Below are 230,686 nucleotides of genomic sequence, written 5' to 3' on the forward strand. Positions count from 1 at the left end.
CTCCATAGGATTGACTTTTCTCCGAGCTTCCCATTCCCTGTTCTCTTGGGCAGGTTAAGGGTCGGATGGACTTTGTTGGATAAGCCGCCAACATCAGCATTTCACTGAATTAATTAAAAGTTAAGCCCACCTATAGAGGTGAAGCCCGTACAGCTTGTTAGGCAGCACAACGAGTCGCACTATTGTTGCATACAATGCGTATGGGTGTGAATGCTGCGGTAATGCTTCCGCTTCCATCATGTGAAGTTGTCAGGAACAAGTATTTTTCGATTAAATCCTCTTTACCAACCCTGATATAATCAGGCAGTTTAGCGGTTATAAAAATTCGCTCTCCTTTTCCAAGTGCGCCTGCGGTTTCGTATAAAATACCGTCACCACCTACGATGCTGTCAAAAAAAGAAAAGGCATCCCTGTTTTGTACAATTTGGTAATCTTTTCCGACCACGCCAAGTATTGCATCGTTATCGGTGCGAACCGTACTGAAATAATTCGGAACTTCTATTTTATTGTGGATTGTTTCATTATCCAAAATAATATCTCCTGAGGATGTAAATAGCTTGCGTTTTTCTATTTCATAATCCAATCCTGCGTGCTTAATTGCTTCGGCGCTTGTTGGGTAATCATCAATGATTTGCCCCAAACTATGCCATGCTTTTTCTTTGGTACTGAAAAAACTGTGTTTTCCTGACTGCTTGTTGTAATTTATATTATGTGCCATGATGTTAAATTTTAAGTGATTATGATATTATTAAAAAGGTAGGTCTTGCGCTTTTTTGGATTTCTTTTCCGTTACTGCTGAACTCTTTGTAACCGTTTCTGTCTTTTTTGCAAAAGCCAAAATTTTAATATTGTTGGTGTGAAAGGTCAGAGTACCTACTGCTACGCCTTCGCTGTTATTATATACATTGATACCAATGCGTCCAAAAAGCTGTACAAGTGTTCCTTTTTTTAGCCACTGTGCTGTTTTAGCATTTAGCCAATAGGAACAATTGATATAGGTTGTTACTTCCTTTACCTCGAGACTTCCTTTGGGCTTATAATTGTCATTGATGGCAATACTAAAATTGACCACTTGTTTGTTGCTGTTCACTTGCTGAACTACTGCATCCCCTGTTACTCTACCTGTGATTTCCATAATTTTAATTTTTAAAGATTATTACTATTTACTTTCTCTCTAATCCTGCTCAACAAAAATTGTTTTCAAAAGAAAAAACGGAAAAAAAGAAAGCAAGATGCCAGTGGATTAAGGATGCGCAAGTGCTATAAGTCCCGAAGGGTGGCAAGGGAAGCGCCGCCATTATGCGCACGCAGCATGCTTGAGCCACTATCTTAGCTGCCCTTTTAGCCCGTTTCGAGTGAAAGCTTTAAGTGAAATTCTTAATGGACTTTGATTGAAATACCAGCTATTATGTGATTAAATGACTTTAGAAGGAACAACTTCTATTATTTTATTAAAATATGGATAGATCTGTCCTTATAATTAATTTGCTAAAAAAATCAGTAAATTATTTTCTAATTGCATACCTGTCTTGTATATTTTTCGCCTTTACGGTTTTCCATATTTTCTTTCCGTTGCTTTTTCGTATTATTGTATATAAAATGCTATTAATGTTAATTAACTATTTTGATAACGCCAGTACAACCAAAATTGATTCAAGAGTTCTTGAAGCAATGTCCCCATATTTAAATGATTTTTTCGGCAATGCATCTAGCAATCATGAATTTGGAAAAAAAACTAAAAATTCTATAGAAAAAGCAAGAACCCAAGTTGCAGAATTAATAAACTCACATGATGATGAAATAATATTTACATCTGGGTCTACAGAATCTATAAATTTAGCTTTGAAAGGTTATGTGGAATCTAATTTTGATAAAGGAAATCATATCATTACTGTGAAAACAGAACATAAAGCTGTTCTTGCAACCTGTGAATATTTAGAAACAAAAGGATTTGAAGTTACATATTTGAATGTAGATCAGCGAGGAGTAATTTCTATTGATGATTTAAATAAGGCTATTAGAACGGGTACATTTTTAGTTTGCATAATGTATGTTAATAATGAAACGGGAGTTATTCAGCCCATTAGTGAAATAGGTTCAATCGCTAAAGAAAATAATATTAGATTTTTCTGTGATGGTACACAAGCCATAGGTAAAATAGTAGTTGATGTTGAAAAAGATAATATTGATATGTTATGTCTTAGTGGGCATAAATTAAATGGACCTAAGGGAGTTGGAGTTTTATATAAAAGAAGAGGAATAGAATTAACCCCTTTATTACATGGAGGAGGACAAGAGAACGGATTAAGAAGCGGAACATATAACACTCCTTTTATCGTTGGCTTAGGAAAAGCATGTGAGATAGCCCATAACGAATTAAAAGCAAATGCTTTAATTCTTGAACTTATTTCTAAGTATTTAATTCAAGAGTTAGAAAAAATAACTGGATCTATTATTATTGGAGAAACAAAATCAAGAGTTCCTAACATTATTGATGTTTTAATCCCTGGTTTAAATTCTGAAATATTTATTTCAAAATCGCACGATATAGCTATAAGTAATGGTTCTGCGTGTACTTCTCAAATTATTGAAAGCTCACATGTATTGAAAGCAATGGGATTTAGTGATCAAGAATGTAATCAAAGTATCAGAATATCAATAGACAAATCAACAACAGAAAATCAAATAAATGAATTAGTTAAAATCATAAAAGCCGAAATAATTTAGTAGTTATAAAAATAAAATTTTACTATAAAAATATTAAATTAATTGAACCGATAAAAGAACTAATTTACTTATATTACGTAATCATATAAACAATAAAAATGCAAACTATAAACCCTTATGGTGGATTTAAAATAGACAAAAACGAATTGTATAAACTTTTTTTTTTAATTTATAACAACCCTACTTTTAAGAAAAAAGATCTTCTCTTGGAATCTGGTTTTGGCGACAATAAAATTGAAAATTTAAAATATTATTTAAAACATTTTAATTTACTTGACAAAAACTATTTACCAACAGAACTTGCTAAAGTGGTTTACAAGTACGATAAATATTTTGAAGATGAGTTTACTTTATGGTTACTAGCTTATCATTGGTCTAATAAAATATCTAATCCTTTTTTATATTATCAACTTTACGAATCATCCGACTCAAAAACAAAAGATGAACTAAGAAAAGATTTTAGTTCATGGGCAATTATGAACGATATTAAAATTGATTATAAAAAGGATTTCTTAGGTGGTCTAGTTTCTATAACATTGAATTCATTTTCCGAATCAGATGCTTTTAAAATTCTAAATATTTTCAAGTTGCAAAATGAAAAATATTCAAGGGATATTGCTTATAAAATGAATTCTCATCTCTTAGCTTACGTGTTATATGATAATCGACAAGGTAGAACAACCATATCATTTGAAGAATTACTAAAGGAACCAAATAATATTGGAAAATTTTTTAATTTAGATAAGGACATGCTACTACAACAAATATATGCACTTAGAGACATTGGGCTTGTTGAGTATGTACAAACAGCTAATCTTCAGCATATTGTTTACATATATCAAGATTCAAATTTAAAATTAATAGAGAGATATTATGACCAATATTAATGAGTTTATTACCAATGTTAATACCTCAAGGAAAAGAACCGGTGTTGTTTATTGTTCAGGTTTATTTAATCCAGTTATTACACAGTTTGAATTAGAGATTCCGAATTTATTTTTTTTAGATTCTACTAAGCTCTATATTGATACCCTTACATTTTCACCAAAAGAGTTATTAGATAAAATTGAACATGAATCTAAACATAAAACCACGATAGTTTTTAATATTGAAACTTTTATTGTTTCTAATTCAGATGGTTTTATTAATCAGATTGCAAAACTATTAACTTCTAGAGAACCATCGAAGCCAATATTCTATTTTTTTTACTCAAAAAAAATATTTCGAAATTTCAAAGATGAGTTTGAAGCAAAAGAGCTCAATCATAAAAACATTATAGAATTATAATATTAAGAAAGAAACATATGAAACTAAACAAAATAATTAAGTTATCTGATGCATTTGCTACTGAAGTAAATGTATTACGTGACTATTCTTATAGAAGCCCAGAAGGGAATGAGGAGAAAGTTAAAGGATATCTCCCAAATAAAAGTTCTCGCGACATTCTAAAGAGTATATTATTGAGTTGTTCGGAAAGTACAGATAAGAAACTACATCTTATCATATCTTCATATGGAACAGGTAAATCATATTTGTTGTTGATTTTAGCTAATCTTTTAGCAAACAAAAAAATTGAAAATAGTTTTATTGATAAAATTAAAGACAAGGAAAACTATTACAACGATGGACTTTCTAAAAACTTAGAAAATCATCTTAATAATTCAGCACCTTTATTAATAGTTATTCCAGAATATGGTGACAATGATTTTGATCATGCATTACTAGAGGGCTTGAAATTTGCATTGAAAAACAATGAGATTGATTATGTTCCAAAAACTAATTTTGAAGAAGCCATAAAAACAATCAATCATTGGAATGAAAAAAGCCCTCAGAATTATCAACAGTTAAATGAATATATTAAAGAAAGCACTATAGAAAAATTCATAGAGCAGCTAAGTTCTTATGATCAAAGCACATATGTCGAATTTAAAAAAAATTATAAAGATATAATTGGGAATGCTTTTTCTGAAAGCCACACGTCAGCATATCCGATATTTTCAGATACTGCTAAAGCAATAAGAAAATTTGGATTTAGAGGTATTGCCATTATATACGATGAATTTGGAGAAATGCTTGGAAAACTTATCAATAGTTCTTCTTCTGCTACAGGATTGTCAGTTCAACAGTTTATTGAAGATGTAAAAGCAAAAAAAGACAATTGTAATATTCTTTTTATATCTGCAAGTCATCAAGACCCTCAGAGCTTGAGAACTAACAAAGAGAAAGATTTAAATAAGATTATTGGGCGTTTCGAAAGACATCAACTTATAGTTTCCGAAGCAGAAGGAGAAGAAATTATTGGAACTATTTTTATCAAAGAAGATCCTAAAGAATTCGAAACTATTTATAAAAATCCTTTGTTTAAAGAACATCTCCAAACTATTCAAGATTTTAATCTTTATCCTAATAAAGATACTTCTTGGATAGAAACTAAGGTGCTTGAAAATTTATATCCATTACATCCGCTTACCTCATATATTCTACCTAGATTATCAGCAGAATTTGCTCAAAACACAAGGTCTATGTTTAATTTTCTAAGCCCTATAGAAACAAAAGATGGTGCTTTAAGAAATTATTTGGATTCAAGAAATGTTTTAGATGATAATAAATTAAATCTTTTCACGCCTGATCTATTACTTGAATTTTTTCTAAAAAACATAAGAGAAGATAAGGGCGGTATGATACAAGCTTATTATGAAGCCTATAGAGAAGGCCTTGGGAAAATAAATGATGAAAACCAACAAAGTGTAATAAAGAACCTTTTTATGCTATATGTTGTCAAAAATGCACTTATTCAACCAAATAAGGAAACTTTATTTTGGGCTATGAATTGGCAAAGTTCCCGAAGAAATGAATTCTATAATCTTTTAGATGATATGGTTCTCTCTCGGGAACTTTTAGAGTTAAATCCAACAAATAACAATTATCAATTTCCAGACTTTGGGGCTGCTCCATTATCAAAAGTGATAGATGAGGAAGAGAAAAAATTGGATGAACTCTCATTATCTCAATGTATGACTATATGGGATGAGATTTTCAAACTAGAAAATTTTCAAACTAGGGATCATAACAATAATTTCGGTTGCAATAGAAAATTACATACTCAATCTATTAATGATATTGGGAATTTATTACATGCGATAAAAGAGTTAGAAGACTATTATCAAAGTAAATTTACTTATTTTGGTAATGGTTTCTTATTTTACTTACTCGGTACATCAGACGATGAACTTGAAGAACTCAAAAACGTTTTTAGTAAAAAAGCAGAGTTACTGCCATATATCGTATTTGCGACACCTATCAATCTTCCTCAATTTGACAATTTAATAAAAGAAACTCTCTTCTTCAAAGCTATTAAGAATACTGCCGAAAGACCAGATGTTTTACAAAATCCGGCCAGATTAAAAAACATCGAAGATCAAAAGAATGTAGCCTTTGGTAAGTTAGAGGAGAAGATTAAAATATTGTATGAACCTTCTAATTGGAAATGGAATTACCTCAATGAAAATGACATTGAGTTAAGTTCGAAGCCTAAATTTAGTACTTGGATCAATCAAAAAATAGACCACCTTTTTCATGAAACACCAACAATTAAAGATGATGCTCTTTGGTTTTTAGATGGAAATAAAGGAGCTAAAGATCGTAAACAGGCACTTTCTATATTACTCAATGATGGTAAAGATAGAATACCTTTACGAGATGACAACAACAGTGCTGCTGATAGAAGAATTATTCGAAATTTCTTTGCAAATACAGGAATTACAACGGATAAAAAAAGAGAAAAAAATGTTCAGTATGGTGAAATTAAAGTACCTGATCCAGATAGTCAGTTTTTTAAAGCATGGAAACTTATTGATAGCAAACTTAAATCAGGTTCACATGTAAATCCTATTGATATTATAAATCCCTTATTGCAAGCACCATTTGGATTGTCTGAAAACATTATAAAGTTTCTATTAACCGCTTATATTAGATATGATATTGAGAGAATTACTATTTCAGACAGTAAAAGGAAATCTGTATTAGCGATATCGACAGATCATATAGATTTATTAATAAACAAGCCTTCAGAATATTTGATTAGAAAAATTGAAATTTCTGGACCTGAACTACGATATTTAAACCTGTTAAAAAAATTATTCGATAAACAAGATATTAATACTTGGGCGGATTTAACTCAGAAATTTATTGGAGTTGGTCAATTCCTGACATCTCTTCAAAAAAGTATAATAAAAGATTCAGGAAATACTAATTTGATAAACTTTTATAAATCACTCGAAGATTTAAAAACTGAATTTCAAATAAATGGATCTGATAAAGAAAGAATAAGCAAAGAATATTTTCAAGAAAACTTGCCAAGTATACTCTTTAATGAAGGACGGACATTTATAGAAGATGATTCTAAAGTTAATAATTTGCTCAAAGATCTAGATTCTTTTAAAAAATATCCGGGTGAAAAAGAAACAGAGATAAAAAATGAGGTTATCAGAGAATTGTCTAAAGAAGTCTTTGGTGTAAACATTGTCACAAAATCTGAAATAACAGAGGTGGTTGCAAATTGGTTTAAAAAATTACCGGCACCAAATCAAAGTGGAAAATTTGGCAATGCCATTGTTACAAAATGGTTGTCAGAAATTAAAAATAAATTTATCAGTGATCCATTTGATTTGTATTTAATTGAATTAAATGAAAAACCAATCAAAGATTGGAGTGATATTTCATATGAGAAACGTGGGTTTATAAATAGATTTATAGATTATAAAAAATCCGTAGAAGAATATACCAAAAGTCCAATAGAGGTACTTCAAATTATTGCTCGCAGTATGTTTCAAAAACCAGCATCTGAATGTAATTCTGAACAAGTTTTTGAGAACTATATTATGGATTGGTGGAATACATTGCCAAATATTAATAAATCTGAACAATACAGTGACCAAACAAATGTATTCATTAGTCAAATCTCATTTCCTTCCACAATTAAAACTCGTTACCTTGAAATAATTCCTCAAGCATGGGAAAGGTTTGAATTCCTGCCATCACATATTCCAACTAATTGGGAATCATGGAGTAATTCTGATGCCGCGTTTGTTGGAGATAAGTATCTTGAATGTATCAAAGAAGTGATTAATTGGAAACCACCCGTTGAAGTAAAGGAACTCTTAATTTCTATAGGAAATATTTTTAATGGAGAGAAAATAGAATCCTTTGATCAGTTATATATTGTTATTAAAGAATGGCATGATCATTTGTCAAATAGAACAAAAAATGCTAATTGGGATCTTATCAATGTAGATGTTTCAACTTTAATGATTGCATTAAATGACAAAAATAATTTTGAAAAATTTATTACTCTTGATTTACCTTCTTTATTTAAGCTTGTAGAATTTAAGCAATGGAATGAAACAGTTTTGGATAGCTATATTAAAAAAATTGAACTTCTAAAAAGGAGCATCGAAGATTATAAGAGACCTCTTTTGGAGATAATAGAAATCATTGAAGAAAAAGATCATGACAAGTCTTCAAGTGAAGATGCTTATAAATTTAAACTTCAAACAATGATAAAAGAATCAGATGCTTATAAAAATAAAATAGATGTAGAAAATCTTAAAGACCCTGTTTCTAAAATATTGTTTACAATAAATGATAAGAACGAAGGTACTTCCTTTCTTGAACATATTATAAATTCAATTTCATTAAAATTAGAAATTGATAGCAATTGGAATTTGTGGACTGATAAAGAAGAAAAATCTTTTATCATAGCATTTAAAAAAGGTATTGATAATTTAATTAAATGGAAATTCCCTGAAGCAGAAAAAATAAAAAAGGCCAAAGTAAAAGTTAAGCAACAGATTTTGTTATTGCAAACAGAACTTGACTTAGATGAATCTCAAATGAGAAAAGTGCTAAATGATATAATAGAAGATAAATAAACTTAGATCATAATGAGAATAATTATAGATGTATATAATTTAGATTCCTATTCAGATGCTTTTTTTGTGACTGATGATGAAACTTTTATTGAAGCCAGAGAGTTAATTTTAAAATTTAAAAGAGAAGAAAAAGCAATTAAAACAATAGTTGTTACCTCTCATCCATATTCTAATTGGTTTTACGATTTAGAAAATGAAAGTCAAATATCTGTTGAACATGTTTTACCTTCAAAAATTCTTAAGCAAAAATTCGTAAATGTAGATTTAGATAAAGACCTTAAAGAAAATGATATTATATTTTTAAATCTTATTAATGATACTATTGAACCAACTGAAATATCAATAATAAATAAATTCATTGGTCCTTTTCTACTTAATAGCAAAAAAATAATTGAAGAACTATATGAAATTACTAATTACGTATCTAATGCTCCCAAACAATTCTTAGATTCTAAATATCTAACTAAAAAGTGGTCAAAGTATTTACAAACTAATGAGGTTAATTCCCCATTAGTTAATTCCTTACTTAACAACATAAGAGATTTGGATAAAGATTTCTGCAAGGTAATCAATAAATTGGTCTATATGTCTAATTCTAAAATTTTACTAAGAGATTTCTTGCACGATGAGATGGCGTATTTAGTGTCAAAATTAAGTTGTTCTGCAAGTGATATAGCAATCTTTTTTACAGATACGAGATTTAATATTTCTTTTAATGAGCAATATGAAGTTAAAATAGAAAGTTTTTTTAAAAATTTATTTCAAGAAGAAATTAATGAATTTTTTAATGAAAAAAATGGATATAAAGCAACAATAAAAGCATTTCTAAGACAAGCAAAGTCAATATCAACAGAAGAAAAAGAATTTATATATTCTAATTATGCCAACAAAATTGATTATGAAGTAGAAGAAAAAATAAGATCACTGATAAAACCGGAGCTTCTTTCTCCTCCAGAGATTGAAAATCTACCATTACACTCTCAAATAGATATTTGGCAAAAATGGGCCGTAGATTCATTTATTCCTTTTAAATTTTATCTTGATGAATTCCCTAATAATGAAGATATAAGTTTAGTTGAAAAATATGCTAATGTTTATTCTGACTGGCTTTTTAAATCTTATAATGATATAATTCAAACAGGTTTAAAAACTAATTATAATATTACCAATATAATTCATGATGAACTTTCTAGCTCAAGTATTATATGGCTTATTATTGATGGTTTACCAGCAGCTTATACTGAAACTTTAAATTCGATATTAAAATCACATGGTATTAATAAGGTTCAGCAAGATTATAATTTTGCAGCGGTTCCAACTATAACCGAAATAGGAATTCCAACTCAGTTAAGCGGTAAATTCCCGGAATCGGAAGACTATACAACGAACATGGCAGAGGCTTTAAAATTAGCGTTTAACTCAAAGAAAGTGGTCTTTAAAAATAGTATCAAACATTTCGGAGAAGCTTTAGAATCTGATTTTGATCTTTGTTGCTTGCATTGGCATGAAATTGATGAATTTATGCACAAGGAGGATAATAATATTGAAACAAGAAGGATAGAGGAAATAAAACGATTATTAAACTCCCGAATTAAGCAGATTGCAAATATTATTAAGTCAAGTACAGACAAAAGAATAAAACTAATCGTTTCTACCGATCATGGCAGTACTAAATGTCTGACCCAAGGGCTTAATATTAAAAATTCCTCTTTGTTAGAAGCTTGTAGAAACAACCCTAAAGAAAGATGTGTTGAAATTACTGGTAATCTATCTAAAGTAAATCTTGATGAAAATGAGATTTATTATTTAAAGAAAGAAGATACACTTAATACTAAAGATTGGGTAATTGCAAAAGGTTACAGGTACTTTGGAAGATTTGATTACGGATACCGTCATGGAGGATTAACACCGGAAGAGACAATTGTTCCTTTCTTAATTTGTGAAGTGTCTAAAAATGAAATAATGCCTATAAAAATAATATTTGGTGGGCTTGTTGATTTACAGCTTGGTTATACAGAAACCATTAAAATGCTTATTAGAAATGATAATGATGCTGTTGTTGTGATTGAGGAAATAAAGATACATGAAGACCAGAACTTCAATATTAATATAACTCAAAAGCTTCAACCGATGTCTTCCAAAACATTTGAAGGAAATATTAAAATACCAAAAAATATAATAATAGATAATCGTAAAGCAAAATTAAAAGTATTGGTTAATTATTTTGTATTTGGGGAAAAACAGCAAGTTACTTCGATAATTGAAGTGCCTATTAAAAAATCAGTGAATGAAAATTTAGATAATTTATTCAATTAGTAAAATGGAAAATAATTTAAAAGAAAAAATACTATCAGTTTTCGAAGATGCAAGTATAGATAAAAACCTATATAGCAGTTCTGGATTAAATGAGCAAAGTATTCCAGTTTTTGTCGGCGAATGGTTAATAGATAGAGAACTTAAAGGTGGAGATTGGGATGATGACGTTAAAGAAAAAGTTTTAGGTTTTGTTTCAAAATATATACCAAAAAAGAGTGACATAGAGCTTTTAAAGAGTAAACTTAAGAATGGTGAAAATGTTACAATACTTGAGTTCATAAGCCCTAAAGTTGATTTAAAAAAAAATGAAACATATGTTGAGTCCTCAAGTTTAGGAAATCAGAAAGTTTTTATAGAAGAACAATTGCTTGATCAATTTCCTAGATTATTACAAGGTGGTCTATGGGGCGCTGCTGTATATAATTATCAAGTAGCAGATAAAGGAGGGGAAGTTTGGCTTCAAAACTTTGTACCGCTACAGGCATCTCAAATTGATTTTGATAAATATGCGAAGCAAAGACTTGAATTTTCATTAGAGGAATGGATTGCAATTTTAATTAATTCTATTGGGTTAAATCCTGATGGTTATTCTACAGATAAAATTAAACAAGTCTTATTAACTCGTTTATTGCCTTTTGTTCAAAAGAGAATAAATCTCTTTGAACTTGCTCCAAAAGGAACTGGAAAATCATTTGTTTTTGGAAATTTTTCACGTTACAGCAGACTTGTTACGGGATCAATATCGCCAGCAGTTTTATTTTACAATGAAAACTCAAAATCACCTGGTTTGTTAACACAATTTGATGCTGTTGTTTTTGATGAAGCACAAAGTCTATCTTTTTCAAATCCTGCAGTCACAGTTTCTAATTTAAAAACCTACCTTGAATCTGGAAAATATGCTAAAGGGAAATTTGAGTCTACTGCAGATTCCGGAGCCGTTTTTATAGCAAATGTTCAAATGGATTCTAGTGGTTTACCTGTGAATTCAAAAAATCTTTTTAGAGAACTTCCACAAATACTTCAAGAAACGGCATTTATTGACAGAATACATGGCATTATACAAGGATGGGAATTGCCAAGAATTGAAACATCTACGTTATCTAATGGAATGGGATTTAAAGCAGATTTTATTGGTGAAATTTTCCACGCTTTAAGAAGCAGAGTAGAGTTTGACAAATTTGTAGAAGAAAGAAGTAATTTAATTGGTACTAAAGATTTAAGAGATAAAAAAGCAATTATGAAAATGGCTTCTGGTTTTCTTAAGTTATTATTTCCAAACTTAACTACAGTTACTGAATCAGATTTTATTAAACACTGTTTAGAACCTGCAATAGCACTTCGTCAAAGAGTAAGAGACCAGCTGCATTATTTAGATCCCGAATTTAAAAATTATATCATTAATGTAGTTGATCAAAACAGCCCGAGTCAAAATCTTGAAAAAATATTAATCGAAGAATCCGAAGAGATAGTGACATCACCAAAAATGGAAGTTTCAACATCTACTCGAGTGCTTGAGATAAAGGAAGGCGATTTAGGGTATTCGTATGAAATATTATTTTCACCTTTTTTTGAGTCGTCAAAAGAAATTAAATTAGTTGATCCTTTCATTCGACTTTCATATCAGATAGACAATTTTCTGGCTTTTTGTAAATTATTACCATCATTCAAGATTAGAAAAATAAATTTAATAACAAGTAATGGATATGAGGACGATGATGATCAGTTAAGGAAAAATAAAATTAAATTTGAAGAAATAAAAATGGTTTTATTAAAAAAAGGTATTGAATTTGAGTATGAGTTTTCTGAAACAATTCATGATAGATACATTGAAACTGATAATGGTTGGAAAATAACTTTGGGTAGAGGAATTGATATATTCCAAAGGCCAGAATCTTGGTATGATCTTGATAGGGATGATTTTACTAAGAGAAAATGTAGAGCAACAATTATTAGCTATAATAAAATATAATCGATAAACTTATTTTTCGTTTTCTGATGTCAAACAAAAAAGGGTTAACCTCTAAAGAAACAAAATCTCTTCTAAAAATAAGTGATTGTAAACTCATGCATTTACGTTTAGAAGAGAAAATTGAATATAAAAAAGAGGGTAGAGCTTTTTTGTATAAATTTAAATAAAAGAAAACTATCTTATATTTAATAATAAGGAACTTTTTTTTGGTAGTAAAATCTCCTTAGTATGTATAATTTTTTTTAAGAATATTTCCATTTATTAGTAATAGAAGTAAAATACTGCCTCAAGAAACGATATTACCCTCTTGTTGTGAATCCTTGATAAATATAACTATATAAAAATTATTAGTAAGTAAACAATATAAATATTAATTAAAAATACATTCTTGATTTATTTTTTGAAATAGAGGAATTATTGTTGAAACATTATTGAATCTCCTAAGTTTACTATGATGCAGCATTTTCCTTACAATCCAAAAAACTCTTTCATTTTCTCTATTAAAATCATGGAAATTAATATTTCCAATAGGAGCATTATATTGGAAAATATACCAAAAAACTTTACCTAATTGAAAAATATCAGATTGATGATCAATTTTACAATCATAATTATATTTAAATCCTTTTTTTTCATTTAAATACTTATTCATAACTTCAGGGGAAGCCCATCCACGAGGACCTATAAACTTCCCTTCTTCATAAAATTTATAATGAAGTTCTTTTCCATCAACTAAACCTAAATCACCTAGCTTCCATTTACCATTCGCGAAGAAAATATTGTCAGGTTTAATGTCTCGATGATAAAAGATTGCATTGTCTAGTTGATTTATTCCATCGAGTAATTCTAAACAGAATAAAACTTTATTTTCAAATTGAAGCCCATCATGTTTTTCTTCTATAAATGATTTTAAATCATAATCAGCAACTTCCATTGAATAAAACAAATAATGACTATTATTTATTACACATTCACCGGAATCATAAATCTCAATAACATTTTCATTTTCTAATTTCTTACATATATTTAAAGCATCTATCTCATTCAAAAAGCGTTTATGGGTATTGGTATAATCATTTGTTGTTTTCCCTTTGAATTTCTTTTTCCAAAATGAAAACTTCAATATTTTTAAAATTGCTATTGGCGCAATATCATCAAAAGTTTCTGCATCGGAAGCTTCGTCAACAGAATACAGTTTTAAAATAATTGAGTTCCCACCTTTGTTTCCATCATTAGATAAGTTATTAAAAAAATATTCTTTATCATTAATATTAATTATGTTATTTTTAATGTTTTCGAAATCAATATTTAAAATATCCGCATTGAATCTACTTTTCTCTATTTTTATATAATCTGGAAATTTTACTACAGTCATAAAGTTTAATTATTTAACAGCTCTACATCTATTAGAAGATATTCATATATTGATTTCAATTCTATTTTGTCTTCTGTAAAGAGATTACTTAAATATGTTAACACACTGAATAAGTTGGGATTCTTTTCTATATTTTCAAAATCCACTTTGTTTAGAAGTATTGATTCCCAAAATAATAATCTTTCTTCTCTTGCCTTCTTCGAATTACTTTGTGAGACGCAATTAATGGCATAACTTTTCAATGCTTCACTTTCCTCATTCGTAGGTCTAATATACTGATTGCCATCTTGGTCTTTCTGACTTAAAAAAAGTAAAATTCTATATTGATAATTTAAAAGATCGATAGGAAGTTGATTATATTTATTTAAATAGCAAAAGATTGTATAGAAGTCATTTTTTTTGCTTATATCTAGTTTTGTTAATTGGATATATATCATTCCATCCTGACAATATATTTATAATCCTTTCAAATGAATTAAATAGAGAAGTGAATTCATCTTCACTAATATCATTCGAAAAGAGCTCTTTTTCGATATATATTTTTTTATCTCTTATTCCTTCAAGACCAATATTTATTTTGTTCTTTTTATCTTCATCATATTTGAACAGGTAGCCAAGAAGTTCTTGTATAAAATCTCTATCATTAAATCTACTCACTGTCTTATCACTAAATAAATCAAGATTAATAAGAGACTGGTTATTTGATAATTCTTCTGCTAACTTTAAGAATAATGTATCACTATAATACGCTTTTTGTCTTTCAGGATCATTAAGATTGATACCTTTTTTATTAATAAAATAATAGACTTCTCTTATTTGTTCGTCACTTATTTCATATATGTAAGCTACTTGTATAATATAATCTAGAAAAGTTTCTTCATCACTTAACTCAATATTGTCCTTAGAGGTTATTTTTACCTCACCTTTGTTGTGCTTTATTATAGTTCTTGATCTTTGTTGCCCATCTACCATTTCCATTTGTCCATTCCCAAGTACCCTTATGAATATATTAGGCAATGGATATCCTTTTGAAATAGTATTTATCAAAGCTTTTTGGTCAGGTAGAGACCATATAAATCCTCTTTGATACGATGGTGAAAGATTTATTTTTTCAGTTTTGGTCAATTCTAATAATTCACGTATTGTGATTGTATTGTATTTGTAATACATATTTTATTCTTTTAAATAAAACAACTGGCACAACCTTCTCCTTCAGCAGCTAAGATTTCATCTTGCCAACTTGTCGTAGTTTTTGTGTTAGTTTTGTTTTTATGCATTCGTAAATAGTGTTCTTTTTTTATTGCGTTAACACGTTCAGGCTTCTTTAATTCTTGTAATGGCTCAATTGTCCATGTATAACCTTCTTTTTCATATTCAATAGCTTTATCATATAAAGTTGGATGTTGTTCCAACAACCAAACCCATTCAATTTTTTGTTGAAAAAAACAAAAGAAACAGCCAGAACGACTTCTAGAGTAAGTTCCTTTTTTCAACTCTCCATTTATTTCTACTTCATATTCAAGCGGTAAATAATAAGCTGGTATTCCTACTCCCGAATCATCTAAAATTTTAAAAATATCATCTATGCCTAAAACTTCTTCATTCTCAATCAAGGAGAAACTTTCCAGTTTACCAACAGGATAATCTGTGGTTTTTAAAAATTCAAAAACTACTTTATTAAATAGTTTTACATCAGTATCAAGTAGCGCATTTACTTTTTGTTTTTGTGTAAAACGCAAAGAAATAGGTTGCTCTACATATTGTAAAATCATTTCTAACTTTCCTTTGGGTGCTAATAATTCATAATTACTTTTTACAAAATCAATATTTGAATTTGTCAGGAACTTTTTAATCACATCTTCACTCCAAATATTTTTTCTGAAAGGAAAAATAGATTGAATGTTTTCTTTTTTAGAGATGTAGCCTTCTCTGTTTTCGTCACCGCGAATGCCAACATAAGAAATAGTTGGTGTTGTGCCAATCTCATTTTCAAATGGTTCTAGCTTCATTTTTCCTGTACACCACCGAGCAGTCGCAGAAGGTAAATAACCTCCATACATAGCCAAAAAGTGGTCAAAAGGATTTTTCTCAGGAGAATTTAATTCATCAATTGATTTATAAAGACGAATGTTTTTACCTAAAACCGAATTTAATTTATTTATTAAATCATAAGTCTCAGTCAATTCTTTTCCAGTATCGCAAGTGTAATATTCAACATTTACATCAGGGTGTTTTCGGCTCATGTAAATGGCTAACGCGGCACTGTCTTTTCCTCCTGAAATTCCTAATACATGTTTTATCTCACTCATAATACTAAATCTTGATTAAGTTCAGTAGATAAAAGTTCCATAAGTAATTGTTTGCGCTTATGAATATCTAATGTAATTAATTTTTCTTTTAATTGAACCCTTACCGCTTCAAATTCTTTGTTATATTCATTAGAAAGTATGATTTTATCATCAAGTATTCTACCTGATGATCCAATCATTTGTATGGATATCATTTTTTTGTTTTCACTAGATTTAAACTCATGAAGTTCAGAAGCCTTTATTAGACCTAGTAAAAAGTTTTCTAAATTTGTAATTAATAATACATCCTCCTCATCGATCATTCTGTCAATTGATTTTCCTAATGCAGCATCTGCTACTGATTTAAGCCAAGAAGCTCTGTCATCTAGTGGCGAAATTAATCGTTTGTAAAAAATAGATTGTTCAGTACCCAGTAAACTCAAATTGATATTATTTAATCTATCTTTAATTTCAATTTTATACTTTTCGAAATCCAGATTTTCGCAGTAAAAAGAGTGAATAATTTTTTCTTCAATTCTATCTAATAAAGAATTATATGCCGAACGTATTTCTCTAATTGCATCTTGAATATGGTAAGTAAATGATTTTAAAACCTCTTCATCATCACTTAGGGAAATGGAATGAAAGCCTAAGGCATTTGGGAAATGATTAAATAAAGCATCCTCAGGATCTTTTGCATTTTTAATAGCCTCTCTTAAGCTTATGGCTTTAGGAGAAAGTCTTTTAGTATTTATTGTGTATTCATTTAGACCTCTGTAAAAACGCAAGAAATTTCCAAAAATAGATAAAAATGTACTTTTTGTACCTAATTCAATATCTCCAACTTGCACCAATTCCTTATAACTTTCTAAAAGATTAACTTTCAGTCCAGATACATCATAACTTTTGATAGAATAATTCGCGGGTGATTTATGAACTAAATCTAATACATCTTCTGTTAGATATGGTATGAAACCATTAATTTCATGGAATAAAGCAAAATCTTCTTTGTTAATAATAAGAAATAGAGGAACCCAGAATTCGGTAAATCCTTTTTTTAATTTAAAAGGTGCTTTGCTTAAAATATCGTATAGTTCAGATAAATTTCTTCTAGAGGAATTAGCTGATTTTACGAATCTATTACATTCTTCCCATAATGGCAAAAAAGTAATATCTTTTGGAGTAGAAAAAGTATAGTATCTTAGTTCATCACTAAACGCATGCATTCCAGTATCTCTCAATAAAGTAATGTAAATTGATTTTTCGGGAGGAAATTTATCAATTGGAAAACCAAGATTCTCTTCACTTTCATTATTCAATAGGTTACGAATAAAAGATTTTCTTGCTGTGCTTATCTGAGAGCTCAAGAATTCCTTATTAACTAGTTCATTTTTGTAGTAAGGGGCTTTATTAAATTCTATATCACATATGGTAGATAGTGTTTCATTTAGAGCTTTTTTTGATCTAATATCTTCAACTCTCCCATTATAAAACCATACATTCTGATCATTAGAAATGAATAAATTATCTAAAACTAGTTTTTCTAATTGTTGTTTATGAAATTCTAGTTCTTTTGCTAATAATTTTCCTGCATTGATATCTTCCTTGTGTTTTGAAATTAAAAAATACAATTTGTTTATTGTGAAAATCTCATTGTGGATTTGTTTAGAATTTTTATATATAACAAAAAGATTACTCCCAGAATTTATTGATAATGCTCTTATTTCTTTTTCTTTAATATTTATATCAAAGATCAAATTAATATAGCCATCAAGAGCTCCTTCAGCTTTGGTAACAGAATTTATATTTTGTAAGATCCGATACTCGAAAAAACGTGGTGTACCTTTTTCGTAAGAATTCTTTTTGACCAGGATAACCGGGAAATTAACCAAGTCGGTTATAGCGTCATTTATCGAAAAGTCATTGTTTATTTCCTTTGAAGCATCAGCTAATTCTTGCTCGATGTCTAAATCTGTTCCTTCTAAAAAATTTATTTTGTTACTATGATTGTAGAACCTAATAATTCCCGATTTATCCAGTTTTTCTATAGTATTCTCGATATCAATTAAATCAAATTCACTTGTGTAGTAGATATAATTGGATATGAATTTTTTATCTAATAAGCTTCCTGCCTTAGTGAAAATATTAGCTAAACAAATAGTTTTTATTATATTAGTTATTAAATCATAATTTGTATTTTGAATCAATTCAGCACGCTCAAGTGCTCTAAAACAAGTTTGCCATTGCAAGCGATGTGGATTATTCGAACTGTAAATTTCACCGCCTAAAGTATTGACTAGATAGTCAAAAACATTGGAGATGGAATAAAATTTTCCTTTAAATGAAATAATGGAATATTTGGTTGTGTCGTTTAAAAATGTAAATAACGATCTTTCATTTTGTCCATATCTCTGCAAGGAATTGACCAAAATATTTGCAGATAACCAATCAAGAGGATATAATGACTTGGCTAGTTCACCAGAACTTATTTCGTTAAAACTAACAAGGTTACTTTTTTTAATTGCTTTATTTAGAAGGTTAAAGCTATCCTCATTTTTTTTGGGCAATTCAAAACTTTGAAGAGTATTTGATGCAAAAAACAAAAGTTGCTCAACAGGTTCATTAAAAAGTAATTCTACAAAACGGCCTTTAATTTTTTCCCATTCTTGTTTTTCGGACAAGGCAAGTGATGCAGAATACGAAATAAAACTTTGATGTAGGGAGATGATGAAGAATACATTTTTAGCATCATCATTAACCCATTCTGAGATTTGTTGCAATAAATAAAGATCATTTACATCATTGTTTTTACCAATAAATTCAAGAAATTTACCAAACTCATCGATAATTAAAACTAAGCCCCTATTTTTTTTGGCAGAATTAATTCTTCTGTTTTCCAGTTCTTCAATTATTTCATCTGAGGATGCATCTTTTAACTTTAAGGTTTTTAGTAAAGAAGCGCTTAAAGAAACATTATCTCCAACTAATTTTATAAAATCATATGAGCTTACCTTTGAGTCTACATTATTTCTAAAATAGATTTTTTCGTGTAGTAAGTTTTTTTGTAATGCCCAAAGAAATGTTGATTTACCGGTACCATAATTCCCGATTAAGGTAAATGATTTATTGCTTTTTCCTTCACTAGTAAGAATACGATCATAGATTTGAATCGCATTCGGGGTAACAATATAATTTAAGTCTTTTGACTCGTCTCTTAATATGTTAGTAGATATATTATTATACTTCATAATATGACTCTAATAAGTTTGTCTTATAATCTTTTGGTATGCCTTTTATCTGAATTTGCCTTATTCCCGCATCATTTTTATATATGAATTCTGGATATACCGAACATAACTGTTCTATTAAATTGTCTAATCCATCATTTGAAAGGCAGAAATAAGAACCGATTGTATTTCTTAACTCTTCATAACTAATATCTTTTCGATCATCAAGATAATCTAAAAGGCAATATGCGAAAATGTTAATTGGTAAATTGTTTCGGACTTCTTTGTTTATCTTATACACCGTTTCACCATTAGCGTTTTTAGAATTTAGTTGCGAAATCAAGTTTAACTCTAGTAAAGGCGAATTAAAATCATCTTCAATGGTCTTCAATGATTTTGTTGGTGTTGCATAGGATTTTACAAAAACTTTAAAATCAGACGTTAATGTATTTGGACTAACTTCTCTTTCATTATTATCTCTAATTTTTTTTTCGATGAATTGAATAATTTGCCTTTCAGAAAAATCTAAAGTAACTTTGTCGTTGAAATATTCGGAGAAAATCATGTTAAAAATACTCGCATAATTGCATTTACAAATTTTATATTGCAAAAGCCATAATGTACCCTCATCTTCTAAATAAGGATCGTATGCATTATCATTATTTAAAAATAGCTTGTTTGATATTTCTGAAATTTCATGCCTGTCATTTATCAATCCAAATGCCTTAAGCCAATGTTGAATTGATTGAACCATATTTTTACCAACACCTAATCTTGATATTGCAATTTCAGGCCTGTTTAAAACCGTATATCCTTCATTGTCAATTAGTTTTGTGCCTTTTGACAACCACTGTTGTCTACAATGAAAGGTGTCATGACCTGAAAATTTTAAAGTATTCATATGAAAAAATTAGTACTGCAAGTTACTAAATTTACTATGGATGAATTCATCCATAGCGTAAAACTTATGAAAATAACACTTTTTACTGTTTAAATATTTGAAAATCAATGATTTATGTGTTTTTGTATTGTTTTGTTCAATTTGTTTGTTAAGGTTATTTTGGTTTAATTGGTTTTATAATGATATAATTTTGCATGTGTATAGAAACTACGGTTAATTGTAAAAAACAGATAGTAGATTATCTAAAAAATGGAGCTTTGACTTAAATAAGAGTCAATAGAAAGAAAGCTATTAATATTAAAAAACAACCAAAAACTTTGGAACAACCGAAAACATTTGGAGAGATTATCAAACCTTTTTCCTTTACAATTCCTGATTATCAAAGAGCTTATTCCTGGGGTGAAAAACAGTTAATAGCTTTTGTTAATGACATTTTGGAATATTATGCTAAAACTGATGATGAGCAATCTGACAATAAAAACTATTATCTTGGCCATTATATTTTAGAAGGAAAATACGGGACAGCTGAATATGAGATAATTGACGGGCAGCAGCGTATCAGTACTGTTTATTTATTTTTACTAGTCTGCAAGCATCTGAAAAAAGATTGTGACTATTATAAGCAGATTAATCTAACACCTGTTTCTTATGACAAGGACGGGTTGAATGTTCTTGTAAATGCTTTAGAAACAAACGGAGGTAATATAAATGTAAGACTAACGGAATTGTTAAACGATACGGGAAATAAGACCATGTCTTTCGTAAGAATGTTAGATGCGGTCAGATTATTTTTTGATTGTTTTTCAGAAGGGAAAAAGTTACCAAAATTAGACGTTAATAAAATTGACAAATATGTAGATGTAATAGATAAAGCACATTGCTCTGTTGCCTGCTATACTGATAAAGCGGTTGCTTCTCAGATTTTTGAATTACACAATACGCGCGGGATAGCACTCTCTGAGACAGAAAAAGTCAAAGCGCTGTTGATGAAGAATGTCTACATCAATTCACAAAATTCCAATGCAGAAATTGAAAAGATTCAAAATGCTTTTGCACGCATTTTTGAAATGGAGGAAAAAGCAAGCGATGTCTGGCTGCGTGGTGATTTATCATTAGACACTATATTGATGCATCATCTGCAAGCTGTGGAAAACGGTCATAAAAAAGAGAATTTCGGCTTACCTCAAGGAATCTCAGGAGATAATGGCTCTTTTGAATACGTTAAAAAAGCATTATTAAAAAAAAACGATAAAAATAAAATTGTTGAATATGCGATAAATGTAGCTGAACAATTTGAAAAATCAATGAATATCCTTGTCAATAAAATTCCAAAAGCTGATCAAGAAAACCCTCTAATTGGTGATGTTCTACTTTTAGATAAAAACCGAAGCATTATATTTTTACTTCGAGCTTTCAGATCGGGAAACCCAATTGAAAATAAACTAATCGAGCGTTGGGAGAACTTTCTGATCTGTTATGAAATCATATACTGGAATGGTTATTATTATAATGCGAAAGCATCCCGAAATGAGTTCCAAATTATTTACAAATCAATTGAAAATGGTTCGAATTTAGATAAATGCAATAGTTTACTATCTCAGTTTTATAAAGGAGAAAGAAAATTTTCATACCGCTGGGAACATTTAGGCAATAATGCAGGCAGGTTATTTAATACAGAAAAAAAGAAATGGATCAAGGATGCGTACGGGTGGAATAAAACGGCTTATTTTTTATATAAATTTGAAATAGGTCATGATGCTGATTACAGAATGATCAGAGAAAGCATTTATAAAAAAGATTCCATTGCAATAGATCATATTGTTGCCAGAAGTCTGGAATGGAAAGATTTAGGAATTGAAAATTATTCTCAACAAAAGATTCAAGCGGATTTACTCTGGAAAGAAATCTCGAGTGTTATCAATGGTATTGGAAATCTCTCCCTAACTACATCAAGTGCTAATTCTTCCGATTCAAACGGATTACCAAGTAAACATTTAAATTCTTTCAAAAGATTTGGGCTGGTCAAAACTGTAGAGCAAGTAGGATTCTGGAATAATCCCGAAGAATTTGCTTCTAAAATTTCTGAAAGAAGCGAAGCAATTCTAGCTTTTATTAGCGATAAAATCATAAATAAGAAAGACATTTGGAGTTAGTCTTTCCTACCCATTTTAAATGGATTATCTTTTCCGAGTTGTTTAAATTAATCGAAGTAAAGATAGAATCTTATCAGAAGCCAGAAAAATCAGTATACCTCCGAATGTTTAAATTTGGAGGATCTTTTTTTGATTTGAGTAAATTGTATAATAACGAGATTATTTTTATTTTAACAATTCCTGCATTTTCTGCTGAAGTAATTGTTTGTCTGGAAGCTGGATTTTATATTCAGCCACCATAGTAGAAGAAAGGCTTCTGTTGAGAGCATACTCTACTACCTTACTGTCTTTGTCGGTACATAACAATATCCCAATACTTGGATTTTCATTGGATTTCTTTACATCACGATCCAATGCTTCCAAATAAAAATTTAGCTGTCCTAAATGTTCCGGTTTAAATTTATCCGCTTTTAATTCAAAAGCAACCAGACACTGTAATCCTCTATGGTAAAATAAAAGGTCAATATAAAAATCGCTATTGCCAACCTGCAGTTTGTATTCCTGATCAATGAAGATAAAATCTTTGCCTAATTCCAAAATAAAATTCTTCATCTGTTTAATTAATGCCTGCTGTAATTCGTTTTCACTATAAGATTCAGAGAGATTCAAAAAATCAAAAATATAACTGTCCTTAAAAGTATTATTGACATCCGTATGTATTTCTCGCACCAGTGGTGCGAGTTTTGAATTACCAATCATAGTTCTTTCAAAAAGGCTTGATGAAATCTGGCGTTCGAGTTCTCGTTTGCTATAGTTTTCCCTTTTAGAAAAGCTAAGATAAAACTCGCGTTCTTCTACTGTTTTGCATCTTGAAAAAATAATCAGATTATTGGACCAGTTAATTTCCCGCACCAGTGGTGCGAGTTTTGGTGTATCTCTATAAATCTCATAAAACTGTCGCATACGCCAAAGATTCGCATCTGAAAACCCTTTTAAATCCGGTTCACTTTTCTGCAGAAAATCGGCCAGTTCTTTCACAACTGATTTCCCCCATTCTTCGGTTTCAATACGATTGTGGATATACTGTCCAATATTCCAGTACAGATTGATCATTTCAGTGTTAACTGCTGTAATAGCATTTGATCTGGATTGTTTTATTAATTGGATTATATCGGTAAATTGTTCCTGTATCATTATTTCTAAGTTTAAGTTTTTATTTATTATCATTTCTTAATTACCAGATGGCTCAATTCAATATCATTTAATAATCTTTCCTTTTCAGTATAAATGATATCCTTGATGTCTTTTTTTATCTGCAAATAATTCCGCTGGACCATAGAGTTATCAACTTTTCTAATAACAGGAATATCTATATATTGATCCTGTTCCTCTTTCAATGCTTTATGGTCATTGATGATTTCAGAATGAAATGTTTTAAGTTCTATTTTACAATCAGGGTCATCTGCTACCATACCCACAAACTCACCGGAACTAAGTCCCGAAATTTTGGATGGAGGTACTGCAGATTCTAATTGTTTGGATCGGCTAATTGAAGTATCTCCTCCTGAATAATGTTGGTAAAATTGACGCTGAAGCAGAAAATATTTTTGTATTTGCTATTCCAAAATTTACTATTCCGGAAAAAAAATATTTAGCCATACAGCTAATGGAAAAAAATGGAGGCAGACATTTAGAAGAACATGTCAAGAATACAAAACTGGTACAGGTAACTGTACTTCCCAAACTATAACCTAATATAATAATTTAAAAAATTGAAATCATGAACGAGAAAAATTTTGAATACTTAAAAGAGCAGGTTAAGTATACCGGTTTTGGCGAAGCACTGGAATCTCAATTAAAGGAAAAAATGCAGAAGGAAGAGCCTAATTTTACTTTGACGCATAATACACAATATGGTAATGATACGGCTACAGCGACATTGAATTTCAATAAGTCGAAAGAAAGTGATCTGTATTTCTTTAATTCTTATAAAGTGGAATTGCAAAAAGAAAATTCTAAAGAAGCCTTGGAACAAACCTTTTACATAAATAAAGGCAGCAACATAACAATGAAGGAAGCTTACAATCTTATGGAAGGCAGATCGGTAAATAAAGATCTCACCAGTAAAGAGGGGGAAGTTTATAATTCTTGGGTTCAAATAGACTTCAAACAATCCGAATCTAATGGAAACTTTAAACTAAACCATTACCATCAAAATTACGGTTATGATTTAGAAGCAGCACTGTCCAAACATCCAATTAAAGAACTGGAAACCCCAAAATATAAAGAAGACTTGATAAATTCTTTAAAAAAGGGAAACTTGCAATCTGCTACTTTCCAAAAAGAAGGAAATGAGATTAAGCAGTATATTGAAGCCAGTCCACAATTCAAGACAATCAATGTATATGACAGCAATTTACAGCGCATTGATAACCGTCAGTCTAAAAAAGAACAGCAATCCGAAGTCCAGCAGGCTTCTGAAAAGCAAGGCAGCAAAAAACAAAATCAAACTTCCGATGACGATGGCCCAGAAGTACCAAAGGAGGCTAAGAAAAAAAGGAAGAGCCAATCGAGTTCTATATAGTGAAAAATATAGTAAATAAATTATGAATTATGAACGAACAACTTCCCGTTAACCGAGTAGAAATGGAATTAAACCAGTGGCGCTCCAGGGAAGAGCGTTTTAGTAAGCTGTTTAATTTCAGTCTTTCCAATAATAGATCACTACTTAAGGAAAAGCTGCATCATTACGAGCGTATTGGAACAAAGTATAAGGGTACTAAAAATATTGAGGAACGTTTTGCTTTACAGCTGCTCAAGCAGGAAAAGAGCAAGATTCTAAAACAGCTTTACCCTAATTTATTAGTTCGTCTTGTTCGTAAACTTCTCGTTGCGCCACTCATAGACCAAATTGCGGTACGCAAGGATGCAAAAGAAGAAGAAAAGAACAATCAATCGCTGCATGAACAGGTGCAGCGTATTGGTTTTAGAGATTTGTCAGCCCAGATTGATCAACAAATCAAACAAGGTCACGAGCAATTTACTATTCCGGTTTCCTATTACGTCAACGAAAAGGAGAGACTCGATCATGAGTTATCCTTTTCTAAAGACCAAAGCGGACAGTATCAATTTCAAGGTTATAAAGCTAGTCTGTATAATGAGTTAAAACCTGAAGAAAACAGGAATCAGTACTTCAAAGTTGAGCAAGAAAATTCTGTGGACACAACCAAGGCTTATAATTTGTTGGCAGGAAGAGCGGTTCAAAAGGAAAAAACTTGGATACAACTGAATCTTAACGACAAAGATGCCAGTGGCAATCACCGTATCAAAGAATTTCATTCCGGATATGGTTATGATCTTGAGAAAGCTGTACAGCAACTTCCTTTGAAGGAATTATCAAATAAAAGGGAAGCCGATAAATTAAAGGATGCTTTAAAACAAGGAAATCGATATCCTATAACTTTAATTAAAAATGGAAATGAACATCGATTTTATATTGAAGCCAACCCTCAATTTAAATCGGTAAACATTTATGATGAGCACTCAAGAAAAATTACGCTCTCAACGGCATTGGGCAATAAAACAATCGAAACCGTAAAACAAATACAAAAAAACAATGAGAGTCAGCAGGAGAGCCATTCTAAACGGAATGGTATGCGTATAGTTAACAAATGAAAAATAATGAAAACATTACAGCCACTATCTGATTTCTTTGAGGCGATTGAAAAAGATTACCGTATTAGTATCACGCATATAGGTATATATGCTGCATTGCTTCAATTTAGGACGGAAAAGGGTTTTGTTAATCCCATTGAGGTCTATAGACATGAAATCATGAAAATAGCGAAAATAACTGGACCTGTAACCTATCATAAATGCATGCGTGAACTAAACGAGTACGGCTACATTAGTTATCTGCCGAAAAAAAATAGAAACCAGAGAAGTACGATTTATTTCAATTCTTAAATAGAAAATTATACTATGAAAAAGTTCACTTTTGAAGAACTTCCCGATGCAGTTGTAAAATTGTATGAGAAGATTGAAGCAATAGAAAGTTTTTTAGAAGATAATAAATCTAATCTGAAAAGAAGAGGTATACCTCTGTATCATTTATCCAAAGAGAAATGCAGTACTTATTTCAACAAGAGTGATCTGGCACAACTTTTTTATGTTCTTATGGATGAGAAAATTTTCTTCTTTGATGACCACGATCAAAAGTGCAATAGAAGTAAAATTCAGCTTTTTGTAGAAGAAAATTTCACTTATAAAGGAGATTCCGGGCTTCAAACGACCATAGACACAATAAGCAAGCAGTTTTCTGAGTCAAAAGGATTTACCTATAAAGACAAGCAGATAAAATTTCTGGAGCGTATTATTGACATCCTTAAAAAACGTAGAGATAAAATAATTGGCTGGTAAACTATATCATTTAAAAAGGCAATACTAAAAATTAACGATTATGTCTAAAGAAGGTAATAAAACAAAAATTTCCTATATAGCAGCAATCAAACAATTGCTGGATCCTCTATATGTAAGACTAGAAAAAATAGACTCTAAGATAAAAGGGAATAATACAAAAGACAGCTTAAGATATTACAGAAATGAAGATCTAAAGAAAATATTTGGACTGTCAAATAATACAATCGTAAAATACCGTCAAACAGGTATACTACCTTACACTAAATTAGGAGATATTTACTTGTATGAATCAAACAAAATAGAAAAAATACTTAGTGAAAACGAGCCGTAAGTATTATTGGTTTTTACAGTTACAAACGAAACAAAATACTAATTCAGTAAAAAGCAAAAGGATTCAATTATGAATCCTTTTGCTTTTTTTGATTAAAAAAATCAGCAAGTATTTACGTTCGCTAATTGTTCAAGTATACTTCTGTTTTAATTTTGACATATCCTCCATGATATTTATATCCAATACTTTAGCATAATGCTGTGTCTGTTTAATGTTAGTATGCCCCATCATAGCAGATACATTCTCTATGCGAACCCCGTTTCCTAAAGTTACCGTTGTTGCAAATGTGTGCCTTGCTACATACCATGTAAGATGTTTATCAATACCACATAAGTCTGCAATTTCTTTAAGATAAGCATTCATTTTTTGATTAGAGATCTGTGGGATCAATCCAATTTGCATGTTCTTGTATTTGTTAATTATAGCCTGGGTAGGAGGAAGGATAGGAACGTTTGCTCGAATTGTTGTTTTAGCTCGATTGGTTATAATCCAAAGATTGCCTTTACCATCCGTTGATATGTTATTTGAGGTAATATTAGCCGCATCTACAGGCGCATAACCAGTGTAACAGCTAAAGAGGAAAACATCTTTTACCCGTTCCAAACGTTTCATTGAAAATTTCTTACTTTCAATTCGGTCTAATTCTCCCTGCGTAAGAAATATAGCATCGGTTATATGTAGTTTCCCATCATAAACACTAAATGGATCTTTATCTATTACACCCATTCTGACACTGTATTTACAAGCTGTCTTATACATCCGCATATATTTGACTACAGAATTGTTTTGAATGCCTGTTTTGCCTTTAAAACGACTATCGTATTTAAGAAATAATTCAAGATTGTAAACGTAGGCACTGGTCACTTCAAGCAAAGAAATATCTTGTATTCCGTACTGCTTTGTCATAAATGTGATAAGTAAATCTTTTGCACGTTCATATTTTTGGAACGAAGCTTTAGATCGTTCTCCGGCATCGACCTTTCTTTTAAAGAACTCATTATGCCTATTCATAATTTCGATTATGCTTACATAATCTTCTTTTACGACTGTTTCGCCTTTAAATTCATCTTTGAGTAATTGCAAAGAAAAATCCTGATCAATTTTAAAAAGTTCATTGAACTTCTTTTCCATGCCTAGAAGAAAAAGATCCAAGGTATTTTTAATTACCTTTTCTTTTTCAAGTTTAAGAACACTCCTTAAGTTGTCGGTAAACTGCCATCTTTCTTTTAAGATCGATTTGCCCACCGCCATAGTTATGGATTGTTTCTTGTATGAAATGCGGGCGTAAATTGGAGATTCTCCACTTTTGTTGAATTTACCTGCTTTGAGATAAAAAATTACTTTTAACATAACTCACAATTTTAAATTAATAATCAAATTGATTTAAAATCGCCGAAAGTTTGTAGTGTTTTTAGGGAACTCCCGGGGAATTCACTTTTTTTAGTGACCCTTTTTTCGCTTTTTTTCCGAAAAAAAATAGGGGTCACTCATAGGGTCACCGTGCTTTGATAATATATGTGTTTTTTGACAAGTGACAAAAAACAAAAAAGCCTTTAAATACTAGTATTTAAAGGCTTTTGACTTTTAAAGTTTCTTTTGAAACTTCATCTGGCGGAGAAAGAGGGATTCGAACCCCCGGACCTGTTACAGTCAACAGTTTTCAAGACTGCCGCATTCGACCGCTCTGCCATTTCTCCAGTATGTCGCTCTCGTTATCTGATTGCGAGTGCAAATATAGTACGCTTTTCCGATTATAAAAACTTTTTTTGGACTTTTTTTTAAAGTTTTTCGAGTTAATTTTCAAGTATCTAATTATCAGTATTTCCTGGAAATAGATTTTTTGAGAATTTATTCTAAATCGTCTAAAATTGGCACCGGTTTTTTGTTCTCATCAACAGCAACAAACGAAAAAGTTCCTGAAACTACCGTTTCGCGAAGCTCTGAATACATTTGTTCCATGAAAATATCAACATGAATTTTACAACTTGTCCTTCCAACGCTAATTACTTTTGCAACTAATTCGATTAAAGTTCCAGCCGGAATTGCTTTTTTAAAGTCAATTTGCCCCGTTGATATCGTTACCACTTTCTTTCGGCTGAATCTTGTTGCGCAAATAAAAGCTACTTCATCCATCAAATGAAGTGCAGTTCCTCCAAATAAAGTGTCATAATGATTCGTTGTACTCGGGAAAACAGCTTTGAAAATATGCGTTTCTGATTTTATAATTTTTTCTTCTACTGTTCCCATATTAGTAACTTACGTATTCAGTAATTTCAAGTCCGTAGCCAATCATACCGACACGTTTTGTTTGCTGTGTATTCGAAACCAATCTAATTTTAGAAATATCAATGTCGTGGAGAATTTGAGCTCCAATTCCGTAGTCTTTGCTGTCGATAATTACTTTCGGAGCTTTTAATGTTCCTTGCGATTGCAACGATTTAAGCTCAGAAATTCTATTTAAAAGATTAACGGCAGTCATATCTTGATTAATGAAAATAATAGCGCCTTTGCCATTTTCATTAATCACTTTAAACATATCATCCAGCTGTTGCTCGGCATTATTGGTTAAGGTGCCTAATAAATCATTGTTTACTTGTGAAGAATGGATTCGGGTCAAAATAGGTTCGCCTAAATTCCAAGTTCCTTTAGTTAAAGCAATATGAATTTGTTTGTTTGTAGTCTGTTCGTAAGCTCTTAATCTAAAAGTTCCAAAACGAGTTTCAATATCAAAATCCTCTTTTTTCACAATTAAACTGTCGTGTTGCATTCTGTAGGCAACCAAATCTTCAATTGAAACTAATTTCAAATCGAATTTTTTTGCTACTTCAATAAGCTGAGGCAAGCGAGACATTGTTCCGTCTTCATTTAAAATTTCGCAGATAACACCTGCCGGTTTGAATCCAGCCAGTCTTGCAAAATCAATTGCAGCTTCAGTATGTCCTGTTCTTCTTAAAACGCCTCCTTGTTTTGCAATCAAAGGGAAAATATGTCCAGGACGAGCTAAATCGTGTGGTTTTGTATTTGGATCAACTAAAGATTGGACTGTTTTTGATCTGTCTGCGGCAGAAATACCGGTTGTTACTCCTTGACCTTTTAAATCCACAGAAACTGTAAAAGCAGTTTCCATATGATCTGTATTATTCGTAACCATTGCACGTAAATCAAGTTCCTTGCATCGGCTTTCTGTAAGTGGTGTACAGATTAATCCGCGTCCGTGTGTCGCCATAAAGTTGATCATTTCCGGAGTTACTTTTTCGGCTGCTGCTAAAAAATCACCTTCATTTTCACGATCTTCATCATCGACTACAATGATTACTTTACCTTGACGAATATCTTCTATAGCTTCTTCAATGGTATTTAGTTGTATTTTTGCTGACATAATATTATTTGTTTTGAGCGGGGAAAAATCGCTCGGAAATTTTCTGAAATAATTGTGATATTGGCGTCATAATGGCATCAAAGTTTATTAATCCGTTGTCATTTGTTGCACGGTAGGTTAATAAAATGGCCAATGGCGATAATATGAAAGAAGACATCCATGATCCCATAAATGGAGTCATGCCACCTTCCTGTGAAAGTCTTTTTCCAAAAGTATTGATGAAATGAAAAGTAATGAAAATCAATACAGCAAAAACAATTGGCAATCCTAGTCCGCCTTTGCGAATGATTGCGCCCAATGGAGCTCCAATAAAAAACATTAAAAAGCAGGCAAAAGCAATCACAAACTTCTCATATAATGCTGTGAGGTGTTTGTTGATTTCACGTTGTTTGTCTTTTAAATCTTTTTGGGTAGCTTCAACAGAATAGATATTGCTGCTGACATTGCTGCTCGCCATTTTTAGAATATCTTGTTTTTGCTTGTTTGTGTATAATGATAAAAGATCATTAGGCATTGGTTTTTTCTTAATATCAGTTTTAATTGGCATGGGGATTTTTTTAATTCCCACACGTTGATTGATATTTTCGGAAAAAGAAATTATTTCATTATCTAAATTTTTGTTTAACGAATCAAGCGTGTAACGTAGTTCATTAACATTCAGCATTCCGTTTGTACTGCTTACGTTTTCTTTGTCTTCATCAACTTTATTCAGTTCAGATAAGTCAATATTGATAATTTGCTTTTTAAAGGCCGCTTTTACAAAAGGTAGTTTAGCACGGTCTTCGTATTTTTTTGGCGTAACATCTTGATAGTAATAACCGTCATTTAAAACCAGTTTCAAAATACTGGATTTTTCGTTACTAATTAACTTGCCATTTTTTGCTTTAATAACAGTTTTGTTTTCCCCAATGTTGCTGTTTTTTTCATGAATAGTAACGCCGGTTAAGATATTCCCATTTTCGCCTGATTTTTTATTTACTTTAATATTATAAAATCCAACATCGTTAAACTGACCTTCGGCAATTGCCATTGCAGGTTTAGCTTGAGCGATATTTTTTCTAAAGTTAACGAATTTGTATTCCGCATACGGAATGACATTATTGGCAAACCAAAAAGCAACAATACTTAAAACAAAGATAAATACAATCAAAATGCGCATTGCTCTCTGAAGCGAAATTCCTGAAGATTTCATCGCTGCAAATTCATAATTCTCAGCCAAATTTCCGAAAGTCATAATCGATGCCAATAAAACAGACAGCGGTAAAACTAACGGAATAATTCTCGGCATTGAGAATAACAAGAATTTTACAATCAAAATCAAGTCTAAGTCTTTACCAGCAAGTTCTGAGATAAAAAGCCAGACAGTTTGAAGTATGAATATAAAAAAAAGGATTACGAATACCGTAGTAAACGTAATCAGAAATGTTTTTAATAAGTATTTGTCTAAAATTTTCAACCCGTAATTAATCTAATTTGTTGATGTAGTATTTTGGATATTTGCTCGCTACAAAGGTAAATTGATTTTTTGATAAAGGCTGATTGGTTTTAAAAGAATTAACGGTTAAAGTTGTTTTTGTTCCGTTTTTTCCAGTTTCGATCAAATTGTAAATGTGTTTTGTCTGAACGTCAATACCTAAAAGAATTTCTTTTCTTTGGTCTTTTCCACTTGTTGGAACTAATTTTATGTACTGAATTTTTCTTCCTTTAACATTCTGTACAATATCCATGTTGTATTTGTATCCAGAATTAAAGAAAGTAAGCATTTTTGAAGGCGTAATAGCATTGTCGTCTTTCTCATTTACTTTAGAAATAGTAACTTCTTCGTCTTCCGGGTTTATAGTATAGGTTTTTTGCCCGTCGAATATTTTAGTAACGCCCATGAAATTCAAAACATATTGATTTCCTTTCATCGTTACATTTCCTTTACTGTCTTGATTAATGTTTTCTTTGGCATTATTCAAAGAGTACTTAAAATCGATAACAATATTGTCGTAACTTTTTATTTTAGTTGTTACTTCGTTCAATAAATCTTTGGCTTTTTTATCCTGAGCCTGAATAGAAGTGAAGCTCAAAAGCAATATTGCAGCAATTTGAAAACACTTTTTAGTCATGTTAGTGATAGAATTGTTTCTGATTTCCTGAATTTTCGTTTTCATGATGGGGTTAATTTTGTTCATTATTAAAAAATTGATCAAGAGCACTTAAGTCTAAAATGTTCACGCTTCTAGCTTTACTACCTTCAAAAGGACCAACAATTCCGGCTGCTTCCAATTGATCAATCAATCGTCCGGCTCTGTTGTAGCCTAATTTTAATTTTCTTTGCAGTAATGAAGCAGAACCTTGCTGTGCATTGACAATAATCTCTGCAGCCTCTCTAAATAAGGTGTCTCTTTCGGAAATATCTATATCAAGATTGATGCCACTTTCTTCTCCAATGAACTCCGGAAGCAAATATGCCGTGGCATACGCTTTTTGTCCGCCAATAAAATCTGTAATTTTTTCAACTTCAGGAGTGTCAATAAATGCGCACTGTACACGCACAACATCGTTTCCGTTTGTGTATAATAAATCTCCTCGTCCAATCAATTGATCAGCACCTTGAGTGTCCAAAATTGTTCTAGAGTCAATTTTTGAAGTTACTCTAAAGGCAATTCTGGCAGGGAAATTTGCTTTAATTAAACCTGTAATTACGTTTACAGAAGGTCTTTGTGTGGCAATAATTAAGTGAATACCAATAGCACGAGCAAGCTGAGCCAAACGAGCAATCGGAATTTCAACTTCTTTTCCGGCGGTCATAATCAAATCGGCGAACTCATCGACAACCAACACGATGTAAGGTAAAAATCGATGACCGGCTTCTGGATTTAATTTTCTTGCTTTGAATTTATCATTGTATTCTTTAATGTTACGAACCATCGCATCTTTTAATAAAGAATAACGATTGTCCATTTCAGTACAAAGTGAATTTAAAGTATTGACAACTTTTGCATTATCTGTAATAATAGCGTCTTCCGTATCAGGAAGTTTGGCTAAATAATGTCTTTCAATTTTGTTAAAAAGCGTAAGTTCTACTTTTTTCGGGTCAACCAAAACAAATTTTACTTCTGCTGGATGTTTTTTGTATAAAAGAGAAGTCAAAACTGCATTCAATCCAACCGATTTTCCTTGTCCAGTGGCACCTGCCATCAATAAGTGAGGCATTTTGGCTAAATCGACAACAAAAGTTTCGTTTGAAATTGTTTTTCCCAATGCAATTGGTAATTCCATTTCAGCTTCTTGGAACTTTGCAGCTCCAATAACACTTTTCATAGAAACCATCGTTGGGTTTTTGTTCGGAACCTCAATACCAATTGTTCCTTTTCCTGGAATTGGCGCAATAATACGAATTCCTAAAGCGGATAACGAAAGCGCAATATCATCTTCTAAACTTTTAATTTTAGAAATTCTGATTCCGGCTTCTGGTACAATTTCATATAAAGTTACCGATGGTCCAACGGTTGCTTTAATTTGCGCAATTTCAATTTTGTAGTTACGCAATGTATCTACAATCTTGTTTTTATTTTCTTCTAATTCTTCTTGATTAATCGTGATTCCACCAGTCGAATATTCTTTTAATAAATCGATGGTTGGGAATTTATAGTTTGAAAGATCTAAAGTTGGGTCAAATAAACCAAAATCGGCAACTAGGCGAGAAGCCAGATTTTCTTCAATAATATCTTCTTCTTCTGCTTTTTCAATCACAAATTCTTCAGTATGAACTGGAGTTGCAACAGTGGCAGGGTTGATGTTCATTTGGACTGGTTTTAAAACCGGATTTAAATCAATTTCTGATGAATTTGAAATAGTTGGTTTTAAAGCTTCTTTGTTAATTTCGAATTGAGAATCAACTGTTTTTAAGTGGATATTATCCAATTCAGGATCTTCTTCTTCCTCAATTGCAAATTCTTCTAAATTATAAGCACTTTCTGGCTGTTGTGGTTGTTGAACAGGTTTAATTGATTCTAATTCTGAGTTGAATTCTTTTTTAGTTGAATCAAAATAAGACTGAATTTTTTCAGGCGATACTTTTATTTTGAAAATCAAATAAACAATTAATCCGAAAAGCAAGGTCAATAAAGTTCCTGTTTTTCCGATGTAATCCTGAAGAAAAAGGTTCAATTCATAGCCAATTGTTCCTCCTAATTCTGGCGCTGATGTCGCGAAAAAACCAAACAGAACAGAAACCACAATCATAGCAAATAAATCCCAAAACCAAGTATTTTTTAGTTTTTTGGTCGAAAGTTCCAACGCCAAAAACAATCCGGTAAGGAAAAATAAACGGACAAAAATAAAAGAAGCAATCCCGAAGCCTCTGTAAACAATAAGATCAGCAAGATAGGCACCGAATTTTCCGAGCCAGTTTTGTACTATTTCGTCTCGGTCTCCAAGACTGTTGATCGCGCTCTGGTCTGTCTGCCATTGTCCGTTCACATAAAACGAGATAAAGGCAACCAATAATGCGATTGAAAAAAGTATCAGAAGACAGCCCAAAACAAACTTTTGTTGTTTGGTTAACTTCCAAGACCTGATGCTCTCGACTTTTGATTCTGTTTTTTTGTCTGCAGTTTCTTTTTTTGTTTTTGCCATTCTTGCGTTCCGCCTATATAAATTTTGGGATATAAATAATTAAGCCAATTGCTATTGCAGTCATTGCGGCAAAAAATACCGCTCCGGCAGCAATATCTTTAATAAACCCGATTCGTCTGCTGTAATCAGGATGAATAAAATCAGCAATTTTTTCAACTGCTGTGTTCAATCCTTCAACACTTAAAACTAAGCCAATTGCCAATGTTTGGCAAAGCCATTCGGTTTGTGAAATATGAAAATAAAACCCAGCAATAGTCATGATAATTCCCAAAGAGAATTGAACCATAATGCTGTGTTCTGTTTTAATTAATTTTACAGCCCCGTTAAAAGCATACGTCATGCTTTTTAACCGGCCTGTAACAAATGTATTATCTTTTTGAAACTCCATTTAAAGGAAAATATTATAGTACTGCTAAAGCCGCTTCGTAATTTGGTTCGTTTGCAATTTCTGCAACTTGTTCTGTATGAGTGATTGTTCCGTCAGCGTCAACAACAATAATTGCTCTTGAGTGTAAACCAGCTAAAGGTCCGTCAACAATTTCTAAACCGTTTGCTTTACCAAAACTTCCTTCTTGAAAATCAGATAAATTAACTACATTTTCTAAACCTTCAGCACCACAAAAACGTTTTTGAGCGAAAGGTAAATCTCTAGAAATACATAAAACAGTAGTATTCTCTAATCCGCTTGCACTTGCGTTGAATTTTCTAACAGATGTTGCGCAAGTTCCTGTGTCAACACTTGGGAAAATGTTTAAAACTAATTTTTTGCCAGCGAAAGTACTTAATGAAGCAACTGATAAATCGTTTTGTACTAATTTGAAGTCAGCAAGTTTTGAACCAACTGCTGGTAATTCGCCTGATGTATGAACTGGATTTCCTCCTAAAGTTATTGAAGCCATGATTTTTGTTTAAATTAATGAGGTTCAAAAGTAAGGATTAATATTTGAATCTAAAAGTATTTGTTATGGGTTTAAGGAGAGATTAAGGTTGGTTTTTGGATGGCCACGAATTCACGAATTTATCTCATAATTTTAGATTTTAGAATGTAGATTTTAGATTTGCTTCATGTTTGTCATGCTGAGCAAAGTTGAATTCTCGGGAGGGACCTTTGTAGGTTGCTCTGTGATGTATATTTTAATTGCCTCCAGCTTTAGCTGGAGGTTTGGTAGATGAATATAAGGGCTTTAGCCGAACTTACGCGTTTGGCTAAAGCCTTCTTCGATAATTATTTGTATACCTCCAGCTAAAGCTGGAGGCAATTATTTTTTTTTATTTTGTAGATAGGCTAGAATAAAAAAAAACATTTATTGAAACCGTTTGCCCGCGAGAGGGATAGAAGCAAGCTACCGAAGTAGCGCGGATAGCCCGACAGCATCCCGATAAAAGGGCGGATATACGCAAAGTGAGTTAGCCCTTTTATCGGGATGTTGTCTCGCCCAAATTAATTTAGATTTTAGATTTGCTTCACGCTTGTCAGGCTGAGCGTCCCGAGGCTTCGGGAGAAGCCCGCGCAAGTAGCTCCACAATCTAAATTGATAATCTTTGTCGATTTGCTTTGCGTGGGCTTCTCCCGAAGCCTCGGGACGCTCAGCCTGACAAAGATGGCCTGAAAACTGCGACTGAATACTGTAAACTAAAAAAAAGCGCCTATAAAATAGAAACGCTTTCTCAGTCTTGTTTTTTGTTTTTTATTTGAAAAAGAGGCCGATTTATTTATCGATTGAACCTAAAACACGTTTCATGAACGTATTTAAAGCTTCTTTTTTATCTGTTCCTTGCGCTACAAGTTTTTGTACTTCAAGTGCGCCGTACATGTTCGAAATCAATTCGCCGATAACGTCTAATTCTTCATCTTTAAGAGAAGGAATTTCAGTCATAGCTTCTAGAACTTCGATCGTTTCGATGATATAATCCTGATCGTTTTCTTCGATGAATTGTGTTAAATGCTTTATTACTGGTAATTTCATAATTTAGACTTCTTAGATTTTTAGACATTCTTAGACTTCTTAGACCTTTTCAAAGTTTGTAGACAGCATCTAAGAAGTCTAAAAATCTAAGCCAGTCTAACGATCTAAATTTAAGCAATAGCGTTTACAAGATCGATTAAAACTTCTTGTTTGTTAGTTTGCGTTTCGCCAACTAATTGTCCGTTTACGAAAGTTGCGAATGTTGGCAAATTGCTCACATTAGCTAATTTTCTTGATTCTGGAGAATTTTCTGCATCAACCAAAACAAAAGTGATAGCTTCATTTTCTGTTGCTAATTTTTTGAATTTTGGTTTCATAATACGGCAATTTCCACACCATGAAGCTGAATATTGTACTACTACTTTTTCGTTTTTAGCAACTAAATCTGCTAACGTATCTTCGTTTAAGTCGATTAACATTTGTTTGTTTTTTAAGGTTCAAAGTGGCAAAGAGACAAAGGGACAAAGTTTTTGGAACTTCATAAAATGTCACAACTAAAAAGATTTGTTGTTCAAACTTTACCGTATGTTTTTAAGAAATATTGAAGTAGCAAAGGTTCAAGAGTATAAAGTTTTAAAACTTTGTAGATAGCAACAAAATACCTTTGTCACTTTGTAACTCTGAACCTTTGTACCTTTATAAAAAATTAGTTAGCGCTTAAGTATTCAGCAGTACTTAATCTGTCAGCAGACATTGCTTCTTTACCAGCTTCCCAGTTTGCAGGACAAACTTCACCTTTAGTTTGGATGTGTGTGTAAGCGTCAACCATTCTTAAGTATTCGTTTACGTTACGTCCTAATGGCATATCGTTTACACTTTCGTGGAAGATTTTTCCACTTTCGTCAATTAGGTAAGTAGCTCTGAAAGTTACATTTGAACCTTCGATGATAACTGAATCCGTTTCTTCGCTGTATTCTGTAGAATCGATATCTAAAATTCCTAAAATGTTAGATAAGTTACGGTTTGTATCCGCTAAGATTGGGTAAGTTACACCTTCAATTCCACCATTGTTTTTTGGTGTGTTTAACCAAGCAAAGTGAACTTCGTTAGTATCGCAAGAAGCACCAATTACGATAGTATTTCTTTTTTCGAATTCTGGTAATGCAGCTTGAAAGGCGTGTAATTCAGTTGGGCAAACAAAAGTAAAATCTTTTGGGTACCAGAACAATAATACTTTTTTGTTGTTGTTTACTGCTTCTTCAAAAATGTTGATTTTTAAATTATCACCCATTTCTGAGATAGCATCTACTGCAATACTTGGGAATTTTTTTCCTACTAAAGACATATTTTTCGTTTTACGTTAAAAATTTATTTCTGGTGCAAAAGTAGGGTATAAGTACAGGCACTTACAATAAGATGTGATTATAAAAATTTATAAGTTGATAAATTTTGACTATTTTATGCTTTAACTTATTGGATATCAATATTTACTGGAAGAATTCCGTTTGAAGAAATTTTTTCTAAAAATTGAATTCCCGCAGTTTTTTGAAATTCCTCAAAATTCTGATAAGCCTGAATTAATCCTGAAGCCTTTTTAAGATCCGGAATAATTGGCAAAACGTATGGATTTCCGAAAACGTACACGATACATTTTTTCGTTTGAAGTAAACTTGAAAGCAGTTCTAAAACTTCATCATCAATTTCGAAATTATTCATTGGTTTTGCCTTTGGAACAAACAATGAAATGATAATGGTTTCGAAATTTTCTAATTCTTTTTTGATGGATGAAATATCCGAAATTTCTAGATTTTCAAAAGCAAATTCTGGAGAAGTTAGTTTTGAATTTAAAGTTTTAAAGAAAGTGTTTTCGGTATTTTTATATAAACTCAGTTTGGCAAGTTTGTTGTTTTTTTGCGCTTCAAAAGCTAATTCTGAATTTGAATTGTCAATGATTGTAGTAATAGCATTTTGAGCAATTTGCAGATTTAATTCTGATGCTTTTTTGAAATCTAATTCGCCCGAAGCAGCGGTATTTCCGGAAAGAATTCCAGCTTTTTCTTTCGCTTTCATGATTCGGTTAAAGCTTTCTTCGATGCGTTCTGGCGATGCATTTTTCAGAATTTCTTCAATTCCTTCTGGAACATTTTCGGCGAAACATAAAACATCATTTCCGGCATTGAAAGCTTCCCATTCTAAATGACCTTTGGTTTCGTATAATTTAGAAACGCTATGCATATTTAAAGCATCAGAAATCACCAAACCATCATAACCTAATTTGTCACGCAATAAATCCTGAATAACTGCTTTTGATAAAGTTGCCGATGTATCTTTTCCGTCATTTAAACTTGGAACAGCCAAATGTCCAATCATAATCGAATCGACATTATTTTCAATTCCTTTAATGAACGGATATAATTCGTTTTCTAATAATTCTTCTAAAGTTTCCTTTAAAACTGGCAATCCTAAATGCGAATCGACATTCGTATTTCCGTGTCCAGGAAAATGTTTCAGACAACCTAAAACGCCAACTTCCGACATTCCTTTTAAATATTCAACTGAAAAAGCGGAAACTTTTTCTTTGTTTTCGCCAAAAGAACGATAGCCAATCACGGGATTATTTGGATTATTGTTGATGTCTGCCAAAGGCGATAAATTATACTGAATTCCGGCTGCTTTTAAATCCAATCCAATTTGTTTTCCAACTTCGTAAATCAAACTAGCTTTGTTTTCAGGCAAAGCGCCAAGTGTAATCGCATATGGATATTGAGGTGTTTTTTCGATACGCATTGCCAATCCCCATTCTGCATCAATACTGATTAAAAGTGGGGTAGAAGCGGCTTTTTGGTAACGAGCAACTAATGCTTTAATTTTTTCGTAGCTGTCATCATTAAAAACAACTTTTTTCTTGCTTTCATAATTGGTTGCAGCGCTCGCACGGCTGTGAAAAAAGGTCAGTCCGCCAATGTTGTGTTCTTTTATCAAACGTTCGGTTTCCTGAATATTTTCTTCGGTATCATTTATAAAAACAGCAGGAAAAAAGAATTGTCCCACTTTTTGTCGTAATGCTTCGGCAGTAATTTTCATTATTATAAAGTCTTTTTCATGCAGACGCTATTATCCATTTCTTCATAAGGCGGATAATTTGGAATGATGGTATAATTTAATTTTTGATATAAGTTGATGGCTTCCGGCTGATTTTTGCCAGTTTCCAAAATAGTATAAGTATAACCTACTTCTTTTGCCCAGATTTCTAATTCGGCTAAAACTTTTGATGCAATTCCTTTATTACGAAAATCTGGATGAACATACATTCGTTTGATTTCAGTTTTGTCGCTTTCTTTTTCGCGAAAAGCGCCACAGCCAACTGGAATGTTATTTTCGTAATAAACAACGGCATGTTTTATTTTATCGGTTTTATTAAACTGATTGTAAAAAGCATGATCATCTCCATCTCTAATTGCTAAATCTTTATCTAACAAAGCAACGAGATTTATAAAATCAATATCGTCTGAATTGGTTCGTTTTATGCTCATGATTTAGAATACTTAGATTAGTATCGTTTAATTTTTCAACACATAGAAACATAGTATTTAGTTCTTGGGAAATGCGTTTCACTTTTTTAAATACACATAGCTATGTGTTGAGAAATGAGTTTCTCTTTTTTGTTCTTTTCACACAAAAAAAATCTATGTTTCTATGTGTTAAAAAAAATGTATTATTTCAGTTTTGCTTTCTTTTGTTTAGCCAATTGTTTTTTTGTTTCAATTGCCTTTTCCAATCGGTTTTTAAAACGGAAAAGTTTTGGCAATCCTTCTAATCGATCTACGAGTGTGATTTCTTCATAAACCAAAATGGCTTTTTCTAAAACCCTGATTTCGTTTTCAAGATCAAGTTGATTTTTGTAGATCGTAGCTAAACGATCATAAGGATGATTTCCTTTAAAGCTTTCCGCGACATTTTCCTCATACAATTCAATTGCTTTTTCAAGATTTCCATTTTTTTCGAACTCAGCTCCTTTCAAGTTGCGTTCGGCCTGCAAATTTTCATTGATTTCCATAGGTAAAAGTTTGATTTGGGGTTTAAACTTCTTCTGATTTTTTCCCAAAATCTTTCGGGAAAATTAAAAAACGTGATAAAATAAGACCTGGAATTGTAGCTAATAAAACCCAAATAAAGAAGTTTTGATAGCCTAAATATTGTTGTATAAAACCGCTTAACATTCCCGGAAGCATCATTCCTAATGCCATAAAACCGGTTGCAAGTGCATAGTGTGCTGTTTTTGATTCTCCTTCGGCAACGTGAATTAAAAACATCATGAAACCAGTAAATCCAAAACCATAACCAAATTGTTCTAAAACAACTGTAATACAAGTATAAAGATTTAATGGCGAATTTATTTCGAAAAAATATAAATTTAAATGAAGATGAAATAGTTCCTCTGGCTGAAAATGAGCTAAACCAATAAAACCAAGTATTGGTAGATGCATTGCTAAAAACATTGGAAACATCCATTTAGTAAGTCCATGTTTAGAAATTGCAATTCCTCCTAAAATTCCTCCAATTGTTAGAGCAAGAATTCCTAATGTTCCATAAATAATTCCAACGGCTTCAGTGTCTAATCCCATTCCTCCTAATTCTTTGTTATCAAGTAAAAAAGGACTTAGCATTTTTAGCAATTGTGATTCTCCTAGTCGGAAAACCAAAATAAAAGCCAAAATCAATCCGATTTGTTTTTTCTGGAAGAAACTGATAAATATGGTTCCGAAGTTTTGGCGAGCTGTTTCTTTGTTGCTTTCTACAGCATTGATTTCGTTTTTTGGAGTAAAAATAAAATTGTAAGCTGTTATGAAAGTCATTAATAAACCAACACAAATCATAGTATACGACCAAGCCTTTGTGTTGTCACCATATTTGTGTTCTAAATATCCAGCAAAAAGTACCACTAATCCATTTCCGGCAAGCATCGAAAGTCTATAAAAAGTACTTCTGATTCCTATAAAGAAAGATTGTTTATCTTCTGGCAAAACCAATAAATAGAAACCATCGGTCGCAATATCATTTGAAGCAGAAGCAAAAGCGGCTACCCAAAATATCGCTAAAGACATCATGAAAAATCCGTTTGTTGGAATTGCTAATCCAACTAATAAAAAGGCAATCGAGATTAATAACTGCATCGATAAAAACCATTTTCTTTTGGTTCCGACTAATTCAATAAGCGGACTCCAAAGCGGTTTTACTACCCAAGGAAGATATAATAAACTGGTATAAATACCAATGTCTTCATTTGAAATTCCTAGATTTTTGTACATAATTACCGAAACCGAAATAATTATGGCATAAGGTAATCCAGAAGCAAAGTTTAGAAACGGAATCCAGAACCAAGGTTTATCTATTTTCATTAGGTTGATTTGGTGTATAGTTTTTAAATGGTTTTTTTAGATCTATGGCAGTTGGCGTGCTTTCATTGGCATAATAATCAATAAAAGTTACGGCGCAGGCTTTATAAAGATTGAGTTTTCCGCCCGCAATTGAAAACGTGATATTCCCGTCAACTTCTTTTACGGTCACTTTTTCTACAATTTTTGTAGCGTCATTAATGTCGATTTTAGAAACATGTTCGCCGCCATAAACAACCATATAACGCACTTTTGTATTCAGCGGACTTTTTACTGTAAAAGTATATTTGATACTGTCTTTGGTATATTCAGCAATTTGTGGCGTATCGATAATTACGTGTTTTAAATTCGGAACCGGAGCAGGAAGCGCTGGATATCGGTATTGATTTTCTTCTAAATGGCGAACCACATCAAAGTTTTTATTCATAAACCATTTAGAGCTGAAATAAGCACTTCCGGAAACATTTTTAAAGGTTCTCAAAAAGTCAATTTGAGTTGGAATTTCCTGCATAAAATTCCAGTTTTTATCACCATCGGCTCTAATTTTGTAAGTAGCGTGACCAATATAAATAGCAGTATTATTAGAGTTTTCAGACCACCATTTTACTAATTTTGAATAAGAAGCTCTAGGATTATTCATGCTCCAATATAATTGAGGCAAGATATAATCAATCCATTTTTGATCCATCCATAAAATAGGATCAGCATATAAATCGTCGTAATTTGATGTTGATGCAGTTTCAGAACCTCTTGGATCCTGTGTTTTGTTTCGCCAAACCCCAAACGGACTGATTCCGAATTGAACCCAAGGTTTGCTTGCTTTGATTGTTGTTGAAATCGTGTGTACAAAGTTGCTCACATTCGCACGACGCCAATCAGATAAACTTAAACCAGCACCATATTTTTTGTATGAAGCCGAATCGTTAAAGACTTTTCCAGGAACGGCATAAGGATAAAAATAATCATCAAAATGAATCGCATCGATATCGTATTTGTCAACGACTTCTTTTACGACTTTCGTCAAATGCGCTTGAACCTCAGGTAAAGCTGGATCATAATAGTATTTTCCGCCGTATTCAATCATCCATTCCGGATGTTTGAAAAGATCATGTCCTGGGCTTAAAAGGTTTTTATTTAAATCGAAAGTCGCGCGATACGGATTCAGCCACGCGTGAAATTCAAATCCGCGGTTGTGCGCTTGCTCGATCATCCAAGCCAATGCATCATAATATGGGTTAGGAGCCAAACCTTCTTTCCCTGTCAAAAATCGCGACCAAGGAGCAAATTCAGAAGGATAAATAGCATCGCCAACACTTCGAACCTGAACAATTACGGCGTTATAATTTAATTTTTTGTAGGTTTCTAAAATCTCAAGATAATCAGCTTTTTCTTTTTCGACGTTGTCAGAGGCTGTTTTAGGCCAGTCAATATTCACAACAGTCGCAATCCACACACCTCTAAATTCGTTTTTAGGATGCAGTATTTTTTCCTGTGCAACGGATTTCCATCCAAAGAAAAACAAAAATATAATAGAGTATAGTAAGTGCTGATTTTTATGCATTTCAATCTTTTATTAACAAAAACCAAAAATAGTTTCTTTTGCCACGAATTACACGAATTTTCACAAATTATTTTTGAAAGGAATAATTAAAAGGAAAAAATAGTGCAATTTGCGCAAGTAATGGTATTTTTTTTAGCCACGAATTACACGAATTACCGCGAATTGTTTTTTATACAGTCAGAAAAAATTAGTGGAAATTTGTGTAATTCGTGGCAACTTTTTTATAGCCACAGATTAAAGGATTTTATGGATTAATCTTTTTAATCCTTTTTATCTGTGGCAAAAAATATTTAGCTTGGAAAAGAAATTTTACCCATAGTTACCGATGGAATTCCTTTTTTTGAACCAAAATTATAATTGCCTCCTGCAACCGTTTCATTCGCCAAAACAGCAAACAAAACCGCTTCTTTTGCATCGCCTGAAATTCCGAGAACGTCGCTTTTTTCAAATTTACAAGACAATAATTCCTGTAACCAACTCACCAGTAACGGATTCCTCGCGCCACCGCCCGACATATAAACTGTAAACTCTTCGATTGGTGTTTTAGTATTTTGGACAACAAACAAAACCGCTTCAGCAATTGTCTCGGCGCTTAGGCGCGTTAAAGTGGCCAGCAAATCTGGTGCCGAAATGTTCTCTAAACCTAATTTTACTAAAGCCGAGTTTACAAAATTATGATTGAATAATTCCTGACCAATGGTTTTTGGGAAGCTTTTCTGGAAGAAGGCGTCGCTTTTTAATTCGGTTAAAAGTACTTGATTTACAGTGCCGCTTTTAGCGATTTCAGCATCTTTATCGAAACTTTTTTCAGGGAAAAATTGTTTGGTGAAAATATCAATTAAAGTATTTGCAGTTCCGGTATCGGTTACAAAAACTTCTTCGGCGTTTTGTGAGGCGGGTAAATACGTGAAATTTGCGATGCCGCCCATGTTGAGCATAATTCGGTTTTCACCTTTTTTGCTGAATAACAAATAATCGCCATAAACCGCCAAAGGCGCGCCTTCACCGCCCGCAGCAACATGTTTTTGTCTGAAATCTGACAAAGTTATAATTCCGGTTTTTACCGCAATATGATCGCCGTCGCCAATTTGTAATGTCGCATTTGGAAATTTTTCCTGCTGATGCAAAAACTTTGGCGCGTGTAAAACTGTTTGTCCGTGCGATGCGATTAAATCGACTTCGCTTGCGGGAATATTCCATTTTGAAAGACAATCGTTGATCATTCCGGCGTGCAAATTGGCAATCCATTCGTTTAGTAAAACCAAATGCTGAAAATCGATTGTTTTTTTAGCAAACACTTTTCTGATTTCGGTTTTAATGTTTTCGCTGTAATCGATGGTTTCAAACTGTTCGATTTTTACAATTGTATTTTCCCCTTCGCCCGAAACTTCACAAAGCGCCAAGTCAAGTCCGTCAAGCGAGGTTCCTGACATTAAACCGATTATTTTTCGGGTTTCTTTTTGAGCTATTTTGTAAAGGGCGGTTATATTTTTATTCATTTTGATGGAATGCTTTTTTGATAATGCTAAAATGGGATTTATTTGGGGATAAATTTAGGGAAATGAAGGATATTTTGTTTTTTTTTGAGAGACTTTTAAATGTATATTGCTTTACTTATCTTTTCAATTTATTTAAGATATTGTCTAGAAAGTGGATTTGAATACTGGGTTTTAGGGAAAGTAGTTGAAGAATATATAAATGAATTAACAGATTAATAAAATATGTTTAAGGAAAATAAGTATTACGGTGAAGTATGGTTTGTTGATAAAGAAGAGACAAAATGTTTTTGTATACTTAACTTTATAAATGGAAGAGTTTCGTTAGAAACAAATTTAAGGTCAGATCGTTCTGTATATAAGCATCAAATAATCTTGGGGGTATTTACAGGATTAGGATATATAACATTTATTGATTGCAGAATTAAATTTAGTCAAAGTGGTATTACTGAAGTTCGAATATATCAACCGAAATATTGTTTTATCTCTATAAATCACTTTGTACAAATTAGTGGTCTTAAATTTAAAAAGTTTGAAATCGGAAATGATGCTATTGTTGATTGGACTGCCAAAACTAATTGGTATGACTTTTCAGAAGATAAACTAATTAAGGAAAGTGATATCTCTGATCACTTTAGAATAGAAGAATTAGGTTTGTCAATTGAAATAAAACAAACTTCAAGTTCTAGTATTGGTCACAAAGAATTTGTTCTTAAAAATGATGGTTATTTGATTTTTGAATCTGATGAGGAAATCTCTTTATTAACGGCATTTGATTATTATAACATATTTCAAAAATTTCTGCAATTTATTTCAGCCAGAACAAGGCAGTTTAGTTTTTTTTCGTTTCAATGTTTAACTTGTGGAGAATCTGTGGCGATTTACTATCAGGAGAATAAATTTGAAAAATCAGGGTCTAGTTATATTCATTTATATTATGATGAAATTTTAGAAGATCTTTCTACTTTAATTAAACAGGCTTATATTTCAACAGAATTTAAATTTTGTTTAGATAAATTAATGGAAAATTTATTAGGAACTAATTTAAGCCATAGTAGAAGATTTATAAATTCAATTGCGACATTTGAAGCATTTAATAAATTATATGTAAATCATAAAAATAAAAAATTAGCGGATTATCTAAAATGCAATAAAGAAAATATTCTTGCCATAAGTAAAATTAATGAAATTAGTTTTGATGATTTTATTTCAAAAATTATACGTTCGAGAGATTATCATGTACATAGTAACATAAAGAATAAAAATATTTTTTCAGATTTTGAGTTGCTTTATATTAGCTTCCTTCTTGACTTTACAGTTGGTTTGGGTTTGTTAAAAAACATGAGGGTATCTAAAAAGATACTAGATAAAGTTGTGAGTCAAGGAGAATTAGTATTTGTTCATATGCAAAAATCAAACAAGATATTGAATGAGGATACTTTAGAAACTAACTCCTGATAGCTCGAATTTGCAGTTCATGACAGCATAGACTGCGCGCAATATAAGTTGAAAATATATATCTCCTGCTAGCGCGAGCGTCTCGCTCGTGCCCGCAAGGATGTTTCATATTTAAAAATTTATTTAATTATTAAACTGATTCTAGGTATAAAATTAGATACTTTGTGTTCACGAGCGAGACGATCGCGCTAGCATTTGAAAATGTTTTGATAAATTATTCAGTTAAAATTAATAATTATATATCGTAAATCTTCTTATGAAACCGAATGTCCTAGCCCTGATGGAAGCGACATCCTTTTGTGGCGGGGTTCGCCGCAAAAGATATAGCGGACAGCAGGAATCAGCTCCTAATTAAAGTTAAAATCCCAAATGCGTTCTTGAAGTTTAGCACATTTCAAAATCTTGTTATACTCGCTAATTTTTGTTAAATTTGAGTAAATGAAGTACTCAAAATAGAAAGCCACACACTCATATTGTCTGTTAGATTTATTCGGGAAATTATCCATACAGGATTTTCAAACAGAAGGCAAAACGTTACATCTATATCATCAAGACATGAGTTACGAAAAAATCAAAGAGGAATTTATTAAAAATGCAGAAGCGTATATAAACGCAAAGCGCCAGCCTTTTGAAAAATTATCAGGTATCGAACTAGTAGATGCAAAATCTCATTATCTGGATGGTTTTCAAGAGTACATTACGCACCTAAACTTTATATTAAATGCATTGATTGATGAGCATTTGATACCTTTTCAAACCCTTGAAGAGGCAAATACTTTTCAAGCTTACATGAAACCGACTTTTGAAAATCTTTCTAAAAAGTTTACAGAAGGACTTATTGATTAAAAACAGAAAATTTACGTTTTTATAAGCCTTCTCCCGATAACCATCGGGACTGCTCAGGATGACAATAGTGTTAAAATACCAAACTTCAATTTAAAAATCAATCACAAAGAAAACCTTTGCCTCTTTGTCACTATATCACTTTGAACCTTAAAAAAATACCTATTTTTGTAATTCAAAAGAAAAGCAAAAATCAGCAATAATGTTACAACTTAAGGATTTAGAGCAATTAGCCGGCGAGCTCGAGGGCACACTTTTATACGATGATCTTCATAAAACACTTTATTCGACAGATGCATCGGTGTATCGGATTCGGCCAAATGCGGTGGCTTTGCCTAAATCTACAGCAGATATCAGCAGGTTAATTCGCTTTGCGCGAGAACATAACATTTCGGTTACGCCAAGAACAGCTGGAACTTCACTTGCCGGGCAAGCCGTTGGTGATGGACTTGTGATTGATGTTTCGAAGCATTTTACCAAAATATTAGGTTACGATGCCGAAAAAAAAACAGTTACGGTTCAGCCCGGCGTTATTCGAGATGAGCTGAATTTATTTTTGAAACAACATGGCGTTTTCTTTGCGCCCATTACTTCGACTTCTAATCGCGCGATGATTGGCGGAATGGTGGGAAATAATTCCTCTGGAACCACTTCGATTCGATATGGCGTTACGCGTGATAAAATTGCTGAAGTAAAAGCGATTTTGAGTGATGGAACTGAAGTAGTTTTTGGCGAATTGACTTCGGCGGAATTTATCGAGAAAACCCAAGGCGATTCTTTAGAAAATAAAATCTACAAAAGCGTTTACGACGAACTTTCGGTAAAAGAAAATCAGGAAGAAATTATAAAAGAGTTTCCGAAACCGGAAATTCACAGACGAAATACAGGTTACGCCGTTGATATTCTGCTAAAATCAGAAATCTTTGGCGGAACCGAACCAACAATAAACCTCGGAAAATTACTTTGCGGAAGCGAAGGAACGCTGGCCTTTACAACCGAAATCACTTTAAAAGTTGACGATTTACCGCCAGCGCACAGTATTATGGTCGTTGGGCATTATCATACGATTCAGGAATCTTTGGAATCTGTTGTGGTGGCGATGAAACATCATTTGTATACTTGCGAAATGATCGACGATACGATTTTGGATTGTACCAAAACGAATCGTGAACACATTAAAAATAGATTCTTTTTAGTTGGTGAACCCAAAGCGATTATGTTGTTTGAAGTGGCGTCGCATACTTTAGAAGATGCCGAAAATCAGGCAAACGCTTTAATTGCCGATTTAGAAAAACACAATTTTGGTTATGCGTTAGTAAAAATTTACGGCCCTGATATTGATAAAGCCAACGAACTTAGAAAAGCGGGACTCGGACTTTTAGGAAGTATCGTAGGCGACAACAAAGCGGCAGATTCTATTGAAGATACGGCCGTAGAATTAAGCGATTTGCCAGCATATATTGCAGAGTTTTCGGCGATGATGTTAAGCCACGGACAGGAAGCGATTTATTATGCGCATGCCGGCGCGGGAGAATTGCATTTGCGTCCAGTTTTGAATTTGAAGAAAACGGAAGATTTAAAATTATTCAGAACCATTGCGACCGATGTGGCGCATTTGGTGAAAAAATACAGAGGTTCGTTAAGTGGTGAACATGGTGACGGAATCGTGCGCGGAGAATTTATTCCGTTTATGATTGGTGAGAAGAATTACGAACTGCTGAAAAGAATCAAATTAGCGTTTGACCCGAATTCGGTTTTCAATATCGGAAAGATTGTCAACGCTTTGAAAATGGACGAAAACCATCGTGTAATTTCGGGCAGAGTAGAACCAGATATTAAAACGTTTCAGGATTTCTCAGACAGTTTAGGAATTTTGCGTGCTGCAGAAAAATGTAACGGCTCTGGCGATTGCCGAAAAATGCCATCGGCCGGCGGAGCAATGTGCCCAAGTTATCGTGCAACGCGAAATGAAAAAGAAACGACTCGTGCAAGAGCAAATGCGTTACGCGAATATTTGACGTATTCTGAAAAAGAAAACAAATTTGATCAGAAAGAATTATACGAAGTTTTTGAGTTGTGTGTAAGCTGTAAAGCCTGCGCCAGCGAATGTCCGAGTAATGTTGACGTTGCGACTTTAAAAGCGGAGTTTTTATACCAATATCAAAAAGCAAACGGCTTTTCGACTAGAAATAAGATTTTTGCCAACAACGCCAAATTGAATAAAATGGGAAGCAAATTCCCGTCGATTACGAATTTTATTTCGAATCAGTCTTTGGTTAAAAAGTCAATGGGAATTGCGCCGGAAAGACAAGTCCCATTATTAGCAAAAAAGACGTTTAGAAAATGGTATGAAAACAATAAACCTAAAAATGCCGATTTTCCGAACGGACAATTGTATTTGTTTGTTGATGAATTCACGAATTATTACGACGTAAATATTGGTATTGATGCCGTTGAATTATTGACAAAATTAGGTTACGAAGTTTTAATCGTAAATCATGAAGAAAGCGGAAGAACGTATCTTTCAAAAGGATTTTTGGAAGAAGCTAAAAAAATCACGGATATCAATGTCAATATTTTCAAAGATTTAATTTCAAGCAACGCGCCGTTAATTGGAATTGAACCTTCGGCGATTTTGACTTTTAGAGATGAATATTTACGATTGGCATCGGATAAAGAAAATGCGGAAAGAATTTCGCAAAACGCTTTTACCATCGAAGAATTTTTCAAAAAGGAAATCATCGACGGAAAAATAACGCCAGATTCTTTTTCGGAGGAAACAAAAGAAATCAAAATTCATGGACATTGTCATCAGAAATCGTTAAGTTCTGTTGAAGCGACTTTCGCCATGTTGAATCTGCCTAAAAATAATACGGTTACGATTTATAATTCGGGTTGTTGCGGAATGGCGGGATCTTTTGGTTATGAAAAAGAACATTATAAAGTGAGTATGCAAATGGGCGAGGACACGCTTTTTCCAAAAGTGCGCAACACTGCCGAAAACGTAAAAATCGCCGCTGCAGGAACGAGTTGTCGTCATCAAATTTATGATGGTACAAAACGTGAAGCACAGCATCCGGTTAGTATTTTGAGGAATTGTTTGAAGTAAAGTTTAACCGCAATCCCGATAGCTATCGGGAGCTAACGATTACGCAAAGTTTTTTTTCACGCAGATTTTGCAGATTTAAGCAGATTTACTTTTAAATTAATTATAAATCTGTGTGCATCTGCTCAAATCTTTTTAAATCTGCGTGAAACAAAACTCAGCGTCAATCAGTCTAAATCCGCGTCATCCGTGTGCTAAAATTACAACGATACTTTTTTCCCGGTTTCAGCAGCTTTATAAATTGCGTTGATGACTTTAATATCTTTAAGTCCTTCTTCGCCTGTAATATGATTGGGCAGTTTTTTGTTCTCTAATAAAAGTTTTGCAATTTCATCCATTTGTGTCTGCTGTTGGTTTATCACAGGGAATTTTAGCGGACCTTTAGATGTTTTTCCTTCAAATGGACCGTAACTCAAAGCCGGACTTAATTCAAACGAACCTTCATCTGCGGAAGCGTAAAATCGGTCAATGTCGTAAGCTACAGTTGTGTTGCAATTAGCAGTTGCTCCGCTAGGAAATTCCATTTGCCAGGAAATACTTTCTTCGGTTTCAGAAAAAATTTGCTTGTTGTATACAGGACCAAATTGGGCCGTAACCGCAATGGGTTCTTCGCCCAAAACATAACGACTAGCCTGAATACAATAAACCCCTAAATCCATTAACGGACCACCTCCAGATAATTTTTTGTTAAGTCGCCATTCGTTTCGGTCACTAAAATTGACAGTGCTTTTTGTATCAAGCGGATCATGAATTTTATAACCAAGAGAAGCTTCGATATAACGCACTTGTCCAAAAACTTTATTTTGTCCTAATCTTTTAATTTCAAGATGTGTTGGTTCGTAATGCAAGCGATAGCCAATTGCCAGTTGTACTTTATTTTCTTCACAAGCTTTTATCATTTCCTCGCAATCTTTCACTGTAATTGCCATTGGTTTTTCGGTAATAACATGTTTGCCAGCTTTTGCAGCGCGAATGACAAATTCTTTATGAAGTCCGTTTGGAGTAACGACATAAACCAAATCAATATCTTTGTTTTTTATAATCTCATCAAAATTCTCATAATTGTAAATATTCTTTTCTGGAATATTGAATTTGGTCTTCCATTGAATAGCTTTTTCTGGAGTTCCCGTAACAATTCCCGTAAGATTACAATATTGAGAAGCCTGAATTCCATCGGCCAATCTTGAGGCATAATTTCCTAAACCGCACAAAGCCACGTTTAGTTTTTTTCCGGTATACGGTTTTTGATTTTCTTCTGGCGCTGTCAAAAACGAAGGAAGTGTGGTCATAATAACCGAAGCGCCCACACCAACGCCAAATTTATTTACAAAAGAACGTCTAGAGATTTTTTCCATAAATTGGTTTTTTAGTTATGTTGTTAGTTTATTAGTACACTGGTGATTAAAAAAGTTACATGTGGAGAGAACTTTGTCAAAGTTCAAAACTTTGACAAAGTTGATTGTGATATTATCCGTAATCTTGTCATTCCGAGGAACGAGGAATCTCCGCAAGTAACTCCGCAACGGGAAGCCCAATCTTTGTCGAGCTTCTTGTGGAGATTCCTCGTTCCTCGGAATGACAAGATTGTACATAATCAGGACTTATAAAAAAAGCCTCATTATTCCGAAAAATAATAAGGCTGTGAAAACTTAAAAAAGTTGTGTTTTACTTCGCTCCCGGAGGAGATTTCTCTTTTATATAGTTGATGAAAGTGTCAAAAAGATGTTTCATAGTTCCATCGCCTTCAGAAATACTGTGTGTGCGATTTGGGTAAATCATCAAATTAAACATTTTGTCGTATTTGATCAATTCATTAATTAGAACTTCGGCATTTTTATAATGCACGTTATCGTCGCCAGTTCCATGAATGTATAATAAATTTCCTTTTAGATTTTTTGCATAAGTCACAGGTGAAGCTTTCGTATAATTCGCTTCATTTTCACTTGGAAGTCCCATATATCTTTCAGTGTAAATATTGTCATAAAAATGCTGATCTGTAACAGCAGAAATCGCTATTCCGGTTTTGTAAATTTCAGGAAACTGAAACATTAAATTCAAAGTCATCGCGCCGCCGCCACTCCAGCCGTGAATCGCTACTTTATCCGCATCGATAAAATTCCATTTCAAAACTTCTTTTGCGGCCATCGCTTGATCGTGCGTATTGATAATTCCGATGTTTTTATAGATTGATTTTCTCCATTTTGTACCTTTCATTGCAGGAGTGCCGCGATTATCCATTGCGATTCCTATGTATCCTGCTGGAATTAAAGGCGTAATTAACCCATAAAAATAAGGTTCGTCATTTGCAACTGTTGCCATTGGTTCTCCATAAACATAGAAGAAAACAGGATATTTTTTTGTTGGATCAAAATTCAAAGGTTTTGCCATAATTCCGTCAATCTCTATTCCGTCAACGGTGGTTACTTTGAATTTTTCTAGAGAATAATTTCGCTCTGGTTTTGTAAAAGAATCGGCAGTTTCTGGAAATATTTTTTTATGACCAGATAACGCCACTAAACGGTTATTCGAATTTCGATTGATATTTGAATTCGTGTGGGTTGCATATTCTCCGTTTGTCGAAAAACTATATTGATTTGTTCCTTCAAATTCTTTAGGTGTTAAGCGTTTTGTTTTCTTCGAATCTAAATTTGTTTCATACAAATAACGCTGTGTAGCATCTGTAGGACTTGCAATAAAATAAACCGATTTTGTCTTTTCATTATAAGCTTTAAAATAAGCATCAAAATTTTCAGTCGTAATTAATTCTTTCTTTTTGCCATCAATACTGATTTTGTAAATGTGCATCCAGCCATCAGCATCAGAACTCCATAAAAAAGCTTTTCCGTTGTCAACAAACGGACACGAAAAAACATCATATTCTCCCGAAGAAATATCAAAAACATCAATCCATGAATCTGATTTTTCCTGATAAATCAAACTTGCTTCTCCAGATTTTGCTTCACATTTATAAACAGAAGCCTGATTTTGATTTCTGTTTAATTGAACAACCATTACGCTTTGATTGTTCATCCATTCCATTCGCACTAAATAATTATTGTCTGGTGCGCCCGGAATATTCAACCAATTTGTCTTTAAAGATGCAATATCAATAACTCCAATTTTTACTGACGAAGGTTTTTCTCCTGCTTTTGGATATTCAACCGGAATTGTAAAAGGATAAAGTGCATCAGTATTATTAATCATTAAATGAAATTTTGTTTCAGATGCATCTACGCGCCAGTATGCAATACTTTTTCCGTCAGGATTCCATCTAAAGCCATCTCGTGCCGCAAGTTCTTCTTCATAAACCCAGTCAAAAGTTCCGTTGATGATTTTATCAGTTCCGTCTGTGGTTAGCGGGGTTATTTTTGCTGAATTTAAATTTTCAAGATAAATATTATGTTTAGATACGTAAGCTACGTTTTCGTTATCGCTCGAAAATTTGGCAAACATCAAAGATGATTTTTCTAGACTTGTTCCTAATTGTCTTCCTTTACCAGTTTTTAAATCAAAAAACCAATAATCTCCTTTAGTATTGGCTCTCCAAACTTTTTTAGAATTGGTGTAAAGCAACACTTTTGTTTTATCATTATTCCAAACTAGACTTTCGATTTCTCCGTTAAAACCAGAGTTTTTCAATTGAGTATTTGATAAAATAGTATTGCCTTGTTTGAGTTCGTTGACATCATAAACCATGATGTTATTTTGAGAATTTACCCAAAACGAATTTGAATTTGGTAGCCAATTGAGCTGATCAATGTCAATGTCTTGTGCAAAAGCATTCGAACAGATTAGAAACAATAGGAAAAAGAATTTTTTCATCGACCGATATTTGTATTTAGATTAGTAGTGTATTTTTTGAGTTTCAATCGCTTTTAAAATTACTCATTTTTTTAAATGCAGTATAAAATTTGTACTAAAATCACTAGTAAATATTTTAGAGCAAATGAAACTAGGGTTTAAATTAACCGCAGAAAAAATTAAAGAAATAACAGAAATTTGCAGCAAAAAAAAGAACTTTGCGACTTAGTGTCTTCGTGGCAAAAAAACAACGAAAAAACAAAATCGTTTTATATATTTGAAATCAGGATAATTTTTGCATTATTTGCAAAATAAAACAAAATCGACTGAATTAAATTAATTTTATAACAGCAAAACATATATGGCATTTTCAAGTTTATTCCGAAAGAAAACAGTACAGGATATTTTGAAGCAGGTTGCTCAGAATGAATCAGATGGTCATAATGCATTAGGAAAACATTTGACTACCAAAGATTTAACTGCTTTTGGGATAGCAGCCATTGTTGGAGCAGGAATTTTTAGCACGATAGGAAAAGCAAGTGCAGACGGCGGACCAGCCGTTATTTTCTTATTCTTGTTTACCGCTTTGGCTTGTAGTTTTGCCGCTTTTGCTTACGCCGAATTTGCTTCAATGGTTCCGGTTTCAGGAAGTGCTTATACCTATTCTTATGTTGCTTTTGGAGAAATTATCGCTTGGATAATTGGCTGGGCCTTAATTATGGAATATGCCGTTGGGAATATAACGGTCGCGATATCATGGAGCGATTATTTTACCGGACTACTCCAGAGTGGTGGTATTCATTTGCCACAATGGATTCAGATGGATTATTTAACCGCTTCGAACGGATTTAATGATGCCGAAGCTTTAATGCGTGGCGGAAAATCGTTCGAAAATTTAAGTGTTGCTTTACAGCAAGCACATACAGCTTGGACAACAGCACCAACAATAGGATCTTTCCATTTTGTAACCGATTTGCCAGCTTTGTTTATTATCATTTTGATTACGGCTTTGGTTTACAGAGGAATGAAAGAATCTCGTAACGCAAGCAACTTAATGGTTGTCGTAAAACTTTGCGTGGTGCTTTTAGTAATCGCAGTCGGCGTATTTTATGTAGATACAGCAAACTGGGATCCATTTGCTCCAAATGGAGTTGGAGGAGTTCTTAAAGGAGTTTCTGCGGTTTTCTTTGCTTATATTGGTTTTGATGCGATTTCAACAACTGCAGAAGAATGTAAAAATCCCCAAAGAGATTTACCGCGCGGTATGATGTGGGCGATTATTATTTGTACAATATTATACATTGCTATTGCCTTGGTTTTAACGGGAATGGTTAAATATAACGAATTAAATGTTGGAGATCCTCTTGCATTTGTTTTCGATAAATTAAACTTAAAATGGATGTCGGGAATTATTGCTGTAAGTGCAGTAGTGGCAATGGCTAGCGTTTTATTGGTTTTCCAAATGGGACAACCACGTATCTGGATGAGTATGAGTCGTGATGGTTTATTGCCAAAGAAATTCTCTACCGTTCACCCAAAATTCAAAACTCCATCTTTTGCTACAATTGTAACCGGTTTTGTGGTTGCAGTTCCAGCTTTGTTTTTGAATCTTACAATGGTAACTGATTTATGTAGTATTGGAACTTTATTTGCCTTCGTACTTGTTTGTGCGGGAGTTTTAGTATTGCAAAATAAGCCCGAAATTCCGAGAGGAAAATTCAAAACGCCTTATATCAATGCAAAGTTTATTATGCCGGTTTTAATAATTGCAGGATTGTATTATGCATTTGCATTCAACAATAAAGCAACAATGGCTTTTATTAATAATGAAGCACAAATAAACGACGCAACAACTATTATCACTTCTTTAAATAAAGAAGAATCTGCAAAAGTTTTTAGTTATTTAGAAAGTATTGATGTTCATAATAAAACGGCAGAAACATCAGATTTAGAGCATTTATTAAGTCAATATCAAGACGACGATGCTAAATATGCTGAAGTTGTAAAAGGACTTCCAATCAATGATTCTCTAAAATACGAATCAGGTTTTAGTTTATTCAAACACAAAATCCCGATGTGGATTTTCTTATTCGTTTTAGTTGGATTAGCTGTTTGGGCATTTAGAAGAAATCTTTCTTTAATTCCGCTTTTGGGATTAATCTGCTGTCTTTACATGATGGCCGAATTAAGCGTATGGAACTGGATTTACTTTACAATCTGGTTGCTGATTGGTTTATTTATTTACTTTACTTACAGTAGAAAAAATAGTAAACTAAACTTAGGTAATTATTAATTGTGAATTATAAATTATAAATGAAAAAGCCGTTTTGAGAATTATTTCAAAACGGCTTTTTTTTATCGCATTTTTGTCATTTCGACGAAGGAGAAATCTTCGTAAGTAGCTCCGCAACGAAAATCCAATCTTTGTCGAGCTTCTCGTGGAGATTTCTCCTTCGTCGAAATGACAAACAGAAGTTGTTAATCTTGTAAAACTTGTGAAGTTGAAAGCTTTAAAATCCCAAGCTCAACCATACAAGCTCTCATCATTTCATAAGTACGATCAATATCGTTATCCAAACCAATAGAAAAACGAATCAAACCATCAGTCAATCCCATTTCTTTTTGTTCGTCTAACGGAATTTCACTTGAAGTTGAGGTTCCCGGCGCACTGAAAAGGGTTTTATAAAAACCTAAACTTACGGCCAAATATCCTAGATTTCGTTCCTGCATTAATTCCATTAATTCATTGGCTTTTTCCAAAGTTCCAACATCAATTGTCAGCATTCCTCCAAAACCATATTCCGGATTAATCATTGTTTTGTACAATTCATGACTCGGGTGACTTTTTAATCCCGGATAAACCGTTTTCAAACCATCTTTTTCAAATTGATCAGCCAAGAAATGTGCATTATGACTGTGCTGTTTAATTCGGATATGAAGCGTACGTAAATTTTTCATCACACTTGCAGAACGCAAACTATCCATTGTTGGACCCAAAAGCATACTCGCGCCAGAATTTACATTTTTCAGCGAATTAATAAATTCTTTAGACGCACAAGTTACACCGCCCACTGTATCACTACTTCCGTTAATGTATTTTGTTAAACTGTGAATCACAATATCAGCGCCTAATTTTGCAGGAGAAACCGAAAGCGGTGAAAACGTATTATCGACAACCAATTTTAAATTATGCTTTTTAGCAATTTGCGCCAAGCCAGCAATATTAGCTACTTCTAGTAACGGATTACTAACTGTTTCGCAGTACAAAACTTTTGTTTTTGACGTAATTGCAGCTTCAACAGCATTCAATTTTGTGATATCAACGAAACTCGTTTCAATTCCGAATCGAGGTGTGAAATTCTTTAAAAAAGCATAAGTGCCACCATATATAGTTCGGCTAGAAACAATGTGATCGCCCGCGCCACAAAGCTGTAATAGAGTAGGCGTAATCGCTCCCATTCCCGAAGCCGAAACATTCGCCGTTTCTGTGCCTTCCATCGCCGCCAAAGCCTGATCCAAATACAAATTACTTGGCGATGAATGGCGCGAATACAAATAACAGCCTTCCATGTTTCCCTCGAAAGTATCAAACATAGTTTTAGCCGAAAGAAAAGTATAAGTCGAAGAATCAGAAATCGACGGATTCACACCGCCAAATTCACCAAAGTACTGCAAATCCTGAATTTTATCTGCTGGATTGAAGTTTTTCATATAGTTAGTTTTTTGTTTGTTTTGTTTCAAGTTTCAGGTTTCAAGTTCCAACAACCTGAAACTTGAAACCTGAAACAAAATTTTTTAGGAGCTATTTCCTGCTATCCGTTTCAATCTTTTGTGCCTCCCGAAGCCTCGGGACCGGCACAAAAGGATTTCCACTTCTATCAGGGCTAGGGCACGCTTTTTCAAAAGAAATTCTGTTCAAAATAAGATCTAATTAGAAAATTAATCAACTGTAAAATGAATAATTAGATTTTAAATCTATAAAGTTATATTAATTGTGATTTTTAATCTAAATTTGGATTAATAAAGCTCAATCAATAGATTTTCATTCATCTCTTAAAATCAACTAAAAATGACTTTAGACGCCACAGATAAAAAACTCTTGGTTTTGTTACAAACCGATAGTAAAAAAACAACCAAAGAATTATCCTTAAAACTTGATCTTTCGGTTACAGCAGTATATGAAAGAATCAAAAAGTTAGAACGCGAAGGCATAATAAAGAACTATGTAGCGCTAGTTGATAAATCAAAAATCGAAAAAGGATTTGTGGTTTTCTGTCATTTAAAACTTATTCAGCACACTAAAGAATTCCTAACCAAATTTGAAAGCGAAGTCATAAAACTTAATGAAGTTTTAGAATGCCATCATGTAAGTGGCGATTATGATTATATCTTAAAAGTATTGGTAAAAGATATGGAAGCTTATCGCGAATTCTTGGTAACCAAATTAACTTCGTTACAACATATCGGAAGCACGCAAAGTATGTTTATGATTAGTGAAGTGAAGAATTCAACGGTGATTTCTTTTTAAAAAGGCACAAAGATTCAGAGGAGCAAAGGTTCAAAGTTTTTTTTCGGTAGAGACGCACTTTAGTGCGTCTAACAAATGATTAGTTTTTAAGATTTTAAAATAATCTCGTAAAGTAGTAGAGTCTTAAAGTTTGTGTATAAACTTTGCAAATAAAAAAACTTAAATTTGAATTAACTTTTAAAATTATAATAATGGAAGAATGGGAACCAATATCTTTAAATGAGCTCTTTGATGAAATTCAGAAAACAGAAAAAGATTTAGATGGAGAATTGAAGAATTTCTGGGATTTGATTAAAATCGATCCAATAAAATGGGAAGAGAAAGAATATGGTGAAATGGGAGGAGGTTTTTGGGTTGTAGCAATTTGCGGAAACAAAGTTATTTGGTTTAATGATATTGAAGAAGGATTTAATATTTCTAATTATAAGATATTTGGAGAAATTGATGGTTATTGGTGTAATCAGGACGAGATTGCGTGGTCAGTTGCTAGATTGTTTGAACTAGTTAAATTTGGAGGAGATGTTATCGGGCAAGCAGATGGTCCATACAATATTTTATAAATTATAAATTAAGAATTAAGAACTTTAGGTATCTTCGTCTTTGAGAGATAAAAAAATAGAACTTATTGTAACCTTTTGCATACTTTTCGGAAAAATTCGCAACGTAAAAATTTTGTGTCTTCGAGCCTTCGTGGCAAAAAACTTTCACTAAACTTTCACACAAAAAACATTGAAAATTAAACTTCAAACAGAACTTTATTCCTTAATTTTGTAACCGCTAAAATAAAAACAAAATACTATGAGTTCATTTGACGTAGTCATTATAGGTTCAGGTCCTGGAGGATATGTATCAGCAATTCGTTGCGCACAATTAGGTTTCAAAACTGCAATTGTAGAAAAATATAATTCATTGGGCGGAACTTGCCTTAACGTAGGTTGTATTCCTTCAAAAGCATTATTATCTTCTTCTCATCATTATGCTGAAATTGCTCATTTTGCAGATCACGGAATCGAAGTTTCTGGTGATGTAAAGATCAATTTAGAGAAAATGATCGCGCGCAAACAAGCCGTTGTAGATCAAACTGTAGGTGGAATCAACTACTTAATGGATAAAAATAAAATTACTGTTTTCAATGGTTTAGGTTCTTTCGTAGACGCAACTCACATTGCGGTTGCAAAAGCTGATGGAACATCAGAAACTATCGAAGCAAAATATACTGTAATCGCTACAGGATCAAAACCATCTTCTTTACCATTCATCAAAATTGATAAAGAAAGAATTATCACTTCTACTGAAGCTTTAGCTTTAAAAGAAGTTCCAAAACACTTAGTGATTATTGGTGGTGGAGTTATCGGAATCGAGCTTGGACAAGTTTATCTTCGTTTAGGAGCTCAGGTTTCTGTAGTTGAATTCATGGATAGAATCATTCCTGGAATGGACGGTTCTCTTTCTAAAGAATTGACTAAAGTATTGAAAAAACAAGGAATGAAATTCTACGTTTCTCACAAAGTAAAATCGGTTGAAAGAAACGGCGATGCTGTTACAGTTCAAGCAGAAAATGCAAAAGGAGAAACAATTACTCTTGAAGGAGATTATTCATTAGTTTCTGTTGGTCGTCGTCCTTATACAGACGGATTAAACGCTGACAAAGCCGGAGTAAAAATTTCAGACAGAGGACAAGTTGAAGTAAACGATCATTTACAGACTAATGTTCCAAATATCTATGCAATTGGTGACGTTGTTCGTGGAGCGATGTTGGCACATAAAGCTGAAGAAGAAGGAACAATGGTTGCTGAAATCTTAGCAGGTCAAAAACCACATATCGATTACAACTTAATTCCTGGTGTAGTTTACACTTGGCCAGAAGTTGCTGCAGTTGGTCAAACTGAAGAGCAATTAAAAGCGGCTGGAGTTGCTTACAAGTCTGGAAGTTTCCCTTTCAAAGCGTTAGGACGTGCAAGAGCAAGTGCTGACTTAGATGGATTCGTAAAAATCCTTGCTGACGAAAAAACAGATGAGGTTTTAGGAGTTCACATGATTGGAGCGCGTACAGCAGATTTAATTGCTGAAGCGGTAACTGCAATGGAATTCAAAGCTTCTGCTGAAGATATTTCAAGAATGAGCCATGCGCACCCAACTTTCGCGGAAGCGGTAAAAGAAGCGGCATTGGCAGCAACAGAAAATAGAGCAATACACGTATAATTTTTTACGTAAATCATATTTTTTAAACGTCAACTTTAGGGTTGACGTTTTTTTTTAATATAGTTTTATTTAGCAAAAAATATAAGATTTTATGAAGTCCCTACGGGACAGACTCATGGTCGTCTGTTTTGTGTTACCAATATTTAACTCCTAACGGAGATGGACCAAGAAAATTAGTTTTATGTGATGATAGCACAATACAATTGTATTTTTTGAGAATGAAATCTCGGAGAGATTAAATATTGGTAGAAAAATAAATATTTTAGTTTTTTAATTTGTCCCGTAGGGACTAAATATTTATGCGACTGATAGTTATGAAATATTTTGATTCGAAAAATATAAAATCAAAGAAAAATTTTGTAAATTAGATGTGTAATTCTGATGCTATCTTTATCTTATTAAAAAGATAACATTATGAAAAATAGATATATAACTCCGATTCTTCTCGGAGCGGGAATTGCATTTATACTTTATTCTTGCAATGGTTCAAAGATTCCGAAAAAAGCGGTTGCTGTCACCAATTTTGACAAAGCAAAATACTTAGGAAAATGGTTTGAGATTGCAAGATTAGATTACAAATGGGAAGAAAACTTAAACAATGTAACTGCCGAGTATTCGCCGAATGATAATGGCACAATAAAAGTTGATAACAGGGGCTATAATGTCAAAAAAGACAAGTGGGAGGAAAGTATCGGGAAAGCCAAGTTTGTCAAAAAAGACGATGTTGGTATGCTTAAGGTCTCATTTTTTGGTCCTTTTTATGCTGGATATAATGTCATAGCTGTTGATTCAGATTACAAATATGCACTTGTCGCTGGCGAAAATTTAAAATACATGTGGATTCTTTCGCGAGAAACTACTATTCCTGAAAGTATAAAAGCAGATTATCTTATAAAAGCACAGGAAATAGGATATAAAATTTCAGATCTTGTCTGGGTAAAACATGACAAAACAAATTGAAAAAGAAACCCGGCACTTTAAATGGTGTCGGGTTTTTTATTTTAAATTTAATAAGAATTTAAGCAGTAAAGATACTTTTGTAGTTATCCCAATATCTGTAAATCAAAAATAAATTCCCCAGAAATAATAATCCTGCAATTGGCAGACCTTCCGGCGTCAGGAAATAATTGATAAACAAGATATTTACCGTAATAGGCAAGATCAAAATATTAGCTAATGTTACATAACGTCCTGTTACAAATGCAATTCCGCAAAGCAATTCAATTGATTTAGCCAAGGGCATTAAATAAGTAGAAGCCATTAAACCTGTATTAAAGGCTTTAAAATCATTGTTTGTTGCTGGTTCTGCTGGCATTAGATGAAAGAAAAAGCTAATGGAAGCAAAAAGAAGCAAAAGACCAATTAAAACACGGACAATAATAGTAGCAATTTTCATAATACTTAGGATTTTTAAATAAGTTAAAAAATATATATAATTGTGCTGAAAATCGTGTGTTCTGAATACTCTGATAAAATGAAATTAAATTTTTAATGTTATTTTATTGAGGATTTTGCAATCAAATTACTTCGATTTTGGGATAAATTGAATGCTATATCAAATATAACGATTTTTTCATTATTAAATTGCTATTTTATTAACACTTTTCTTATTTCTTTATGTATTTTTTGTAGAGAAGAAATCCACCTAAACCAATTAAGATGAAAGGCCAAAGGTTTAAAAAGAAAACTAAAATTTCCTGCAAAATATACCAGCCGCTTTTCAACGCATCAATAATCTGAATTCCTAAATTGGGCTTGTAATACGCGCTGTCTTTTTCGCCTGCAGTGATTTCTTGTTTTATGGTTTCATTTTGATAAAGTTGTAAAGTAACTGTACTGAAATTAATTTGATCCTGCATCGATAAATTATCAATTGTGCGATTGTCATTAGCTTCTTTTTGATTGGCTAAAGTATTTTCAGCTTCTATAATATCGTTTATTTTTTTGCCTTTAGAATCAATTGCTTTTTCGACTCTTTTTTCAGAAACAGTGCTTCTTTTTTGCGAAAGCTGATTGGCAAGCAATTTTAATGAAACATCATCGGCTTTGATAACTCTGAAATCTAAAAAGTCAATTTGCTTGGCAATACTTTTAATTACGGTATCAAGTTGCGTATTGGGAACGCGAATAGTAATATTATTTTCAACAGAATATTTAGTAGTTTCTAAAGTGCTGTCTTGGCTAATTTTGGTTTTAATCTGATCGTGAATATTACTTTGAAGATTAGTATAAGTAACAAAACCTCCAAATTTTACCACAGCATTTTCAATTGCATAAGTTGATTTGACGACATTTTTTACCTTGAATTTTATATCAGCAGTTCGAATAAATTTTTGTTTGCTGTCTTTCTTTTCGACCGCTGCCGATGAGGATACGGCTGTACTGTCTGTTAAAACTGCGGTGTCTGCGGCTGCTTCGGCAGAATTGTAATCTGCTTTTTTACAAGAAAATAGTAATGCGATAATCATCAAGGAAGTCAATCCTAATTTTGCAATTGTTTTCATAAAGGTTTTTAAAATTTGATTAATGAATAGCTTATTTACTCGATGTAAATATGTTTTTGTTTAAAATTGAATGAGTAATTTTTTAATCAAATGGCAAGAAAAGTTTTAATAATTAGCACTAATTCGATATACTAAAAAGTGTGCCAATATTTTTTCGGGATTACTTTATCGAAGGATTTTTTTTGTCGTAATTTTGAAGTCTAAAATTTATACTTTTTTGAGAGTTTCAATTCATAAACAAATTTCAAATCCAGAGCAGTTTAAACAACAGCTTTTAAGCTGGTCACAGCAGTTTCGGGAGATTGTTTTTCTAGACAGCAATTCGTACCCGCAGGAATATTCAAGTTTCGATTTTATCTTGGCGGTCGACGCTTTTACTTCTTTAAAAACCGATTTCCAAAATGCTTTTGATGATTTAAAACAATATCAGCAAACCACTAAAGACTGGCTTTTTGGTTATCTTTCGTATGATTTAAAAAATGATGTTGAAGATTTAAAATCGGATAATTTTGATGGATTAGATTTTCCTGATTTGTTTTTCTTTCAGCCAAAAAAAATATTCTTATTAAAAGGCGACCACCTTGAAATTCAATATTTATTGCTTTGTGATGATGAAGTAGAAGATGATTTTGATGAGATAGTCGAAAGTCAAAAGTCAAAAGTCGAAAATTCTGGATCTTTAAAGATTGAACAGCGCATTTCCAGAGATTCTTATATTGAAAAAGTAAATAAAATGCTAGAACATATTCACATTGGAGATATGTATGAAGCTAATTTTTGTATGGAATTCTTTGCTGAAAATACTGCGATAAATCCATTAGAAAAATTTCAGAAACTAAATGAAATTTCACAAGCGCCGTTTTCGGTTTTCTTTAAAAATCACAAGCAATATTTGCTATCAGCCTCTCCGGAAAGATATCTGAAGAAAATAGGCGAAAGAATAATTTCGCAACCTATAAAAGGAACTTCAAAACGATCTGTGGATCCTGTTGAAGATGAAAAATCAAAACAATTTCTAGAATCAGATTCAAAAGAAAGAGCTGAAAATATCATGATAACCGATTTGGTTCGGAATGATTTATCACATACCGCTCAAAAAGGCTCTGTTGAGGTTGTCGAGCTTTGCAAAATCTATTCTTTTCTGCAAGTTCATCAAATGATTTCGACGATAACTTCAAAAGTTGATCCTCAATATTCGCCAGTTGATGTTTTAAGAACAACTTTTCCAATGGGAAGTATGACAGGAGCGCCAAAGATTTCGGTAATGAAAATTATTGAAAATTTAGAAGAAACCAAACGCGGTTTGTACAGCGGAGCAGTTGGTTATTTTACTCCCGAAGGTGACTTTGATTTTAATGTAGTAATCAGAAGTATTTTATACAATCAGGAAAATAAATATGTTTCATTTTCTGTCGGAAGTGCAATTACAGCGCTTTCAGTCCCAGAAAAAGAATACGAAGAATGTTTGCTGAAAGCCAAAGCAATGCATGAAGTTTTGCAATGATTTTTTTGTTTCTCGCAGATTATGCAGATTAAATTTTAAATTTAGAAATAAATAAAATCTGCGTAAATCTTTTCAAGAGTTAAAACAATCAGCTCAATCTGCAAAATCTGCGTGAGAAAATATTAGCTCAATTCGTGGCAAAGAAACCTCACTTAACATTTCATTTAAAAATAGATCGAATTTAATTTTTTACTTTTATCAGATGTTTTCAAAATTTCAAAGCCATATCGTTTCTAGATTTCCATTCTTAGCCGAAAAAAAGCTTTTTTTAGCGGTTAGCGGAGGATTGGATAGCATGGTTTTACTGCATTTGTTTCAGCAATTGCCTTATGAAATTGCGGTTTTGCATTGTAATTTTCAACTTCGGGGATTAGAAAGTTTTGGTGATCAGGAATTTGTTCAGGATTATTGCAATCAAAATAATATTCCGTTTTTTACCACTCAGTTTGATACTAAGGCTTTCGCCGAAGATTATAAATTGTCGACGCAAGTTGCTGCAAGAGAGCTTCGTTACAGCTGGTTTTATGAGTTTTTAGAAGAAAAAAACTTCGATTATATTCTGACAGCACATCATGCCGATGATAATTTAGAAACCTTTATTATCAATTTGACACGCGGAACAGGTTTGGATGGATTAACCGGAATTCCAGAAGAAAATGACCGAATTATTCGTCCGCTTTTGCCTTTTTCGAGAGAAGAAGTTCTGAAATATGCGGAAGAAAATAAAATCGAATGGCGAGAAGACAGCAGTAATGCATCAAACAAATACCTTAGAAATAAAATTCGTCATGATTTAATTCCGATTTTGAAAGAAATAAATCCGAACTTTTTGGATGCTTTTCAAAAAACACAATCGTATTTGCAAGAATCAAAAGAAATGGTTGAAGATGCTTCGATTATGATTTATCAGCAAGTGGCAAAAGAGGATGGAGAAGATATTCATTTCGATTTGAATCAGCTTAAAAAATTACCCAATTATAAATCGTATTTGTACCAATGGCTGAACGAATTTGGATTTTCGGCATGGAAGGATGTTTATGATTTAGTCGAAGGTCAATCAGGAAAACAAGTCTTTTCGGAGGAATTCAGATTGCTGAAAAATCGAGAAACATTGATTTTAAATCCGATTTCTGAAACTTCAGAAAAAGAAGAATTTGAGATTGCAGAAAACGATACAGACGTTAATTTTCCCTTAAAATTGAGACTTTGTAACGTAGATCACATAGCTATAGATTCAAAAGAAGTTATATTTGTTGACGCCGAAAAAATCCGCTTTCCGCTCGTTTTACGTAAATGGAATGAAGGAGATGTTTTTCATCCGTTTGGAATGCAGGGAAAATCTAAAAAAGTGAGCAAGCTTTTTAAAGACGAAAAATTATCACTCATCGAAAAGGAAAAAACTTGGATTTTATGTTCAGAAAATCAAATCGTCTGGGTTGTTGGCATTAGGCAAGATGAACGATTTAAAATAGAAAATACCACAAACAAAATACTTAAAATAGAACTGCAATAATGAACTTTAATCAATACCGTCAAGCGATAACGCTAAAAAATGTCTGGAGTAAATCTCTTTTATTTTTACTGTTTTTTCTTTTTTCTTTTGCAAAAAGCAACGCTCAAATTTTAGAGCCAGTAAAATGGACTTCGAAAATTGAAAAGAAAGCTGGAAACAATGCCGTATTAATTTTTGACGGAACGATTGAAAAAGACTGGCATATGTATTCGCAATTCACGCCAGAAGGCGGTCCGCTTGCACTGGAAATCGCGTTTAAAAACCAAAAAGGAAATTACGAATTAGTTGGAAAAGCTAAGGAAGGAAAAACCAAAACAGCTTTTAACGATGTTTTTGGTGTAAACGAAACTTTTTTTGAAGGAAAAGCGCACATTGAACAAGAAATTAAAATCATCAACCCGAATTTAAAAACGGTTGATGTTGATTTCGATTTTCAGGTTTGTAAAGAAGTTTGCATCAATTCAAATAAAAAATTCTCGATTGCTATTCCGTCGACTTTCAATATGGAAGCTGTTCCGGCAATAACGGAGGCGAAAAAAGATGAGACAAAAGTTACTGGAATCGCTGTAGATACAATTGCAAAAGCAACAGATACGGCAAAAGTTCAAGTAGTAAAATCGAATGTTGAAGAACCAGTCTCAAAAGAAGATATACCGGCACCAGCTCCAACTAGAAGTTTGTGGTCGATCTTTTTCTTTGCTTTTTTAGGTGGTTTTGCTGCTTTATTTACACCTTGCGTATTCCCAATGATTCCAATGACTGTGAGTTTCTTTACAAAACAAAGTAAAAGCAGAGCAAGAGGAATTAGAAACGCTATTATTTATGGATTATCAATCATTGCTATTTATGTGATTTTAGGATTAATTGTAACTAAAATATTTGGTGCCGATGCTTTGAATGCATTGTCCACAGATGTTTGGTTTAATCTTATTTTCTTCGTGATTTTAATCATTTTTGCTGTTTCTTTTTTAGGAGCATTCGAAATTATGTTGCCAAATTCATGGGCAAACAAAGCAGATCAACAGGCAGATAAAGGCGGAATTGTTGGAATATTATTCATGGCTTTAGCATTGGCAATTGTATCCTTTTCTTGTACAGGACCAATTGTAGGGACATTATTAGTTGAAGCGGCTTCAAATGGAGGAATTGCTCCGGTTGTTGGAATGTTAGGATTTTCTTCTGCATTGGCTTTGCCTTTTATGTTATTTGCATTGTTTCCAGGATGGTTGAATTCATTGCCAAAATCTGGTGGTTGGTTAAATACAGTAAAAGTTGTTTTAGGATTTTTAGAATTGGCATTGGCATTCAAATTTTTATCAAATGCCGATTTAGTTTTGCAATTACATTTCTTGGAAAGAGAGGTTTTCTTAGCGATTTGGATTGCTATTTTTGGAGCTCTCGCATTCTATTTATTCGGAAAAATTACCTTGCCACACGATAGCCCGACTAATCATATTTCTGTTGGAAGATTATCATTAGGATTACTTGTTTTAAGTTTTACAATTTATATGATTCCAGGATTATGGGGAGCACCTTTAAAATTAATCAGTGCTTTTCCGCCACCTCAAACTTACAGTGAAAGTCCGCTTGGATTTGGAGGTTCTGGAAACGGAACTGCTGTAACTTCAGATGTAAAAGGTTTGCCAGAAGGAGCAGAGTTAGGTCCGCACGGAATTATGGTTTTTCATGATTATGAAGATGGATTAGCTTATGCAAAATTGGTTAATAAACCAATTATGCTTGATTTTACAGGATACGCTTGTGTGAACTGTAGAAAAATGGAAAACAATGTTTGGTCAGATTCAACGGTCTTACCAATCTTAAAAAATGACGTTGTTTTGATTTCGCTTTATGTTGATGATAAAAGAGAATTGCCTAAAAAAGAGCAATTTGTGACTAAAGCCGGAGATGAAATCATTACAGTAGGAGATAAATGGACCGATTTTATGATTTCAAGATATAAAACAAATACGCAACCTTTGTATGTTATTACAGATTTAGAAGGTAATAACTTGAACAGTTCAAAACCTACAATTAGTTATGTAAGTACTGAAGAATATTTGCATTGGCTGAAAGAAGGAATAGCGAATTTTAAATAAGGTATTTAGTTATGAATTATGAGTTATGAGTTATGAGTTTTGGAAAAGACTAAATCTACAATCTAAAATCTACAATAAACAAAAATCCCTCTAAGCTAACTTAGAGGGATTTTTTATGAAGGCAAAAAGAGGAAAATCTTTTTATTATAAGTATTCTCCGTGTTGAGAGATATCTAAACCTAATTCTTCTTTTTCTTCAGTAACTCTTAGAGGAGTGATTTTGTTTACAATGAAGAATAAAGCGTAAGAAGCTCCAAAAGCAAAGATTGATACGATAACTAATGCTTTTAATTGTATTAAGAATAAAGTAGCATCACCAAAGATTAAACCTTGATTGTCACCAACAATTGAGTTTACGCTTTTAGAAGCAAATACTCCAGTTAAAAGCATACCTACCATACCACCAACACCGTGACAAGCAAATACATCAAGAGCATCGTCGATTTTTCCTTTAGGGAATTTGCTTACTACAAGATTACTGATTACAGCAGCAATAATACCAATTGCTAATGCGTGAGGAATACTTACGAAACCTGCAGCAGGAGTAATTGCTACCAATCCTACAACAGCTCCAATACAAGCTCCCATTGCAGATAATTTGTGTCCTAATATTTTATCAAGGAAAACCCAAGCCATAGCAGCAGAAGCGGCAGCGATTGTAGTTGTTCCTAAAGCTTGTGCGGCAAGACTGCTTGCTCCAACTGCAGAACCTGCATTGAAACCAAACCATCCAAACCATAATAAACCTGTACCTAATAATACATAAGTAATTCTAGCAGGATTTACTTTTTGAACTTTACGTTTTCCTAAGAAAATTGCTCCAGCCAAAGCAGCCCATCCAGCACTCATGTGTACTACAGTACCACCAGCGAAGTCAAGAACTCCCCATCCAAAGAATAATCCATCAGGATGCCAAGTCATGTGACATAATGGAGCGTATATGAATAAGATAAATAAAACCATGAATAATAAGTAAGCCCAGAAACGTACACGTTCTGCAAAAGCTCCTGTAATTAATGCTGGAGTAATGATTGCAAATTTTGCTTGGAATAAAGCAAAAAGAATCATCGGGATTGTTGGAGCTAATTCCCACGCCGTGTTTGCGCTTACTCCCTGAAAAAATATATTTGAAGAAGGATCTCCTATAAAACCGCCTATAGAAGGTCCAAAACATAATCCGAATCCAATTACTACCCAAAGAACTGTTACAATTACCATTGCCATGAAACTTTGAAGCATTGTGCTGATTACGTTTTTCTTGCCTACCATACCTCCGTAGAAAAATCCTAATCCTGGAGTCATTAATAATACAAAAGCTGTTGCAACAACCATCCATGCTGTATCACCCGTGTCTAATTTTAATTCGACAACATGAGCGCCTAATGTTTTTGATTCAGTAACAAATGAGATAGAAAAAATAGATAGTAACAAAATCGTGATGAGGATCACACTTAAAATAATTTTTCGCATAGTTATTTAGTTTTAAATTTTTTATAAAAGTATAAAATGAATTGATACCCCTATAAAAAATAGAGTCTAATGTTTAATTTTTGTTAATTTTTAAATTTGACCCCCTAAATTTTGCGTGTATATCTTAAAAAAGACTTAAATTTCACAATTTATTAAAGTTGAAATGAGCAAATTGGGTAATTTCTGCAAAATGTGATGAAAAAAAGATAATATTATTCTTAAAATTATGATTTTTTCTCTTCAAATAATCAATTGAGTGTTTAAATTGTTTGGTTTGAATAAAAAACGGCATCAATTGAATATTTCAAAAGATGCCGTTTTTTACGAAAATTAAGTTCTTATTTCTGACCGAACTTTTCTTTGAATTTTCTATTCAGTTTATTTTGGAAAGTATCTAAATTGATTAATCTTCCTTGAATAAAAGCAGTTGTCAATTTGTTTGTTCTCATGTCTAAAGCATCACCTTCAGAAATAAACAAAGTAGCGTCTTTGCCAGTTTCTAATGATCCGCAAGTAGCATCAACACTTAATAATTTTGCAGTATTTAGTGTGATAAGCTGTACCGCAACTTCTTTGTCTAAACCAAAAGCGGCACAAGTTCCTGCCAAGAAAGGTAGGTTTCTAACGCTCATACGCTCATGATCACCACTGTTTTCTAAACCAACAACAATACCTTTATCAGTAAGTATTTTTGCCATTTTATAAGGCAGGTTTACATCTTGATCAGCGCTTGTTGGCATATCGTGAACACGTCTTAAAAGAACTCCCACATTATATTTTGATAATTGAGCTGTTGCTTTGTAAGCTTCAAATCCGCCAACGATTACAATCTTTTTGATTTGATTGTCTGCCGCTAATTGGATCGCATCAACAATCTGCTTTTCTTCATCAGCATGAATATAAAGCGTTTGAGTTCCATCAAATAAACCTTTTGTAGCTTCTAGAACAATGTTTCTTTCTTTAGGAGTTGTTTGATTATAGGCTTTAGCATTGATTAAAAAAGCGTTGATTTCTTCAGCCTGTTTTGGATAATCTTTGTTTGGCTCAATAATTCCAGGTTCAAACCAAGATCCAGATCTTTTAAAACTAGAAGGGAAATTCAAATGAATTCCGTCATTTTCTTTCATAATTGCATCTTTCCAGCTCCAAGCGTCTAATTGTACAATTGACGAAGTTCCAGAAATTGTGCCGCCACGTGGTGTAACTTGAGCTACTAAAACGCCGTTTGGACGAACTGTTTCAACTACTTTCGATTCAGAGTTATAAGCAATAATACTTCTAACATTTGGGTTGAAAGTTCCAATTTCTTCTTGATCGTCAGATGATTTTACAGCATCAATTTCAACTAATCCTAAAGTTGTATTGGCAGCAATAAATCCCGGATAGACATGTTTTCCAGAAGCATCGATAGTTGTATCATAAGCATCAGCAGCAAGTCTGATGGTTGTTGCATCGGCTACTAAAGTAATTTTTCCGTCTTTAAAACCAATTGCACTGTTTTGAATTACTTTCCCGTTACCTAAGTGTGCAGTAGCATTTAAAATCAAAACCGATTTAGATTGCTTTGGCGCCGGAATTTGCTGTGCATTTATTTGTACAGAAGCACAAAATAACAACAGCAGTTTATATATGTTTTTATTTATCATGTTGTCTCTTTTTATCATTATGAATTTTCTAAAGCTCTTATAACTGTTCTAAAGTATCACAGTGATATTCTTTTTTCTCTTTTCTTGTTGGTGCCTGAGTGCTGTTTCCTTTGTTTTTTTCTTGCAGCATTTGTCCAATCAATTGGTTTCTTTCTTTAGTAATGTCCACCTGTTTTTGAGCATCTTTTTCGATATCAAAATAAACTACACCTTCAATAATTGTTTTTTCAGCTTTAGCATAAATAGACAATGGATTTTCGCTCCATAAAACAACATCGGCATCTTTACCCACTTTTAAACTTCCAACTTTATCATCAATATGTAATAATTTCGCAGGGTTTAAAGTGACAAATTTCCAAGCATCTTCTTCAGATACATTCCCATATTTTACAGCTTTTGCCGCTTCTTGGTTTAATCTTCGAGACATTTCGGCGTCATCAGAGTTGTACGCAACTACTACGCCTTCATTGTGCATAATTGGTCCGTTGTACGGAATTGCATCATTAACCTCAAATTTATAAGCCCACCAATCAGAGAATGTTGAAGCTCCAACGCCGTGTTCTTTCATCTTGTCAGCTACTTTGTAACCTTCTAAAATGTGAGTGAAAGTATTTACTCTAAAGTTGAATTTCTCAGCAACATTCATCAAATTCAATATCTCTGACTCTACATAAGAGTGACAAGTGATGAAACGCTCTTTGTTTAAAATTTCAGCAAGAGTTTGTAATTCTAAATCAACTCTTGGCGCTTTTCCTTTTTTATTTCCAGCGTTGAATTTTTTCCAGTTTTCGTCATATTCTTTTGCCAATTGGAAATAATCTGTGAAAACTTGCTCAACTCCCATTCTGGTTTGTGGGAAACGAGTTGGATTGTCAATTCCCCAGTTTGCTTGTTTTACGTTTTCACCCAAAGCAAATTTGATAAACTTAGGCTGATTTTTGTATAACATTTCATCTGCAGCAGAACCCCATTTCCATTTTACAATTGCAGAACGTCCGCCAATTGGGTTTGCAGAACCGTGTAATAATTGTGAGATAGTAACTCCTCCCGCAAGATCTCTATATATATTAATATCTTCAGAGTTTACAACATCCTGAATCGTAACTTCGGCAGTAGAGTTGTGACCGCTTTCGTTTACACCTTTAGAAATTGCAATATGCGAATGTTCGTCGATAATACCGCTTGTAATGTGTTTTCCTTTTGCATCGATTACAGTGGCACCTGCATCAGAAAGATTTTTTCCGACTGCAGCAATTTTTCCGTTTTTAATCAAAACGTCAGCTTCTGTCAAAATTCCTTCTTTTTCATTCGTCCAAACTGTAGCATTTTTGAATAATAAAGTCTGAGCAGTTTGTTTTTTAGTATCACCAAAAGCAACGTTTGGATACGTTACAGGCATAATTGGGTTTGGTTTTTCTGGTTTTACAGTATCTTTTACAGCAACAAATGGGCTTGTTTTTACTGCATTCCAAACTAATTCATCTCCGTTTGATAAAACCGCTTTTCCAGACAAAGCATCTGCTTTTTCAATAAAACCAGTTAAACGGGTAAAGTTTGATTTAATAGTATCTGCTGGTTTAATTACAAGAGAAACCCAGTTTTTAGCAATTGCAAAAGTGCTTTTTACTTTTTTAGCATCAACAGTTGTAACTTCAGATTTTTGAGCTTCTGCAGTTCCGTCAATTTTCCATTTGTACGTATCTTTACCAACTGTTAAGTCGTAATTTCCGCGGATATCTTTTGCATTAATATCATTCACAATAAATTTACTTCCTTGAACCCAGTTTTCGAATAAAACCGTTTTCTCGTCAAAAACTTCTCCAGAAGTAATAATAAAGTTCGCATAACTTCCTGTTTTCAAACTTCCTACTTCGTCGCTTTTTCCTAAAATAGCAGCTGGAATTGTAGTTAAAGCTTCTAAAGCTTTTGTTTTATCAAAACCGTATTTTATTGCTTTCAATAAATTAGGTTTAAAGTCTTCGATTTTCTTTAGTTTGTCTGTAGTCAAGGCAAAAACAACTCCGTTATCAGAAAGCGCTTTTAAGTTTGTTGGCGCTTGATTCCAGAAACGCATATCAGCCAATTCAATTTGGTTTGACAAGTACGGATTTGAAACATCATAAGCATCTGGAAAACTTATAGGAATAATGAATTTTGCATTTGTAGCTTTGATTTCTTCAATTCTTTCGAATTCATTCCCGCTTCCTTTCAACACGTAGTTTAAACCAAATTCTTTTGCAATTTTTGAAGCTCTTAAGCTGTTCAATTTATCTTCTGATGCAAAAATCTGAACCAATTTTTCATTGCTTGCTAATGCTTCTAATGATAAATCTTTAGTGTCAGAATTTCCTTTTTTGTACCAGTCCAAATCCAAATACATTTGACGAAGCAAAGCCATCATTCCCATTAAAGAACTTGGATATTGCTGATTTGTCAAGGCACTTCTGCTAAAAGCAAAGTGATTCGTTAATTTATTTGAAATGATTTGTTTCGAGTTGTTTTCGTTGTTTAATGCAACTAGAGCTCCAGATCCCTGAGCAATTCCGTCAGTCACGTGAGTTCCAACAACACCAAAACCAGCTTTCAAAAACTCATCTGCTTTTGGCTGATCGTATTTAAACGTTTCATAACCGTTTACTTCAGGTCTTACACTTTCGTTCCAGTAAAAACCAGTTCTTTTTGTGTCATAAAGTGGGTTACGGCGTCCTGGAGTTACATTTGATTTTGGTTTTTCAATTCCAAAACTGGTATAAATATCAATAAATGATGGGTAAATTGTTTTTCCTGTCAGATCAATTGTGATGCTGTTTTTAGGAATTGTAACATTTGTTCCAACAGAAATTACTTTGCCATCTTGGATAAGTAAAGTTCCTTTTTCGATTTTTTGAGTTGGAGTTACATAAATAGTGGCATTTGTAAAAACAGTGTAATTTTTACTTTTGTTGTGCACACTTTCATTAACAGGAAAATAGTCTTGAGCATACGTTTTTGTTAAAAAAACGCTCAAAAAGAGTAGTAGTAGGGCTTTTTTCATATGGTATTTGCTAATTTGTTGCTAAAAATATGAAAATATGTTAGATAAGTTTTAATTTTTTAAAATGTTTTTTCTCTATTTTAGATGAAGATTTAGGTAAAGCGTTGATGGATAGTGTATATAGGACATTTATGAAAAAATCACAAAGAATAAAATGGGGAATTATTGGTTTAGGAAATATCGCCAATCAATTTGCGACAGATTTGCTTTTACTAGATGATGCAGAATTAACAGCAGTTGCTTCGAGAGATAGTAGTAAAGCAAATGATTTTGCCCAAAAGTACAATTGTTCAAAAGCCTACGATTCATATGAAGCGCTTTTTGCCGATGAAGAAGTTGAAATTATATACATTGCGACACCTCATGATTCACATGCCGAATTGTCTATTAAAGCATTAGAATCTGGAAAACATGTTTTGTGCGAAAAGCCAATTGCGCTTTCGTATTCTGATGCTGTTCGAATGATTGAAGCTTCAAAAAAGAATAAGAAGTTTTTCATGGAAGCATTTTGGACCCGATTTATTCCAGCCATAAAAGAAGTTTTAGAAAAAGTAGAAAACGGAGAAATTGGCGAAATAAAATACATCAATGCTGATTTTGCTTTTCGCGGAAGCGAAACCGAAAACCTTAGACTTTTTGATAAAAAACTAGGCGGAGGCGCGTTGTTTGATATTGGCGTTTATCCATTGTTTCTGTCTTATATACTATTAGGTAAACCAAAGGAAATTATTGCAAAAGCCATAATGCATAAAAATGATATTGATTTGCAGACTTCGATGATTTTGCAATATGAAAAAGCACAATCGATTTTGCATGCTTCTATAGTTTCAGATTCTGATATGAAAGCAACTATTGGCGGAAGCAAAGGAAGAATCGAACTCAATTCGCCTTGGTTTGTCGCCAATGGATATTCTTTATTTATTGATGAAGAAAAAGAAGCTGTGATCAGTTTGCCGGTTTTAGGAAAAGGCTATTCGCATGAAATTATGGAATGTCATAATTGTATTCGAAATAATCAGATTGAAAGTAAATTTTGGTCGCATCAAAATTGTTTGGATTTGAGTAGGATTGTTGAGGAGATTAAAACTCAAATTAAGCTTCCATTTTAATTTAAATTTATTTGAAATAAAAAACCTACAAATTAATTATTTTTTCATTAGATTTAAAAACAATTAATGAAAGAATAATTATGTTAGTAAAAGTTTACGGAAGTGCCGTTTTTGGAGTAGAAGCAACCACAATCACAATTGAGGTTCATATGGATAAAGGGATTGGTTATCATTTAGTTGGGCTTCCAGATAATGCAATAAAAGAAAGCAGTTTTAGAATCGCCGCCGCTTTAAAAAATAACGGATTAAGTCTTCCCGGAAAAAAAATAACCATCAACATGGCGCCCGCCGACCTCAGAAAAGAAGGTTCAGCATACGATTTGCCACTCGCAATGGGAATATTAGTCGGCTCTGACCAAATAAAAGCACCCGAAATTGAACAATATATTATCATGGGTGAGCTTTCTTTAGACGGAAGTTTACAGCCTATTCGCGGTGCATTGCCAATTGCAATTAAAGCAAAAGAAGAAGGTTACAAAGGATTTTTTCTTCCTATTCAAAATGTAAAAGAAGCAGCGATTGTCGCCGGACTTGACGTTTATGGAGTTTCAAATCTGCAGGAAGTAATAGATTTCTTTAAAGGAAAAGGAACGCTTCAGCCAACAGTAATTGATACTCGCACCGAATTTTACAAAACACTCGATTTCCCCGAATTTGATTTTTCAGATGTTCGAGGTCAGGAAAGCATTAAACGTTGTATGGAAATCGCTGCTGCCGGAGGTCATAATATCATTTTAATTGGTCCGCCGGGAGCCGGAAAGACAATGCTGGCAAAACGTGTTCCGAGTATTTTGCCTCCAATGACGTTACGTGAAGCACTCGAAACAACTAAAATTCACAGCGTTGCAGGAAAACTGAAAGAAGTCGGTTTAATGAATCAGCGACCGTTTCGCAGTCCGCACCACACGATTTCGAACGTCGCACTTGTTGGAGGCGGAAGTTATCCGCAACCAGGCGAAATTTCAATGGCGCATAATGGTGTTTTATTTCTCGACGAATTACCAGAATTTAAACGCGATGTTTTAGAAGTAATGCGTCAACCGCTTGAAGATCGTGAAGTAACCATTTCAAGAGCTAAATTTACCGTTACTTATCCGTCATCGTTTATGCTTGTGGCAAGTATGAATCCAAGTCCGAGTGGTTTTTTCAACGATCCGAGTATGCCAAATACTTCTTCACCACATGAAATGCAACGTTATATGAGCAAAATTTCAGGTCCGCTTTTAGACCGAATTGATATTCATATTGAAGTAACACCCGTTCCTTTCGAAAAATTAGCAGATGACCGAAAAGCCGAAAGCAGTGTCGAAATCAGAAAACGTGTCACCGCAGCCAGAGAAATTCAAACGAAACGATTCCAAGAAATCGAAAACATTCATTATAATGCTCAAATGAGTAGTAAATTGATTCGTGAATTTTGCGCATTAGACGAACAGTCAAAAGAACTCTTAAAAACCGCAATGGAACGCCTGAATCTTTCCGCAAGAGCGTACGACAGGATTTTGAAAGTAGCAAGAACAATCGCTGATTTAGATAATGCTCCGTCTATAATTTCGCAACACATCGCCGAAGCTATTCAATACAGAAGTTTAGATCGAGAAGGATGGCTGGGGTAATTTTTAATTTTTAATTGTGAATTATAAATTGTTAATTGTAAAACCGTTTGTCAATCTGAGCGGAGTCGAAGGGCGCTCCAATTGGAACGTGGGCCTCGACTTCGCTCAGCCTGACAATTATTATTGAAACCTGAAACTTGAAACTAAAAATTAATTTTGTTTCATTTCTTTCACTTCTTGTATAGGTTTATGATAACTGCTTCTATTTGTTGTAATAATCAAAACGCCGGCTTCGCCATAATTTCCATAAATGCTGATTCCTTTTTGTTTATCGATAGGAATAATTTTTGCGATTTCAATTTTAGACAAAGCAAGTTTTTCTTTTTCTAAATCCTGAAAACGATGCGGAATTCCATCAACAACAACAATTGGCTGTGCAGTAATTTTTCCTGTTTTAGCTAATTTAGCAATAGAATCAGAAAGATAAAATTTGTCTTTTCCTTCATCAGAAAGTTCATATCTGCTTTGAGAAAAAACAGAAACAGTGGCAAGCAAAAGAGTCGCGGTAATTAATTTGGTCATACTTTTTTGGTTAGAATTGTTAGTTAAAAGGTTGCGTTTTAATGTCTTTTGGTATAAATTAAAATCGAAAATACGATTTTTAATGTTAATTAAATCAGCTAATTAATACAAAAAAATCATAAAAAATCCCGCTTTGTAAAAAGCAGGATTTCATTAATAAAGTAAGAAAAATTATTTTTGTTTTTCTGCAAAAATCGCATCCAAACCTTCCATCGCAATTGTAAAACCTTCTTTAAAGCCCATTGCAATAATTTGTTCAAGATCTTCCAAATTTTTGTGTTTGATAGCAATATCAACAAAAGTAGAATCGCCTTGTTCAGAAAAATTCACATCCCAATCAGAACGAGGAAAATCTACATTTAAATTTCCTTCGCTGTCGCTGAAAGCGTCCAGATATTTAAAATTTGTTTTCGGAGTAATCGAAGTAAAATCTGCAATTGCCCAATGTTCTTCGCCTTCCGGTCCCACCATTGCATAAAGTCGGCGTCCGCCTTCTTTAAATTCCATACTTTTCGTTCTCGCTTTCCACGGTGCAGGTGCCCACCATTGATCTAGGATTTCAGGTTCTGTCCAAGCTGACCAAACATTTGATAACGAGGCACCAAATTCACGTTTTACATTTACCGTATTCGTTTTTTTATCTACAGTAAAATCCATTAAAAAATTTGATTTCATATTTTTTCAGTTTTTAAAAGCATTAATAATTGGTTTAACAAAAAGGCTTATTTTTTTGTTTCAAGTATTTTTTCCAAACTTTTCAGCGCACTTGTAAATCCATCTTTAAAGCCCATTGCAATAAGTTGTTCAATTTCTTCCAAGCTATCACGTTTAATAACGATTTCAACAACAGTCAGTTCGCCTTCTTCAGAAAAAGTGATATCCCAAAGCGAACTTCCAAAATTCGGAATTGGATTTTCATCAGCATCGCAAAAAGTCGAAGTGTGTTTGAAATTCGTTTTTGGCGAAATAGAAGTATATTCAAAAAAGCTCCAGCGTTCTTCGCCTTCAGGACCTACCATGGCGTACAATCTTCGTCCGCCTTCTTTAAATTCCATTCTCTTTGTTTTTGATTTAAACGGAGCCGGCGCCCACCATTGATCCAGGATTTCAGGTTCTGTCCAAGCAGACCAAACATTAGACAATGACGCGTTAAATTCGCGTGTCACATTTACGGTTTTATTTTCCTTATCTATGGAAAAATTCATTGTAAGATCAGATTTCATTTTCTTTAGATTTTAAATTCATTAATACTTGGTCCAGTTGACTAAAACGGCTTTCCCAAATTTTCTTGAATTGCTCCAGCCAGTGGTCTATCTCTTTCATCTTTTCGATTTTAAGTTGATAATAAATTTCCCTTCCCATTTTTTTTTCTTCGAGTAATTCGCATTCATTCAGGATTTTAATATGTTTCGAAACCGCCTGTCTCGTTGTATTAAATTGTTCTGCAATTGCATTTGGTGTCAAAGCATTGGCAGAAATCAAAACTAAAATAGCTCTTCGTGTCGGATCGGCAATTGCCTGAAAAATATCTCGTTTCATCTTTAAAATAAAATTACGCAACTAATCAGTTGCAAATATACGCAACTTTTTGGTTGCGCAATAAAAAAATGAGCCTTTTTTATTTTAAAAAGATCCTAAACAAAAAAAGACGCATAAAATTGCGTCTTTTTTTCTACTATCGTGTTATATAATTATCGTCGAAATTTATTTTTTACAATGATATCTTTCAACTTAGCTTTCAAATCTTCGCCTGTATCAAAAACCATTTGTTCATTATTCGGAAACTGAATTGCGCGCTTATTAAAATTACCAAGATAATTATCTTCGCAAGCATTTTTGTCGCCTTTGTAAGTCGAATAAATATTCTCAAAAACAAATTCGCTGCTAATAGGAAATGTCTGAACTAGCTGATTCGTTTTCAAATCTACATAATCCACTTTTGCAGTAACTTGGCATGATTTATATTGTCTGAATTCATAAACCGTAGCGCGAAGAATTTTATAATTATCTACTTTGATTTCTTTTCCAAGACTATCTTTTACTGGTTTTCCGCGACTGTCCAAAAGTGTTTTTACGCCATCTTTTACTTGTCTTTCTTTGCTGAATTCCTTCTCTTTAATCTGTTCTGGCGAAATATAAATCTCTCTAAAATTAAGAATCAGACTATAATCGTACTTCACATTTTTTTGTCTAGCGCTGTGATAAACCGTCCATTTATCGTTTAATCCGTAGGTTTTAAAATCCAATAAATCGTCCTGAAGCATTTTCGGAATCACCAAATTGGTTTCATTTTTTGCATAAACATCCACAAAATCAGTTCCTTTAAAAAGCGCATCTTCCATTAATTTTTTGGTGTTTTTGTAACCAGGATTTATACTTTCTAAATAGGAAAAATCATCATATGCTTTTCTATAATCCATTTTATTATTCGATTTCAAAAGGGCAGAAGCGTTCTCATACAAATATTTCGAAAGTGCATTTTTGCTGTTCACAATATCATTTGAATAATTATCAAATGGGAAAAGCGCATTTCTTCCCAACTTCAACAAAGGCAAAGGCAAAATCGGTCTGATTTTTTCCTGACGATTATTTAGCTGTAAATAAGTATTGTAGATGCGTTCAGCATTGGCAGGATTGTTTTCTTTATGCAGCATTTCCAAATTGCGCAAGTCTCGATCTTTCGCTTTTGCAAAAGCCTCTTCGAGCAAATACACGTAATCTTGTTTTCCTTTTGAATCTTTATTGGTTCTTAAAGCTTCGACCGCGCGATCAATGGCGCCGTCGTAATTTCCGTCACTTATTAAGGCCTGAGTTGTTTTTACACCGCACGAAGAAAAGGCTAAAAATAATATAGAAAATAGAAAAGTAATTTTTTGCATGTTGTATTTTTTGAAGGTGTAAATATATCTTTTTTAACTTTCAACAACTATGCCTTTTTTAGATTTTTTAAGGAGCAGAAACGCCTGTTTTCATAAGAACGTTTAGTCCCGCTTTCGCCTTTATCTCTCCGTTCCACTGCGAGGATATCGGCTCTATCGGGGCTACATAAGTTCGTTTAGTTTTTCATAAGAAATGAAAAAACAATTCTAATTTACTCCGCCACTTTTTTGTATTCAAACGTCCCGACTTCAGGATTAGTAATGACACGTTTTTCGTTGTCAAAAGAATTGATTTTAAAAACGACCGGCAGAATAACTGATATAATTGTCAACTGCGAATTATCACTTGATAATTTCCATTTTGCTTTATGTGATTCTTCACCAATTACGCTTTCAAAATCGCCATTTTCTTTAAAAACCTGAAAAACCTGATCGGTTTTAAAACGTTTTTGAATATCTTTTTCTTTTCCGTTTTTAGTCCATTTTACTAATTGCCATTTTCCAACAAGTTCTTTAGAAGTTTGTGCCGTAGCAGATAATCCGATTAAAAATACAAATCCTAAAAATAATTTTCTCATTACTAAAGTTTTAAAGTTGAATTCTAAAATTAAGGAATTCTGTTGATTTGAAAGAAAATCAAAAGTTAAGTCTCTATTTTTTTGTTAGCAATTTCTTAATCAAAACAATCTGTCCCAAATGATAGTAACTATGTTCGATCATGCAGTCGATATTTCTTCGATACGAACCATATTTTTCATCAACAAAACTTTCATCTAGTCTTTCATCAGGCATTTGTTCTACCAAAGAAGCAAATTCTTCAGATGCAGTCCAGAATTTAGTTAAAAAATTTTCCCAATCTCCGAGAGAAGAAATTGGAGGAAAGTCAAAGCTGAATTTGTCCTTAATATCTAAAGTTCCGCCTTTAAAAACAGTATTTATTCCGTCAATATAATAATGAATATGCTGTGCTAAAACAGCAATCGTATTTAAGTTTTGAATCGGGATAACCGCAATTTTCCAATCCAGATTTTCAAGCTGGTCTTTATAATTGGTATTAGCAACCCAAGTTCCGTTAAGTATAATTTCTCTAAATCGACTGGCAATTTCGAATGTATTTTTCATTGTTTAATAAATTTTGGATAGAAAATTTAAAATACTAATATAAAAAATTACCTGCGGAAATTTGAGATTTTATTGTTTATTGAATAAAGTGTTTATTCTCGATATCATTGCCATTATGCTCAATTTTGAGAATCCAAAAAGCAAATTTTGAATATTCTATCTCAATAGAGTCGGTGATATTTATAAGGTCATAATTACTTTTTGTAACCTCATATTTAGGATATCTTTAGAGTCAAATACAATGATATAATTATAAGAGTTTCGATTTGACGTACGATATTTGTCAATCACCCTGAAAGTGCTTACAATCTTGATCTTAGATTCGATATCTTTTCTCGTTATATTTAGTCTTTTTAAGAAAAGTATAAAGACAATAAGGGCTATGATTACGAAAACAAAAACTATGATATTGAATAACGAAAACAAAGAATCGGTATTGCTCATTCCCCAAGACCAAAGTGCAATAAAGGAAATAAATACAAATAAGAAGATTTTTGTTTTCTCTACTTTTCTTTTTATGATTTTGATTTCTTGATTGTTTATCGGGACTTCGGTTTGATTTATCGGCATGTTTTGGTTAAATATTTTGAACAAGAAAGAGCAGATGCAAATTAAATATATTTCAACCACCAATATTTATTTTCAGCCTTATATTTTCCAAACCACTGACAAGGTTTATAAAGAAGCGCCACAACAAAAATCCACAGTAAATAAATTCCCCAAAGCGGTAAACCGTTGGCAATATTTCTTGATCTTCCAAAAGTTCCTGCAACAAAATCAAATTGCGACCAACTGAAACCTTGAGCAAGAAGTAGGATTAAAGTTAGAATATGAATGACATAAAAATGAACAATAAAATAAAACAAAGGCACTCTTCCATAAACCAAAGTTACTTTTTTGACTGTATTATGAAATTGATCCGCAAAGGCAAGAAGCAAAAACATAATGCCTAAATTCAATAAACAAAATAGGAGCGAAGGCGGATATTTAGTCACATTGATAAAAGACAAAAAGGTAAAAACAGCATCTTTTTGATGACTCCATAAAATTGGATCGCCATAAATATTTAGAAAGCGAACTACAGTAAATAAAACTAAAGCACTGCAACCAATTTTAATAAATAGGCTTTTTCTTTTTTTAGTTTCCAGCATAAAGAATTTTCCGGAAGCAAACCCAACAAGCATAATTCCCAGCCATTGAAGTGGCGGATAGGCCATAATAAATATTCTTCCTAATAAAGGATTGCCAAACGGAGTCCCAAATGGACTGATAAATGATGTTAAAACCGAATTCAATTTCAAATTTTGCGAAACCAAAATAAAAGGCAAAAGATTATGGAAAATGAGAATACACAAACCGATAATTCCTAATACGCGAGAAGGAATTTTCAGTAGTAATCCTAAAACAATAAATCCAAAACCTATTGTACCTATGACTTCAAACAGAAGCGTATGAAATCCAATATCGAAGTACAATCCGAAATTGAAAATTGTAAATTCAAGGAAGATTAACCAAAATCCTCTCTTAAATAAAAGTGTTCTTGTGTCGGCTAAACTATTATTTTGAAGCGAAAGATAAACCGAAGTTCCCGCCAAAAAAACAAAAGTTGGCGCACATAAATAGGTGATCCAGCGTGTAAAAAAACAACCAAGGTGTCGTTGTCGACAAATCAGTTGGACTTTGTGTAAGCGAATCGACATGCATCAAATCCCGAACATGATCAAGAGCCATTATAATCATTACAATGCCGCGGACGATATCTATGGATGGCAGTCGTTTCATGGTTTTCGATTTTTTATATTCTTAAAAGTAAACTTATTTAGAGTATTTCCGGAGAGAATTTCTTTCTTTTAATAAGATGAAATGAAATTAATCCAGTTAATCAGTAAACCTACTTACAATGCAGATTGTATTTTTAACTTTTCAATTTGTCTTTTATGACGCAAAACATGAACAATTGCATGTTCCATTAATTGTTCAATATCATAAAGCTGTCCCCAACCCGTTTTTATTTTCAATGAATTGTCATATTGCTCTAACTCATTGTCTTTTACTTCTCTGAAAACATTTTCAGTGTAATCAAAAACGTTTGTTAAATCGTTCAAATATGCAGCAATAGTGAGGTGAAAAACCTTTTCTGGTCGTTGAATATTATGTCCTTTTAGATTTTGAATATTTATCGCGTAGATATAACCAGATCTTACAACATGTGATAAAATGGTTTGTATCGATTTACAATCTTCGTTTGTTGTTTTCTCGTCTATAATTTTTGTCAAAACATTATCAGGAATGTTTTTAATTACATTCTTAAGATCTAAAATTGCTTGTTCATAAATGTCAAGCAATGCTCCAACGGCACCTTGTCTAGTCATTTTTGTAGCTGGTTTTTATAGCAAAAGCGCCTCAATTTTCGCTTCTGATTTTTCTCTTAACGGACTGTCTGGACGAAAGCTCCAAATAATCAGGAATTTTCCTTTTGCCACATATTCTTCAGGATGTTCGTCAGTTGGCTGACCGTCTTTTCCCCAAAGTAATCCTTGCAGAAAACGATCACCTTTAAAAACGTGTTCAAACTCAAAATACATAATAGAACCGCGGTCGCCTTTGCTTCTGAAATTTTGAATGGTTTTGCTTTTTAAAGTTCCAACAATATTGCTGTAGGTTTCAATGTCGTTGTAAAATGTGCAAGCTTGTGGCGTAATACAAATATTGCCATCGTTGAAAGTGTAAGCTTTCGGAATTTCTTTTGGTTTTAATTTTAAATCAGCAATGGTTTGGCTGAATAAATTTGTAGTAAGTAACAGAAATAATGCAGATAAGGAGATTGTAATTTTCATGGTTTTGGAGTTTAGATCTGAGGGACGATTTTTAATTTATGATTTTCTAATTTTTAGCTGATAAACAATTTCCCAAAGGATAATTGAAAACACAGCATTTGCAAATATTGCAGTCTTAACTTGATATGGATCGTAATTTAAAAGCAAATGCAAATTGGTAAATTTTAAAGCCAAAGTCAGTGATAAAGTGGCAATGGCAATGGAGTAGATTATATTTAGCAACAAGGTCCATTTTAAAGCGAGGAAAGCATAAATTAAATTGAGAATAGCAAAACCAAAGCCTAAAGTCACATAGGGATCTGTTTTTAATTTTTCTCCAATAGTAAGTAAAATGGGAGTTGTTGTAAGGTATAAAAAGAAAAGAATCGAATATAGCAGGATTCGTATTTGTAGTTTCATTTTGTTTGTTTTTAATAATGAAGTTTTTCTATACGAATATAATATTAAATGCCTTATAAAATAGGGAAGACTTTAAACAGAATTCAACAATTTTTGACTCAAGTTTTTCGGGTAAATTCTTTATTTGAAAAAATTATGCTGATATTTTATCCGCATCATTTTCATCTTCTAAAATATAATTAGAAGGCGTTTTTCCTAGATGCTTCTTGAACATAAAAATAAAGGCGCTGGCTGTTTCGTAGCCCAAATCTAAAGCGATTTCTTTTATGGATTGTTTTTCGCCTAATCGTTTAATGGCTTCGATTAGTTTTAAACGAGCGCGCCAATCGCTGAAATTCATTCCTAATTCTTTGATGAACAAACGAGATAAAGTTCTGCTGCTCATAAACGAAAGTTCGGCATAATAATCAATGTTGTGTTTGCTCGATACATCGTTTAATAAAAGATCGACCACTTTCTGTAATCTTTCATTATTTGTAGTAGGCAAAAAAGTAGCACTTGGGACAATTTGTGCCAATTCATCAAGAAAAACCGCAATGATTCTTAGCTGAGAATCGGTTAAATTTCCTTTTGTTCCGAAAGAAATAATTTTGAAAACAAGCTGTTTCAAAAACATCGGAATATCAAAAGAAAAACTGTTTGTTGGCAATCCTTTAGTCGCAGACGGATCGATAAAAACGCTGTAGTAATTCACGTCTTTCTGAAAAGTTACTTGATGTTCGACACCGCTCGGAAGCCACAATCCCTGCAACGGATTTACCACCCAAATGTTATTTCCAACCACAACATGCATTACACCGCGCGTTGCATAAATAAGTTGCGCTCTAGGATGCGAGTGCGAAATACACATTTCATTGTTTACCGTTTCGGTGTAACCAATAACAGGAATTAATGGATCGATTTGGTATCCATAATCCTGTGCCATTCGATATGTCCGAATCTGATTATTCATTGTCCAAATATAGCAATTTTGACATTGTAATTTATTTCAATTTTGTAAAAAAATAATGCAGCTGTTATTTTTAAAATGAAGATTAACCTAAAAACAACTCATGGAAACCGTTAAAGTACAACCAGAAGTAATTAAAAAAACAACTTATTCAATACTTTTTATAATCAGTTTTTCGCATTTAATTAATGATCTTTTACAAGCTATAGTTCCGTCAATTTATCCGCTCCTTAAAGAAAATTTCGGACTGAGTTTTACTCAAATCGGAATTATCACTTTTACCTACCAAATCGTCGCTTCTATTTTACAGCCCTTTGTGGGAATGTATACGGATAAAAATTCAAAACCATATTCACTTATTATTGGAATGTGTTTCACCATGACCGGATTATTTTTGGTTTCGATCGCGTCTAGTTTTACATTTCTATTATTATCAGTAAGCTTAATCGGAATTGGATCTTCGATTTTTCACCCGGAATCTTCGAGAGTGGCACATTTGGCTTCAGGCGGAAAAAAAGGATTGGCGCAGTCTATTTTTCAGTTGGGAGGAAATGCAGGAAGTGCAATCGGACCTTTATTAGCTGCTTTTATTATCATTCCGCATGGACAAAATTATGTGGCTTGGTTTTGTATAATTGCTTTAGTCGGAATTTTTGCTTTGTATAAAATTGCGCTTTGGTACACAGAACATTTGTCTGAAAGAAATGCGAATAAAGCCGGACATAAAATCGAAACGCATCATTTATCTAAAAATAGAGTGATTGGTTCGTTGATTATTTTGTTGGTTTTGATTTTCTCTAAATACTTTTATATGAGTAGTATTACGAGTTATTATACGTTCTTTTTAATTGATAAATTTCACATCACAATTCAGCAATCTCAAATATATTTGTTTTTATTCTCAGGCGCTGTTGCGGCAGGAACTTTAATTGGTGGGCCAATTGGAGACCGTTTCGGACGAAAATATGTAATCTGGGTTTCTATTTTGGGAATTGCGCCATTTACGTTGATGTTGCCTTATGTAGATTTATTTTGGGTAGGAACTTTATCTGTAATTATCGGATTGATTCTTTCTTCTGCGTTCTCTGCAATTCTAGTTTACGCAACCGAATTATTGCCAGGAAAAGTGGGTTTAGTAGCCGGTCTTTTCTTCGGATTCGCCTTCGGAATGGGAGGTTTAGGTTCTGCCGTTCTAGGAAAAATCGCCGATGCAACGAGTATAGAATATGTTTTTAAAATTTGTGCGTTTCTGCCTTTGATTGGGATTATTACTGGATTTTTACCGAATATTGAGGGGAGGAAAAAAGTTTAATTGCGTCCAGCTTTAGCTGGATGAGAAAATGATAAAAGTGTTTAAGGCTTTAGCCAAATTGTAAATAATTTGGCTAAAGCCTTTTCTAATCTTGATAAATTCCTCCAGTTAAAACTGGAGGCAACTTATAAAAGATTTTTGTTCTTTTTTGGTTGCTAGCGCGAGCGTCTCGCTCGTGCCTGCAAAGTCTCTTTTTTGCTCCTCTTTTGTTCACGAGCGAGACACTCGCGCCAGCGGGGGATTGTTTAATCACATAATGAGCAAAAATTGATTTCAACTAAAAGATTTTCGAGTTCATCATCCCATAAATCGTTTGATTTTAAGATATCAATTATTGACGTATTGTGTGAATCCATTAGTATCGTAGTAGATATAGTAGCTGCATATTCTTCTTTTCTATCTGCCTCTTTTAATAAACTCTTATATTTATTTATTATACGTGTAATATTATGATGGTTGTTTTTTATGTCTTTAGCTAAATCAGTAATACTCAAATATATATCTTCAATTAGTTCTATGATTTTTATCCCAATTTCAAACCTCTTATTTACAAAATGTTGTCTATCATTTAAAGCAGTGTAATCAATTGTTCTTCTTCCAATTTCTGATTTATGATAAAATCTAAAACCATTAATTCTTAAATGCTCTTTTGGGTCGTCTACTATTGGATTTATAATTGGATTTAATTTGGTATTAAGCTCACCTTTTGTTGTATTTGATTTTTTACATGATGGCAATAGATTGCCCCACAAAACAACATCATTAGGAAAATGAATTTTTGGATGAAAATGATCAACTTCCATGTACTTACTTTCGGAGTTTAATTTGCATTCAGTATAACAGCATTTGCTATTAGAAAAGCCTAAAACGGATTCTCTGATAAATGATCTATTCCAAACATCACTGCCGTCTGACAAGTATTTCTTGGTAAGTTCTTCTACTAATTCATCAGTAAGTTTTACTGGTTTGTCAGTTAAATTAAGTTTTATCATTGCCAATTAATTGTGAAAGTTGAAGTTTCAAAATTTTTCTATCAGCACTATTTGGGTGCAAAATTTTATCTAGATTTTTATAAATAGATGATGCTTTTTCAAAGTTATTGTCATCAAGGGCTTTATCGAATTCTAAAAAATAATTATTATAAAGATCTGAATAATTACCATTTTCTAAATCCATTACGTCTTGAAGGATTTCTTCAACTGACCATCCTTTGAATGTGTTCTTTTTTGATTTATTAACAGAAACTCCGTTTTCATTACTTGATAAGACAAATAAATTAAGTTTGTCTAAGGACTGAATTACCAATGGGCTGTGACTTGTAACAATGAATTGAGTTGCAGGAAATATTTCACTTAGAAATTTAACAACATTCTTTTGCCAACTTGGATGTAAGTGTAAGTCAATTTCATCTACTAGTACAATAGATGGTTCTTCTAAAGGATTTATTGAACGAGGATAGCGTTCGAACATTTTTTTACATAAATCTATAATCCATGATAAAGTGGTTTGATAGCCATAGCCTAAATCTTGCAATTTATTCCATCCGCTTTTTGTTTTAAATAATATATTGTTTTTTAAATTTTCAGATGAATCAAATTTAAAATCAAAAATATCAGGAAAAATCCCGCTCTTAATTAGTGTTTTTATTTTGCTTAAATTTTCAGTTCCTGCTTTTTGATTATTTTTACTCGCATAATCTAGTTGGAATAACCAATCTTCAATATTAATTAAACTCATTTCAGGATTGAACAAAGTTGCAGAATTGTAATTGTCATCATTTTCTGCAATACCTTTTTTCCCTGTTCTTCTAGTTACTCCATAACCATAAATTTTTAAGTCGTTTAATATATCAGAATCTCGACTATTCCACATTCTATTTGGAGTAAAACCCCATTTAGGAAGATTGTTTTCTCTAATTTCTTCTTGTCCATATAATGAAAACTTACCTGTAAATGGTGATTTACTAGAGCTTCTTTTCTTGTATAAGATATCACAACCTATGAAACTATTTTCTGCTTCTGCTTCTTTTAAATTTTTTGGTTTTTCTCTTAAACCTCTCATTAAATTGAGTGGTGCATAATTTTTTGTTTCTTGTTCATTTTTTTTATCTCCAAATGATAAAAGAGTAGGCTCGAGATCAGCTATAGATTTTAAGATGTTGGTCTTACCAGAGTTATTATTTCCTAAAATGACTGTCCACTGTACAATGTTTCCGTTTTCATCTAAAAGATCAAAATTATTTTTACCTTGAAAACACTTAATATTTTCAATATAGAATCTACTAATGTAAGCAGTATGTTTGTTATTCATTTTTAAGTTTAAGTTTCAACAAAAGTAACGATTTGTAATGAATGGAAAAAAAATAAAAGTAAGTTATAAAAAAGATTGTTTTTTGTAAATAATACTTAATGGTAAAATATTGAAATAAGTGAAGCAAAAAAATCCCGTTCACCTTTCGGGAACGGGATTTCAACAATTGATATTCTCTTTTTTTTATTTTAAACAGTTGCAGCAATTTCTTGTGGCAACGGAATTTGATTTTTAAGTAAATCTTCAAATGTTTCAGCTTGGCGAATTAAGATTCCCTGACCGTTCATCCATAAGACTTCGGCTGGTTTGTATCTTGAATTGTAGTTTGAAGACATTGAGAAACAATATGCTCCAGCGTTTCTGAAAGATAAAATGTCGCCTTCAGTGATTTCCTGAATTCTGCGGTTGTTGGCAAAAGTATCTGTTTCGCAAATGTATCCTACAACAGAGTAAAAACGCTCTTTTCCTTTTGGGTTTGAGATGTTTTCAATGTGGTGTGAAGATCCGTATAACATCGGACGAATTAAGTGGTTGAAACCACTGTCAACTCCAGCGAAAACTGTTGAGGTTGTTTGTTTTACTACGTTCACTTTTACTAAGAAATGGCCTGCTTCACTTACCAAGAATTTTCCTGGTTCGAAAATTAACGTTAAATCTCTGCCGTATTCTGTACAGAAAGCGTTGAATCTTTTAGATAATTTTTTACCTAATTCTTCGATGTCTGTTTCGATATCGTCTTTTTTGTAAGGAACTTTGAATCCGCTTCCGAAATCTAAGAATTGTAAATCTTTGAAATGTTTAGCCGTATCAAACAAGATTTCAGCAGCATACAGGAATACTTCGATATCTAAAATATCAGACCCTGTGTGCATGTGAATTCCAACAATGCTCATTTTTGTATTTTCAACAATTCGCAAGATATGCGGAATCTGGTGAACAGAAATTCCGAATTTACTATCGATATGTCCAACAGAAATGTTAGCGTTTCCACCCGCCATTACGTGTGGATTGATACGAATACATACCGGAATATGTGGATGTTTTGTTCCGAATTGCTCTAAAATAGATAAATTGTCGATATTAATTTGTACACCCATTGCGGCAACTTCTTCGATTTCTTCTAAAGAAACTCCGTTTGGTGTAAAGAAAATTTTGTCAGGATCATAGCCAGCATGAAGTCCTAACTGAACTTCCTGAATTGATACAGTGTCTAAGCCAGACCCCATGTTCTTTAATAACTGAAGAATCGCAACGTTTGACAATGCCTTCATGGCGTAATTAACTCTTAAGTTTTCTACCTTAGAGAAAGCTTTAGTTAATCTGTTGTACTGAGATTGGATTTTTTCGGCATCATAAACATATAATGGACTTCCAAATTGGTCTGCTAACTGCAGTAAATCTTTTGCTTGCATTTTTAAATCATTTTGGGCAAAGTTATTACTCTTTTGTATATCAGCAAATAAATTGTAGAAAAATAACAAAATATAACAAATTGTTTTATTTTGAACAAAAACTTGCTTATTTCGGATTTTTACAACTGAAAAATAGGTAAATTTTGATAAATACCCAAAGATACAAAGTTTATTTGCCACGAATTCACGAATTTAACTCATTCTTAAATGTGCTTGAAATTATTTTTTGCCACTCCCGATAGCTATCGGGATGCACAGATTGAATGGATTTTTTTTTACGAATTTTTAAAAGAAGCCAAATGTTTGAATTTAGCCCCGATTGAGGCGGTATCCTCGAATCCCGATGGCTATCGGGAGGAGAGATATAGCCGAAAGCGGGAACTATGTTTACTAAAATGCCTGTTGTGATGCTTCAAAAAAACAAAACCCCTGAATATCAATTCAAGGGTTTGTTAGTAGTTATGTTGTTATCGGAATAAAGATTAAATAAAATGCAAGGAAAAAGCTTAGAACCTTAGCATCTCAGTATCTTAGAGTCTTAAATTTATAAGCTCGGTAAATCTCCTTTTCCTTTAGTAGGCAAGTTTGTAGAGCCCATAAGGAACAAATCTACCTCTCTTGCTGCTTCGCGACCTTCTGAAATAGCCCACACGATTAATGATTGTCCTCTTCTCATATCACCCGCAGTGAAAATGTGAGGAACGTTTGTCTGATAGTTATGCGCTTTGTAGTTGCTTCTAAAATCAGTTTCGATTCCTAATTGCTCGCTTAATGTTTTCTCTGGACCTGTAAATCCAAGAGCTAATAAAGCTAAATCGCAAGGCCAGATTTTTTCTGAACCTTCTTTTTCGATTAATTCAGGACGCTGACCTGGAGTCATTTTCCATTGTACTTCAACGGTTTTTAATCCAGTTAATTCGCCTTTATCGTTAGAAATGAATTCTTTAGTGTTGATCAACCAGTTTCTGTCGCAACCTTCTTCGTGAGAAGAAGATGTTTTTAACTGCAACGGCCAGAAAGGCCAAGGAGTTGACTCGCTTCTTCCAACTGGAGGTTTTGGTAAAATCTCAAAGTTAGTAACCGATTTAGCTCCGTGTCTGTTAGAAGTTCCAATACAGTCAGAACCAGTATCTCCACCACCAATAACGATTACATCTTTACCAGTTGCTTTAACCTGATCTGGAATTGATTCTCCAAATAAAACTTTAGTCTGCTGCGTTAAGAAATCCATTGCCTGAACAACTCCTTTGCTTTCGATTCCTTTAGTTGGCAAGCTTCTTCTTTCAGTTGCTCCTCCGCATAAAACAATAGAATCGAATGCGTTTAATTCTTCTACGCTGAAGTTAACACCAACATTTACGTTAGTTTTGAAAGTGATTCCTTCTGCTTCAAGAACAACTACACGACGGTCGATAATTCCTTTTTCTAATTTGAAGTTTGGAATTCCGTAACGTAATAAACCTCCAATGGCATTGTCTCTTTCGAAAACCGTAACGGTGTGACCCGCTCTGTTTAATTGCTGAGCCGCCGCCAATCCTGCAGGCCCTGAACCAATAACGGCAACAGTTTTTCCAGTTCTTGTTTTTGGTGGCTGTGGTTTAATCCATCCTTCAGCAAAACCTCTTTCAATGATGCTTTTCTCGATGTTTTCGATAGAAACAGGATCTTTGATGATTCCTAATACACATGATTTCTCACATGGAGCAGGGCATAAGCGTCCTGTAAATTCTGGGAAGTTGTTAGTCGATTGTAAAATCTCTAATGCGCTTTGCCATTCTTCCTGATGTACCATGTCGTTGAAGTCAGGAATTAAATTTCCTAACGGACAACCACTGTGGCAAAAAGGAATTCCACAGTCCATACATCTTGATCCTTGTTCTTTTAATTTATCTTTTGGTACCGGAATAGTAAATTCGTTGTAGTTCGAAACACGTTCTGCTACTGCTAAATTACTTTCATCGGCTCTGTTATATTCTTTAAATCCGCCTATTTTACCCATGACTTTTTAATTAGATTTAGTTGTGAGATGTGAGATGTAAGAAGTGAGTTGAAAACTCAAAACTTAGTACCTCAGAAACTTAGTACCTCAGAACCTTTTTTAATCAGCTATTAATTCTTCTATTTTTTTCTCTTCTGCAATTCTTTGTAATGCTTTTTTGTAATCCGTAGGCATTACTTTTACGAAGTGCTGTTGTTGGTTTTCCCAGTCTGCTAAAATTCTTTTTGCTAATGGACTGCTTGTGTACAATGAATGATTTTTGATCAGTTTTCTTAGTTTCGTAACGTCCTCTTCTTCCAATGGATCGAATGCAACCATTTCCATGTTACAAACAGTCGAATCGAATTTCTTATTTGGATCGTAAACATAAGCTACACCACCGCTCATACCAGCTGCGAAGTTTCTTCCTGTTTTTCCTAAAACTACTACTGTACCACCGGTCATGTACTCGCAACCGTGATCTCCAATTCCTTCAACAACTGCTGTTGCTCCAGAATTTCTAACACAGAAACGCTCTCCGGCCATTCCATTAATATAAGCCTCTCCGGTAATAGCTCCGTAAAGGGCAACGTTTCCAATAATGATATTGTCTTCAGGTTTGAAAGTTGCAGTAGGAGGTACTTTTACAATTAATTTTCCTCCAGAAAGCCCTTTCCCTAAATAATCATTACAGTTTCCGTGAATTTTAAATGACAATCCGTTTGTTGCAAAAGCACCAAAACTTTGTCCGGCAGAACCTTCAAAATCAACTAAAATAGTGTCATCAGGTAATCCTTGTGCGCCGTAGATTTTTGAGATTTCGTTACTCAAAATAGCACCTACAGAACGGTCTGTATTTTTAATTTTAAAGGTTACTCTTGTTTTCTCTTTTCTATAGATCGACGGAATCGCTTCTTTGATGATGTCAAAATCCAATACGTTTTCAAGTTGGTGATCTTGAGTAGTTGTATTATGATTTGGCTCTGTTTTCGCTTTTTCCGGTTTGTATAGAATTGATGACAAGTCTAAACCATTTGCTTTATAATGTTTGATGGCTTTGTTCACATTTAATTTTTGTGATTGACCTACCATTTCTTTTAAAGTTCTGAAACCTAACTGCGCCATGATTTCTCTTAACTCTTCAGCAATGAAATACATGAAGTTGATTACGTGCTCTGGAGTTCCTTTGAAATTTTTTCTCAATTCAGGATCCTGAGTTGCAATACCAACCGGACAAGTATTTAAGTGACATGCTCTCATCATGATACATCCAGAAGCTACAAGCGGAGCCGTTGCGAAACCGAATTCTTCAGCTCCTAATAAAGCTGCGATAGCAACGTCACGACCTGTTTTCAACTGTCCGTCACATTCTAAAACGACACGGCTTCTTAAATCGTTTAAGATCAGAGTTTGTTGTGCCTCAGCTAAACCAAGTTCCCATGGAATACCTGTGTGCTGTAAAGATGTTAAAGGTGCAGCTCCCGTTCCTCCGTCGTAACCAGAAATCAAGATAACGTCAGCTTTTGCTTTGGCAACACCGGCAGCGATGGTTCCAACTCCAACTTCAGAAACTAATTTTACGTTAATACGAGCTTCACGGTTTGCATTTTTTAAATCGTAAATCAACTGAGATAAATCCTCAATTGAGTAGATATCGTGGTGAGGAGGAGGCGAAATTAAACCTACATAAGGCGTAGAGTTTCTAGTTTCAGCAATCCAAGGCACTACTTTTTCTCCAGGTAACTGCCCACCTTCACCAGGTTTCGCTCCCTGAGCCATTTTAATTTGAATCTCTTTAGCGTTTGTCAAATAGTTGATCGAAACACCAAAACGTCCCGAAGCAACTTGTTTGATAGCACTGTTTCTAGAATCTCCGTTAATTTCTTTCTGGAAACGTTTTGGATCTTCTCCACCTTCTCCAGAGTTACTTTTTCCTCCAATTCTGTTCATCGCAATCGCTAAATTCTCGTGTGCTTCTCTAGAAATAGATCCGTAAGACATTGCACCCGTTTTGAATTTCTTCACAATTTCTGTCCAAGGTTCTACTTCATCAATAGAAATTGGATCCAAATTGTTGAATTCAAATAAACCTCTAATAGTCATTAAGTTTGAGCTTTGCTCGTTAACGGCATTTGAGTATTCTTTATAACTTTCAGGGCTGTTTAAACGAACCGCTTGTTGTAATTTAGAAATAGTCGTTGGGTTGAACATGTGTTTTTCACCACCACGTCTCCATCTGTAAATACCTCCAATTTCAAGAGAAAGCAAGTTTGCAATTTTTGAATTTGGGAACGCTTTTTGGAAACGTTTTTTAACTTCTTTCTCTACTTCCATTAAACCAATTCCTTCAATTCTTGATGGCGTGTAAGGGAAGTATTTAGATGTAAATGTTTTGTTTAAACCTAAAATCTCGAAAATTTGAGCAGCTCTGTATGAATGTAAAGTAGAGATACCAATTTTGTTCATGATTTTCACGATTCCTTTTGCAATCGCTTTGTTGTAGTTTACAACTGCATAATCTGCTTTTACTTTTGTAATGAAACCTTTTTCAACTTGATCGTGAATAATTTCGTTTACCATGTAAGGATTGATTGCACTTGCACCGTATCCAAACAATAAAGCAAAATGATGAGGTTCTCTAGGTTCAGCAGATTCGATGATGATTCCGAATTTAGAACGAACTTGTAAAATGTTCAAAGAGTGGTGAATATAAGAACAAGCCAATAACATTGGAATTGGAGCTAATTCTTCGCTTACACCTCTATCCGATAAGATAATGATGTTGCATCCTTCTTCAACCGCTTTGAAAGTAGCCTGAACACATTTTTCAAGCGCTCTTTCTAAACCGTTAACTCCTTTTTCTATTTTATATAAAGTAGAAATAGTAGCCGATTTGAAATCTGCGTGATCGATATTTCTGATTTTATCCAAATCCTCGTTAGAGATAACCGGATTTTGGATTTTTAATTTTTTACATTGTTTCGATTCAATTTCGAAAATATTGAAATCTCCACCAATCGCTAAACTGATATCAGTAATAATTTCTTCACGAATACCATCCAACGGTGGGTTTGTAACCTGAGCAAATAATTGTTTGAAGTAATTGTACAACAACTGAGGCTGATCTGAAAGAACTGCCAAAGGCGTATCATTACCCATAGAACTGATTGCTTCAGCTCCGTCGCTTCCCATTGGGTTGATGATCGTTTTTAAATCTTCAATAGTATAACCAAACAAACGTTGTCTTGTCAAGAAATCTAATTTTTCAACAGGAGTAGGGTTGTTTGTGTAAGGAACTTTTGCAAGTGGCAATAAGTTTTCGTCAACCCATTGCTGGTACGGACGTTTTGTAACTATCGCTTTTTTAACTTCTTCGTCTTCGATGATACGACCTTCATTCATATCAACCAAGAACATTTTTCCTGGCTCTAAACGACCGTGCTGAATTACATCTTCTGGATCGATGTCTAATACACCAATTTCAGATGACATAATTACGAATCCACTATGTGTTAATGTATAACGAGAAGGACGCAATCCGTTTCTGTCTAATAATGCACCAATTACGTTACCATCTGTAAACGGAATAGAAGCAGGACCATCCCAAGGCTCCATAATACAAGCGTTGAACTCGTAGAAAGCTCTTTTTTCGGCAGACATGGTTTGGTGTTTTTCCCAAGCTTCAGGAACAACCATCATCATTGCTTCTGGCAATGAACGACCTGTCATTAATAAAAGCTCAATCACCATATCCATAGAAGCAGAATCTGATTTTCCTTCTAAGATAATTGGGAATAATTTTTTGATATCATCGCCAAAAACTTTGCTTTGCATAAGCTCTTCACGAGCACGCATACGGCTTACGTTTCCACGAAGTGTGTTGATCTCACCATTATGACACATGTATCTAAACGGTTGAGCTAAGTCCCAAGATGGGAATGTATTTGTAGAGAAACGCTGGTGTACAAGCGCAAGGCGTGTCACTAAGTCTGGATCTTTCAAATCTATATAATAACGGCTGATGTCTTCCGGCATCAATAGACCTTTATATATTATAGTAGTTGTCGATAAACTAGTAAAATAAAACATATGGCTTTCTGAGGTTTTAGATCCTCTTACGGCATGTTCGGCAATTTTTCTAGCTGCAAAAAGTTTTGCATTAAATTCTTGTTCAGTTAAATCCTGTCCGTTTTTAGAAACGAAAACTTGTTTAATTGTTGGTTCTTTTTCTGCGGCGATTTCACCTAAATTTTCAACGTCAACAGGCACATCTCTCCAACCTAAAACCTTTAAGTTTTGATCTTTGATAGTTGCTTCAAATGCATTAATACAAAAAGAAACTTGGTTTTTGCTTTTTGGTAAAAAAACCATTCCTACTGCATACTCACGCGATTCTGGGATTTCAAAGTCACAAACTTTCTTAAAAAAATCATGAGGGATGTCGAATAAAATTCCAGCCCCGTCTCCAGTTCTTCCATCAGAACTAACGGCACCACGATGTTCCAATTTAATTAAGATGTCTAATGCTTTGTGAATAATATCATTTGACTTAATACCATTCAAATTACAAATAAATCCTGCACCACAATTGTCGTGTTCAAATTCAGGCAGATAAAGCCCTTGTTCTTTAACTTTCATTCTTGATATTTTTTCTACAAAAATAGAGATTTCGTTAAACATAATGTATTGAAATTGTTCTTTTGCTTTCATTTTTGTCGTAATATTAGAAAAACGGTTCTTAAATGATAATAATATTATTTAAAGCATTGCGAAATGATAAAATCATAATAACATTTAAATAATATTAGGAAAAATCGTCGTGAAGCCTAGAATTCAATAGGTTTTTTTGTTAAATCTCAAACGATATAGTGGTTTTGCGTTAACTTTTTCGATGCAATTCGTTAACGATTAATTTGCTTTGAAAAAGAATCTGTAATTAATCACAAATTGACTCGTTTTTTAATTGGAAAAAGATTTTACTATTAAGTTGAATTTTGCTACTTTTGTCGCACTTTTATTCTGAAATAAATTCAGAACCAGACAAATTCTATATTATGAACATACACGAATATCAAGGAAAAGAAATTTTAGCAAGTTACGGAGTACGCGTTCAACGCGGAATTGTGGCTAATAATGCGGTTGAAGCTGTAGCTGCTGCAAAACAATTAACTGCCGAAACTGGTACAGGATGGCACGTAATAAAAGCACAAATTCACGCAGGTGGCCGTGGAAAAGGTGGTGGAGTTAAGTTAGCAAAAAACTTACAGCAAGTTGAAGAGTTAGCAGAACAAATCATCGGAATGCAGTTGATCACACCTCAGACTCCGCCTGAAGGTAAAAAAGTAAACAAAATTTTAGTTGCTGAAGATGTTTACTATCCTGGAGAAAGCGAAACTTCTGAGTTTTATGTTTCTGTTTTATTGAATAGAGGTACAGGACGCAATATGATTATGTATTCTACAGAAGGTGGAATGGATATCGAAGAAGTTGCTGAGCATACTCCACACTTAATCTTTACTGAAGAAGTTGATCCTAATGTTGGATTACAAGGTTTCCAAGCTAGAAGAATTGCTTTCAATTTAGGTCTTTCTGGAAATGCTTTCAAAGAAATGGTGAAATTCATCGATGCACTTTACAATGCTTACATTGGTTCTGATGCTTCAATGTTTGAAATCAACCCAGTTTTGAAAACTTCTGATAACAAAATCTTAGCTGTTGATGCTAAAGTTAACATCGACGATAACGCTTTATACAGACAACCTAAATATGCTGAAATGAGAGATATCCGTGAGGAGAATCCAATCGAAGTTGAAGCTAAAGAAGTTGGTCTTAACTATGTTGACCTTGACGGTACTGTAGGATGTATGGTAAACGGAGCTGGTCTTGCAATGGCAACTATGGATTTAATTAAATACGCTGGTTTTGAGCCTGCTAACTTCCTAGACGTTGGTGGAACTGCTGATGCTAAACGTGTTGAAACAGCTTTCAGAATTATCTTGAAAGATCCAAACGTAAAAGCTATTTTGATTAACATCTTCGGAGGTATCGTTCGTTGTGACCGTGTTGCTCAAGGTGTTGTTGATGCTTACAAAAACATGGGAGACGCTATCAATGTGCCAATTATCGTTCGTTTGCAAGGAACAAATGCTGAAATTGCAAAAGAATTAATTGACAACTCTGGTATGCCAATCTTATCTGCAGTTCAATTCCAAGAAGCTGCTGACCAAGTAAAAGCTGCGCTTTCTTAATTAAATAAGAAATCAATTTATATAGAAAATCCCTTCATGTTTGAAGGGATTTTTTTTTTTGGTGTGGAATTAATTTAACCGCAAAGGGCGCAAAGAATTTTTATTTACAAGACTTTATATAAACGCAAAGTTCGCAAAGCTTTATAAATAAAAACTTTGCGAACCTTGCGTAATTCCTAGCGCACTTTGCGGTTAAAATTATTTTTTATTTTTCCCGTTTTTGAAAACTACTTTCTCAACAACAACTGGTTTTCCATTTCCTTTTGGGAATGCTTTCTTTTTAGGTTTTCCAGCTGATGAACCTGATTTTGATGCACTTTGATCACCTCTATATTTTTCTGAATCTTTTGGAGCAGCTTTAAATTCTGGCCTTTCTTTAGAAGTTTCTTTCTTCGGAATTTCAGCTTTATGTTTTGCTAAAACATCATTCGGGTTTTTCGGGTTTTCTTTTGTTCCTCTTAAATGAATCACTAATCCGTTCAGGAAGTTACGTAAAACCTGATCGCCGCATTCCATATAGTTAGGATGATCTTCGGCTCTAAAAAAAGCACCTAATTCTGATTTTGAAATTCTGAAATCTACTAATTCTAAAATTTCAACTATTTGATCGTCACGGAGCATCAAGGCCACGCGAAGTTTTTTAAGTATATCGTTATTTGTCATCGTTTATTTTTTACAAAGGTACGGTACAATCTGTTACAATTGTTGTTCACGCTAAATTTTAATTGTGATGATTTTTGTTTCTTATAATTAAAATTAAGAGTGTTTTAAGCTATGTAAGTAATTGATTATTTGATAGTTGAGTTGTTGTTTTTGCTGATTCATGCATTTTATTGCGGTAAAATGCGTTTTTTAAGAAAATTTTTCATGTTTTTTCTTATAAAAACGCATTTAAATGATATAAAATGTTAAATTGCAATTCTAACGAACCAATTTATTAACCATTTATTAACTAAAGTTTATGAAACAAAAGAATTTTATCTTTTCATTCGTTTTGTTCTTATTTGCTTCGAGCATTTTGTTTGCGCAAAAAATAACGGTCAAAGGAACAGTAACTGATGAGACAGGAATGCCTATGCCAGGAGTTAACATTCAAGAAGAGGGAGGCTCAAACGGAACTACGACTGGATTTGACGGAGATTATCAAATTAGTGCCAATAATGGTTCTGTTTTAGTCTTTTCATATATCGGGTTTAAATCAACGAAAGCTACTGTAGCTGGTACAGCATTAAATATAAAGATGCTTTCTGATGCAAAAGAGCTTGACGGAGTTGTAGTAACCGCTTTAGGTCTTAAGAGAAGTGAAAAATCACTTGGTTATGCTACGCAAAAAGTAAGAGTTGCAGATGTTGTAACGGTGAGAGAAACAGATATTAATAATGCTTTGGCTGGAAAAATTGCAGGTGTTCAATTTCAAGGTTCTCCAAGCGGGGATTTTAGAACCTCTTTGCTTAGACTTCGTGGAGACACAGGTGTATTGTATGTAGTTGATAACATCAAAGTAAGCGCTATTGGTGATATTAACCCAGAAAGTATCGAAAGTATCAATACTTTGAAAGGTTTGTCTGCAACGGCACTTTACGGACCAGAAGGTAGAAACGGTGCAATTGTAATTACAACAAAAAGAGGGAAAAAAGGCGCTGCAACAGTAGAGTTTAATGTAAGTTCTTCATTAGAAAATGCTTATGGATTGCCTGAATTTCAAAATGAGTACGGTGGAGGCTATTCTCAAACTTTTCCAAAATATACTTATAATTCAGCAACAGATCCAGCATCTTTCGCCGCTTTTAATGGTCAAGAAATTGTAGATTATACTGCTGACGAAAGTTGGGGGCCAAGAATGCAAGGTCAAATGGTACGTGCTTGGAATAGCTGGGAAGAAGGTACTCCAGAATTTGGTAAATTAACTCCTTTTTCTCCAAACAAAAACAATGTCAAAGATTTTTACAATACTGGAGTTACGAGAAGATCTAGTTTGTCTGCTAGTAAAGGTGGTGAAGATTATTCTATAAACTTTGGTATCACTAGAACTGATAAAGAAGGTATTGTACCAAATACAGCAAGAACACAGTATGATGTAAACCTGACTATGGAGGCTAGTTTGAGTAAGAAATTCAAAGTATTCTCAACTGTTTTATTTCAAGATAGACAAACTACAGGATATAATGATAAAAACTTAATCTTACCAGCGGTTGCGAGTTTAAGACAATGGTTTCAAAGACAACTAAACATGGACGATTTAAGAAATTATCGTATGAATGGTAAAATTGTAACTTGGAACAGAACGAGCCCAACAAATGGAAAATCTATAGGTTGGAATTCTCCATTTTTTGATCAATACGAGCAACCAAATAACGAAGACCAAAAATCGTTCAATGGTAAAATTGGCGGTTCTTACCAAATTATTGATGATTTGGCAGCTACTGTAGAGCTTAGAAAAACATATATTGGAAACAATTATTATGATATCTACAAAGCTTGGGGCGGTGCCGAAGTTCCTTCTTATGAGGAAAGTCTTCAAATCACTAATAAAGATGAAATTTCAGGTATTTTAAATTATAAAAAGAAAATAAACAAATTTGATATAACAGGAAATTTAGGTTTCGAATATCAATTTTATGATAGAACATACATGAACAGTAGTACTGTTGGAGGTTTGGTTTCAGAAGGATTCTACAGCATCAGTACTTCTGTAGGAACGCCGCTTATTGATAATAAAAGATACAGAACAAAAAATCGTGCTTATTTTTTAACAGCTTCTGTAGGTTACGATGATTTCTTGTATGTTGATGGTTCTTATCGTAATGATTTTGCTTCTACTGCAGATGTAAACGATAATAAATTAGCAACTTACGGTATTTCTGGAAGTTTCGTTTTCTCTAAATTTATTCCAGAAAATAACATTTTCACATTTGGTAAATTAAGAGCTGGTTATGCAATGGCGCCTCAGTTTCCTGGCGTTTATTTAACAAGCCCTATTTACGGAATCGGAACGGCTTATGGCACTTATCCAATTTCATCAACACAATCAACACCTAGTAACCCAAGGTTGAAAGGTGGAAATCGTGAAGAAAAAGAATATGGTGTAGATTTGAAATTCTTTAATAATAGACTTTCATTAGATGTTTCTTATTTTGACAGATTAGATAATGAATTACCTTATAGAGTAGATTTGGATGCTTCAACAGGAATTGGTGGCGTTTTTCTAAACGGAGGAAAACAAACTTACAAGGGTTTTGAAATTGCATTGTCTGGAACACCAATTAAAACTGATAGTTTTGAATGGAATATTGGTGCAAACTATTCAACTCTTGACAGACAAGTAGTAGCTATTGCTCCAGGAATTACAAGAAATATTATTCAGTCTGGAAACTCAAACATGGGTAACGTTCAGTTAGTTGAGCAAGTGGGTGAAAAATGGGGATCTATTTACGGAAGTAGAATTGCAAGAGATGAAAACGGAAAACCAAAGTTAACTACTGCTGGAGCATATGTTAGAGAATTGGGTGTATTTTTAGGTAATGTTTTGCCAAACTATACTGGAGGTCTTACCACTTCGTTTAAATACAAAAACTTTGATTTAAGTTTAGGATTTGATTTCCAAGAAGGTGGTAAATACTATTCTGTTTCTAACTCATTGATTAATAGAACAGGAGTGGGTATTGAAACAGTTGGCGACAATGACTTAGGAAATCCAAAAAGAGATCCTATTGTAAACGCTACTACTGGCGCGAGTATTGCTACAGGTGCAATGCTGAATTCTGCAGTAACTCCAACTTCAGGAGGACTTTTGGTAGAAGGTGTAGATGCTACAACTGGTGCTGATGTTGCTTATCGTGTGAGTACTAGAACATATTGGTCAAACATTAGAGCAATCACTGAGCCTTTCTTAGAAGATGCATCGTATGTAAAATTAAGAACGCTTAGATTTGGATATACTTTGGATAGAAGTACTTTGCAAAAAACACCTTTCCAGAAAATTAATATTGCTGTTTATGCAAATAATCTTTGGCTGATTTATGCAACAAATCGTGATATAGATCCATCTGAACTTCAATCGTATAATACATCAACTACACCATTTATAGAAACGGCCCAATTGCCAAACTCTAGATCTATTGGTTTAAATGTTGTTTTAACTTTATAATTATGAAAATGAAAAAAATAGTAATAACATCAATTTTAGCACTAACAACTGCCTTGGTATCAGTTTCTTGTGATAATGCTGATTTTGGCGATACCAACTTAAACCCAAATTATCCTAGTGTCGCAAATACAGCTTCGTTACTTACAGGAGCCGAAAGATCAATGTCGCCTATTCTTACTGCTACTGAACCACTTTGTTATGTACAGTATATCACAAATGGACAATATCCTAAGGAAACGATTTATGACGTAGTAAATTTTGAATATACCAGCAATTATGTATCTGTTCTAAACAACTTGCAAGCTGTTATAAATTTAAACAAAGATGCTGCAACAGCTGCAGCAGCATTAGCTAATGGTTCAAACAATAATCAAATTGCTGTAGCAATGATTTTGAAAGCTTATGTTTTTCAGCATATGACAGATCGTTGGGGAATGGTACCCTACACTGGAGCTTTACAAGGGTTAGATAATGCATTTCCTAAATTTGATACACAAGAAGCTATTTATAATGGATTGTTTAAAGATCTTACTGATGCAGTAGCGCTTATGGATGCTGGTGCAGGACCAAAAGGCGATGTGATTTTTACCACAAAAGCGACTCAGATGTCTGAATGGAAGCGTTTTGCAAATACTTTAAAGTTAAACATGGCGATGCGCTTATCAAAAAGATTTCCGGCTGCGGGAGGTTATGCTGCAACAAAATTTGTTGAAGCTTTAAACGCTGGAACTATTGCTTCAAATTTACAAAACTTTACATACCCTTATATTACTGATGAGGCTTATGATAATCCTTGGGAAGACCGTTTTGAAACTAGAACAGACTATTTAGTAAGTGAACCTTTTGTAAATTTATTGATTGGTACAGGAACAAATCTTGCGCCACAAGATCCTAGATTGGCAAAATTTGCAGAAAAAGCGACTAATGGTGGTGGAATTTACAAAGGTGGTCTTACTTCGGCTGTAGGAAATACAACTGTTGCAAATTATTCTTTTATAACGAATACTATTATCAAAAATAAAACCGCTTCTGCATTTTTCTATACTTATGCACAAGTTTCTTTTGCTAAAGCTGAAGCAGCATCTTTAGGATGGATTCCGGGTTCAGCAGCAACTTTTTATGCTGAAGGAATTAGAGCCTCTATGGCGCAATGGGGAGTTACAACTGCTGCGGCTGATGCTTATGTTTTGCAATTTCCTTACGTAAACTTAAAATCTATTGCTTACCAAAAACATATTGCTTTGTATATGCAAGGTTATGAAGGATGGAATGAATGGAGAAGATTTGGGGCTGACGCTGTTGCTCTAACTGTTCCTACTGGAGCGATTGGCTCTGCAACAATTCCGCAAAGACAAGCTTACGGAGCGAGTGTGAAAACATTGAATTTAGAAAATTACAATGCTGCAATTGCTGCTCAAGGAGCAGACAAAATGGAAACAAAAGTGTGGTGGGCTAACTAATTTAATCGTAATATCATTTAAACAAAAAAGAGGAAATCTCAATATTGAGATTTCCTCTTTTTTACTTTCTATTTTGAAATAGTCATGAATTAATGTGCATTTAAAACAGCAATAATTTTATCTAAATCTTCTTTTAAATGATTTGCCGTTATAACAATTCGATTTAAAGGTTCGGCTTCTTTTTTATATTTGAAACTCGCAATAATTATCTTTTCTTGCTTTAGTTTTTCTACCAATTTATTTGACAAAAGGTAAATTAAAGGATAGTTTTTATCAAATTTGACATTGCTGTTTTTGACTAAAATCGAATCAATATAACTTAAATTGTCTTTAAGTTTTTGATGCTGTATTTTATAAATTTCAGCAGCATCAGAAAGTGTTTGTACAAAAGCAGGATTCATTCCTGCTGCGCTTGTAAAAGTTTCCTGTTCTTTAATTTCTTTTATAAAATCAGAATCGCCTGCAATAACTCCTCCAGTTAAACCAAATGCCTTTCCGAGTGAAGAAACCATTATTTTTCTTTTAATTGGAAATGAAACAGAAGAATAAATTCCAACACCATTTTCACCAACAATTCCGAGCGAATGCGATTCATCAACAATTAATGTGATTTCTTTATGATTTGGAATTAATTCTAAGAACGATAAATCAATCGGTTTTGTTTCAAAAGAAGGAACGCCATCAGTAAGAATCGTTATTTTCTCTGATTTGGAATCCAATAACCGTTCGTTTAATTTGTTATTTACAAATAACGGAGAGCTGTTTTCAATTGAAATTGCATTATGGATATCATTAAAATGAAAAAAGCAATCGGTTTGTTTTTTCATTAAATCGACAACCAATTTTCCAGCAAGCATTCCTGAAGAAACTGTGACCGCACTTTGGGATCCTATATGATTGGCTAAAAACTTTTCACCTGCATCATAAGCCGTTAATTGAATATTTGCCGTTCTTGAACTGCCATAGGTAGTTCCCCATTTTAGAATATTTTTTATAGCAAGATCCTGAAATGTTACATTTGTTGGAAGTCCCAAATAAGCGGTTCCGCCAAAATACAAATACTGTTCTTGGTCAATTTCGATAATTCGGTCAGGAAATTTTTCGACTTTCATTTTAAAGAAGTGTAACTCCGGTTCCGTTCAGATTCGAATAATTTACAACACCATCTTTTATCGTTACGCCCGTTGCAATATCTTCAGACAGAAGTAGCGCGCCGTCCATATCAACATAATCAAGTTGTGGAAGTAAATGAGCAATAGCAGAAATTCCAACTGTTGATTCAGTCATGCATCCAACCATTGTTTTTAAGCCTAATTTTTTAGCTTCTTCAATCATTCGTTTTCCTGGAGTCAAGCCACCACACTTTACCAGTTTTACATTTACACCATGAAAATGATTGAAACATTTTGCCACATCTTCTTCAATAATACAGCTTTCATCAGCAATTACTGGAAGAACCGAATGTTTGAAAACTTCTTTATGGCCTTCCCAATTGTCAGCTTTCATTGGTTGCTCTAGAAATTCTACGCCAAGTTTCTTTAATTCAACAGCGTTATTAATCGTTTCTTCAACGCCCCAACCGCAGTTGGCATCAATTCTAAAAATGGCATTTGTATGTTTACGAAGTTCTTTTACAATTGCAATATCTTCTTTAGTTCCTAATTTAATTTTGTAAATAGGCCAAGGAAGTTCCTGCATTTTAGAAACCATTTTTTCAATAGAAGCAATCCCGATTGTGTAATCTGTCAGCGGATTTTTCTCTGTGGTATAATTCCACAAATCGTATAATTTTTTGCCTTTAATTCGGGCATATAAATCGTTGTAAGCCAAATCAAGCGCACATAAAGCAAACATGTCGTCTTTTAAATACGGATGAATTTTGGACCAAAAAACATCAGGTGTTTCAATTTCTGAATTTTCAATAATAGCTCTGATTTTTTCCAAATCGGCCATCATCATTGAAACTGTTGTTTTATAATAAGGATTTGAAGTCGCCTCGCCAAAACCAGAAAAACCATTGCTCTGTAATTCGACAATCAGTGAAGGTTGAAAATCAATAGATTCTCGTGAAATCGTGAAAGTATGTTTTAGTTTTAAGTTATACTCTCTTAAAATTAGTTTCATAAGTTATGCTGTTTTTTTTATTTTTTCGCTCAATAACCAAGCCAAAGAACTGCTTTTACAAAGCCGTCTCGCCAAAGTTTTTCATTATGTTCGCCACCTTTTACAATTTTTGTTTTGCTGAGATGAAGGCAGTAACAACGGTTTTTGTCTAATAGTTTTTCCATTTTATGTAAATCGCTTACCATATTTTCATCTTCTTTATCGCCACATAAAAAGTAAAATCGGGTTTTGATTTTTGGCGACTTTTCTGTGAAAGTGTAAATTTCATTTGAAAACCAAAAAGAAGGTGAAAAAACTCCCGCATTTCCAAAAACTTGTGGATATTTTACGGCTGCGTAGTAGGAAACCAAGCCACCAAGGGAACTTCCCATAATGGTAGTGTTTTTAGCTTTGGTTTTCGTTCTGTAATTTTTATCAATGTATGGTTTTAATGTGTTTACAATAAAATCAACATAATCATCAGCTTTTCCTCCGCCATATTTTTCATTTTTATAAGGTGTTAATTCGTCAATGCGTTTCTCATTTCCATGTTCAATTCCTACTACAATAACAGGAGCTTTCAAACTATCCAGTTTTTCATCTACATTCCATTCGCCAACAAAAGAGGTTTTGGCATCAAATAAATTTTGAGCGTCATGCATATAAATCACACTATATCTTTTTTTGACTGAAGCCGAATAACCTTCAGGAAGATAAAGCCATATTTTTTTTGTGGTTTTAAGCTGTGGTGATTCAATGGTAAAAGTGGAAACGTTTTTGGATGCCGTGCTTTCCTGCGCATTTGCGATATTCGCCAGCGACAATAAAATAAAAAAGAAGAATCCTCGAATCATTAGTTATTGTGTTTTAGATTTAAAGTAATATTTTAGCTAAAAATAACAAATTTGATGAATACCCAAGAAGAAAAAAGAAGTTTACTTTTAGAAATGATTGCCTTTGCCACTATAGATGGGCATTTGCATAAACGTGAGCTGGAATTTCTTTGGATTGTAGCGGAAGAGTTGAGTGTCAGTAAAGAAGAATTTAAGGATTTATTCCATCAAGAACATCCTAAAAAAGTAATACGATCGGAATTTCAGCGTATTCAGCAATTTTATCGTTTGGCTCTGATTATGCACTGCGATGGCATTCTACATGAAAAAGAAGCTAAGGCAATTCATCAAATTGCGATTGAAATGGGATTGAATCCACTTGCTGTAAAACGAGTTTTAGATTTGATGAAGAATTCGCCGAACGCAATAATCGACCCTAATAAATTACTTAAAGTTTTTCAGGAACAGCATAATTAAGATAACTGTTCCTGAAGTTTTTTAATATCATCACGAAGTTTAGCGGCCTGCATAAAGTCTAATTCTTTTGCTGCTTTTTCCATTGATTTTCGTTTTTCGCGAATCATTTTTTCTAATTCCGTTTTTGATAAATAGGCTGTTTCTGGCTCGGCCGCTTGAGGAAGCGTGTGTCCTAATTCGTACTCTACCAAAGGATTTTTAGTAAATGCACTGTCGATTTTTTTATTTAGAGCCTGAGGCGTAATATTATTTTCGGTGTTGAAATTGATCTGTTTTGTTCTTCGATAATTCGTTTCATCAATGGTTCTTTGCATGCTGGCTGTAATTTTATCAGCATACATAATGGCTTTTCCATTTAAGTTTCTCGCTGCACGACCAATTGTCTGAGTCAACGATCTGTGGTTTCTTAAAAAACCTTCTTTATCGGCATCAAGAATCGCAACCAATGAAACTTCGGGTAAATCTAAACCTTCACGAAGCAAGTTTACACCAATTAAAACATCAAAAATACCTTTTCTCAAATCCTGCATAATTTCAATACGCTCCAAAGTATCGACTTCTGAATGTATATAACGACAACGAATATTCACTTTCGTCAAATATTTGGCTAATTCTTCGGCCATTCTTTTGGTCAAAGTTGTAACCAAAACGCGTTCGTCTAATTCGCATCGAACCTGAATTTCTTCGATCAAATCATCAATCTGATTTAAACTCGGGCGAACTTCAATAACAGGATCTAATAGTCCTGTTGGACGAATAATCTGTTCAACGTAAATTCCATCCGATTTTTGTAATTCATAATCGGCAGGAGTTGCCGAAACGTAAATTACTTGATTTTGCAAAGCTTCAAATTCCTCAAATTTCAAAGGCCTGTTGTCCATTGCAGCGGGCAATCTAAAACCATATTCAACCAAATTTTCTTTACGGCTGCGGTCGCCTCCGTACATGGCATGAACCTGAGAAACGGTAACGTGGCTTTCGTCAACAACCATTAAAAAATCACTCGGAAAATAATCTAATAAACAGAAAGGTCTTGTGCCGGCTTGTCTTCCGTCAAGATAACGAGAATAATTTTCGATTCCAGAGCAATAACCTAATTCCCGAATCATTTCTAAATCGAAATTCGTTCTTTCTTCCAAACGTTTGGCTTCTAGATGTTTTCCTATTTCTTTGAAATAATCAACCTGTTTTACCAAATCCTGCTGAATTTCCCAAATTGCACCTTGCAACACTTCTGGTGAAGTCACAAACATATTGGCCGGATAAATCGTCAGTCTTTTAAATTTCTCAATTACTTGTGAAGTTTTGGCATCAAATGCTTCAATTTCTTCGATTTCATCTCCAAAGAAATGAATTCGATACGCATCATCAGCATAACTCGGATATACTTCAACCGTATCACCTTTTATTCTGAAAGTTCCCGGATTAAAATCGGCTTCTGTTCTGGCGTATAAACTTTGTACCAGACTATGTAATAATTTTGTTCTTGAAATAACTTGATCTCTAGTGATTTCGATAACATTCTTTTTGAATTCTACAGGGTTTCCAATACCATATAAACAGGAAACAGAAGCAACAACTAAAACATCACGACGTCCAGAAAGTAGGGAAGAAGTGGTACTTAAACGCATTTTTTCCAGCTCTTCATTGATAGATAAATCTTTCTCAATAAAAACGCCTGTTACGGGCATAAAAGCTTCCGGCTGATAATAGTCGTAATATGAAACGAAGTATTCAACTGCATTATTTGGGAAAAACTGCTTGAATTCTGAATACAATTGCGCAGCCAAAGTTTTGTTGTGTGCCAAAACCAAAGTGGGACGTTGTACTTCCTGAATAACATTTGCAACAGTAAATGTTTTTCCAGATCCCGTAACTCCTAATAAAGTTTGATATTTTTCTCCATCGACTACACCTTGTGCTAGTTTTTGTATGGCTTGAGGCTGATCTCCTTTTGGACTATATTCTGAGGATACTTGAAAATTCATTTCTTACTGATGAAAGATTAGTTTTGTAAAGATACGAAGTTTGAATTCTATAAAAAAGCTAAATAGGGTTGCTATGAATTACGTGGATTTTACGAATTTATTATGTAGTGTAGTCCCTACGGGACAATCGGTTTGATTGATATTTTTTTCTACTGATATTAAACTCCTAACGGAGTATTTTATAGCGATTTGATAAATATTAAATTCCAACTAAGATATCTCGTAGAGATTAAATATGGGTAGAAAAAAATGTTTTCACACAACAAAATTGTCCAGTAGGGACTGCACATTGTACGTTATTCTAAAAAAACACGAATCGCATCATTCACAATTTGCGATTGATCTATGGATAAAAAATGTCCTGCATCTTTAATTGTTTCGGTTTTGCTATGAATCAGATGTTTTTTTGCTCGCTCTAGACTTTCTTCAGAATTTATAACATCATGATCACCAATTAAAACCAAAACAGGATTTTGAATCGACTCTAATTCTTTATCTGAAAAAGGTGTCATTTTTAGCATACTTGAGTTTGATTTTGCATATTTATTGGCCAAATAAAATTGCCTGTTATAGATAGGGCTAATTTTTTCTGGATGTGTAGAAAATGTTTTTAATGTTTTGTTGAATTTCTTTTCACTCGGAAAAAGTTTTAAAAGCAAAGCTGATGATGTTTTTCTAGGCTTATCAATAAATTTAAAAGTTTGCGCTGGACTTAACAGCACAATTTTGTCAATTGAGTTCTTTTTTTGAATAGCTAATAATGTTGCTATCCAGCCACCACGCGAAGCAGCAACAATATCAAATTTCTTTAATTTATAGTGATTGAAAATTTCATTGTACAAAGTGACAATTTCTTCTGATGAAAGTGGTTTGGCAGTTAGAGTAGATTTATTAGGTTCCATTAAAAAATCAATTGCAAAAACACGATGATTTTTGGATAAAGCTTTGATATTAGGATACCACATGGTTGAACTGGCATCCATTCCGTGAAGAAGCACTAGATCTTTTCCATTTTTTGGTCCGGCAATTACAACGTGTGCTGTTCCAAAACTGGTTTTTACATTTTCTTCTATTAAAGGAATTTCCCAAAGTTTAAGGGCCTTGTCGTAAGCCGCAATGTAATTTTGTTTGTCGGTTTTTGTTTTAAAAACGTAATCTTCAAATTTGGTTTTTTTAGAAGAAGCGCATCCCACGATTAATAAAACAAAGAATAACGGAACGAAGATTTTTGAAGTACTCATAAAATTCAATTTAATTTAAAGGTACAACAATCTAATTTCGAAGAGGTTTCAGAATTTTGATCTAAAATATCAAAATTTTAAGATTTATCATGTTTTGATGTCAAATAATAAATCTGTACGAATGCTAAAATAGCATTAGGAATAATTAATGGCCAAAGCCATTGACTAAAATCTCTATAGTCATTTAAAAACACACCATAAATTACAAAACAAATACAACCAAACATATTAATAAATCGGATTGTTCTGAGGTCTTTCAGTAAAAAACCTCCAACAATAAAAACAGATGCTAGGTAACCAATATACTCTGCCATAGTCTTGATATTAAATAGTTTACAATAAATGTAACAAAACCAAATTATATAATCAAGAGTTGAGGTTGAAAATCAGGGTTTTAGATTTTGAAATTTTTCTGCTCCACTTCATTTAAAAAACTCCAAGCCACAATACGGCTGTTTTTTTGGCCTTGTGACATTTCAATTGTTTTTACTGAAACGGCATTTACTTTTTTTAATGTTTTGTAAATTGAAGAAAGATTTTCTTGTTTTGAAACCAGTGTTGTAAACCATAAACATTGCGAAGCATATTTGACGCTTTCGTAGATCATTTGTGTAACAAATCCAATTTCACCGCCACTGCACCATAATTCAGCATTATGACCACCAAAGTTTAGAACAGGATTTGTGCTTCTTTTTTCTTTTAAATTCGAGACTTTTCTTGACGCACTTTTGTTTGCTTCTTCTGCCGAAGCGTGAAAAGGCGGATTGCACATTGTGAACGTAAAACGGTCTTCGGGAATAATGATATTTTTAAAAATAAATCGAGATTCGGTTTGTTGTTGTAAACTGATTGCATCGATTAATTTTGGATTGTTTTCGATTATTTTACTGCAGTTTTCAATTGCTTTTCCATCTATATCTGTACCAACAAAACTCCATTTATAAATCGCATTTCCTAATATCGGATAGATTAAATTCGCACCTGTACCGATATCTAATCCTAAAACAGAATTTCCTTCTGGAATTTGATTGTTGTTGTTTCCAGCCAATAAATCAGCGATGTAATGAATATAATCGGCTCTTCCTGGAATTGGCGGACAAAGATAATTTTTAGGAATATCCCAATCTTGAATATCATAGTAAGTCTGCAATAAAGCTTTGTTTAAAGTCTTTACAGCAAGCGGATCACTAAAATCAATAGTTTCGATTCCGTGTTTATTTATCGAAACAAAAGCTTTTAATTCGGGACAATTTTTAATAAGAAGTTCAAAATCGTATCGCGAGCGATGCAGATTTCTTGGATGTAAATTGTCTTTTTGTGAATTATCTGTTGCTTTCATTTTTATAAATTTCGTGCAAAGATAGGTATTCCTTTTTTAGAAAAGATTTTATGAAATTTTCCATTAAACCTATTGGCTAAATCCGTTGTAGTAGCTGTTAGTGGCTGGCCGGTTATCTATAATTCTTAATCCTAGATATATTTACTTTTACATTACCCATTTTCTTCTCATTAAGTAATTGAATAAATTGAGTTTGATTAATAACTATTTCAGGACATTTAGGACCAAGTATAATTTCAGTTAATTCTAAGGGTAAAGCTTTATCATTTAGGTTTATTATCATAAATGGATTTAAAATCTTGTGCGAAGTTGTTAAACACCATTTCTTATCTAACGAATGTGGACTAAAACCATTGAAAGACTTGCCCTTAATGTTGTTTTGATCATTCTGAATCAATAATAATCTTACTTCTTTTTCTGGTGCATATTCAAATGATTTAAAAAAGTGTTTCCATATTGACAACGTGCGAAATTGAAAAGAATCTTTGATGTTAACTTTTACGAAATCAATTATTTGTGTAATTAATTCTAATTCGGGATGATAATTTTCTCTATTTATCTCAACTCCATAATTTATTTTTCGAATTTGTAAACCAGGAATGTCTTTTTGTGTCTTAAGTCTAAATACTAAACATCCGCCTTTACAATCATCACCATATAATCTCCATTGCATTAAATCATCATTCAAAGTTGAGCTACAAAGTATAAATCGTTTGTTTAATCGATCAACATCTTTAGACGTTTTAAATGGAACAAAATTTCGATCAAGGTAAGTTTCAACATAACCAACTTCTGATATGTCATTCATTCCGGCTATTCCATTCAACCGCAGACTTTCTTTATCAATAGTTGAAAATACAGTGTCTAGATTGGTATATCTGTAGATAAACTCATTTTGATTTACTTCATCAATTAAGATTTTGAAGAATTTGTTCTCTAAATTTTCTAATTGTCTTATATCTTCCGATATATGATAAAATTGTCCATTTTTATCGTATCGTAAGTTTTTATAAATGTTTTCTTTGGTAAAAAGCTGAAGAATGATTTCTTTTTTGGAGCTTAATGTGTGATAATTATTATGCGAAGTGAAAAAAGTAGAAACTACGTTTTCAATTCCTTTGGCTATTTCATTTTTTACCTTTTCGATTTCTTCTTCGCTTGGAATCTCTAAAAGGAAAAATAATAATTCTTTTGCATTTTGAAAATCCTTTGTTTGATTAGAAAATCTATTCAAAACTTTATGGATTTTCCCATTTGATAAGATTAGAAACTTAAAACTAACTTCGGCAGGTACAAATGCCTCAAAGATATCTTGTAAATTAATTTCCTCGCCTCTCGGTTTGAATTCAAAAATTGCCAAACTCTCGTTTTCTCGAAGTAATATTGCATCAAGCATTTTAAATTTTCCTTCGAAGTGTGTATAAGTTTGAAGAACAAGTTTTAAATCTTTTCTATCATCCACTAATCTTGAAAAAAGCTCAATAAATTCTTGTATTCTTTCGTAATTTTCAGAATAATTTTCCATAGTCTTTCTCGAGGATTATTAATTGTAGTTTCGGTTTTAGGCTTGCCACTAACGTCCCACTATTACAGCGGATTTGGGACTAAATTAAGTCTATTCTTCGGATTTGCCACCCGAGCGAGATAGCGAACGGACGGTGTAAATCATTTAAATACAAAGCTACCTTTCCATTAAGCCTATTACTCAAATCCATTGTACTAGCTGTAAACGGTATTTATTATTTACTTGTTTTCACGCACTTTACAAAGAGTCTGAACTTGTCAGCATCACTTGGGACTACACTTCCGTCATAAATATATAGTCTAATTTTTTTAATTTTCTTTGTCGTGAATGTTATCAAATCCGTAGCATTAAGCGATATGAATGCAGAATACATATATCCGTTACTAGTGGCTTCAACATTGATTTCGGTTTGTTGTTTATTCCATTTTGTTCCGTCTTCAAATAGTACAATTACTCCTTTCTCATTTACATTTAAAGTACTTCCAGAAGTTCTTAAGCTTAAATAGTATAATGGTGGTTTTCCTTTTTTTAAATATTTATAAATCATAATTGGTGATAAATTTCCACTTATCATTAAGGGAGAAGATATTTTTATTTCACCTGTAAAGTCGTCAACCGCTCTTTCAAGTTTAGTGCAAAAAACATGTTCGTCATATGTTATTTTACTCGTATTGAAACAAAAATCATATTCAGAATCTATATCGTATTTATAATAAATTAATTGTTTTGAAATAGAATCTTTTAAGATAAAAATAGGCTCTTTAGATGAGGAATTTTCCAACGTATTACCATTTGCGTCTATTATGTTTTCAACGATAAATACACGATTTAGTAAAGAATCTTTTGCTGTATTAAAATAATATTCTTTTGTAGGATAAATAACATTGTTATCATAAGATGATTGGCAATACTTCAAATCTGAATAAAATGCATAACTAAATCCATCAACTGATGCATCTTCTTTAAGTTTAAAAAAAGCTCCTTTATATAGTAAAAAATCTTTTCCTAAATAATTATCCTCAAACTTTTGTGCGTTTGAAGTTAAACAAATTAGGATTAGTATTAAAAGCAAAAAAAAATGTTTCATTTAGTTTTAGTTTTTTTGGATAATTGCCGCCAAGTAATATATGTATAAAAAATCAAACAAAGTCACTCAATTTTGGACGATTATGTATGATAAACGTCTTAATTATACAATTCAAAGAGCTAAAGTAAGAAAAAGATTTCAATTTTAAAGGCACGAGTTTGAAATCACCATACTCAAAAAGAAAAATTAATCAAAACATTCCATCATCAAAAGATCGCCTTCACGATGCGTAATAGTCACAAGTCCGTCTTGTTCAACCGAATTGCTGCTTCCGGTTCTATAACCCATTGTGAGCGTGTCGTTTTGCAATTCGTATTTTAGATTGGTAGAATAAATTCCATTCACGACGCCAATTGGAATAAGAGAAATTGGTGTTTTGGCAGTGTACCATTTTTCGAATTTTGCTGGAAGCAAGAAGATTTTTGAGTGATCGTCAAGAATTACAATTTTAAGTAAATTGCGATATCGAACAATGTTAGTAAGATTTGTAATCGTGTGATCAGCACGTCTTCCGGTTGCCCAAACAACGTTTACAGCCGGAATTTTTCTTTCGATTAAATAATCAAATGCTTTTTCTAAATCGGTTTTATTTTGGTCTGGCGTGTGAACAATCTCTATTGGATATTGCGACGTTTTATAGATTTCTGGATCGAAACCACGGTCAAAATCGCCCAAAAGCACATCGACTTTTATGCCTAATTCAATAACGCGTTCAATTGCAGAATCGAGAACAACCACAAGAGGCGACCATTCTAAAAGTTGTCCCAATAGTTCACTGCTACAGGCGGCTCCGTTAGCAATAATTAAAGCAGGTTCCTGATCGTCGCGAACTATATGGTGTGATGACATGTGTGTTTTTTTGAATGTGAAGCAAATATACGGCTAGTATTTTAGATTTTAGATTTTAGATTTTAGATTTTTTCCACTTAGAAATAATCAAAAATCAAGAAGCCTTCTATGATAATTGATTTGCCCTAAATGGTAAGCCAAATGTGTTGAAAGGTGAACGAGAAAGAACCCCGTTGTCATTTCTTTTTCAAAGACAATTTGCGGGTAAATGGCTTGTAAATCAGTTTCAGTCAAAGAATCAAGCGCATTATTGACAACAAAAAGAGCCTCTTCAATTTTACTTATTAATTCTGTTTTTGGAATATCTTTTAAAGAAAATTCCAAAGGACGATTTCTGATGTAACCCGTTTTTCCAATTTCTGCACCAATGTAAGTGTTTAAGTTTCCAATTAAATGCAGACAAAGATTTCCTGCTGAATTTGAAACGTTCTTATCAATTTCCCAAATCTTGCTTTCATCTTGGTAGGATTCGATTTCGAATTTTAGTTTGTTTAAGTCTCGTTCAAATAACGATTTAAGAGTTTCTATCAGCATAGTGTAACTATTAATTTGAATAATGAAATCAAGAAAAACTAATCTCTATTTTTTATAGGAATCCAAATTGCTTCTTCAGAATCTGGATCGTCTTTTTTATATTTCTCGTCCATAATAGCAAAATGCGGTCTGTCGTCTACTGTGTATTCAGATTTTGGAAGCCATTCTGCAAAAATCGCGTGATAGGTTTTGTGCGCATCGCTGGCTGGACCTTTATGAATAAAAACGGCATAAATTCCAGTTGGAATTATCAGTGTTTCCATTTCAGCCGGTATAACTGGAAAGTTTCTAACTTCAACAGCTGCCCATTTTTGGAACGTTTTGCTGGCATCAAAATTGTCAAAATAGCCAATTGGAAAAACTTCAAGTGAATATAAATTTGAATCAACTGTATTTTTGATTTCCTTTCTCCTTGGCATAAAACCGCTCCATAATTGAAAAGTATGATTCTCTATAAACGACATTACAATATGTTTGCCGACTAATTTTTTTTCGGTTAAAATTTTAATTTGGGCTTCCATTTTAGTAGGTTTATTTTATAGTGTATTTTTTTAAATCCGTTTCACTTAGCGAAAAATAACCAAGCGGATAATTTTCTTTATTAGTCGTATTAATGATATTTCCTTTTACCGTTGCCGGAGGCGATTGAAATGGCCCGCCAACGTTAGTGCCGGCAATACTTACCAAAATACTCATATAATTGTAATATTGCTTTGAAATTCCGAAATGGGTAATTTCAATTTCGTCTCCCGATTTTAATTCGTCATCATCAGAAAGGCTGAAAAATTCATTTCCTTGATAGAATTTATCATCGTCAACATAATAGTTGGATTTAATTTTATTTGAATATACATATTTGTATAAATAGAAATTATCAGCATCTCCTGGATCATTATAATAAGCTCTTATTTCAATATCTTTTCCTGTAAATCCGCCTTCGTTATTTTGTTCAATATGTGTTATCGGCGCAACAGATTTCATGGTTTCGACAGCGGTATAAGTTTGTCCGTTAGTTTTTACAGTCAAAGTATATTCTGTATTTAAAGCTGGTTTGAAGTTATTGCAGACATAACGGCCCGTTTTAGGAATTTCTATAAAATTAAATTGTTCGTTGGCACTATTTTTTATGAAAATCTGAGCGCCAGAAACGGTCGGAATTACGTTTTCAAAATAACCTGTTGTTGTAGTTAATTTAATAGTTTGCTGTCTTCCTGTAGTGCCTTTTTGCCAGTTTATTGCGGCTTCAATAACTAGTTTTGGTGGCGCTGTATCTAAATCAACGTCAACAACTTCTTCACAGCTCGTAAAGAAAATAGATATAAAAATTACAATTAATAAAGCTGTTTTTTTCATAATATGCTTTTTAAATAAAAAGGTATATTTAAAATTTAAAATTGTAACTCACCGCAGGAACAATTCCAAAAATGGATGTTTTCACCGCTTCATTTTCGCCAGTATCCACATTTTGGCGGAAATTTATGGAAGCAGCATTCTTGCGATTATACAAATTATAGATACTAAAAACCCATTCTCCTTTCCAGTTTCGGTCTTTGTTTTTTCTAGGAGTTAAAGTTGCCGAAACATCTAAATGATGGTAAGCGGGTAATCGGTTTACGTTACGTAAGCCATAACTCGGAACTGTGATTCCTAAATATTCATATTGACCGTTCGGGTAAGTTACTGGCTGTCCGGACTGTAAAGCAAAGTTAGCACCAAAAGACCATTTTTCGTTCAAATTATAAGCAGAAGTTACAGCTAAATTGTGTGTTTTATCGTAAGCCGAATTGTACCATTGTCCATTATTGATTCCGGTTTCCTCTGGAGTTCTACCCGGAGTCTGCTGTTCTGATTTTGATAAAGTGTAAGAAATCCACCCGTTGAACTTGCCTTCGTTTTTCTTTACCATAATTTCTAAGCCATAAGCGCGCATTTGGCCATTTAGAATGACTTGTTCAATGGCATTATTTGCAATTAAATCGGCTCCATCAATATAATCGAGTCTATTTTGAATTTCTTTATAATAGGTTTCAACTTCCAATGAATATGCGCCGTTTTTGATATTTCTGAAATAACCCAAAGCCACTTGATCAGCAATTTGCGGTTTAATATAATTGTCACTTGGCATCCAAACATCCAGCGGAGTAGGTGATGAGGTATTTGAAATCAGTTGAAGATATTGTGCCATTCGGTTATAACTTGCTTTGATTGCTTGTTCATCATTTAGCTGATAGGAAATAGAAAATCGAGGTTCTAAATTGTTATAACTTTTAATTGATTTGTTTTTGCCGAAATATTCTGTACCAATGGGCGTTGCTTTTTCATAAATCTGCATATCGGTATCGAATATAACAGGATTGTTATTTTCGTAAAGATTTACCGAAGAAGGACCTAAACGATAAAACAAACTGTATCGCAATCCATAAGCAATCGTAATTTTTTTCGAAAGCTGATTTTCGGCATCAATATAAATGGATGGCTCAAAAGCATATTTCTTGTCCAATTGATCCGGATTAATTCCAGAATCTGGACCGCTTGGCTTAATAGTTCCGGGATTGAATTTGTAATAAATCCCGTTTAAGCCGTAGCTTAATTTGAATTTATCTGAAATATAATGTTTGAAATCGTATTTGATATTATAATTTTGAATGCCTGAATCCCATTTAAAGCCAACAAAATCAAGATCTAAACCGTAGTAATAATCACTATAAATCAGAGATAGATTTGAGAATAATTTGTCTGAGTATAAATGATTCCAACGAAGATTTAAGGTTGAATTTCCGTAAATATTTGTGAAGCTTTTATTTAAGCTGAAAACATCTCTTCCAAAATAACCTGACAAATACAAACTGTTATTGTCGTTTAATTTGTAACTCAATTTTGTATTCAGATCATAAAAATAGGCGGCATTATCTTTTTGATCTTCCGATAATTTTAAAAATAAATGAGCATACGAAGCTCTTCCTCCAATTAAAAAAGAACCTTTGTCTTTTACCAAAGGGCCTTCTGCTAAAAGTCGGCTTGAAATTAATCCGATTCCTCCATTCACATGGAATTCTTTACTGTTCCCGTCTTTCTGGTAAATATCCAATACAGAAGAAGCTCGTCCGCCAAAACGCGCCGGGATTCCTCCTTTATATAACTTCAAATCTTTAATCGCATCGGGATTAAAAACGGAGAAAAAACCAAAAACGTGAGAAGAGTTAAAAATCGTTGCTTCGTCTAATAAAATTAAATTCTGATCAGCGCCACCGCCTCGAACATTAAATCCTGATGCGCCTTCGCCTGCATTTGTAACGCCTGGAAGTAATAAAATAGATTTCAAAACATCAACTTCTCCTAAAACTACTGGCATTTTTTTTATGGTGGCAATAGAGAGCTTGTTGGCGCTCATTTCTGGAGATTTAATATTGATTTTGCCTTTGTTATCTTTAATGACAACTTCTTGAAGTTCTTGACCTGCTCCTTCGCTAAGGCTTAAATTCAGTTTGGTATTTTGGTTTAATATGACAGTTTGCTGGAGTGTTTGATAGCCAACATAACTAATTTCAACTTGGTGTTCGCCTTTCGGAATTGTCAGCGAATAAAAACCGTATTCGTTTGTTGTAGTTCCAATTTTTAAAGATGGAATATAGATATTGACAGCAATTAAGGTTTCATTGCTTTTATTGTCCTTTATCGTACCACTCAGAGTGAATTTTTCTTGAGAAAATGAAGTAAACGCCGTTAAAATTAAAATAATAAGGATGCAAAACTTTCTGATAATCATCTTTTTGATTTTGGTTTACATAGTTAAGAATTCTTACTAATATATTAATACAAAAACGGTGTTAAACATTAGTTAAGATAAGAAAAAAAGACAACCGTTGAGGGTTGTCTTTTTTATTTATCTGTATTAGCACATTTAGTTATGCTCTGGTATTATTTGATTTTAGCAATAATAGCATTGAATGTTTCACTAGGACGCATTGCTTTGCTTACTAATTCAGGATTTGGCTGATAATATCCTCCAATGTTTTGAGCTTTTCCTTGAGCACCAATTAATTCTGCATCGATTTTAGCTTCGTTCGCTTCAAATTCAGCAGCAATTGGTGTGAAGATTGCTTTTAATTCAGCATCTTTATTTTGAGCTGCCAAAGCTTGCGCCCAATAGAAAGCTAAATAAAAATGAGATCCACGGTTGTCAATCTGACCAACTTTACGAGCTGGAGATTTGTCATTTGCCAAGAATTTATCGTTTGCTTGGTCTAAAGTTTCAGATAAAACAATCGCTTTAGAATTGTCTAAAGTTTGTCCTAAATGCTCTAAAGATGCACCAAGAGCTAAAAATTCTCCTAATGAATCCCAACGTAAATATCCTTCTTCTGTAAATTGCTCAACGTGTTTAGGAGCAGATCCTCCAGCACCAGTTTCGAACAATCCTCCACCATTCATTAATGGAACGATAGATAACATTTTTGCAGAAGTTCCTAACTCAAGAATTGGGAATAAATCTGTTAAGTAGTCACGTAAAACGTTTCCAGTTACAGAGATAGTATCTAAACCTTTGATGATTCTGTCTAAAGTAAATTCAGTTGCAGCGATTGGGTTTAAAATACGGATATCTAAGTTTGTAGTATCGTAATCTTTAAGATATTTTTGAACTTTTACGATCAATTCTCTATCGTGCGCTCTGTTTTCATCTAACCAGAAAACAGCAGGCGTGCTAGATAAACGAGCTCTGTTTACAGCCAATTTAACCCAGTCCTGAATAGGAGCATCTTTCGCCTGACACATTCTGAAAATGTCGTTTGCTTCAACGTTTTGTTCCATTAAAACAGTTCCGTTTGCATCAACAACACGAACAACTCCGTCAGCTTTCATTTGGAAAGTTTTATCGTGAGATCCGTATTCTTCTGCTTTTTGAGCCATTAATCCAACATTTGGAACACTTCCCATTGTTTTAGGATCAAAAGCACCGTGTTTTTTACAGAAGTCAATTGTTGCAGTGTAAAGACCTGCATATGAGCGGTCTGGAATAACTGCAATTGTATCTTGCTGTTTACCTTCTTTATTGTACATCTGTCCAGAAGTACGGATCATTGCTGGCATAGAAGCGTCAACAATCACATCTGAAGGAACGTGTAAGTTTGTAATTCCTTTATCAGAATTAACCATTGCTAGAGCTGGTCCGTTTTCGATTGCTTTAGTAATGTCAGCTTCAACTTCAGCCTGCTCAGGTCTTCCAGCAATTTTTGCATAGATATCACCTAAACCGTTTCTAGTGTCAATGTTTAATTCAGCAAATAAAACTTCGTATTTTTTGAATAGATCAGCAAAATATACTTCAACGATAGCGCCAAAGATAATTGGATCTGAAACTTTCATCATTGTAGCTTTTAAGTGCACAGAAAGTAATACACCTTCTTTTTTTGCTTCAGCGATTGCTTCAGCAGCAAAAGTTTTTAATTTGTTTACACTTAAAACAGAGCTGTCAATAATTTCACCAGCTTTTAGTGGAGTGCTTGCTTTAAGAACAGTTGTAGTTCCGTCTTTAGCAACGAATTCGATTTTTACATCATTAGCTTCAGCAACAGTAAGTGATTGTTCACTTCCGTAGAAATCACCTCCTGGCATAGAAGCAACTTTAGTTTTTGAGTCAGCAGACCAAGCACCCATTGAATGCGGATTTGCTTTTGCAAAGTTTTTAACCGCTCTTGGAGCTCTACGATCAGAGTTTCCTTCACGTAAAACTGGGTTTACGGCAGAACCTAAAACTTTTGCATATTTTGCTTTAATTTCTTTTTCAGCATCCGTTTGAGGATCTTCTGGGAAATTAGGAACGTTGTATCCGTGAGATTGTAATTCAGCAATAGCCGCTTTTAATTGTGGTACAGATGCAGAAACGTTTGGCAATTTGATGATGTTAGCTTCAGGTTTTGTAGCTAGTTGGCCAAGTTCAGATAAAGCATCTACTGTTTTTTGAGCATCTGTTAATGATTCAGGAAAGTTTGATAAAATTCTTCCTGCTAAAGAGATATCTCTGGTTTCAATAGCGATACCTGCTGTAGAAGTAAACGCCTGCACAATTGGTAACAAAGAATAAGTCGCTAATAAAGGCGCCTCATCAGTTAAGGTGTAAAAAATTTTTGAATTCTGTGTCATTTTTTTTTTTTTTTTTTATAAGCGTGTCGTCAAAGGATGACGATATGAAAAGTATAGTCGGCTCAAAACGAGCGGAGCAAATATAATAAAAACAGTCCGAAATCGGTGTAGTTTTGTTTAGAAATGGAGGATTTAACAGATTGTTATTTCATTCTCTTTAAATTGTCAAATCAATGGTTTTGATATTAAAAAATTACGGTTTTGATATTGGCCGAAATAAAGGCATAAAAAAAACTCGTTTCAAATGATATGAAACGAGTTTTTTATAACAAAGTGATAAATGATTATCTTCTTTTATCTTTAATCTTAGCTTTTTTACCAGTAAGTTCTCTGAAGTAGAAAATTCTAGCTCTACGAACTGCACCTTTTTTGTTGATTTCGATTTTTTGTAAAGCTGGTAAGTTTACTGGGAAGATACGCTCAACTCCAATAGCTCCAGACATTTTACGAATCGTGAAAGTTTCTGTGTTTCCAGAACCTCTTCTTTGAATAACAACTCCTTTAAAAAACTGAGTTCTTGTTTTTTCACCCTCTTTAATTTCGTAGAAAACTGTGATAGTATCTCCAGCTCCAAACTCAGGGAAATCTTTTTTAGCAACGAATTCGTTTTGAACGAATTTTAATAAATCTGCCATGATAATTTTATTATTATAGTTTTATATAGAGTAACATTCACGGATCTCGCCAGAGGTTAGTCTAATTCGGGTGCAAATGTAGAAAATAATTATAAATTATGAATTATAAATTGTAAATTATTTTAAGTTGTTGATAAATTGATTGTTAGTCTCAGTTTTCAGTGGTAGTTTTCAGTTTTTGCTGCATGAATTTAGCATCTAAACTGAGAACTGAGACTGAGACTGAGACTGAAAACTATTTAATGTTCTTCCAATAAATCTGGACGTCTATTTTTAGTGTGTTCGAACGCCTTGTCTTCGCGCCATTTATCAATTTTGGCTGCATGACCGCTGGTTAAAACTTCTGGAACTTTCCATCCTTTATAATCTGCGGGTCTTGTGTATATAGGTCCAGAAAGCAAATTATCCTGAAAACTGTCCGTCAAAGCTGAGGTTTCATCACTTAAAACACCAGGAATTAATCTAATTAATGCATCAGATAAAACGATCGCGCCTAATTCTCCGCCAGATAAAACATAATCACCAATCGAGATTTCTTTGGTAATAAAATGATCTCTTACTCTTTGATCAACACCTTTATAATGTCCGCATAAAATGATTATGTTTTCATACATTGACATTGTGTTGGCCATTTTTTGATTCAGCGTTTCTCCGTCAGGCGACATATAAATGATTTCATCATATTCTCGCTGACTTTTTAAATGAGTTATACAATCGTCAATTGGCTGAATTGTCATTACCATTCCTGCGCCTCCTCCAAAAGGATAATCGTCGACACTTTTTTGTCTATTAGTACTATAATCACGAAGATTGTGAAAATGTACTTCGACTAAACCTTTGTCAATGGCACGTTTCATAATTGAAGCTTCAAATGGGCTTCTTAATAATTCAGGTAAAAGTGTAATAATGTCAATTCGCATTTCGCTCTTTCAAAAGTTTTGGGTGCAAAGATACAAAGTAAATATGGAAGAAATTTAAAAAATGCCAGCTTGAACAAATGTGAAATTAAATGGATTTTTTTGTATTTAATTAATTGCTTTTCAAATGAATAAATAATAATTATATAACATTTGAATGTTTTTATGTAATCCTTTTTTTAATAATTTTAAGTACCATTACATAATTGTTTATGTGTAAAACTTTTGCCTTAAATCTAAATCTTGATCTAATGAAAAAAATAATTGTATTGTGTGCTGTAATGGTATTATGTGCATGCGCGAGCTCAAAAAATACGGGTGACAAATGGGTTGGTAAATCAAAACAAAATTTGATGAAAGCCTGGGGAACTCCAGTAAGGACATTTGATAATACAACAGATGGCGAAATATTGGTTTACGCAGATCAAGTTTATGAAAAAGATAAAGATCATGATTCAAGAATGGCAGGTCCGTTATATTGGAATTACGTTTATATTTATGTAGATAAATCTGGAAAAGTAGTTTCTTATAGAAATGAAAAACAAAATTATCCTCCACAATCTATTGATTCTGATAAATTATCGGGGATGAGTTTGTTGACGGTGAAGTGATTTCGAAGCATAATTTTTCAGTAAAGAATTTTATTTCGTTTATAAATAAATGGTATTTTTAAAGGTTCAATTTAAAAATAGCGCCAATTAAGAATGTCTTCTCAAAAAATAAAAATCTTCGCAATTAATGGCAGTACTAGAAAAAATGCCAGCAATTTTAAAATTCTAAAACATATTTCAGAAAATTTAAAATCACAATTTGAGGTTGAAATTTTTGAAAAATTAGATCGATTACCACATTTTAATCCTGATCTTGATCAAGAAAAAGCACCAGAAAGCGTAATTCATTTCAGAAATAAAGTTGCCCAGGCAGATGGTATCTTGATCTGTACTCCAGAATATGTTTTCAGTTTACCAGGAACTTTAAAGAATGCTTTAGAATGGTGTGTTTCGACGACTGTTTTTTCAGGGAAAAAGTCGGGACTTATCACAGCTTCGGCGTCTGGTGAAATGGCGCATGACCAACTTTTGCTTATTATGAAAACGGTTGAAGCTAAATTCGACAACACTTCAACATTATTGATACAAGGTGTTCGCGGAAAAATAGATAACGAAGGAAAAATCACAAATCTCGACACAGAAAAGGCGCTTGCCAACTTTATCACTAATTTTCAAAATCAATTTTAGATTGATTTGTGCAGTATTTCAATAAAAAGACTAGTTTTACTTTTAGATTTATTGAGATTCAAATGATAACGAGAAGAAACTTTATTATAAATACTGGCTTGGCTGCAACTGCGGTTTTAGCGCTGCCTTCATTAGCTTTTACTATGAACAAAAAAGAAATAGGTTTGCAGTTATATACATTGCGTGATGAACTTCCTAAAGATGTAAAATCGACTTTAGAAAAAGTAGCAAAAGCGGGTTATACAACTGTCGAAACATATGGTTTTTCTATAAAAGATCAATTTTGGGGATTATCGCCAAAGGATTTAAAAAAGATTTTGGATGATAATGATTTAAAAGCAGTTAGTGGTCATTATAATTTAGGAAGTTATTTATACGATGGAAATACAGCCGAACTTATTGCTGCAATTGAAGCCGCAAAAGTTTTGAAAAACGAATTCCTAACCGTTCCATGGGTCGATGAACCCTTTAGAAAAACTATAGAGAATTATAAAACTATTGCTTTGCGTTTAAACGAAGCGGCTAAAATGTGCAAAAAAGCAGGTCTTAAATTAGCATATCATAATCACGATTTTGAATTTCAAAAACATGACGGCGTTACGGGTTATGAAATCTTGTTAAAGGAAACGGACAAAGATTTAGTTTACTTTGAATTGGATTTATACTGGGTAGCAAGATCTGGAAATGATTCTTTAAAATTGTTTAAAGAAAATCCGGGTCGTTTCAAAATGTGGCATATAAAAGATATGGATAAAGCAAACCAAGCGCTGAATACTGAAGTTGGTTCAGGATTAATTGATTTTAAGCCTTTATTTGCAGCAGCAAAACAATCAGGAATGATTCATTTTTTTGTTGAACAGGAAAATAATTTTGCAGCTAATGCTTTTGAATCCATAAAAACTAGCTGTGATTTTATTGCGAAAAATCTAATTTAATTTATTGGTAATTTATGAAGAAAGTTCTTTTTCTGATAGTTGCGATTCTTTGTTCATGTCAATCAAATAAAAAAGAAAATTCAGGAGGAAATCCGGAATTAAATTTAACTCCAAATCCATATTTCACAGCAATTAAAGTCAATGACGTAAAGCTTGGTAAGCCGGTTTTTGGCGATTGGTTGTATTCGCATCCAGAAAAAGGGCAGAGTTTTGAGCAATTCATAAATACAAAACATATTGTACCAACAAAAGAAGAAAATATTATTTATTTGCAACCAATAGGAGAATTCGATTCGTTGAAAGTCAAACAAATTGAATTGGTTCGTCAATATTTAGAACTATTTTTTCAGTTGAAAACAAAGGTTTTGAAAGAGGTTTCAAATGATATTATTCCCAAACATGTTAGAAGAAAAGGAGAGCTTGGTCAAGAGCAATTTTTGGCAGGATATATTTTAGACAGTGTTTTAAAGAACGAAAAACATGATAAAGGGATTGCTTTAATGGCGATAACAGAAAAAGATTTGTATCCAAAACCAGAATGGAATTATGTTTTTGGGCTTGCGTCTTATAGAGATAAAATCGCTGTAAGTTCGATTCACAGGCTGTATGACAAAAAAATGGAAGGAGCAGATTTTAGTTTATGTTTAGAGCGATTGCTTAAAATTTGTTCGCATGAAATTGGACATATGTTTGGTCTGCATCATTGCATTGAGGCCGATTGCGTGATGAATGGCACGAATAGTTTGTCTGAAACAGATGAACATTCACTCAGATTGTGTTCGCTCTGCCAAAGAAAACTAAATTCAGGATTCAAATATGATAATGTAAAAAGGCTGAAAGAATTAGAAGAGTATTTTAAAGAAAATAACCTGGCAGACGGATTAGCATTAATGAAAAAAGATATTGAAAAAATTTAAAAAGAATAAAATGGCAACGAGCAAAGAATTTATAAAAGGTGACGATATAGAATGGGAAGTAGTAGGCGAAGGAATTAAACGCAAAATTTTGGCTTTTGATGACCGAATTATGCTTGTAAATGTTCATTTTGAAAAAGGTGGCATCGGCGTCCTGCACGATCATTACCATTCGCAGGTAACTTATATTGCGAGTGGAAAATTTGATGTAACTATAAGCGGTGTAACAGAAACTTTAAAAGAAGGAGACAGTTTTTATATTCCGCCTCACGCTGTTCATGGCGTTGTTTGTCTTGAAACCGGAATGCTTACAGATGTTTTTAGCCCTGTCCGCGAAGATTTTTTAAAATCTTAAAAGTCAGTGATATTGGTGCAAAAATATCCTGATCGTAACTTGAATTTGAAAAATTTATAGATTTTTTAAAGTTTTGCTAAAGATTAGAGTGGTATTTTTGCACCATGAATTTATCTAAAACCAATGTCTTGTTTATGGCAGTTTGCACTGGTCTTATAGTTGCAAATCTTTATTACTGCCAGCCTTTGATTGTTTTAATTGCCAACGAATTTAAAATTCCCGAAGCCAGCGCTGGAACAATAACGTACCTTACGCAGGCTGGTTATGCAATTGGTCTCTTTTTTATGGTGCCACTTGGTGACAAATTAGAGCGTAAAAAACAAATTTTGATTACCACTTTTGCTTCTGTAATCGCGCTATTGATTGCTGCAACAGCCAAAAGTTTTCTTATTTTACAAATCGCTTCTTTATTGATTGGAATCACATCGATTGTGCCACAGCTTATTTTGCCTTTGGCAGCTTCTTTAAGTACGCCAGAACAGCGTGGAAAAGTTATCGGAACAATTATGAGTGGTTTATTGGTCGGAATTTTGCTTTCCAGAACTTTAAGCGGACTTATTGGCCAAGTCTTAGGCTGGAGATCGATGTTTTATATCGCTGCCGGAATTTGTCTTTTGATCTTTTTCGTGATTCAAAATAAATTTCCAGTTAATAAACCACAGTTTCAAGGAACTTACGGGCAATTGATTCAATCCTTATTTGCACTTATAAAAACACAGCCGGTTTTACGCGAAGCCACAGCAATTAACGTGTTCAGTTTTGCTCAGTTTGGTGCTTTTTGGACTACAATGGTTTTATTGCTTTCCGGCGAACCGTTTGGTTTTAATAGTGCTACAATTGGTTTATTCGGAATTGTAGGTGCTTCTGGAGCTTTGGCGGCGCCTTTGGTTGGTAAAATTGGAGATAAAGGAAATTCTAGAATTGCCGTTGGTTATGGTTGTTTATTGATCTTGATAAGCTTTCTCATTTTTTATTTTTCGATAGAAAGCGTAATCGGAATTGCGATTGGAATTGTATTTATTGATATAGGAATTCAAGGTGTTCACATTTCAAATCAAACCCGAGTTTATTCATTATTGCCAGAAGCTAGAAACAGGTTAAACACAGTTTTCATGTCGTTTAGCTTTTTAGGAACTGCTGCCGGATCTGCGTACGGGTTATTACTTTGGAAATTGGGAGGATGGCATGCAGTTGCACTTGGATGTGTTGGCTTATCAGCATTGGCATTTGTCGTTTATGGACTTACTTATAAATCTAAAAATAGAAAGACAAATTGATAAATAATTAATTTGTAAATTTGCATTCGAATAAAAAAAAATACAACATGGAAAACGGAATATACGCTAAATTTAATACTAGCAAAGGTTCGATTTTAGTAAAATTGACGCACGATTTGACACCAGGAACTGTAGGAAACTTTGTTGCTCTTGCAGAAGGAAATATGGAAAATAAAGTGAAACCTCAAGGACAAAAATTCTATGACGGATTAAACTTTCACAGAGTAATTGCTGATTTCATGATTCAGGGTGGATGTCCTAAAGGAACTGGAACTGGAGATCCTGGATATAAATTTGATGACGAATTCATTCCAAGTTTAAAACACGATCGTCCGGGAGTTTTGTCTATGGCAAACTCAGGTCCTGGAACTAACGGTTCTCAATTTTTCATCACGCACGTTCCAACTCCTTGGTTAGACGGAAAACATACAGTTTTTGGTCATGTAGTAGAAGGACAAGATATTGTTGATGCTGTTGCTCAAGGTGATGCTCTTGAAACTTTAGAAATCATTAGAGTTGGAGAAGAAGCTCAAAAATGGAATGCTATTGAAGCTTTTATCGGTTTAAAAGGTGCACGTCTAAAAAGAGAAGCGGCTTTAAAAGCAGAATCTGAAGCAAAAATGGAGCAATTAGCTGCTGGTTTTGATAAAACTGAAAGCGGTTTACGTTATAAAATGATTCAAAAAGGAGAAGGTAAAAGAGCTGAAGCAGGAAAAACAGTTTCTGTTCACTACGAAGGTTCTTTAGAAAACGGAAAAGTTTTTGATTCTTCTTACCCAAGAAAAAAACCAATCGAATTTAAATTAGGAATTGGACAAGTTATCGAAGGATGGGACGAAGGTATTGCTTTATTACAAGTTGGAGACAAAGCTCGTTTTGTAATTCCATCTGATTTAGCTTACGGACCATCAGGTGCTGGAGGAGTTATTCCACCAAACGCAACTTTGATTTTTGACGTTGAATTAATGGACGTTAAATAAGAATATAAGAGCAATTTAGTATTATTTTAAATAGTAATCCCATATGCCGCGGCATATGGGATTTTTTTATATTTACTTAAAATAAAAACAAACCAAAGCAATGAAATCAAAAATTTTAACTTTAACCGCAGCAGTGCTATTACTAGTTTCGTGCGGTACAAAAAAAGCGCCTGCAGCTCCTGTTGCACCAGCAGCGCCTGCGGTTACTGAAACTGTAAAAGCAAAGGAATTAACTCCAGAACTTGCTGCAGGGAAAAGCTTATATGAAAACAGCTGTGCAAAATGTCATAAGTTGTACGAGCCGACGAAATTTACGAAAGAAGAATGGCAACCAATTTTGGTTCGCATGCAGAAGAAAGCAAAAGTAGATGATACTAATATGGCTTCGATAACAAATTATATCCACTCGCAATTGTAATAATTTGCAGTTAAACAAAAACAAAAAAACTATTCAGAATTGAATAGTTTTTTTGTTTTCAGACAGATATAAAAAAACACCTTCATATAAATGAGGTGTTTAAAAGTTTACGAAGTAGGAACTTCAGCATTTTTTACTGCAATTATTTTTAAAGTTTTGATTCCGGCCGGCAATTCCCAATCGACTTGATCATTTTCTTTAAAACCAATAATAGCCACGCTTAAAGGTGCTAAAATTGAAATTTTCGATTGCTTTAAATCGGCAGACGAAGGGAGGACAATTTGTATTGTCATTTGTTTCTTGGCTATTACATCTTCAATCGTTACAAAAGAATTTATTCTGATAACCGAAGAGTCTAAATCGCTTTCCTTACTTATAATTGCGCGATCTAATTCTTGTGAAAGCTGATTAGCTTCTTTAGTATTTGTTGAATTTTTGCTTTTTAAAATCAACTCTCTTAAAAATTGATATTCTGATTTAGTGAAAGTGGGTATTGGTTTCATATCTGTTTGAATTTTAATGTTGTTTGCTTTGAATGAATTTTCTTCTTTTAGAATAAAGAAAGCAAGTCGTTTCATTACCTTATAAAAGGCTGAAATTTTAAAATGCTTAAATGTGGAAAAACAAAAAAATATCTGACCAAAATTTGATTTTGTCAAATAAGATAAAGTTTTAAAAAAATGTAAATCCTCCGCCTGAAAGAAGAAATGAAATAGACGGAGGCCTAATTAATAAAGGCCTTGCTATGTGAAATAAATACAGCCGAAAGCGGTTTTCTTGGAGAAGAAAACAGTAATAACGAAACTGTAATTAGTAGCAGCGTGCTCACGATGAGTAATTTTTAGCTTGTTTTACAAAGATAACAAACTTTTTTGAAAGTTTATTTCCATTTGATATTACAGCCAATACTTGGTTTCTGGATCTCACTCAAAGTTCGGTTGTAAATTAAGGCGTCGATAGCGCCTCTTAAATCACTTCCGCTTAACGGAATTCCATTTCCTGGTCTTGAATCGTCTAGTTGGCCTCTGTAAAATAATTTATTTTGGCTATCAAATAAAAAGAAATCAGGTGTGCAGGCTGCATCATAAGCTTTCGCGATTTCTTGAGTTTCATCGAATAAATACGGAAAATCGATTTTGTTTTTAAAGGCAAAATCGGTCATCATTTCTGGAGAATCCTCAGGATATTTTTCGATATCATTGCTTGAAATGGCTACAATTCCTAATCCCTGAACACGATAATCATTGGCAATCATTACAATTTCTTTAATCACGTGAAGTACAAACGGACAATGATTACACATAAAAATGACAAGCGTTCCTTTTGAACCTTTCAAATCTTCAAAAGAATAGGTGTTGTTTGAATTGGTATCTTTTAAATAAAATTCGGGAGCTATTGTTCCAAGCGGAATCATATTTGAAGGAGTTCGTGCCATTTTACAGATAATTTATTCTCAAAAATAGGCTTATTTCTGTAAATAAAAGAGCACAAGAAAGAATTCTTTTACTGTTTGACTTTTTGACGCAAATAATAAGATTAAAATGATTTATAAAAAAGTGATGAAAAAAACTCCCGCAGATTCTGCAGATTTAGCGGATTATTTTTTTTGAAGTTTTAAAATATCTACTAAATCTGCAGAATCTGCGGGAGCTATTTTATCAATAGATTTGTTTATGAATTCAAAAATTCAAGTAAATCTTTATTTAGTTTGTCTTTTTCGGTATAAAATAAACCATGTGGTGCGCCTTCGTAAACAATGAAAGTATTGTTTTCTATTGCTTTTGCTGTTTTTTCTGAACTGATTTCGATAGGAACATTTTTATCATCAGTTCCATGAATTATTAAAGTTGGAACCTTAATGGTGTGAAGTTCATCTCTAAAATCGGTCGTGTTTAAAGATTCGGCACATTGCAAAGTTGCGCGTGGCGAAGCTACAGAACATAAATTTCTATAATATTCTAACAAAGGTGTGCTTAAAGGTTTGTTGATAATATTTACCCCAAAGAATATTTTTCCAAAATTATCTAGAAAACCAATTCTGTCTTCTCTAATCGCTGTTGCGCTAGATTCTCCTTTTTCTTTTGGGCGTCCTTCAGGATTGTCTTCCGTTTTTGCTAAAAATGGGATAATTGACGAAATTAAAGCAGCTTTAGTAACGCCTTTTCCCTGATGTCTGCTGAAATATCTAACGACTTCTCCACCACCCATAGAAAAACCAACTAAAGTCACATCATCTAGTTGCAACTGTTCAATAATTTCGTTTAAATCATCAGTCAAAGTATCATAATCATAACCATCCCAAGGTTGCGATGATTTACCAAAACCACGACGGTCATAAGCAATTACTCTGTAATTATTCTGAACCAGAAATTCTATTTGATATTCCCACATCTCGTTTGAAAGTGGCCAGCCGTGAATGAGAATTACGGGTTTTCCTTTTCCATAATCTCTAACATAAAGTTTTACATTTTTTGCAGTTTCAATATATTTATCACTATTTGATTTATTAACTTCATAATCGAAATCTTTGAGAGAAATGCCTGGAGTTATTACACTATTTTCCATTTTATATGTTTTTACTGTTAGTTTCATTTAATTGTCTCGTAAAATTAAAAGTGAAGCCAGAAAAACTAGTTATAGAATTAGTGCAATTCATTACAAAATTATAGGTTTGTAAATAAACTAGATAGCTTACAAAATGGATTTAACTTGGAACGAATTTGAAAGAACCGATATGCGTGTTGGAACCATTGTTGAGGTAAACGATTTTCCCGAAGCAAGAAAACCAGCATTTCAATTAACGATAGATTTTGGTTCCGAAATTGGAATCAGAAAATCATCAGCGCAAATTACAAAGCGCTATAAAAAGGAAGATTTAGTTAATAGACAAATCGTTGCCGTTGTCAATTTTCCTAAAAAACAAATCGGAAAATTTATGAGCGAATGTCTTGTTCTTGGCGCTGTAGGAGAGGAGGGAGATGTTATTTTACTTGCTCCGGATTTTAAGATAGAAAATGGACTTAGAATAGGGTAGTTTAGTGTTCAGTGTTCAGGTTTTTAGTGTTCAGTCTTTAATTGCAAAAACAACTGAACACTAAACAACTGAACACTGATCACTAGAAGTTAAGCTGAACACTGATCACTAGAAGTTAAGCTGAACACTGATCACTAGAAGTTAAGCTGAACACTGATCACTAGAAGTTAAGCTGAACACTAAAAACCTGAACACTGATCACTTTTCAATATTCGCGATCAACTGATTCAAAATCACTTGTCCTTCTTCCCAATATTTTAAATCCGAATCCGAATTAATGTGTCCTTGTTTTCCAACGTTTACAAAATCGCTTCCCCATTTTTCGGCAAAATATTGTTTTCTTTCGAAGGTAGCATACGGATCATTTTCGCTTGCTACAACAATTGACGGAAATGGTAATTTATAAAGAGGCATTGGTGAAAAATTCCTAACAATATCTGGAGTATGTTCAGGCGAATCGACATCTGCGGGAGCAACCAATAAAGCACCTATAATATTTTTGTTCGAATTGTTTTCTGCCCAATGCAATACTAAAGAAACCGCCAGACTGTGAGCAACTAAAATTGTTGGATTTTCTAATTTAGCAATTTCTTCATTTAAGCGCGAAATCCAGTCTTCACGAAGCGGTTCGTCCCAATTGTCTTGAACTAAACGAATAGAATTTTTAAATTTATCGTGCCAAAAGGTCTGCCAGTGTTTGTCTCCAGAATTTCCTAATCCAGGTAAAATCAATAATTGTGTGTCCATTGCCGTGGAATTTTATTGTGTTTATTTTTTGGTTTGTTTTTCTTTTAAAATTCGATTTATCTCATTAACAAGCAACGGAAAACCAGGTTCAGTCATTCCGTGACCGTAACCGTCTAATTCATAAAGTTTGGTTTGTGTATGACCCAAGAGTTTCATCATGCGGGCCATATAAGCGTTTTCTTCATAACGTCCCAGCATTTCTAGTTCACGATCTCCAGTAATCAGTAAAAGTGGTGGAGCATCGGCACGAACATGATATAAAGGTGCGAAAGCATCAATTGTTGGCTGTTTTTCAGGAATTCCGTTCTGTCGTCTAATTTCAAAATGGGTAATACATTGTCCGCTAAACGGAATAAGTCCAGCTATTTTATTGGCATCAATTCCTTCTTTTTGAAGCCATTTTTTGTCCAATCCAGTCATTAAGGCTAAATAACCGCCAGCAGAATGCCCTGAAACGAAAATCTGCGAAGCATCACCTCCATAATTAGCAATGTTGTTAAAAGTCCATGCTATAGCAGCTGCAGCATCTTCAATCGCTTTTTCTGCTTTTACTTTCGGCGAAAGCCTATAGTTAACGCCAATAATAGCAAAACCTTTATTTTTTAAAGCTTCCGGAATTTCCTTGTTTCCGCCCGTCAATCCACCTCCGTGAAACCAAATTATTGTAGCAAAATTTTTAGTGTTTTTTGGATAATAAATATCTAAAACGCATCTTTCATTTATGTAACTGTCAGATTTATTGATTGAAGCGTTATAATATTGAATATTTGATTTGGTGTCGTATTCTAATTTTTGAGCAAATGACGAAGCAGTTATGAATACGAAAGCAAATAAGAGAATTAGTTTTTTCATTTTTAATGTTTTACAGATTTAGTTTTTCAGAATCTAAAATCTGAATTCTAAAATCTAAAATTTTTACCTCGACTAAAATTATAGAATTTAAATATATAAAAAAAGTCCAAAATGCTGGACATATTGGACTCGTACTTTTTAAAAAGTTATTTGGGACTAAATATCATCAAAATCAATATCAGTAAAACTAGATCTTTGTCCTTCAGTTTTGTCAGAACCGTATTCTTTTTTAAAATCTTTTTGGTGTCTTTCAGAGATTACTTCTTCGCCTTTGTGGTTCAAGACGTATGAAGTCATTTCTTCTAGTATTTCGGCAAAAGCACTAAAATCTTCTTTGTACAAGTAAATTTTGTGTTTTTTAAAATGAAAAGAACCATCTTCTTCAGTAAATTTTTTACTTTCGGTAATCGTGATGTAGTAATCGTCAGCTTTAGTAGCTCTCACATCAAAGAAATAAGTTCTTCTTCCTGCTCGTAATACTTTAGAAAAAATCTCTTCTTTTTCTAACATGTCATTTTCTCTCATAATACGTTCTATCATTTTTTGGAATTAATAGTAATCAAAAATCATAAAAAATTATCTATTACACAACAATTAAAGTAATTCTTTTTCCGAAAGTTGTTTTAAATATAACGATGAATAATAGCCTTCCTGATTTATTAATTGATTATGAGAGCCTTGTTGAATTATTTTGCCATCCTCTAAAATGATAATCTTGTCGGCATTTTTAGCCGATGAAACTCGGTGGCTTACAATAATTGTAGTTTTATTTTTACAAATTTCAAATAAATTATTTAAGATAGTTTCTTCCGTTTCTGTATCAACAGCCGAAAGGCAATCGTCAAAAAGTAAAATCGCCGGATTTTTAATTATAGCGCGCGCAATTGATACACGTTGCTTTTGTCCGCCAGAAAGTGTAATTCCTCGTTCGCCCAAAATAGTGTCATATTGTTTGTTGAATGCTATAATATTGTCATGAACTACAGCATTTTTAGCAGCTATAATAACTTCTTCATCGGTCGCATTTTGATTTCCGAATTTGATGTTATTTTTGATAGTGTCTGAAAATAAAAAGGCATCTTGAGGTACAATTCCGATGTTGTTTCTCAGATCATTTAAATTTAAAGTGCTGATTTCATTTTGATCAATTGTGATTCTTCCTTCGGTAACATCATATAATCGGGAAATCAAAGACAAAATAGTCGATTTTCCAGATCCGGTTTTACCCAAAATGGCTAAAGTTTCTCCATTTTTAACCGAAAAAGTTACATTTTTTAAAGCTTCAATATTTGTATCTTCATAAGTGTAGCTAACATTTTCAAAAGCAATCGAACCTTGAATTTCTGATGGATTTGGATTGTTGTTTTTGATTTCTGGCTCGATTTTCAAAAACTCATTTAAACGTTTTTGAGAAGCTTCAGCTTCCTGAACCATTGATGAAACCCAGCCTAAAGAAGCTACGGGCCAAGTAAGCATGTTTACGTACAGAATAAATTCGGCAATGGTTCCAATATTCGGAATCGTTCCGTTGATATACATAATACCACCAAAATAAATTACTACCAAATTACTGATTCCGATAAGCGCGATCATAAGTGGGCCAAAAAGCGACTGAACTTTGGCTAAATCTAAACTTTTACGTTTGCTTTCTTCAGACAGATCAACCATATTATTTTGATGTTGATTTTCTAAAGAATAGGCTTTTATTACTCTAATTCCAGAAAATATTTCCTGCGTGAAACTAGAAACTTTTGAAAGATATTGCTGGAAAGTAGTACTTCGTTTGTTGATTTCGGAACTTAACTTAAAAATGCAGTAAGAAAGAATTGGCAAGGGAAGAATCGTATATAAAGTCAATAACGGCGAAACATTATACATATATATTATCACGATTGCAAAACGAATAAAAGTGTTAATTGTGTACATAACGGCTGGACCAACGTACATACGAACTTTTGAAACGTCCTCGCTAATTCGGTTCATCAAATCTCCCGTGCGATTTTGTTTGTAGAAATTTTGCGAAAGTACCTCGTAATGTTTAAAAACTTCATTTTTTAAATCAAACTCAATATGGCGCGACATTACAATCAATGTTTGGCGCATTAAAAAGGTTAAAAATCCAGCTACAATCGCACTTCCAATGATTAACAACACATTATTGATCAAATCTTGTCTGTAGAAATTTCTGATAATTGATGAGTTTTGGTCTGCTTCTGAGAGTTTTAGAAAGCGTTCAATGACATCAAAAGAGTGGCTGACAAGTTTTGGTGTAAATAAAAAGAATATTTGTGCGATTATTGTGATTAAAATTCCAAAGGAAAAACTGAATTTATATTTGACAAAATATTTATTTAAATAGCTTAATTCTTTCATTTTTTTAAGAAATGTGATATTGATTTGATTTAAAATTATGAATTATTGTTAATTAAAATTATAATAATCTGCGTTTTAATCAAAACAATTATATTGTAAAATTGTTATTTTAAAGATAAAAAATTAGCACATGTGTATTTTTTAATTATGTTTGAGAAGTCTTTTTGACAAATTCATAATTTTAACTAATTAATACTAGCGCTATGGATGCAACTTTCGCAACTGGAAAGGAACTTCAAAAAATGGATCCTGTTTTTGGTCAATTATCTTTTGACGATCACGAACAAATTGTATTTTGCAATGACAAAGATACAGGTTTAAAAGCAATTATTGGTATTCATAATTCGGTTATGGGACCAGCTTTAGGAGGCACCAGAATGTGGAATTACAACACAGAATGGGAAGCTTTAAATGATGTTTTACGCCTTTCAAGAGGTATGACTTATAAATCTGCCATTACTGGACTTAATATTGGCGGTGGTAAAGCTGTTATTATTGGTGATGCTAAAACGCAGAAAACTCCTGAGTTAATGCGCAAGTTTGGAGAATTTGTTCACTCTTTAAGCGGAAGATATATTACTGCTGAAGATGTTGGAATGGAGACAAAAGATATGGATACTGTAAGAGATGTAACGCCTTACGTTACTGGAATCTCTGAAGAAAGAGGTGGTTCTGGAAATCCTTCTCCTGTAACAGCTTACGGAGTTTATTTAGGAATGAAAGCCGCTGCTAAAAGTCAGTTTGGTTCTGATGTTTTAGATGGTAAAAAAGTTTTGGTTCAGGGAATTGGACACGTAGGTGAAGCTTTGGTTGAGTATTTGACTAAAGAAGGCGCTAAGGTTACAATTTCAGATATCAACGAAGAAAAGTTATATGAAGTTGCTCAAAAATACAACGCAACAATTTATACAGGTGAAGATTTGTATGCTGCTGACGTTGATATCTACGCGCCGTGCGCAATGGGAGCAATCATCAATGATAATACAGTAGATAAAATTAAAGCTAAAGTTATTGCTGGTGCAGCAAATAATCAATTAGCAGACGAAAATGTTCACGGTGCAAGATTACAAGAAAGAGGAATTTTATATGCTCCTGATTTCTTGATCAATGCTGGTGGAATCATTAATGTTTATGCTGAATTAGCAAACTACGGTAAAGCCGAAATCATGACTAAAACCGAAAATATCTATAACACTACTTTAGAAATTATCGATTATGCTGTGAAAAACGGAATTACAACGCATAAAGCAGCGCTTACAATTGCTCAAAATCGTATTGATGCGAGAAGAATTGAAAACGCAGCGAAATAATTAAGTGTTCAGTGTTCACTTTTTAGTGTTCAGTTTATAGTCTAAGTCTCAGTTTACAGTTTTATCTGTAAACTGAGACTTTTTTTATCTGTAAACTTAGACTGACCACTAAATACTGATAACTGACCACTAAATACTGATAACTGATCACTAAAAACGGAGACTGACCACTGAATTCTGAAAACTGACCACTAAAACCATGACTTTTTTGCGAATAAATTTTAATATCAGGATTGAAATTCTTAATTTTGCACTCTAATTTTTAAAAGTTCTTACAAGGTGGTAAATAGAAGACACATACGCGTTAAAGTAATGCAATCCATTTATGCAATGCATCAAAGCGGTTCTGATAATATGGAAAAAGAAGAAAAATTTCTTTTTTATAGCATAGATAATATTCAGGACTTATATCTTATAATGCTTTCTTCATTGATTGAAATTTGCAAAAAAGAATCTGTTTTTTTACATCTTTCAAGCAAAAAACACCTTGCAACTGCAGCAGAACGTAACCCAAACGAAAAGTTTGTTAAAAACAAAATTTTTCAGCTTCTTGCCGAAAGCAACTCTCTTAGCATTGCTTTAGAAACTCGTAAAATCAATAACTGGTCTTTAAATGACGATTATATCATTTTGCTTTTAAATGATATTAAAGCAAGTGATATTTACAAAAAATACATGAGCAATACTGTCAATACATTTGAAGAAGACAGACAATTTATAATTGATTTGTTTGAAAATGTTATTGTTCCGAATGAGAAATTATATGAATATCTTGAAGATGATAAATTAACTTGGGTTGATGATATTCCGGTGGTAAACACGCATATTATCAAGCAATTAAAAGCGATCAAAACAGATGATCCAGATGCTTTTAGAGTTCCGAAATTATACAAAGACGTTGAAGATAAAGATTTTGCTAAAGATTTATTTAGACGTACCGTTTTGAACGAAGCGGTTTTGGCAAAAGAGTACGATGACAAAACACCAAACTGGGACAGCGAGCGTATTGCTGAAATTGATACCATTATTCTGAAAATGGCAATCTGCGAATTTTTGAAATTCCCTTCGATACCAGTGAAAGTAACTCTTAACGAATATTTAGAAATTGCAAAAGAGTATTCTACACCAAAAAGCAGTATTTTTATCAACGGAATTTTAGATAACCTTGTTAAAGAACTTGAAGCCAATAAAAAAATGGTGAAAGTAGGAAGAGGGTTGATGTAAAATTTAAAATAAAAAAATAATTTTGAGTTGTCACTCTGAGCGAAGTTGAAGAGCCAACGCAAAAAAAAAATATTAATATAAATCAAAAACAAACTTAAATTATGGGACAATTATCTCAATTTGCACCGTTCCTTTTAATGTTCGTGGTAATCTATTTCTTCATGATCAGACCACAACAAAAAAGAGCGAAAAATGAAAAAGAATTTGAAAGCAGCCTAAAAGTAGGTGATAAAATAATTACTAAAAGTGGTTTTCACGGTAAAGTTGTTGAACTTGGAGAAACTACAGTTGTAATCGAAACAATGTCTGGAAAATTAAAATTAGAGCGTTCAGCTATTTCTTTAGAATTGAGTGCTACTTTGAATAAAAAAGCTTAATTTTTTTTTAAGAATTTTCAATTTAAAAATCCCAAATTCCTTAACGGAGTTTGGGATTTTTTTTGCACAATCTTGTCATTCCGAGGAACGAGGAATCCTCACAAGCAGCTCCGCAACGAAAATTGCCAATCTTTGTAGAGTTTCTCGTGTGATTTCTCCCTTCGGTCGAAATGACATCACTTTGTACTTTAACTAGAATTGACACAATCTTGTCATTCCGAGGAACGAGGAATCTTCGCAAGCAGCTCTGTAACGAAAATCGACAATCTTTGTAGAGTTTCTTGTGTAGATTCCTCGTTCCTCGGAATGACAAACTTTACCGGTAAATTTTGTTAGAACGACAAAAAAGAAAAACCTTTGTCAAAGTTTAAAACTTTGACAAAGGTTTCGTATAGTTTGGAATTTGGAATTTAGAAAATAGGAATTTAATAATTTACCTATATTTATCATTCAGCCCAACATTCGCTAAAATCATCGGAACTACTTTTTCAATTCTAGTAAGCTTTGTTTTTTCCTGTTTTGCGGTTTCAATATATTCTAAAAATTCATATTGTTTATAAGGTGAGAACTTTTGAAAAGCTTCTTTTAAAGCTGGATTTTGAATCATTTCTTTTTCAAAAAGTTCAGAAACAATCGCCTCTTTTTTAGCAGGTTTTATGACTTTTCCTTGCTTTTCATTTTCAATAGCTTCAGCGATATATTCTAAAATGATCTTTTCGTTTATATCTTCTTTGGAGGTAAATCGCCATTGACGCAATGATTTTGTTACCTCTTCCTGTGCGTTTATTAATTTCTTTTTTTCATCTTTCAGGAAAACGCCATTAAAAAACCATAAAGCAAAATAATCCTTAAAACCTCCAATTCCAACAACGTTTTTCTTGTCGAAAACATATACACAACCTCCCCATTTTGTGGTTTCGGTAAGCACTGTTTTGTCAATAATGGTTTTGAGCAGGATTAATTCTTCTTCCCACTGCCCGCCATATTTCCACATTCCTTTATTTTCTGGTTTAGCTTCCAATTATTTTGTTCTTTTAGATTTTTCTGTAACATCAAAAGCTCCAGGAATTGCAGTCAATTCAGCAATTTTCACAATTACTTCTGTTGCTTTCTGAATGCTTTCGGCAGGAACATATTCGTATTTTCCATGAAAATTATGTCCGCCAGCAAATATATTCGGGCAAGGAAGTCCCATAAATGACAATTGAGAACCGTCTGTTCCGCCACGAATTGGTTTTATGATCGGTTTTATATTCAATTCTCGCATTGCTTTTTCTGCAATATCAACAATATGTTTAACAGGAAGAACTTTTTCTTTCATGTTGTAATATTGGTCTTTGACTTCAGCAATTACAATATCTTCGCCAAATTTCTTTGCGAATTTTTTATTGAATTGTTTAGCGATTTTATGAATAAGTTCTTTACGTTTTTCGAATTTCTTTTTGTTGTGATCGCGAATAATCAATTCTAAAACAGTTTCCTCAATATTTCCTTTTATATGATGAACATGAAAAAAACCTTCGTAGCCTTTAGTTTCTTGTGGAGTTTCGCCCTTCGGAAGTTCATTGATAAACTCGTTTGCCAAAAGCATCGAATTTATCATTTTTCCTTTTGCGTAACCAGGGTGAACGCTTTTTCCTTTAAATGTGATTTTAGCTCCTGCCGCGTTGAAGTTTTCGTATTCTAATTCGCCAATCTGACTTCCATCCATAGTGTATGCCCACTGTGCGCCAAATTTTTCAACATCAAAATGATGTGCGCCGCGACCAATTTCTTCATCAGGAGTAAACCCGATTCTGATTTTTCCGTGTTTGATTTCTGGATGCTGAATAAGATATTCCATAGCCGAAACAATTTCTGTAATTCCGGCTTTATCATCAGCACCTAATAAAGTTGTTCCGTCAGTTGTAATGATGGTTTGGCCTTTGTATAAAAGTAAATCTTTAAAGTAATTTGGAGATAAAACGATGTTTTTTTCAGCGTTTAAAACGATATCTTTTCCATCATAATTTTCAACAATCTGAGGTTTTACATTGGCTCCGCTGAAATCTGGCGATGTATCAAAATGCGAAACAAACCCTATTGTTGGTACTTCATGATCAACATTGCTTGGCAAAGTCGCCATAATGTACGCTTTATCGTCAATTGTAACATCTTGTAAGCCAATAGCTTTTAAATCTTCAACTAATTTATTGGCAAGATTCCATTGTTTTTCTGTACTTGGAGTAGTTTTTGAATTTGGATCTGATTCAGTATCAATTGTTACATAACTGATAAAACGATCTATTATATGTTGCATTTTTTTGATTTTTTAGCAAATATAGAAATTTTTAAATGGTCTAATTTCAAAAATTTACTTGCAGTTTATAACAAAAAAAGAGACTTATAAATTTATAAGTCTCTTTTTGTTTATTTTTAATTATTTGCTTTTGACGCATCTAAAACCAAGATGATTGGCTGCAGATCGAACTTCACCTTTTCCTCGGGTTCCAACCATATAGCGTGTGCAATATTGGTCAGTACATAAAAAGGAGCCTCCTCTGTGTACTTTTTTAATTTGAGTTGGATCATTTGGATCATTGTAAGCACTTGGGCCTTGCGGATTTTTTGCTACTTCTCCGTTTTCTGCTAAAGTTTTGTAATAATCAACGCTGTACCAGTCGTTAACCCATTCCCAAACATTTCCAGCCATGTCATATAAACCGTATCCATTTGGAGCAAATTGTGCAGTAGGAGCAATTCCTTTAAATCCGTCTTCACCTGTATCACCATCTTTTATTGGAAAATGCCCTTGATAAATGTTAGCCTGGAATTTTCCATTTGGTTTTAATGAATTTCCCCATGCGTATAGATTTCCAGTTTTTCCGCCTCTTGCCGCAAATTCCCATTCTGCTTCCGTTGGGAGTCTTTTTCCAGCCCATTTTGCGTAGGCTGCCGCATCTTCATAAGCGATATGGACAACAGGATATTTTTCTCTTCCTTTAATGCTGCTTTGCGGGCCTTCTGGATGTCTCCAGTCGGTATTTGGCTCATAACGCCACCATTGTAAAAAGTCATTTAAATTAACTGCAGCTGGAGTAGGGGTAAAAATAACCGATCCAGTTATTAAATCTTCTTCATTAGCCGTTGGGAATTCCTCTTTTGTTGGTTTTTGTTCTGCTACCGTTACGTAGCCTGTTGCTTTTACAAATTTTTCATATTCTTCATTTGTAACTTCGGTTTGATCCATATAATAACCGTCAACATAAACGCGATGAACAGGAGCCGCATCTTTTGTAACTCCTTTTATACTGCATAAGCTTTCGTCTTCAACATTTGATCCCATCGAAAATTCACCGCCTGGAATCCACACCATTCCTTTTGGCGCTTTTCCGGCTGGCTTATTTTTGTTTTCAATAGTTGGTTTAAATGCAGATGCTTCTGTAGTATTTGGAGTTTCTGCACAATCCATTGCGACAGGTTTTTCATGCTTTGGAACCACTAATTTAGTATATCCAAAAGAAGCGATCGAAATAATTGAAATGGTCAGTAGTGCAAATATCCAATAGGTTTTATTTTTCATTATAATAGTTTTTAATATAGGGTGCTTGTTAATTGGGTGATAAAATTATAAAAATAACATTACAATAGTCTATTTATTTTATAGAATTTATAGACTAATTTATTTTTAACTATCTTTCTCAACCGAAACAACTTCGTATTTGTCTTTTCCATCGACTTGAACAGGCTGATAATATGTTTCACCAAATTTCACATATTTTGCATCACCTATAGTGACTTCTTCACCTCCTTCAGGCAAATTATCTACTACTGTTCCAGCGGTTGGCGCGACTACGGTGTATTTACCTCCATCTTTTTCATAATATGTTCCTCCGTAATAATAATTATTGACGGTTCCTGTGTTGACGGTTTCTGCTCCGCTTGGAATATTATTTACAGTTCCTCCTACAGGTGCAGGAACAGCAGTATAACCGCCACTTGTAGAACTGTACCAAACTCCTTGATCATAGTGATATTTTTCGTTCTGTACACTAACAATAATTGCTGTAGTTGCTAATGTTGCTACGAAAAACCCCCACGGATGCCAAACTGGTCCCCAATAAAAAGGTCTGTATGGACGAGGATAATATGGATGGTAACAATTGTATCTATAACCGCCATAAACATAAGGAGGGCGGACGTATGGTCTATAGCCAGGTCTAACAACGGTGTTTCGATTGTTGCGAACATGAACACTATTATTTACGTTAATATTTACATTATTTCTGTTTCTATTAACGGTATTACCGCTTATGTTGGTGTTTCTGTTGCCGGAATTGTTGATTCTATTCGTGTTATTTGAGTTCCTGTTATTTACAGTTCCTTTATTACGGATATTAGAATTATTGGCAGTTCCTCCATTAATTCTGGTTCCTCCATTATTAGCTCCTGGACGCGATACATTAGCAGGTCTGTTTGCAGTTGAAGGTCTATTTATATTAGCAGGTCTGGATTGTGTTGCAGGTCTTGCTTCTCTGGCAGGCCTAGCTTGTCTTGCTTGACCGCCTCCGCCTCCATGAGCACCGCCACCACCAGCTCCGTGAAAACCACCTCGTCCGCGTTGCGCAAAACTGTCAATTGAAACCATAAAAAGTGATCCCACAAAAAGCATACAAATCGTTTTTCTAATTGTAAAGGTTATATTTTTCATTTTCAGAGTTTTAGTTTTATAAAGTTATTAAAAAAATGATTTATCCTGTAAAATTTAACTATAATTCGGTTGACGGAGCTTTGCAAGTTATAATGAGATGTCCCATTGAATTCTAAAGCGCCAACCTTGTTCTAGAGGCAATGTTTTATCCTGAAAACTGAAATAACTGACTTCTGAAGTCAATTTGTTTTTGTGTCCATTAAAAAACCAATTGAAGGCAATAGTTGTTTCCTCTTGGGAGTTTTGTTTAATTGAATTATCAGGTCGATATCCGGCATGTCTAGCGGCCATTTCTAATTTTTTTGGCCACCATTCAAAAACATTATTAAAGAAATAACCTGCCTGAACATAATAACCTTTCAATGTCGTGGTATCGTCGAAATTTAATTTATCGATGATCTTTTTTGTATGCAATTCGCTTTGCCAAGAAAAACCTCGATACATAAAAGCACTTTCGAGATTCCATTGATTAACGCGGTATTGACCCGGCAATCCATTTTCAAAACCTTCTAAAGATCCTCCACCAGATTGTGAAAATCGAGTATAAGGGCTTCGGTTTGTCAAGCCTGATATTGCGATAATTGGAGTTGGTTTTTCGTGAAATTCTAAATCGCTTCCTTCAAAGTCCAGAAATCTTCCTAGAAAATTCCATTGTGCGCGTCCAAAATACATTAGATTTCCGTCGTCATTTGCAGTGTTTCCTCGTCCAGTTCCGGTAAGTGCTGCGGCCCAGTAATTAAAATCGGCAATACCAGCGCCTTTTAAATGTCCGTAAATTTCAACTCCCATTTGTCTGTCAGCGGTGAAAGGACGGTTTATTAACGATCGGTCAACTGTTTGCTGTTCACCGCTGCTTATAAAACGTTCGCGAGTGTATTCCACTTTCCATTGCCCGGCTTTAAAACTCAGCCATTCCCATTTTTCAACCATCAGCCTAAAATCTAATAAATTAGACTGGCTGAGTTCGTATTCCCAATAATATTTCAGCCAAGGATGAAAAGCGTGTCCTCCAACTTTTAATCGGGCTCTATTGATTTTGAATGTTGTTTTTGTGTCCTGACTATAATCGTCGTAGGTTAACGGATCTGTATCGTTGGGTGTAGAAAATCGAAATTGAAGTCTGCTTTGTAATTGAAAAAGAAATTTGTTGTCTCTTGTTCTTAATTCGATTCCTTTTGAGCCATAACTGACTTTAATTAATTTTGTGGTGTCTTTTTCTTTTTCGAGCTGTGCCATCCCATTTAAACCAATTAAAAGCATTAAGGATGTCAAAAAAAATCTTGAAATCGAAACAATTTTATTTGTTTTATATATGCGCATAATTGGTTTTTAAATATTTATTTTCCTCCAAAGTTTTTTGCAATTCCTAATCCAATTCCCCAACTGTCATAGGCATTCCATTTAAAATCATAGCTGACGGTTCCAAAAATTTCCCAGCCTTTTGGCAGTTCATAACTATATTCAACTCCAGCTCTGGTCAAGAAATAATCTTCTTCTTTAGCAAATTCACCTCCAAAACCCAAAAGAAAACTCCAGTGTTCATTTGGCTTATAAATTCCCATTACTGCTGGTGCAATTGGATAACTTCTTTCAACTGTTTCTTTTTCGTCACCGTTTTCCAGATTTTTTTCGACTTTAAATTTTTCGATAATAAAATCAGTGTGAAGACCAATTCCCCATTTTGCGTGAAATTGAAAAGTGTAATCTAATCCCCAAGCCGGAAGACTTAGAACTTCTCGATTTCCTTCGTCATCTCGGCCTTCAAAAACGTGAACGTGATTTATTGAAAGACCTATTTGGTGATGCGGATGAAAAGCTTTTTCTTCATTTTCCTGAGCAATAATTTTGTTTGAAAAAAAACTCGTTACAACAAAAAAAACTGCTGAAAGAAAAATGTTTTTAAAAGGATGATTTATGTAAAACATTTCGATTCATTATTAATTTGTTATATAAATGAATTTAAAAGCAAGTAAATCTCTTAAGTGTCTCAAAAATAGATAATAAATAATCCAAACATTACAGAAAGGAGCCTTGAATTTGTTTCATTTTATAATCTGCAACGTTAAAAATCAAAGTTTGAAACAGTATTTTTCATTTTTGCGAAGTGTTTCCGTTTTTAGAAATTAAAATCAATCTGAAAACTCGGATAATTTGTTTTAGATAAAAAAGCACCTTTTTAAACTATAATATTTAAATTTGCATCCGAAAACAACACAACAAAATTCTTATGTATAAATTGATAATTCGCCCGATACTTTTTTGGTTTGATCCAGAAGAAGTGCATTACTTTACTTTTTCATTTGTAAAATTCATTTCAAAAATCCCAGGAGTTTCATCAATTATAAGAGCCATTTATGAAGTAAAAGATGCTCGCTTAGAAAGAGAAGTTTTCGGAATAAAATTCAAAAATCCGGTTGGACTTGCAGCAGGATTTGATAAAGATGCTAAACTGTATAAAGAGCTTGGAGATTTTGGTTTTGGTTTTATCGAGATTGGAACAGTAACTCCGGTTGGTCAAGAAGGAAATCCTAAAAAACGTTTATTCCGTTTAAAAGAAGATCAGGCAATTATTAACCGAATGGGATTTAATAACGGCGGTGTGATTGAAGCAGTAGAACGTTTGAAAAAGAATTCGGGAGTTTTAATTGGAGGAAATATTGGAAAAAATAAAGTTACTCCAAATGAAAATGCGGTTGAAGATTATATCATTTGTTTTGACGCCTTGTTTGATCATGTTGATTATTTTGTAGTGAATGTGAGTTCACCAAATACACCAAATTTAAGAGCACTTCAAGATAAAGAACCTTTAACGGCTTTGTTGCAGACATTGCAAGACAGAAATATTGAAAAGCAAAAAACAAGCACTCAAAAAGTAAAACCAATTCTTTTAAAAATTGCTCCAGACTTAACAGACGAGCAGTTATTAGATATTATTGATATTGTAAAAACGACTCAAATTGCGGGTGTAATTGCTACAAATACTACTATTTCAAGAGACGGTTTGCAATCTGCAAATCAATCTGAAATGGGAGGTTTATCAGGAAAACCATTAACGAAACGCTCTACAGAAGTGATTCGTTTTCTTTCGGAAAAAAGCAATAAAGCGTTCCCAATTATTGGAGTAGGTGGAATTCACTCAGCCGATGATGCGATTGAAAAACTAAATGCAGGAGCAAGTTTAGTGCAGTTGTATACTGGTTTTATCTATGAAGGTCCGGCTTTGATAAAAGCAATCAATAAAAAGGTTTTAGCTAAATTGTAAAAGAAGCGCTTGGATAATAAGTCCGGCCACGATTGCAATTCCAAAACTGATTAAAGTTCCAATCATCACATATTCAGTAAGTTTTCTGTCTTTGGCTTCTTTTAGATCTCCAAATCTAAAAATAGATTTTGCAGCCAATAAAAATCCGATTGCCTCAAAATGATTGGTTAAAATAAAACAAACAATAAGAAGACGCTCCAATATGCCGATGTAATTTCCTGCATTGGCAAGCGAATTGTCTTGATGACTGTTTTGACTTTCTGGACTCCAGATTGAAATTATCGTTTTAATGAAAATTGATACTGGTTTTGTGACGAATAAAAAGCCGGTAAGCAAAATCCAAAATTCGTTAAAATTCAAAATAGGGATAATGCTATTTCTTTGATAAAGGAGTGCAATTCCGATTAAAATCAAAAGATGTGCAATTTGATCCACCACAAACCAAGTGCGCTTTGTTTTTGCTTTCTGAAAATTCAATTTGATTAAATCAATAATTCCATGTGTGACAGCGATGAATATTGCATAAGGGATAAAACCGATGTCAGCGACTAAAACTGCGACTAAAACTCCATGAAGCAAAATATGGAGATACAAGTAAATACTTTTATGTTTCTTGATTTCTTTATCAGCAACCCAAGAATTAGGTTGCCAGATAAAATCGCCGAGTAAATGTGCTAAAAGAAGTTTTACGAATAAAATCATGGGGCAAGTTGTTTTATTTGAGTTCTAAAATATCGGTCTAAATTCATAACTAAATCAAATTGAGCGCGTTTTTGCCTTCGGCTTACAGCGGCCTGATTGATTCCTAATTTTTGCCCAATTTCTTCTTGTGACAATTTCGGATTTTCGATAGCCAAAGCAACAAATTCTGCTGATTGCACTAACCAGCTGTCCATAAAAGTAAGTGCCAATTGCAACATCAAATTCATTTTTTCATCAAAAGAAGAATCGCCAGTTCGCAAAGCTAAAGTTACTTTTTGCTTTTTTAAAGTCTCAAAAAGTTCACCCGAATTTATAAATGCGGCGCCATTGCTTTCGGATATTTTTTCAGCATGATGTGTTTTGTCTCCAAAACCAATACTCATGCGAGCATCTGATTTTATTGCGCGTAAATGTGCCTTTACTAAAATAGCAGCTAATAAAGCATCTTCGGGATTTTTGATTTCAATTTGAAATTCATCACCTCGGTACACTTCCCATTCGCTTGGCGTTTTTCCAAACGGACTAAGAATTTTTTTCAAATCTTCGACCCAATGATTTGATTTCTGCTTTCTTGAACCAATAATGTCGCCTGTAATTACACTAGTCATAACCAAATATAATTAAAAAATAATAAACTTTCTATTACAAATATAGGTAATATTTTTTATTATTACGTTTTTTGGTAATATTTTAATTTATTACCTTTTTAGGTAATTTTTTTAAATATTGCAGTTTTGTGTAATAATTTTGGATTCTGATTAAATTGCTTTTATTTCTTTAAAAAAGAAACTAACTTAGCCTTTACAAAAGAAAAAGTTTTGAATAAAGAAATCAAGATTATCGAATGCCCGCGAGATGCTATGCAAGGCATAAAGGATTTTATTCCAACAAAAAATAAGGTTACTTATATTCAGGCATTGCTTCGTGTAGGTTTTGATACGATTGATTTTGGAAGTTTTGTTTCTCCAAAAGCAATTCCGCAAATGCAGGACACCGCCGAAGTTTTGGCACAACTTGATCTTTCGGATACTTCGAGTAAATTACTTTCTATAATTGCTAATACACAAGGCGCAACTTTAGCTTCAGAATTTGAATCTATTCAATATTTGGGCTTTCCTTTCTCGATATCTGAAAATTTTCAGATGCGTAATACGCATAAAACCATTGCCGAATCTTTAATTACTTTAAAAGAAATTTTAGAGATTGCCGATAAAAAAAATAAAGAAGTCGTGACCTATCTTTCAATGGGTTTTGGAAATCCATATGGAGATCCGTGGAATGTTGAAATAGTAGGAGAGTGGACCGAAAAACTGGCTGGAATGGGCGTTAAAATTTTATCCCTTTCAGATACCGTAGGAAGTTCAACGCCGGAGGTCATTACGTATCTTTTTTCTAATTTAATTCCGAAATATCCTCAAATTGAGTTTGGAGCTCATTTGCATACCACTCCAGAAAGCTGGTTCGAAAAGATTGATGCCGCAGCAAAAGCGGGGTGTACACGTTTTGATGGTGCAATTCAGGGATTTGGAGGTTGTCCTATGGCAACAGATAAATTGACAGGGAATATGCCTACAGAAAAACTGGTTTCTTATTTTACAGCCAATAAAAAAATAACAGGCTTGAATTCTTTAAGTTTTGAAAGTGCTTATAATGAAGCTTCAAAATTATTTGGCAAGTTTCATTAAAAAAAATCTTATATTTACTTAACAAAGCAATAAAAGCAACAGTCCCCAGTTGTTACTATTATTTAAAAATTCTTTCAACCATGAAATTGAATTGCATCAATAGTATCCTAAAGATTTTTGCGGTAGCGATCTTGTTCATTTCCTGTTCGAGTGATCTAGATTTTGATCAGACCAAAGATCTAAAATTAGAACCGGTTTTTGTTGCCAATCTCGCTTATTTTGATGTTCCGGCAAATGAATTAGCTGATAATGGTGGAAATCAGATTGGCTATGATTCTAGATATTTTGACGTTTTTAAAAAACAGTTTCTTCGAGATTATTTAAGTAAAGCTGAATTTGATGTCGAAATTGAAAATACTATTGCGCGTGGTTTTGTCATAAACATGTTGCTTCTCAATTCACAAGATCAAATTCTGATAACTCAAACTTTTAGCGTTCCTGCTTATAATGGAACTCCAAATGTTATCAAATTTCCTACTGAAGTTTTTGAAAATCAAAGATTAGAACTTTTAAAACAAACCGAGCGAATTGGTTTTGTTGTACTGATGATGTCTGGAACTCCGCTAGATCAAAACAGTTTAGGAAACTTAAAGTTACGATCAAGTGCAACAGCTTATTTTGAGATCCAATGAGGATAAAATATTTAATTTTAGGACTCCTTTTGCAGTTTTCTTGTTTTTCTCAAAATAAGGAAGTGCTGTACAATTTCACGACAATTCCGCAATCTTCATTGGTAAATCCTGGTACCGACGTTTCGTATAAATTTTACTTTGGTTTTCCAGTTTTATCTGGCGTTTCTCTAAATGCAGGATCGAGCAGTTTTTCAGCATATGATTTATTTGCAGACAATGGAGTCGATTTTAATGATAAAGTTAGAGATGTGATCAATAAATCTTCGCGAAATGATAAAGTAGTTACAAATCAACAGCTGGAAATATTCACTGGCGGATTTAGAGTTGGCGGGAGAGAAAGTCGTTCCTACGTTTCTTTTGGACTTTATCAAGAATTTGATTTTTTTATGTACATGCCAAAAGACTTGGCTTTATTGGCTTTAGATGGAAATAAAGATTACATCGGAAAAATGTTTCATCTTAATGATCTTAACGTTAAAGCTGAAGTACTTTCCGTTTTTCATGTTGGCTTCCATAAAAAAATGAATGATAAATTAGTTCTTGGCGGTCGTGCTAAAATTTATTCCAGCGGTGCAAATGCAGTTTCGGTTCACAATTCGGGTTATATATATACAAGTCAGGAACCGGGAACACCAAATCTTTATAATCAAGTTATTTCGTCAAATTTAGAACTGAAAACTTCTGGAATTGCGCCCTTTACGAAAGATGAATATGATGGAAATATAGCAACAGATATCGCTCATAATACCTTTTTTAACGGAAGTTTAGGTTTAGGACTTGATGCAGGTGTAACGTATTACTTAAAAAAAAATCTTCAGGTTACAGCCAGTATTATCGATCTTGGTTTTGTAAAACAGTCAAAAGATATTGAAACCCTGACCTACAAAGGAACATATCAATATCAAGGTGCAAATCCTGATTTCATGAATCCAGATGATCCAGAAAATGTTTTTGATGAATTTAAAAAAGCGATTCCGAGAGACACTTTATATGATAAATATACTACTTGGCGTCCAACAAAAATATATACTTCAGTCGAATATTCTTTTGGAAATTATCGCTCAAATGAAGACTGCAACTGTAAACAACAAGTGAAAGAACGCTATAGAAATGCTGCCGGACTTCAGTTTTTTGCTATGTCTGCGCCACGAGAACCACTTGTTGCTTTAACGGCTTTTTACAAAAGAAATATTTTCGAAAAATTAGATGTAAAAGCCACTTATACAGTCGATACATTTTCAAGTACAAACATTGGTTTGGGGCTGTCTGGCACCATTGGTATGGTAAATATTTATGCCTTGGCAAATAATATCTTAGAATATAAAGATATATCCAAAGCCAGCAGTGCAGCATTTCAAATTGGTATAAATTTCGTTTTTCAAGATTCAGAGGAATAATTTTCTTAATTCTAAAATAATAATTAGAAGCAATTTCCAGCTGTACATTTCAAGCACTCGAGCTAAAAAACTTTTTTTCAAGGTTTAAAAAGAGCTTCCGTTGGTCGCTTTTTTAAACCAGAAAAAAATGTTTTTTAGCTTTTCGTGGCTTTCCATTTCCATCTGGGCTAGGTATCATTGTTTTGTAAGATGATTCTTGTAAATGCAATTTTATGAATTACTTAGTATTCAAGTTACCAATTTATTCACTATATTTGCACGCAATTCAACTAGAAATTGCACCATGATAGCACACAACTCCAAGATTATCGGCGAAGGTTTAACTTACGACGATGTATTATTAGTACCTAACTACTCGAATGTGCTTCCTCGCGAAGTGAGTATCAAATCAAAATTTTCACGAAACATAACATTAAACGTTCCTATTGTATCTGCTGCTATGGATACAGTAACCGAAAGTGCAATGGCAATTGCTATGGCACAAGAAGGCGGAATTGGTGTTTTACATAAAAACATGACCATCGAGCAACAAGCTGGAAAGGTTAGAAAAGTAAAGCGTGCAGAGGCTGGAATGATTATCGATCCAGTAACTTTGCCAATGACTTCGACTATTGCAGACGCAAAAAATGCCATGAAAGAATTCGGAATCGGCGGTATTCCAATCGTTGACGAAAACAGAATCCTTAAAGGAATTGTAACCAATCGTGACTTACGTTTCGAAAAAAATGGTGCAAGACCAATCGTTGAGGTAATGACAAGCAAAAACTTAGTAACAGTTGCCGAAGGAACTTCGTTAGAGCAAGCAGAAGTAGTTTTGCAAGGTCATAAAATTGAAAAACTGCCAGTTGTAAACGATAAAAATGAGTTAGTAGGTTTAATTACTTTCAGAGACATCACAAAACTGACTCAAAAACCAATTGCAAATAAAGATTCTTTTGGTCGTTTGAGAGTTGCTGCTGCTATTGGAGTTACTGGAGATGCAGTTCAAAGAGCTGAAGCTTTAGTTAACGCTGGAGTAGATGCCATCATTATCGATACAGCGCACGGACATACTGAAGGTGTTGTAAATACCTTAAAAGAAGTAAAATCAAAATTCCCTCAAATAGATGTAATTGTTGGAAACATTGCAACTCCAGAAGCTGCTAAATATTTAGTAGAAAATGGTGCTGACGGTGTAAAAGTTGGAATCGGACCAGGTTCTATCTGTACTACACGTATCGTTGCAGGTGTTGGTTTTCCTCAGTTTTCAGCAGTTTTAGAAGTTGCTGCAGCTATCAAAGGAACTGGAGTTCCAGTTATTGCTGATGGTGGAATTCGTTATACAGGAGATATTCCTAAAGCAATTGCTGCAGGTGCTGATTGTGTAATGTTAGGTTCATTATTAGCTGGAACTAAAGAATCTCCAGGTGAAACTATTATTTTTGAAGGAAGAAAATTCAAATCTTACCGCGGAATGGGTTCTGTTGAAGCGATGCAAACTGGTTCAAAAGATCGTTATTTCCAAGATGTTGAAGACGACGTTAAAAAATTAGTTCCAGAAGGAATTGTGGGTCGTGTTCCTTACAAAGGTGAATTAAACGAAAGTATGCTTCAGTTTATTGGAGGTCTTCGTGCCGGAATGGGATACTGCGGTTCAAAAGATATTCCGACATTACAAGAGTCAGGACGTTTTGTTAGAATCACTTCAAGTGGAATTACTGAAAGTCACCCGCACAACGTTACAATTACAAAAGAAGCTCCAAATTATTCTAGATAATTTTTAGTTTTCAGTATAAAAACAAAAGGCGTAAGATTTGATTCTTACGCCTTTTTTATTTAAATATTTGTTGTTAATTATCAATTCGACTATTCAAAATATCTTCTGCCGAAATATCAGAATGCAATAAATCTTCCATTTTTTTCGTCATACGCTGCGCTTCTAAAGCATATCCAAACATCTTTTTCTCATAATCTTGAATGGCGTTGTCGATTGTTTTAAATTTTCCATTGGTTAAGTTTTCGGTTAAATGAAAAGCATCAAATAATCCCATATTTACGCCTTCACCCGCAAACGGAGGCATTAAATGTGCTGCGTCACCAACAAGTGTAATATTTGAATGCTCTTTCCAATCTTCTTCCAAAGAAAATAATCTTAAAGGTAAACCCGAAAATTCAGTCGAAACTGCAAAGAATTTTTTATAATCATCGCTCCAATTTTTGAATTTTTCGTTTAAAAAAGAAATCACTTCTTTATCATCTTCAAAATTGATTCCGTGATTTAAAACCCAATTTTCATCAGCTTTAAAGGAAACTCCAAAATGCACTGAACCATCGCCCATAGTATGTGTGTAAAACATTTTTTGTTCACCCATTGCCATTACATTTCCGTTATCATATTTAGGTTTAAATTCGGGATAATCTTGATCAGGATTTACAATTTCTCCTTGAATAATATAAGTTCCTGAAAGTTGAGGTTCCTGATCACTCACAAATTTTCTAGCATTTGATCTTCCACCATTTGCTACAATTACAAAATCGGCTTTGGCTGTTGCACCGTTTTTAAAATCTAAAATATATTGATTTTCTTCTTTTTCAATATTTGTTAACTGGCTGTCCCAAACAACGGTATTTTCTTGAAGGTTTTCAAGCATAATTTTTCGCAAATCGTTACGGTCAATTTCTGGTCGTGAATACGCATTTGTTTCGTCCGGCATTTCATCGGCATTGATATTTCCGTGCATGTCAGCCATTTTCTCACCAGTTGGACGTGCGTATTTATAAAACTCTTCCATTAGACCAGCTTTCTGAATCGCATATTGACCTGAACCAGAATGTATATCCAAAGTTCCGCCAGAGGTTCTAGCTTGTGCATTAATATCTCTTTCGTAAACCGTTACATCTGCACCGTTAATTTGTAAAATTCGAGCTGTTGTAAGTCCAACTGGACCACCACCAATTATGGCAATTTTTTTATTTTCTATAAGTGAAGTTTTCATTCTATTGTATTTTGATATTGTAATTGATATTGATATTGATTTTTATTAAGGAACAAGCGCTTTCAAAACCAGATTAAAAGCTTCGTCCCTAATTTCATCTGTAAAAACAAAAGGTTTTCCAGACATTGATTTCCCTTCTCTATGAAGTTCTAAAAGGGAATAAAGAGATCCATAAGCAATGCTCCAAAAAATCTCAAATGTCATAGGAAGAAGTTCTCTTTTTTCAATTGATTTTGTAATGAATCTTTCCATTTCATTTCTGAAATCAGGCGTAATTTCAGAAAGAATAGCATCTGCATAAGTAGAATGTTTTAACAGTTCAAAACAAGTAGTTTCAAGCAAATGATTAATGACAAATCTCGAACGGTTTTCCCATTGTTTTCGTAATCCGTCAACAAATGACATTTCTGAAGAAAATTCGAATAGCATTTCGTCAAAGAAATTTTGACCTATTTCAGTTCCAATTTTCTTAATCAAGTCTTCTTTGTCTGAATAATAAATATAAAGCGTTGCCACAGAAACGCCACATTCTTTCGCCAGCCGATTCATCCCAAAACCTTCTACGCCTTGTGAAACCAGCATTTCTATTGCTTTTTGTTTTACGATTTCTTCTTTATTGATATCTCTTGTTCTCATAATTTTCTGAATTATGGTACAAAGATATAAATAATAAGTGAATGTTCGCTTATTTATTTTTTTTAAGATTATAAGATGCTAAGTTTCTAAGGTTCTGAGTTTTTTTTGGTTTTTGGTTAATGGTTTATTGCTTGTGCTTTTCCGTAAATTTAAATTATAAATTTCAGCTTAAATTAAATTGCCTCCAGCTTTAGCTGGAGGTTTAAATAAGTAAGGAGAAAAGGCTTTAGCCAAATTATTTTGTATTTGTTATAAAAAAAATCATCTGAAACATTTGAATAATGTTTCAGATGATTCTATATAATAAAACTAATTTTTACATAGTTGAACTTGGTTCGGCTTCTCTTAATTTTTGATTGTCTAAAATCTTTTCTAGAAAAGGTTGTACCTGACTTTCAATTTCACTTTCTGAAATATTTAAAGCTTTTGGATCTGAAGTTAATTGAATCCAAGGTTTTGGTCCGTCGAAATTATAACTTCCGAAAACAATTACTGGAGTTCCTTTTACTTTCACATTTTCTTTGTCTTTCAGAATCCATTCATCGGCAAATTTATAAAGGTATTTTGCATCTTTTTCCTGAAGTCTTAAGCAGGAATGCGAAGCTGGATAACCAGGTAATTCATATTCGTGAAAACCAACTCCTAGTTTATTTTCGATATTGAAATTCCATTTTAAATCCCATTCGTCGTTAAAAGTACTGGTTGTTTTTTCGGCTTTCCAATTGGTAAAAAATAAACCTGTTGGCGTAGGATCTTTTTTTCTTCCCATATTTGTTGGGCCTGTACGAACTAATTCACCATTTTCGTAAGCGCCAAAAGTCTGAGTAGGATAGGAGAATATGATAACTTTTGAAACTTCTTCTAAAGCAGAAACATGAAGTGGAAATGGCATATAATAAACCAAGTCACCACTAAAATTTGCCGGAATCACCACAGAATCCAGTTTCTTGAAATTCGCTTTATCTGTTCGATTTAAAGCATAAACAAGATCCATTTTACTGCTATCGGCTTCATTTACTTTTAGCCATTCTTTAGTGTTTTGCATTTGATAAGAAACAGCAGAAGCGGGTTTTTTATATTCAATTACTTTTCTTTCTTTTTTATTTTCAGATATATGTACAGTTTCATTTCGTTTACAAGAACCTAGTAAAACTAACATCATTATAAGTAGGGCATTTGCTGAGTAATATAACTTTTTCATAGGTAGTAATTTTATGATAGTAAAGTTATAAAGAGGATAGGGCAAAGGCGTTACACAATTTTTTGAATTGGTTTCGGGATTTACATTTTGATTTATGTTATTTGGACCCTACAGGTTTTAAAAATCTGTTAGACTCTCTAATGAACCTTTAAAAACTTAAATCAATCCTTTTATTTTAGCATGCTGTAACAAAATAATAGTTTTAGCATCTACAATTTCGCCAGATTCAATCATTGCATATGCTTCATCAAAAGTATATTCCAGAACCTCAATGTTTTCTTGTTCAGAAGCCAATCCACCTCCTTCGCTAACTTTCATGCTTTCATCATACTCACCTGTGAACAGATACAGGATTTCTGTTACAGCACCTGGAGACATATAGGTTTGAACTACTTTTTGAACTTTGCTGATGCGATATCCCGTTTCTTCTTCAGTTTCTCTGATAATGCATTCTTCAGGATTATCTTCGTCTAAAAGTCCGGCGCACACTTCAATCATCATTCCGGTTTTATTTCCGTTAAGGAAACTTGGCAAACGAAATTGACGCGTTAAAATAACTGTTTTTTTTGTGGTATTATAAAGTAAAATTCCGGCTCCATTTCCTCGGTCATAAACTTCACGAACGTGAGTCTGAATTTTTTCATTTTCTTTTTGATAACTAAAAGTAACCTTATTCAGGATGTACCAATTGTCTGATAATAACTTAGTTTCTGTAACTTTAATTTCTGGATTTTTCATGGCGTAAATATTTGTATAAAAAAACGCTCTGATTATCAGAGCGTTTAAAATGTCTTATTTTGTTATTGTTTGCTTTCTGTCTGGTCCAACCGATACAATTTTGATTGGCACTCCAACTTCAGCTTCAATAAATTCGATATATTCTTTTAGCTCAATTGGTAATTGATCATAAGTTGTCAAACCAGTTAAATCAGCTTTCCATCCTTTGAACTCTTTGTAAACCGGAGTTACATTTTCTGGCTCGATGTTGTAAGGGAAATGAGAAATATTTTGTCCTTTATAATTGTATTCAGTACAAACTTTCAAAGTTTCGAATCCAGAAAGAACATCACCTTTCATCATCATTAACTGAGTAACACCATTAACTTGAACAGCATATTTTAAAGCAACTAAGTCTAACCATCCGCAACGTCTTTGTCTTCCTGTTACCGATCCAAATTCGTTACCAACTCTTGCCATTGTAGCACCAACTTCGTCAAAAAGTTCAGTTGGGAAAGGTCCGCTACCAACACGTGTAACGTAAGCTTTAAAAATTCCGTAAACTTCTTTGATTTTGTTCGGAGCAATTCCTAAACCTGTACAAGCTCCAGCAGCAGTAGTATTTGATGAAGTTACGAAAGGATACGTTCCAAAATCAACATCTAATAAAGATCCTTGAGCTCCTTCACAAAGAATAGATTTACCTGCTTTTTGAGCTTGGTACATATATTCTTCACTGTCAATGAAATCTAATTTTTTAAGTTCTTCAATAGCTTCAAAGAATTCTTTTTCTAATTCAGCTAAATTATATTGAATAGCAACATCATAAAAAGCAATCATTGCTTCATGTTTGTCTGCTAATGCTCTGTAACGCTCTTTGAAATCTTCTAATTCAACATCTCCAACACGTAAACCGTTTCTACCCGTTTTGTCCATGTAAGTTGGTCCAATTCCTTTTAAAGTAGAACCAATTTTTGCTTTTCCTTTTGATGCTTCAGAAGCAGCGTCAAGCAAACGGTGTGTTGGTAAAATTAAATGTGCTTTTCTAGAAATAATTAATTTCTTTTTGATGTCAAGGTTGAATTTTTCTAAGCCTTCAATTTCTTTTTGAAAAACTACAGGATCGATTACAACACCATTTCCGATGATGTTTACTGAATCTTTGTGGAAAATTCCAGAAGGAATAGTTCTTAATACGTGCTTGATTCCATCAAATTCTAATGTATGTCCTGCATTTGGTCCTCCTTGAAAACGTGCAATAATATCATAATTTGAGGTAAGAACGTCAACAATTTTTCCTTTACCTTCATCTCCCCATTGTAATCCTAGTAATAAATCTACGGTCATTCTGTTTTAATTTGCGTTGAGACAAGCCAAGCTGTCCTACTGATTAATGTAGTTAATTTTCTTTTTTTTTATTTTTTGAATAATTCCTTTCTGGATTATTGTTTTTGCTTTTTGTTTCCGTAGAAATACAGTGAATGATTCGTAATTTCGATATCAAATATTTCTTCGATTGTTTTTTTGATGGTCTGAATTCTTGGATCACAAAATTCAATAACTTCTCCAGAATCAGTCATGATAATATGATCATGCTGTTTGTCGAAATACGATTTCTCGTAATAAGCCTGATTTTGTCCAAATTGATGTTTTCTAACCAAAGCGCAGTCTAACAGTAACTCGATCGTGTTGTATAAAGTAGCTCTACTCACACGATAGTTTTTGTTTTTCATTTTGATATAAAGGTTTTCTATATCAAAATGCTCTTCGCTATCGTAAATTTCCTGAAGTATAGCATAACGCTCAGGAGTTTTGCGATGCCCTTTTTGCTCAAGATACATTGTAAAAACATTTTTTACAATTTCTTGATTCTTAATGTTGTCAGTTGAAATGAGTGTCATATCCGGCAAAGATAATTTTTTATTTTTAATCAATAAAAGTTTCGGCTTTAAAGTTTAACGTTCAAAATCATATCAGAGCGGTAAAAATGCAATATTTATAGGCTTTAGCAGTGATATGTTTTGGAGAATCTAAAAAACCTTAATTAACATAAATATTTTTAATTACGATAAAATTAACAAATTTCTATTTGCTTTTCGTCATGTACATGTACCAATTCCATTCCCATGTTTTTCCGTTGTCATCAGACATTGCCTGGCTCCAAACCGGATTGTCTTTATCCCTGGCATCCCAGCGAAAAACCTGAATTACATTTTTTTCTTCAAAAATATCTTTTGAGAAAAAATGCCCGATATTATTTTCGAATGAACCAACAACAGGTTTGTCTAAAACTCCTGTATTAGAATCCGACCAATAAATACTCCACAATTTGGTTTTCGGATTAAATAATCGAACCGTCATTCCTTCAAAAGGTTCTCCATCAAAAGTGGCCAGAAAATTATCAATATTGCCAATTCCGTGAAGAATTTTATACATTTCCTGAGTCGATGGAAATTCAATCCACTCTGTGCAGTTTACCAGCCTTTGTTTTAATTTTTTATTTCGAATGTTAGATTTTCCCTGAAAAAAGTCAAAATCATCTTTTGAAGAAGATTCAGAAGCGTTAATGATTAGTTCGCCATTTTCATCAAAATGGATTTTAGGAATTTCTAAGTTTTCATTTTCCATAAAAAAAATATTTAAGTTCTTTTTTTATTCTCCTATTGTGCAATTTTTAAACACATAGAAACATAGGTTTTAATTCTAAAAAAGAGGGCAAAAAGAAACTAGTTTCTAACACATAGCTTATGTTTGTTATTGTAAGTGAAACGCCTTTGTCGGCAAAGGTATCTATGTTTCTATGTGTTAAAATATTTTTTTTGACTCTCTGTTAGTAAGTATTATGTTCGATATTCTCTAGTAACTTTATCAACGCCATCTATTTTCTTGATCGCATTAATCATTTTTTTCAAAATGGTGTTATTTTTCACAATTACCGCAACTTGCCCATGAAAAATTCCAGCATCGGTACTCAAAGAAATACTTTGAATATTCACACTCATATTGTTCGAAATTACCTTCGTCAACTGGTTTGTAAGTCCTAAAACATCCATTCCAGTAATATTGATAATCGCTTTGAATTCTTCTTGAGAAGAATCAATCCATTTGGCGCTCATGATTCGGTAAGCATAATTGGACTGCATTCCAATAGCGTTTGGACAATCTTTTTTATGCACTTTTATACCTTCGTTGATCGTAACAAAACCAAAAACATCGTCACCCGGAATTGGGTTACAACATTGCGAAAGTTTGTAATCAAGTTTGTCATGTTCTGTTCCAAAAACGAGCATGTCATAATTACTGCTGATAACTGGTTTGTGAATATCCTCGTCGGCAGTATCTTTATTTCTTTTGATTTTATTTTTGAAGAAATTGATAAACGAATTGCTTTTTTGAGCAGCATAATCTTTTAACTGCTGATTTTCAATCGCGCCAATTCCAACTCTATAAAATAAATCTAAGCTTGTTTTTAATTTAAAAAAGTTAACCAGTTCGTTTGTAACTTGCTCGTTAAGTGTAACTTTTAAATGTTTTAGTTTTCGAGTAAGAAGTTCTTTTCCTTCCTCGCCAATTTTTTTCGTATTCTCGTTAAGAACGTTTTTAATCTTATTTTTTGCTCTCGAAGTAGTAACATATTCCAACCAGTTGACCGTTGGTTTTTGATTAGCTGATGTAATAACTTCAACTTGATCACCACTTTTTAATTCGTGATTTAACGGAACAAGGCGTCCATTTACACGTGTGCCTCTGGTTTTGATTCCAATTTCAGAGTGAATACTGAAAGCAAAATCCAATGAAGTAGCGCCTTTTGGCAATGATTTTATTTCTCCTTTTGGGGTGAAAATGAAAATTTCTTTAGAATATAAATTCATTTTGAAATCTTCCACAAAATCAACCGCATTCGTTTCTGGATTTTCTAAAGCTTCACGAAGCAAGTTCAGCCAAGTATCCAGACCACTTTCTTCGGTTGCTCCATTTTTGTATTTATAATGCGCTGCATAACCTTTTTCTGCAATTTCGTCCATACGCTCACTTCGAACCTGAACTTCGACCCAGCGACCTTTTGGTCCCATAACGGTTATGTGAAGTGCTTCATAACCAGTTGATTTTGGGGATGAAATCCAGTCACGTAAACGGCTCGGACTTGGTCTATAATGATCTGTTACAATCGAATAGATTTTCCATGCAATGAATTTTTCATCGTGCGGATCTGATTTATAAACAATTCGAAGTGCAAATTTGTCGTAAACTTCATCGAAACTTACATTTTGAGCACGCATTTTTCTGCGGATCGAATAAATAGATTTTGGACGGCCTTTTATAATGTAATCAATATTTTCAGTGTCCAAAGATTTCTTTAAAACATCCGAAATATCTTTGATGTAGGCATCTTGTTCCTCCTTTGTTTCTCTAATTTTGCTTACAATGTCATTGTAAACGGCAGGTTCAGTATACTTTAAACCCAAATCCTCTAATTTGGTTTTGATATTGTAAAGTCCTAAACGATGGGCGAGTGGAGCGTAAATATAAAGTGTTTCCGAAGCAATTTTCGTTTGTTTATATTCTGCCATCGAATCCATGGTCTGCATATTATGAAGACGGTCAGCCAGTTTTATTAAAATAACACGCACGTCATCATTCAGCGTCAAGATCATTTTTCTAAAATTCTCCGCTTGCATTGAAGCATTCAAATCTTTTTGGACCAAAGAAATCTTGGTCAAACCTTCAACTAATTGAGCCACTTTTGGGTTGAATAAGCGCTCAATTTCTTCAACGGTCATTGGTGTGTCTTCGACAACATCGTGTAATAAAGCCGCAGCAATAGAGGTCGCGCCCAGACCAATTTCTGAGGCAACAATTTTCGCAACTGCAATAGGATGAAATATATACGCTTCTCCCGATTTGCGTCTTTGCTCTTTGTGAGCGTCAACGGCAACGTCAAAAGCCTTCCGAATCAGTTTTTTATCGGCTGGGGTTAAAGTCTGGTAACTTATTCGAAGTAATTCCTTGTATTCCTGCGCAATCGCTTTGTTTTCTTTCTCAATATCTATTTCTATCATAACGGCATATTCAAGTACTAAAAATAAGCATTAGTTTGAATATACGCAAGGTTTTAGATTGTTGATTTTAGAATGAAGTTATTTGTTTCAAGTTTCAGGTTTCAAGTTTTTAACTATCGTTTTAAACCCCGTTTTCCAACCTGAAACTTGAAACCTGAAACTTGAAACAAAAATTACTCTTTCGAAAAATCCAAATCCTGAAAATCGTAACTAAAATCAGTTAGTTCAGAGATTGGGAGCATTTTTAGATTGGTAACTTTTCCATTTTCATCGTATTTGAAAAGTAAATGTGCATCAGCATGGAAAAAAGCATTATTCCATTTTACGACGTAATTTCCATCTTTATAAAAAGAAACTTCGCCAGCTAATTGCGGAGAGCGTTTAGAGGCAAAATAAAGTTTTCCTTTTTTCTCTGTGATCGTGATTTCTCCAAACCAATTGTCTTTGTAAGTTCCAACGATTTTAGAAAAATCAGTTTTTATTTTATCTTTTTTATTTTTAGCAACAACTGCCCAAACTTCATCTGTAACTTTGTCGGCTTTTTCTTCGTTAGCTTTCATTCTGTTGCTGTAAACGGTCACATAATCATCAGATTTAATGCCTAAATAACTGTCTTTTATAGTATTTGTAATCGCATTAAAAGCAGCACCAGATTGTTGATTTGTTAAAACAATAATTCCTAAACCAATTTCAGGAATCAAGGTCGTCTGCGTCACATTTCCTTCTAAACCTCCCGTATGTGAAACTTGTTTGTATCCTTTCACGTCGCTCAAGAACCAACCTAATCCGTAACCAGAAAAATGAGTGTTATATGGCGGTCTAGTTTTGGCAGGAATAATAGTCTGCAACTGCCACATTTCGTCATGTTCTTTTTCAGAAAATAATTGCTTGTTATCGCCATATTTTCCGTTATTGATTTGCAAAATAGCCCATTTGCTCAAATCGTTTACACTTGAATAAATTCCAGCAGCGCCATCAAAAAGTTGGTTTTCGTAACGTTTTATTGTTTTTAGTTTTCCATCAATTGGAACATGAGGCGTAATTACATTTGAAGTGTCTTTTAGGCGCTTAATTGAAGCTACACTATTTTTCATTTCCAATGGTTTCATGATGCGTTCTTCAACAAAATCTGCCCAAGTTTTTCCGCTTACAACATGAACAATTTCACCTGCAATAATATACATTAGATTGTCATAATCATATTTTGTTCTAAAGCTCGAAACTGGTTTTAAATAACGTAAATTATGAATAATATCCTGCGCTTTAAAGTCACTTCCGTCAGGCCAAATCATTAAATCTCCAGCACCAAGCCCAAGTCCGCTTCTATGAGTCAATAAATCGCGAATGGTGAATTCACGCGTTACAAAATCATCATACATTTTAAAATCCGGAAGGTATTTTACGACTTTATCATCCCATTTGATTTTACCTTCATCTACCAACATTGCTAGAGCTGCAGAAGTAAAAGCTTTACTATTTGACGCAATTCCAAAAAGTGTATTGGCATCTACTTTTTCTTGTGTTTTAATTGATTTTACACCATAACCTTTTGCGAGGACTACTTTTCCATCTTTCACAATCGCAACTGCAATTCCGGGAACATCAAAGGTTTTGATCGTTCTGTTTACCAAGTCGTCAACTTCCTGATTTGTTATTTGTGCAAAAGCTGTAAATCCCAAAAGAAATAGTAACACAGATAATTTATAATTCATAATTTAAAATTTATAATTAATTAAATCCTCTTTGGCGTTTTGCTTCGAAAATTAAAATTGCGGCAGCTACAGAAACATTCATACTGTCGATTTCGCCTTGCATAGGAATAATGATATTTTGAGTTGCTTCATCTCGCCATTGCTGAGTTAAGCCTGTTGCTTCTGTCCCGACAACCAAAGCTGTGGGTTCAGTAAAATTTTGAGTATGGTATGAAGTGGAGTTTTGTAAAGTTGCACTGTAAAAATTGATCTTTTTTTCTTTCAAAAAAGTAATGATTTCTTCTGATGTTCCAGTGGCAATTTGGTTGGTAAACAAACAACCAACACTTGAACGGACAATATTTGGGTTGTATAAATCACTTTTTGGATTAGCGATCAAAACAGCATCTAATTTTGCAGCATCAGCAGTGCGTAAAACAGCGCCAATATTTCCTGGTTTTTCCAAAGATTCAACAACAAGAATTAATGGATTTTCAGATAATTTTAAATCGGATAGTTTTAGTGATTTGGTTTTGGCTATAGCCAAAATACCTTCGGTAGTATCGCGGTAAGCCAGTTTTTGGTAAATTTCTTTATTGATTTCTATGATTTGAAATGGATTCTGAATCAGTTTGTTTATCTCGTTTTCAGAAATTAATTCGGGTAAAAATAAAACCGTTTCAATTTCGTAGCCACCTTTTATAGCTAATGAAATTTCGCGTTGACCTTCAATCAAAAATGTTCCGGTTTGTTTTCTTGCTTTGGATTTTTCCTGAAGTAAAACAAGTGATTTTATAAACGGATTTTGTACTGAAGTGATTTGTTTCATTTTTTTAAAGGCTCAAAGTTACAAAGAAACAAAGGTACAAAGGTATATGAGTTCCTGCAAGGTTTTTAAAACCTTGTAGGTTTATTAAAAAAGTTTGCCACGAATTTCACAAATTTCCACTAATTTTTTTTCAATAATACAAAAGAATTAATTCGCGAAAATTTGTGGAATTCGTGGCAAAAAAAACTATTCCTCAGTAGAATTATTTTCTTCTAATAGAACTGTTTCTTCTTCAGGTTTTCTTACGACTTGATCTTTGCTTCCAAAAAAGAATTTTTTCACAGCTGCAAAAGCGGCTACAATTCCAATTACAATAACTTTTGCAAATTTTGCCAGAATAGCAAAGAATCCAACTTTTGCCAATACTTTTCCAGCAACTAAACCACCAATTGTCCAAGCAGCAACAGTATCTGTGTCGGCATCAAAATCTAAATATTTGTTTCCGTCATTAAATTCAACACTTTGAATAATTCCCGGAATACTTGCTTTTACTTCCGCAAGCTGATTAACTCCAGCTACAGCAGAAATATTGTACATTCCTTTACGACCTAAAACTCTTAAATCGTAGTTTAAGGTATGCGCTTTATCTTGACCAAACTGCAGTTCTTTTGCCCAATGAAGCACTTTTAAAGTATTGTCATAATAAGGTTTAGATGCCCATCCAATTAATTGAACTTCAGGATATCCGCCTTTTTTTCGTTCTTCATTTTCAGCTGCAACATCTTCTTTCATAGTTTTAAGAAGATCATCATAATCAATTTCACCCGCATCGTCGTCTTTTACATAACCATCGCCTTGATAACTGATTACAAACATCCAGCTGTCAGCGTGTGTAACTCCTTTTCCGTCAGGAACAAGAGAGCCAAGAATCGATTTGTCCTCTGGATTTCCCCATAAGTCACTTAATACTTTTTGAGTTTGCGCTCCGTTTAAGAATTTAAAACCTTTAGGAACATTTAAAGTTCCATCGCCTTCAGGAAGTTTGATTTTTCCTGATTCATAAGTAAAAGATTTTTCAATCTTGTCATAAAAAGCAACAAGTGTATCTGCTTGCGCATTGATTTTTGAAATGGAAATCAGCCATACAAAAAGAAAAAGTAGAATTTTTTTCATTTGGGGTTAGTTAAAATGGTTAATTATTTATGGTTTTTATTTGGTTTGAAATAATTCTGAAATCTCTTTTTCGACAGGATGGTCAGCTGTAAAATTGTAGCCTAAAACTTTGGCAATAGTTTGAGCAAATTGCTTTTGATAAATTTGAGATTCTGTTTTGATTTCGCCTTTTGCAGCAATTTCTGGCCCCATTGCGGCGAACCAAATTTGCGATGCGCCTTCAACATCAGAACCATGATCTGTCCATTGTGCTTTTACTTTGTCACCACGGCCGTGATCAACGGTTATAAAAATTGTTGTTTTGTTCTTGTACTGAGGATCATTTTGAACAAAATTCCAGATTTCTTGAATCCATTTATCCACTTGATTTGCTGCGTCTAGATACGAACGATATTGCCCATGATGTGCCCATTCATCAGTTTCGCCGTATGCGATATAGAGTGTTTTTGGTTTTTTAGTTTTCAGCTCGTCCATAGCCTGATAATGTGTAAAAACATCCAGACATTCATCTAAATGAAAAGGCTTAAAGGAGTTGTCGCGCATTTCATTTAATAAATTTTGAGTTGCAGTTGGTTTATTTCCGCCCACTTTATCAAAAGCCGATATGACAGGAAAACCGCTTCTTTCTTCGTTTAAAATTCGGTCAAAAGCGTCCCACGCACCAAAAGCGGCTACTTTTCCTTTGAGTTTTGATTGGTGGTTTAAAAATTCTAAAACATTGACATTCGGATTGGCTTTGTAACCATTTGAATTCACTTTTAAATCGACATTTCCAGTCATGATTTCACTGTAGCCAGGATAACTGAACCAATACGGATTGGCAACATCAACCTTATTTCCTAAATCTCGGTTTCCATAAATTTGCCCTTTCGACGCAATTTCAGACCAGAAAAAAGGCATCAGTTTTTTACGTGCTTCTTTAATATCGGCACTTCCATATTTTTTATAAACATAAGTGCTGTCTCCTTGGTTGAATTTTTTGTCATTGGCAATCAAAGGATCTAACCCTTTAAAAACTTCCTGCCATCTAAATCCGTCAGTGGTTATAATGATGATGTTTTCTGTTTTTTGTGCAAAAGATTTTCCACTTAATAAAATGAACAGAATTAGGATTGCTTTTTTCATTTTTAATTAGTTTGAAATTACATTGTTTAGGTGCAAATTTTTTCAAAACTAATTAATTTAATGAAGCAAATTTTACGGTTTAACGTAATGTAACTTTAAATTAATAGAAGGTAAAGAGAGAATGCATGTTGAATAAGAAATAGTTATTTACTTCTGCCTTGTTCTAGTTTTACTTTTAGTATTTCAATCAGTTTTTTTATTCCTACTAAAGTCCCTTTGTACATTTGTTTTTCTTTGAAATAAGGAATAAATGAATTGTCAATTATTGATTTGGTTTCTTCATCAGTTAAAATTGATTCAATTCCTGTACCGTTTTCAATTCTTATCTTTCTTGACTTTTTCGAAATTCCAATTAATATTCCATTGTTAAGTTCTTTTTTTCCAATGCCAATCCAGTTCGCAACAAATAAAGTGTTTTGATGGAAGTCTTCGTCTGATTTGTATTTTTCATCAAATGTGATAATAGCAATTTCGATTGAAGTAGCTTTTTCAAAATCTAAAATAAGATTGTTTAATTCTTTAGTTTCAGTTTGATCAAAAAGTTTTTCAAAATCCAGAACAAATGTTTTCTCTACAATAGTATCATATTGGAATTTAAAATAACGTTCATCATTTTCTTTCGACTGACAATAAATAAGACTTGTAAATAAGAGTAAGGAATTTAAAATTATTTTTTTCACGATTTCTTTTTTACCAATATACATTTCACAAAAAGCATTTTACAATACTTTACAAAATTCCTCTAGCCTTAATTTCCAGATATTTATTAATAGCATCCAAAGTCAGGTTTTCAGGCTGCGTTAAAACCGAATGAATTCCGTATTTCTTTAATTCATTGACAATTAATCGTTTTTCGAACATGAATTTTTCAGCAATTATTTTGTCGTAAACTTCTTGAATTGTATCTGTTTTTTTATTGATAATGCTATTTAGTTCTGTATTCTGAAAGAAAACGACAACTAATAAATGGCTTTTTGCAATTCCTTTTAAATACGGCAATTGCCGGTTTAAACCGTCCATAGTTTCGAAATTTGTGTACAGAATAATTAAACTTCTTTGGTTGATGTTTTTCTTGATGTCAACATACAATCGGCTGTAATCGCTTTCAAAAAAATCGGTTTTGATATTGTAAAGCGTTTCCAGGATTTTTTGCATCTGCGAACCTCTTTTTTCGGCGTAAACTCGGTTTTCTACTTTTTTAGAGAAAGAGAAAAGGCCCGCTTTATCTTGTTTTTTCAAAATTACATTTGATAAAACCAAAGTCGAATTTATAGCGTAATCCAACAAACTTAAACCATCAAAAGGCATTTGCATCACGCGCCCTTTATCAATTGCCATGTAAACCGACTGCGATTTTTCGTCTTGAAACTGGTTGACCATCAAAGCATTTTTCTTTGCTGTTGCTTTCCAGTTTATCGTTCGCAAATCATCGCCTTGAACATATTCTTTAATTTGCTCGAATTCCATTGTATGGCCAATTCGGCGGATTTTCTTGATTCCGTATTGATATAAGTTATTTGAAAAAGCCAATAAATCGTATTTTCTTAGCTGAATATATGACGGATACGTCGGAACCATCTGCTCATTATTAAACGTAAATCTTCTAGAAATCAATCGTAAGGGTGAAGAAACGTAAATATTTAAATAGCCAAAATAATATTCCCCGCGTTCTGTTGGACGCAAATCGTATCCTACTTCTTTTTGTTCAGAAGCTTTTACCGATTTTATAAGTTTAAAATCACGAACCTGAAACTGAACTGGAATTTCATCAATTATTTTTACAGAAACCGGAAAAGTATAATGATTTTTCAGAACGAGAGTTATCGGATTTAAATCTCCGTTTGATAATTTTTCAGGTGTAACTCGGTCTGCTTCAAATCCAGTTTTTGTCAAATACAAAAGCAAAATATCAAGTACCAAAAAAGTAATCAAAACCAAAACCCCAAACCAAACCGCATTATAAATATTCGGAAAAATAAAAGCACAGACAAACAATCCTATTAAGCCCGCAAGCACATAGAAAAAGAAGTTGTTGAGATATAGACTTTTTATGAATTTCATTTTTTTAGTTTTCAGTCACGGTTTTCAGTGTTCAGTGTTCAGTATTTAGTATTCAGTCGCAGTTTTCAGTCTCAGTCGCAATTTTCAGTTTTCAGTCTCCAGTTTTGAACTGTGACTGTAAACTGAGACCGAGACTGACCACTCAAAAACTGAACACTGAACACTTAATACTTATCGTGGAATCTCGACTGTTTCAATAATCTGTTTAATAATTTCTGAACTTGTAATTCCTTCCATTTCTCTTTCTGGCGATACAATTACACGGTGCTGTAAAACAGGAATCGCAGCATCTTTAATGTCTTCAGGAGTAACAAAATCGCGTCCGCGAATGGCAGCGAAACCTTTTGCAGCGTTCAAAATTGCAATCGAGGCACGAGGCGATGCACCTAAATATAAAAACGCATTTTCTCTTGTATTAACAACAATTCGAGCAATGTATTCTAATAAATTTGGCTCCACTCTGATTTGTTTTACCAAAGCCTGATATTGCTTAATTTCTGAAGCAGAAAGAACAGCTTTTATGGCTTCTAATTTGCCATGATTCTCTAATAAATGTTCACGCTGAATAATCAGGATTTCTTCATTTAATTTTGGATAATCAATCGCAATTTTGAATAAAAAACGGTCTAATTGCGCTTCAGGCAAACGATAAGTTCCTTCCTGCTCAATTGGGTTTTGTGTTGCAATAACTAAAAATGGAGTGTCAAGCTGATATGCGGTACCATCGATTGTAATTTGGCGTTCTTCCATAACTTCAAAAAGAGCGGCCTGTGTTTTTGCTGGCGCACGATTTATCTCGTCTATCAGAATTAAATTTGAAAAAATAGGACCTTTTTTAAACTCAAATTCTGAGCTTTTTAAATTAAAAACCGAAGTTCCTAAAATATCTGAAGGCATTAAATCCGGCGTAAACTGAATTCGACTGAAATCAATATTTATGGCTTTTGCCAATAGTTTTGCCGTAATCGTTTTTGCAACTCCCGGAACACCTTCTAATAATACATGTCCGTTTGATAAAACTGCAACTAAAAGCTGATCGATCATTTTGTGTTGTCCCACAATTACGGTTTCGATTTCTTTTTTAATGGCAGTAACGTGCTCTAAAAGCGGCGCTAAATTTATTCGGGTTTCAAAATTCACATTTTCGTTTGTGATTTCGTTTTCTGTGATGTTATTTTCTTCCATGTTTTGGCTGGTTTTCTTTTTGATTTTTTCTTTGTTCTTGCCTCTTTCTTCTGTTGAACATATTAGTTAGTGGCAAAAACTTTTTATCTAATGTATAATTTTTTCGATTGCATTATTAATTCGGATTAAATCTTCTTCAAGACTTCCGTGATAGCTTTTTCTGTGTTCGTTGATTAAAAAAACTAGCTCTTGAATATCGGTAATGTTTTTACCCGTTTTTAGATGCAGTTTTTTAATAAAATCGTCATCAAGTTTTGTGGTATCCATCAAATATTCGTTTCGCATTTTTTCAAGAAAATAGATGATTTTCTTGTCAATAATATTAGTATGATCGCCTTCTTGATAATATAGATTTCCAATTGTCTTTGTAAAGTCAACGGTTAAATTAGCGAGCGGTTTTACAATTGGGACAATACGTTGTTTTCTTTTAGCATTGAAAAATATAAAAATTAACAAGCCTAATAAACTCAAGAGATATGCCCATTTTAAAGCCGGCTGACTAAAAATATAACGTAATGGTGAACTTGAAACGGATTCATTATTTTGTCCTTTCGTGTACCAAAAAACATCTCCTTTGGGGATATAAGATAGTACATCTTCAGCATACTGAGAATGATTGTCTTTCAGCAAATGATAATTTGTAAAAGCAGCAGGCTGGGTGTGTAGATAAAAATAACCACCGTTGTATCTAACTTTTATAAAATTGACATGTTTTTCTTTTTTTTCTTTACTCTGATACCCCAAAACAGTGGTTTCTAAAGTGTCAATTTTTGAAAAATAATCTTCAACAGATTGTTTAAAAGCATATTTTTTACCGCTTATTTTTTGATTTGCCACCCAAATCGCTGTATTGCTATAGCGCTTCAAATCTGTTTGAACCTCTAGTTTTAAACTGTCAAGCAAGATTTTTGGGAAATTCCTCATGCTTAAAAAGGCATTGTTTCCTCGTGACACAAAATAAAAAAGTTCTTTCACCGATTGTTCATCGATATCTCCATCGGCGGCAATATTCAAAAATGTACCTTTTATTCGATAATCTTCAACTAGTGTATCAGGATTATACTTTGAATCTAAATATTCATAAGGTGTAACCGTAACGATTCTTTCTATTTTTTGATCTTTTAAAAGGCTTTTGATTTCATGGTCAAAAACATACAATCCATACGGAATTTTATCATGTACAGAGAAAGTTGGGCGCCAGTCAATAGGTTTTGGCTGTCCTTTGTCAACCAGTAAGATTATTGCCAATAGAAAAACCAGTACGCCTATGTAAATTTTAATAGATTTATTCATGGCTAAAGGTTTTTATGGCATTTTTGAATCGGTTTTCGGCTTTTAAGAAAATGGTGGTATTAATGTCAAATTCTCCATACCAAATGTAATTGTACAAATATGATAAATAAGTGAATTCTTCTTTATGAACAGGACTTTGAATCTCGTATAAATAATCGGTATTTGTTTTTTCAATATCCCATTCTATATAATGATTTTGTGCCATTACTTTCAATAGCCATAGATAATAGTAGCGAATAGCGATTCGTTTTTGATCTGATTCGATATTTTCTTTTATCAGTTTTTCAAAATCTAAAAGATGAATATTTTTCTCGGTATCAGAATAATAAATGGTTCGTTTTTGAGAATTTTTGCCAAAAATCCATTGACCTTCCTTATTGATCAAAGCTTTTACAATCAAAAATATAACCACAATAATGATTATAGCGGCCAAGGTTTTAAAAAGAATTGCAACAAAATTAACCGATGCCTCAGGATTGCTGAAAGTGAATATTCTTCTGAAAATACTCGCAAGCCATTCCATAAAATCATCCCACAATGTTTTTTCTGGAGCTTTAGTCTCGTAAACAAAATCAGAACCTTTATAGTTTTCTTTGAAATCTTTTTTGAATGTTTTTACAGGAATTGCAGCAGAGTCAACTTTAATATCTTTTTCGGTGTATTTAATTGAGGCGATTTTTGGCGGTTCTTCGGTAACAAGAGAATCTTGTGCATTTGAAAAACTGCAGCAAAAAACAAAAAGTAAAATGAAGAAAATTTTATTCATTATGGTTTCCGGTTAAGTCGATTTAGGCTGATAATTGTTGTGTTTTTTTGTGAACGATAAAAGGATAAACCAAATAATAAAATGAAATTATTCCTAACGTAAATAAGATGATAAAACTGCTGAGCCAATTTGGCATATCAATAGAATATCGGGTAATAAAACCTTCCAGAAATCCGGCAGCAATTGTAAAAGGAAAAGTGCTTAAATAGATTTTGAAACTGTTTTTGAAACCAATTTTAAAAGAATTTATCCTCGAAAAAGTCTTTGGAAATAATATAGAAGCGCCTAAAATAAATCCGGCAGCAGTTTCAATAACGATTCCGAAAATTTCCATTGCGCCATGAATCCAAATTCCTCTAACGCTTTTCCAGAAAACGCCTTGCTCATAAAAGAAATACTGAAAAGATCCGAGCATAATGCAGTTGCTCAGACAAATATAGAAAGTCCCTAATCCGGCAAAAAGCCCAAAAAAGTAGCATTTTGCACCAACAAAAAGATTATTCACTGTAATCGAAATAAAACTTCCCCAATTGCTTCCAGAACCATACACGGCCATGGGATTCCCTTTTTTGATGTTTTCTAAAGTTTCATTAACATAATTATCACCAAGAATAAGACGAACAAAATTAGGATCGTATTTCGCTGAAATTACACCAATAGCAACCGTAACAAAAAACAAAACGAAAGCGTAAACTAAATAACGTCTGTATTGATAAACAAGCAGAGGCACTTCTGTGATGAAAAATTCTGCGATTTTGTTTTTTTCAGTTCTTTTGGTTTTATAAATCTTCTGATAAATTTGCGACGCAAGATGATTTAAGTAAATAACTGTTTTACTTTTAGGGTAATACGTTTGCGCGTACGACAAATCATTCATCATTTGAATGTATAAATTAGCTAATTCGTCAGGATTTTTTTTAGCTTTACCAAAAATAGCTAGCTCAAATTCCAGCCATTTTTCTTTATTTTGTTTTATAAAAGCAACTTCTCTCATTGCACGCTAAAATATAAAATATGTCAGAATTATCTATTAACACAACACAAAATGTCAAAATAAATTTTATCGCTGCATCTGTAGGTGAGCGATTAGGGGCGTATTTTATTGATGCATCAGTAAAAATTGCCTATATATTGATCGTTTGGTTTGTGTTTTTTTATTGGCTCCAAGTTGGTGTTTTAATGGATGGATTAGATAGCTGGTCTTCTAGAGCTTTAATGTTTTTCTTTTCGATTCCATTGATGTTTTATTCTCTTACTTTAGAAAGTATTTTTGAAGGACAGTCAATAGGAAAAATTCTGGTCAAAATAAAAGTGGTTAAAATTGATGGCTATCAGGCTGGATTTGGTGATTATTTAATTCGCTGGTTTTTTGGAATTATCGACTTTTTTATTCCAATAATTTACGGACTTGTCGCTTTAATTACTGTAATATCAAGCAAAAAATCACAGCGTCTGGGTGACATGGCAGCAGGTACAGCTGTGATTACTTTAAAAAACAATATTAACATAAGTCATACGATTTTAGAAGAAATCGGAACCGCATATGTACCAACTTATCCTCTTGTAATTAAGTTGTCAGATAATGATATGCGAATTATCAAGGAAACTTTCAATAAAGCTGTCGAAAAAAATGATTTCGAAATAATTGGCAAGCTGACTGCAAAAATTGAAAGTGTTACCGGAATCAAAAATCAGTCAGGTAGTAACAGTGATTTTATCAGAGTGGTTTTAAAAGACTACAACTTTTATACGCAGAATATGTAGCTTTTAGAAAGATGCTGAGATTCTAAGATACTAAGATGCTAAGTTTTTTTAAATTTTTAAAACTTTGCGACTTTGCGTCTTTGCGAGATTTTTTCCTCTTATTTTTTAGTTTAAGATGATTGCTTAACATTGGTTTGGATTTAATTTTTTAAATTTAACAAGTTTAATATTTAGAAAAGGAGTATCCGAAAAGCCAAAGAGTAGGACAATTTAAGCGTAAATACCATGAAAATTAAAAAATCCGCCGCGTTATTACTATTGTTTTTTGTTTCTGTTTTTTCTTTCGCTCAAGGCGGAAAAAAATTGGACAAAATTATAAAAAGAGATTATACGATTATTGAAGGTACGATTTCTAAAATATCAGACAAAACTGTCGAATATTCACTTCCTGGAGAAACACTGCAAATTGTTTTGGATGTTTCGCAAATTGCCCGAATCGATTTTGCAAGTGGACGATCACAGACATTTGATGTAAGTCAGGGAAGCAGTTCACCTTCACCGTCGTCAGGTTCTGGATATGTTGCAGCAACAGAAATAAAACAGAATACCATTGCAGTGCTTCCGGTTCCGTTTTTAAATGCCGATAGTCAGCAAAGTTCTGAGGAAATGGCAAAATTTGCTCAAAATGACATGTACAACAAATTGCTGGATAAATCTGGAAATATTGCACCGCTGACAGTTCAGGATTTGAGAACTACCAACAGTTTGTTAAGCAAAGCAGGGATTGATTATCACAATATCGATTCGACTCCAATTGAAGACCTTGAAAAAATATTAGGCGTCGATAATATCGTTGCAGCGAAGGTTTCGTATACAATTAATTCAGGAACAACGGCCACTACATACAATAGCGGCAATGCAAAAGTGAGTGATAATAATAAGAAAGTGACCACTAACGATATTTCTACGACAACAGCCAATACACAGGTTTATTATTACTATACAGTGTATTTTGACATGTACAAAAACACAACAAAAATATACTCGCAAACGCGTAAACCTTTCCTTGCCATAAAAGATAGTTGGATGGAATCTGTTCAATATTTATTGAAAAGAAGCCCAATTTACGTTAGAAAGTAAGGATGTAAAGTATGCTGAAATTTAAATCTAAAATTGATATTTTGTTAGTGCTTATTTTAAGTATCCCTTTAGGCAGTGCTTTAATAAGATCGCTTTACGATAATAAATGGTTCGCAAGTGGTATTATATTTTTAGTGATTTGTTTTATAATCCATATGTTTTTGACTACATATTACTGGATTGAAGGTCAAAAATTGACTATAAAAAGTGGTTTTTTGGTTAACAGCTCAATTGACATTTTGAGTATAAAGAAAATTTCAGAAACAAATAGTATAATGAGTGCTCCTGCGCTTTCTTTAGACAGGCTTGAAATTTTATATAATAAGTCTGACAACATAGTAATTTCTCCAAAACACAAAAGCGTATTTTTTGAAGCAATAAAAAAAATAAACCCTGAAGTAGAAATAGTGTTAAAAAACAAGCAGAATTAAGGATAACCTTTGCACCTTTGTAACTCTGAAACTTTGCACCTAAAAAAAAATGTTCCATATTTTAGATCTTATCGGTACGATGGCTTTTGCCATGTCTGGCGCTTTAACAGCAATGCATAAAAAACTCGATCCGTTTGGGGTTTTTATTATTGCTTTTGTTACGGCCGTTGGAGGCGGAACGTTGCGTGATGTTTTAATTGGCAGAACACCAGTTGGCTGGATGCGCGATATGCAATACGTTTATGTAATTATTTTAGGATTTTTCCTTGCAATTCTTTTCAGGAAAAGTTTTGATAAACTTCGAACTTCCTTATTTCTATTTGATACAATTGGTCTTGGCGTTTTTACTTTAATTGGTCTTGAAAGAGGGCTAACAACAGGACTTCATCCGGTAATTTGTATTGCTTTAGGAACTATGACGGCTTGTTTTGGTGGCGTAATCAGAGATATTTTGTGCAACGAAATTCCGAATGTTTTTAGAGAAGAAATCTACGCCACAATATGTATTTTAGGCGGAATCGTTTTCTTTGGTTTACGAAAATTAGATCTAAATGTAGATGTTTTATATCTGGTAACTTCATTGGTTATCATTGTAGTTCGATTAATGGCGGTGAAATACAAATGGCATTTAAAGGCATTTGATCACAAGTAATAAATATGGCATTTACCGTAAAAATATACGATCAAAACGATTATAAACTTTGGAATGATTTTATTGCCGAAGCCAAAAATGCTACGTTTTTATTCCATCGCGATTTTATGGAATATCATAAAGATCGCTTTGAAGATTTTTCGCTTTTAATTTTTGAAGATGAGAAACTAAAAGCCATTCTTCCTGCAAATAAAAAAGGAAATTCGGTTCATTCACATCAAGGTCTTACATACGGCGGATTGATTTTTTCTTCCAAATTAAAAGCCGAAAAAACAGAAATTATTTTAGATGAAATTTTATCTTTTTTGAAAGAAAATCAGATTGAAACGTTTCATTATAAACCAATTCCAGATTTTTATTTTTCGAAAGGAAATAGAGAAATTGACTTTTTTTTATTTAAAAGAAATGCCATTCCAGAACGAAAAGAAATGAATCTCGCTGTAAATCTGCAAGTGCCTTTAAAGATTTCAAAAAGTAAGATGAAGCATTTCAGAAGAATTGAAAACCTTGATTTAGATATAATTGAAGAAAATGATTTCCAACCGTTTTGGGAACAAATTTTGGAACCAAGATTATTAGAAAAATTCGATTCAAAACCAGTTCATTCAAAAGAAGAAATGGCGCTTTTGAAACAAAATTTTCCTGAAAATATCAGACAATATTCGGTTTATCAAAACGATGAAATTGTTGCTGGAATAACGGTTTTTGAAACCGATAATGTCATTAAATCTCAATATGGTGCCACTTCAAAAAAAGGTGAAGAAGTGCGCGCACTTGATTTTTTATTCATTAATCTGATTCATAAATACAAGCGAAAAGGCAAACACTTTTTTGATATGGGAATTGTAAATGAAGACAACGAAAGCGGTTATCATTCAGGACTTTTAAAGCAAAAAGAAGAATTGGGCTGTGCAGTTTACAATCAGGATTTTTATAAAATCGATTTAAAATGATACCATTTCTACACCTAAAAAAAATAAACGAACCGTATGAAAAGACCTTTCAAGAAAAATTGAAATCAGTTTTAGAAAACGGCTGGTATATTTTAGGAAAAGAAGTAGAAACTTTTGAAAAGGCTTTCGCCGAATACAATCAAACGAAATATTGCATTGGAGTAGGAAATGGTTTTGATGCCTTAGTTTTAATTTTCAAAGGATATATTGAACTCGGAAAACTCAAAAAAGGCGATGAAGTTATTGTTCCTGCAAACACATATATAGCAAGTATTTTAGCCATTTTACAAGCCGATTTAGTTCCGATTTTGGTCGAGCCAAAATTAGAAACCTATAATATAAATCCTGATTTAATTCAGGAGAAAATCACTCCAAAAACAAAAGCCATTTTAGCCGTTCATCTCTACGGACAATTGGCAGAAATGGACAAAATAAATGAAATTGCAGATCGAAATAATTTAATAATTGTAGAAGATTCTGCACAATCGCATGGAGCAATCAGCAATCTAAAATCAGCGTCAGCGCATAGTTTTTATCCAGGAAAAAATTTGGGTTGTCTAGGCGACGGGGGAGCGATTACCACAAATGATTCTGAACTAGCAAAAGTACTTTTTGCACTTCGAAATTATGGTTCTGAGCAAAAATACTATAACGAATATATTGGTGTAAATTCCAGATTAGATGAACTTCAGGCTGGATTTTTAAATCTGAAATTACCAAATTTAAATTCCGATAATAATAAACGAAGAGCGATTGCAAAACGTTATTTATCTGAAATTAAAAATGATAAAATAATTCTTCCATTATGGGATTTCTCAGATAATCATGTTTTTCATTTATTCGTAATCAGAAACGAAAATAGAGATGATTTACAGCACTATTTAGCTCAAAACAATATTCAGACGGTAATTCATTATCCAATTCCGCCACACAAACAAAAAGCATTTTCTGCGTGGAATAATTTGTCTTTTCCAATTACAGAAAAAATCCACAACGAAGTTTTGAGTTTACCAATAAGCCCGGTTTTAACTGAAACAGAAATTGATTTTATCATCGAAATTTTAAACAAATACTAATTCGTGTCTGATAAAAAATCATATCAGCAGATTTTAAAAACGACTTCGCTTTTTGGTGGTGTTCAGTTTTTTTCGATTTTGATTTCGATTGTCCGAACCAAATTAATCGCTGTTTTCATCGGTCCAGCTGGAATGGGAATTATAGCTTTGTTAAATTCGACTTTAGGTGTTTTAAGCAGTGTTTCCGGACTTGGAATCGAAACCAGTTCCGTAAAAAATATTTCTGAAAATTATATAAACGAAGATTTAAAAACCGTTTCTAAAACCATTCAAATTGTAAAAAAGATTGTTTTCTTTACCGGAATTTTTGGAATGGCGTTGACTTTAGTGTTTTCTAAAGTCTTAAGTATAATCACTTTTGGAGATTCGAGTCAGACATTTGCCTTTGCCGTTCTTTCGATTACTATTTTATTTAAGCAATTAAGTTCCGGACAATTGGCCGTTTTGCAAGGTTTGCGTTCGTTTCGATTTTTGGCGAAAGCCAATTTATGCGGAAATCTTTTTGGACTTCTTTTCTCAATTCCACTTTATTATTTTCTGAAAGTTGATGCGATTCTTCCAACGATTATAGTTGCTTCATTTTCAGCTTTGATATTTTCGTTTTATTATTCGAATAAAATTAAAATTGAAAAAGAAAAAATACCCAATTCTGCTTTTTTAGTAGAAAGTAAACTCATTGTAAAACTTGGATTTATGCTGACAATAAGCAGTGTTTTGACACTTTTGTCAACTTATTTAGTTCAGATTTATGTTGGAAAAATGGGAGGATTAGAACAAGTCGGATTTTATAACGCAGGTTTTACTTTACTGAATTCATACGTCGGGATTATTTTCACGGTCATGAGTACCGATTATTTTCCGAAACTTTCTGCCATTAATTTTGATAATGAAAAAGTTAGAGAAAGTGTTCAGCAACAAGCGCTTATTTCAATTCTGATTATAATGCCAATTATTGTTTTGTTTTTGGCTTTAAGCCCAATAATCGTAAAAGTAATTTATACAGCAAAATTTGATGCCATTTTGCCCATGATCAGCGCTGGAATTTTAGGAATGCTATTTCGCGCCGTTTCTTGGTCAATGGGATTTATTTTAATTGCAAAAGGCGATTCAAAAATATTTATTAAAACTGCGATTGGTTTTAATGTTCTGTCTTTGATAATGAATGTTTCAGGCTACTATTTTTATGGTTTAGAAGGTTTAGGAATTAGTTTTTGTCTTTATTTTTTATGTCATTTTATCGGACTAAAAATCATCACCAAAAACAGTTATGATTTTTATTTTGAAAGAGAATTTTACGGTATTTATTTTATTTGTTTTGTTATTTGTATTGCTTCATTTTTGTTGAAATTTATTGAAAATGAAGTTTTAAAATATGCTTTATACGCAATGTTAATTTTGTTGTCTTTTGGTTTTAGTTTTTACGAAATCAACAAAAAGATGAATTTAAGCGAAATTTTCACTTCATTTGTTCAGCGAAAAAGAGATAAAAATGATTAAGAAGAGCTACAGAAAATTTCGTTCGTTTTATCATAAATTCAGGTTTTACTGGTCGGTAAACTGGACCAAAACGCTGTACTTTAATTTTAAGAAACTGCCTTTTGAAACAGCTAAAAAACTTCCCGTTTTCTTTTACAAAAGAGTAAAGTTCACATCAATTTCCGGAGAAATTCAAATTGATGGAAACATCCAAAAAGGAATGATTGGTTTTGGTCAGCCTTATGAATTGAATACGGTTCATCGTGGCATTGCAGAAATCAATATTCAGGGTAAATTAATTTTTAAGGGAAAATTTCAATTTGGCAAAGATTATTTTCTTTTTGTTGGAGAAAATGCCGTTTGCGAATTGGGAAATATGTCCTCAATGGCGTCAAACGCAAAACTGATTTGTCTTGAAAAAGTGGTTTTAGGAAATTATGTTCGTCTAGGAGCAGAAAGCCAGATTATCGATACCAATTTTCATGATATGATCGATACGAGAACTGGCGAAAAACAGAAAAAAATAGGCCCAGTTTTTATAGGAAATTATACTTTTAGCGGAAGCAGGATTTCGATAATGAAAAACACAAAGACGCCTGATTTCTGTACCATCGCAACTAATTCTTTCTGTAATAAAAATTATACTTCGTGGGGAAGTAATATTTTAATTGGAGGAATTCCTGCTAAATTAATCAGAACAAATATTTCGAGAGATTGGGAAGGAGAAAAACAACAATTAGATGATTTCCTGACAATCTAAAAATTGGAACACGGATGACACAGATTCGCTAAAGCGAAGACGCGGACAAAAACGGATTTTTCTTGATTAATTCATTAATGAAATTCGTTTTATCCGCGTCTTTACGAAGTAAATCTGTAAAATCAGCGTTCCATTATAATACAGATACGTTGTTTAATTTCCAATAAAATATAGTTCAAAAACAATTTTAAATTCGAAGTTTTAAACGCCAAAATCATTTCAAAATGCATTCGTTTCAAAATCGCTTTTTGTTCTACATTAGTTTTATTTAAAGCGATTGCTTTCTTGATAATCAAATAAGTTGAATAATTTATTTTCCTAGACCTTTCGTCATTTTTAAGAAAAAAGTGCGTTCCTAAAGAAGTCGTTGAGATTCTTTTTTTGATTAAAATTTCATCGATATAATCAAAATCATATTTTCGAGAAGCTCTAATCCAAAGATCTAAATCTTCATAAGCCAGATTTTCATCATAACCTTGCAAATCATCAAAAACAGATTTTTTAACCATTGAAGAAACAGAGCAAATACTGTTTCCACCAGAAATAACACTCAAATAAATATCGCCGGTTTCTCTTTTTTCAATTGTTTTTTTTGATTCATCAACAGGGAAGTAATAAAAATAAAATTTACCTTGTTCATTGATTAATTCGGCATTTCCGTAAACAACGCCAAGGTTTTTAAAACGACTTTCTCGGAAAGCTTTAAGTTGCAATGAAACACAATTGGATAATAAAATATCATCGCAAGCCAAGTCAATTATAAAATCTCCTTTTGCCAATTTTAAAGCTTTATTGAAGGATTTTGTACTTCCTAAATTTTTTTCATTGGCAATAAATTGAATTTCAGGATAATCAATTAGCCATTTTTCAATCGTTTCTTTCGAATTATCGGTGCTAAAATCATCAACAATAATTAATTCAATAAAAGGATAATCTTGATTTATCGCCGAAAATAAACTTTCAACAACAAACTTTTCCTGATTATAACACAAGCAAATAATAGTAACCAATGAATTATCCTGCATATTTTTCTTGTTTTACCATTAAGACATTAAGAAAATTAAGTCCAAAGCTTTATGCTACTTAATGTCTTAATGGTTCTAAATCTTATTTTATTTTAAAGAGTTATATTTGATACGAAAATAAGAAATCACGAATGATATCGACTCACAAAAAAAAGAAAATCGCTTTAATTGGCTATCGCTTAAGCGGAGGCGGAAGCGATAAAGTGATGGCAAATTTGTCGATCTTTTTTCAGCATCAGGGTTTTGAAGTCGATATTATTATTGTTTTGGACGAAGTAAGTTTTCCATATTTGGGAAAATTAGTGAATTTGGGTTTGTTGAAGAATAAAACCAATGGAATTTTTAATAAAGTCAAACGATTAAAGGCTTTAAATGCTTATTTAAAGGAAAATAAATTCGATTTTATTATTGATTTTCGTTTCCGAACCAAGATAATTCAAGAACTTATTTTAGCCCGATTTATCTATAATACAAAGACGATTTTTACCGTTCACAGTTTTTTGATCGATCATTATATGCCAAATAATTCGTGGCTTACAAGATTGATGTACAATCATTGTTATGCGAATGTGGCGATTACGAATGAAATGAAAAACCTGATTGAAGCTAAACATCAGTTGCAAAATGTAGTCACTATTCACAATCCAATTTATTTGGAAGAAATTGTGAAAAAGCAAATTGAAAAAATAGATATTGAATTTGATTATATAATTGCAATTGGTCAATATGAAAACGAAATAAAACAGTTTGATCAATTGATTTCAAGTTATGCGCAATCAGATTTATCTAGAAAAAATATGCATTTAGTGATTGTTGGAAATGGCGACGAATCAAAGCTTAAAAATGGGATTTTAGAAAATAACATTTCAGGATTTGTACATCTTTTAGGCTATCAAAACAATCCGTTTAAATATTTAAGTAAAGCCAAATTCTTGGTTTTAAGCAGTAAAAATGAAGGTTTTCCAAATGTGATTTTAGAAGCTTTAGCCTGCGAAACTCCAGTTGTTTCTTTTAATTGCGATTTTGGGCCGAGAGATATGATTTCGAATTTTGAAAATGGGATTTTGGTAGAAAATCAAAATTGGGAGAAATTGACAGAAGCCATGAATTTATTGACTTCAGATGAAGTTTTGTACCAAAATATCAAGCAAAATACACTCAAAAGCATTGATCCATTTTTATTAGAAAAAATTGGGCAACAATGGTTACATTTGATGAAAGCGAATTAAAATATGACAACGATTCACGATATAACAATACTTAATATTCCGGTTGTAGAAGATCTAAAAGGGAATTTGGCTTTTATTCAAAATGATATTTTACCATTTGAATTTAAGCGTGTTTATTATCTTTTTGATGTTCCGAGTTCTGCTTTCCGCGGAGGACATTCGCACATCGAACAACACGAAGTTTTGATTGCCTTAAGTGGAAGTTTTGAGGTGAAAGTGACTGATGGAGTTGATAAAAAAAGTTTTTTGCTCAATAAACCCAATATCGGTTTGCATTTGCCAAAAGGAATTTGGAGAGAATTAGAAAATTTCTCTTCGGGCTCGGTTTGTCTGGTTTTAGCTTCGGATGTTTTTGAAGAATCTGATTATATCAGAGATTTTGGAACTTTCTTGATTTCCAAAAAATGAAACTGCTTTACATTGTTCCCAAAATAAAAAATGCTGGTGGTGTCGCACGCGTACTTTCGGTAAAAGCCAATTATTTTGTCGAAAAATTTGGGTATAAAGTTCATATTTTGTCTCAAAACGAAGAAAATGATTCGTTTTTTTATGATTTCAATTCTGATATTGTTTTTCATAATATGATTTTGAATGGAAATGCTTTTCAGTTTCTAAAATCTTATAAAAAACAATTGAATCAAAAGATTGCAGGAATTAATCCAGATGTTATTTTGGTCGCTGATAATGGTTTAAAAGCTTTTATTTTTCCATTTATAATTAATACCAAAATCCCAATTGTTTTTGAATCGCACGGTTCTAAATTTATTGAAGAAAAAGAACTGAATTTTCATTTTACGACAAAGTTTATTTCAAAAATAAAATACCATTTCAAAGATTTTGGGATAAAAAAATATACCAAAGTTGTGGCTTTGTCTAAAGCAAATCTGAAAGAATGGAATATTAAAAATGGAATTGTAATTTCAAATCCTTCATGGGTTCAAACTGATGTTTATGCTGATTTGCGACATAAAAAAGTGATCGCAATTGCCAGAAATTCTTATGAAAAGGGATTGGATAAGTTATTGCATATTTGGAAAGAAGTTACAAAAAAGCATCCAGGCTGGATGTTAAATATTTATACAGATGATTTTGATTGCCTTAACAATAATGTTGTTGATTTAGGAATTGCTTCAACTGTTTCTGTTTTTGGTTTTGTCAAAAATATTGAAGATAAATATCTCGAATCTTCAATTTATGCAATGACTTCAAGATCAGAAGGCTTTCCGATGGTTTTGCTTGAGGCAATGTCTTTTGGTTTGCCTTGCATTGCGTTTGATTGCCCAACAGGACCAAGATCATTAATTAAAAATGAAGAAAATGGTTTTTTAATTCCTAACCATGATTTTGAAAAATATATAGCTAAACTTTCTATTTTGATAGAATGTGAAGACATAAGAATAAAATTGGGTAAAAATGCTAAGCAAGTTTCTGATAATTATTCGGTAGAAAAAATAATGGAGAAGTGGAAGGAGTTTTTTGAAGAACTATAAATTAGTTAGCATCAGTTTGTCATTTCGAGGAACGAGAAATCTCCACGAGAAGCTCCGTACAGAATGTCGCCAATCTTTGTAGAATTACTTGTGGAGATTTCTCGTTCCTCGAAATGACAAACTAGGCGAAATGTTATTTTAATACTTTGCAGGAGAAAAATCCCAATTTATAAATATCAAAAAGGAATAAAGATGGCTTTTCGGAAAGTAAATTTATTTCGATTTGGATATTTTTGTTTTTGAAAACAGAAGTCGCAAAACCAATTAATTTTAGCTTTTCAAGAAGCTCAAAAGCTTTAATTATTTTACTTTCTTCAGAAGAAATTTTTCCTGAATTATAAAGAACAACTAAGTTTTCCAAAGCCGTTTTTGTTTTGTCTAAAAACACTTCTGAAGTTTCTAAATTCAAGTGAAAAGTTGGGTTTTCGATTCGGGAAATTTCAAAATGATTCTTTTTTAAAACAGAGAAAAAAAGTAAATCTTCGTAACCGTACTTTGTAATCGATTCATCAAAAGGAAATTTCAGAAAAACTTCTTTTTTAATCCATAAATTAGAACTTAAAAGTGCTGAAGTTTCTCTTTTACTGCCATAAATCCAGCGTAAAAGCTTTTCTTTTTCTGGTTTTTTATTTTCATAAATAATGCCACCAAAAACGATTTTTTCTTCGGAATTTGAAATTGCAGAAATATAGTTTTGGATAAAATTATTTTCTGATGGAAAAGTATCGCAATCTAAAATCAACAACCAATCATACTTTGCTTTTTGAGCTAATGAATTGATGTTTTTTCCTCTTCCTAAATTGGTTTCATTTATAAAAAATGAACCATTAGAAAAAGAATTAATTTCTTGATTTAGAATGTTTTTCTGCGAATTTGAAGCGTCGTCCTGACAAAGAATTTCAAAAATAATACCGCATAAATTACATTGCTTTACGAGTTCTTCAGCGAGAGGAAAAGCATTGTAATCATAAACCGGAATTAAAATAGAAAGCATTACACGCTTCTTTGCACCACTTCGAAGATTCTTTCATCTTCGCATTTCAATGTTTTCGATGGGAATTTCATCAATAAAGCATAATCGTGCGTTGCCATGATAACCGTTTTTCCGTTTGCGTTGATGTTTTTAAGTACTTCTAAAACCTCAGAACTTGTTTGTGGGTCAAGGTTTCCTGTTGGTTCATCGGCTAGAATAAATTCAGGGTCGTTTAACAAAGCACGAGCAATCGCAACACGCTGTTGTTCACCGCCAGAAAGCTGGTGAGGCATTTTGTTTAAGAAATCTTTCATTCCAACTTTGTCCAAAACTTCGTCGATTTTGTACTCCATTGCTTCTTTTTCTGTCCAGCCAGTTGCTCTCAAAACAAAAAGCATATTGTCTTTTACAGAACGGTCTGGAAGCAATTTGAAATCCTGAAATACAATCCCAATTTTACGTCTTAAATACGGAATGTCATTTTCTTTTAAAGTTGCCAAATCAAATTCAACTATATGACCTTCGCCTTCCGTAAGAGGTAAATCTGCGTATAAAGTTTTTAAGAAACTACTTTTTCCAGAACCTGTTTTCCCAATGATGTAGATAAATTCACCATGCTGAACATCTAAATTAATGTGAGATATAATTTTTCTTCCTTCTTGATATATAGTGACTTCTTTAAGAGACAGTACGGTTTGTGACATAATAAAATTGATTTGATTGGTAAAAGTAATAAGATAACGGTTGGATTCAAAATAAATTTCAATCATTTCTTAAGAAAATTTCTAGAAAAAGAAATGAAAATTTTAACCATATAAGTAATGTAAGTTCATTTTAGTTAATCTGCTAAAAGAACCTAGCTTATAATTACTTATATGACTTATATGGTTAAAAATCGGTTTTTATTGACCCTTGAAATATCCTCTGTTAAAGATTTGTTCATAATAAAAGCCAGAAACGTTTCGTTATAAACGGTATAAAATGATAAATTTGAATACTAAATAAAACTAAAATGCGTAGACTTTCCTGGTTCTTTTTACTCCAAATTATTCTTATTTCGACCACGGTTTCGGCACAAAAATCAGCTATATATACTTACGAATTAAAGGATTTTGACAAGGCGGTTGCTTTGTACAATGACAAACAATATGCCTCGGCACAGCATATTTTTGAATATGTAAAAAATAATACGGCACCAACTGAAGAAGTAAAATCAGATTGTGCTTATTATATTGCAAACTGCGCCATCAGAACCAATCAGCCAAATGCGGATGCTTTGATGGAAAAATTTGTTGATGACTATCCAACAAGCACCAAACAAAATCAGGCTTACATTGAAGTTGCTCAATATTTCTTCGAACAAGGAAATTATCCAAAAGCTTTGCAATGGTTTGATAAAGTAGATGAAAGTTACATGAGCAAAGCTGATTCTGATAAATTCAATTTCCAGAAAGGATACAGTTATTTTACTGCCAAAAAGAAAAAAGAAGCTACAACGTATTTTAATAAAGTAGTAAACTCTCCTGAATTTGGTTCGCAAGCCAAATATTATTTAGGATTTATGGCTTATGAAGGCGACGATTACAAAGAAGCAACCAAATATTTTGATGAAGTTTCGGGAGAAGAAAAATACAAAGAAAAGCTTTCGTATTATCAGGCCGACATGAATTTCAAACTTGGAAATTTCCAAAAAGCAATTGATTTGGGCCAAAAAGCAATGGCGAAATCAAATGAAATTGAAAAATCAGAATTGAATAAGATTATTGGTGAAAGTTATTTCAACTTAAAACAATATGGAAAAGCGATTCCGTTTTTAGAGCAATATGCTGGTAAAAAAGGAAAATGGAATAATACTGATTTTTATCAATTAGGTTACGCATATTACGAGCAAAAAGAGTACGAAAAAGCCATTTCTCAATTCAATAAAATCATTGAAGGAAAAGATTTCGTAGCGCAAAATGCATATTATCATTTAGGTTTAAGTTATTTGAATACTGGCAAAAAACAAGAAGCTTTAAATGCTTTTAAAAATGCTTCGGAAATGGAATTCAATGCTCAAATTCAGGAAGATGCGGCTTTGAATTATGCTAAATTGAGTTATGATATTGGAAATGCATATCAGACAGTTCCAGGAATTTTGCTTGATTTCTTAAAAAAATATCCAAACAATTCAAGCAAAGCTGAAGTTGAAAAATTATTAGTTGATTCTTATATTTCTACTAAAAACTACAAAGAAGCTTTGGTTTTATTGGAAAAAAATAGAACAGCTGAAAATAAATCGGTGTATCAAAAAGTGCTTTTTTACAGAGGTTTAGAATTATACAACGAATCAAATTATGCTGAAGCTGGAAAAATGTTCAAAAGCGCGATCAGTGAACAAAAAACACCTGAATTTACAGCGCGCGCTACTTTCTGGAAAGCGGAAACAGAATATTTAAATGACGATATGCAAAATGCGTTATTAACGTATAAACAATTTGCCGGCCAAGCAGCCTCAAAATCTACAGAAGAATATAAAAACATCAATTATAATATTGGTTACACGTATTTTAAATTGAAGGAATACGATCAGGCTGCAAACTCGTTTCAGGCACAAATTGATAATTCGCCATCAGATAAAGTTCGTTTAAATGATTCTTATTTGCGTTTGGGAGATTGTCGTTTTGTAACTTCAAAATACAGCGCAGCAAACGAAGCCTACGCAAAAGCTATTGCGGCAAAAGGTGTTGATGCCGATTATGCTCAGTTCCAAAAAGCGCTTTCTTATGGATTCATGTCAAACAATTCAAAGAAAGTTGAAGAATTGAACAACTTTATTCAGATGTACAAAAAATCATCTTATCGTGATGATGCTTTATTCGAATTAGGAAATACGTATGTTGCAGAAAAGAAAAATGATCAAGCAATAAAAACCTATGATCAATTAATTTCAGAGTTCAAAGATGGATCTTTTACTTCAAAAGCCATTTTAAAACAAGGTTTGATTTATTATAATTCAGATCGTGATGAACAAGCGTTGACGAAATTCAAAAAAGTAGCGGCTGAATTCCCAAAAACTCCAGAGGCTTTAGAAGCAGTTGCAACTGCAAGATTAATTTATGTTGATTCAGGAAAAGTAGATGAATATGCAACTTGGGTTAGAACTCTTGATTTTGTTTCGGTTACGGATGCTGAGTTGGATAATGATACTTACGATGCGGCTTTCAAACAATATAGCCAAAATAACGGCAAAACTGCTATTACAGGTTTTGCTGGTTATGTGGGCAAATTTCCTTCGGGATTACATGCTTTAGAAGCTAATTTTTATTTGGCACAATTGTATTATGCTGATGGTTTAGAAATGAAATCGGTTCCAAATTATCAATATGTAATCGATCAACCAAGAAATGAATTTACAGAACAAGCTTTGAATAGATTAGCTCAGATTTTCTTAAAAGCAAAAGACTGCGATAAAGCGATTCCGGTTTTAGTTCGTTTAGAAAAAGAAGCTGATTTTCCTCAGAATAAAACTTTTGCTCAAGCAAACTTGATGAAATGTTATTATGATAAAAAGGATTATGATAATTCGGTTGTTTCTGCTGAAAAAGTATTGGAAAACCCAAAATCAGATGCAGGCGTAAAAGCCGATGCGCAAATCATTGTGGCCCGCGCTGCAATGCAGACTGGAAATGAAGATAAAGCAAAAGTAGCTTATGCTAAACTTTCGGCAACATCAAAAGGAGAATTAGCTGCTGAAGCGTTGTATTATGATGCGTATTTTAAAACAAAAGAAGGAAAATTTGATGCATCGAATGTTTCTGTTCAAAAGCTGGCTAAAAGTTATTCGGCTTACAAATATTACGGAGCGAAAGGTTTGGTTTTAATGGCCAAAAACTTCTACGGATTAAAAGATAGTTATCAGGCGACATATATTTTAGATAACGTAATCAACAACTTTACTGATTTTCCAGATGTTGTTGAAGAAGCAAAAAGAGAATTAAGCGCGATTAAGTTAGAAGAATCTAAAACAAATTCGTCAATTAATAAATAAGAAATTTTAGAAAAAAGAGGCAAGAAACAAGAAACAAGATGCAAGATTTCTGAAAAAGTCTTTCTTCTTGGCTCTTTTCTCTACGGTCTCAAAAAAAAGAAAGAAATGAGTTTACCTTTTTATATAGTTGATGTTTTTGCCGATAAAAAATATGCTGGAAATCAGTTGGCAGTTTTTATGGATGCAGAAAAATTAAGTACGCAGGAAATGCAACAGATAGCGCGCGAAATCAATTTTGCGGAAAGCACATTTGTAACAAAATTGGACAGAGAAAACAATAAAGCAGAGATTAGAATATTTACTCCGGCGCATGAAATGCAGTTTGCAGGTCATCCGATAATTGGAACTTCATGGGTTTTGATGAACAAAATATTTGAAAATTCTCCAAACGAAATAAAACTTGAAGTACCGATTGGACCCATTGCTATTCATAAATCTGACGATTTGATTTGGTTAAAAGCAGCACAGCCAAAATTTTGGGATGTTTTTTCGAAAGAAGATTTTACGCTATTCAGTAATTTGAAAGTGAGTGATTTTGAAAATCAGTTTCCAATTCAGGAAGTGACCACCGGAAGTGCTTTTGTAATGGTGGGATTAAGCAGTAAAAAAGCGTTAGAAAATCTGGTTTTAGATAAAGACAAAGCAGATCAGTGGATGAAAAATCATTGTAAAACAGATCACAGAGGCTTATATTTTTATTATCTGGAAGGTTCAAAATTATTTAGCCGAATGTTATGTGTTGAACACAATCAATTGGTAGAAGACGCGGCAACCGGAAGCGCAAGTACCTGTTTGCAAGCCTTTCTTTTAAAATATCACATACCGCAATTTGAATTGATTAATTACCAAGGAGATTATATTGGCCGTCCGTCACAAATTTATTTCAAAGGAAAAGTAACTGATACTAATTTTGATATAAATATTGGCGGAAAAGCGCAGTTTGTGGCTAAAGGCGAGTGGGAAGCTTAGATTGAGAAAATAGAATATAGAAGAAAGAGTCAAGAAGAAAGATTCAAGATCAAATATAGAAACTAGAAAAAGATAGAGAAAATAGAAATAGGAGAGAAGTCTTTCTTCTTGGTTCTAACTTCTTTTCTCTAAAAAAGAAAGAAATATGAAAATTAAGTGCCGAAATAAAATTATCGTTTTACTAGTATTGTTTGCCTGTCAGCTTTCGTTTTCGCAAAAGAAAAATGAAACTATTGGAACTGAAACAGTAAATGTTGTAAAACCTTATTCGCCAACAATATCAGATGCTTTTAAAGTGAAAGAAACACCTTCGCTTGACGATTCTGGGAATCAGCCTAAAGAAACTATTAAATATAGTATTTTGTCGGTTCCAGTGGCATCGACTTTTACGCCTTCAAAGGGAAATGCACAAGCGGTTGATAAATCTAAAAAAGAAAGATTATTCAATAATTATGCAACTGTGGGAGTTGGAAATTATGGGACTTTAAACGCCGAATTGTTTGTAACGCAGGATTTAGGAAACAATGATTATGTGGCTGGAATGCTTCGTCATCATTCTTCGCAAGGTGGCATAAAAGATGTGAACTTAAATGATGAATTTTATGACACAGCCTTAAATGTTGGTTATGGCGTAATCAATCGCGATATGTCTTGGGGAGTTGATTTAGGTTATCAAAATCAATTATACAATTGGTACGGTTTGCCAGTAGATTTTGGAGCAAGTTTGGCTCCACAAACACAGGATGATTTAATAAGAGGAATTAATCCGAATCATTCTTATAATACAATTTCATTAGGTGGAAATATAGAATTTAACGAAGGAATTTTTAGCAAAATCTCATCACGATTTACCCATTTTTCGGATAGTTTTTCTTCTTCCGAAAATCGTTTTTATTTAAAACCAACTTTTAAAGTTGATGTAATGGATCAAGCCATAAATACGAATGTTATTATTGATCATGTTAGTGGTTCTTTCGAAAATAATTACACTTTAACGAATACAGAGCCGGTAAAATACAGTTTGACTAATTTTGGGATAGAGCCAAGTTTTGTAATTCATGAAAACGAGTGGACGCTTGAATTGGGTGCTGGTTTATTTTATGCTTTGGATTCTGAAAACAGCGGAAACAAGTTTTATATTTATCCAAAAGTAGATGCTTCGTATAAATTAGTAGGTGATTTAATGATTTTCTATACGGGAGTAAATGGAACTTTAAATCAGAATTCGTATGCTGATTTTGTGACGCAAAATCCGTTTTTATCGCCAACTTTAGAGATGAGACCGAGCAGTACGCAATACAATGTTTTTGCTGGATTGAAAGGTAAATTGGCAAATAATATCAGTTATAATTTGACAGGTTCATTCTTAAATGAAAAAGAAAAAGCGCTGTTTAAGAGCAATGATTATACGGTAGATTTTTCGAATGAAAATTATGCTAACGGAAACTCTTTTGGAGTGGTTTATGACAACGTAAGAACACTTCGTTTTTATGGAGAATTAAAAGCGGATTTTTCGCAAAATGTTTCTTTTGGAATCAACGGAACTTTTAATAGTTATAAAACAGATGGTTTAGAAGCTTGGAATTTGCCATCGATGAAAATTAGCTCAAATTTAGATGTTAATATCACGAAACAATGGTACGCTGGATTGAATGTTTTCTTTGTAGGAGAGCGTAAAGACATGCAGACTAATTTTGATGATGCAACTCTTGGTGTTCCAGTTACTTTAAAAAGCTATTTTGATGCTAATGCACATTTGGGATATAAATATAACGAACGTTTGACTTTCTTCTTGAAACTAAACAATATTGGAAATCAAGCTTATGAAAGATGGCTGAATTATCCTGTTCAAGGATTTCAGGTTTTAGTAGGAGGTAATTATAAATTCGATTTTTAAGTGGTTTTCCCACAAAGACTTTGAGGCACGAAGTTTTAAACATTAAGTGCCTTTTTTAGCCATGATTTCATGAATTTTTTGGAGTAAATTCGTGATTTCATGGCTATTTTTTTTTAATTTTATTTTATGAAAATTAAGCTAAGACAAGAAAAGAAAGATGATTTTGAAAGCGTTTTTCAATTGATAGAAAAAGCTTTTGAAAAGGAAGAATACAGCGATCACAAAGAACAATTTTTGGTTGAAAATTTACGAAAATCGGAAGCATTTATTCCGGAACTGTCAATTGTAGCCGAAGTTGAGAACAAAATTGTCGGGCATATTTTATTTACCAAATTGGAGATAAAAAATGAAACTCAAACTTTTCCGTCATTAGCATTGGCTCCAGTTTCTGTTTTGCCAGAATTTCAAGGAAAAGGAATTGGTTCGAAATTGATTTTACACGGTCACAAAGTGGCAGAAGAATTAGGATATAAATCGGTTATTTTATTAGGCCATCAGGATTATTATCCAAGATTTGGATATGAACTTTGCGAAAAATACAATATCAAAATGCCATTTGATGTTCCTGCCGAAAACTGTATGGTAATTGCACTTGCAAAAGATGGGCTGAAAGACGTAAGTGGAGAAGTAGTTTATCCTAAAGCTTTTTTCGAATAAAAATTTAATTAAAGAAAAAACCTTTGCACCTTTGCATCTCACAACCTCAGTACCTCAAAAATGACTTTCAAACAAAAAATATATTCTCATTACTTACAAATGGTTCAAGACCGAATTGATGTTTTTAAAGATATGATTTCTGGCTTGACCGAAGATTCTAAAAACGATGCAAAAGGTTCGGCTGGTGATAAACATGAAACGGCTTTGTCGATGATGCATATCGAACAGGAAAAACTGACCAACAAATTAAAAGAAGCGATTGACCAAAAAGGAATTTTGGATAAAATCGATCCGGTAAAAACTACAGAAAATATAGTTTTAGGAAGCTTAGTAAAAGCAAACGGAATTTATTTATATGTAAGTGTAGCGCTTCCTAAAATTGCAATTGACGGAATTAACGTTATTGCACTTTCTCCGCAATCTCCTCTAGGAAATCATTTAATGGGAAATAAAGTCGGGTTTCAATTTGAAATTAATAAGACGCATTATACGATTCAGAGTGTTGAATAAGTGCTACTATCTTTCTCGAAGTTTTTCGTAGTCTTGTCATTTCGAGGAACGAGAAATCTCCACAAGTAACTCCGTAAAGATAATCCAATCTTTGTAGAGCTTTTCGCGGAGATTTCTCGTTCCTCGAAATGACAAACTGCATGTTATTATCAAATATCAATATTGTACAAAGAATAATTCCTGAACACCTTTTTATGTATTGTTTGTGAATCTTTCATTGATATTTGAATATCTTAAAATTTAATTCAAATATTTCTTTAAAACCTTAAATTTTACTCGTGTTTTCTCTTCAAAATTGAAATTTTCAAGTTTAGGCCTTTTTTCTGTGTTAAAATTTTACATTTTATATGTAAAATTAAAAATATGATTTAAAATTATAACCTAAACAACTATTTGTGTTTTTCAATTATAACCATTACCGCATCTTTGCCTTATCAAATTAAAATTTACAAAATAAAAATATAGAATTATGTGTGGAATTGTATGTGCCTTTGATCTAAAACAAAAAGCCGAAACTTTAAGACCTCAAGTATTAGAAATGTCTAAAATCATTCGTCACCGCGGACCAGACTGGAGCGGAATTTACAGCAATGATAAAGCAATTCTTTCGCATGAGCGTTTGGCGATTGTAGATCCAGCTTCAGGAAAACAACCTTTATTTACGGAAGATAAAAAATTGGTTTTGGCTGCAAACGGTGAAATTTACAATCACAGAGATCTTCGCAAACAATTTGAAGGGAAATACAACTTTCAAACAGAAAGCGATTGCGAAGTTATTTTGGCACTTTATAAAGAAAAAGGACCTCATTTTGTTGATGAAATGAACGGAATCTTCGGATTTGCAATTTATGATGTTGATAAAGACGAATATTTTGTTGCTCGTGACCATATGGGAATTATTCCATTATATATTGGTTGGGATCAGCACGGAACTTTCTATGTAGCTTCTGAATTAAAAGCTTTAGAAGGATATTGTACAAAAATCGAATTATTCCCTCCAGGACATTATTTATCAAGCAAAGACGGTCAATTTGTACAATGGTACAAAAGAGACTGGACAGAATATGATGCAGTAAAAGACAACGAAACAAGCATTCCAGAAATTAAAAAAGCGCTAGAAGCAGCGGTTCACAGACAATTAATGAGTGATGTTCCTTATGGAGTTTTACTTTCAGGAGGTTTAGATTCTTCTATTACTTCGGCTGTTGCTAAAAAATATGCAAAAAACAGAATCGAGTCTGATGATACAACAGAAGCTTGGTATCCGCAATTGCACTCGTTTTCAGTTGGTTTAGAAGGTTCTCCTGATTTAGCTGCAGCAAGAAAAGTGGCAGATCACATTGGAACAATTCACCATGAAATTAAATTTACAATTCAAGAAGGTTTAGATGCTGTTCGTGATGTAATTTACAACTTAGAAACGTATGATGTAACTACAGTAAGAGCTTCAACTCCAATGTGGTTGATGGCGAGAGTTATCAAATCAATGGGAATTAAAATGGTTCTTTCTGGAGAAGGTGCAGATGAGTTGTTTGGAGGATATTTATATTTCCACAAAGCACCAAATGCTAGAGAATTCCACGAAGAAAATGTTCGTAAATTGAGCAAACTTCACATGTACGACTGTTTACGTGCAAACAAAAGTTTGGCAGCATGGGGAATCGAAGGCCGTGTACCTTTCTTAGACAAAGAATTTATGGATGTTGCAATGCGCATCAACCCACAAGATAAAATGATCAACAAAGAACACCCAATGGAAAAATGGGTAGTTCGTAAAGCTTTTGAAGAAATGCTTCCTGAAAGTGTTGCATGGAGACAAAAAGAACAATTTTCTGACGGAGTAGGATACAGCTGGATTGATACTTTGAAAGAAGTTGTGGGCAGAGAAGTTTCGGATGAGCAATTGGCAAATGCGAAATACAAATTCCCATTGCAGACACCAACTTCAAAAGAAGAATATTATTACCGTTCAATTTTTACAGAACATTTCCCAAGTGATGCTGCTGCATTATGTGTGCCTCAGGAAGCGAGCGTTGCGTGCAGTACAAAAATCGCTTTAGAATGGGATGAAGCTTTCAAAAACATGAACGATCCTTCTGGAAGAGCTGTAGCAAGTGTTCATGACGATGCTTATGTGAAAGCCTAAATAAGTTAATTTCTTAGAATTAGTATATATTTTTTTGAAAACGTTCTCTTAATTGAGGACGTTTTTCTTGTCTTAAATTATTTAGATTGAATGTTTTTAATTGGTTAAGAAGGATTTAAGTAATGATTAGGCTTTCTTTTTTATATTTGGCATTCGTTGAAATAAAGTTAAATGCCTGATATTATAATAGGATTATTAAGGAAAAGCAGAAAATAATATTTAGTTTTGCTGCAGATTATAAAGTATAATCGTTTTTGCAGCTAATTGGCTTCATAGAGTGAGTTTGAAGAAAATAATAAGTAAAAAAAATTAGAGTATGTCTGGATTATTGGCCGTAATAGGCAAAGGAAAAGACCCTAAACTTGTACAAGATCTTTCAGCAAGAATGTCTCATCGCGGACCAGATGAGAGTGACTTGCACATTATGGATAACGGAAGTGTGCTTTGCCACGAAAGCTTATCAATTGTTGACTTAAATACGGGCAAACAGCCTATTCAAGGAACAAATAGAGCGTGGATGATTCATGATGGTGAAATCTACAATTACCAAGAATTAAAAAATACAATTTTAAAAGAACATACGTTCAGAACCAATTCTGATTCGGAAGTGATTGTTCATTTGTATGAAGAATTTGGATACAATTTCTGTAATAAGCTTGATGGAGATTTTGCTTTCGTTATAATCGATGGAGATGATTATATCGCAGGAAGAGATCCAATTGGTGTAAAACCATTGTATTACGGATTAGATGAAAGAGGAAGAATCTATTTTTCGTCTGAAATGAAATCAATTGCAGATCAATGCAAATCGTTTTCAACTTTTCCTCCAGGACATTATTATACTGCAAAAACTGGTTTTGTGAAATATTATCAGCCAGAATGCGAGGATCATAAAAAAGCGATAGAAAACCTAGATTTAGCCTTAATTCGTGAGAGTTTAATTGAGGCAACTCGCAAGCGTTTACTAAGCAATGTTCCGTTAGGAGCTGTATTGTCTGGAGGTCTAGATACCTCTTTGATTTCGTCTATTACTTCAAGACTTTTAAAAGAAAACGGAGAAAAACTGCATACATTTTCTATCGGTTTAAATGCTGATGCACCTGATAATATTGCGGCAAGAAAAGCGGCAACATTTTTAGGAACGGAACATCATGAAGTTCATTTTTCTGTTGAAGAAGGTGTCAAAGTATTGGAACAAGTAATTTATCATATTGAAACGTATGATATTATTTCAGTACGATCTGGCGTACCAATGTATTTGTTGTCTAAAGCAATTGCCGATGCAGGAATAAAAGTTATTCTTTCAGGTGAAGGTGCCGATGAGATTTTTGGCGGACATTTATATTTTAGAAATGCTCCTTCCACAGAAGCATTTCAGGATGAAACTATTGAAAGAGTTCAAAAGTTGTTTACGGCAGATTTGCTTCGTGTTGATAAAACAACAATGGCGCATGGTTTAGAGGCTAGAGTTCCATTTTTGGATACATCATTTTTAGATGTTGCCATCCGAATTAAACCAGAAGAAAAACAGCCAAAAACGTATGATGGCATCGAAAAATATATTTTAAGAAAAGCATTTGATACTCCAGAAGATCCTTATTTGCCGACAGAAGTTTTATGGCGTCAGAAAGAGCAGTTTTCAGATGGAGTAGGTTACAAATGGGTTGATGAATTAATTGAATATTGTGCTTCGCAAATAACAGATGAACAACTGGCTGGTGCAAGTGCAGAATTCCCATACAATTCTCCAACAACTAAAGAAGCCTATTTGTACAGAAGTATTTTTCATAAATATTATCCGCAAGTAAGTGCTGCACAAACAGTACGTAAATGGATTCCGAAATGGCAGGATAATCTTGATCCAAGTGGAAGAGCAAATGCTGCACACGTAAAAGCACCTGGCGTTGAGCTTTCTAAATCCTAAATTGAATTTTAAATAAAGTTTTTCAAAAACTATACATTATAAAAAACCGAGACCGCATTTTAAATGTGGTTTCGGTTTTTTTTATTCTCAATTTTTAATATTTACGGAATGCCGTAAAATATTAAAAGTAAGTTAATAAGGGGTTTCTGTTTAAGAAAAATATTATATTTGGTTACCAAGAATAATATAAATTCAAACCATTTAACAATCTATGAAAAACCTATTACTAAGCGGAATTTTATGCTGCTCATTATTTTCGTTGAGTCCAGTTTGTGCGCAAAAAAAGGTAGCGCCTAAAGAGACACCTAAATTTATTACCAATGTCGAAGGTGTCAAAGAATATTCTTTAAAAAATGGATTAAAAGTTCTTTTGATTCCAGATGCTTCACAAAGCAACATGGTAGTCAATATTGTTTATAATGTAGGTTCTAGAAATGAAGGTTATGGAGAGAAGGGAATGGCGCATTTGCTAGAACACATGCTTTTTAAAAGTACCAAAAATCTAGGAGATATTAAAAAAATGCTTTCGGATAAAGGAGGAAATGCGAACGGAACAACTTGGATGGACCGAACAAACTACTACGAAGTTTTTCCCTCAAATGATGAAAATTTAAAATGGAGTTTGGAAATGGAAGCGGACAGAATGGTAAACGCGACTATTTTACAAACCGATCTTGATAAAGAATTTTCAGTGGTAAGAAATGAGTTTGAAATTGGAGAAAATAATCCAGACGGAGTTTTGCAAGAGCGCATTCTTTCAACTGCTTACTTGTGGCATAATTACGGAAACAGTACAATTGGAAGCAAGGAAGATATTGAGCGAGTAAGAGCAAATACGCTTCGTGTTTTCTATGAAAAATACTATCAGCCAGATAATGCAACTGTTATTGTGGCGGGTAAATTTGATGAGCAAAAAGCATTGCAATATGTGGGGCAGTATTTTGGAGCAATTCCGAGACCAAAAAGAGTTTTGGATAAAACCTATACAATTGAGCCAGCACAAGATGGTGAAAAATACGTAGAGCTTAAAAGAGCAGGAGACAGCAAAAATGTTGGCGCTTTGTACCATACAGCATCTTACGCGGATAAAGATTATGCGGCGATTGATGCATTAGGCGAAATCTTGACTGCAGATCCATCGGGATATTTGTATAAATCTTTAATTGAAACTCAAAAAGCATCAAATGTTTATTTTTGGCAACCTACAGTGAGAGATGCTAGTTATATTTATTTTGGTGTATCGGTTCCTAATGACAAAGATGTTAAAGAAACCAAAGAAATTGTTAGAGCTGAACTTGATAAAATTGCAACAACAAAATATACAGATCAAGACGTAAGTAGAGCTCAGGCAAAAATCATCAAGCAAATTGAAGCGGTTAAAAATAACACGATTTCTTATGCTATAAATATGACTGAAATTATTGGAGCTGGAGACTACAGATTAGGATTTTTGTATCGAGATGCAATTGAGAAATTGACTAAAGAGGATATACAAAGAGTTGCTGAGAAATATTTTAGAGCAAATAACAGAACTGTTGGTGTGTTTATCCCTTCTAAAGATGAAGTGCGCGTAAAAACAAATGAATTGACAGATGAGCAGTTAATTGCTTTTACTAAAGATTATAAAGGAAAAGCTTTAGAGAAAGAAGCAGCTCCGTTTGAAGCTTCGATCAAAAACCTAAAACAGAATTATGTTGAAGGAAAATTATCGAATGGAATAAAATATGGCCTAATCAAAAAAGAAATTAAAGGAGGAAAAGTTCAGGCTAGTTTTAAATTTCCGGTAAGTAATGAGAAAGATTTAGCTGGTAAAAGTGATGTTGGCGGAATTCTTGCGCAATTATTAAAAACAGGAACAAAAACACAGACGAAAGAGCAAATTCAGGATCGTTTAGATAAATTGAAATCTTCTGTTAATTTTAATTTTTCGAGACAAACTTTATCGGTTAGCGTTAGTACTTACAAAGAAAATTTTAAAGAAGTAATGGGGATTTTAGCAGATTTACTGACTAATTCGACTTTCCCAGAAAATGAATTAACTAAAACAATTAGCGAGTACAATACGTATTTGGAATCTAGTTTAAATGATCCGCAATCTGTTGCTTTTACAGCAGTTTCAAGACAGACTACAAACTACTCAAAAGAAAGCATTTTTTATACACCAACTATTCAAGAGCAAATAGATGCTTTTAAAAAGATAAAACAGTCAGAAATCGTTGATTTTTATACGAATATATTAGGAGGAAATAATGGTGTTGGAAGTGTTGTTGGTGATTTAGATGCAAAAACAACTGGAGAGATTTTAGAAAGTACATTTGGAAAATGGAATTCTAAATCGAAATACGAACTTGCGAAACCAACTTATTTTGAAACACAAAAACAAGACAAAGATATTATCACGCCAGATAAGGAAAATGCTGTTGCTCTGGGAAGAATAAGCTTTAAAATGGATCGAAAAAGTGCTGATTATCCTGCATTTATCATGGCAAATGAAATTTTAGGGAGCGGTGGTTTTTTAAGTGCTAGAATCCCAATGCGATTGAGAGAAAAAGAAGGTATAAGCTACGGTGCTGGTTCTTTTATTGATGTGCCAATTACTAGTGATGTTGCGGCTTGGTCGTATTATGCATTTTTAAATCCGACGAAAAAGAATGCTGTTGAAACTGCTGCAAAAGAGGAAATTGCAAAAGCTTTAAAAGACGGATTTACTGCTGAAGAATTGAAATCAAATTTAGTAAGCTGGCAAAATGAAAGAAAAACAAGATTAGGAGTTGATAATACTTTAATGGAATTATCAAATACGTATTTGCAGTACGGAATTCCTTTGGAAGATTATGATCAGCTTGAAGCTAAAGTAAAAGCACTGAAAGTGGAAGAAGTAAACAGTGTTTTGAAAAAGTATCTTTCTCTGGATAAAATGAGTTCAGTTTATGCTGGAGATTTTAACAAAAAATAATAAAAGAGAAGAAATTCCAATTATTTTATCCCGAAGCATCGGGATAAAATAATTGGAATTTAAAATGGAATGTACTTTTTTTTATTGGCTTTTTTTGACAATATGTTAATAACTTAAGCGCTTTAAATGGTATTTTAACGGATATATAATTTGCGTTTTTATATATTTGCGTGTTAGACAATAATTACATTTTTTAGGATAAATTATATGAGCGAAGAAATCAAGAAGAACAATTATTCAGCAGATAGTATTCAGGCATTAGAAGGAATGGAGCACGTAAGAATGCGTCCATCGATGTATATTGGAGATGTGGGGGTTCGAGGGCTTCATCATTTGGTTTATGAAGTAGTTGACAACTCTATTGATGAGGCAATGGGAGGTCATTGCGATACAATTGGAGTTGCTATAAATGAAGACGGTTCGATTACTGTTGAGGACAACGGTCGTGGTATTCCTGTAGATTTACATAAAAAAGAAGGCGTTTCTGCACTTGAGGTTGTAATGACTAAAATTGGTGCAGGAGGTAAATTTGATAAAGATTCTTATAAAGTTTCCGGAGGACTTCACGGTGTTGGGGTTTCTGTTGTAAATGCACTTTCGGTTCATATGAAATCTACTGTTTTTAGAGATGGTAAAATTTACGAACAAGAATACGAAAGAGGAAAATCATTATATCCGGTAAAACAAATCGGTGAAACGGAGAAAAGAGGTACACGTCAGACATTTTATCCTGATAATACCATCTTTACACAAACTACAGAATTCTCATACGATACTTTATCTGCTCGTATGCGTGAGCTTTCTTTCTTAAATAAAGGAATCACAATCACGTTTACAGATAAAAGAGAAGTTGATGAAAAAGGTGAATTTAAAAGCGAAGTTTTCCATTCTGATGAAGGATTAAAAGAATACATCCGTTATTTAGATGGTAACCGTGAGCCTATCATTTCTCATGTTATCAGCATGGATCACGAAAAAGGTGAAATTCCAGTTGAAGTTGCTTTGATTTACAATACAAGTTATACAGAAAATATTTTTTCTTACGTAAACAATATTAATACACACGAAGGAGGAACGCATTTACAAGGTTTTAGAAGTGGTTTGACAAGAACGCTTAAAAAATATGCCGATGCTTCTGGAATGTTGGATAAATTAAAGTTTGAAATCTCTGGGGATGATTTCCGTGAAGGTTTAACAGCAATTATTTCTGTAAAAGTAGCTGAGCCTCAGTTTGAAGGTCAGACAAAAACAAAACTTGGAAATAGAGAAGTAGTTTCTCCAGTTTCTCAGGCTGTTGGAGAAATGTTGGAAAATTATTTGGAAGAAAATCCAAATGATGCTCGTATTATTATCCAAAAAGTAATCTTAGCTGCACAAGCACGTCACGCTGCAAAAAAAGCACGTGAAATGGTACAACGTAAAACCGTTATGGGCGGTGGTGGATTGCCAGGAAAATTATCAGATTGTTCAGAGCAAGATCCAGCTAGATGTGAGGTTTACTTAGTCGAGGGAGATTCGGCAGGTGGAACTGCAAAACAAGGTCGTGACCGTAACTTTCAAGCAATTTTACCTTTACGTGGTAAGATCTTGAACGTTGAAAAAGCGATGCATCATAAAGTATTCGAAAACGAAGAGATCAGAAATATCTTTACTGCTTTAGGAGTAACAGTTGGTACTGCAGAAGATAGTAAAGCACTTAATATTGAAAAACTAAGATATCACAAAGTAATCATCATGTGTGATGCCGATGTCGATGGTAGTCACATTTCTACCTTAATATTAACGTTCTTTTTCCGTTTCATGAAAGAGCTTATTGAAGAAGGGCACGTGTATATCGCTGCGCCACCTTTGTATATGGTGAAAAAAGGAAACAAAAAAGAATATGCTTGGAACGATGTACAACGTGATCAGGCTAACGAAAGAATGGGTGGAAGTGCAAACATTCAACGTTATAAAGGTCTTGGAGAGATGAATGCGGAGCAGTTGTGGGAAACGACAATGGATCCGAACTTCAGAACTTTACGTCAGGTAACTATTGACAGTCTTGCTGAAGCTGACCGTGTTTTCTCTATGTTAATGGGTGACGAAGTACCGCCTCGTAGAGAATTTATCGAGAAAAATGCGGTTTACGCAAATATTGACGCATAAAATGAAAAATTAATAATTCCAATTCGTTTAATTGTTTAAATTTACTAGACAATTAAACGAATTGTCTGTTTAAGGAATAGACAAATTAATAACCGATAAAGTATAAAATATGAAAGTTACCATTGTAGGAGCAGGAAATGTTGGAGCTACATGTGCAGATGTTATTTCTTATAGAGGAATTGCTAGCGAAGTAGTGCTGTTGGATATTAAAGAAGGTTTTGCCGAAGGTAAAGCGTTGGATATTATGCAATGTGCCACAAACACAGGTTTTAACACCAAAGTTTCGGGCGTTACCAACGATTATTCTAAAACTGCCGGAAGTGATGTAGTAGTAATTACATCAGGAATTCCAAGAAAACCAGGAATGACAAGAGAAGAATTAATAGGTATAAATGCAGGAATTGTAAAAACGGTTGCTGAAAACGTACTTAAATATTCTCCTGATACTATAATTGTTGTTGTTTCTAATCCGATGGACACAATGACTTATTTAGCTTTAAAATCGACAGGTTTGCCAAAAAACAGAATAATAGGTATGGGAGGAGCTTTAGACAGCTCACGTTTTAGAACTTATCTTTCTTTGGCGTTGGATAAACCTGCAAATGATATTTCTGCGATGGTGATTGGAGGACATGGTGATACCACTATGATCCCATTAACACGTTTAGCATCTTATAATGGAATACCTGTGTCGCAATTTCTTTCAGAGGAAGTGCTTCAAAAAGTGGCAGCTGATACAATGGTAGGAGGAGCGACTCTTACTGGTTTGCTAGGAACATCAGCTTGGTATGCTCCGGGAGCGTCTGTGGCATATTTAGTTGATAGTATTTTGAATGATCAGAAAAAAATGATTGCTTGTTCTGTTTTTGTTGAAGGAGAATATGGACAAAGCGATATTTGTATTGGAGTACCGTGTATAATTGGTAAAAATGGTGTTGAAGAAATTGTAGATATTGATTTAAATGACTCAGAAAAGACATTGTTTTCGAAAAGCGCAGATGCAGTTCGTAACATGAATGATGCTCTAAAGTCGATTTTAGTATAATAAAAACAGTAAAAAAAAGAAAAGGCTGCACTTTTGCAGTCTTTTTTTTGAGATTAATTAATAAATAAATTGCTTAATCATTTCGAGAATTATATATTTGCTCGGTTTAAAAAAAATGTTGTAATTCGTGATCTCGATTTTTTAGTTTTAAAATCTCATGTCAGGGCTTATTTTTAGGGAATTTAGAACCAAAAACAAACAATAAAACATAATTAATTTTTAGTAATAATGCAGAATAAAGGACTTATTAAATTTTTCGCAATTCTATTTGCATTGGTAAGTATTTACCAACTTTCATTCACTTTTGTGGCAAATAATGTCAAAGGTGAGGCTAAAGCTTTTGCAGGAGATAATCCTGATAAAGAGCTTAAATATTTAGATTCTATTGGTAAAGAGAAAGTATTTGATCTTGGTTTTACTGATTTTACTTACAATGAAGTAAAAAACAAGCAGCTAAACAAAGGTCTTGACTTAGAAGGAGGAATCAACGTGATTCTTCAAATTTCTATTAAAGACGTTTTAAAAGGTTTATCAAATAATTCTAAAAATCCAGTATTTAATAAATCATTAGCTGATGCAACTGCAAATTTAGAAGGAAACAAAACGTATTTAAGTAAGTTCTTCGAAGCTTTTGAAGCAAATTCAAATGGAACTGTGAAATTGGCTTCGCCAGATATTTTTGCAAACAGAAGTTTACAAGGAGAAGGCGGAATTGATTTTCAAATGACCGACGCGCAAGCTCAAAAAGTTATTAAAAGAAAAGTTGACGAATCTGTTGAAAGTGCTTACAAAGTATTAAGAGAGCGTATCGACAAATTTGGTGTAACACAACCAAATATCCAAAAATTAGGAGAAACAGGAAGAATCTTAGTTGAGCTTCCAGGTGCTAAAGATGTTGATAGAATCAAAAAATTATTAGGAGGAAAAGCTCAATTAGAGTTTTGGGAAACTTTTAAAATTGAAGAAATCGGAAACTTCTTAGTAGCTTCTAATGAGGCTTTGAAAAAGACTGAAATCAAAAAAACTGAAACTAAAGCTGTTGCTAAAGATTCATTGAATGCTTTATTGACAGATGCTAAAGATTCTGTTGATACTAAAAAAGGAAACAATCCATTATTTGACAAAATGATTGGTCAAGGTGGTGGACCAGTTTTAGGATATTTTGCTCCTAAAGATACTGCAACTGTTAATGCTTATTTCAAAAGAGCAGATATCAGAGTTTTATTGGGTGCTGACCAACACAATGCTAAATTTGTTTGGAGCAAGCCAACTACATTAAAAGATGCTAAAGGAAAAGATGTTGAAGCAGTTGAATTATATGCTTTAAAAGGAAACAGAGATAATACTCCTGCGATGAGCGGTGGTGTTGTTACTGATGCAAAAGATACTTTTGACCAATTAGGAAAACCAGCTGTTTCTATGCAAATGAACAGCCAAGGTGCTAAAGTTTGGGAAGAATTAACAGGAAGAGCATTCTCTCAAAAAGGTTATATTGCTATTGTTTTAGATGATATCGTTTATTCTGCTCCTGGAGTTACTAGCGGACCAATCGCTGGAGGAAGATCTGAAATTACAGGTTCTTTTGACGTAGCTGAAACTAAAGATTTAGCAAACGTATTAAACGCAGGTAAATTACCAGCTTCTGCAGATATTATTCAATCTACTGTTGTTGGACCATCTTTAGGTCAAGCTGCAATTGATGCTGGAACTATCTCATCTGTATTAGGATTCTTATTAGTTTGTTTATGGATGGTATTCTATTATGGTAAAGCTGGTTGGTATGCTAACCTTGCTTTATTATTAAACTTACTTTTCTTGTTCGGAATTATGGCAAGTTTTGGTTTCGTATTAACGTTGCCTGGTATTGCTGGTATCGTATTAACATTAGGTACTGCGGTAGATGCGAACATTATTATATTTGAAAGAGCAAAAGAGGAATTACGTGAAGGTAAATCATTATCTGAAGCTGTTGTAACTTCTTACGGATGGCACGGTGCAATGCGTTCAATTATCGATGCTAACGTAACACACGTTTTAACTGGAGCAATCTTGTTTATCTTTGGAACAGGACCAATTAAAGGTTTTGCTTTGACATTATTAATTGGTATCGTAACTTCATTGTTTACATCAATTTTTATTGCTAGAATTTTTATTGACAGAAATATTGCTGGAAAAGGTGATTTAACTTTCTCTACAAACATTACTAAAAATTGGTTTACTAATTTCCACTTTGACTTTATCAAAATCAAAAAATTCACTTATATCTTCTCTTCTATTGTAGTTGTAGTAAGTTTAGTTTCTATCTTCTTCGTTAACGGATTAGATGAAGGTGTTGATTTTGTTGGAGGTAGAACTTTCCAAGTTAAATTTGAAAAACCAGTTGATGCTACAGTAATTTCAGATGAATTATCTGCTGCTTTTGGAACTCCAGTTGAGGCTAAAGTTTTAGGTGATGATGATCAGTTGAAAATTACAACTAAATACAAAATTAAAGAAGACGGTGTTGCTATCGATGAGGAAGTAAACCAAAAATTATATCAAGCTTTACAAAAGTATTACCCAAATACTACTTATGATAAATTCATCAACTCATTTGATGGTAAAAAAGTAGGGGTTTTACAAGCGTCTAAAGTTGGAGCTTCTATCTCTGAAGATATCAAAACTAACTCTTACTGGGCAGTTCTTGGTGCTATGGCGGTTATTTTCTTATACTTAATGATTTCTTTCCGTAAATGGCAATATTCATTAGGTGCGATTGCGGCTGTTGCTCACGACGTTATCTTTGTATTAGGAATTTATTCATTATGCTATAAATTCATGCCTTTCCACATGGAAATGGACCAGCACTTTATCGCTGCAATCCTTACGGTAATTGGTTACTCTATGAACGATACTGTAATTGTATTTGATAGAATTAGAGAGTTTATCATTGGAAACCGTAAAGGAAGCTTTGAAGATATCGTAAATGCTTCTATTAATACTACATTATCTAGAACGTTGAATACGTCATTAATGATGATCATTGTATTATTGACAATGTTTATTTTTGGTGGAGAGTCAATTAGAGGATTTATCTTTGCTATGTTAATTGGTATCGTTGTAGGAACTTATTCTTCATTATTTATCGCAACACCAGTATTGGTTGACACGATCTCTAAAGATGATAAACATACAATCGAAGACAAACATAACAAGGCTTAATTAAAACCTTAGTTTATATAGAAAAAAGATCCAGTGAAAACTGGATCTTTTTTTGTTTTAATTGATTTTATATTTTGGAGAGTTATAGCTAAAGAATAAATCTTTTTGTACTGTGATTCTTCTTTAGTCTTTTTGCATAAAAGAAGATTAAATGTTTTTTAAACAGTCTTACTAGAGCGTCTCTTGAAAACAAAAAGTTCTAGTCTAGCCCCGATGGGAGCGGTATCCTTTTTCCTGCTTCTTTAGCGGGAAAAAGATATAGCGGACAGCGGGACTGCGCTTGTTGTGAAATAATATATTTCTGCTTCAATAAATCATGATGAATACCAGTTTTGTTATTAGTCTCAGAAATAGTTAAAACGATCTGCTTTAATTTATTTTGCTGTCAGCTTCTAAAATTTTTAACTGCAAATTGTACAAATTCCCACAAATTAATTTGCGAGAATTTGTACAATTTGTGGTTAGAATTGCGCTTTTCAACTTTGCAGACTTAAGTCTGCTGATCAAACTTATAGACTTCAAGTTTGTTGCAGTTTATTCAAAAAAAAACGCCCAATAATTAATATTGGGCGTTTCTGTATTTTTAAAATGTAATTTATGATGTTGCTAAAGGATTTCTTTGTGCTCTAATGATAAAGAAAAGCCCGATAATGATAAAAGGTATGCTTAGCCATTGTCCGGTTGAGAAAATGCCTAATTCGTTTTCAAAACCGCCTTGGCTTTCTTTTACAAATTCAACAATGAAACGCACAACGAATAAAAGAACTAAAAATAATCCGAATAATAATCCAGATTTAAGTCTTGCGTTTGTTTTCCAGTATAGGAAGTATAAAATAGCAAAGACAAAAATGTAGCAGAATGCTTCGTATAATTGTGTTGGATGTTTTGCAGGAACTTGAGCTAGTAAATCAGCAAATTTTGGATCGTGTGCGATTGCGCTGTAAGCCTCTTTGGGGTCAGCAATTCTAGTTTTTTGTATAGCATCATTTTTGCTGAATGTATCGTGTAAAAAACGAATTCCGAAAGCAGATGTTGTTTCGTTTCCGATAATTTCAGAATTGAAAAAATTTCCAAAACGAACAAAAATTGCACCGCTCGCAACCGGAATAACCACACGGTCTAAAATCCATAATAATGGACGTCTTAAAACATTTTTACTGTAAAAGTACATTGCCACAATGATTGAAATTGCTGCTCCGTGACTTGCTAATCCTTGAAATCCTGTGAATTCAAATTTTGGTTCAAAACGGAAAGGCAAGAAAATTTCAAGTAAATGGTTTCTGAAATATTCCCAATCATAAAAGAAAACATGTCCTAAACGTGCGCCTGCTAAAGTGGCTAAAACGGTCCAAACAAATAAAGAATCTAGTTTGTCAAGCGATTCGTTTTCGCGTTCGAAAATCTTTTTCATTAGGAACCATCCTAAGCCAAAAGCAATTACGAACATTAAACTGTAATAACGAATCATAAAAAATCCAAGATCTATTCCTTCAGAAGGATTCCAAACCAAGTTTAAGGCGTGTGTCATGTAATATTGTGTTTTTATTAATTGTAAAAATAAATATTTAAAGCAGAGTTCCTCTTTATAAAAAGTTAATGTTTATGTGAACATTTCTTTTCTGGAACGGGGTCGTAGCCGGTTCTTCCCCACGGATGACAGCTTAAAATACGTTTCATTCCTAAGTAGCCGCCATAAAATAGTCCGTGTTTTTGCAGTGCTTCAATCATGTAGCTTGAACATGTTGGTTCAAAGCGACATGACGCTGGTGTAAACGGCGAAATAGCAGTTTGATAGAAGCGAACTAATAAAACAAATGGCGTTATGGCTTTCATGATTTATTAGATTTTTTTGTCTTAGATAGAGAAACTGGTTCCGTCTTTTCCGTCTTTTAGCTGAATTCCTAAAGCAATCAATTGATCACGAATTTGGTCAGAAAGAGCAAAGTTTTTGTCAGCTCTGGCTTGATTTCTCATTCCGATAAGCATGTTTACAACGCCTTCTAGTTTATCGTTATTGCTATCGGTTCCTTTTTCATCGTTTAACCCAAGTACGTCAAAAACAAAAGCATTAATTGCTGTTGTGAAAGTTTTTAGGTCTTCGGCAGAAATTGTTTCTTTTCCGTCTTTTAATAAATTGATATAACGAACGCCTTCGAATAAATGAGCAATTAAAATTGGAGTATTGAAGTCGTCGTTCATTGCATCATAACACAATTGCTTCCATGCGCTAAAATCAATAGAACTTGACTTGCCAGCTGTAATTGTTGGCAACGAATCAAGCGCTTCCATTAATCTTTTGTATCCTTTTTCGGCAGCTGTAATAGCATCATCAGAAAAGTCTAGAATGCTTCTGTAATGTGCCTGAAGCATGAAGAATCTTGTTACTGATGCAGAAAATGCTTTGCTTAAAATAGTGTTGTCTCCACTTAAAATTTCGCCTGGCAAAATATTGTTTCCAGTAGATTTTGCCATTTTCTTTCCGTTTAAAGTAAGCATATTGGCGTGCATCCAGTAATTTACTGGAGATTGTCCTGTGCAGGCTTCGTTTTGAGCAATTTCACATTCGTGATGTGGGAATTTTAAGTCCATTCCGCCACCATGAATATCAAAATGATTCCCTAAATACTTTGTACTCATTGCAGTACATTCTAAGTGCCAACCTGGAAAACCATCGCTCCAAGGTGAAGGCCATCTCATGATATGCTCAGGTTCTGCTTTTTTCCAAAGTGCAAAATCTTGCGGATTTCTTTTGTCAGACTGTCCGTCAAGATCACGAGTATTAGCAAGCATATCTTCGATGTTTCGTCCGCTTAAAATGCCGTAATTGTTTGTTTCGTTGTATTTTACAACATCAAAATAAACTGATCCATTGGCAACATAACCAATTCCTTTGTCAATAATTTTTTTGATGATTTCGATTTGCTCAATAATATGCCCAGTTGCTGTTGGCTCGATGCTTGGAGGCAAAAAGTTGAAGGCTTTTAGAATATCATGAAAATCGACAGTATAGCGCTGTACAACTTCCATTGGTTCTAATTGCTCTAAACGTGCTTTTTTAGCAATTTTATCTTCACCTTCGTCAACATCATCCACAATATGACCAACATCGGTAATATTACGAACGTAACGAACTTTGTAATCCAGATGTAAAAAGTATCTGAAGATTACGTCAAAAGACATAAAAGTTCTGACATTTCCTAAATGCACATTGCTATAAACCGTTGGTCCGCAAACATACATTCCAACATTTCCTTCATGGATTGGTTTGAAATTTTCTTTTTCACCTGATAGTGAATTGTATATTTTTAAAGGTTGCGTTGTATATAAAGGCATAAAATTAATGTTTAACCGTTTAATCGTTAATTTGTTTAATCGTTATGAACGGGTTTATTCTTGTGAAAGATAATATTTTTTTAGATTATTTATCTGATTGCAGATTTTTTCAAGTTTTTCGCGACATTGAGCATATTCTTGCTCGGAAATATATTTTAAATCTTTTGAAAGAATTAAATGATTTAATGTTTCCATTGGTGATGAATATGAAATCGTTAAAAAATTAGCCTTGTCTTTATTTGAATTTCTTGACGTTCCCTCGGCAATGTTTGTTGCAATTGAGGAAGAACTTCTTTTTATTTGAGAAGTCATTCCGAACAATTCGTTAGAAGGAAATGCAGTAGTTAATTTATAAATTTCTAAAATAAAAATTCTTGCATTTTGCCAAACTTCTAATTTTTCAAACGAGAAAACGTACATGTTTTTTGGGTTTAATCGTTTATTTGTTTTCGATTAAACGATTAAACAAATAAACGATTAACCATATATTTAAAACTGAGTTTCTAGTTTAATATAATCAAGAAATTCTCTTTTTGTTTGAGGGTCTTTGAATTTTCCGCCGAATTCAGATGTTACTGTGCTGCTTTCGATATCTTTAATTCCTCTTGAGTTTACACAAAGGTGTTTTGCGTCAATAACGCAAGCAACATCTTCAGTTCCTAAAGCTTTTTGAAGTTCTTGAACAATTTGCATTGTTAAACGCTCCTGGACTTGAGGTCTTTTTGCATAATATTCAACAATACGGTTCATTTTTGATAAGCCAATAACTCTTCCGCTTGAAATATAAGCAACGTGAGCACGCCCGATAATTGGCAGTAAATGGTGTTCGCAAGTAGAATAAACAGTGATATTTTTCTCTACCAACATTTCGCCATATTTGTAATTATTGTCAAAAGTTGAAGCTTTTGGCTGTTTTGCAGGATTTAGACCTCCAAAAATTTCTTTTACAAACATTTTAGCAACTCGGTTTGGAGTACCTTTTATGCTGTCATCTGTCAAATCCATTCCAAGCGTCTGCAGAATGTTTTCAACATCTTTTTTAATTTTTTCTATTTTTTCTTCATCAGTTATGTCAAAAGCGTCCGCTCTTAGAGGGTTTTTTGCATTACTGCTGAAATGACTGTCACCAATTTCGTCTAAAAAATCTTCGTTATTTATCATTAAAAACTACTATTATAATGGGTATATCTTTTTAAGGCGGTAAAGATAATTAATAAAAAGCAAACCTTTTCTATCGTTTTTACTATTTAATCGTTCCTTTTTAGATATAGTTTAAATTAATGTTGTTTGATTCAAGTTTTGTTTGTCTGCGTTATTATTTAAAGAAAACGGAGTAGGTCTTTATAAAATCAATCGAAAAATCTGCGAATGCAAATTTATGGGCTTCTGTATTTTCTCCTGAAGGGAATTTTTTTGCAGATTGATATTTTGTTATTTCACTGTCAGGTTTTGTAAATCCGTAATTATAGGCTGTTGCGTAAAATCTAATTTTTTCTTCACTACTTTTAAAATCAATATTTTGATATTTATATTCAGCAATAAACCAGAACACTTTGAGATATCGCAATTGCCATTGAAATTTTTCCGAACGGCTTATTCTTTCTTTTCGGGCTTCTTTTTCGTTTTTGTTTTGAATAAGAATCCAATTATAGGGTTTCAGACTTTCGGTATTAGCTACATAGTTTTCTAGATTTTCTAAAAATGAAGGTTTCATTTGAAAATAGCCTGTTGAAAAATCAGATGCCTCCTTTCCATTGTTTACATATAAAATTCTGTTTGAAGAAGTTTCTAAATAATCTGAATAAGAGTCATATCGTAGGATTTCGGGAAAAGCAATAGAAAGAATTTGTGCTTTTTCATTGTTAGGGAGTTCTAAGTCTATTAATTTCTTTTTCTTTTTTAATAATGAAAAAGAACGGTTGATTTCTTTTCGATAATATTCAATGCCTTCGTTTTTGAGATCATTTTTTACATCATTGCTGTTAGCAGATGTCGTTATCAAAAATAGAAATGCTATTACAATTAACTTTTTCATGTTAAAAGTCTTTAAACCAGAAGCTAAGTTACTAAGAACTTAATGATATGAAGTTTGTTTTTCAAGTTATTTTTGGAAAAACAGGAAGCAAAAAAAATCTGTTTTAACATTTAAGCTAAAACAGATTTTAGAATTCTAATATGTTTTTTTATCTTTTATTATAAGCCAAAAGTGCTTCTTTTAAGATGTTTACTGCTGTAATTAGATCTTTTTTGTTCAAAACATAAGCAATTCGAACTTGGTTCAAGCCCATTCCAGGAGTCGAATAAAATCCTTTTGCTGGAGCAATCATAACGGTTTCTCCGTTTAAATTGTAGCTTTCTAAAAGCCATTGTGCAAAATCATCAGAATCAGCAATTGGCAATTGAGCAATGCAATAAAAAGCACCTTTTGGTTTGGTTACAATAACGCCTTCAATTTTGTTTAATTCTGAAATTAAAGTATTGCGACGTTCTTTGTACTCTGCAATAACTTCGTCAAAATAACTTTGAGGAGTGTCAATTGCAGCTTCGCAGGCAATCTGTTCAATTGTTGGCGGACTTAAACGTGCCTGAGCAAATTTCATAACTGTTGCTAAAACTTCTTTGTTTTTGGTTACCAAACAGCCAATTCTTGCGCCACACATACTGTAACGTTTTGAAACAGAATCAACCATGATGACATTTTGCTGTACATCTTCAAGATTCATTACAGAAAAATGAACATCATCTCCATCATATAAAAATTCGCGATAAACTTCATCAGCAATTAAATACAAGTCGTGCTTTTTGATCAAACTTGCCAGCTGTTTAATTTCTGCTTCAGAATATAAATATCCGGTTGGATTACCCGGATTGCAAATTAAAATTGCTTTTGTTTTTGGAGTAATCAGTTTTTCGACTTCTTCGATGCTTGGCAATGCAAAAGCGGTTTCAATAGTTGAAACAAGAGGCACTACCGTTGCACTTGTTGAAGATGCAAATGCGTGATAATTAGCGTAAAAAGGTTCTGGAATAATAATTTCGTCTCCAGGATCTGTAATTGTGGCCAGCGCAAATAGTAAGGCTTCAGAGCCACCAGTTGTTACAATGATGTCTTCTGAGTTAACGTTTACATTTTGACGCTGGTAAAATTTCGCTAATTTTTTTCTATAGCTTTCATATCCTGCTGAAGGACTGTATTCTATAAGAGTTAAATCAATATTTTTTACCGCCTCGATGGCCACTTCGGGTGTCTTGATATCCGGTTGACCAATGTTTAAATGATACACTTTGTGTCCTTTTTTCTTTGCTAAATCTGCAAAAGGAGCCAGCTTGCGTATCGGAGATTCAGGCATGTTTCTGCCTTTGTGTGAAATTGTTGGCATGAGTATAAATTATTGAAGTGCAAATTTGCATTTTTTTTTCGAATTTAACGTAAACATTATGAGGTGTTATCGAAATGTAACAATTATCAATATTTTTATTAATTTTATATTAAAATATTAGCAATGAAAAAATATTTCATGTTGTTTTTTGGGCTTTTAATATCTTTTAACATTCAGGCTCAAGATGATTTTTTGATACAGGGTCACAGCAGTAGGATCACAATTCCGTTTAAATTGATTAATAATTTAGTTTTTATTCCGATAAAAGTAAACGGAATTGAACTGAATTTCTTATTGGATTCTGGTGTCGAAGAAACGATCTTGTTTAGTATGGAAGAACAAAAGAAAGTCAGTTTTAATAATGTTGTAAAAATTAAACTGAGAGGATTAGGTAGTGAAGAAGAGATAGAAGGACTAAAATCAACGAATAATATTTTAGAAACCCATGGTATAAAATCCAGTAATCATTTGGTTTATATCATCCTGGATCAAAATTTTAATTTATCATCACATATAGGAATTCCTGTCAACGGAATAATTGGATATCGGTTTTTTAAAAACAATTTGATCGAAGTTAATTACGCAAAGAAAAAGGTTTATGTTTATCAAAATAACACTGAGATAAAAGAGAAACTTGCTAAAAAATTTAAAGAAATTCCAATTTCGATAGAAAGATCCAAGCCTTACATTACTACACAAGCGGTGGTAGATAGTGTTGAAATTCCTGCGAAACTACTTATTGATATTGGCAATAGCGATGCATTTTGGATTTTTGAAAATGACAAAATCAAGTTGCCTAAGAAAAACTTTCCTGATTTTTTAGGAAAAGGTTTTAGCGGTGATATTGAGGGACATCGTGCAAAAATCGCTAAATTTTCAATCGATGAGTTCGATTTTAAAAATCCAATTGTTTCGTTTCCAGACTCAAGTTCGATTCGGAATGTAAAAATGGTTCCTGGCCGTATTGGCTCAATAGGAGGCGAGGTTTTAAAGCGGTTTACTGTTGTTTTAGATTATGCTGATCAAAAAATGTATCTTAAAAAAAACAGTAAATTTTCTGAACCTTTTACTTACAACAAAAGCGGTATAACGGTGCAGCATAACGGATTGCAGTGGGTTCAGGAAACAGTTCATTTAGAAACCGTGCAAGTTGCTACATCAATGTCGGATGTAAATAGTTATGATGGTAAAAAAGATGATAATTTTAAATATAAATTCTCATTAAAACCTGTTTACGAAATTGTGAATATTCGTAAAAAATCTGCTGCTGAAAAATGTGGTCTGCAAAAAGGGGATATAATTGTTAGTATAAATAATGCATTGCCCTACAAATATTCTTTACAGCAAATAAATAGTCTTTTAAAATCAGAGGAAGATGTTTGGATAACACTTGAAGTAGAGCGCAATAGCTTGATCCTGAAATTCAGATTTAGACTTGAAGACGAATTATAAAAAGGGACATTTTAGAAAGTTTTTTGGTGTGATAATCAATAGAATCACTATTTTTGAAACGTAAGTACACTTTTGTGATAAAATAATTGTTAAATTGTTTGCATAGTGCTTCTAATTATAATGTTTAGCCAAATATAATTTTATGGTCAAAAAATACATTAGTTTTCTCCGAATCATTCTTTTTTTTATTTTTTTATCTGCAATTCCAAATAAAATTTATGCGCAATGCGCTGGTGAGGACGGAGCATTAACAGTTTGTGATATTCCGGCGGCAAGCAGTAAATCAATTGATTTATATGCACAGCTTACAGGCTCTCCTCTTTCGGGAGGTGTTTGGACAGATGTTGATAGCTCAGGAGGTTTAGATCTAGATACAGGAATTTTAAATGCACAATTAATTCGCCGAAGTGGTACTTTTAGATATCTGTACACTGTTGAAGGAATTGGACTTTGCCCTGATAATACAGCAACTGTTACAGTAACTATTGGAGGGTATTCTGGTGTCACTTCTCCAAATGTTTCTGTATGTAGTGCAATCGGTGAGTTTAGTCTTTTTTCTGCCTTTAATGGAGTAGATGTTAGCCCACAATCAAACGGACAATGGCATAATGATACTACAAATCAAAATGTTAATGCTATTATAAATGTTACAGACATGGAGGGAACTTATCAGTTTACCTATACAATGCCAGCGATTGGAACATGTCCTGCAATGTCATCAACAGCTTTTGTAACTGTTTTTAAAGCACCAAGATCTGGTAGTAATGATAATTTACGATTGTGTGCCAGCGATGGTTTAACAGCCTATACTAATTATGACTTGAATAATTTACTTTCCAATCAAGACCCTGGTGGAACATGGACAGAAGTTAGTAATACTGGCGAGTTGACATATGTGGGTGATCATTTTGTAAATGTTCAGAGAATTTATACAAATCTAGGAAAAGGCAATTTTTACTATAGATATACAGTAAAATCTAAAAATCCAATATGTCCGGATGCGCAGACGACTATTGCAATCATATTGGAAGAAAAACTTGATTTTACCGGGGCAGAACTTAAAATTGCGGATAACAATATATGTGAAACAGCAATACCTACGGCAACATATACAGCAACTATTACAAAAGGACCAGCTGCCATTCCAAATGGGGATTATTATGTTTCATTTAATGTTTCTGGTGTGAACGGAGGAAGTGAAACTTTACCGGTAAATTTTATTAATGGTGTTGCAGTCTTCCCTTTAAAATCAGATTATTTTCAGCAAGTTGGAAGTTATAGCGTAACAATTAACGATATTTACGGAACAAATAGTGCAAGAGCTTGTAGAAACATTATAAACAATCTTTCAAAAGCTGTAAATATATTTCCAATTCCAGATTTAGCAGGTGCAAAAATAACACCTGTAAATACCTGTCAAAATGCAATTGCCGAAGTTAAAATTACAGATGCTGTAAAAATAGTAGACGGAGTTTATGATATTGTGTATAGTATTTCAGGTGTTAATAATGCTTCATCTCAAACTGCGTCCGCAACTTTTTCCGGAGGAAATGCATTTTTTTATATTCCAGCTATTTTAAATGCACAAAGCGGAAATGGAACTATTAAAATTGTTAAAATCACTCATGGGGTTTCTGGTTGTACAAATTCATCCAATGTGCCAGGCGATATTGTAGTAAACCCTTTGCCTAATATATCAAATTTAAGAGTGCAAGTAGCACCGGTCTGTTTTGGGTCAGTTGTGACAGCTTCAGTTTCTGGTCTAGGAACTTTAACAGATGTTACATTATCTTATTCTCTTTCAAATAGCAATGTAGCGCCGATACAGACAATCGCCTTGTTGCCGGTAAGCGGAAATGCAAGTTTTGCTATTCCTGCAACTTTACTTGCAAATACAGGTTCAACAACAATCAAAATTGAAAATGTAAAAAACAATATTACAGGTTGTGACAGTCCAGTAACTACAGTATCGGCAAATTTTTCGATAAATCCAATTCCTGCAGCTCCTGTGTCAACTGATCAGACTTTTTGTAAGTCGGAAGGAGCAATTATTGGAAATTTAGCACCTAGCGGACCACAATTCAAATGGTACAATTCGCCAACTTTAGCAACGCCGCTTGCGAATACATATGTTCTTAAAGAAGAAACCTATTATGTTACAGAAACTACTTTGTCATGTACTTCGGCACCAACAATGATTAAAGTTATTTTAAAAGATAGTCCTGCACCAGTCTTGGCAGATCAGGCCAAGTTTTGCGGAATAAATAACCCTACAATTTCTGACTTATCAAATAAAACAAATGTGCCTTCGTCTGTTGTATGGTATGATGCTCCTAAGAATGGAAATGTTCTTTCGTCAACTACTATTTTACGCGAGAATATTACATATTATGGATTTGATTTTGATACAACAACTGATTGTCTTTCTTCTGAAAGTCTTCCTGTTATAGCTGATTTAACAGATTGTAATACTATACCAGATACATTCTTTGTTCCAGACGGATTTTCTCCAAATGGTGATGGTATAAATGACACTTTTGTCATTCCAGATATTGACTTTTTGTATCCGGATTATACACTTGAAATTTTCAACAGATATGGGAATGGAATGTATAGAAGTTATAAAAATAAACCAGGATGGGACGGTATAAATTACGAAACGCAAGGACTTAGCCACGGCGTAGCACCTAATGGAGTTTATTTTTATATTCTCAATTTTAATAAAGACAATAGACCTCCACAACAGGGACGTCTTTATTTAAATCGATAATTTTTTTGCATTCCTAATCTATTTTTCAAATGAAAAAAATAATACTCTACATAACTTTTCTCTTTTGCTTTACGACTGTTTCTGCACAACAGGATCCTGAATACACGCATTATATGTATAATATGAGTGTGGTAAATCCGGCCTATGCAACCGGAACTCCTTTAATGATGAATTTTGGGGGACTTTACAGAACACAATGGGTTGGGGCAGTGGGAGCTCCAAAAACCTTCACGTTTTTTGGACATACTGCTTTATCTGAAAAAGTTGAAGTAGGACTTTCATTTATTTCGGATGATATTGGCGACGGCGCAAAAAAGGAGAATAATATTTATGCTGATTTTGCCTATGTCTTGAACTTAGGAGGAAAAAACAAACTTTCCTTAGGACTTAAAGCTGGCGTATCATCAATGCAGACTAATTTTAACGGATTTAAATTCAGCGATCCCGCAACTGATTTTGCTTTTTCGCAAAACATAAATGCAACAAAGCCTAATATTGGTGTTGGAGCTTATTATTTTAGAGATAATTTGTATTTGGGATTTTCAGCACCTAATTTATTGAAGACAAAATACATTGAAGAAAAATCTGGTGTAAATGCTTTTGGTGCTGAAGAAATACACATGTTTTTTACAGGAGGGTATGTTTTTCAAATTAATGATAATTTAAAATTGAAACCGGCATTTATGTCAAGATTTGTAAAAGGGGCTCCAGTTTCTGTTGATTTGACAGCAAATGCATTGTACAATGAGAAGCTTGAATTTGGTGTAGCCTATAGAATTGATGATTCAGTAAGTGCTTTGTTTAATTTTAATGTTACACCATCGCTGAGAGTTGGTTATGCATACGATTATACACTTTCAAATTTAGGTCAGTTTAATTCGGGAACGCATGAAATTATGCTTCTGTTCGATTTAGATTTATTAGGAAAAGGATTTGATAAATCACCAAGATTCTTCTAAGATGAAAAGTATGAAAAAATTACTCGTTATTATATTCGTATTTTCAATACAGTTTATAAACGCTCAAGATAAAGAATTGGCAAGAGCCAAACGATTCTTCGATAAAACATATTATGCAGAATCGATTATTCTATATGAAAAATTAGCCGAAGAAAATCCTTCACAGGAAGTCATTAAAAATTTGGCAGACTCTTATTATTACACTAATAATTTAGTAAAAGCACAGCGTTATTACAGACTGTTATTTCAAAATTATAATAAGGATTTAAATCGTGAATATTATTTTAGATATGCTCAAACTTTAAAAGCAACCAATAGTTATGCTGATGCAAATGTGGCGCTGAAACAGTATTATGCTTCATCTACTACAAGTAAAGATTCTGTTTATTTTCAAAAGGAGCTGAAAGAGCTTGAAAATGTTTCGGCAATAGGAAACCGATTTGAAATTAAAAATCTAGGATTAAATACACCAAATTCTGAATTTGGAGCGGTTAAGTACAAAGATAATTTGGTTTTTGCTGCTGTAAAATTAAAACCCGGATTATTTGACAAAAAGTTTAAATGGGACAATGAAACCTATTTAAATTTAGTTTCAGTTCCTTTAAATGAAATTAATGCAGTCGAACCAAACCTAGGTTATTTTGCAACAGAATTAAAAACTGGAATGCACGAATCGAATGCGGTTTTTACAAAAGATGGAAAAACGGTTTATTTTACGAGAAACAATTCAAAAAATAAAACAAGAAAAACAGACGACAAGAAAGTTTCAAATCTTCAAATTTTCAAAGCAGAATTGGTTGACGGGAAATGGACAAATGTAGTTTCGCTTCCGTTTAACAGTGCAAATTATTCAGTAGAACATCCTGCGTTAAGTGCTGATGAAAAAGTGTTGTATTTTTCTTCTGATATGCCTGGATCTGTTGGCTCTTTTGATATTTATTCGGTAAATATCAACAAAGGAGCATTTGATACACCAAAAAATTTAGGTCCAATTGTCAATACTGATAAAAGAGAACAGTTTCCTTTTGTAGCTTCTGATAATAAACTTTATTTTTCTTCTGATGGACATTTAGGTTATGGATCACTTGATGTTTTTGTTTCAGAAATTAACGGAAGTGAATATTCTGAACCTGTAAATATCGGATTACCTTTAAATTCTAATTTAGATGATTTTTCGTTTAATATTGATGCCACTACAAAAGAAGGTTTTTTTGCTTCCAATAGAGATGGCGGAAAAGGAAGTGACGATATTTATCAATTTAAAGAAACAAAAGAATTAATTGTAGAAGATTGTAAACAGTTTATCGTCGGTACAATTACTGATGTTGACACAAATTTAGCATTAGAAAATGCAACTGTAATGCTACAGGATGCTGATAAAAAGACTTTAAATACAATTACAACTTCGGCAGACGGAAAATTCAGTTTTACGGTGGCTTGCGAAAGTTCGTATACTGTTGTTGCTTTCAAAGAAAAATATACAAACGAATCTAAAATTTTGACCATTGGAAAAACTAGAAATGTTACTAACGATGGTTCATTGGCACTAAAATCTTTAGATGCTATTAAACTCGAAGAAAAACAGCTTGCTGAAAACAAAAGAAAGCAAGAACTTATTTTAGAAGAAGAAAATAAGAAAAAAGAAGCGTTGGCAATTATTGCTCTAAATGAAGCAGCAAAAAAAGCGAAAGCTGATGAAATAAAAGCAGAAGAAGTCAAGAAAAAAGAGAAAGTAGCTGAGATTTTAAAACAGGAAAAAGATGTTGTAAAAGATGATAAGGATCGATTGATTATCAAAACAGATCCTATTTATTTTGATTACAACATGTGGTATATTCGTAAAGAATCTAAGGTGGTTTTGGGCAGAGTAGTGGCTTTGATGAACAAATATCCAGGAATGGTAATCGAGATTGGTTCTCACACAGATTCTAGAGGAAATGCTAAATTTAATGAAGAACTGTCTCAAAAAAGAGCCAATTCGACAAGAGAATTTATTATTCAGTCAGGAATAAATGCTAGTCGTGTTTCTGCAAAAGGTTATGGAGAATCAGTACCAATTATAAAATGTAAAACTGATGATGCTTGTTCAGAAGAAGATCATGAATTAAACCGAAGATCTGAATTTGTAATTAAGAAATTATAGATTTTATAAAAAACATAAATTTAATTAAGAAGCCTTTTTTTTGGCTTCTTTTTTATTTAATTTTATAAAATAACCGTATCAAAATAAAATATCTAATTATGAAAAATCTGGCCTTATCATGTTTGCTAATTACTTGCATTGGATTCCAAAGCTGTAAAAACGAAGAAAAACAAAAAGAAATTGAAGCTGCGAAAGCCGAAGGCGAAAAAATTGTTAGCAGTGAATGTTATCAGGCAATTTATGAGAAAGATACGCTACAGCTTAAGTTGAATAAGTTGAAAAACGGAAAAATAGCTGGAAATATGATCATGAAAGTGGCTCAAGCAACAGAAACAACAGGTGAGATTTTGGGAGAATTTCATGGGGATACTTTGTTTGCCGATTATACTTTTGTTGAAGTAACGAATAAAAACAAAACGTTCAAAAACCCAATGGCATTTCTTAAAAAAGACAAACAGCTAATTCTTGGAAAAGGAGAGATGCAAACTACAATGGGGGTTACTTATTTGCTAAAAGATAAACCAATCGATTTTGATCGTGTAAAATATAAATTTGAGAGTGCAGAATGCGCAGATAAAAAATAAAGAAGATTTTGTTTATAACGATCTTTGTCAAAGTTCAAAACTTTGACAAAGATTTGATAATGCTGAAATAAAAAGCCGTTTCTAATTTTAGAAACGGCTTTTTGTATTTTAAGATTTTAATTTATTTATAAAACTTCACCTTTAATTTTTAAGGCAACTCTTCCGTCAGGATAATTGACAGCATTGGTTTCTACGGTAATTGTTTTACGAATAGGGCCAGAAACCATATTGTATTTTACATCAATTTTTCCTTTTTTGCCAGGCTGAATCGCAGCGGCTGGTTTAGTAACTACAATAGAACTTACTGTCGATTCTGCTCCGATAATTAACAGTGGGGCATCGCCAGTATTGGTGAATTCAAAAGAGCGGACTCCATTATCACCTTTCGAAATTTTTCCATAATCAATTGTATTGTCCTGTGCCGAAAATTCGATTTTTGGGCCATTTTGCGCATAACCGATTGCGCTGAACAATACGATTGCAATGAACGAGGCAACATTTTTCATTTGAAATTATTTTAAATTGTAAGTAAATATACATTCTTTTAATTAACACACAAATTAATAATTCGCTTTTTATAGTGTCTTTAATTATTTACTTTTGCTGTCAGTTATAATTACAAAAATTGAACCAATTTTTCTGTTTAATTGTTTAATCGTTAATTCGTTTAATCGATTAATGATTTGAAAAAGCAAGAATCAATTAAACAGTTAAACAAAAAAACGATTAAACAGTTAAACGATTAAACAACCTAATAAATGACAATTCCAGCACAATTTGACGCTAAGACGATTGAGAACAAATGGTATGATTACTGGATGAAAAACAATTATTTTCATTCAGAACCAGATCATAGAACGCCGTATACTATTGTAATTCCACCGCCAAACGTCACTGGAGTCCTTCACATGGGACATATGTTGAACAATACGATTCAGGATGTTTTAATTCGTCGTGCACGTTTAAAAGGTTTCAACGCATGCTGGGTTCCGGGAACGGATCACGCATCGATTGCTACTGAAGCAAAAGTGGTGGCTAAATTAAAAGCAGAAGGAATCAATAAAAATGATTTAACTCGTGAAGAATTCCTAAAACACGCTTGGGAATGGACAGACAAATATGGCGGAACAATCTTGGAGCAACTTAAGAAATTAGGTGCTTCGTGTGATTGGGAACGTACCAAATTTACTATGGATCCAGATATGTCAGCATCTGTAATTAAATCGTTTGTTGATTTATACAACAAAGGATTAATCTACAGAGGTTACCGAATGGTAAACTGGGATCCTGAAGCTAAAACGACTTTATCTGACGAAGAAGTTATTTACGAAGAACAACAAGGAAAATTATTTTTCTTAAAATATAAAATCGAAGGTTCAGAAGATTTCTTGACGATTGCTACAACGCGTCCTGAAACTATTTTTGGAGATACTGCAATCTGTATCAATCCAAATGATGAGCGTTTTACACATTTAAAAGGTAAAAAAGCTATCGTTCCTATTTGTGGAAGAGTTATTCCAATTATCGAAGACGAATATGTAGATGTTGAATTCGGAACAGGATGTTTGAAAGTAACGCCTGCACACGATATGAACGATAAAACTTTAGGAGAAAAACACAATCTTGAAATCGTTGATATTTTTAATGAAGATGCTACATTAAACAGCTTCGGATTACATTATCAAGGAAAAGATCGTTTTGTGGTTCGTACTGAAATTGCAAAAGAACTAGAAGAAATTGGAGCTTTGGCGAAGACCGAAATCCATTTAAATAAAGTTGGAACTTCTGAAAGAACCAAAGCGGTAATCGAACCAAGATTATCAGATCAATGGTTTTTGAAAATGGAAGATTTGGTAAAACCAGCGATAAAATCAGTTTTAGAAACAGGAGATATTAAATTACATCCAAAACGTTTCGAAAACACGTATGCACACTGGTTAAACAATATCCGCGATTGGAATATTTCTCGTCAATTGTGGTGGGGACAACAAATTCCTGCTTATTATTACGGAGACGGAAAAGAAGATTTCGTAGTTGCAGAAAATATAGAAGACGCTTTAAAGTTAGCACAGGAAAAAACTAACAATTCACAATTAACCATTAACAATTTAACACAAGATGTTGACGCGTTAGATACATGGTTTTCATCTTGGCTTTGGCCAATGTCAGTTTTCGGAGGAATTATGGATCCGGAAAGTGCAGATTACAAATATTATTATCCAACAAATGACTTGGTTACGGGTCCGGATATTTTGTTTTTCTGGGTTGCCAGAATGATCATTGCAGGTTATGAATATGCGGGCGAAAAACCATTTACAAATGTATATTTGACTGGTTTAGTTCGTGATAAACAACGTCGTAAAATGTCTAAGTCATTAGGGAATTCTCCTGATCCTTTAGATTTAATCGATGCTTTTGGAGCTGATGGTGTTCGTGTAGGATTGCTTTTAAGTGCTTCTGCAGGAAACGATATTATGTTTGATGAAGAATTATGTAATCAAGGAAAAGCGTTTTCAAACAAGATTTGGAATGCATTTAAATTGATTAAAGGTTGGGAAGTTTCTGAAACTATTCCACAGCCGGAATCATCAAAAGTGGCAATCGAATGGTACGAAGCGAAGTTGCAACAAACTTTAGTTGACATTGAAGATAATTTTGAGAAATACAGAATTTCAGATTCATTGATGGCCATTTATAAATTGGTTTGGGATGATTTCTGTTCTTGGTTCTTAGAAATGATCAAACCAGCTTACCAACAGCCAATTGATAGCGTAACTTTCGCGAAAGCGATCGAAATGTTAGAAAGTAATTTGAAATTACTTCACCCATTTATGCCTTTCTTGACAGAGGAAATTTGGCAATTAATTGCTGAAAGAACCCCGGAAGAAGCTTTAATCGTTTCGACTTGGCCAGAATTAAAACCGTTTGATGCAAAATTGATTTCAGATTTTGAAAACTCAATTGAAGTAATTTCAGGAATCAGAACGATCAGAAAAGACAAAAATATTCCGTTTAAAGATGCAATCGAATTGAAAGGAATCAACAGCGAGAATGTTTCAACGTATTTTGATTCAATTATAACGAAATTAGGAAACGTTTCGGCTTTCGAATATGTTTCTGAAAAAGTAGACGGAGCATTGTCTTTCCGTGTAAAATCAAATGAATATTTCATTCCGATTACAGGAAATATTGATGTTGAAGCTGAAATCAAAAAGCTGACAGAAGAATTGAATTACACAAAAGGATTCTTGAAATCTGTTGAAGCAAAACTTTCAAACGAGAAATTCGTAAACGGAGCTCCGGAAAAAGTCTTAAACATTGAAAAACAAAAACAAGCTGATGCTTTGGCAAAAATTGCTACAATTGAGCAGAGTTTGGCTGGTTTGAAATAAGAAATAGAGTTTCTATTACTTTATAAAATTAAACCCGACAGGTTTCAAAACCTGTCGGGTTTGTTGTTTTTATACATGCAGTTTGTCATTCCGAGGAACGAGGAATGACAAAAAACGCGTTACTTTCTTCTTTTCAAAACCAAAAACAAAGGATAAGAAACCACAGTAATTCCAATAATAATAGCAAAACCTTTTGGATCGCTGTAAATAAATCCAAGTAACAACGCGATAGAGACAATTATTGCAATTATAGTGGTCCACGGATACCAAAAAGAGCGATATGGCCTTGGTAAATCTGGCTCTTTAGTTCTTAATTTTAAAAGTGAATAATAGGCTAATCCCCAAACAATAATTGACATAAAGGCGGCGAAAGAAAACAGAACTTCAAAAGAACCAATACAGATTAAAAACAAACTGAAAAGCGATGAAATTAAAAGCGCTACAATTGGCGTTCCGCCTTTATTGACCTGAGTTCCTCTTTCGATAAAAAAACCGTCACGACTTAGTCCGTAAAGGATTCTTGGTGGAATCATCATAAAAGCATTCAAAATACTAATTAGAGAGAAAATTGAAATTACGGTAACTACAATTGCTCCATTTTCTCCAAAAAGAGCTTTTGCAACATCTGCAGCAGCAAGATTTGATTTGGCCAAAGTTTCAATTGGTAATACATGAAAAAAAGCTGCATTTACTAAAATATAAATGGCTACTACAAGCAAAACACCACTGTACAAGGATTTCGGAATATTTTTGCTTGGATCGTCATTTTCTTCTGCAAAAAAGCAAACGGCGTTCCAGCCATTATAAGTTCCAATGATAAGCTGTAACGATTTGAAAAATCCAAAAATAAGTCCGATTTGAAAGATTGAACTGTCGGTTTTGATTTTTGGAACATCAATTCCGGAATAAATAAAACAAGCAATGATTAAAGCAACAAAACAAATCACTTTTAGTAAACTTGTAATTTGCTGAATAACGCTTCCGTTTTTGACACCACTTAAATGAAGTAATACAAAAGCAACTAACAAAGAAATGGATATTACAGTAGAATAATTGGCAAGAGATGGGAATAAAATAATTGAATATTCGCTAATCACTATACAGTAAAAAGCAGGAGGAATCGCATTGACAATATAATCAAACCAACCCGATAAAAATCCGGCATATTCGCCTAAAGCTCTTTTGATATAATTATATGATCCACCAGCTTTTGGCAGCATTGTAGACAATTCTGAATAGGAATTGGCTCCTAGTAAAACGTATAAACCTCCAAATAACCAAGAAGCGATAATGAGCCAATAATTGTTTAATAAATGTGCAATGTCGCCTGGTGTGCGCAAAATCCCGACTCCAATTGTTCCGCCAATTAATACTGCAATGTTAAAACTTAATCCAAGTGTTTTTTTTAATTGGTTTTGTTTGGAATCTGACATAGAATTTGGTTTTGTTTAAGATGGATAATTTAAAACAAAAATAGAGATAATTAAGAGGACTTTCTTTTACTGAAAAATAAAAACCTCATTTATTGCTAAATGAGGTTTTTGTTGAAATTTAAACCAAAACTTTCACTGCTTTTTTAGAAAAACAAAGAGAAGAATAGTTTTAACAAATTAAAATCTAATTCAAAAATTTAGAATTTGTATCGTAAGCTTGTCATGATTTGACGAGGTGCAATTGGATTTACACTATAGTTTTCGTGAACCGTGTAATTAAGTTCATTTGTAATGTTTGATAATCGGCATAAGATTGAGAATTTCTTCCAGTCATATCCAAGAGAAGCATCTACAGTAACATATCCTTCTAGAGGGATATCACGATCTCTAATTGTTACTACATAAGTTGGCGGATTTGTTGCAGGTACAACAGGAGTCCATAAATAATCATCATTCCAACCTCCTGTACGATCACCAATATAATTTCCAATAGCTCCAAAAGTTAATCCTTTTAATAAACCGCTAGGTAATTTGTAGAAAAAGCTCAAATTGGCAGTATTTTTTGGAGTTCTTGCTAAAATATCTCCAACAACAAGACTTCCGTTTGTTCCAGATGATTTAGATACTTTGGTTTCATTAAAACTGTAACCAGCCATAATGCTTAATCCTTCAAGAGGATTAGCTGTAATATCAATTTCAACTCCTTTTCCTTTCGTAGCACCAACTAATTCTTTAATCGCAGTATTTGTATTTTGTGTAACACCATCAGCTAAATAAGGAGCCGTTTGCGCTAAATTGTTATTTGTAATTTGATAAACGGTAACGTTTGTACTCAATAAACCTCTCCAGAAATCTTTTTTCACACCCACCTCATATTGGTCGATAATAGAAGGATCTAAAGGTTTTAAATCTGCAGTAGTTCCTGTATTTGGTGTAAAAGAGTTAGAGTAACTTGCAAATAAAGATAAATCTTTAGTAGGCTGAACAACCAATCCCGCTTTAGGTGAAAAAGCTTTGTTTATAGTTTTAGCGCCATCAACTGCTACTGCATCATCAAGAGAAGTTGTGATAACACCTTTTGTAACTACTTCTTTTGAAGTTGTAACGTAACTTTCTTGCCATGACCAACGCAATCCTGCTAACACTTTAATATGTTTTGTAACCGAAATCAAATCCTGAGCATAAGCACCAAAACGTTGTGTATTTGTAGTTGCTAATTGTGTAGCTCTAGTTGGATAAGGTACATTAAGACTTTGCGTGCTGTAATCGTAATTATAAAGATTTATTGGTGTAGCTTCGGTCGTAATTGCAGTTGTCGAAGTTGGTGTTGCATAAAAACCATACGTATAACTTGGAGCAATAGAATTTTCATAATCAACGCCAGTAAATAATTGGTGTTTAATTTTTCCTGTATTGAAAATTCCTTGTAAACTTAATTGATCACCAAAAATGTTTTCAGCACCATCAGATTTGGTTAAACCACGTTTCCAGTTTCCATTTGCTTCAATTGTACTTAATTGCGCTGTAGAAGTTTGTGTTCTTCTGTATGTTTGATAAGACGAATTGAAGTTCAATTTCCAATTTTTATTGAAGTCATGATTAAACAACATGGAAGCACTAGAAGATTTTGTATTTGCAGTAGACCAAAGTGCTCCAAAGAACTCATTACGAGGCAAATCTAAAATTGTTTTTCCGTAGATTCCGGTACCAAAATCAGGAGTCCAGTCTGCACTTAAATAATCTCCTTGCAATGTAATTTGAGTTTTATCTGAAAGATGAAACAAAAGCGATGGGTTGATGTAAATACGTTCGTTTTTTACAAAATCTCTAAAGCTTTCTGAGTTCTCGTAAGATCCAGTAAAACGGTATGCAATAGATTTATTTAATGGTCCGTAAAAGTCGATAGATGGCTTATAGTACGAATAACTTCCTATTTGCATAGATGCCTCGCCACCTTCTGTGAATTTTGGTGTTTTGGTAACCAAGTTCATAATTCCACCTGGAGCAACATTTCCATACAATAAGGCTGAACCTCCTTTTAAGAATTCTACTTTTTCTAAAGAAGAAACTTCTGGAATAGAACCCGCATTGTAACGGAAACTGTTTTTGAACATATTGTTTGCACTCATATCATAACCTCTCGAAAAGAATGATTCTTGTGCACCACCACGAGCAG

191 protein-coding genes, 1 tRNA gene and 1 pseudogene (1 of these 193 cut by a window edge) are annotated in these 230,686 nt (G+C 33.2%); 76 read left to right on the top strand and 117 right to left on the bottom strand.

The annotated features are described in order from the left end of the window. Positions 1–178 precede the first annotated feature (178 nt). Together RB619_RS00005 and RB619_RS00010 are read right to left on the bottom strand one after the other, a co-directional pair. Positions 179–718: pseudogene (locus tag RB619_RS00005) on the bottom strand (DUF932 domain-containing protein); the annotation flags it as partial. Between the two features lie 30 nt (positions 719–748). Further along, entirely contained in the window at positions 749–1,135 is a 387-nt protein-coding gene (locus tag RB619_RS00010) for a single-stranded DNA-binding protein (RefSeq protein ID WP_308092296.1), read from the bottom strand. A 473-nt stretch (positions 1,136–1,608) separates the two neighbouring features. Here RB619_RS00010 and RB619_RS00015 point away from each other — a divergent pair, with 473 nt between their 5' ends. From RB619_RS00015 to brxL, 6 genes are all read left to right on the top strand, one after another. Then, entirely contained in the window at positions 1,609–2,727 is a 1,119-nt protein-coding gene (locus tag RB619_RS00015) for a cysteine desulfurase family protein (RefSeq protein WP_308092300.1), read from the top strand. A gap of 98 nt (positions 2,728–2,825) precedes the next feature. Further along, complete coding sequence (locus tag RB619_RS00020) at positions 2,826–3,614, top strand: DUF4007 family protein (protein WP_308092307.1); 789 nt, start codon at positions 2,826–2,828, stop codon at positions 3,612–3,614. Continuing rightward, the gene (locus tag RB619_RS00025) at positions 3,601–4,014 is read left to right on the top strand and encodes a hypothetical protein (protein ID WP_308092318.1); all 414 of its coding nucleotides are present in this window, start codon (positions 3,601–3,603) and stop codon (positions 4,012–4,014) included. Before RB619_RS00020 ends, RB619_RS00025 begins: the two co-directional genes overlap by 14 nt. Before the next feature lie 17 nt (positions 4,015–4,031). After that, positions 4,032–8,657, top strand: coding sequence for a hypothetical protein (locus RB619_RS00030; protein WP_308092326.1), 4,626 nt, complete (start codon positions 4,032–4,034; stop codon positions 8,655–8,657). A 12-nt stretch (positions 8,658–8,669) separates the two neighbouring features. Beyond that, positions 8,670–10,973 (top strand): PglZ domain-containing protein, encoded by a 2,304-nt coding sequence (locus tag RB619_RS00035; RefSeq protein WP_308092335.1) that lies wholly within the window; start codon positions 8,670–8,672, stop codon positions 10,971–10,973. A 4-nt stretch (positions 10,974–10,977) separates the two neighbouring features. Continuing rightward, positions 10,978–12,942 (top strand): BREX system Lon protease-like protein BrxL, encoded by a 1,965-nt coding sequence (gene brxL / locus RB619_RS00040; RefSeq protein ID WP_308092352.1) that lies wholly within the window; start codon positions 10,978–10,980, stop codon positions 12,940–12,942. A 370-nt stretch (positions 12,943–13,312) separates the two neighbouring features. On the opposite strand, the gene RB619_RS00045 is transcribed toward brxL, so the two are convergent. The 5 genes from RB619_RS00045 to RB619_RS00065 form a co-directional block, all read right to left on the bottom strand. Continuing rightward, positions 13,313–14,317, bottom strand: coding sequence for a protein kinase (locus tag RB619_RS00045; RefSeq protein WP_308092361.1), 1,005 nt, complete (start codon positions 14,315–14,317; stop codon positions 13,313–13,315). 390 nt (positions 14,318–14,707) lie between these two features. After that, entirely contained in the window at positions 14,708–15,487 is a 780-nt protein-coding gene (locus tag RB619_RS00050; protein ID WP_308092368.1) for a DUF262 domain-containing protein, read from the bottom strand. An 11-nt stretch (positions 15,488–15,498) separates the two neighbouring features. Then, the gene (locus RB619_RS00055; RefSeq protein ID WP_308092375.1) at positions 15,499–16,626 is read right to left on the bottom strand and encodes a phosphoadenosine phosphosulfate reductase family protein; all 1,128 of its coding nucleotides are present in this window, start codon (positions 16,624–16,626) and stop codon (positions 15,499–15,501) included. Then, positions 16,623–19,853 (bottom strand): hypothetical protein, encoded by a 3,231-nt coding sequence (locus tag RB619_RS00060; protein WP_308092383.1) that lies wholly within the window; start codon positions 19,851–19,853, stop codon positions 16,623–16,625. The genes RB619_RS00055 and RB619_RS00060 overlap by 4 nt, the downstream gene beginning before the upstream one ends. Beyond that, positions 19,843–20,733 (bottom strand): DUF4007 family protein, encoded by an 891-nt coding sequence (locus RB619_RS00065; protein ID WP_308092390.1) that lies wholly within the window; start codon positions 20,731–20,733, stop codon positions 19,843–19,845. The genes RB619_RS00060 and RB619_RS00065 overlap by 11 nt, the downstream gene beginning before the upstream one ends. 317 nt (positions 20,734–21,050) lie before the next feature. Between RB619_RS00065 and RB619_RS00070 the strand changes: the two genes are divergently transcribed. Then, positions 21,051–22,886, top strand: coding sequence for a DUF262 domain-containing protein (locus RB619_RS00070; protein ID WP_308092400.1), 1,836 nt, complete (start codon positions 21,051–21,053; stop codon positions 22,884–22,886). A 165-nt stretch (positions 22,887–23,051) separates the two neighbouring features. Here the strand turns inward: RB619_RS00070 and RB619_RS00075 are convergent, their stop codons facing one another. Both RB619_RS00075 and RB619_RS00080 read right to left on the bottom strand, forming a co-directional pair. After that, entirely contained in the window at positions 23,052–24,017 is a 966-nt protein-coding gene (locus RB619_RS00075; protein ID WP_374119648.1) for a YhcG family protein, read from the bottom strand. A gap of 32 nt (positions 24,018–24,049) precedes the next feature. Then, positions 24,050–24,298 carry a hypothetical protein gene (locus RB619_RS00080; protein ID WP_308092429.1) on the bottom strand — a complete coding sequence of 83 codons (249 nt, stop codon included), beginning with the start codon at positions 24,296–24,298 and terminating at the stop codon, positions 24,050–24,052. A gap of 77 nt (positions 24,299–24,375) precedes the next feature. Between RB619_RS00080 and RB619_RS00085 the strand changes: the two genes are divergently transcribed. From RB619_RS00085 to RB619_RS00110, 6 genes are read left to right on the top strand one after another with little or no spacing between them, the layout of a single operon-like run. Beyond that, positions 24,376–24,576, top strand: a complete 201-nt coding sequence (locus RB619_RS00085) for a DUF4138 domain-containing protein (protein WP_308092432.1) — start codon at positions 24,376–24,378, stop codon at positions 24,574–24,576. A 30-nt stretch (positions 24,577–24,606) separates the two neighbouring features. Then, positions 24,607–25,410, top strand: a complete 804-nt coding sequence (locus RB619_RS00090) for a hypothetical protein (RefSeq protein ID WP_308092437.1) — start codon at positions 24,607–24,609, stop codon at positions 25,408–25,410. A gap of 29 nt (positions 25,411–25,439) precedes the next feature. After that, positions 25,440–26,501, top strand: coding sequence for a hypothetical protein (locus RB619_RS00095; RefSeq protein WP_308092440.1), 1,062 nt, complete (start codon positions 25,440–25,442; stop codon positions 26,499–26,501). Between the two features lie 6 nt (positions 26,502–26,507). Continuing rightward, positions 26,508–26,792, top strand: coding sequence for a hypothetical protein (locus tag RB619_RS00100; protein WP_308092442.1), 285 nt, complete (start codon positions 26,508–26,510; stop codon positions 26,790–26,792). 15 nt (positions 26,793–26,807) lie between these two features. After that, positions 26,808–27,245, top strand: coding sequence for a hypothetical protein (locus RB619_RS00105; protein ID WP_308092450.1), 438 nt, complete (start codon positions 26,808–26,810; stop codon positions 27,243–27,245). A 40-nt stretch (positions 27,246–27,285) separates the two neighbouring features. Next, positions 27,286–27,576 carry a helix-turn-helix domain-containing protein gene (locus RB619_RS00110; RefSeq protein WP_308092458.1) on the top strand — a complete coding sequence of 97 codons (291 nt, stop codon included), beginning with the start codon at positions 27,286–27,288 and terminating at the stop codon, positions 27,574–27,576. Between the two features lie 129 nt (positions 27,577–27,705). Here RB619_RS00110 and RB619_RS00115 read toward each other — a convergent pair whose 3' ends face one another. The 18 genes from RB619_RS00115 to RB619_RS00200 form a co-directional block, all read right to left on the bottom strand. Then, a complete protein-coding gene (locus RB619_RS00115) occupies positions 27,706–28,926 on the bottom strand; it encodes a phage integrase SAM-like domain-containing protein (protein ID WP_308092467.1) in 1,221 nt (406 codons plus the stop codon). Positions 28,927–29,185: 259 nt separating this feature from the next. Continuing rightward, positions 29,186–29,273: transfer RNA gene (locus RB619_RS00120), tRNA-Ser, on the bottom strand. A 151-nt stretch (positions 29,274–29,424) separates the two neighbouring features. Next, positions 29,425–29,823: an acyl-CoA thioesterase gene (locus tag RB619_RS00125; RefSeq protein WP_308092474.1), complete on the bottom strand. Its 399-nt coding sequence runs from the start codon at positions 29,821–29,823 to the stop codon at positions 29,425–29,427. A 1-nt stretch (position 29,824) separates the two neighbouring features. Further along, a complete protein-coding gene (gene ribB / locus RB619_RS00130; protein WP_374119638.1) occupies positions 29,825–30,955 on the bottom strand; it encodes a 3,4-dihydroxy-2-butanone-4-phosphate synthase in 1,131 nt (376 codons plus the stop codon). A gap of 4 nt (positions 30,956–30,959) precedes the next feature. Continuing rightward, complete coding sequence (locus tag RB619_RS00135) at positions 30,960–32,411, bottom strand: LptF/LptG family permease (protein WP_308092483.1); 1,452 nt, start codon at positions 32,409–32,411, stop codon at positions 30,960–30,962. 7 nt (positions 32,412–32,418) lie between these two features. Beyond that, entirely contained in the window at positions 32,419–33,111 is a 693-nt protein-coding gene (locus RB619_RS00140) for an outer membrane lipoprotein carrier protein LolA (protein ID WP_308092488.1), read from the bottom strand. 7 nt (positions 33,112–33,118) lie between these two features. Continuing rightward, positions 33,119–35,581, bottom strand: a complete 2,463-nt coding sequence (locus tag RB619_RS00145; RefSeq protein WP_308092496.1) for a DNA translocase FtsK — start codon at positions 35,579–35,581, stop codon at positions 33,119–33,121. Between the two features lie 13 nt (positions 35,582–35,594). Beyond that, on the bottom strand, positions 35,595–35,969 hold the full coding sequence (locus tag RB619_RS00150) for a diacylglycerol kinase (RefSeq protein ID WP_115886268.1): 375 nt from the start codon (positions 35,967–35,969) through the stop codon (positions 35,595–35,597). A gap of 13 nt (positions 35,970–35,982) precedes the next feature. After that, positions 35,983–36,480, bottom strand: coding sequence for a thiol peroxidase (tpx, locus tag RB619_RS00155; protein WP_308092508.1), 498 nt, complete (start codon positions 36,478–36,480; stop codon positions 35,983–35,985). Between the two features lie 810 nt (positions 36,481–37,290). Then, the gene (locus RB619_RS00160; RefSeq protein ID WP_008462029.1) at positions 37,291–37,548 is read right to left on the bottom strand and encodes a hypothetical protein; all 258 of its coding nucleotides are present in this window, start codon (positions 37,546–37,548) and stop codon (positions 37,291–37,293) included. 110 nt (positions 37,549–37,658) lie between these two features. Beyond that, positions 37,659–37,967: a co-chaperone YbbN gene (locus RB619_RS00165; protein ID WP_007805605.1), complete on the bottom strand. Its 309-nt coding sequence runs from the start codon at positions 37,965–37,967 to the stop codon at positions 37,659–37,661. Positions 37,968–38,194: 227 nt separating this feature from the next. Continuing rightward, positions 38,195–38,833, bottom strand: coding sequence for a peroxiredoxin (locus RB619_RS00170; protein WP_308092534.1), 639 nt, complete (start codon positions 38,831–38,833; stop codon positions 38,195–38,197). Between the two features lie 125 nt (positions 38,834–38,958). Further along, positions 38,959–40,572, bottom strand: coding sequence for a glycoside hydrolase family 3 N-terminal domain-containing protein (locus RB619_RS00175; protein ID WP_308092536.1), 1,614 nt, complete (start codon positions 40,570–40,572; stop codon positions 38,959–38,961). Positions 40,573–40,574: 2 nt separating this feature from the next. Next, positions 40,575–41,021 (bottom strand): GNAT family N-acetyltransferase, encoded by a 447-nt coding sequence (locus RB619_RS00180; RefSeq protein ID WP_308092539.1) that lies wholly within the window; start codon positions 41,019–41,021, stop codon positions 40,575–40,577. A gap of 182 nt (positions 41,022–41,203) precedes the next feature. Then, positions 41,204–41,545 (bottom strand): hypothetical protein, encoded by a 342-nt coding sequence (locus RB619_RS00185; RefSeq protein ID WP_308092541.1) that lies wholly within the window; start codon positions 41,543–41,545, stop codon positions 41,204–41,206. A 22-nt stretch (positions 41,546–41,567) separates the two neighbouring features. Beyond that, positions 41,568–42,887: an MFS transporter gene (locus RB619_RS00190; RefSeq protein ID WP_308092543.1), complete on the bottom strand. Its 1,320-nt coding sequence runs from the start codon at positions 42,885–42,887 to the stop codon at positions 41,568–41,570. Next, a complete protein-coding gene (locus tag RB619_RS00195; protein ID WP_308092545.1) occupies positions 42,874–44,445 on the bottom strand; it encodes a family 10 glycosylhydrolase in 1,572 nt (523 codons plus the stop codon). The genes RB619_RS00190 and RB619_RS00195 overlap by 14 nt, the downstream gene beginning before the upstream one ends. 290 nt (positions 44,446–44,735) lie before the next feature. Next, positions 44,736–45,944 carry an anhydro-N-acetylmuramic acid kinase gene (locus tag RB619_RS00200; RefSeq protein WP_308092552.1) on the bottom strand — a complete coding sequence of 403 codons (1,209 nt, stop codon included), beginning with the start codon at positions 45,942–45,944 and terminating at the stop codon, positions 44,736–44,738. Between the two features lie 222 nt (positions 45,945–46,166). Between RB619_RS00200 and RB619_RS00205 the strand changes: the two genes are divergently transcribed. The 3 genes from RB619_RS00205 to RB619_RS00215 all read left to right on the top strand — a co-directional run bounded on the left by RB619_RS00205 (position 46,167) and on the right by RB619_RS00215 (position 51,351). Further along, a complete protein-coding gene (locus RB619_RS00205) occupies positions 46,167–47,399 on the top strand; it encodes a hypothetical protein (protein ID WP_308092555.1) in 1,233 nt (410 codons plus the stop codon). Positions 47,400–47,954: 555 nt separating this feature from the next. Beyond that, entirely contained in the window at positions 47,955–48,245 is a 291-nt protein-coding gene (locus tag RB619_RS00210; RefSeq protein ID WP_308092557.1) for a hypothetical protein, read from the top strand. Positions 48,246–48,444: 199 nt separating this feature from the next. After that, complete coding sequence (locus tag RB619_RS00215; RefSeq protein ID WP_308092559.1) at positions 48,445–51,351, top strand: FAD-binding protein; 2,907 nt, start codon at positions 48,445–48,447, stop codon at positions 51,349–51,351. 197 nt (positions 51,352–51,548) lie between these two features. Here RB619_RS00215 and RB619_RS00220 read toward each other — a convergent pair whose 3' ends face one another. After that, positions 51,549–52,703, bottom strand: a complete 1,155-nt coding sequence (locus RB619_RS00220) for a Gfo/Idh/MocA family oxidoreductase (RefSeq protein WP_308092561.1) — start codon at positions 52,701–52,703, stop codon at positions 51,549–51,551. A gap of 310 nt (positions 52,704–53,013) precedes the next feature. Beyond that, positions 53,014–55,170: a DPP IV N-terminal domain-containing protein gene (locus RB619_RS00225; RefSeq protein WP_308092563.1), complete on the bottom strand. Its 2,157-nt coding sequence runs from the start codon at positions 55,168–55,170 to the stop codon at positions 53,014–53,016. 340 nt (positions 55,171–55,510) lie between these two features. On the opposite strand from RB619_RS00225, the gene RB619_RS00230 reads away from it, so the two are divergent. After that, entirely contained in the window at positions 55,511–57,442 is a 1,932-nt protein-coding gene (locus RB619_RS00230; RefSeq protein WP_308092566.1) for an amino acid permease, read from the top strand. 185 nt (positions 57,443–57,627) lie between these two features. On the opposite strand, the gene RB619_RS00235 is transcribed toward RB619_RS00230, so the two are convergent. Next, on the bottom strand, positions 57,628–58,860 hold the full coding sequence (locus RB619_RS00235; RefSeq protein ID WP_308092568.1) for an aminotransferase class I/II-fold pyridoxal phosphate-dependent enzyme: 1,233 nt from the start codon (positions 58,858–58,860) through the stop codon (positions 57,628–57,630). 358 nt (positions 58,861–59,218) lie between these two features. Here RB619_RS00235 and RB619_RS00240 point away from each other — a divergent pair, with 358 nt between their 5' ends. The 4 genes from RB619_RS00240 (at position 59,219) to RB619_RS00255 (ending at position 62,839) form a co-directional block, all read left to right on the top strand. Next, positions 59,219–59,677 (top strand): Lrp/AsnC family transcriptional regulator, encoded by a 459-nt coding sequence (locus tag RB619_RS00240; protein WP_012024199.1) that lies wholly within the window; start codon positions 59,219–59,221, stop codon positions 59,675–59,677. Positions 59,678–59,868: 191 nt separating this feature from the next. Then, a complete protein-coding gene (locus RB619_RS00245; RefSeq protein ID WP_308092570.1) occupies positions 59,869–60,237 on the top strand; it encodes a hypothetical protein in 369 nt (122 codons plus the stop codon). A gap of 238 nt (positions 60,238–60,475) precedes the next feature. Continuing rightward, complete coding sequence (gene lpdA, locus RB619_RS00250; RefSeq protein WP_035649234.1) at positions 60,476–61,879, top strand: dihydrolipoyl dehydrogenase; 1,404 nt, start codon at positions 60,476–60,478, stop codon at positions 61,877–61,879. A 414-nt stretch (positions 61,880–62,293) separates the two neighbouring features. After that, the gene (locus RB619_RS00255) at positions 62,294–62,839 is read left to right on the top strand and encodes a lipocalin family protein (protein WP_308092574.1); all 546 of its coding nucleotides are present in this window, start codon (positions 62,294–62,296) and stop codon (positions 62,837–62,839) included. 58 nt (positions 62,840–62,897) lie between these two features. Here RB619_RS00255 and RB619_RS00260 read toward each other — a convergent pair whose 3' ends face one another. After that, on the bottom strand, positions 62,898–63,275 hold the full coding sequence (locus RB619_RS00260; RefSeq protein WP_035649228.1) for a DoxX family membrane protein: 378 nt from the start codon (positions 63,273–63,275) through the stop codon (positions 62,898–62,900). Between the two features lie 211 nt (positions 63,276–63,486). Further along, positions 63,487–64,383, bottom strand: coding sequence for a DUF4349 domain-containing protein (locus tag RB619_RS00265; protein ID WP_308092577.1), 897 nt, complete (start codon positions 64,381–64,383; stop codon positions 63,487–63,489). A gap of 217 nt (positions 64,384–64,600) precedes the next feature. On the opposite strand from RB619_RS00265, the gene RB619_RS00270 reads away from it, so the two are divergent. From RB619_RS00270 to RB619_RS00280, 3 genes are all read left to right on the top strand, one after another. Then, positions 64,601–65,887: an anthranilate synthase component I family protein gene (locus tag RB619_RS00270; protein WP_308092579.1), complete on the top strand. Its 1,287-nt coding sequence runs from the start codon at positions 64,601–64,603 to the stop codon at positions 65,885–65,887. A 202-nt stretch (positions 65,888–66,089) separates the two neighbouring features. Further along, complete coding sequence (tilS, locus tag RB619_RS00275; protein WP_308092581.1) at positions 66,090–67,400, top strand: tRNA lysidine(34) synthetase TilS; 1,311 nt, start codon at positions 66,090–66,092, stop codon at positions 67,398–67,400. After that, positions 67,400–69,499, top strand: coding sequence for a cytochrome c biogenesis protein CcdA (locus RB619_RS00280; RefSeq protein WP_308092583.1), 2,100 nt, complete (start codon positions 67,400–67,402; stop codon positions 69,497–69,499). The genes tilS and RB619_RS00280 overlap by 1 nt, the downstream gene beginning before the upstream one ends. A gap of 144 nt (positions 69,500–69,643) precedes the next feature. Here the strand turns inward: RB619_RS00280 and RB619_RS00285 are convergent, their stop codons facing one another. From RB619_RS00285 to RB619_RS00295, 3 genes are all read right to left on the bottom strand, one after another. After that, positions 69,644–70,969 carry an ammonium transporter gene (locus tag RB619_RS00285; RefSeq protein ID WP_308092585.1) on the bottom strand — a complete coding sequence of 442 codons (1,326 nt, stop codon included), beginning with the start codon at positions 70,967–70,969 and terminating at the stop codon, positions 69,644–69,646. A 338-nt stretch (positions 70,970–71,307) separates the two neighbouring features. Beyond that, positions 71,308–72,615 (bottom strand): amidohydrolase, encoded by a 1,308-nt coding sequence (locus RB619_RS00290; RefSeq protein WP_308092587.1) that lies wholly within the window; start codon positions 72,613–72,615, stop codon positions 71,308–71,310. Positions 72,616–72,652: 37 nt separating this feature from the next. After that, positions 72,653–75,649, bottom strand: coding sequence for an amidohydrolase family protein (locus tag RB619_RS00295; protein WP_308092589.1), 2,997 nt, complete (start codon positions 75,647–75,649; stop codon positions 72,653–72,655). Positions 75,650–75,780: 131 nt separating this feature from the next. Here RB619_RS00295 and RB619_RS00300 point away from each other — a divergent pair, with 131 nt between their 5' ends. After that, positions 75,781–76,758: a Gfo/Idh/MocA family oxidoreductase gene (locus RB619_RS00300; protein WP_308092591.1), complete on the top strand. Its 978-nt coding sequence runs from the start codon at positions 75,781–75,783 to the stop codon at positions 76,756–76,758. A gap of 80 nt (positions 76,759–76,838) precedes the next feature. Beyond that, positions 76,839–78,374 (top strand): YifB family Mg chelatase-like AAA ATPase, encoded by a 1,536-nt coding sequence (locus tag RB619_RS00305; RefSeq protein WP_308092593.1) that lies wholly within the window; start codon positions 76,839–76,841, stop codon positions 78,372–78,374. 150 nt (positions 78,375–78,524) lie between these two features. On the opposite strand, the gene RB619_RS00310 is transcribed toward RB619_RS00305, so the two are convergent. From RB619_RS00310 to RB619_RS00370, 13 genes are all read right to left on the bottom strand, one after another. After that, complete coding sequence (locus RB619_RS00310; protein WP_308092595.1) at positions 78,525–78,896, bottom strand: hypothetical protein; 372 nt, start codon at positions 78,894–78,896, stop codon at positions 78,525–78,527. A gap of 171 nt (positions 78,897–79,067) precedes the next feature. After that, positions 79,068–79,571, bottom strand: a complete 504-nt coding sequence (locus RB619_RS00315; protein WP_308092597.1) for an SRPBCC domain-containing protein — start codon at positions 79,569–79,571, stop codon at positions 79,068–79,070. Positions 79,572–79,618: 47 nt separating this feature from the next. Beyond that, positions 79,619–80,119: an SRPBCC domain-containing protein gene (locus RB619_RS00320; RefSeq protein ID WP_308092599.1), complete on the bottom strand. Its 501-nt coding sequence runs from the start codon at positions 80,117–80,119 to the stop codon at positions 79,619–79,621. Further along, positions 80,109–80,435 carry a metalloregulator ArsR/SmtB family transcription factor gene (locus tag RB619_RS00325; protein ID WP_308092607.1) on the bottom strand — a complete coding sequence of 109 codons (327 nt, stop codon included), beginning with the start codon at positions 80,433–80,435 and terminating at the stop codon, positions 80,109–80,111. Before RB619_RS00325 ends, RB619_RS00320 begins: the two co-directional genes overlap by 11 nt. Before the next feature lie 152 nt (positions 80,436–80,587). Next, the gene (locus tag RB619_RS00330; protein WP_308092612.1) at positions 80,588–81,775 is read right to left on the bottom strand and encodes a hypothetical protein; all 1,188 of its coding nucleotides are present in this window, start codon (positions 81,773–81,775) and stop codon (positions 80,588–80,590) included. A 212-nt stretch (positions 81,776–81,987) separates the two neighbouring features. Further along, the gene (locus tag RB619_RS00335) at positions 81,988–82,353 is read right to left on the bottom strand and encodes a hypothetical protein (protein ID WP_308092620.1); all 366 of its coding nucleotides are present in this window, start codon (positions 82,351–82,353) and stop codon (positions 81,988–81,990) included. 73 nt (positions 82,354–82,426) lie between these two features. After that, positions 82,427–82,897 carry a DUF1572 domain-containing protein gene (locus RB619_RS00340; protein WP_308092622.1) on the bottom strand — a complete coding sequence of 157 codons (471 nt, stop codon included), beginning with the start codon at positions 82,895–82,897 and terminating at the stop codon, positions 82,427–82,429. 180 nt (positions 82,898–83,077) lie between these two features. Further along, positions 83,078–83,467, bottom strand: coding sequence for a hypothetical protein (locus tag RB619_RS00345; protein WP_308092624.1), 390 nt, complete (start codon positions 83,465–83,467; stop codon positions 83,078–83,080). Positions 83,468–83,508: 41 nt separating this feature from the next. Then, positions 83,509–84,597, bottom strand: a complete 1,089-nt coding sequence (locus tag RB619_RS00350) for a DUF1624 domain-containing protein (protein ID WP_374119642.1) — start codon at positions 84,595–84,597, stop codon at positions 83,509–83,511. A 195-nt stretch (positions 84,598–84,792) separates the two neighbouring features. Then, a complete protein-coding gene (locus RB619_RS00355; RefSeq protein WP_308092629.1) occupies positions 84,793–85,269 on the bottom strand; it encodes a DinB family protein in 477 nt (158 codons plus the stop codon). A gap of 15 nt (positions 85,270–85,284) precedes the next feature. After that, positions 85,285–85,734 carry a hypothetical protein gene (locus RB619_RS00360; protein ID WP_308092631.1) on the bottom strand — a complete coding sequence of 150 codons (450 nt, stop codon included), beginning with the start codon at positions 85,732–85,734 and terminating at the stop codon, positions 85,285–85,287. 36 nt (positions 85,735–85,770) lie between these two features. Continuing rightward, complete coding sequence (locus RB619_RS00365; RefSeq protein WP_308092633.1) at positions 85,771–86,133, bottom strand: hypothetical protein; 363 nt, start codon at positions 86,131–86,133, stop codon at positions 85,771–85,773. Positions 86,134–86,266: 133 nt separating this feature from the next. Beyond that, complete coding sequence (locus RB619_RS00370) at positions 86,267–87,085, bottom strand: helix-turn-helix transcriptional regulator (RefSeq protein ID WP_308092636.1); 819 nt, start codon at positions 87,083–87,085, stop codon at positions 86,267–86,269. Between the two features lie 100 nt (positions 87,086–87,185). Here RB619_RS00370 and RB619_RS00375 point away from each other — a divergent pair, with 100 nt between their 5' ends. Further along, positions 87,186–88,394, top strand: a complete 1,209-nt coding sequence (locus RB619_RS00375) for an MFS transporter (protein WP_308092639.1) — start codon at positions 87,186–87,188, stop codon at positions 88,392–88,394. Positions 88,395–88,639: 245 nt separating this feature from the next. Here RB619_RS00375 and RB619_RS00380 read toward each other — a convergent pair whose 3' ends face one another. The 5 genes from RB619_RS00380 to gltB form a co-directional block, all read right to left on the bottom strand. Further along, positions 88,640–89,386: an HNH endonuclease gene (locus tag RB619_RS00380; protein WP_308092642.1), complete on the bottom strand. Its 747-nt coding sequence runs from the start codon at positions 89,384–89,386 to the stop codon at positions 88,640–88,642. Beyond that, the gene (locus tag RB619_RS00385) at positions 89,373–90,704 is read right to left on the bottom strand and encodes an AAA family ATPase (RefSeq protein ID WP_308092649.1); all 1,332 of its coding nucleotides are present in this window, start codon (positions 90,702–90,704) and stop codon (positions 89,373–89,375) included. Before RB619_RS00385 ends, RB619_RS00380 begins: the two co-directional genes overlap by 14 nt. Before the next feature lie 188 nt (positions 90,705–90,892). After that, the gene (gene lysA / locus RB619_RS00390; protein WP_308093960.1) at positions 90,893–92,155 is read right to left on the bottom strand and encodes a diaminopimelate decarboxylase; all 1,263 of its coding nucleotides are present in this window, start codon (positions 92,153–92,155) and stop codon (positions 90,893–90,895) included. Between the two features lie 505 nt (positions 92,156–92,660). After that, positions 92,661–94,115 (bottom strand): glutamate synthase subunit beta, encoded by a 1,455-nt coding sequence (locus RB619_RS00395; RefSeq protein ID WP_308092653.1) that lies wholly within the window; start codon positions 94,113–94,115, stop codon positions 92,661–92,663. 99 nt (positions 94,116–94,214) lie between these two features. Next, complete coding sequence (gene gltB / locus RB619_RS00400; RefSeq protein ID WP_308093963.1) at positions 94,215–98,732, bottom strand: glutamate synthase large subunit; 4,518 nt, start codon at positions 98,730–98,732, stop codon at positions 94,215–94,217. Positions 98,733–99,148: 416 nt separating this feature from the next. Between gltB and sucC the strand changes: the two genes are divergently transcribed. Next, positions 99,149–100,342: an ADP-forming succinate--CoA ligase subunit beta gene (gene sucC / locus RB619_RS00405; RefSeq protein ID WP_142449779.1), complete on the top strand. Its 1,194-nt coding sequence runs from the start codon at positions 99,149–99,151 to the stop codon at positions 100,340–100,342. 198 nt (positions 100,343–100,540) lie between these two features. Here sucC and RB619_RS00410 read toward each other — a convergent pair whose 3' ends face one another. Next, positions 100,541–101,005 carry a DUF1456 family protein gene (locus RB619_RS00410; RefSeq protein WP_308092663.1) on the bottom strand — a complete coding sequence of 155 codons (465 nt, stop codon included), beginning with the start codon at positions 101,003–101,005 and terminating at the stop codon, positions 100,541–100,543. 298 nt (positions 101,006–101,303) lie between these two features. Here RB619_RS00410 and RB619_RS00415 point away from each other — a divergent pair, with 298 nt between their 5' ends. Next, complete coding sequence (locus tag RB619_RS00415; RefSeq protein WP_308092668.1) at positions 101,304–104,489, top strand: SusC/RagA family TonB-linked outer membrane protein; 3,186 nt, start codon at positions 101,304–101,306, stop codon at positions 104,487–104,489. A gap of 8 nt (positions 104,490–104,497) precedes the next feature. Then, complete coding sequence (locus RB619_RS00420; protein WP_308092672.1) at positions 104,498–105,949, top strand: SusD/RagB family nutrient-binding outer membrane lipoprotein; 1,452 nt, start codon at positions 104,498–104,500, stop codon at positions 105,947–105,949. Between the two features lie 89 nt (positions 105,950–106,038). On the opposite strand, the gene RB619_RS00425 is transcribed toward RB619_RS00420, so the two are convergent. The 3 genes from RB619_RS00425 to RB619_RS00435 are packed head-to-tail and all read right to left on the bottom strand — an operon-like array spanning position 106,039 to position 108,906. Continuing rightward, positions 106,039–107,061 (bottom strand): aminotransferase class I/II-fold pyridoxal phosphate-dependent enzyme, encoded by a 1,023-nt coding sequence (locus RB619_RS00425; protein ID WP_308092675.1) that lies wholly within the window; start codon positions 107,059–107,061, stop codon positions 106,039–106,041. Position 107,062: 1 nt separating this feature from the next. Continuing rightward, positions 107,063–108,073 carry a dipeptide epimerase gene (locus RB619_RS00430; protein WP_308092677.1) on the bottom strand — a complete coding sequence of 337 codons (1,011 nt, stop codon included), beginning with the start codon at positions 108,071–108,073 and terminating at the stop codon, positions 107,063–107,065. 29 nt (positions 108,074–108,102) lie between these two features. After that, the gene (locus tag RB619_RS00435; RefSeq protein WP_308092680.1) at positions 108,103–108,906 is read right to left on the bottom strand and encodes an alpha/beta hydrolase-fold protein; all 804 of its coding nucleotides are present in this window, start codon (positions 108,904–108,906) and stop codon (positions 108,103–108,105) included. Between the two features lie 54 nt (positions 108,907–108,960). Here RB619_RS00435 and RB619_RS00440 point away from each other — a divergent pair, with 54 nt between their 5' ends. Then, positions 108,961–109,362, top strand: coding sequence for a TerB family tellurite resistance protein (locus RB619_RS00440; RefSeq protein ID WP_308092682.1), 402 nt, complete (start codon positions 108,961–108,963; stop codon positions 109,360–109,362). Here RB619_RS00440 and uvrB read toward each other — a convergent pair. The 14 genes from uvrB to trmD form a co-directional block, all read right to left on the bottom strand. Next, positions 109,359–111,350: an excinuclease ABC subunit UvrB gene (gene uvrB, locus RB619_RS00445; RefSeq protein WP_308092687.1), complete on the bottom strand. Its 1,992-nt coding sequence runs from the start codon at positions 111,348–111,350 to the stop codon at positions 109,359–109,361. The two genes, RB619_RS00440 and uvrB, sit on opposite strands and share 4 nt — an antisense overlap. A gap of 296 nt (positions 111,351–111,646) precedes the next feature. Continuing rightward, positions 111,647–112,591, bottom strand: a complete 945-nt coding sequence (locus tag RB619_RS00450; RefSeq protein ID WP_308092689.1) for an alpha/beta hydrolase — start codon at positions 112,589–112,591, stop codon at positions 111,647–111,649. A 77-nt stretch (positions 112,592–112,668) separates the two neighbouring features. Next, positions 112,669–112,905, bottom strand: coding sequence for a uroporphyrinogen decarboxylase (locus tag RB619_RS00455; protein WP_308092691.1), 237 nt, complete (start codon positions 112,903–112,905; stop codon positions 112,669–112,671). Between the two features lie 80 nt (positions 112,906–112,985). Next, complete coding sequence (gene rlmF, locus RB619_RS00460; protein ID WP_308092697.1) at positions 112,986–113,930, bottom strand: 23S rRNA (adenine(1618)-N(6))-methyltransferase RlmF; 945 nt, start codon at positions 113,928–113,930, stop codon at positions 112,986–112,988. Between the two features lie 112 nt (positions 113,931–114,042). Continuing rightward, the gene (locus tag RB619_RS00465; protein ID WP_308092699.1) at positions 114,043–115,455 is read right to left on the bottom strand and encodes a hypothetical protein; all 1,413 of its coding nucleotides are present in this window, start codon (positions 115,453–115,455) and stop codon (positions 114,043–114,045) included. A gap of 214 nt (positions 115,456–115,669) precedes the next feature. After that, a complete protein-coding gene (locus RB619_RS00470; protein ID WP_308092701.1) occupies positions 115,670–116,542 on the bottom strand; it encodes a hypothetical protein in 873 nt (290 codons plus the stop codon). Between the two features lie 186 nt (positions 116,543–116,728). Further along, positions 116,729–117,391, bottom strand: coding sequence for a thiamine diphosphokinase (locus RB619_RS00475; protein WP_308092703.1), 663 nt, complete (start codon positions 117,389–117,391; stop codon positions 116,729–116,731). A gap of 87 nt (positions 117,392–117,478) precedes the next feature. Further along, positions 117,479–117,925 (bottom strand): DUF1572 family protein, encoded by a 447-nt coding sequence (locus tag RB619_RS00480; protein ID WP_308092705.1) that lies wholly within the window; start codon positions 117,923–117,925, stop codon positions 117,479–117,481. Positions 117,926–117,963: 38 nt separating this feature from the next. After that, positions 117,964–118,446: a GyrI-like domain-containing protein gene (locus RB619_RS00485; RefSeq protein ID WP_308092707.1), complete on the bottom strand. Its 483-nt coding sequence runs from the start codon at positions 118,444–118,446 to the stop codon at positions 117,964–117,966. A 10-nt stretch (positions 118,447–118,456) separates the two neighbouring features. Continuing rightward, a complete protein-coding gene (locus RB619_RS00490; protein ID WP_308092709.1) occupies positions 118,457–119,278 on the bottom strand; it encodes a DUF4249 domain-containing protein in 822 nt (273 codons plus the stop codon). A 28-nt stretch (positions 119,279–119,306) separates the two neighbouring features. Continuing rightward, positions 119,307–121,691: a TonB-dependent receptor gene (locus tag RB619_RS00495; RefSeq protein ID WP_308092712.1), complete on the bottom strand. Its 2,385-nt coding sequence runs from the start codon at positions 121,689–121,691 to the stop codon at positions 119,307–119,309. A gap of 152 nt (positions 121,692–121,843) precedes the next feature. Further along, positions 121,844–124,066: an NADP-dependent isocitrate dehydrogenase gene (locus RB619_RS00500; protein WP_308092718.1), complete on the bottom strand. Its 2,223-nt coding sequence runs from the start codon at positions 124,064–124,066 to the stop codon at positions 121,844–121,846. A gap of 284 nt (positions 124,067–124,350) precedes the next feature. Further along, positions 124,351–124,701 carry a 50S ribosomal protein L19 gene (rplS, locus tag RB619_RS00505; protein WP_073487327.1) on the bottom strand — a complete coding sequence of 117 codons (351 nt, stop codon included), beginning with the start codon at positions 124,699–124,701 and terminating at the stop codon, positions 124,351–124,353. Positions 124,702–124,940: 239 nt separating this feature from the next. Beyond that, entirely contained in the window at positions 124,941–125,621 is a 681-nt protein-coding gene (gene trmD / locus RB619_RS00510; RefSeq protein ID WP_308092722.1) for a tRNA (guanosine(37)-N1)-methyltransferase TrmD, read from the bottom strand. 248 nt (positions 125,622–125,869) lie between these two features. Between trmD and RB619_RS00515 the strand changes: the two genes are divergently transcribed. The 8 genes from RB619_RS00515 (at position 125,870) to RB619_RS00550 (ending at position 131,735) form a co-directional block, all read left to right on the top strand. Then, on the top strand, positions 125,870–126,229 hold the full coding sequence (locus RB619_RS00515; RefSeq protein ID WP_308092724.1) for a hypothetical protein: 360 nt from the start codon (positions 125,870–125,872) through the stop codon (positions 126,227–126,229). Positions 126,230–126,322: 93 nt separating this feature from the next. Next, a complete protein-coding gene (locus RB619_RS00520) occupies positions 126,323–126,856 on the top strand; it encodes an NADPH-dependent FMN reductase (protein ID WP_308092726.1) in 534 nt (177 codons plus the stop codon). A gap of 62 nt (positions 126,857–126,918) precedes the next feature. After that, positions 126,919–127,791, top strand: coding sequence for a sugar phosphate isomerase/epimerase (locus tag RB619_RS00525; protein WP_308092728.1), 873 nt, complete (start codon positions 126,919–126,921; stop codon positions 127,789–127,791). Between the two features lie 14 nt (positions 127,792–127,805). Further along, positions 127,806–128,708 (top strand): archaemetzincin family Zn-dependent metalloprotease, encoded by a 903-nt coding sequence (locus tag RB619_RS00530; RefSeq protein ID WP_308092734.1) that lies wholly within the window; start codon positions 127,806–127,808, stop codon positions 128,706–128,708. Positions 128,709–128,718: 10 nt separating this feature from the next. Continuing rightward, entirely contained in the window at positions 128,719–129,060 is a 342-nt protein-coding gene (locus tag RB619_RS00535; protein WP_308092741.1) for a cupin domain-containing protein, read from the top strand. A gap of 134 nt (positions 129,061–129,194) precedes the next feature. Then, a complete protein-coding gene (locus RB619_RS00540; RefSeq protein WP_308092748.1) occupies positions 129,195–130,337 on the top strand; it encodes an MFS transporter in 1,143 nt (380 codons plus the stop codon). 47 nt (positions 130,338–130,384) lie between these two features. Beyond that, a complete protein-coding gene (locus RB619_RS00545; protein WP_308092753.1) occupies positions 130,385–131,317 on the top strand; it encodes a peptidylprolyl isomerase in 933 nt (310 codons plus the stop codon). A 100-nt stretch (positions 131,318–131,417) separates the two neighbouring features. Beyond that, the gene (locus RB619_RS00550; RefSeq protein WP_308092755.1) at positions 131,418–131,735 is read left to right on the top strand and encodes a cytochrome c; all 318 of its coding nucleotides are present in this window, start codon (positions 131,418–131,420) and stop codon (positions 131,733–131,735) included. A gap of 107 nt (positions 131,736–131,842) precedes the next feature. On the opposite strand, the gene RB619_RS00555 is transcribed toward RB619_RS00550, so the two are convergent. The 3 genes from RB619_RS00555 to RB619_RS00565 all read right to left on the bottom strand — a co-directional run bounded on the left by RB619_RS00555 (position 131,843) and on the right by RB619_RS00565 (position 134,300). Next, positions 131,843–132,238 (bottom strand): GreA/GreB family elongation factor, encoded by a 396-nt coding sequence (locus RB619_RS00555; protein ID WP_308092757.1) that lies wholly within the window; start codon positions 132,236–132,238, stop codon positions 131,843–131,845. Between the two features lie 377 nt (positions 132,239–132,615). Continuing rightward, on the bottom strand, positions 132,616–133,170 hold the full coding sequence (locus tag RB619_RS00560) for a thioredoxin family protein (protein WP_308092759.1): 555 nt from the start codon (positions 133,168–133,170) through the stop codon (positions 132,616–132,618). Between the two features lie 236 nt (positions 133,171–133,406). Next, complete coding sequence (locus tag RB619_RS00565) at positions 133,407–134,300, bottom strand: alpha/beta hydrolase (RefSeq protein WP_308092761.1); 894 nt, start codon at positions 134,298–134,300, stop codon at positions 133,407–133,409. 133 nt (positions 134,301–134,433) lie between these two features. Here RB619_RS00565 and RB619_RS00570 point away from each other — a divergent pair, with 133 nt between their 5' ends. Further along, positions 134,434–134,769 (top strand): tRNA-binding protein, encoded by a 336-nt coding sequence (locus tag RB619_RS00570; protein ID WP_115886341.1) that lies wholly within the window; start codon positions 134,434–134,436, stop codon positions 134,767–134,769. 198 nt (positions 134,770–134,967) lie between these two features. Here the strand turns inward: RB619_RS00570 and RB619_RS00575 are convergent, their stop codons facing one another. The 4 genes from RB619_RS00575 to RB619_RS00590 form a co-directional block, all read right to left on the bottom strand. Next, positions 134,968–135,516: an alpha/beta hydrolase gene (locus RB619_RS00575; protein ID WP_308092764.1), complete on the bottom strand. Its 549-nt coding sequence runs from the start codon at positions 135,514–135,516 to the stop codon at positions 134,968–134,970. 21 nt (positions 135,517–135,537) lie between these two features. Continuing rightward, a complete protein-coding gene (locus tag RB619_RS00580) occupies positions 135,538–136,368 on the bottom strand; it encodes an alpha/beta hydrolase (RefSeq protein ID WP_308092767.1) in 831 nt (276 codons plus the stop codon). 156 nt (positions 136,369–136,524) lie between these two features. After that, a complete protein-coding gene (locus RB619_RS00585; RefSeq protein ID WP_133525240.1) occupies positions 136,525–136,893 on the bottom strand; it encodes a PUR family DNA/RNA-binding protein in 369 nt (122 codons plus the stop codon). 69 nt (positions 136,894–136,962) lie between these two features. Further along, positions 136,963–138,741 (bottom strand): ABC transporter ATP-binding protein, encoded by a 1,779-nt coding sequence (locus RB619_RS00590; protein WP_308092769.1) that lies wholly within the window; start codon positions 138,739–138,741, stop codon positions 136,963–136,965. Between the two features lie 203 nt (positions 138,742–138,944). Here RB619_RS00590 and RB619_RS00595 point away from each other — a divergent pair, with 203 nt between their 5' ends. The 3 genes from RB619_RS00595 to yajC all read left to right on the top strand — a co-directional run bounded on the left by RB619_RS00595 (position 138,945) and on the right by yajC (position 141,652). Next, a complete protein-coding gene (locus RB619_RS00595; RefSeq protein ID WP_308092771.1) occupies positions 138,945–140,051 on the top strand; it encodes a Glu/Leu/Phe/Val dehydrogenase in 1,107 nt (368 codons plus the stop codon). 312 nt (positions 140,052–140,363) lie between these two features. Beyond that, positions 140,364–141,275 carry a transcription antitermination factor NusB gene (gene nusB / locus RB619_RS00600; RefSeq protein WP_308093968.1) on the top strand — a complete coding sequence of 304 codons (912 nt, stop codon included), beginning with the start codon at positions 140,364–140,366 and terminating at the stop codon, positions 141,273–141,275. Between the two features lie 101 nt (positions 141,276–141,376). Beyond that, positions 141,377–141,652, top strand: a complete 276-nt coding sequence (gene yajC, locus RB619_RS00605) for a preprotein translocase subunit YajC (protein ID WP_308092774.1) — start codon at positions 141,377–141,379, stop codon at positions 141,650–141,652. 433 nt (positions 141,653–142,085) lie between these two features. Here the strand turns inward: yajC and RB619_RS00610 are convergent, their stop codons facing one another. The 6 genes from RB619_RS00610 to RB619_RS00635 form a co-directional block, all read right to left on the bottom strand. Beyond that, positions 142,086–142,673: a DUF1801 domain-containing protein gene (locus RB619_RS00610; protein ID WP_308092776.1), complete on the bottom strand. Its 588-nt coding sequence runs from the start codon at positions 142,671–142,673 to the stop codon at positions 142,086–142,088. After that, positions 142,674–143,951 (bottom strand): peptidase T, encoded by a 1,278-nt coding sequence (pepT, locus tag RB619_RS00615; protein WP_308092778.1) that lies wholly within the window; start codon positions 143,949–143,951, stop codon positions 142,674–142,676. A 120-nt stretch (positions 143,952–144,071) separates the two neighbouring features. Beyond that, entirely contained in the window at positions 144,072–145,214 is a 1,143-nt protein-coding gene (locus RB619_RS00620; RefSeq protein ID WP_308092786.1) for a formylglycine-generating enzyme family protein, read from the bottom strand. A gap of 105 nt (positions 145,215–145,319) precedes the next feature. Further along, on the bottom strand, positions 145,320–146,342 hold the full coding sequence (locus RB619_RS00625; protein ID WP_308092791.1) for a DUF6515 family protein: 1,023 nt from the start codon (positions 146,340–146,342) through the stop codon (positions 145,320–145,322). Between the two features lie 87 nt (positions 146,343–146,429). After that, positions 146,430–147,662, bottom strand: coding sequence for a porin (locus RB619_RS00630; protein WP_308092794.1), 1,233 nt, complete (start codon positions 147,660–147,662; stop codon positions 146,430–146,432). Between the two features lie 17 nt (positions 147,663–147,679). Beyond that, complete coding sequence (locus RB619_RS00635) at positions 147,680–148,267, bottom strand: hypothetical protein (RefSeq protein ID WP_308092796.1); 588 nt, start codon at positions 148,265–148,267, stop codon at positions 147,680–147,682. A 302-nt stretch (positions 148,268–148,569) separates the two neighbouring features. On the opposite strand from RB619_RS00635, the gene RB619_RS00640 reads away from it, so the two are divergent. Next, the gene (locus tag RB619_RS00640) at positions 148,570–149,604 is read left to right on the top strand and encodes a quinone-dependent dihydroorotate dehydrogenase (protein ID WP_308092798.1); all 1,035 of its coding nucleotides are present in this window, start codon (positions 148,570–148,572) and stop codon (positions 149,602–149,604) included. Here the strand turns inward: RB619_RS00640 and RB619_RS00645 are convergent. Further along, a complete protein-coding gene (locus RB619_RS00645) occupies positions 149,590–150,306 on the bottom strand; it encodes a DUF3307 domain-containing protein (protein WP_308092800.1) in 717 nt (238 codons plus the stop codon). The two genes, RB619_RS00640 and RB619_RS00645, sit on opposite strands and share 15 nt — an antisense overlap. Next, positions 150,303–150,914, bottom strand: a complete 612-nt coding sequence (locus tag RB619_RS00650) for a hypothetical protein (protein ID WP_308092802.1) — start codon at positions 150,912–150,914, stop codon at positions 150,303–150,305. Before RB619_RS00650 ends, RB619_RS00645 begins: the two co-directional genes overlap by 4 nt. Positions 150,915–151,124: 210 nt before the next feature. On the opposite strand from RB619_RS00650, the gene RB619_RS00655 reads away from it, so the two are divergent. The 4 genes from RB619_RS00655 (at position 151,125) to guaB (ending at position 155,776) form a co-directional block, all read left to right on the top strand. Further along, positions 151,125–151,991, top strand: a complete 867-nt coding sequence (locus RB619_RS00655; protein ID WP_308092804.1) for a hydroxymethylglutaryl-CoA lyase — start codon at positions 151,125–151,127, stop codon at positions 151,989–151,991. 80 nt (positions 151,992–152,071) lie between these two features. Further along, the gene (locus tag RB619_RS00660; protein WP_308092806.1) at positions 152,072–152,623 is read left to right on the top strand and encodes a hypothetical protein; all 552 of its coding nucleotides are present in this window, start codon (positions 152,072–152,074) and stop codon (positions 152,621–152,623) included. Positions 152,624–152,685: 62 nt separating this feature from the next. Beyond that, the gene (locus RB619_RS00665; protein ID WP_308092808.1) at positions 152,686–154,020 is read left to right on the top strand and encodes a DUF5723 family protein; all 1,335 of its coding nucleotides are present in this window, start codon (positions 152,686–152,688) and stop codon (positions 154,018–154,020) included. Between the two features lie 283 nt (positions 154,021–154,303). Then, positions 154,304–155,776: an IMP dehydrogenase gene (gene guaB / locus RB619_RS00670; protein ID WP_308092810.1), complete on the top strand. Its 1,473-nt coding sequence runs from the start codon at positions 154,304–154,306 to the stop codon at positions 155,774–155,776. A gap of 73 nt (positions 155,777–155,849) precedes the next feature. Here the strand turns inward: guaB and RB619_RS00675 are convergent, their stop codons facing one another. The 18 genes from RB619_RS00675 to RB619_RS00760 form a co-directional block, all read right to left on the bottom strand. Further along, entirely contained in the window at positions 155,850–156,995 is a 1,146-nt protein-coding gene (locus RB619_RS00675) for an NAD(P)/FAD-dependent oxidoreductase (protein WP_308092812.1), read from the bottom strand. 45 nt (positions 156,996–157,040) lie between these two features. Next, a complete protein-coding gene (locus RB619_RS00680; protein ID WP_308092814.1) occupies positions 157,041–157,631 on the bottom strand; it encodes a TetR/AcrR family transcriptional regulator in 591 nt (196 codons plus the stop codon). 316 nt (positions 157,632–157,947) lie between these two features. Then, complete coding sequence (locus RB619_RS00685; RefSeq protein ID WP_308092816.1) at positions 157,948–158,832, bottom strand: L,D-transpeptidase; 885 nt, start codon at positions 158,830–158,832, stop codon at positions 157,948–157,950. A 156-nt stretch (positions 158,833–158,988) separates the two neighbouring features. Further along, on the bottom strand, positions 158,989–159,570 hold the full coding sequence (locus RB619_RS00690; protein ID WP_308092818.1) for an NUDIX domain-containing protein: 582 nt from the start codon (positions 159,568–159,570) through the stop codon (positions 158,989–158,991). A gap of 54 nt (positions 159,571–159,624) precedes the next feature. Continuing rightward, a complete protein-coding gene (locus tag RB619_RS00695; RefSeq protein ID WP_308092820.1) occupies positions 159,625–160,896 on the bottom strand; it encodes an adenylosuccinate synthase in 1,272 nt (423 codons plus the stop codon). A 95-nt stretch (positions 160,897–160,991) separates the two neighbouring features. Beyond that, positions 160,992–161,450, bottom strand: a complete 459-nt coding sequence (locus RB619_RS00700; RefSeq protein WP_308092822.1) for a transcriptional repressor — start codon at positions 161,448–161,450, stop codon at positions 160,992–160,994. A 184-nt stretch (positions 161,451–161,634) separates the two neighbouring features. Continuing rightward, the gene (locus RB619_RS00705; protein ID WP_308092825.1) at positions 161,635–162,177 is read right to left on the bottom strand and encodes a hypothetical protein; all 543 of its coding nucleotides are present in this window, start codon (positions 162,175–162,177) and stop codon (positions 161,635–161,637) included. Positions 162,178–162,389: 212 nt separating this feature from the next. Next, positions 162,390–164,609, bottom strand: coding sequence for a RelA/SpoT family protein (locus RB619_RS00710; protein WP_308092832.1), 2,220 nt, complete (start codon positions 164,607–164,609; stop codon positions 162,390–162,392). A 173-nt stretch (positions 164,610–164,782) separates the two neighbouring features. Next, on the bottom strand, positions 164,783–166,321 hold the full coding sequence (locus tag RB619_RS00715; RefSeq protein ID WP_308092834.1) for a serine hydrolase: 1,539 nt from the start codon (positions 166,319–166,321) through the stop codon (positions 164,783–164,785). Positions 166,322–166,337: 16 nt separating this feature from the next. After that, the gene (locus tag RB619_RS00720; protein WP_308092836.1) at positions 166,338–167,129 is read right to left on the bottom strand and encodes an RNA methyltransferase; all 792 of its coding nucleotides are present in this window, start codon (positions 167,127–167,129) and stop codon (positions 166,338–166,340) included. 186 nt (positions 167,130–167,315) lie between these two features. Beyond that, a complete protein-coding gene (locus RB619_RS00725; RefSeq protein ID WP_308092842.1) occupies positions 167,316–168,242 on the bottom strand; it encodes a DUF2167 domain-containing protein in 927 nt (308 codons plus the stop codon). 36 nt (positions 168,243–168,278) lie between these two features. After that, positions 168,279–169,367 carry a phosphoglyceromutase gene (locus RB619_RS00730; protein WP_308092848.1) on the bottom strand — a complete coding sequence of 363 codons (1,089 nt, stop codon included), beginning with the start codon at positions 169,365–169,367 and terminating at the stop codon, positions 168,279–168,281. Positions 169,368–169,510: 143 nt separating this feature from the next. After that, complete coding sequence (locus RB619_RS00735; protein WP_308092851.1) at positions 169,511–170,047, bottom strand: TPM domain-containing protein; 537 nt, start codon at positions 170,045–170,047, stop codon at positions 169,511–169,513. Between the two features lie 49 nt (positions 170,048–170,096). Further along, a complete protein-coding gene (locus RB619_RS00740) occupies positions 170,097–171,428 on the bottom strand; it encodes a DUF58 domain-containing protein (protein ID WP_308092853.1) in 1,332 nt (443 codons plus the stop codon). Positions 171,429–171,599: 171 nt separating this feature from the next. Further along, positions 171,600–172,613: a MoxR family ATPase gene (locus RB619_RS00745; RefSeq protein WP_308092855.1), complete on the bottom strand. Its 1,014-nt coding sequence runs from the start codon at positions 172,611–172,613 to the stop codon at positions 171,600–171,602. Positions 172,614–172,700: 87 nt separating this feature from the next. Beyond that, complete coding sequence (locus RB619_RS00750; protein WP_308092858.1) at positions 172,701–173,906, bottom strand: DUF4350 domain-containing protein; 1,206 nt, start codon at positions 173,904–173,906, stop codon at positions 172,701–172,703. After that, a complete protein-coding gene (locus RB619_RS00755) occupies positions 173,899–174,672 on the bottom strand; it encodes a DUF4129 domain-containing protein (protein WP_308092863.1) in 774 nt (257 codons plus the stop codon). Before RB619_RS00755 ends, RB619_RS00750 begins: the two co-directional genes overlap by 8 nt. 22 nt (positions 174,673–174,694) lie before the next feature. Continuing rightward, complete coding sequence (locus RB619_RS00760) at positions 174,695–175,666, bottom strand: stage II sporulation protein M (protein ID WP_308092865.1); 972 nt, start codon at positions 175,664–175,666, stop codon at positions 174,695–174,697. A gap of 20 nt (positions 175,667–175,686) precedes the next feature. On the opposite strand from RB619_RS00760, the gene RB619_RS00765 reads away from it, so the two are divergent. From RB619_RS00765 to RB619_RS00800, 8 genes are all read left to right on the top strand, one after another. Next, positions 175,687–176,436, top strand: coding sequence for an RDD family protein (locus RB619_RS00765; RefSeq protein ID WP_308092867.1), 750 nt, complete (start codon positions 175,687–175,689; stop codon positions 176,434–176,436). Between the two features lie 225 nt (positions 176,437–176,661). Then, positions 176,662–177,516 (top strand): hypothetical protein, encoded by an 855-nt coding sequence (locus RB619_RS00770; RefSeq protein WP_308092869.1) that lies wholly within the window; start codon positions 176,662–176,664, stop codon positions 177,514–177,516. A gap of 11 nt (positions 177,517–177,527) precedes the next feature. Beyond that, entirely contained in the window at positions 177,528–177,947 is a 420-nt protein-coding gene (locus RB619_RS00775) for a PH domain-containing protein (protein WP_308092872.1), read from the top strand. Positions 177,948–177,996: 49 nt separating this feature from the next. Beyond that, positions 177,997–178,599 carry a trimeric intracellular cation channel family protein gene (locus tag RB619_RS00780; protein ID WP_308092874.1) on the top strand — a complete coding sequence of 201 codons (603 nt, stop codon included), beginning with the start codon at positions 177,997–177,999 and terminating at the stop codon, positions 178,597–178,599. Between the two features lie 5 nt (positions 178,600–178,604). Continuing rightward, the gene (locus tag RB619_RS00785) at positions 178,605–179,552 is read left to right on the top strand and encodes a GNAT family N-acetyltransferase (RefSeq protein ID WP_308092877.1); all 948 of its coding nucleotides are present in this window, start codon (positions 178,605–178,607) and stop codon (positions 179,550–179,552) included. After that, positions 179,549–180,628, top strand: coding sequence for a DegT/DnrJ/EryC1/StrS family aminotransferase (locus RB619_RS00790; protein WP_308092879.1), 1,080 nt, complete (start codon positions 179,549–179,551; stop codon positions 180,626–180,628). The genes RB619_RS00785 and RB619_RS00790 overlap by 4 nt, the downstream gene beginning before the upstream one ends. A gap of 3 nt (positions 180,629–180,631) precedes the next feature. Beyond that, positions 180,632–182,125 (top strand): O-antigen translocase, encoded by a 1,494-nt coding sequence (locus RB619_RS00795; protein WP_308092882.1) that lies wholly within the window; start codon positions 180,632–180,634, stop codon positions 182,123–182,125. Continuing rightward, entirely contained in the window at positions 182,118–182,864 is a 747-nt protein-coding gene (locus RB619_RS00800) for a transferase (RefSeq protein ID WP_308092884.1), read from the top strand. The genes RB619_RS00795 and RB619_RS00800 overlap by 8 nt, the downstream gene beginning before the upstream one ends. 122 nt (positions 182,865–182,986) lie before the next feature. Here the strand turns inward: RB619_RS00800 and RB619_RS00805 are convergent, their stop codons facing one another. Beyond that, positions 182,987–183,889, bottom strand: coding sequence for a glycosyltransferase (locus RB619_RS00805; RefSeq protein WP_308092886.1), 903 nt, complete (start codon positions 183,887–183,889; stop codon positions 182,987–182,989). A 131-nt stretch (positions 183,890–184,020) separates the two neighbouring features. On the opposite strand from RB619_RS00805, the gene RB619_RS00810 reads away from it, so the two are divergent. From RB619_RS00810 to RB619_RS00820, 3 genes are read left to right on the top strand one after another with little or no spacing between them, the layout of a single operon-like run. Then, entirely contained in the window at positions 184,021–185,118 is a 1,098-nt protein-coding gene (locus tag RB619_RS00810) for a glycosyltransferase (protein WP_308092888.1), read from the top strand. Between the two features lie 3 nt (positions 185,119–185,121). After that, the gene (locus tag RB619_RS00815; protein WP_308092890.1) at positions 185,122–185,526 is read left to right on the top strand and encodes an FdtA/QdtA family cupin domain-containing protein; all 405 of its coding nucleotides are present in this window, start codon (positions 185,122–185,124) and stop codon (positions 185,524–185,526) included. Further along, positions 185,523–186,608: a glycosyltransferase family 4 protein gene (locus RB619_RS00820; protein WP_308092893.1), complete on the top strand. Its 1,086-nt coding sequence runs from the start codon at positions 185,523–185,525 to the stop codon at positions 186,606–186,608. Before RB619_RS00815 ends, RB619_RS00820 begins: the two co-directional genes overlap by 4 nt. Before the next feature lie 133 nt (positions 186,609–186,741). Here RB619_RS00820 and RB619_RS00825 read toward each other — a convergent pair whose 3' ends face one another. Together RB619_RS00825 and RB619_RS00830 are read right to left on the bottom strand one after the other, a co-directional pair. Further along, complete coding sequence (locus RB619_RS00825; RefSeq protein ID WP_308092896.1) at positions 186,742–187,602, bottom strand: glycosyltransferase; 861 nt, start codon at positions 187,600–187,602, stop codon at positions 186,742–186,744. Continuing rightward, positions 187,602–188,285, bottom strand: a complete 684-nt coding sequence (locus RB619_RS00830) for an ATP-binding cassette domain-containing protein (protein WP_308092898.1) — start codon at positions 188,283–188,285, stop codon at positions 187,602–187,604. The genes RB619_RS00825 and RB619_RS00830 overlap by 1 nt, the downstream gene beginning before the upstream one ends. A gap of 308 nt (positions 188,286–188,593) precedes the next feature. Between RB619_RS00830 and RB619_RS00835 the strand changes: the two genes are divergently transcribed. The 11 genes from RB619_RS00835 (at position 188,594) to secDF (ending at position 209,064) form a co-directional block, all read left to right on the top strand. Further along, a complete protein-coding gene (locus RB619_RS00835; RefSeq protein ID WP_308092910.1) occupies positions 188,594–191,611 on the top strand; it encodes a tetratricopeptide repeat protein in 3,018 nt (1,005 codons plus the stop codon). 105 nt (positions 191,612–191,716) lie between these two features. Then, on the top strand, positions 191,717–192,580 hold the full coding sequence (locus RB619_RS00840; RefSeq protein ID WP_308092914.1) for a PhzF family phenazine biosynthesis protein: 864 nt from the start codon (positions 191,717–191,719) through the stop codon (positions 192,578–192,580). Positions 192,581–192,725: 145 nt separating this feature from the next. After that, positions 192,726–194,477 (top strand): TonB-dependent receptor, encoded by a 1,752-nt coding sequence (locus RB619_RS00845; RefSeq protein ID WP_308092917.1) that lies wholly within the window; start codon positions 192,726–192,728, stop codon positions 194,475–194,477. 126 nt (positions 194,478–194,603) lie between these two features. Further along, entirely contained in the window at positions 194,604–195,134 is a 531-nt protein-coding gene (locus RB619_RS00850) for an N-acetyltransferase (RefSeq protein ID WP_308092919.1), read from the top strand. A gap of 60 nt (positions 195,135–195,194) precedes the next feature. Next, positions 195,195–195,644 carry a hypothetical protein gene (locus RB619_RS00855; protein ID WP_308092922.1) on the top strand — a complete coding sequence of 150 codons (450 nt, stop codon included), beginning with the start codon at positions 195,195–195,197 and terminating at the stop codon, positions 195,642–195,644. A gap of 469 nt (positions 195,645–196,113) precedes the next feature. Then, a complete protein-coding gene (asnB, locus tag RB619_RS00860) occupies positions 196,114–197,790 on the top strand; it encodes an asparagine synthase B (RefSeq protein ID WP_308092924.1) in 1,677 nt (558 codons plus the stop codon). A gap of 316 nt (positions 197,791–198,106) precedes the next feature. Next, on the top strand, positions 198,107–199,714 hold the full coding sequence (asnB, locus tag RB619_RS00865) for an asparagine synthase B (RefSeq protein WP_308092927.1): 1,608 nt from the start codon (positions 198,107–198,109) through the stop codon (positions 199,712–199,714). A gap of 211 nt (positions 199,715–199,925) precedes the next feature. Then, positions 199,926–202,670: a pitrilysin family protein gene (locus RB619_RS00870; RefSeq protein WP_308092930.1), complete on the top strand. Its 2,745-nt coding sequence runs from the start codon at positions 199,926–199,928 to the stop codon at positions 202,668–202,670. A 207-nt stretch (positions 202,671–202,877) separates the two neighbouring features. Further along, positions 202,878–204,818: a DNA topoisomerase (ATP-hydrolyzing) subunit B gene (gene gyrB, locus RB619_RS00875; protein ID WP_308092932.1), complete on the top strand. Its 1,941-nt coding sequence runs from the start codon at positions 202,878–202,880 to the stop codon at positions 204,816–204,818. Between the two features lie 109 nt (positions 204,819–204,927). Continuing rightward, positions 204,928–205,863: a malate dehydrogenase gene (gene mdh, locus RB619_RS00880; protein ID WP_308092933.1), complete on the top strand. Its 936-nt coding sequence runs from the start codon at positions 204,928–204,930 to the stop codon at positions 205,861–205,863. Positions 205,864–206,091: 228 nt separating this feature from the next. Continuing rightward, positions 206,092–209,064 carry a protein translocase subunit SecDF gene (gene secDF / locus RB619_RS00885; protein WP_308092934.1) on the top strand — a complete coding sequence of 991 codons (2,973 nt, stop codon included), beginning with the start codon at positions 206,092–206,094 and terminating at the stop codon, positions 209,062–209,064. A 595-nt stretch (positions 209,065–209,659) separates the two neighbouring features. Here secDF and lgt read toward each other — a convergent pair. The 7 genes from lgt to RB619_RS00920 form a co-directional block, all read right to left on the bottom strand. Then, entirely contained in the window at positions 209,660–210,592 is a 933-nt protein-coding gene (gene lgt, locus RB619_RS00890) for a prolipoprotein diacylglyceryl transferase (protein WP_308092935.1), read from the bottom strand. 65 nt (positions 210,593–210,657) lie between these two features. After that, positions 210,658–210,897 carry a membrane protein insertion efficiency factor YidD gene (yidD, locus tag RB619_RS00895; RefSeq protein ID WP_035649040.1) on the bottom strand — a complete coding sequence of 80 codons (240 nt, stop codon included), beginning with the start codon at positions 210,895–210,897 and terminating at the stop codon, positions 210,658–210,660. 21 nt (positions 210,898–210,918) lie between these two features. Continuing rightward, on the bottom strand, positions 210,919–212,397 hold the full coding sequence (gene cysS, locus RB619_RS00900; RefSeq protein ID WP_308092938.1) for a cysteine--tRNA ligase: 1,479 nt from the start codon (positions 212,395–212,397) through the stop codon (positions 210,919–210,921). Between the two features lie 54 nt (positions 212,398–212,451). Then, positions 212,452–212,817: a four helix bundle protein gene (locus tag RB619_RS00905; RefSeq protein ID WP_308092941.1), complete on the bottom strand. Its 366-nt coding sequence runs from the start codon at positions 212,815–212,817 to the stop codon at positions 212,452–212,454. Between the two features lie 69 nt (positions 212,818–212,886). Next, a complete protein-coding gene (folE, locus tag RB619_RS00910; RefSeq protein ID WP_133525116.1) occupies positions 212,887–213,558 on the bottom strand; it encodes a GTP cyclohydrolase I FolE in 672 nt (223 codons plus the stop codon). A 154-nt stretch (positions 213,559–213,712) separates the two neighbouring features. Next, complete coding sequence (locus tag RB619_RS00915; protein WP_308092945.1) at positions 213,713–214,432, bottom strand: hypothetical protein; 720 nt, start codon at positions 214,430–214,432, stop codon at positions 213,713–213,715. Between the two features lie 148 nt (positions 214,433–214,580). Continuing rightward, positions 214,581–215,777 (bottom strand): pyridoxal phosphate-dependent aminotransferase, encoded by a 1,197-nt coding sequence (locus RB619_RS00920; RefSeq protein WP_308092947.1) that lies wholly within the window; start codon positions 215,775–215,777, stop codon positions 214,581–214,583. A gap of 123 nt (positions 215,778–215,900) precedes the next feature. Between RB619_RS00920 and RB619_RS00925 the strand changes: the two genes are divergently transcribed. From RB619_RS00925 to RB619_RS00945, 5 genes are all read left to right on the top strand, one after another. Beyond that, positions 215,901–217,229 carry a PDZ domain-containing protein gene (locus RB619_RS00925; RefSeq protein ID WP_308092952.1) on the top strand — a complete coding sequence of 443 codons (1,329 nt, stop codon included), beginning with the start codon at positions 215,901–215,903 and terminating at the stop codon, positions 217,227–217,229. Positions 217,230–217,371: 142 nt separating this feature from the next. Then, positions 217,372–219,999 carry a gliding motility-associated C-terminal domain-containing protein gene (locus RB619_RS00930; RefSeq protein WP_308092954.1) on the top strand — a complete coding sequence of 876 codons (2,628 nt, stop codon included), beginning with the start codon at positions 217,372–217,374 and terminating at the stop codon, positions 219,997–219,999. Positions 220,000–220,028: 29 nt separating this feature from the next. Further along, positions 220,029–220,958, top strand: a complete 930-nt coding sequence (locus RB619_RS00935; RefSeq protein WP_308092957.1) for a type IX secretion system membrane protein PorP/SprF — start codon at positions 220,029–220,031, stop codon at positions 220,956–220,958. Positions 220,959–220,968: 10 nt separating this feature from the next. Beyond that, on the top strand, positions 220,969–223,101 hold the full coding sequence (locus RB619_RS00940) for an OmpA family protein (protein ID WP_308092960.1): 2,133 nt from the start codon (positions 220,969–220,971) through the stop codon (positions 223,099–223,101). Positions 223,102–223,199: 98 nt separating this feature from the next. Then, entirely contained in the window at positions 223,200–223,685 is a 486-nt protein-coding gene (locus RB619_RS00945) for a hypothetical protein (RefSeq protein WP_308092962.1), read from the top strand. Between the two features lie 125 nt (positions 223,686–223,810). Here the strand turns inward: RB619_RS00945 and RB619_RS00950 are convergent, their stop codons facing one another. Beyond that, a complete protein-coding gene (locus RB619_RS00950; protein ID WP_308092965.1) occupies positions 223,811–224,191 on the bottom strand; it encodes a DUF1573 domain-containing protein in 381 nt (126 codons plus the stop codon). Positions 224,192–224,443: 252 nt separating this feature from the next. Between RB619_RS00950 and RB619_RS00955 the strand changes: the two genes are divergently transcribed. Continuing rightward, entirely contained in the window at positions 224,444–227,077 is a 2,634-nt protein-coding gene (locus RB619_RS00955) for a valine--tRNA ligase (protein ID WP_308092969.1), read from the top strand. Positions 227,078–227,196: 119 nt separating this feature from the next. On the opposite strand, the gene RB619_RS00960 is transcribed toward RB619_RS00955, so the two are convergent. Together RB619_RS00960 and RB619_RS00965 are read right to left on the bottom strand one after the other, a co-directional pair. Next, the gene (locus tag RB619_RS00960) at positions 227,197–228,510 is read right to left on the bottom strand and encodes an APC family permease (protein ID WP_308092972.1); all 1,314 of its coding nucleotides are present in this window, start codon (positions 228,508–228,510) and stop codon (positions 227,197–227,199) included. Positions 228,511–228,707: 197 nt separating this feature from the next. Further along, positions 228,708–230,686 carry the 3' portion of a TonB-dependent siderophore receptor gene (locus RB619_RS00965; protein WP_308092974.1) on the bottom strand. 304 nt of this gene lie beyond the right edge of the window, so the window shows 1,979 of its 2,283 coding nt (coding positions 305–2,283); its start codon lies beyond the right edge, outside the window — the gene reads right to left on this strand; its stop codon occupies positions 228,708–228,710.

Origin of the sequence: Flavobacterium sp. LHD-80, from assembly GCF_030929605.1 — a bacterium.
Classification (GTDB): domain Bacteria; phylum Bacteroidota; class Bacteroidia; order Flavobacteriales; family Flavobacteriaceae; genus Flavobacterium.

Excerpts from the sequence above, each read along its gene's own strand:
- RB619_RS00010 (WP_308092296.1), bottom strand. The coding sequence starts at position 1,135 with ATGGAAATCACAGGTAGAGTAACAGGGGATGCAGTAGTTCAGCAAGTG.
- RB619_RS00015 (WP_308092300.1), top strand. The coding sequence starts at position 1,609 with ATGTTAATTAACTATTTTGATAACGCCAGTACAACCAAAATTGATTCA.
- RB619_RS00020 (WP_308092307.1), top strand. The coding sequence starts at position 2,826 with ATGCAAACTATAAACCCTTATGGTGGATTTAAAATAGACAAAAACGAA.
- RB619_RS00025 (WP_308092318.1), top strand. The coding sequence starts at position 3,601 with ATGACCAATATTAATGAGTTTATTACCAATGTTAATACCTCAAGGAAA.
- RB619_RS00030 (WP_308092326.1), top strand. The coding sequence starts at position 4,032 with ATGAAACTAAACAAAATAATTAAGTTATCTGATGCATTTGCTACTGAA.
- RB619_RS00035 (WP_308092335.1), top strand. The coding sequence starts at position 8,670 with ATGAGAATAATTATAGATGTATATAATTTAGATTCCTATTCAGATGCT.
- brxL (WP_308092352.1), top strand. The coding sequence starts at position 10,978 with ATGGAAAATAATTTAAAAGAAAAAATACTATCAGTTTTCGAAGATGCA.
- RB619_RS00045 (WP_308092361.1), bottom strand. The coding sequence starts at position 14,317 with ATGACTGTAGTAAAATTTCCAGATTATATAAAAATAGAGAAAAGTAGA.
- RB619_RS00050 (WP_308092368.1), bottom strand. The coding sequence starts at position 15,487 with ATGTATTACAAATACAATACAATCACAATACGTGAATTATTAGAATTG.
- RB619_RS00055 (WP_308092375.1), bottom strand. The coding sequence starts at position 16,626 with ATGAGTGAGATAAAACATGTATTAGGAATTTCAGGAGGAAAAGACAGT.
- RB619_RS00060 (WP_308092383.1), bottom strand. The coding sequence starts at position 19,853 with ATGAAGTATAATAATATATCTACTAACATATTAAGAGACGAGTCAAAA.
- RB619_RS00065 (WP_308092390.1), bottom strand. The coding sequence starts at position 20,733 with ATGAATACTTTAAAATTTTCAGGTCATGACACCTTTCATTGTAGACAA.
- RB619_RS00080 (WP_308092429.1), bottom strand. The coding sequence starts at position 24,298 with ATGGTAGCAGATGACCCTGATTGTAAAATAGAACTTAAAACATTTCAT.
- RB619_RS00090 (WP_308092437.1), top strand. The coding sequence starts at position 24,607 with ATGAACGAGAAAAATTTTGAATACTTAAAAGAGCAGGTTAAGTATACC.
- RB619_RS00095 (WP_308092440.1), top strand. The coding sequence starts at position 25,440 with ATGAACGAACAACTTCCCGTTAACCGAGTAGAAATGGAATTAAACCAG.
- RB619_RS00100 (WP_308092442.1), top strand. The coding sequence starts at position 26,508 with ATGAAAACATTACAGCCACTATCTGATTTCTTTGAGGCGATTGAAAAA.
- RB619_RS00105 (WP_308092450.1), top strand. The coding sequence starts at position 26,808 with ATGAAAAAGTTCACTTTTGAAGAACTTCCCGATGCAGTTGTAAAATTG.
- RB619_RS00110 (WP_308092458.1), top strand. The coding sequence starts at position 27,286 with ATGTCTAAAGAAGGTAATAAAACAAAAATTTCCTATATAGCAGCAATC.
- RB619_RS00115 (WP_308092467.1), bottom strand. The coding sequence starts at position 28,926 with ATGTTAAAAGTAATTTTTTATCTCAAAGCAGGTAAATTCAACAAAAGT.
- RB619_RS00125 (WP_308092474.1), bottom strand. The coding sequence starts at position 29,823 with ATGGGAACAGTAGAAGAAAAAATTATAAAATCAGAAACGCATATTTTC.
- ribB (WP_374119638.1), bottom strand. The coding sequence starts at position 30,955 with ATGTCAGCAAAAATACAACTAAATACCATTGAAGAAGCTATAGAAGAT.
- RB619_RS00140 (WP_308092488.1), bottom strand. The coding sequence starts at position 33,111 with ATGAAAACGAAAATTCAGGAAATCAGAAACAATTCTATCACTAACATG.
- RB619_RS00145 (WP_308092496.1), bottom strand. The coding sequence starts at position 35,581 with ATGGCAAAAACAAAAAAAGAAACTGCAGACAAAAAAACAGAATCAAAA.
- RB619_RS00150 (WP_115886268.1), bottom strand. The coding sequence starts at position 35,969 with ATGGAGTTTCAAAAAGATAATACATTTGTTACAGGCCGGTTAAAAAGC.
- tpx (WP_308092508.1), bottom strand. The coding sequence starts at position 36,480 with ATGGCTTCAATAACTTTAGGAGGAAATCCAGTTCATACATCAGGCGAA.
- RB619_RS00160 (WP_008462029.1), bottom strand. The coding sequence starts at position 37,548 with ATGAAATTACCAGTAATAAAGCATTTAACACAATTCATCGAAGAAAAC.
- RB619_RS00165 (WP_007805605.1), bottom strand. The coding sequence starts at position 37,967 with ATGTTAATCGACTTAAACGAAGATACGTTAGCAGATTTAGTTGCTAAA.
- RB619_RS00170 (WP_308092534.1), bottom strand. The coding sequence starts at position 38,833 with ATGTCTTTAGTAGGAAAAAAATTCCCAAGTATTGCAGTAGATGCTATC.
- RB619_RS00175 (WP_308092536.1), bottom strand. The coding sequence starts at position 40,572 with ATGAAAATTACTGCCGAAGCATTACGACAAAAAGTGGGACAATTCTTT.
- RB619_RS00180 (WP_308092539.1), bottom strand. The coding sequence starts at position 41,021 with ATGAGCATAAAACGAACCAATTCAGACGATATTGATTTTATAAATCTC.
- RB619_RS00185 (WP_308092541.1), bottom strand. The coding sequence starts at position 41,545 with ATGGAAATCAATGAAAATTTGCAGGCCGAACGCAACTTGAAAGGAGCT.
- RB619_RS00190 (WP_308092543.1), bottom strand. The coding sequence starts at position 42,887 with ATGAAAATAGATAAACCTTGGTTCTGGATTCCGTTTCTAAACTTTGCT.
- RB619_RS00195 (WP_308092545.1), bottom strand. The coding sequence starts at position 44,445 with ATGCATAAAAATCAGCACTTACTATACTCTATTATATTTTTGTTTTTC.
- RB619_RS00200 (WP_308092552.1), bottom strand. The coding sequence starts at position 45,944 with ATGAATAAAAATATAACCGCCCTTTACAAAATAGCTCAAAAAGAAACC.
- RB619_RS00205 (WP_308092555.1), top strand. The coding sequence starts at position 46,167 with ATGTTTAAGGAAAATAAGTATTACGGTGAAGTATGGTTTGTTGATAAA.
- RB619_RS00210 (WP_308092557.1), top strand. The coding sequence starts at position 47,955 with ATGAGTTACGAAAAAATCAAAGAGGAATTTATTAAAAATGCAGAAGCG.
- RB619_RS00215 (WP_308092559.1), top strand. The coding sequence starts at position 48,445 with ATGTTACAACTTAAGGATTTAGAGCAATTAGCCGGCGAGCTCGAGGGC.
- RB619_RS00220 (WP_308092561.1), bottom strand. The coding sequence starts at position 52,703 with ATGGAAAAAATCTCTAGACGTTCTTTTGTAAATAAATTTGGCGTTGGT.
- RB619_RS00225 (WP_308092563.1), bottom strand. The coding sequence starts at position 55,170 with ATGAAAAAATTCTTTTTCCTATTGTTTCTAATCTGTTCGAATGCTTTT.
- RB619_RS00230 (WP_308092566.1), top strand. The coding sequence starts at position 55,511 with ATGGCATTTTCAAGTTTATTCCGAAAGAAAACAGTACAGGATATTTTG.
- RB619_RS00235 (WP_308092568.1), bottom strand. The coding sequence starts at position 58,860 with ATGAAAAACTTCAATCCAGCAGATAAAATTCAGGATTTGCAGTACTTT.
- RB619_RS00240 (WP_012024199.1), top strand. The coding sequence starts at position 59,219 with ATGACTTTAGACGCCACAGATAAAAAACTCTTGGTTTTGTTACAAACC.
- RB619_RS00245 (WP_308092570.1), top strand. The coding sequence starts at position 59,869 with ATGGAAGAATGGGAACCAATATCTTTAAATGAGCTCTTTGATGAAATT.
- lpdA (WP_035649234.1), top strand. The coding sequence starts at position 60,476 with ATGAGTTCATTTGACGTAGTCATTATAGGTTCAGGTCCTGGAGGATAT.
- RB619_RS00255 (WP_308092574.1), top strand. The coding sequence starts at position 62,294 with ATGAAAAATAGATATATAACTCCGATTCTTCTCGGAGCGGGAATTGCA.
- RB619_RS00260 (WP_035649228.1), bottom strand. The coding sequence starts at position 63,275 with ATGAAAATTGCTACTATTATTGTCCGTGTTTTAATTGGTCTTTTGCTT.
- RB619_RS00265 (WP_308092577.1), bottom strand. The coding sequence starts at position 64,383 with ATGAAAACAATTGCAAAATTAGGATTGACTTCCTTGATGATTATCGCA.
- tilS (WP_308092581.1), top strand. The coding sequence starts at position 66,090 with ATGTTTTCAAAATTTCAAAGCCATATCGTTTCTAGATTTCCATTCTTA.
- RB619_RS00280 (WP_308092583.1), top strand. The coding sequence starts at position 67,400 with ATGAACTTTAATCAATACCGTCAAGCGATAACGCTAAAAAATGTCTGG.
- RB619_RS00285 (WP_308092585.1), bottom strand. The coding sequence starts at position 70,969 with ATGCGAAAAATTATTTTAAGTGTGATCCTCATCACGATTTTGTTACTA.
- RB619_RS00290 (WP_308092587.1), bottom strand. The coding sequence starts at position 72,615 with ATGATAAATAAAAACATATATAAACTGCTGTTGTTATTTTGTGCTTCT.
- RB619_RS00295 (WP_308092589.1), bottom strand. The coding sequence starts at position 75,649 with ATGAAAAAAGCCCTACTACTACTCTTTTTGAGCGTTTTTTTAACAAAA.
- RB619_RS00300 (WP_308092591.1), top strand. The coding sequence starts at position 75,781 with ATGAAAAAATCACAAAGAATAAAATGGGGAATTATTGGTTTAGGAAAT.
- RB619_RS00305 (WP_308092593.1), top strand. The coding sequence starts at position 76,839 with ATGTTAGTAAAAGTTTACGGAAGTGCCGTTTTTGGAGTAGAAGCAACC.
- RB619_RS00310 (WP_308092595.1), bottom strand. The coding sequence starts at position 78,896 with ATGACCAAATTAATTACCGCGACTCTTTTGCTTGCCACTGTTTCTGTT.
- RB619_RS00315 (WP_308092597.1), bottom strand. The coding sequence starts at position 79,571 with ATGAAATCAAATTTTTTAATGGATTTTACTGTAGATAAAAAAACGAAT.
- RB619_RS00320 (WP_308092599.1), bottom strand. The coding sequence starts at position 80,119 with ATGAAATCTGATCTTACAATGAATTTTTCCATAGATAAGGAAAATAAA.
- RB619_RS00325 (WP_308092607.1), bottom strand. The coding sequence starts at position 80,435 with ATGAAACGAGATATTTTTCAGGCAATTGCCGATCCGACACGAAGAGCT.
- RB619_RS00330 (WP_308092612.1), bottom strand. The coding sequence starts at position 81,775 with ATGCAAAAAATTACTTTTCTATTTTCTATATTATTTTTAGCCTTTTCT.
- RB619_RS00335 (WP_308092620.1), bottom strand. The coding sequence starts at position 82,353 with ATGAGAAAATTATTTTTAGGATTTGTATTTTTAATCGGATTATCTGCT.
- RB619_RS00340 (WP_308092622.1), bottom strand. The coding sequence starts at position 82,897 with ATGAAAAATACATTCGAAATTGCCAGTCGATTTAGAGAAATTATACTT.
- RB619_RS00345 (WP_308092624.1), bottom strand. The coding sequence starts at position 83,467 with ATGCCGATAAATCAAACCGAAGTCCCGATAAACAATCAAGAAATCAAA.
- RB619_RS00350 (WP_374119642.1), bottom strand. The coding sequence starts at position 84,597 with ATGTCGATTCGCTTACACAAAGTCCAACTGATTTGTCGACAACGACAC.
- RB619_RS00355 (WP_308092629.1), bottom strand. The coding sequence starts at position 85,269 with ATGACTAGACAAGGTGCCGTTGGAGCATTGCTTGACATTTATGAACAA.
- RB619_RS00360 (WP_308092631.1), bottom strand. The coding sequence starts at position 85,734 with ATGAAAATTACAATCTCCTTATCTGCATTATTTCTGTTACTTACTACA.
- RB619_RS00365 (WP_308092633.1), bottom strand. The coding sequence starts at position 86,133 with ATGAAACTACAAATACGAATCCTGCTATATTCGATTCTTTTCTTTTTA.
- RB619_RS00370 (WP_308092636.1), bottom strand. The coding sequence starts at position 87,085 with ATGAATAATCAGATTCGGACATATCGAATGGCACAGGATTATGGATAC.
- RB619_RS00375 (WP_308092639.1), top strand. The coding sequence starts at position 87,186 with ATGGAAACCGTTAAAGTACAACCAGAAGTAATTAAAAAAACAACTTAT.
- RB619_RS00380 (WP_308092642.1), bottom strand. The coding sequence starts at position 89,386 with ATGATAAAACTTAATTTAACTGACAAACCAGTAAAACTTACTGATGAA.
- RB619_RS00385 (WP_308092649.1), bottom strand. The coding sequence starts at position 90,704 with ATGAATAACAAACATACTGCTTACATTAGTAGATTCTATATTGAAAAT.
- RB619_RS00395 (WP_308092653.1), bottom strand. The coding sequence starts at position 94,115 with ATGGGTAAAATAGGCGGATTTAAAGAATATAACAGAGCCGATGAAAGT.
- gltB (WP_308093963.1), bottom strand. The coding sequence starts at position 98,732 with ATGAAAGTTAAAGAACAAGGGCTTTATCTGCCTGAATTTGAACACGAC.
- sucC (WP_142449779.1), top strand. The coding sequence starts at position 99,149 with ATGAACATACACGAATATCAAGGAAAAGAAATTTTAGCAAGTTACGGA.
- RB619_RS00410 (WP_308092663.1), bottom strand. The coding sequence starts at position 101,005 with ATGACAAATAACGATATACTTAAAAAACTTCGCGTGGCCTTGATGCTC.
- RB619_RS00415 (WP_308092668.1), top strand. The coding sequence starts at position 101,304 with ATGAAACAAAAGAATTTTATCTTTTCATTCGTTTTGTTCTTATTTGCT.
- RB619_RS00420 (WP_308092672.1), top strand. The coding sequence starts at position 104,498 with ATGAAAAAAATAGTAATAACATCAATTTTAGCACTAACAACTGCCTTG.
- RB619_RS00425 (WP_308092675.1), bottom strand. The coding sequence starts at position 107,061 with ATGAAAGTCGAAAAATTTCCTGACCGAATTATCGAAATTGACCAAGAA.
- RB619_RS00430 (WP_308092677.1), bottom strand. The coding sequence starts at position 108,073 with ATGAAACTAATTTTAAGAGAGTATAACTTAAAACTAAAACATACTTTC.
- RB619_RS00435 (WP_308092680.1), bottom strand. The coding sequence starts at position 108,906 with ATGATTCGAGGATTCTTCTTTTTTATTTTATTGTCGCTGGCGAATATC.
- RB619_RS00440 (WP_308092682.1), top strand. The coding sequence starts at position 108,961 with ATGAATACCCAAGAAGAAAAAAGAAGTTTACTTTTAGAAATGATTGCC.
- uvrB (WP_308092687.1), bottom strand. The coding sequence starts at position 111,350 with ATGAATTTTCAAGTATCCTCAGAATATAGTCCAAAAGGAGATCAGCCT.
- RB619_RS00450 (WP_308092689.1), bottom strand. The coding sequence starts at position 112,591 with ATGAGTACTTCAAAAATCTTCGTTCCGTTATTCTTTGTTTTATTAATC.
- RB619_RS00455 (WP_308092691.1), bottom strand. The coding sequence starts at position 112,905 with ATGGCAGAGTATATTGGTTACCTAGCATCTGTTTTTATTGTTGGAGGT.
- rlmF (WP_308092697.1), bottom strand. The coding sequence starts at position 113,930 with ATGAAAGCAACAGATAATTCACAAAAAGACAATTTACATCCAAGAAAT.
- RB619_RS00465 (WP_308092699.1), bottom strand. The coding sequence starts at position 115,455 with ATGGAAAATTATTCTGAAAATTACGAAAGAATACAAGAATTTATTGAG.
- RB619_RS00470 (WP_308092701.1), bottom strand. The coding sequence starts at position 116,542 with ATGAAACATTTTTTTTTGCTTTTAATACTAATCCTAATTTGTTTAACT.
- RB619_RS00475 (WP_308092703.1), bottom strand. The coding sequence starts at position 117,391 with ATGTCATCACACCATATAGTTCGCGACGATCAGGAACCTGCTTTAATT.
- RB619_RS00480 (WP_308092705.1), bottom strand. The coding sequence starts at position 117,925 with ATGCTGATAGAAACTCTTAAATCGTTATTTGAACGAGACTTAAACAAA.
- RB619_RS00485 (WP_308092707.1), bottom strand. The coding sequence starts at position 118,446 with ATGGAAGCCCAAATTAAAATTTTAACCGAAAAAAAATTAGTCGGCAAA.
- RB619_RS00490 (WP_308092709.1), bottom strand. The coding sequence starts at position 119,278 with ATGAAAAAAACAGCTTTATTAATTGTAATTTTTATATCTATTTTCTTT.
- RB619_RS00495 (WP_308092712.1), bottom strand. The coding sequence starts at position 121,691 with ATGATTATCAGAAAGTTTTGCATCCTTATTATTTTAATTTTAACGGCG.
- RB619_RS00500 (WP_308092718.1), bottom strand. The coding sequence starts at position 124,066 with ATGACACAGAATTCAAAAATTTTTTACACCTTAACTGATGAGGCGCCT.
- rplS (WP_073487327.1), bottom strand. The coding sequence starts at position 124,701 with ATGGCAGATTTATTAAAATTCGTTCAAAACGAATTCGTTGCTAAAAAA.
- trmD (WP_308092722.1), bottom strand. The coding sequence starts at position 125,621 with ATGCGAATTGACATTATTACACTTTTACCTGAATTATTAAGAAGCCCA.
- RB619_RS00515 (WP_308092724.1), top strand. The coding sequence starts at position 125,870 with ATGAAAAAAATAATTGTATTGTGTGCTGTAATGGTATTATGTGCATGC.
- RB619_RS00520 (WP_308092726.1), top strand. The coding sequence starts at position 126,323 with ATGTCTTCTCAAAAAATAAAAATCTTCGCAATTAATGGCAGTACTAGA.
- RB619_RS00525 (WP_308092728.1), top strand. The coding sequence starts at position 126,919 with ATGATAACGAGAAGAAACTTTATTATAAATACTGGCTTGGCTGCAACT.
- RB619_RS00530 (WP_308092734.1), top strand. The coding sequence starts at position 127,806 with ATGAAGAAAGTTCTTTTTCTGATAGTTGCGATTCTTTGTTCATGTCAA.
- RB619_RS00535 (WP_308092741.1), top strand. The coding sequence starts at position 128,719 with ATGGCAACGAGCAAAGAATTTATAAAAGGTGACGATATAGAATGGGAA.
- RB619_RS00540 (WP_308092748.1), top strand. The coding sequence starts at position 129,195 with ATGGCAGTTTGCACTGGTCTTATAGTTGCAAATCTTTATTACTGCCAG.
- RB619_RS00545 (WP_308092753.1), top strand. The coding sequence starts at position 130,385 with ATGGAAAACGGAATATACGCTAAATTTAATACTAGCAAAGGTTCGATT.
- RB619_RS00550 (WP_308092755.1), top strand. The coding sequence starts at position 131,418 with ATGAAATCAAAAATTTTAACTTTAACCGCAGCAGTGCTATTACTAGTT.
- RB619_RS00555 (WP_308092757.1), bottom strand. The coding sequence starts at position 132,238 with ATGAAACCAATACCCACTTTCACTAAATCAGAATATCAATTTTTAAGA.
- RB619_RS00560 (WP_308092759.1), bottom strand. The coding sequence starts at position 133,170 with ATGGCACGAACTCCTTCAAATATGATTCCGCTTGGAACAATAGCTCCC.
- RB619_RS00565 (WP_308092761.1), bottom strand. The coding sequence starts at position 134,300 with ATGGAAAATAGTGTAATAACTCCAGGCATTTCTCTCAAAGATTTCGAT.
- RB619_RS00570 (WP_115886341.1), top strand. The coding sequence starts at position 134,434 with ATGGATTTAACTTGGAACGAATTTGAAAGAACCGATATGCGTGTTGGA.
- RB619_RS00575 (WP_308092764.1), bottom strand. The coding sequence starts at position 135,516 with ATGGACACACAATTATTGATTTTACCTGGATTAGGAAATTCTGGAGAC.
- RB619_RS00580 (WP_308092767.1), bottom strand. The coding sequence starts at position 136,368 with ATGAAAAAACTAATTCTCTTATTTGCTTTCGTATTCATAACTGCTTCG.
- RB619_RS00585 (WP_133525240.1), bottom strand. The coding sequence starts at position 136,893 with ATGAGAGAAAATGACATGTTAGAAAAAGAAGAGATTTTTTCTAAAGTA.
- RB619_RS00590 (WP_308092769.1), bottom strand. The coding sequence starts at position 138,741 with ATGAAAGAATTAAGCTATTTAAATAAATATTTTGTCAAATATAAATTC.
- RB619_RS00595 (WP_308092771.1), top strand. The coding sequence starts at position 138,945 with ATGGATGCAACTTTCGCAACTGGAAAGGAACTTCAAAAAATGGATCCT.
- nusB (WP_308093968.1), top strand. The coding sequence starts at position 140,364 with ATGCAATCCATTTATGCAATGCATCAAAGCGGTTCTGATAATATGGAA.
- yajC (WP_308092774.1), top strand. The coding sequence starts at position 141,377 with ATGGGACAATTATCTCAATTTGCACCGTTCCTTTTAATGTTCGTGGTA.
- pepT (WP_308092778.1), bottom strand. The coding sequence starts at position 143,951 with ATGCAACATATAATAGATCGTTTTATCAGTTATGTAACAATTGATACT.
- RB619_RS00620 (WP_308092786.1), bottom strand. The coding sequence starts at position 145,214 with ATGAAAAATAAAACCTATTGGATATTTGCACTACTGACCATTTCAATT.
- RB619_RS00625 (WP_308092791.1), bottom strand. The coding sequence starts at position 146,342 with ATGAAAAATATAACCTTTACAATTAGAAAAACGATTTGTATGCTTTTT.
- RB619_RS00630 (WP_308092794.1), bottom strand. The coding sequence starts at position 147,662 with ATGCGCATATATAAAACAAATAAAATTGTTTCGATTTCAAGATTTTTT.
- RB619_RS00635 (WP_308092796.1), bottom strand. The coding sequence starts at position 148,267 with ATGTTTTACATAAATCATCCTTTTAAAAACATTTTTCTTTCAGCAGTT.
- RB619_RS00640 (WP_308092798.1), top strand. The coding sequence starts at position 148,570 with ATGTATAAATTGATAATTCGCCCGATACTTTTTTGGTTTGATCCAGAA.
- RB619_RS00645 (WP_308092800.1), bottom strand. The coding sequence starts at position 150,306 with ATGATTTTATTCGTAAAACTTCTTTTAGCACATTTACTCGGCGATTTT.
- RB619_RS00650 (WP_308092802.1), bottom strand. The coding sequence starts at position 150,914 with ATGACTAGTGTAATTACAGGCGACATTATTGGTTCAAGAAAGCAGAAA.
- RB619_RS00660 (WP_308092806.1), top strand. The coding sequence starts at position 152,072 with ATGAAATTGAATTGCATCAATAGTATCCTAAAGATTTTTGCGGTAGCG.
- guaB (WP_308092810.1), top strand. The coding sequence starts at position 154,304 with ATGATAGCACACAACTCCAAGATTATCGGCGAAGGTTTAACTTACGAC.
- RB619_RS00675 (WP_308092812.1), bottom strand. The coding sequence starts at position 156,995 with ATGAAAACTTCACTTATAGAAAATAAAAAAATTGCCATAATTGGTGGT.
- RB619_RS00680 (WP_308092814.1), bottom strand. The coding sequence starts at position 157,631 with ATGAGAACAAGAGATATCAATAAAGAAGAAATCGTAAAACAAAAAGCA.
- RB619_RS00685 (WP_308092816.1), bottom strand. The coding sequence starts at position 158,832 with ATGAAAAAGTTATATTACTCAGCAAATGCCCTACTTATAATGATGTTA.
- RB619_RS00690 (WP_308092818.1), bottom strand. The coding sequence starts at position 159,570 with ATGAAAAATCCAGAAATTAAAGTTACAGAAACTAAGTTATTATCAGAC.
- RB619_RS00695 (WP_308092820.1), bottom strand. The coding sequence starts at position 160,896 with ATGACCGTAGATTTATTACTAGGATTACAATGGGGAGATGAAGGTAAA.
- RB619_RS00700 (WP_308092822.1), bottom strand. The coding sequence starts at position 161,450 with ATGACACTCATTTCAACTGACAACATTAAGAATCAAGAAATTGTAAAA.
- RB619_RS00705 (WP_308092825.1), bottom strand. The coding sequence starts at position 162,177 with ATGGAAAATGAAAACTTAGAAATTCCTAAAATCCATTTTGATGAAAAT.
- RB619_RS00710 (WP_308092832.1), bottom strand. The coding sequence starts at position 164,609 with ATGATAGAAATAGATATTGAGAAAGAAAACAAAGCGATTGCGCAGGAA.
- RB619_RS00715 (WP_308092834.1), bottom strand. The coding sequence starts at position 166,321 with ATGAATTATAAATTATCTGTGTTACTATTTCTTTTGGGATTTACAGCT.
- RB619_RS00720 (WP_308092836.1), bottom strand. The coding sequence starts at position 167,129 with ATGAAACAAATCACTTCAGTACAAAATCCGTTTATAAAATCACTTGTT.
- RB619_RS00725 (WP_308092842.1), bottom strand. The coding sequence starts at position 168,242 with ATGAAAAAAATTCTACTTTTTCTTTTTGTATGGCTGATTTCCATTTCA.
- RB619_RS00730 (WP_308092848.1), bottom strand. The coding sequence starts at position 169,367 with ATGAAAAAAGCAATCCTAATTCTGTTCATTTTATTAAGTGGAAAATCT.
- RB619_RS00740 (WP_308092853.1), bottom strand. The coding sequence starts at position 171,428 with ATGAAATTCATAAAAAGTCTATATCTCAACAACTTCTTTTTCTATGTG.
- RB619_RS00745 (WP_308092855.1), bottom strand. The coding sequence starts at position 172,613 with ATGGAAGAAAATAACATCACAGAAAACGAAATCACAAACGAAAATGTG.
- RB619_RS00750 (WP_308092858.1), bottom strand. The coding sequence starts at position 173,906 with ATGAATAAATCTATTAAAATTTACATAGGCGTACTGGTTTTTCTATTG.
- RB619_RS00755 (WP_308092863.1), bottom strand. The coding sequence starts at position 174,672 with ATGAATAAAATTTTCTTCATTTTACTTTTTGTTTTTTGCTGCAGTTTT.
- RB619_RS00760 (WP_308092865.1), bottom strand. The coding sequence starts at position 175,666 with ATGAGAGAAGTTGCTTTTATAAAACAAAATAAAGAAAAATGGCTGGAA.
- RB619_RS00765 (WP_308092867.1), top strand. The coding sequence starts at position 175,687 with ATGTCAGAATTATCTATTAACACAACACAAAATGTCAAAATAAATTTT.
- RB619_RS00770 (WP_308092869.1), top strand. The coding sequence starts at position 176,662 with ATGAAAATTAAAAAATCCGCCGCGTTATTACTATTGTTTTTTGTTTCT.
- RB619_RS00775 (WP_308092872.1), top strand. The coding sequence starts at position 177,528 with ATGCTGAAATTTAAATCTAAAATTGATATTTTGTTAGTGCTTATTTTA.
- RB619_RS00780 (WP_308092874.1), top strand. The coding sequence starts at position 177,997 with ATGTTCCATATTTTAGATCTTATCGGTACGATGGCTTTTGCCATGTCT.
- RB619_RS00785 (WP_308092877.1), top strand. The coding sequence starts at position 178,605 with ATGGCATTTACCGTAAAAATATACGATCAAAACGATTATAAACTTTGG.
- RB619_RS00790 (WP_308092879.1), top strand. The coding sequence starts at position 179,549 with ATGATACCATTTCTACACCTAAAAAAAATAAACGAACCGTATGAAAAG.
- RB619_RS00800 (WP_308092884.1), top strand. The coding sequence starts at position 182,118 with ATGATTAAGAAGAGCTACAGAAAATTTCGTTCGTTTTATCATAAATTC.
- RB619_RS00805 (WP_308092886.1), bottom strand. The coding sequence starts at position 183,889 with ATGCAGGATAATTCATTGGTTACTATTATTTGCTTGTGTTATAATCAG.
- RB619_RS00810 (WP_308092888.1), top strand. The coding sequence starts at position 184,021 with ATGATATCGACTCACAAAAAAAAGAAAATCGCTTTAATTGGCTATCGC.
- RB619_RS00815 (WP_308092890.1), top strand. The coding sequence starts at position 185,122 with ATGACAACGATTCACGATATAACAATACTTAATATTCCGGTTGTAGAA.
- RB619_RS00820 (WP_308092893.1), top strand. The coding sequence starts at position 185,523 with ATGAAACTGCTTTACATTGTTCCCAAAATAAAAAATGCTGGTGGTGTC.
- RB619_RS00825 (WP_308092896.1), bottom strand. The coding sequence starts at position 187,602 with ATGCTTTCTATTTTAATTCCGGTTTATGATTACAATGCTTTTCCTCTC.
- RB619_RS00830 (WP_308092898.1), bottom strand. The coding sequence starts at position 188,285 with ATGTCACAAACCGTACTGTCTCTTAAAGAAGTCACTATATATCAAGAA.
- RB619_RS00835 (WP_308092910.1), top strand. The coding sequence starts at position 188,594 with ATGCGTAGACTTTCCTGGTTCTTTTTACTCCAAATTATTCTTATTTCG.
- RB619_RS00840 (WP_308092914.1), top strand. The coding sequence starts at position 191,717 with ATGAGTTTACCTTTTTATATAGTTGATGTTTTTGCCGATAAAAAATAT.
- RB619_RS00845 (WP_308092917.1), top strand. The coding sequence starts at position 192,726 with ATGAAAATTAAGTGCCGAAATAAAATTATCGTTTTACTAGTATTGTTT.
- RB619_RS00850 (WP_308092919.1), top strand. The coding sequence starts at position 194,604 with ATGAAAATTAAGCTAAGACAAGAAAAGAAAGATGATTTTGAAAGCGTT.
- RB619_RS00855 (WP_308092922.1), top strand. The coding sequence starts at position 195,195 with ATGACTTTCAAACAAAAAATATATTCTCATTACTTACAAATGGTTCAA.
- asnB (WP_308092924.1), top strand. The coding sequence starts at position 196,114 with ATGTGTGGAATTGTATGTGCCTTTGATCTAAAACAAAAAGCCGAAACT.
- asnB (WP_308092927.1), top strand. The coding sequence starts at position 198,107 with ATGTCTGGATTATTGGCCGTAATAGGCAAAGGAAAAGACCCTAAACTT.
- RB619_RS00870 (WP_308092930.1), top strand. The coding sequence starts at position 199,926 with ATGAAAAACCTATTACTAAGCGGAATTTTATGCTGCTCATTATTTTCG.
- gyrB (WP_308092932.1), top strand. The coding sequence starts at position 202,878 with ATGAGCGAAGAAATCAAGAAGAACAATTATTCAGCAGATAGTATTCAG.
- mdh (WP_308092933.1), top strand. The coding sequence starts at position 204,928 with ATGAAAGTTACCATTGTAGGAGCAGGAAATGTTGGAGCTACATGTGCA.
- secDF (WP_308092934.1), top strand. The coding sequence starts at position 206,092 with ATGCAGAATAAAGGACTTATTAAATTTTTCGCAATTCTATTTGCATTG.
- lgt (WP_308092935.1), bottom strand. The coding sequence starts at position 210,592 with ATGACACACGCCTTAAACTTGGTTTGGAATCCTTCTGAAGGAATAGAT.
- yidD (WP_035649040.1), bottom strand. The coding sequence starts at position 210,897 with ATGAAAGCCATAACGCCATTTGTTTTATTAGTTCGCTTCTATCAAACT.
- cysS (WP_308092938.1), bottom strand. The coding sequence starts at position 212,397 with ATGCCTTTATATACAACGCAACCTTTAAAAATATACAATTCACTATCA.
- RB619_RS00905 (WP_308092941.1), bottom strand. The coding sequence starts at position 212,817 with ATGTACGTTTTCTCGTTTGAAAAATTAGAAGTTTGGCAAAATGCAAGA.
- folE (WP_133525116.1), bottom strand. The coding sequence starts at position 213,558 with ATGATAAATAACGAAGATTTTTTAGACGAAATTGGTGACAGTCATTTC.
- RB619_RS00915 (WP_308092945.1), bottom strand. The coding sequence starts at position 214,432 with ATGAAAAAGTTAATTGTAATAGCATTTCTATTTTTGATAACGACATCT.
- RB619_RS00920 (WP_308092947.1), bottom strand. The coding sequence starts at position 215,777 with ATGCCAACAATTTCACACAAAGGCAGAAACATGCCTGAATCTCCGATA.
- RB619_RS00925 (WP_308092952.1), top strand. The coding sequence starts at position 215,901 with ATGAAAAAATATTTCATGTTGTTTTTTGGGCTTTTAATATCTTTTAAC.
- RB619_RS00930 (WP_308092954.1), top strand. The coding sequence starts at position 217,372 with ATGGTCAAAAAATACATTAGTTTTCTCCGAATCATTCTTTTTTTTATT.
- RB619_RS00935 (WP_308092957.1), top strand. The coding sequence starts at position 220,029 with ATGAAAAAAATAATACTCTACATAACTTTTCTCTTTTGCTTTACGACT.
- RB619_RS00940 (WP_308092960.1), top strand. The coding sequence starts at position 220,969 with ATGAAAAAATTACTCGTTATTATATTCGTATTTTCAATACAGTTTATA.
- RB619_RS00945 (WP_308092962.1), top strand. The coding sequence starts at position 223,200 with ATGAAAAATCTGGCCTTATCATGTTTGCTAATTACTTGCATTGGATTC.
- RB619_RS00950 (WP_308092965.1), bottom strand. The coding sequence starts at position 224,191 with ATGAAAAATGTTGCCTCGTTCATTGCAATCGTATTGTTCAGCGCAATC.
- RB619_RS00955 (WP_308092969.1), top strand. The coding sequence starts at position 224,444 with ATGACAATTCCAGCACAATTTGACGCTAAGACGATTGAGAACAAATGG.
- RB619_RS00960 (WP_308092972.1), bottom strand. The coding sequence starts at position 228,510 with ATGTCAGATTCCAAACAAAACCAATTAAAAAAAACACTTGGATTAAGT.